Below are 230686 nucleotides of genomic sequence, written 5' to 3'. Positions count from 1 at the left end.
GGCTGCTCGCCGAGAACATCACGCGTTCCCCGCAGGCGGCGAAGGCGGCGTACCGGCGGGCGCACGCGGGTGCGCTCGCCCACGGCGACCCGCTGCTGCTCTCCTCCACCTGGCGGCACCTGGCCGGACTCGCCCTCCGGGAGGGCGAGTTGGCGGAGGCGCGGCACGGCTTCGCCGAGTCGCTGCGGATCCGTGAGGAACTGGGGTTCCTCGTCGGGACGGCGCCGGCGCTGGTGTCCCTCGCGGACGCGGAGACGGACCCGGAGGCGGGGCGGCTCCGCGCGGAAGCGGGGCGGTTGTTCCGCCTCCTGGGAGGCGTCCCCACGTGGCTGGCGCCCCACGTGGACGCCGGCTTGTGACCGCCGTCACATAGGCTGCCGTTCGGTGCCATGGGGTGCTTTCGGGGTGTGGGTAAGCGCGGGTGCGTGGTGGCTTGTCGCGCAGTTCCCCGCGCCCCTTATCGCCTACGGGGGTGGGGCGGTGCGGATCACGGGCGAGTGCGGGTCGTTCGTGGTCGCTCGCGCAGTTCCCCGCGCCCCTGAACGCCTACGGGGGTGGGGCGGTACGGATTACCGGCGGGTGCGGGTCGTTCGTGGTTGCTCGCGCGGTTCCTCGCGCCCCTTGAAGGCAGGGGCCGCCCGTCGCTACCAGGGGCGCGGGGAACTGCGCGACCAGCCCACAACCGCGCGCACCCGCCCACGCACCAAAGCCACGCACCCCCGTAGGCGCCAAGGGGCGCGGGGAACTGCGCGACCAGCCACATCCCGCCCGCGCCCGCGCACACCCCGAAACCACCCACCCCCGTAGGCGCCAAGGGGCGCGGGGAACTGCGCGACCAGCCACATCCCGCCCGCGCCCGCGCACACCCCGAAACCACCCACCCCCGTAGGCGCCAAGGGGCGCGGGGAACTGCGCGACCAGCCACCACGCACCCGCACCCGCCGACGCACCGCCCCGCACCGCACCGCCCCGCCCGGAGGGCACCCGCCCCCCGACGGAAGGTCACCCCCCGCTCGTGACCGCGGTCACATGCTCCCCGTCGCGCCGAAGTGGTCCGCCACCAACGCCCCCACCACCCCCGCGTCCTGCGCGATCAACGCATCCAGCAACGCCGTATGCTCCGCCGCGTCGGCGACAAGCGACGCGCGCCCGTGGCGCACCCCCGCGCCGACAACCCCCCGCGCGGGCCACTGCGCCCTCCGCTGCAGATCATCCGCGAGCCGCACCAACTGCTCGTTGCCCGCCAACCCCAGCACCGCCCGGTGAAACGCCCGGTCCGCCTCCGCATACCCCGCCACATCACCGCCGGAGGCAACCCGTACCGTCGCCTCCGCCAGCGGCCGCAGCTCCGCCCACCGCCCCGCCGGCACCGTACGGGCGAGCCGCAGCACCACCGGCACCTCCAGCAACGCCCGTATCTCCGCCAGCTCGTCCAGCTCCCGGTCGCACCGCTGCACCACCCGGAACCCCCGGTTGGGCACCACCTCGACCGCACCCTCCAGCGCGAGCTGCTGCATCGCCTCGCGCACCGGCGTCGCGGAGACCCCGAACCGCTCGCCCAGCACGGGCGCCGAGTACACCTCCCCCGGCGCCAGCTCCCCGCCGACCAACGCCGCCCGCAACGCGTCCAGCACCTGCCCCCGCACCGAGGAGCGCCGTACGACGGACCGCCGCGGCAGCGGGATCGGGGACTCCCCATGCGTGTGCTCACCCCGGACGGCCTCCTCGGCCGGGCCCTGCGCCGCCCCTTCGGCCACGGGACGCACGAGCCCGGACTCCGCGGCCCGCGCCCGCGCCGCCACCCTCGGCTCCGGAGGGCGGGCTTCCGTGGACCCGAGGCTGTCGGCGGTACGACGGCGTGAGGCGGCCTGTTCCACGGGGCGCTCCTAACGGACTTGACGGCACACGGCACCGATTGACGGCATAGCCGCGCCTTTGTCACCAGTCGTGGAGAACCATAGGCGCCCCCGCCCTCAGGTCAAAGCGACCACAGGTGCGCTAAGGTAAGCCTTACCTCTGCACACCCCGCGAATACGGTGGTAACGCATGCTGCTGTCCACGGCCACCCGCCCCGCCGACCACACCGTCACGGAAGCCACCGCGCCGGTCGTCACCGCCGCGGCCGTCCTCGCCGAGTCGTACGACCGGATGGCCGAGGTACTCCCCTGGATGACCGTCACCACGCTCGGACCCGACGAGCCGCTGCCCGAGGGCGACGGCTGGGTCACCGCGGCGGCGCTCGCGCGGGACCCCGAGGCGCTGGACGGCTATCTCGCCTGGGACAGGAAGCAGGTCCTTCAGGATCACGGCCGGCCCGGCCGCCCCGACGTCGTGGCCGGCTTCGGCCTGCACCGCTACGCCTGGCCCGCCTGCCTCCTGTTCACCCTCCCCTGGTTCCTGCACCGCCGGGTGCCGTACCTGCCCGTGGAGCGGGTCGCCCACGACCGTGAGCGCAGCCGGCTCGCCGCGCGTCCCGCCGGCTTCGCCTGCCTGCCCGGCGACCCGGCGGCCGCGACGCCCGGCGCCCGCGTCGTCCGGGACGAGGAGGCGCTGCGCGCGGAGCTGCGGTCGGCGGTGGCCGCGCATCTGGAGCCGGTCCTCGGCGCCTTCGGCCCGGTGATGCGGCGGCGCGGCCGTGGCCTGTGGGGCATGGCGACGGACGAGATAACGGAAGGGCTCTGGTACGTCGGCAATCTGCTCGGCGAGGAGCGGCGGGCCATGCGCGAGCTGGAGGCGCTGCTGCCCGGCACGGAGAAGCCGTACGCCGGCACCCCCGCTTTCCGCGAACTGACCGGCCCTCAGGGCGAGCCGCTGACCACCCGGGACCGCGTGAGCTGCTGCCTCTACTACACGCTGGAACCGCAGGACACCTGCGCCACCTGCCCCCGCACCTGCGACGAGGACCGCGTCGCCAAGTTGACCGCGGAAGCGGCCGCCTGAGGCCCTTTCACCCCTCGCCCCCCTCCCATGGCCCGCCCCGGACAAGGGCGGGCCTTCGCGTGCCGTAAGATCCGCATCAGTAAGATCCACTTCGGACAAGGCCACCGGGCCGGCCCCGGAACCCCGCGCAGATCACAGGTAGTTCACAAAATCCTCACCCCGCGCAGGAACTTTCCGTGGAACCACCCTTACGGGTAGTCTTATTCGAACTCAACTCCCGCCCCTCACGCGGCAGTTCGAGCAGAACGCCGCCCTGGGCATTCCCTTGCACCTCCTTGGCGGCCTCTTGCCCCGAAACCCCCTGAGGGCCCTCGGGAGTGGGCCACTATGGCGGGCGTTACGCCCTATCCCAATGCAAGGGACCCCAGATGAGATTGACCGACATATCGCTGAACTGGCTGCTGCCGGGCGGCGTACTGCTCCTGGGCATGCTGGCGGCGGTGGCGGTGCTGGCGCGCGGCAAGCGCACCTCCGGGGAGAGCACGAGCGCGGACGACTCGTGGGAGCGTGCCGAGGAGCGCCGCAGGCGCAAGGAGGCCCTGTACGGCACCGCCTCCTACGTGCTGCTGTTCTGCTGTGCGGCGGTCGCCGCCGCCCTCTCCTTCCACGGCCTGGTCGGCTTCGGCCAGCAGAACCTCGGCCTCACCGACGGCTGGGAGTACCTCGTCCCGTTCGGTCTGGACGGCGCGGCCATGTTCTGCTCCGTGCTCGCGGTGCGCGAGGCCAGCCACGGCGACGCGGCCCTCGGCTCCCGGATACTGGTGTGGACATTTGCCGGCGCCGCGGCCTGGTTCAACTGGGTGCACGCGCCCCGGGGCATCGACCACGCGGGCGCACCGCAGTTCTTCTCCGGCATGTCCCTCTCCGCGGCCGTGCTGTTCGACCGCGCGCTGAAGCAGACCCGCCGGGCCGCCCTGCGCGAGCAGGGCCTGGTGCCGCGGCCGCTGCCGCAGATCCGTGTCGTCCGCTGGCTGCGGGCGCCCCGTGAGACGTACAAGGCGTGGTCGCTGATGCTGCTCGAGGGCGTGCGGAGCCTGGACGAGGCCGTCGAGGAGGTCCGCGAGGACCAGCGCCAGAAGGAGCAGAACCGGCTGCGCCGGCGCGAGCAGGAGAAGCTGGAGCGCGCGCATCTGAAGGCGATCAGCCGCGGTCACCGCGGGCTGCCCGGCGGGGGCGGCGGCGGTGGAGGCGGCGGCCACACCGTGGAGGTGGAGCGGGCGCCCGCCCAGGCGGACCCCGCGATATCCAAGGCGGAGCTGCCCGCGCGTGCCGCCCGCCCCTCCCTGCAGCCCGTCCGGCCCGGTGGCGCGGAGGCCGTCACCGTCGACCTCACCTCGGAGGACGACACACAGGCCCTCCCCCGGCTCGACTCGCTGGAGCGCAAGCTCAAGGACCTGGAGCAGCAGTTCGGCTGAGCACCGACACGCGGTGAGCCAGTACTGCCACGGGGACGCGGCCTGAACCCTCAGGCCGCGTCCCCGTCCAGTCGCAGCCCCTCGGCCTCCGTCAGACCCTCCAGCTCGAACCAGACCGACTTGCCCACGTCGTGCGCGCGGACGCCCCAGGCGTCGGCGAGGGCACGCACCAGGAGCAGTCCCCGGCCGCTCGTCCGCTGCCCGGCCTCCTCGTCCCCCGCCGCGGAAGCGGACCGGGCCCCGGGGCCGACGCCAGTGCTGCCGCCTGTGCCACCGCCCCGTTCCGCGAAGTCCCGTACCTCCACGCGCAGTCGGCGCCCGGAGACGACGGCCGTGACGACCGCCTCCCCGTCGGTGTGCACGAGTGCGTTGGCGAGGAGTTCGCTGGTCAGCAGCTCGGCGGTGGCGCAGCGGTCCGGCTCCGCGCGGCCGTCCAGCAGCGCGCGCAGCGCGTGCCGTACTTCGGCGACGGACCGCAGGTCCGCCGCGCCCACTTCGCGCAGCAGCCGGGCGTCCCCCGTCCGGCTCCTGGCGCTTCGTAACTCCGCCACCGTCTGCCTGTTCATGGTCATCCCCCGGGTCCCCGTCGTACGTCGCCGTGGTTCGTGGTCGTGGTCGTGGTCGTCCTCGGCCCTCGAACACGTTCACGGGGATGCATGCCCGGCGGTTCAGCCGGCCAGTCCTGGCGATTGGTCAAGCATCACGGGCGTGGCACATTACGCAGATTGGAGCGGGCCATCTGCAGCATGCGGCCGACGCCGCCGTCGAGGACGATCTTCGAGGCCGACAGGGCGAACCCGGTCACCATCTCGGCGCTGATCTTCGGCGGGATGGACAGGGCGTTGGGGTCGGTGACGACGTCGACGAGGGCCGGGCCCTTGTGCCGGAAGGCGTCCTTCAGCGCGCCGGGAAGGTCCTTGGGCTTCTCGACCCGGACCCCGTACGCCCCGCAGGCCCGGGCCACGGCGGCGAAGTCGGGGTTCTTGTTGGTGGTGCCGTGCGAGGGCAGCCCGGCGACCAGCATCTCCAACTCGACCATGCTGAGCGAGGAGTTGTTGAACAGCACGACCTTCACCGGCAGGTCGTACTGGACGAGGGTGAGGAAGTCGCCCATCAGCATGCTGAACCCGCCGTCGCCGGAGAGCGAGAGCACCTGCCGCCGCCGGTCGGTGAACTGCGCGCCGATCGCCATGGGCAGCGCGTTGGCCATGGAGCCGTGCGAGAACGAACCGATGATCCTGCGGCGGCCGTTGGGCGAGACGTACCGCGCGGCCCACACGTTGCACATCCCCGTGTCGACGGTGAACACGGCGTCGTCGTCGGCGAGTTCGTCGACGACGGCGGCCACGTACTCGGGGTGGATCGGGACGTGCTTGTCGACCTTGCGGGTGTATGCCTTGACGACCCCCTCCAGCGCGTCGGCGTGCTTCTTCAGCATCCGGTCCAGGAAGCGGCGGTTCTTCTTCTCCTTCACCCGCGGGATCAGACAGCGCAGGGTCTCCCGTACGTCGCCCCAGACCGCGAGGTCCAGCTTGGAACGCCGCCCGAGGTGTTCCGGGCGCACGTCGACCTGGGCGATCTTCACGTCGTCGGGCAGGAAGGCGTTGTACGGGAAGTCGGTGCCGAGCAGGATCAGCAGCTCGCACTCGTGGGTGGCCTCGTAGGCGGCCCCGTACCCCAGCAGCCCGCTCATCCCCACGTCGAACGGGTTGTCGTACTGGATCCACTCCTTGCCCCGCAGGGCGTGCCCGACGGGTGCCTTGATCCGTCCGGCGAACTCCATCACCTCGGCGTGCGCCCCGGCGGTGCCGCTGCCGCAGAAGAGGGTGACCCGGTCGGCGGCGTCGATCATGGCGACCAGTCGGTCGATCTCGGCGTCGCCGGGGCGGACGGTGGGCCGGGAGGTGACGAGCGCGCTCTCGGCGGCCCGCTCGGGCGCGGGCAGATCGGCGATGTCGCCCGGCAGCGACACGACGCTCACGCCGCCCTGGCCGACCGCGTGCTGGATGGCGGTCTGCAGCAGCCGGGGCATCTGCCGGGGGTTGGAGATCAGCTCGCTGTAGTGGCTGCACTCGCGGAAGAGCTGGTCGGGGTGGGTCTCCTGGAAGTAACCGAGGCCGATCTCGCTGGAGGGGATCTGCGAGGCGAGGGCGAGGACGGGGGCCATGGAGCGGTGGGCGTCGTAGAGCCCGTTGATGAGGTGCAGATTGCCCGGCCCGCAGGAGCCGGCGCAGGCGGTGAGCCGCCCGGTGATCTGGGCCTCGGCGCCGGCCGCGAAGGCGGCGGTCTCCTCGTGCCGCACATGCACCCAGTCGATGCCGGAGTGCCGGCGCACGGCGTCCACGACGGGGTTGAGGCTGTCCCCGACCACCCCGTACAACCGCTCGACCCCGGCGCGCGCCAGGATGTCGACGAACTGCTCGGCGACGTTCTGCTTGGCCATGGTCTTCGTGCCCTTCGGGTGCGCGGGTCGGTCGGCGTGGGTCGACGGCGGTGCGGGCACATGACGGGGTGCCCGTGGTCCATCAATCCACACCGGCCGCGGTGCCGCGACTCCGCCGGACGTCGGTACCGGCCCGGGACTACTCCCCCTCCCAGACCGCGGCGGCCGTACGGTCGTCCGCGTACCCCTTGACGCGGACCTGCGCGTCGGCGAGGAACGCGGCGAGGCCCGGGGGTTCCTCGCCGGTCCAGCGGTGCGTCAGGTGCCGGGACAGCTCCGGCTCGCCGCGCAGGGGGTCGGCGAGACCTGCGGTGCAGAGGAGCAGGACGTCGCCCGGGTGGGCGAGGGACGCGCGGAAGCGGAAGGGTGCGCGGGGCGGTTCGGGGGCGGGCCGGTACGGGCTCGGCGGGGCGGCGATGCCGAGGTCGACGGTGAGCCGGTCGCCGCCGCCGAACCCCTCGGCGGCGTTCTCCCCGGCCCGGGGCGCCGGTTCGATGTCCTGCCACTCGCCGTCCCGCAGCCGGAACAGTCCGCCGTCGCCGACGCCGAAGAAGACACGCAGACGGCAGGCCGGGTCGGCCGGGAGCAGCAGACAGCGCAGGGTGGCGGTGTACGTGTCCGGGTCCGCGCCCCGCTCGGCGGCGTCGGCGCGGAGCCGCCCGAGGGAGCGGTCGGTGAGGCGCTGGAGCCCCGGCTTCAGGTCGCCGCGGCGGCCCGCGCGGAGGTCCTCGGCGAGCCGTGCGTGACTGCGGCCGACGGCACGGCCGAGGTGCCGGCACGCCTCGGCGGCCGCGCGGTGGGCGCCGGGGGTGGCACGGGCGCCGGTGGCCATGGCGACGAACACCAGTGCGTCGTCGCCGGCGCCGAAGCGGGCGGTGAGCAGCGCGTCCCGCCGCGGCTCCCCGCGGAACCGGGCGGAGTCCCCGCGCAGCGACACTGCCCGCAGCGTGCAGGTCCCGTACCGGGCCCCGTCCAGCACGGTGTCCGCGACGACGTCCCCGAGCGCGTCCGGCTCCGCGAGCGGCAGCGCGGCGGGTTCGGGGTCGTAGGTGGGAGGGCCGGAGCCGACGTGGGTGAGCGCCGGAGGGGGCGGGGGCGGCACATCCGCCAGGGGGCGAGGGGGCGCAGCCCCCGCTGCTCCCGGGGGTCCAGGGGGCAGAGCCCCCTCGGGGTCAGGGGCGGGAGCCCCAGACCCGCCCTGGGGGCGGAGCCCCACACGATCCGGCTCCGCCGGAGGCACAGCCGCACGCTCCGACGGCGCAGGAGCCGCAGCCTCACCCCCCGCAGCCTCCGGCGGAGCCGCCCGCGCCGCCTCGTCGTCCTCCACGACCGCCCCCGCCGAGGCGAACCGGTCGTCCAGGGAGTCGCCCGCCGCACTCGGCCCCGCATCGTCCGCGGAGCCGTCGTACAGCTCCCCCCACCAGTCGTCCTCCCGGTCGGTGGGCCGCTCCCGGCTCTCCCCCTGCTGGCTCATGCCCCCAATTGTCGCCCGCGGGACCCGCTTGAAAACGGCGCATCCGGAAAAACCGCCGGGCGCCCGGCGCCTGACGGACAACCGGAGACCCCGCCCCCGCACCGCCGGACGGCCCCACCCCCCACGGGAGGACCGCCCGGCGGCGTCGGCGGACCCGGTCGGGATCCCACCCGCCGAGCATGACGCGCGCGGCTGGGAACGAGCTGTGGGCCGGCCCCGGACCACGCGGGAACCGCCGCGCGCCACCCGCCCCGTACGGGACACCTGAACAGCCCCGTACGACCGGCGGTGGCGCCACCTTGTCAGAGTGAACGCCGGTACGGCGATGATGTTGGAGGGCGGGTTTGCGTCATGGCAGTTTCCCGCCACGCACGCACGCACCCGCACGCACGCACGCACGTGAACCGCAGCACGCAACCCTGGGAGGGACGTCGCCGCATGCTCGCAGCGATAGGTCTGGACGAGACGCACGAGGCGGCGTACCGCGCCCTGGTGTCGGTGGGCGCCGCCGACGTCCCCGATCTGGCCCGGCGGCTCGCGCTCGGCGAGCACGACACGGAGCGCGCCCTGCGCCGCCTGGAGCGGCACGGGCTCGCCGCCCAGTCCTCCTCCCGTCCCGGCCGCTGGGTGGCCGCCCCGCCCGGCGTCGCGCTCGGCGCGCTGCTCACCCAGCACCGGCACGAGCTGGAGAAGGCGGAGCTGACGGCGGCGCTGCTCGCGGAGGAGTACCGGGCGCGGGCGGCGGAGCCGACGGTGCACGACCTGGTGGAGGTGGTGACCGGCGCGGCGGCGGTCGCACAACGGTTCCTGCAGCTCCAGCTGGGCGCGACGGAGGAGGTGCGCGCGCTGGTCACCGGCGCGCCGATGGCCGTCACGGCCGCCGAGAACCACGCGGAGGAGCAGGCCGCCACGCGGGGCGTGCGCTACCGCGTGGTGGTGGAGCGCGCGGTGCTCGACGGCCCGGCGGCGGTCGGCGAGCTGTCGGCCGCACTGGGCCGGGACGAGCGCGTACGGGTCGCCGAGCGCGTCCCGACGAAGCTGGTCGTCGCCGACGGGACCCTCGCCATGGTGCCGCTCATCTCCTCCCCGGGCGCGGAACCGGCGGCGCTGGTGGTGCACGCCAGCGGCCTCCTCGAGGTGCTGTCGGGACTGTTCGAGACGGTGTGGCGCCAGGCGCTGCCGCTGCGCCTGGGCGGCGACGGCACCGTACGGGAGCAGGAACCGGAGGGCCCCGACGGCACGGACCTGGAGATCCTGTCCCTGCTCCTGGCCGGCCTGACCGACGCGAGCGTGGCGAAACAGCTGGACCTGGGCCTGCGCACGGTGCAGCGCCGGGTACGGCACCTGATGGAGATCGCCGGGGTGACGACCCGGCTCCAACTGGGCTGGCAGGCCTACGAACGGGGCTGGGTGGCCCGGAGCTGACGCGCGCCCCCGGGCCACCCACCGCCCGTCACCCCGTAGAACTCACCGGCGCCCCCGCTTGAACTCCATCGCCGCGCGCCCCTCCGCCCCCTTCCGCTTCCAGTCCCGGCGCAGCTCGGCCCGGGCCCGCGCGTCCGTCTTGGCGACGATCCACTGGTTCTCGCGCTGGAGCTTGCGGTAGCTGTCCAGCCGCCGCTGTGCCAGCCGGCCGTCGTCGAGCGCGGCCAGCACGGCGCAGCCGGGCTCGGCACCGTGCGCGCAGTCGTGGAACCGGCACTCCCGCGCCAGCTCCTCGATCTCGGCGAACACCTGGCCGACCCCGGACTCGGCGTCCCACAGCCCGACCCCGCGGAGCCCGGGGGTGTCGATGAAGACGCCGCCGCCGGGGAGGACGAGCAGGTTGCGGGTGGTGGTCGTATGACGGCCCTTGCCGTCCACGTCACGGATGGCGTGGACCCGCATGACGTCCTCGCCGACCAGCGCGTTGGCGAGCGTCGACTTGCCGGCGCCGGACTGCCCGAGCAGCACGGAGGTGCCGCCCGCGACGACGGCCCCGAGCACGTCGAGCCCGTCCCCGCCCAGCGAACTGACGGCACATACCTGCACCCCGGGCGCGGCGCTCTCCACGTCCTCGACGAGGTGGGACAACGTCACGGGGTCGGCCACGAGATCGGCCTTGGTCAGGACGACGAGGGGCTGCGCCCCGGACTCCCAGGCCAGCGCCAGGAACCGTTCGATCCGCGCGAGATCGAGTTCCGCGGCCAGCGACACGGCGACGATGGCGTGGTCCACGTTGGCCGCGAGCACCTGCCCCTCGGACCGCTTGGACGAGGTCGACCGCACGAACGCCGACCGCCGCGGCAGATACGTCCGCACGTACCGCGGATCACCGGCGGGCTCGACGGCGACCCAGTCACCGGTGCAGACGACCCGCAGGGGATCGTGCGGCGTGACGAACGCGGTGTCGGCCCGCACGGTGCCGCCCGCGGTGACGACATCGCACTGCCCGCGATCGACGCGCACGACCCGGCCGGGCAACAGCCCCTGCCCGGCGTACACCGCGAACTCGGCCTCCCAGCCCGTGTCCCAGCCGTAGGGGGCCAGCGGGTGGGACGAAGCCGAACGCGAAAGAGAAGAGGAAGACAAGGGGAAACCCTTCACATGGGTGGCCCCGGCACCGCGTCCTCGGACACGGAAAGAAAGAGTGGGATCAGCCGGTGGCCACGGAAGTGGACTGAATGAACTTCCGAACGCGGGCAGCGCCCATCGCAACGACAGTCATCGGTCAACACCTCCCAGATCACGCGCGGCGGGAAGCGGCCGCGCGGAGCAGCCGCAGGAACGACACGACCTTAGCCATCCGTGCCGTCGACGCGCCAGCGGTTTTTCCGGCACGAGACCGCGCGCGGATCCACGGCCCCGCCCCGGGAGGACCGCCGATCGGACCTGTGGTTCACCCCGCCACGCCGCAGCTCTCCCCGTTCAGCGTGAAGCCGTACGGGGCCGGGTTGGCGTCGGCCATGGAGCCGAGGAAGCCGAAGGTGAGGGTGCCGTCGGCGGGGACGGTCTTGTTGTAGTCGGCGGCCGTGGCCGTCACCCGCGTGCCGTGCTGGGTGACCGAGGCGTCCCACATCTGGGTGACGCGTTGGCCGGCGCCGAAGGTCCAGGCCACCCGCCAGTCGTGGAGCGCCGCCTCGGAGGTGACGGTCACGGTGGCCTGGAAGCCGTCCGGCCATTCGTTGACGACGTCGTAGGCCACCTCGCAGTCCGCCGCCGGTTCGGCGGAGCCGGCGCCCGGGGTCTTCCGGAGCGTGCCGGACGGTTCGCCCTGGGGTGCGGTGTCGCGGTCGCCGCGTGTCGCCGTCGGACCGGTGGTCTCCGCCGGGCGGGAGGTGGAGGTAGCGCCCGGGGTGTCCTCGCCGGGCGAGGGCCGGGCGGTGGGCGGGGCGGAGAACGAGGGGTCGGCCGTGGGGCGTACGCCCGCCGTGTCACGGGCGGCGACGTTCTCGCCGGGCGTGCCGACCTGCAGCAGTGACACCGTCAGCGCGAGCGCGGAGACGAGCACCGCCCCGACCAGGATGCCGGTACGGCCGATCCGGGGCCGGACGGCGGTGCCGACCGCGAGCCCGGTGTCGGCCGCCGCGTCCACCCGGCCGCCGCTGAGCCCCGCCTCCGCCGCCCGGCGCCGCCGCTCCAGATACGCGAGCCCGCCCCAGCCGATCACCCCGGCGGCCAGCGCGACCGGCAGCCCGCCGCCGGAGGCCCGCAGACACGCGGCGGCCTCGGCGCACTCCACGCATGTGGCCAGGTGCCGCGAGAGGTCCTCGGGGGTGTCCGTGCCGGGCGCCCGGGTGACGACGTCGAGCAGCCCGGCGTAGGCCCGGCACTCCGCGTCCAGGGGGTGTCGAGGTGGTTGCGATGGCAACGGTCGCGGAACAGCGCCCGTACCTGGTCCAGTTCCTCGGCGGCGGCCGACGGGTCCAGGCCCAGCCGGCGGGCCACGTACGGCAGGGGCAGCGACTCGGCCTCGGCGAGCCACAGCAGCGCCGCGTCCGGCTCCTGCATGTCGCGCAGCGCGCGCAGGGCGAGCGGGCGGCGCAGCGGCGGCCCGGTGTACCGCGCGGCCTTCTCGGAGTGCAGCCACAGCCGCAGATCGGGGTCGAGCCGGTGGCCGAGCCCCCGGGCCTCCCAGTCGGCGGCGGTGGAGCGCACGACCGTCAGCAGCAGCGGAATGCGCGGCAGCCGCGGGACGCGGCGCCCGGCGCCCCACGCCGTGGACTCGGCGGCCCGTGCCTCGTGGATGCCCCGGGAAAACGCCTCCGCCGCCAGCCGCGCACCGGCCGCCGAGCCGGACGTGCACAGGTCGGCGTAGGACAGGACCGCGTCCCAGACCTCCGAGAACTCTGCGGCCTCGGCGGCGTCCTGGGGGGTCGGCAGGTCGGGCATGAGGGCTCCTGCGTCAACGGCTTCTCCCACTTGCCTGCTTCCACAAGCAAACCCAACGTGCCTCGTGCGTGCGGGAGTTGGCGGGCGTCTCACGACAGGGCCCGAGCTTTTCACGCTTCCCGCACAACTGACAAGCGGCGCATCCGGGTACGACTCGCGCCTCCCCGGCGGCCCTCCCGGTCCTCGTTCACCTCGAATTCACCTCAAGGACTAAGTCCGTTCATGGCATTCCTTCACCCGTCTCTCATGTCTTACCTGTTTCTTACTGCGGGAAGGCCGACCACCTGAAGGGACCACATGACCGGCGGACTCCACGCGTTCAACCGCTACGAACTCAAGTACCTCGTCCCGGTCGACCAGGCCGCCCGCATCCGCGACGAACTGGGCGAGCGCATGGACCGTGACCTGCACAGCCCCGTCGGCGGCTACGGGGTCTGGAGCCTCTACTACGACACCCCCGGGCTCCGCTTCTACTGGGAGAAGATCGAGGGGCTGAAGTTCCGCCGCAAGCTTCGCATCCGGCACTACGGCGGCCTCGACGGCGTCGGCGACGACTTCCCCGTCTGCGTCGAGATCAAGCAGCGCGTCAACCGCGTCACCCAGAAGCGGCGCATCACCGTGCCGTACGCCACCGCCCGGCGGCTCTGCGACGACCGCGAGATGATCGAACACTCCCCGGACGAGCGGGCGTTCGTCGAGGAGGTCCTCGAACTCGTCGTACGGCTGAACCTCCAACCGACCGCCCTCACCGGCTACCAGCGCGAGGCCCTCGTCGGACGCGACCAGGACGTGGGCCTGCGGGTCACCTTCGACCGGCGTATCCGGGGCCGGGACCGGGACTTCCACTTCGGGACCCCGAACCCCGAGAACCGGTTCACCATCCCGCCGCACATGTCCGTGATGGAGATCAAGGTCAACGAGCGCGCCCCCTACTGGATCACCGATCTGGCCGCCCGGCGCAACCTCAACCTGATCCGGGTCTCCAAGTACGTGCAGAGCGTCGAGGCGTTCGGCATGGCGCCCCGGTCGGTGTTCCACGTCCGCGAGGAGGACCTTCCGCCGGCGCCCGCGTCGACACCGATGCCCGTCCCCACCCCACGCACCGCGTCCACCCCCAGCACCACCAACACCCCCACCACCCCCCTCACCACGGAGGCACTGCGCCCGTGAACCTCGACCTCCAGGACCTGAGCGGCACGTTCAGCGTCACCGACATCGTGCTCGCCATGGCCCTGTCCTTCGTGCTCTCCACGTTGATCGGTTACGTGTACCGGGCCACCCACAAAAACGTCTCGTACAGCCAGTCCTACGTGCAGACCCTCGTCATCGTGGGCATGGTCGTCGCCCTGATCATGCTGGTCGTCGGCTCCAACCTGGCCCGCGCCTTCTCCCTGGTGGGCGCGCTGTCCGTGGTCCGGTTCCGCAACGCGGTCAAGGAGACCCGGGACGTCGGCTTCATCTTCCTGGTCATGGCCATCGGCATGGCCTGCGGTGCCCGCTTCTACACCCTGGCCGCCGTGGGCGGCGTGGTGATCGCGGTCATCATCTGGGCGATGAGCCGGTTCAACTGGTTCGCCCTCAACGTCCAGCGCCAGGTCGTCAAGGTCCAGCTCCCGGCGGGCGAGGACCACACGCACGCCGTCCAGGACGTCCTGCTGCGCCACACCGACGAGTTCGAGCTGGTCAGCACCGAGTCGATCCGCGGCGGCACGCTGACCGAGATGTTCTACACCGTCCGCATCAAGAAGGGCCACGAGCCCGGTGAGCTGGTCGCCGCCCTGCGCGAGCGGACCATGGGCCAGCGCGTGACCGTACTGACCGGTTACGACCAGACGGACCTCTGATGGCGGCCCCCCGCAGGCGGCTGGTGCACCGCATCCCGCTGCGGCTGCGCCACCACTGGAAACCGGCCGCGTTCCTGGCCGTCGGGCTGACCTGTCTGCTGGTCTTCCTCGGCGACGCGCGGATCACCCCGTTCGTCACCAGCGCGTCCACGGCCGACGCCGACGAGATCACGGACGACGTCACCGGCACGGTCGGCCTGTTCGACGCCTCGCAGCCGCATTCGATCCAACTCGCCTACGACCAGACCGACTTCGACGACATGATGAGCAAGTTCCAGAAGGACGGCGAGAAGGAGTACATCGAGGCCGACCTCACCATCGACGGCGTCTACCTGAACGACGTCGGTATCCGCCTCAAGGGCAACTCCACACTGCAGAGCCTGCGCAGCGGGAGCGGCAACGGCCAGCGGAAGGGGAACGGCCCGGGCGGCTTCCCGCAGCGCGGTGCCGAGGGCCAACAGGGCGGTGCCGAGGGCCAACAGGGCGGAACCGGTGGCCGGCAGGCGCCCGCCGAAGACGGTGACCAACAGGCCCCCGCCGAAGACGGAGGCGGCATGGCAGGCGGCCAAGGCGGCGGCATGGCCCAGTTCGACCTCTCCGCCGCCAAGCCCGAGGAACTGCCCTGGCTCATCAGCATCGACGAGTACGTCGAGGGCCGCGCCTACGACGGACAGCGGGAGATCTCGCTGCGCCCCGGCGTGGACGACGCCCTGCCGCTCAACGAGGCCCTGTCCCTCTCCCTGATGAAGAGGTCGGGGCAGACGGCGGAGTCGTACGCCTTCGGCACGCTCAAGGTCAACAACCGCCCCGCCGTGACCCGGCTGATGGTGGAGAACCCGAGCAAGGACTACGTCGACACGGAGATCGGCACCAAGGGCGTGGCCTACAAGGCACGCGCGGGCGGGAGCTTCGACTACGTCGGGGACGACCCGACCGACTACGAGACGTCGTTCAAGCAGCTCAACATGGAGGGCAGCCAGGACCTGTCCCCAGTGATGAGACTCTTGAAGTGGGTCAACCAGGCCTCGGACAAGGAGTTCGCCGAGGATCTCGACGAGTACGTCGACGTCGAGTCGTTCGCGGAGTACGTCGCCACGCAGAACCTGCTGCTGAACTTCGACGACATGGCCGGGCCGGGCAACAACTACGTGCTCTGGTACGACCTGGCGAGCAGGAAGTTCTCGGTACTGGGCTGGGACTTCAACCTCACGTTCAGCGGCACCGCCACCACCGGCCCCGACGAGAGCACCAGTATGGGCGGCGGGGGCGGTATGGCCAGGGGTGCTGCCGGGGGCGCGATGCCCTCCGGGGCCCCGTCGGAGGCGCCGGACGGCACGGCCCAGCCCCCCGGCGCCGGCCAGAACGACACCGGCCAGATCGACAAGGGCGGCGGCATGGCAGGCGGCATGGGCGGCAACATCCTCAAGGAGCGCTTCCTGGACACCGACGCCTTCGACTCCGTCTACCACGCGGCGTACAAGAAGCTGTACCGGCAGTTCTTCGGCTCCGGCTACGCCACCGACGCCCTCGCCACCCTGGTGACGCAGGCGAAGGCCGCCGGCGCGGACGCCGACGGGGTCGCGAAGACGGCGTCGTCGCTCAGGTCCACGCTGACCACGCGGACGAAGAGCCTCGCGAAGAACGAGGTGATCACCGGCTGACGACGCACCTCGGCCCCGGCCCCGGAAAAACCGGGACCGGGGCCGGGGCCGGGGCCGGGGCCGAGGTCGGAACAGCCTCAGACCTCCGCCGTCCGCTCCGCCGGCAGGCTGTCCATGAACGAGCTGACGGAGAAGACCGCGTTGCCCGGCCCGGGCGGCCCGTACCCCGGAGGCGAGGAGAGCCCGAAGTCCTCCATCGTCTGCCGGTACGCCTGGAGGAGCCGGATGTGGTACTCCAGCGGCGCGCCGTTCGGGTTGGCCTTGCCGAGCGGGGTCGTCGGCTCGGGGCACCACGTGGTGAACCGGGGCGTGATGCCGTGCGACATGAAGAAGCGCAGGCCTTCGGTGGTGGACGCGATGGCCTCGTCGACCGTCTTGAAGCCGAACGGCTCGGCCATCTCCACGCCCGCCACGAAGTTCGGGATCACGTTGCGCGCGCCGAAGACGTCGGCGGAGTCGAGGATCCGCCGGTGCCACTCGTCACGGCCGACGTACCGCTCCTTGCCGGGGCAGTACATCTTGAACAGGTACTCGTCCCACACCTCGAAGTTGGGGTGATAGATCTGGACGCCGTAGTCCTTGAACCGCTGCACGTCCGGCTTGGGCAGTGCCTGGGCGACGACCTTGCCGATCCAGCGGCCGGGGAAGCGCTCCTCGATGGCCTTGGCGTAGTGGCCGTAGAAGTCGGCCTCGTCGCGGCCCGAGACGGTCTTGGTGATGGCGCCGCCGGTGAGGGTGTAGGCGGTGGAGGCCTTGGCGGTGTCGTACTTGTCGATGATCTCCAGCGCCTCCAGCACCTCCTCGACGTCCTTGACCCCGGTGTAGGGGCGGCCGGCCGCCTTGTGCTGGCGCCAGTTGTGGTTGATGTCGCAGTACTGGCACTCCTCCTTGGCGCCGAAGTACTGGCAGACGCGGAAGACGGTGAGGTAGATCAGATAGCCCCACTGGATGGTGGGGGCCACCTCCATGACCGATTTCCCGTTGGAGAGGGTGTGCCGGTAGTACTCCGGCATGGGCGGCACGCCCACGTCGGCGATCCGCTTCCCGTCGAGGTACAGCCCGAGCATGCCGTCCTCGCCGGCGGCGACCCGGTACGGCGAGGAGGGGTTCACCCGTACCGAGACGACGGTGCGGCGCAGGTCGTAGGGGCCGCCGGTGAGGATGATCTCCTCCGGCGGGCGGCGCAGCGCGGCCTCGCCCAGCTCGGGGAGGGTGCCGTGGTCGAAGGAGAAGATGAAGTACGACTTCGGTTTGACGTCCCCGCTCTCGTTGTCGCTGAGCGCGGAGGCGTCGAAGGCGACCCCGCCCCTGAGCAGATCCTCCTTGAAGACGGCCTCGCGCGGCACGTGCGCGAACCGTTCCAGCAGATCCTCGACCAGCGCGGTGCGGCTGCCCATCCGTTGTCTCCTCCCTGGTCGGACGTTCCTCTCCTCACGGTATGCCCCCGCTCGCCCGGTGCCGGTACCGGGTCCCCGCGCGCCGGGGGCGGGTGAGAAGGTGCGTACGGCGGCGACCAGCGCCGCAGGGACTTTCCCGGAGGAACCACAGTGACGAGGGACACGGTCACCAACTGGGCCGGAAACATCACGTACGCGGCCAAGGAGCTGCACCGGCCGGGCACGCTCGACGCGCTGCGGGCCGTCGTCGCGGGCAGCGCGCGGCTGCGGGTGCTGGGCAGCGGGCACTCGTTCAACGAGATCGCCGAGCCCGGCGCGGACGGTGTCCTGCTGTCGCTGGACGCGCTGCCGTCCGAGGTGGCGGTGGACACGGCGGCCCGTACGGTACGGGTCGGGGGCGGGGTGCGGTACGCGGAGCTGGCGCGGGTGGTGCACGCGCACGGGCTGGCGCTGCCGAACATGGCGTCGCTGCCGCACATCTCGGTGGCGGGTTCGGTGGCCACGGGAACGCACGGCTCGGGCGTGGCCAACGGGCCGCTCGCCGCGGCGGTGCGGGAGGTCGAGCTGGTCACGGCGGACGGCTCGACGGTCGTCATCGGCCGGGGCGACCCGCGCTTCGACGGGGCGGTGACCTCGCTCGGCGCCCTCGGCGTGGTGACCGCGCTCACGCTCGACCTGGAGCCGGCGTACGAGGTGGCGCAGCACGTCTTCACCGAGCTGCCGCTGGCGGGACTTGACTACGAGACGGTGGCGGCGTCGGCGTACAGCGTGAGCCTGTTCACCGACTGGCAGGCGCCGGGGTTCCGTCAGGTGTGGCTGAAGCGGCGCACGGACCAGGCGCCGGTGGAGTTCCCGTGGGCGGCCCCGGCGACCGAGAAGATGCATCCGGTGCCGGGCATGCCGGCGCTCAACTGCACCGAGCAGTTCGGCGTGCCGGGCCCCTGGCACGAGCGGCTGCCGCACTTCCGCGCGGAGTTCGTGCCGAGCAGCGGGGCGGAGCTCCAGTCGGAGTACCTGCTGCCCCGGGAGCACGCGACGGCGGGACTGCACGCCCTGGACGCGATCCGGGACACGCTCGCCCCGGTCCTGCAGACCTGCGAGGTCCGCACGATCGCCGCCGACCCCCAGTGGCTCGGCCCGGCGTACGGCCGTGACTCGGTCGCCTTCCACTTCACGTGGGTGGAGGACACGGCCCTGGTGCTGCCGGTGGTGCGCCGGCTTGAGGCGGCCCTGGAGCCGTTCGACGCCCGCCCGCACTGGGGCAAGGTCTTCACCACCGGGCCGGCGGCCCTGCGCGCGCTCTACCCGCGGCTCGCCGACTTCGCCGCGCTGGCGGCGGAGCTGGACCCGGACGGCACGTTCCGCAACGCGTTCGTGGAGTCGGTCCTGGGCGGGTGAGGCCGGGGCCGCGCCCTCCTCCGGGCGATAACCTCGAGGCCCTCATCGTCGTCCGTCGTGGGAAGGGTGTTCGTGGCGCGTGCCGGGGTCAGTGTCGAGCGGCTGGTCGTGGCCGCCGCCGAGCTCGCCGACGAGGTGGGCTTCGAGGAGGTCACGCTGTCCGCGCTCGCGCGGCGGTTCGGGGTGAAGGACGCCAGTCTGTACGCGCACGTGCGCGGCCTGCGGGAGCTGCGGACGCGACTCGCGCTGTTCGCCGGGGGCGAGATGATCGACGAGATCGCCGACGCCGTGGCCGGGCGGGCCGGGCGCGAGGCACTGGCGGCGTTCGCCGGCGCCTACCGGGAGTACGCGCTGCGGTATCCGGGGCGGTACGCGGCGATGCAGATCCGGATCGACCCGGAGGTCGTCCCCGACTCCCCCGCGATGCGGCGCACCGCCGAGATCACGTACGGGATGCTCAGGGCGTACGGTCTCGACGAGCCCGATCTCACCGATGCCGTACGGCTGTTGCGTGCCACCTTCCACGGGTACTGCGCGCTGGAGGCGGCGGGCGGCTTCGCCGATCCGCGTGACGTACGGGCCTCCTGGGACAAGGCGGTGGACGCGCTGCACGTGGCGCTGGAGCACTGGCCCAGGGAGACGGCGGTGGCCGGCGGGCGGGCCGAGGCCGCCGACTCGGGCGGCCGGTGAGGCGGGGCCTGGGGCGCCCCGGTTCCGGTCGGGACGCCCCAGGGTTCATGGGGAGGGGACGGCGTACGGGCTCGTCGCACGGGCCCGGGCCCCTCCGCTGCCGGACGCGGTATCAGATGCTGCGTCACGAACACGTGAACGCACCAGCCCTGTGTACCGGGTTGCCCGGTGAACAGAAGTATGCGTGCTGTGACGCCGCTGGTTGTAGAGGGAGATCGATATTGGCTCCGGCGGGCGCCGAACGTATGCGGGGTGTTGGGGTGTAATGAACCGTATGAGCAGCGAGACACGGCGTCCTTCGCTCGCCGAGGCGCCGGCCGGCTCGGTCGTCGTCCTGGACGGCGGCCTGTCCAACCAGCTGGAGGCGGCCGGGCACGATCTCGGCGACGCTTTGTGGTCGGCACGGCTCCTGGCCGAGGCGCCGGAAGCGATCGCCGACGCCCACCTGGCCTACTTCGAGGCGGGCGCGAGCGTGGCGATCACGGCGAGCTACCAGGCGACGTACGAGGGCTTCGCACGGTACGGCTTCGACCGCGCCCGTACGACCGAACTGCTGACGCTGAGCGTTCAGTTGGCGCGGACCGCCGCGCACCGGGCCCGCGCACGGGGGGCGTCGCGCCCCCTGTGGGTGGCGGCATCGGCCGGCCCGTACGGAGCGATGCTCGCGGACGGCTCCGAGTACCGCGGCCGCTACGGCCTCTCGGTGGCCGAACTGGAGGCCTTCCACCGCCCCCGCCTCGAAACCCTGGCCGCCGCCCGCCCCGACGTCCTCGCCCTGGAAACGGTCCCCGACACGGACGAGGCCCGGGCCCTGCTCCGCGCGGTACGGGGCCTGGACGTCCCCGCCTGGCTGTCGTACACGATCGACGGCGACCGCACCCGCGCCGGACAACCCCTGGAGGAGGCGTTCGCCCTGGCCGCCGAGGCGGACGAGATCATCGCGGTGGGCGTCAACTGCTGCGCCCCCACGGACGTGGAACACGCGGTGACGACCGCGACAAGGGTGACCGGCAAGCCGGCGGTGGCCTACCCCAACAGCGGCGAGACCTGGAGGCCTGCCACCCACACCTGGACCGGCCCCACCACCTTCACCCCCGAAGCGGTACAGCGCTGGCACCACGCGGGCGCCCGCCTCATCGGCGGCTGCTGCCGCGTGGGCCCGGCGGGGGTGCGGGGGGTCGCGGAGGTGCTGGAGGGTGCGGGTGCGTGAAGGGAGCCGGTGGACGGCTCACCGCGCCCCGCCCCGGTGAGCGAAGCGGTCGAGGGCCGCGCGCACATGGCCGCGTGTGGTGTCGCTGCCCAGGTGGCCCGCCTCCTCGACGACGATCAGCTCCGCGTCGGGCCACGCACGGGCCAGTTCCCAGGCGGTGTCGAGCGGGCCGCCCATGTCGAGCCGGCCGTGCACCAGCACGCCAGGGATGCCGGCCAGCCGGTGGGCCTCGCGCAGCAGGACGCCCTCCTCCAGCCACGCGCCGTGGGAGAAGTAGTGCGAGCAGATGCGCACCAGGGCCAGTCGCGCGGCCGGCGGCCGGTCACCGTAGGGGTGGGCGGCGCCCTTCGTCTCCCCGGACAGGACCGTGTCCTCCCACGCACACCAGTCGGCCGTGGCCTTCTCGCGTACCGCGGCGTCCGGGTGTTCCATCAGGCGCGCGTAGGCCGCGACGACGTCGCCGTCGCGCGGTGTGCCGGGGGCGCCCGCGAGGAAGCGCTCCCACTGCTCGGGGAAGAACCGGCCGACGCCGCGGTAGAGCCAGTCGATCTCGGAGCGCCGGGTGGTGGTGACGGCGGAGACGACGATCTCCGACACCCGCTCCGGGTGTGTCTCGGCGTAGGCCAGGATCAGCGTGGAGCCCCACGAGCCGCCGTACAGCAACCAGTTCTCGATGCCCAGGTGTGCGCGCAGCCGCTCCATGTCGGCGATCAGGTGCCGGGTGGTGTTGTGCCGCATGTCGGTGGCGGGGTCGCTCGCGTGCGGACGGCTGCGCCCGCAGCCGCGCTGGTCGAACAGCACGATGCGGTACCTGTCCGGGTCGAAGTGCCGGCGTGCGCCGACGCCGCACCCCGAGCCGGGCCCGCCATGGACGACCACGGCCGGCTTGCCGTCCGGATTGCCGCAGACCTCCCAGTACACGAGGTTGCCCTCGCCGACATCGAGCATGCCCGTCTCGTAGGGCTCGATCGGCGGGAACGACTCGCTCATCTCCTGACCTCCGTGTGGTCCGGCGTCTGCCGCCGGCGGTTCGCGGCCCCCGTCACGTGCGGCGGAAGCGGCGGACCGCTGACAGGGGGGCCGTGACGCGTAGGGGTGGGCGGGTGGTTCTCCGGGGGGTGCGGTGGGGGTCGGGGCGGGTGGTCTGGGACTGCCAGAGGGCCATTTCCAGGTCGCGGGGGCCGTGGGCGACGGGGGGTCCGGGCGTGCCGAAGACACGGACGGGGTGGGACGCGTCCCAGGCCGGCCAGCCGGGGTCGCCGTCCACCGCGAACCGCACCCACGCGGCGTGCATCTCCCGCGCCAGTTCCCGGGGCGCGTCCGGGCCGGCGAGCCGTTCCGCCTCCGGTACGTCCGCCGCGTCGAAGACGAAGCCGAGTTCCAGGGCGTGACAGGCGCCCAGGCCGGGGATGTGGGAGCGCCAGGCGAACTCGTAGACGTGGGTGGGGGCGGACCCGGGGGTGCGCGCGTCCGCCAGGCGGTGCAGGGGGACCCGCAGGAGGTGGTCGGTCACCATCTGGCCGATCAGTTCCGACGTCGTGGCCGTCGGATGCGCGGCCCGGTAGCCGCGGATCACCTCGGGGCCGCAGTGGCAGCGTGCCATCGCCAGCGCCACGGCGAGCGGGCCGAGGCGGTCGATGCGCTCGACCAGCCCCGTCGGCGCGATCCACAGCCGGTACTCCTCGCTGGTCCACCCCATCAGCAGCGGTACGTCCCGGGCGGCGCCGTCCACCAGCGCGGCGAGCGGGTCGCGGGGCACGAGGTCGCCGTCGACGACGATGCCGAACGCGGGGCCGCCGAGGATGGGTCCTGCCATGCGGCCGGCCTCCGCCTGCGCCTCGGCCAGCCGGGTGCGGTCCACGTCCGCGAAGGCGGCGGCCGTGGCGGGGACGTCGAGCCGCGCGGCCATCCGCCGCACCAGCTTCCGCACCTTGCCCCGGTCCGTCGCCTCCGGCGGCCCGCTCTGCAGCACCGCCCGCCGGAACAGCCCCCGGGCGCGCGGCGCGGCCAGCAGCGCGCCGATGCTGATGGCGCCCGCCGACTCGCCGAACACCGTCACCCGGTCCGGGTCGCCGCCGAACTCCTCGACGGACGCCCGCACCCATTCGAGCGCGGCGAGCTGGTCGTGCAGGCCGAGGTTGGGCGGCGCGTCCGGGAAGAGGCCGTAACCCTCCACTCCCAGGCGGTAGTTGAAGGAGACGAGGACGACGCCGTCGCGGGCGAACGCCGTGCCGTCGTAGACGGGGACGGCGGAGGAACCGCGGGTCAGCGCGCCGCCGTGGATCCACACCATGACCGGGAGCCGGGCCCCGCGGCCCGGCTCCGGCGTCCATACGTTGAGGTTGAGGCAGTCGTCGCCGGCGACCACCGGGTCCGCGAGGAAGCGGGCGAACGCCTCCGAGTACGGCGGCTTGGGCGGGGTCGGCCCGTAGGCACCGGCGTCCCGGACGCCGTCCCACGGCTCGGGCGGCACGGGGGGCCGGAAGCGGCGCGGGCCGAAGGGCGGGGCGGCGAAGGGGATGCCGCGGAAGACGGCGACGCCCTGTTCGTAGCGGCCGCGGACGCGGCCGCGGGGTGTGCGGACGACGGGATCCGGCGACCCCGGGCCGTGGTGGTCGGCAGGGGGTTCGGAGGGGGCCATGCGCGCGTCCTTCCTGCCGGGGGCGGGGCGGGCGGGTGATGCGGTTCTGGTGCGTGTGCCGCACATCGTATTTTGCGCCGGATGCGGGACGGCGGAGGCGGAACCCGCTACCGCACCAACCGCCGCTCCTTCGCCACCGCCACCGCCCCCGCCCGCGTCTCCACCCCCAACTTGCCGTAGATCCGCTGCAGATGCGTCTTCACCGTCGCCTCACTGATGAACAGCGCCCGCGCGATCTCCCGGTTCCCCAGACCCCCCGACAGCTGCTGGAGGATCTCCCGCTCGCGCTCCGACAGCGAGGGCCGCGGGTCCCGCAGCCGCGCAAGGAGCCGGTCGGCGACCGGCGCCGACAGCGCCGTACGCCCGGCCGCCGCGTCCCGGATCGCGGCGAACAGCTCCTCCGGCCGCTCGGCCTTGAGGAGGTACCCCGTGGCCCCCGCCTCGACGGCCCGCGTGATGTCGGCGTCCGTGTCGAACATGGTGAGGACGAGGACCCGCGGCGCCGCCGCCTCCGACGTCAGCTCGCGCGTCGCCGTCACGCCGTCGATGCCGTCGCCGAGCTGGAGGTCCATCAGCACGACGTCAGGCCGCAGCCGCGCGGCGAGCGCGAGCGCCTCCTCGCCGCTGCCCGCCTCCCCGACCACCTCGATCCCGTCGGCGCTGGACAGCAGCGCCCGCAGCCCGGCCCGGACCACCGCGTGGTCGTCGCACAGCAGCAGTCGTACGGAGGTCATGGGGCGGGCTCCTCGGTGGTCAGCGGGGTGGTGGCGGTGACGACGGTGCCCTCGCCCGGGGCCGACTCCACGGTGAGCGTGCCCCCGGCCTGCCGGGCCCTGATCCGCATGGCGGGCAGTCCGTGGCCGCGGCCGGAGGCGGGGTGCGGCCGGGCCGCCGGGTCGAAGCCGCGGCCGTTGTCCGCGACGTCGAGCGCGATCCGGTCGTCCAGGCAGGTGAGCGTGAGCGCGGCCCGGGTCGCCGCCGCGTGCTCGCGCACGTTGGCCAGCGCGCCCTGCGCGATGCGCAGCAGCGTCGCCTCGACGCGGTCCGGGAGGGGGCCGGGGGTGCCGTCGAGGCGGAACTCCACGGTCAGACCGGGCCGGCTCTCGCGCGCGGTGAGGGCGCGGAGCGCTCCGGGGAGCGTGTCGTCGGTGAGGTCGGCGGGGCCGAGGTCCTGGACCAGGTGCCGCGCCTCGGCGAGGTTGCGGGCGGTGATGCCGGTGGCCTCGCGCAGATGGTCCTGGGCCGCCGCGGGGTCCGTCCGCCACACGCGCTCGGCGGCCTGGAGCAGCATCCGCTGGCTGGACAGGCCCTGGGCGAGCGTGTCGTGGATCTCGGCGGACAACCGCTGCCGCTCGGCCAGGACACCGGCCCGCCGTTCGGTGGCCGCGAGGTCGCGCCGGGTGCGGACCAGGTCGTCGATGAGGAGCCGCTGGCGGGCCGCCTGCCGCTGGAGGTGGACGAGGACGGCGGTGGCGACCGCGGCGATGGCGGGCGGGGCGACGACCATGTTGGGGTTGAGCGTGCCGTGCGAGAACCGTATCTCCGAGACGACGACCATCGCGGTGAGCAGCGCCACGAGCGGCACGGCGAGGCGTGGGGGCAGTGCGTGCAGGCCGGTGAAGAGCAGGGGCATCGCACACCAGGTGGCGCTCGGCGCCTGGACGAGGAGTACGACCCAGTTCGCGGTGACGGCCGCCAGCCACACGAGGTGCCGTGCGGTGGGCAGGGTGCCGGGTGGGGACGTGGGGGCGAACAGCCGGCCGGCGGTGTAGAGGAGCGGGAAGGTCACGAACAGCGCCACCGTCCAGGCGCGCTGGGGGCCGCCGCCCTGGTCGTGGGTGAGGAAGCGGACGAAGGAGGAGCACAGGAGAGCGCAGAACGCGATGTGCAGAACGGCGGTGAGCCAGCGCGCGTCGGGGTCGGTGCGCTCGGCCGCGTGCAGCTTTTCCATCGTTCCCCCGGATCTCCGTTTCTCCGCGCCCCGTTGGTTCGTGTCTATCGGGCCGTACGGGCGTGCGCATCAACCGATCGGTTGACACCGGTGTCCGCCGGACCGTCGCGGAGACCGATCCGGTCGGCCGACGGGCGCGGGCGGTCGGCGGCACCAGGCTGGCAGGGCAGACAGCGACCGGACAACGACCGAGGAGACCCCGTGCCGGCCAGGAACGTCACCGTCAACCGAGCGAGCTTCGGACACCGTGTGGGCTACGCCGTACGGCACCCGGCGCGGGTGCCGCGGCATCTGGTGCGCGTCACCCGGGACATGTGGCTGCGCCGCAAGTACCCGGACCACGTCGACTACTACCGGGCCGTGATGCGTTCCGACACGCAGGTGAGCCCGGACGCGGCGGTCGGGAGCCGGACCCGGGAGCGGTGGCTGGCGCTGGGCGCGATGCAGTTCGACTACCTGGTCGGGCACGGGCTGCGCCCCGAGCACCGGATGCTGGAGATCGGCTGCGGCAATCTGCGCGCCGGCTGGCGGTTCATCCGGCATCTGGAGCCCGGGCACTACTACGGCCTGGACATCTCCCCCGACATCCTCGCCGCCGCACAGGGCACGCTCGTCGAGATGGGGTTGCAGCAGCGACTCCCCACGCTGACCCCGGTCCGCGATCTGACGCTGGCGTTCCTGCCCGACGCGCACTTCGACATCGTCCACGCGCACAGCGTCTTCTCCCACTCGCCGCTGCCGGTGATCGAGGAGTGCCTGGCGCACGTGGGCCGGGTGCTCAAGCCGGGCGGCTGGTTCGACTTCACCTTCGACCGGACCGAGGGCGAGGAGCACCACGTGCTGCACGAGGACTTCTACTACCGCACGGAGACGCTGGTGGCACTGGCCGCCAAGTACGGGCTGGAGGCCCGGTTCATGGACGACTGGGAGCGGTTGCCGCACGGCCAGTCCAAGATCCGGGTGACTCACGCCCCGGAGGGGTGAGCAGGGCCGGAGGGGTGAGCGAGGCCGGCCGCCCAGCGCAGTCCGCCGAGGAGGTGGGCGCGGAAGGCGGGGTCGGCGTAGGCGGGTGAGGCGTGGCCGAGGGCGGTGTAGAAGACCCGGCCGGCGCCCTGCGCGCGGTACCAGGCGAGCGGGTGGTCGGCGCCCATGCCGCCGCCGTCGTACGAGGACTCGTCGGCGCGGAGCAGGATGTGCGCGGTGGCGCGGGGGTTGGTGTCGAAGTCGTACCACTCGTCGGTGAACTGCCAGGTCGCCGGGAGGTGGGCGGTGGCGGGGTGGGCGCGGTCCTCGACGACGACACGGCCGGGCTGGTAGGCGGGGTGCCGGGTGAAGCGGGCGCCGAGCAGCTCGCCGAAGTACGGCCACCCGTACTCGGTGCAGGTCGCCGCGTGCACCCCGGCGAAGCCGCCGCCGCCCTCGACGTACGCGGTGAGGCGGGCGCGGCCGGCGTCGGTGAGGACGTCGCCGCTGGTGGAGAGGAAGACGACCGCCGCGTACGGGGTGAGGTCGGCTTCCAGGGCGGCGGGGTTCTCGGTGGCGTCCACGGCGAGACCGTCCGGGTCGAGGGTGCGCAGCGCGGCGACGGCGTCCGGGATGGAGTCGTGCCGGTAGGCGGTGGTGCGGGTGTACACGAGCAGTCGCGGGGCCATGGGTGGGCAGCCTAGGGTGTGTCCGTTTCCTTCAAGACCGGGGGTGGCGGTGACGCCTACGGTGGCGGCATGACTCCACGATTCGACGCGGTCGGCCTGGTCGTCTCCGACATGGCCGCCTCCCTCGCCTTCTACCGCCGCCTGGGCTTCGACTTCCCCGAGGGCAGCGAACGGCAACCGCACGCGGAGGCGACGGTGCCCGGCGGAATGCGGCTGCTGCTGGATACGGAGGAGGTGGTCCGCTCCTTCCACCCCGGCCGGCGCCCGCCGTCTTCCACGGCCGGGAGCCGCGTCTCGCTGGCCCTGCGCTGCGAGACGCCGGCCGAGGTGGACGCCCTGTACGACTCCCTGGTGGCCGCCGGCCACCACGGCGAACTGAAGCCGTGGGACGCGGTCTGGGGCCAGCGCTACGCGATCGTCCACGACCCGGACGGCAACGCGGTGGATCTCTACGCGGGGTCGTGAGGAGCCCCGGTCGGTGTGGCCGGGCCCGTCAGAGCAGACAGAACTCGTTGCCCTCCGGGTCCGCCATCACCACGTGGTCCGGTCTGCCCTGCCACTCGTCCTCGCGGATCACGGTCGCGCCCGCGGCGGTCAGCCGCTCCACCGCCTCGGCCACGCGCGGCCGGCGCACCTCCCACGGGGTCTCACGGCCGCCGCCGACCTGCACATCGAGGTGCAGTCTGTTCTTCGCCACCTTCGGTTCCGGCACCTTCAGGAAGGAGATGGTGGGGCCCACACCGTCCGGATCCGAGAGGTACGCCCCGTCGTCCCACTCCTCCTCCGGGACGTCGTGATGGGCGAACCACTCCTCCCAGCTTCCGAACCCCGTGGGCGGGGGCTTCTCCGCATAGCCCAGCGCCAGCGCCCAGAACGCCGCCAGTTTCGCCGGGTGCGCACAGTCGATCGTCAAGCTCCACTTGGCCGCCATCAGCCCTCCCCAGTCGGTGCGAGGGACAGTACCGCCCACCACTGACATCGCCCTCCCCACAGGCGTGCGCGGGGACCGCGCGCTCACGTGGGCGGGAAGAGCCGGCCCGGGGTCGACCCCGTCAGGGCCCGTACCTCGCGTGTCAGGTGGGCCTGGTCCGCGTAGCCGGAGCGGGCCGCCACCTCCGCGTACGACGCGCCCTCCCCCGCCACTGCCAGCGCCCGTTGCAGGCGCAGGACCCGGGACAGGGTCTTCGGGCCGTAACCGAAGGCCGTGCGCGACCGTCGGTGCAGTTGGCGGGCGCCCACGCCGAGGGCGTCCGCGGTCGCGGTCACCGAGTGGCCCGCGTTCAGGGACGCGACCACCCGCGTCAGCAGGGGGTCCGGCGGGGCCGACTCCGCCGCCCGGTCCAGCGCGAGCGACTCCAGTGCGGCGGCCGGGTCCGGTGCCGCGTCGATCCGGGCCGTCAGCCGTCGGACCCGCGCCGCGGGCCACAGGTCGGCGAGGGCGACCCGGCGGTCGCGCAGCTCGTGCGCGGGGACGCCGAGCAGCGTGGGGGCCGTGCCGGGCGGGAGGCGGAGGCCCGCCCAGCGCGCGGGCGCGGCCTCGGGGACGTACGCGCGTGTGTCGGGGCCGGCGACCAGCAGCCGGCCGTCGGTCCACAGCAGGTCCATGCAGCCGTCGGGCAGGACGGGCCGCTCCCACCGGGCGGGGTCCGGCCGCTCCATGCGCCGGCGCCAGAGAACCGCCCCCGGCAGCCGCGACGCCCGTTCCGCGTACATACCGCCAGGCTAGGGCCTCTGCCCCGGCCCCGGGTCGGACGGCTTGCCGCCGCCGTGGTGGTAGCTGCGGACGTGGGCGCGCAGGCGGGAGGTGACGTCCTCCGGGGGCAGGAAGCGTGACCAGCGTTCGGGGAACTCGGAGGGCATGTCCGGGTCGTCCGGGTCGTCGTCGCACAGGGCGGCCGTACGGGCGACGTACTCCGCGGCCTGTTCGCGGCGGAGCCGCTCGTTGGCCTCGCGGGCGGCGGCGGTCGCGGCGGCCGGCCACACCCGGTCGATCGCCGCGTTGACGGCCGCGCCCACCAGGACCGCGAACGCCGAGACGCCGATCCACAGCAGCACGGCGACGGGCGCGGCCAGCGAGCCGTAGATCGTGGGGCCCTCGACGGTGCTGGTGAGGTAGATGCGCAGCAGGAAGCTGCCGAGCACCCACATCGCGAGGGCGACGAGCGCGCCGGGCACGTCCTCCACCCAGGGCGAGCGCACCGGCACCGAGACCTGGTAGAGCGTGGTGAGGAAGACGATGGAGAGGACGACGACGACCGGCCAGTACAGGATCTGGACGACCGTCGTGGACCACGGCACCACGTTGACCACCGCGTCCGGCCCGGCCACCGTCAGCGGCAGCGCGACGGAGCCGATCAGCAGGGCGACGATGAACAGGCCGAACGCCAGCAGCCGGGTCTTGACGATGCCGCGGGTGCCGTCGAGGCCGTACATCACGGTGATGGTGTCGATGAAGACGTTCACCGCGCGGGAGCCGGACCACAGGGCGAACAGGAAGCCTATGGAGATGATGTCGGGGCGGCCGCCCTTCATCACGTCGTGCAGCAGCGGCTCGGCGACCTCGGTGACGCCCTTGTCGGACAGGACCGTGCGGGAGGCGTCGAGGATGTTGTTCTCGAGGCTGCTGATGGTGTCGGTGCCGGTCCAGGCGTCGACGTAGCCGAGCAGTCCGATCAGGCTCAGCAGCAGCGGCGGCACGGAGAGCAGCGTGAAGAACGCCGCCTCCGCCGCGAGGCCGAGGATGCGGTACTCCATGCAGGAGTTGACGGTGTCCTTCAGGAGCAGCCAGGCGGTCCGGCGTTTGGAGACATTCCGGTACAGGGCACGCGCCCGGTGGAAGCGGCCGGGTGGCGTGTCGGGGGATTCACTTGCTGGCTGCACGGACCAAAGGTATCGGCCGTTCGACCCTGCCCTCATCCCCTGGTCGCCCCGGCTCTTCGCCCGGGCGCCCGGAAGCGGGTGACCAACCCCGTACCGAAGGGTAGGTTCCTGGCATGGCAGCCAGCACGCACACGGTGACCAACCAGGCCCCGCCCCTGGTCGGGTACGACGTCTTCTCCGCCGACCGGGCCCTCGTGGAAGCCGTCGAGCGGCATGTGGCCCCGGAGCGCCTCGGGGAGGTCACCGAGGAGCTGGTGGGCCTCGGACGGACGGCAGGGTCCGCGCAGGTGCAGGAATGGGGGGTGCTGGCCAACGAGAACCCGCCGGCACTGCGCACGCACGACCGCTACGGCAACCGCCTCGACGAGGTCGACTTCCACCCCTCCTGGCACCGGCTGCTCGGCAAGGGCGTCTCGGCGGGGCTGACGGCGGCCTGGACACGGCCGGCCGGGCATGTGCGGCGGGCGGCGGCCTTCGTGGTGTGGACGCAGGTGGAGGCGGGCAACGGCTGCCCGCTGTCGATGACGCACGCGGCGGTGCCCGCGCTGCGCACCGACCCGGCGCTGGCGGCCGAGTGGGAACCGCGGCTGACGTCGATGATCTACGACCGTGAGCTGCGCCCGGCGGCGCAGAAGGCCGGCGTGCTCTTCGGCATGGGGATGACGGAGAAGCAGGGCGGCAGCGACGTACGGGCCAACACCACCGGGGCCCGGCCGCTGGCCGAGGACGGCACGTACGAGCTGCGCGGCCACAAGTGGTTCTGCTCGGCGCCGATGTCGGACGGCTTCCTGGTGCTGGCGCAGGCGCCGGGTGGGCTGACCTGCTTCCTGGTGCCGCGGGTGCTGGCGGACGGCACGCGCAACGTGTTCCGGATCCAGCGGCTCAAGGACAAGCTCGGCAACCGGTCGAACGCCTCCGGCGAGGTCGAGTTCGACGGGACGTGGGCGCGCCGGGTCGGCGAGGAGGGGCGCGGGGTGCGGACCATCATCGAGATGGTCGCCGCGACCCGGCTCGACTGCGTGCTCGGGGCGGCCGCGCTGATGCGGCAGGCGGTGGCGCAGGCCGTGCACCACGCCTGGCACCGCGAGGCATTCGGAAGTCTCCTTGTCGACAAGGCGCTGATGCGGAACGTCCTGGCCGACCTGGCGCTGGAGTCCGAGGCCGCGACCGCGCTCGGGCTGCGGCTCGCGGCGGCCTACGACGACGGGGGCGAGCAGGAGCGGGCGCTGCTGCGCCTGGCGGTGCCGGCCGCCAAGTACTGGGTGACCAAGCGGTGCACGCCGCTGGTGGCGGAGGCCTCCGAGTGCCTGGGCGGCAACGGGTACGTGGAGGAGTCGGGGATGCCCCGGCTGCTGCGCGAGTCGCCGCTGAACTCGATCTGGGAGGGCGCCGGGAACGTCCAGGCGCTGGACGCGCTGCGGGCGCTCGGGCGCGAGCCGCAGGCGATCGACGCGTTCCTGCGCGAGGTCGGCACCACCCGGGGCGCGGACCACCGCCTCGACGGCGCGGTGAAGAACCTGCTCACCGAACTCGCCGACCTGGACGGCGCCGAGGGCCGCGCCCGCCGCCTGGTGGAGCGCATGGCGCTGGTGCTCCAGGGTTCGCTGCTCGTGCGGTACGCGCCGCCCGCGGTGGCCGACGCGTTCTGCGCCTCGCGGCTGGGCGGCGACTGGGGCGCGGCGTTCGGCACCCTGCCGCACACGCTCGACCTGGCGTCGGTGGTGGAGCGGGCGCGCCCGGTGGGCTGAGGGCCGCTGCGCCGAAGGCGTACGTCGCGGGGGTGGTGCTGCGCCGACACGGCACCACCCCCGCGGTGCGGCCCCACCGGCGGCGCCTCGGGGGCGCCACCGGAACGGCTTGAACAAGTTTCAACCACCGTACGGCTGTTCGCCAGGGTTGCATGAGGTTGCAAGCCGCAGCCCTGCGTGGCCGTGGCGTGCCCCTGTGTCACCGGGGAACCGGCAATATGGATCCGCAAGCAGAGCGGTACGGAAGCGAACAGTCGACGGGCCCGTGCACCGCGCGGACGGGCCCCCGGGAGGACCGAGTTGGCCCACACTGTGCTGGACGTGACGCGGCTCGCCGCCCAGGACCCCGTGCAGGCGGCACAGTTGCTCGGCGAGGTGCGCACCGCCGCGCTCGGGTCCCGGCGGGCGGGCATGGCGCCGCGCGCGGTGATCGAGGAGTCCTGGAGCCGCATGCTGCGCAGCGGTTTCGACCCGGACCGCGAGCCGCGGTTCGCGCTCCTCGGCCGGGACGAGATCGAGCGGCGCCGGCAGGCGTCCCCGCTGCGGCACGTGGTGCCGGTGCTGCGCGAGACGCTGCTGCCGGTCGCGGACGCCGCGCACCACATCATGGTCGTCGCCGACGACGAGGGCCGGGTGCTGTGGCGCGAGGGCAGCGCGCGAGTGCTGCGCCGGGCGGACGGCATGGGTCTGGAGGTCGGCGCGGACTGGAGCGAGAAGACCGTCGCCACCAGCGGGGTCGGCACCCCGCTGGTGGTACGGCGTCCCGTGCAGGTGTTCTCCGGTGAGCACTTCGTACGCTCGCTGCTGCCGTGGACGTGCGCCGGGGCGCCGATCAGCGATCCGCGCGACGGCCGGCTGCTGGGCATCGTCAACGTCAGCGGTCCGCTGGAGGCGATGCATCCGACCACGCTGGCCTGGGTCGACTCGGTGGCCCGGCTCGCCGAGGCCCGGCTGCGCGAGCTGCATCTGACCTCGCTGGAGCGGCTGCGCGCGGTGGCGGCGCCGCTGCTGGCCCGGATGGACGGCAGCAGGGCGCTCGCGGTGGACCGGGACGGCTGGACGGCGGCGGTGACGTCGGTGCCGTACACCCCGCGGGTGGCGCTGCCCGTGTCGCTGAGCGCCGGGCGCGGGACCGTGCCGGGGCTCGGGCCCTGCACGGTGGAGCCGCTGCCGGGCGGCTGGCTGCTGCGTCCGCAGGAGCGGCCCGCGGGGGCGCGGGCGGCGCTCCGGATGGTCCTGGACGTGTCCGGGCCCCGCCACTGGACGGTGACGGTGTCCGGCGAAGCCGGCGCGTGGACGCAGGACTTGAGTCTGCGGCACGCGGAGTTGCTGTGTCTGCTGGCGTTGGACCGGGCGGGGCGGACGGCGTCCGCGCTGGCGGCGGACCTGTTCGGCGACCCGCGCCGCACGGTGACCGTCCGTGCGGAGCTGTCCCGGATGCGCCGGTATCTGGGCTCGCTGCTGGCGCACCGGCCCTACCGGCTGCACGAGGACGCGGAGGTGGAGGTTCGGTTCCCGGCGGACCGGGGGCAGTTGCTGCCCCCGTCCACGGCGCCGGGGGTCGCGCGAGCGCGGGGGTCGGGCCTGCCGGCCCCGGGGGCGTGTTGATTTTTTGGAGGGCGCGGGAGAGCTCGGGGGGTCCTGTTGTGGGGCGAGTGCGGGTGCGTCGTGGCTTGTCGCGCCCACGCGGCGGAGCCGCACAGTGACACAGCCCCGCGCCCCTGAAAGACCTGGGGTGCCCCCTGCTTTTCAGGGGCGCGGGGAACTGCGCGACCAGCCACACACGACTCGCACCCGCCGTACGACAGAACACCCCTCCCCCTCCCGCGACCGAAGAACAAACCTCCGTACCGCTCCGCGAGGGAACTCCCTTCAATTCTGCCGTTGACCGGGGGCCGCGAGGCCCACTGCCGTAGCATCCTTCCCGGACCACCACTCGCGCCACGGCCAACGAGAGGGCCGTATCGCACGGTTGACGGTCCCGGGAGGGCAGCGATGGCACACGGCAGACACCGCCGCAAGAGGCGAGGGCGCGCGCTGCGCGCCACCCTGGCCGGCACCGCGCTGGCCCTGACCGCCGCGGCGACCCTCATCAGCACCTCGCAGGCGGCCGGCGACGACGACCCCGGCCCGCTGACCCCGCTCACCTCCTCCGCCGAGCGCGGCAAGCTCCAACTGCACGAGAACCTGGTGAAGCAGAGCAGCCTGGACACGCTCACCAAGGCGATGGGCGGCAACGTCGGCGTGCACGGCGTGCTCCAGAGCGCCAACCACCCGATGCGGAACAAGGCCGACTGCGACGGTACGGAACGCGCCGCGCTGCCCGTCGAACCCGAGGCGACCCGCGCGTACTGCTGGGACGCGGGGGACGCCACGACGCAGAAGTGGCTCCCGCAGTCCGTCACCACCTCCGGTGACGCGGACGACGACGGCAAGTGGGGCGAGGACCGGGTGGTGCTCGCCGGCTGGACGCACAACGACCACAAGGCGGGCGAGCCCGCCGACGACCGGGGGCTCGCCCGGGTCGCGTTCATCGACGCCAACGACCCCGCGCACCTCAAGTACCGCTGGGTCCTGCTCGTCGCCCCGCTCTCCGGCGGCACCGACTTCGGCGCCGTCCGCTCGCACCTCGGCGGCATGGTCTGGTACCAGGACAAGCTGATCGTCACCGCGAAGAACGGCGCCGACCACGACAACGCGCTGTTCGTCTTCGACATGCACCGGATCCTCCGGGCGGACGTCAACAGCAGCGCGGTCGGCAAGGTGAGCGGCGGCTTCTCGGCCCACGGCTACCAGTACGTGCTGCCCGCCATCGGTTCCTACAACCTGACCGGCGGCGCGTGCGACGCGTCCGACGACGACCACGTGCCGTGCCTCGCCTCCGTCTCGCTGGACCGCACCTCCAGCCCGGACAGCCTGGTGGCGAACGAGTGGTTCAGCTCCGGCGGCACCCAGCCCGCCCGGCTCTGGCGCTACTACTTCAGTACGCAGAGCACCCGCACCGGACTGCTCGGCACCGACGCGAACGGCGACGCGGGCGCGGACGAGGCGTACGAGACCAAGGCGGTCGGCGTCCAGGGCGTGCTCTCGCACAAGCCGGACGGGGCGAGCGAGCCGGACTGGTACGTCGGCCAGGCCCCCGGCGCACGCGGGAAGCACGGCACGCTGTGGCGGCAGTCGGACTCCGGTGCCGACGCCGCCCTCTGCACGGCCGACCGGACGAAGGCCTGCTGGGGGCAGCACACCGAGTCGCTGTCGTACTGGCAGGAGACCGGCGAACTGTGGACGCTCACGGAGTGGGCGGCCGACGCGGACAACGGCTGGGAGGGCACGCCGATCCCGGAGCGCGTGCTGTACGCGGTGCCGCTGTCGTCGGTCGACGACTCGCTGGACTGACGGCCGCCGCTCGCACAGGAAGCGCACCCGCCCCCACCGGCCGTCTCCCCTGCCGGACCGCCCTTGGAGCGGGCCACGCCCCCGTGGTTGTCTGGCCGCATGAGCAACATCGCCGTGACCACCTGGTCCCTGGAGCAGACCTCCCCCTCCGATCTGCTGCCCGCCGAGGCCCCCGAGGGCGACGTCCGCGTCGTCCGGGCCGAGGTGCCCTCGCCCGAGTTCAGCCGTTTCCTGTACGCCTCGGTCGGCGGCGACATCCGCTGGACCGACCGGCTGCCGTGGCCGTACGCCCGCTGGCGGGAGCACCTGGACCGGCCCGGCGTGGAGACCTGGGTCGCGTACGAGCGGGGCACGCCGGCCGGCTACGTGGAGTTGGAGGCGCAGGACGAGGGGGCCGTGGAGATCGTCTACTTCGGGCTGCTGCCCGCCTTCCGGGGCCGGCGGATCGGCGGCCATCTGCTGTCGTACGGCACCGCCCGCGCATGGGACCTGGCCGAACGTCACCCGGGATGCGCGCCGACCAAGCGGGTGTGGCTGCACACGTGCAGCAAGGACGGTGCGCATGCGCTGGCCAACTACCAGCGGCGCGGCTTCCACCTCTTCGACACCACGGTGGAGGAGGAGCGAGAAGTGGCCACCCCCGGTCCCTGGCCGGGGGCGTACCCGGCCTGACCTGCGAGGACGCGCAAACCCCGAAAGCATGTGACGATGACCACCCTTGTCTCGCGATCCGGGACAAGGGCGTCCGGATGATGGACGATGGTGGACGGTGTCCGGATTGCCGTGCCACGCTTCCGTCATGTCTGGAACTGGAATCGCCTTGGTGAGTCGGCGCCACGTCGATCTCGGCCGCATGTCCAGCGCCATCTGTCCGGCGAGCTGAGCACCAGCGCCACCGGATTCTTCGAGCACCCCCTCTCCTCCCCTGCGCAACGTCGCGCACGCCTGTTCACCATGCCCGTGCGCGCAGGTACGAGCCGCACTCACCGCTGTCCCGAAGGACGTATCCACCATGGCCGCCACCCCTCGCAATTCCGCCGCGCCCCGCCGCAAGGTGAGCCGTCACCGCGGCGAGGGCCAGTGGGCCGTGGGGCACTTCACCCCGCTGAACGGCAACGAGCAGCTCAAGAAGGACGACGACGGTCTCAATGTGCGGACACGCATTGAGACGATCTACTCCAAGCGCGGCTTCGACTCCATCGACCCCAACGATCTGCGGGGACGTTTCCGCTGGTGGGGTCTGTACACCCAGCGCCGCCCCGGGATCGACGGCGGCCGCACGGGCGTGCTGGAGCCGGAGGAGCTGGAGGACGAGTACTTCATGATGCGCGTCCGCATCACCGGCGGACGGCTCACCACCGAACAGCTCCGGGCCATCGGCGAGGTCTCCGAGACCTACGCGCGCGGCACCGCGGACATCACCGACCGGCAGAACATCCAGTTCCACTGGGTGCGCGTCGAGGACGTGCCCGCCATCTGGGAGCGCCTGGAGTCGGTCGGCCTGTCCACCACCGAGGCGTGCGGCGACTGCCCGCGCGGCATGCTCGGCTCCCCGGTCGCGGGCGTCGCCGAGGACGAGATCATCGACGGCTCGGCCGCGCTGGACGAGATCGCCCGCCGCTACCTCGGCGACCCGCGCTTCTCCAACCTGCCGCGCAAGTTCAAGACGGCCGTCTCCGGCTCCCCGCTGCTCGACGTGGCGCACGAGATCAACGACATCTCCTTCGTCGGCGTCGTCCACCCCGAGCACGGCCCCGGCTTCGACCTGTGGGTCGGCGGCGGGCTGTCCACCAACCCCAAGTTCGGTGTGCGGCTGGGCGCGTGGGTGCCGGAGGCCGAGGTGCCGGACGTGTGGGAGGGCGTCACCTCGATCTTCCGCGACTACGGCTACCGGCGGCTGCGCAACCGCGCCCGGCTGAAGTTCCTGGTCTCCGACTGGGGCGCCGAGAAGTTCCGCCAGATCCTGGAGGACGAGTACCTCCACCGCAAGCTGATCGACGGTCCCGCGCCCGAGATGCCCGCGCAGCTGTGGCGCGACCACATCGGCGTCCACCGCCAGAAGGACGGCCGCTTCTACGTGGGCTTCGCCCCGCGCGTCGGCCGGCTCGACGGCTCGCTGCTCACCAAGGTCGCCGAGCTCGCCGAGGGCCATGGCTCGGGCCGGGTCTCCACCACCGTCGAGCAGAAGATGATCATTCTCGACGTGCCGCAGGACCGGGTCGACTCGCTCGTGGAGAGCCTGGAGGCGCTGGACCTCCGGGTGAACCCCTCGCCGTTCCGACGCGGCACGATGGCCTGCACCGGCATCGAGTTCTGCAAGCTGGCCATCGTCGAGACCAAGGAGCGCGGCAGCGACCTGATCGACGAACTGGAGCGCCGGCTCCCCGAGTTCGACGAGCCGGTCACCATCAACATCAACGGCTGCCCCAACGCCTGCGCCCGTATCCAGACCGCGGACATCGGTCTCAAGGGCCAGCTGGTCACCGACGACGAGGGCAACCAGGTCGGCGGCTACCAGGTGCACCTGGGCGGCGCGCTCGGTCTGGAGCCGTCCTTCGGCCGCAAGGTGCGCGGTCTGAAGGTCACCTCCGAGGAGCTGCCCGACTACATCGAGCGCGTCCTGCGCCGCTTCCAGACGGAGCGCGAGGACGGCGAGCGGTTCGCCGCCTGGGCCGCGCGCGCCTCCGAGGAGGCCCTGTCGTGAGCGAGCGCGCGGCGCCGTTCCACTGCCCCTACTGCGGCGAGGAGGACCTGCGTCCGGGTGAGGGAGGCCACGGGGCGTGGGAATGCGGGGCCTGCAACCGGGCCTTCCAGTTGAAGTTCCTCGGGCTGCTCGCCCAGGGGCTTCACGGGCACGACACGGGAGGGGACCAGATATGACCACGGTGCAGACCGTCGGGTCCGGCACCACGCCGGACGGCGACAAGGAACCCCGCGACAACGAACTGTCGCCGCGCGAGGCCGAGTTGAAGGCGCTCGCCGAGCAGGCGGGTCGCGACCTGGAGGACGCCTCCGCACTGGAGATCCTCCAGTGGGCGGCGAAGACCTTCGGCAAGCGGTTCTGCGTGACCTCCTCCATGGAGGACGCGGTCGTCGCCCACCTCGCCTCCCGGGCGATGCCCGGCGTGGACGCGGTGTTCCTGGACACCGGCTACCACTTCCCCGAGACCATCGGCACCCGGGACGCCGTCGAGGCCGTGATGGACGTCAACGTCCTCACCCTCACACCGAAGCAGACGGTCGCCGAGCAGGACGCCGAGTACGGGCCGAAGCTGCACGACCGCGACCCCGACCTGTGCTGCTTCCTGCGCAAGGTCAAGCCGCTTCAGGAGGGCCTGACCCGCTTCGAGGCCTGGGCGACGGGCCTGCGCCGCGACGAGTCCCCGACCCGCGCCCACACCCCCGTGGTCGGCTGGGACGACAAGCGCCGCAAGGTCAAGATCTCCCCCATCGCCCGCTGGACGCAGGACGACGTGGACGCCTACGTCACGGAGCACGGGGTGCTCACCAACCCGCTCCTGATGGACGGCTACGCGTCCGTCGGCTGCGCCCCCTGCACCCGCCGCGTCGCCGAGGGCGAGGACGCGCGCGCCGGCCGCTGGGCTGGCCGCGCCAAGACCGAGTGCGGGCTGCACGGATGACGGCCACCGACGGCAGCCGGACCGTCCCCCGCACCCTTCCCCACGATCCCCAGACCGTTTCCCACGATCCCCGGGAGAAGCACGTGAGTACCGGAGCCACCGTCTGGCTCACGGGTCTGCCGAGCGCCGGCAAGACCACCATCGCCCACGAGCTGGCCGGACTGCTGCGCGCCGACGGCCGCCTCGTCGAGGTGCTGGACGGCGACGAGATCCGCGAGTTCCTCACCGCGGACCTCGGCTTCAGCCGCGCCGACCGCCACACCAACGTGCAGCGCATCGGCTTCCTCGCCGATCTGCTGGCCCGCAACGGCGTCACGGCGCTGGTCCCGGTGATCGCCCCCTACGCCGACAGCCGCGAGGCGGTGCGCAAGCGCCACGAGGCGAGCGGCGCCGCGTATGTCGAGGTGCACGTGGCGACCCCGGTCGACGTGTGCTCCGTGCGTGATGTGAAGGGCCTGTACGCCAAGCAGGCGGCCGGTGAGATCTCCGGGCTGACGGGGGTGGACGACCCGTACGAGGAGCCGGTCTCGCCCGATCTGCGCATCGAGTCGCAGCACCAGACCGTCACGGAGTCCGCCGCCGCCGTCCACAAGCTGCTCGTCGAAAGGGGTCTGGCATGACGACCGTCGCCTCCGTCTCCGAGGAGACCGACAGCCCGTACGCCCTGACGCACCTGGACGCGTTGGAGTCCGAGGCGGTGCACATCTTCCGCGAGGTCGCGGGCGAGTTCGAGAACCCGGTGATCCTCTTCTCCGGCGGCAAGGACTCCATCCTCATGCTCCACCTGGCACTCAAGGCATTCACCCCCGCCCCCGTGCCGTTCTCCCTCCTCCACGTGGACACCGGCCACAACTTCCCCGAAGTCCTGGCCTACCGCGACCGCGTCGTCGCACAGCACCGACTGCGCCTGCACGTCGCCTCCGTCCAGGACTACATCGACCGGGGGGCGTTGAAAGAGCGCCCCGACGGCACCCGCAACCCCCTCCAGATCATCCCGCTCACCGAAAAGATCCAGAGCGAGAGGTTCGACGCCGTCTTCGGCGGCGGACGCCGCGACGAGGAGAAGGCCCGCGCCAAGGAACGGGTATTCTCCCTGCGGGACGAGTTCTCCCAGTGGGACCCCCGCCGCCAGCGCCCCGAGCTGTGGAACCTCTACAACGGCCGCCACGCCCCCGGCGAACACGTCCGCGTCTTCCCCCTGTCCAACTGGACCGAACTGGACGTGTGGCAGTACATCGCCCGCGAACAGATCGACCTCCCCCAGATCTACTTCGCCCACGAACGCGAGGTGTTCGCCCGCAACGGCATGTGGCTCACCGCCGGCGACTGGGGCGGGCCCAAGGACGGCGAGCACGTGGAGAAGCGGCAGGTGCGCTACCGCACCGTCGGGGACATGTCCTGCACCGGCGCGGTCGACTCCGACGCCGACACCATCGAGAAGGTGATCACCGAGATCGCCGCCTCCCGGCTCACCGAACGAGGTGCCACCCGCGCCGACGACAAACTGTCCGAAGCCGCGATGGAGGACCGCAAGCGCGAGGGGTACTTCTAGCCATGACCACCACCACGGAACTCACGGACCTCGCCGAGACCACGCTCCTGCGGTTCGCGACGGCCGGTTCGGTCGACGACGGGAAGTCCACGCTCGTCGGACGGCTGCTGCACGACTCCAAGTCGGTCCTGACCGACCAACTGGAGGCCGTGGAGCGGGCGTCGGCCGGGCGCGGCCAGGAGGGTCCCGACCTGGCGCTGCTCACCGACGGTCTGCGGGCCGAGCGCGAGCAGGGCATCACCATCGACGTGGCCTACCGCTACTTCGCCACCCCGAAGCGCCGGTTCATCCTCGCCGACACCCCGGGCCATGTGCAGTACACCCGCAACATGGTCACCGGGGCGTCCACGGCGGAGCTGACGGTGATCCTGGTCGACGCCCGCAACGGCGTCGTCGAGCAGACCCGCCGGCACGCCGCGATCGCCGCCCTGCTGCGCGTCCCGCACGTCGTCCTCGCCGTCAACAAGATGGACCTCGTCGGCTACCAGGAGTCGGTGTTCGCCGCGATCGCCGAGGAGTTCACGGCGTACGCGACGGAGCTGGGCGTCCCGGACGTCACCGCCATCCCGATCTCGGCGCTCGAGGGCGACAACGTGGTCGAGGCGTCGGGGAACATGGACTGGTACGGCGGTCCGACGGTGCTCGAGCACCTGGAGACCGTGCCGGTCAGTCACGACCTGGCGCACTGCCACGCCCGCTTCCCGGTGCAGTACGTGATCCGCCCGCAGACCGCCGAGCACCCGGACTACCGGGGGTACGCGGGCCAGATCGCGGCCGGCACGTTCCGCGTCGGCGACCGGGTCACCGTGCTGCCCTCGGGCCGTACGACGACGATCACCGGGATCGATCTGCTGGGCACGCCGGTCGACGTGGCGTGGACGCCGCAGTCGGTGACGCTGCTGCTCGCCGACGACCTGGACATCTCGCGCGGCGACCTGATCGCCCCGGCCCCGGACGCCCCGGCCACCAGCCAGGACATCGAGGCGACCGTCTGCCACGTGGCCGACCAGCCGCTGACGGTGGGCCACCGGGTGCTGCTCAAGCACGGCACCCGTACGGTCAAGGCGCTGGTCAAGGACATCCCGTCCCGGCTGACGCTGGACGACCTGTCCCTGCACCCGCACCCCGGCACGCTGGCCGCCAACGACATCGGCCGGGTGAAGATCCGTACCGCCGAGCCGCTCCCGGCCGACGCGTACGCCGACTCGCGGCGCACCGGTTCGTTCATCCTGATCGATCCGTCCGACGGCACCACCCTCACCGCCGGAATGGTCGGCGAGTCCTTCGCCGCGCCCGAGCCGGTGAAGTCCGACGCCGACGAGGGCTGGGACTTCTGAGATGACCGGGGTCGACATCTTCGCGACGTTCGCCAAGGAGGGCGGCCGCATCGGCAGCGGCGCCCTCGGCAGCGGGACGGGCGGGGTCGCGCGATGTGCGCGATGACGTACGCGCACTGCCTGCGCGCCCTCACCCCCCACCCGCGTCACCGAAGACCTGTCGACCTCCCGGCCACGGCGTGAAGAGACCGTGACCGCCGGGCCAACGAGAGGACCACCTCCCGTGCCTGCCAAACGATCCCTCCGTGTCCCGCGCCCGCGCAGGGGCGTCACCGTGCTCGCCGTCCTGCCCCTGCTGACACTGGCCGCCTGCGGCTACGGCTCGAAAGCCGACTCCGACGAGGGGACGAAGGTTGCCGCCGACGCGAAGAAGACGGACGGTCTCGACTCCGTACGCATCGGCTACTTCGGCAATCTGACCCACGCCACCGCCCTGGTCGGCAACCAGAAGGGCTTCTTCCAGAAGGAGTTGGGCGCGACGAAGGCGAAGTACGCCGTCTTCAACGCGGGCCCCTCCGAGATCGAGGCGCTGAACTCCGGCTCCGTGGACATCGGCTGGCTCGGCCCCTCGCCCGCGATCAACGGGTACACCAAGTCGGGCGGCAAGAGCCTGAAGATCGTCTCGGGTTCGGCCTCGGGCGGCGTCAAGCTGGTGGTCAACCCGAAGAAGGTCACGTCGCTCAAGGACCTCAAGGGCAAGAAGATCGCCACCCCGCAGCTCGGCAACACCCAGGACGTGGCGTTCCTCAACTGGATCGCCGAACAGGGCTGGAAGGTCGACGCGCAGAGCGGCAAGGGCGACGTCACGGTCGTGCGCAGCGACAACAAGGTGACCCCGGACGCGTTCAAGGCCGGTTCGCTGGACGGCGCGTGGGTGCCGGAGCCGACCGCGTCGAAGCTGGTCGCCGAGGGCGGCAAGGTGCTGCTGGACGAGTCGACGCTGTGGCCGGACGAGAAGTTCGTCATCACCAACGTGGTGGTGCGGGCGGAGTTCCTCAAGGAGCACCCCAAGGCCGTCGAGGCGGTGCTGAGGGCGTCGGTCGAGACCAACAAGTGGATCAACGCCAACCCGGACGCGGCGAAGGCCGCGGCCAACAAGCAGCTGGAGAAGGACTCCGGCAAGGCGCTGCCGGCCGATGTCCTGGACCCGGCGTGGAAGTCCATCAGGATCCTCGACGATCCGCTGGCCGCCACGCTGAACAGCGAGGCGGACCACGCGGTCAAGGCCGGTCTGCTGGAGAAGCCCGACCTGGACGGCATCTACGACCTCACGCTTCTGAACAAGGTCCTGAAGGCGGAGGGCGGGGACACGGTCGACGCCGCCGGACTCGGCACCCAGTGATCCGTGTCCCCGGCCGACCCCGTATCCCGGCCCGTTCCCAGGAGGTGACGACCATGGCCACGACCACGCTCGCCAAGACCGCCGACGACGAGGCGGTGGCGCACGCCGCCCGTATCGAGCATGTCTCGAAGTCCTTCGCCGGACCCACCGGGCGGCAGCTCGTCCTGGACGACATCAGTCTCGATGTCGCGCCGGGCGAGTTCGTCACCCTCCTGGGGGCGTCGGGCTGCGGCAAGTCCACACTGCTCAACCTGGTGGCGGGGCTCGACGCCCCGTCCTCGGGTGCCCTCACGACCGACGGCCGCCCGGCGCTGATGTTCCAGGAGCACGCCCTGTTCCCCTGGCTGACGGCCGGGAAGAACATCGAACTGGCCCTGCGGCTGCGCGGGGTGCCCAAGGCGGACCGCCGCGAACGGGCCGAGGAGCTGCTCGGGCTCGTCCGGCTCAAGGGGGCGCACGGCAAGCGGGTGCACGAGCTGTCCGGCGGCATGCGGCAGCGGGTGGCGCTGGCCCGCGCGCTCGCCCAGGACAGCAGACTGCTGCTGATGGACGAGCCGTTCGCCGCGCTCGACGCCATCACCCGGGACGTGCTGCACGACGAACTGACCCGCATCTGGGGCGAGACGGGGGTCTCCGTCCTGTTCGTCACGCACAACGTGCGCGAGGCGGTACGGCTCGCGCAGCGCGTCGTGCTGCTGTCGTCGCGGCCGGGGCGGGTGGCCCGCCAGTGGACGGTGGACATCCCGCAGCCGCGCCGCATCGAGGACGCGCCCGTGGCGGAACTCTCCGTCGAGATCACCGAAGTCCTGCGTGGGGAGATCCGCCGTCATGGCCGGCACTGAGACGACGACGGACACGGACGAGGCCCGTGCGGGGCTGGCCGGTGTCGAGGCCGGCCTGGACGCGCTGGAGTCCGCCTCCTCCGGCCGGCCGCCGCTGCGCCGCACCCTGATCGACAAGGTTCTGCCGCCGGTCGTCGCCGTGGCGCTGGTCCTGGCGCTCTGGCAGGCGCTGATCACCTTCGAGGTCGTCGACGACCCGACGAAGCTGCCCTCGCCGTCCGCGGTGTGGGGCGAGGTGCGCGACGCCTGGCTCGAGGGGAATCTCCTCGGCTACATCTGGACCAGCGTCTCGCGCGGTCTGCTCGGCTTCCTCTTCGCGCTGGTCATCGGCACCCCGCTGGGGCTGCTCGTGGCGCGGGTGAAGTTCGTGCGGGCGGCGATCGGCCCGATCCTGTCCGGGCTCCAGTCGCTGCCGTCGGTGGCGTGGGTGCCGCCGGCCGTGATCTGGCTGGGCCTGGACAACTCGATGATGTACGCGGTGATCCTGCTCGGCGCGGTGCCCTCCATCGCCAACGGCCTGGTCTCGGGCGTCGACCAGGTGCCCCCGCTGTTCCTGCGGGCGGGCCGCACCCTGGGCGCGACGGGGCTGCGGGGCACCTGGCACATCGTGCTCCCGGCGGCGCTGCCGGGGTATGTGGCAGGCTTGAAGCAGGGCTGGGCGTTCTCCTGGCGGTCGCTGATGGCCGCGGAGATCATCGCGTCCTTCCCCGACCTCGGCGTCGGGCTCGGCCAGCTCCTGGAGAACGGCCGCAACGCCAGCGACATGTCGATGGTGTTCGAGGCCATCCTGCTCATCCTGATCGTCGGTGTCGCCATCGACCTGCTGATCTTCAGTCCGCTGGAGCGGTGGGTACTGCGCAGCCGCGGCCTCCTGGTGAGGAACTGAACCCCCATGAACGCCAACCCGGTCCTCCTCGTCATCGCCCACGGCAGCCGCGATCCGCGGCACGCCGCGACCGTGCACGCCCTGGTGCGACGGGTACGGTCGCTGCGGCCGGGGGTGCGGGTGGAGACGGGCTTCCTCGACTTCAACGTGCCCTCCGTGCGGGGTGTGCTGGAGTCGCTGGCGGCGGAGGGTGTACGGGACGTGGTGGCGCTGCCGCTGCTGCTCACCCGGGCGTTCCATGCCAAGTCCGACATCCCGGCGGTGCTGCGGCAGGCGCCGGGGGGCCTGGCGGTGCGGCAGGCGGAGGTGCTGGGGCCCTCGCCGCTGCTGCTCGCGGGGCTCGAACGGCGGTTGTACGAGGCGGGGCTCGACCCCGCCGACAGAGCCTCGACCGGGGTCGTGCTGGCCTCGGCGGGGTCCAGTGACCCGGAGGCGATCGCAGTGATCGCAGAAATCGCGCGGGAGTGGCGGCACACCGGTTGGTGCGCCGTGCGGCCTGCGTTCGCCTCCGCGGAGTTGCCGCGCACGGAGGGGGTGGTGCGGGAGCTTCGAGCGGCGGGGTGTCGCCGGGTGGCCGTCGCCCCCTACGTCCTCGCGCCGGGCCGCCTCCCGGACCGGATCGCGCGGGGCGCGGCCGGGGCGGACGTCCTGGCCGGCGTCCTGGGCCCGTCCCCGGAGGTCGCCGAGCTCCTCCTGCACCGCTACGACGAGGCAACGCTGCCGCACCTGTCCGCCGTGGGTGCGTGACCGCATTTCCCTCGCCCCCGCCGCCCCTACCCGTCCCATCCCTACAAGGGGCTCCGCCCCTTGGACCCCGGGAGAGCTCGGGTGGGTGAGGTGCGTTGGCGGGTGCGGGTGGGTGGTGACTTCTCGCGCAGTTCCCCGCGCCCCTGTCAGGGGCGCGGGGAACTGCGCAATCTTTTAGGGGGTCCGGGGGCGGAGCCCCCGAGGTTGGGACGGGTAGGGGCGGCGGGGGCGAGAAACAAGATCGGTTGGCTCAGGCGGAGGTCATGGCTTCCAGTTTGCGGACCGTGTTCCAGTTGCGGGTCGTGACGACGGCATCCCCCACCACCCGCCGGGACGACAACGCCACCGCCAGCTTCGAGCGGCCCAGCCCTTCCGGCGCGTACAGGTACAGCACCCTGTCCCCGAGCCGGTAGTCCTCCGGCAGGAACCCCTCCCGCCCCACCGACGCGAAGCGCCCCTCGTCCACCGGTACGGAGAAGAACGTCGCGTGGAGCTGCTTCCCCTCCAGCCGCTCCGCGGGAAACGGGCACGCCTCCCGCACGCCCCGCAGATACGCATGGTCACGGACGAGCACGTCCACCCCGAACCCGAACCGTTCGCGGATCGCCCCCGCCAGCTCCGCCGCCAGCGACTCCTCGTCCCCCCGCTCCGCCGTGAACACCGCCTGCCCGCTCTGCAGATACGTCCGCACGCCCCCGTGCCCCAACTCCCCCATCAGCGCCCGCAGCTCGGCCATCGGCAGCTTCCTGCTGCCACCCACATTGATCCCGCGCAGCAGCGCGGCGTACGTCGTCGTCCGCCCAGTCATGCGCCCACCCTAGAGCCGCCGACCCTGACCCCCGCCCCCGACGAAACCCTTACGTGTAGGGGCCAGCCTCCTCCCTCGTGGGGAGGGCCATGCGGTCCGAACGATGGAGGAAGCGCCCGCAGGGTTCACCGGACAGTACGAAGAGACGCTCTTACGCGGCACATACCTTCGAAGCACCAGGTGACGGCAGGGGGCCGCCACCACGCACAAGGGGGCTGGCCCGTCATGGGAAACGGCAACACGCGGGTGCGGGGCGTCGCCGCCCGCGCCGGCGGCTGGAGCGCTCGGCACCGATGGGCCGCCGTCGGCATCTGGGTACTGTTCGTCGTCGTGGCGATGGGGCTCGGGTCGGTGGCGGGCCGGGTCGACGTCAAGGAAAGCGATCAGCTGAGCGGTGAGACGCACACCGCCGCACGGATCCTCGAGGACGCCGGCATCGACGAACCGGCGAGCGAGACCGTGCTGGTGCAGGCGAAGGACGACGGTACCAAGGCCACGGACCCGGCCTTCCGCGCCGCCGTCACCGACGTCGTCAAGGCGGTCGAGGGCACCGGCAGGGTGACGGACGTGGCCTCGCCGTACGACACGAAGACGATCTCCAAGGACGGCCGCAGCGCGCTCGTCCAGTTCGACATGCGCGGCGACGCCGACACCGCGGGCGAGCGGGTCGAACCGGTCCTCGACGCGGTGCAGGACGTCCAGGAGGACCACTCGTCGCTGCGGGTCGAGGAGATCGGCGGCGCGAGCATGCAGAAGACGTTCGACGACGCCTTCGGCAGCGACTTCCAGCAGGCGGAGTTCTCCGCCGTCCCCGTCGCGCTCGGCATCCTGCTGATCGCGTTCGGCGCGCTGGTCGCGGCGCTGCTGCCGGTGGCGCTGTCGATCACGGCGATCATCGCGACGATGGGTCTGATGGGTGTCGTCAGCCATCTGGTGCCGATGAGCGACACCGCCAACTCGGTGATGCTGCTGGTGGGTCTGGCCGTCGGCGTCGACTACTGCCTGTTCTATCTGCGCCGGGAACGCGAGGAGCGGATGGCGGGCCGGGACCCGGAGACCGCGCTGCGGATCGCCGCCGCGACCAGTGGCCGCGCGATCGTCGTCTCCGGCGTCACGGTGTGCGTGGCGATGGCGGGCATGCTGTTCACCGGGATCGCCGAGTTCAAGGCGATGGGTCTGGCCTCGCTGATGGTGGTGGCGGTCGCCATGGTCGGCTCCGTCACCGTGCTGCCCGCGCTGCTGTCGCTGCTGGGCGAGCGGGTGGAGAAGGGACGCATCCCGTACCTCAACCCCGAGGCCAAGCAGCGCCGGGCGGCGCGCAAGGGCCGTCGTATCGAGGACGGTTCGCGGTTCTGGGGCGCGGTGCTGCGGGTGGTGCTGGCCAGGCCGGCCGTCTCGCTGGTGGTCGCGGCCGGGGCGCTGCTGGCGATCGCCGCGCCCGCGCTGGGCATGAAGACGCAGAACCTCACCCTGGACCAGGAGTTCGGCGACTCGCTGCCGATCGTCGCCACGTACAACCGGGTCAACGACGCCTTCCCGGGCGGTTCGGACCCGGCCGAGGTGGTCGTCAAGGCGAAGGACATCGGCGCCCCCGAGGTGCGGTCCGCGCTCGACGACTTCCGGGAGCGGGCGGTGAGTTCGGGCGCCTCGCGCGGCCCGGTCGAGGTCAAGGTCGACGACGCGCGGAACCTCGCCCTGGTGTACGTCCCGCTGGTCGGCGGCTCCGACCTGGACAAGGCGGGCGCGTCCCTGGACATGCTGCGCGACGAGGTGCGCCCCGCCACGCTCGGCAAGGTCGACGGGGTCCAGGCGCCCATCACCGGTCAGGTGGCCGGGTCCAAGGACTTCAACGACCAGCTCGCGGGAGCCGTCGTCCCGGTCTTCGCGTTCGTCGTGGTCTTCGCCTTCGTGCTGATGCTGCTGTCGTTCCGCTCGCTGACGGTGGCGATCACGTCGATCCTGCTCAACCTGCTGTCGGTGGGCGCGGCCTACGGCATCCTCGTCGCCGTCTTCCAGCACGGCTGGGGCGCGTCGCTGGTGGGCGCGGAGGGTGTGGGCGCCATCATCACCTGGCTGCCGCTGTTCCTCTTCGTGATCCTGTTCGGGCTGAGCATGGACTACCACGTGTTCGTGGTCTCCCGGATCCGCGAGGCGCGGCTGCGCGGCCGGACGACGCGGGAGGCGATCACGCACGGTGTGGTCACCACGGCGGGCGTCGTCACCAGCGCCGCGGTCATCATGGTCGCCGTGTTCGCGATCTTCGGCACGCTGTCGATGCAGTCCATGAAGCAGATGGGCGTGGGCCTGGCGGCGGCCGTCCTGATCGACGCGACGATCATCCGGGGCGTGCTGCTCCCGGCGGTGATGGCGCTGCTGGGCGAGCGCAACTGGTACTTCCCGAAGTGGCTGCGCCGGCTGCCCGACCTCACCCACGACGAGTCGGATCCGGAGCCGGTGGCGCCGGCCCGGCCGGCGGCGGTCGAGGGCGAGACGGTCAGGCTCTGAGGCCGGACGGCGACGGAAACGGGGCGGGGCCGGGGTGGATGTCCACCCCGGCCCCGCCCCGTCGTGCGTGCGGCTCAGACGCCGTGGGCCGCGGCGCCGTGGGACGCCGGGTCCTGCGCCGTCGCCCCGTCCGCCGTCGCCTCGTCGTGCGCCACCGGTCCCTGTGCGGCCGCGGCTTCCTGGGCGGCGGCCTCGCGGGCCTCCGCCTCGCGGTCGAAGGAGTCGATGGTGCGGGCGAAGTCGCGCGTCGACAGCAGCAGCTTGTAGACGATGGCGAGTTCGAAGACCAGCAGCAGGGCACCGGCGACGATCGTCGTCGGGATGACCGCGTTGATCAGCGGGCCGACGATGAACACGCCCATCTGGAACTCGATGCCGCTCACCAGGTGCGTACGGATGCGGTGGCGCAGCAGGAAGGAGCGGAACCGCAGGTACGCCGGGAAGCGGTGGCGGAACTCCTGGTGCAGGTCGATGACCCGGGCGTTGCGCGGCACGGCCGGGACGGTGCCCTCGGCGGGCTCCGCTTCGGTCCCGTCCGTGGCCCCTGCGCTCTCGGCGCCCTCGGCCGCGGGCTCGCCGGGGGTACGGGGGGCGGGGATGTGCGCGCCGACGGCGTCGGTACCGGAGGCGGCCGGTACGGCGGCGCCGGTGACCGGCGTGCCGTCCTGCACTTCGGCCTCGGCCAGGAGCGCGGCGCCCTGCGCCTCGGTCAGCAGCCCGTCGTTCTCGGCGGTCAGGGCACGGGTGCCCTCCTCGGCGGCGCGGCGCAGGTCCTGCTCGATGTCCGCCGCGGGGTTGTCCCGCAGCAGGTCCTCCATGAAGGCGACCTGGGAGGCGTTCTCGGCCCGCCGGGCGGCACGCAGCCGGGCCTTGATCTGCTTGCGCATGGTGTGCCGGGTCTTGAATATCTCGAGCGAGTTGAGGTACCTCAGCCCGTCGAGGAAGATCACCGCGGCGGCGAGCCAGATGTAGAGCGTGTCGTCGGTGCGGTGGTACTGACCGGCCATCAGGGCGACGGCGCAGGCCATGACGCGGACGCGGTCGAAGATGTAGTCGAGCCAGGCGCCGAAGACCGAGCCCTGGCCGGTGAGCCGGGCGACCTTGCCGTCCATGCAGTCCAGGATGAAGCTGACGTGGTAGACGACGGCGCCGATGATCAGCCACTGCCAGTCACCCTGAAGGAAGCAGCCCGCCGCGACGAGTCCGAGCAGCAGCGCGCCCCAGGTGATCTGGTTCGGTGTGATCCGCGTCCGCTTCGCGACCAGCCGCACGAGGGGTGTGGCGACCGGGTCGACGAGGAGGACGGTCCACCACGCGTCCCGCTTCTTCTGGACGAGACGGCGCACCTCGGCGAGGTCGGGCACGTCCCGGTTTTTCGATGGCATGGGCCAACTCCCTGGCTTTCGATCGGAGTTCATCCCACGTTAAGAACGCTCTTACCGAGAGTGCAAGATTTGGTGAGTACAACCTTCCGCGGGGGGTAACCGTCGAACGCTTCGGACGGGTCGATACCCATGTCAGGTGGGGCCCGCGTTATCCGAGCGTTATGAAGTGACCCGACCGTGATGTGAAGTCCGCCGGTCTTTCACCGGGTGCGGGGAACCGTTCCCCGCGGAATTCCCTCGGCCCTGCCCGGCCACCGCGAAATGCGACACTTGCCGACACGGGAATGATCACAGAAGGCGAGTCGGAGGCGGTGGCGGGCGATGGACGAGGCGCGGGCGCGGGAGGTACTGGCCGAGGCGGGCGTGCTGTCCGGCACGGGTTCGGCCGGGGGGTCGGTTGCGGGTGGTCCGTCTCGGGGTTCGGCGGCGCGGGAGGCGCGGCTCCTCGCGCTCGGCGAGAACGCGGTGTTCGCCGCCGGTGACCTGGTGGTCAAGGTCGGCCGCGACGACCCGGACCTGCCCGCCCGCGCCCGCCGCGAGGTGGCCGTCGCCGCGTGGCTCGCCGACGCGGGCGTGCCGGCGGTGCGGGCCGCCGTGCCGGAGGCGCTGCTGGTCGAGGGCCATCCGGTGACCGTGTGGCACCGGCTGCCGGACGCGGTCCGGCCGGCCGGACCGGCCGATCTGGCGGTACTGCTGCGGCAGGTGCACGCCCTGCCCGACCCCGGCTTCGCGCTGCCGCGCCGGGAACTGCTGGGCGGGGTCGAGCGCTGGCTGCGGCTCGCGGGGGACGCGATCGATCCGGCGGACGCGGCGTATCTGCGCGAGCGCCGGGACGGGTTCGCGGCGGCCGAGGCCGCGCTCGTCCCGCGGCTGCCGCCGGGGCCGATCCACGGGGACGCGCTGCCGCGCAATGTCCATGTGGGGCCGGACGGGCCGGTGCTGGTGGATCTGGAGACGTTCTCCACGGACCTGCGGGAGCACGACCTGGTGGTGATGGCGCTGTCGCGCGACCGGTACGGGTTGGGGGGTGAGGCGTACGACGCCTTCGCCCGGGAGTACGGGTGGGACGTGCGGGAGTGGGAGGGGTGTGCGGTGTTGCGGGGGGCGCGGGAGACGGCGAGCTGTGCGTGGGTGGCGCAGCATGCGCCGGCGAACGCGGCGGCGCGCGAGGAGTTCGCCCGCCGGGTGCGCTCGCTGCGCGACGGGGCTGCCGACGTGCGGTGGTATCCGTTCTGAGTTTCCTCGCCCCCGCCGCCCCTGCCCTCCCCCAGGCTCTCAACCTCTCCCCCAAGCTATCGGCTGCGGGCAGTCGTGCCGCTGCCGTGACGGTCACCCGGGGTTACCCGCACGAATAGCCCGTGCCGCTCGTTCCAGCTCCGTCAGTACCGTGCGTACCGCCGCCCGCGCCGCCCGTTCCGGGCGGTGCAGTGCGTCGACGTGGCGGCGGGCCCGTACGCCGCCGAGGGTGCGTAGGACCACCTCCGGGTGCGACCGCCCGGTCCAGCGGGGCATCAGCGCGATGCCTCCCCCCCGCCGCCACCAGCTCCGCCGCCACCGCGAAGTCGTTGATCCGGTGCGCCGGCCGCAGCCGCCGCCCGGCCGCCGCCGCGACCGCCTCGACCGTGGCCAGCACCGGGAACCCGTCGTGCACGGTGATCCATGGCTCGTCGGCCACGTCGTCCGGGTACAGCACGTCCCGCGCGGCCAGCGGATGCCCGGTGGGCAGCGCCACGTCGAGCGGCTCCCGCAGCAGCGTGGTCGCGGTGACCGTGCGTGGCCACGGCGGCGCGTGGTCCAGACGGTGTGCGAGGACCAGGTCGTACGTCCGGGTGAGCCGCGGGAAGTCCTCCTGCGGTACGTCCTCGTCGGCGAGCGCGAGCGCCGGCGCCCGCCCGCCCGGTGCCGCCAGGCCCCGCAGCAGCAGCGGGAAGAACGCCGACGCGGCGCTGTGGAACGCCGCCACCGACACCTCCCCGTCGGGCCGGTCGAGAAAGTCGTCGACCGTGTGCCGTGCCCTGGCCAGGGCCGACTCCACCCCGATCGCCGCCTCCGCCAGCGCCTGCCCGGCGTCGGTGAGCACCAGCCGCCGGCCCTCGCGCTCGGTGAGCGGCACCGGGATCGCCCGCTGCAGCAGCCGCAGCTGCTGGGAGATCGCCGACGGGGTCACCAGGAGCGCCTCGGCGACCGCCGTGACACTACCCAGTTCGCCCAGCTCCCGCAGGATGCGCAGCTGCCGTTCGTCCATGGTGGCCAGTGTAGGGACGTTGTAGGGGCGCTAAAAGATCGTTGAAGAAGGTGGGTCTGGGCTTCAGCGACCTGCTCGGGCACGGTGGACCGGTGACCGACGCCCGCCGCACCGATGCGGTACTCCTCCTGGTCGCGCTCGTGTGGGGTTCCAGTTATCTCTCCGCCCGTTCCGCCACCCTCCTGCTGCCCGTCCTCCTCGTCCTCTTCGTCCGGTACGCGCTCTCCGCGCTCGCCTGTCTCGCCCTGATCTCCGCCGGCCGGGGCCCGCGCCGCTGGAGCCGGGCGGAGCTGCGGGCCGGGGTGCCGCTGGGGGTGACCCAGGCGGCCGTCCTGCTCGTGGAGACATATGGCGTCGCCCACACCAGCGCCGCCAACGCCGGGCTCCTCATCAGCCTGACCATCGTGCTCACCCCGCTCCTCGACCGGGTGGGCCGACGCGGTGGTGGTCCGCCGCCCGCCTTCCTCGCCGCGTGCGGGCTGTGCGTGGTGGCCGTGGGGCTGCTGATGTCGGCGGGCGGGCTGCACGCGCCCCGCTCCGGCGATCTGCTGATCCTGGGGGCGGCCGTGATCCGTGCGGGCCATGTCGTCCTGGTCGGCCGGCTCACCGCGCGCCGTCCGGTCCGGCCGCTGCATCTGACGGCCGTGCAGACGCTTGTCGGCTCCCTTCTGTTCCTGGTTCCCGCCGCTCGTGACCTGCCCGTCCTCGCGCACACCGGGCCCGGCGCCTGGGCCCAGCTGGTCTATCTCGCCCTGTTCTGCAGTGTGTTCGCGTTCCTGGCGCAGACGTGGGCGGTGCAGCGGACGTCCGCGGGACGGGCGAGTCTGCTGCTGGGGACCGAGCCGGTGTGGGCGGCGGCGGTGGGGATCGCCCTCGGGGGCGACCGCCTCACGCCGCTCATGGCGGTGGGTGCGGTGCTGATGGTCGCCGGCACGTACTGGGGCCAGGCGGTGGAACGCGCCCACCGTACGGCCGGCGCGGGCCCGAGCCCCGCAAGGGGCGCGGGGAACGGCGCGCTCAGCCACACGCAACCGGCAGCCGCCAACGAACCCTTCGTACCGAGCCAGAAGGCGCCCCGCAGCGGGGTGCAGCGCGCTGCCCGCAGCTAGGCAGCTCGGCGGCTCGGCGGCTACGCGGCCACCGGCTCCCGGAGGGGCCAGCGGCCGTCGACCACCGCGTCGTCCGCGCCCTTGCGGCGCAGGAACGACTCGAAGTCCGCCGCCCAGTCCGCGTACCACTCGATCTGGTGGGCGTGGAGTTCCGCCGGGGTGAGGGACGCTATCTTCGGGTGGCGGTCGGCTATCGCCGTCGCCAGCCGGGCCGCGGCCACCGCGTCCGCCGTCGCGTCGTGCGCGGCGTCGAGGACGACGCCGTACTCCCCGCAGACCGCCTCCAGGTTCCGCTTGCCGCGCCGGTAGCGGTCGACCCGGCGGTCGATGGTGTAGGGGTCGACGACGGGCGCCGGATCCGCACCGCCCAGCCGCTCCCGCAGCGACGGCAGCCCGTGGCGCCGCAACTCCGCGCTGAGCAGCGTGAGGTCGAAGGCCGCGTTGTAGGCGACGACCGGGACCCCGGCGCGCCAGTGGCCGGCCAGGACCTCGGCGATCGCGTCGGCCACCCGGTCCGGCGGGGCGCCCTCGGCCGTCGCGCGCTCGTTGGTGATGCCGTGCACGGCGATGGCGTCCTCGGGGATCTCCACGCCCGGGTCGGCCAGCCACTGCCGGTGTCCCAGCCGCTCCCCGTTCCTGACCTCGATCACCGCCCCGGTGACGATGCGTGCCTCGTGCGGATCCGTGCCCGTCGTCTCCAGATCGAAGCCGACCAGCAGCTCCCGGTGCCAGGCCATGGCGATCCCCCTTCGTGGTGGTGCGTTCCCCCAGTGCTCCTCACCTTCGCATGCCCCACTGACAATCCGAACACGGGATTCCGCTTACCGGCCCCGACGGAGCGCCACAAGCCCGCCCTTCGGGGGCACTCAGGACACCGGACGCGAATCCGCCCAGGACGTCTCGAACTCCTCCCGGTAGGTGGGGAAGAGCCCGCCGTCCAGCACGTCGTCCGCCTTCACCACCCGCCCGGCGCCGCGCAGCACCATCACCGGCGTCTCCATGCCGCGGGCGCCCCGCAGATAGGACTGCACCACCGCGATGCCGTCGGAGCCGTCGCCGTCGACCAGGTAGGCGGAGAAGCGGGGGGTGTCGTCGTAGACCTGGATCTGGAAGGCGTCGGGGTCGCGCAGCCGGGAGCGCACGCGCCGCATGTGCAGGATGTTCATCTCCACCGAGCGCCCCAGTTCGCCCCGTTTCATCCCCAGTTCGCGTTCGCGGCGCTTGACCGCGCTGGAGGCGGGGTTGAGGAACAGCAGCCGTACCCGGGTGCCGGACTCGGCGAGCCGGACCAGCCGTCGGCCGGAGAAGTTCTGTACCAGGAGGTTGAGCCCGATGCCGACGGCGTCGAGCCGGCGGGCGGAGCCGAAGATGTCCTCGGCGGGGAACTGGCGCAGCAGCCGCACCCGGTCGGGGTGGACGGCGACCACGTCGGCGTACCGGTCGCCGACCAGGTCCTCGACGGCGTCGACGGGCAGCCGGCGGGCGGAGGGCACGTCGCTGCCCGCGCCGAGGATCTCCAGGAGCCGGGCGGAGGCGCGTTCGGCCTGGGCGAGCACGGCCTCGGACAGGGCCCGGTTGCGGGAGACGACGTTGCGCGTCACCTCCAGCTCGTCCAGGGCGAGTTCGACGTCGCGGCGCTCGTCCAGGTACGGCTCGAAGCAGGGCCAGTGCTGCACCATCAGCTCGCGCAGCTGGGGCAGGGTGAGGAAGCTGAGCACGTTGTCGTCGGCCGGGTCGAGGAGATAGCCCTTGCGGCGGCTCACCTCCCGTACGGCGACGGCCCGTTGCACCCACTCCTGGCCGGCCGGCCCGGCCGCGGCGACGACCCAGTCGTCGCCGTGGACGGGTTCGTAGATCGGGCGCAGCACGGCGGCCACGACCGCGCGCAGCCGCTGCTCGACCAGGTTCAGCCAGATGTAGGCCCGGCCGGCCCGCTGGGCGCGGGTGCGCACCTCGTGCCAGGCGTCGGCGTTCCAGTCCAGCTCCGGGCCGATGGAGCCGCGCTCCATCGGCCTGGCCAGCGACACCGCGCCGGGTGGGACGTCCGCGGAGTTGCCGCCCCGATCCTCGTGACCCTCGTCACCAGGAGGCAGCTCCAGCCCTCCCGAGCCCACCCGTGCACCGCCTTCCGTTCCCCCGTGGAAAACCCGTCCCAACGATCAAGGAAGGGTACTCCGGGACCGGTCGGCGGTGCAGCCGGATGGACAGGGTTCGTTTCTCAACCACCCGATCCGTAATCGCCGTTCTGATCGGCGAGTTCGGCCGGAGTGAGCGGGTTCATGGCCGTCACGTCGCGCGGGGCGAGGGAGAAGCCCTGCCAGTGCACGGGCATGGGCTGCTGGTCCTCGTCGCGGGCGACGTGGTGGAAGCCGACGTTGACCCAGACGATGGGGTGCTTGAGGGTCTCCCCGTTGACCCACTTGTCGACCGACTTCCCGGCCCCCGAGCCGCAGTTGCGCAGGTTGTCGCTGGCGAACTGCTCGCACTTCTTGTACTGGGTGAAGTAGACGTCGTGCTTGGTGTAGCTGCGGCCCGGGTACTTGGCGCTGGGCCCGGGGACGATCTCGTAGCTGCGCGCGTGCTGGTCCTTGTTCTTGCCGCTCTGGCTGACCACGCGCCACCAGCGCATGTTCGCGGCGTCGCCCGCGAGTTCCTTGGTGACCTTGGTGCGGGTGGTCCTGTTGGTGGGGCCCTCGTCGCCGCTCGCGGCCGCGGTGACCTTGGAGTCGTACTGCTCGACCTTGGCCTTGGAGGAGCCGTCGAGGGCGAAGTTGAGCCGCCAGAAGACGTTGTGGCTGTGGCTGGTGGCGTAGGCGCGGGCGCCCTTGCCGAGCGGCCAGCCGCGGTCGTCGGTGGCGTTGTAGTCGCCGGGTGCGAGGGTGCCGGTGGCGCCGACGTTCATGTGGATGGTGCCGTCGTCCTGGAACCGCCACTCGGTGATGTACTCGTACCAGCCGGTCTGGTTGACGGTGTAGACGAGCAGGTCCTTGCCCTGCTGCTGGAACACCTTGTTCCCGGTGTCGGCCTGCATGCGGTAGGCGTGGCCGCGGGCGCGGGTGGTGGTGCACAGGCCCTTGACATTCTCGTGCTCGGGGTCCCAGGCCTCGGGCACCTTGACGGTCTTGATGGTGCCGCCGGGGCACTCCCCGGGCGCCATCTCCATCAGGCCCTGGCCGAAGCCGGCGCCGGTGACGTCGCTGTACTCGGCCGAGCCGTCGTCGTAGGGGACGTGGATCTGGGCGAGCTTGGCGGTGGAGAGCACCTTGATCGGGGCGCTCTCGCCGGGGGGCTGGTAGGAGACGTCGGAGAGGACGAGTCCGGCCTCGGCCTCGTAGCTCCAGCACATCCGCCAGGTGGTCCCGGTGGAGAGCTTCTGTTCGATCCGGTAGGCGGAGCTGCAGTCCTCGGTCGCCGTGGGGGCGTTCCTGGGCTGGGCGGCGGGCTGTGCGGCGGCGGGGCCGGCGGCCGAGGTCCAGCCGGCCGCGAGCGCGGCCACCGACAGGCCGACCGCGGCCCGCCTGCGGGCACCGCTGATTCTGTTCACGCGCATGACGAGATGACTCCTTGCCATCAGCAGAGAAGCTGGGGAAGAGAGAAGAGATACGGAGACGGGTGCGGACCGGCCGCTTGGTCGGTGCGGACCGGCCACCCCGGTCACTGCAGCTTGGCGACCTTGCGGGTGCTGAGGTCGATGATCAGAGCGCGGCTGTCGATCCACGGGCCGTTCTTCACCTTCGGGAAGAGCCGCACGCAGCGGTGCTCGCCGCACTTGTCGAGCGCGGCCGGCCGGACGCCCGGCGTGGCGCGGTAGACCATGCTGTCCAGCCTGAGCTGGTCGGGCGAGGTCAACTTTTTGCCGGTGGCGTCCTTGTAGTCGGCCTTGAGCCCGGCACCGAGCGGGTCGGCGATCAGCAGCCTGGCCGCCTCCACCGTCTCGTCGTGGCTGAGCGGCGGCTGGACGCCGTGCTGGGTGCCGGTCGACTCGACCTTGCCGCTGTCGAGGTTGACGGTCCGGGTGACGAGCGTGTCGTTCTTGTAGTCGTAGTACGTGACGTCCGCGCGGCGCGGCGCGCTCGTGGAGTCCAGCTCGTTCTCGTCCGGCTCGGCGAGCTGCACGCTCAGCCGCTCCGGGCCGCGGTCGCCCTCGACGTTCTGGGTGCGGGCGAGCGACTGCGGGTTGCTCGCGATCCGCACCACCTCGGCGGTCTCGTCGTCGGTCAGCGGGTCGCTGCCGACGCCCTTCTTCCCCACGGCGGGCGCGTCCTCGACGACGCCGGGCGGTACGGCGGCCGCGTCGCCGGCCGCCCCCGCCCGGGCCGCCGAGCCGCTCGCCCCGCCCTCCCCGTTCCCGTTCCCGTTGCCGGACGCTCCCGCCGAGCCGGGCAGTGTGACGGCCAGCATCGCCGCCGTTCCCGCCACGGCGATGGCCGCGCCCGCCACCACCTTCCCCAGATGGCGGTGCACTTTCCTGCGCACATTTCCCCCTGCTCCCCCGGATCGCCCGGGAAGACAGTTCTGATTCCCCACTGGTTCGGCGTACTCCATAGGCGGCGTACGCACTGGTCGCCGGGTAAGAGGCGCGTAAGTCATGGGTGGTTCCCCCCTTTTCGGGGAAACTCGACGTGTCGACGCCCTAGGTCCGCTCGGCCTGGGCCCGGAACTACTGGAAGAGCGTGTCCATGCAGGTCTGGCCCGGAGAGGCATATCCCCTGGGCGCCACGTACGACGGCGCCGGCACCAACTTCGCGGTCTTCTCGGAGGCCGCCCAACGGATCGAGCTGTGTCTGCTGCACGACGACGGCTCCGAGACGGCCGTGGAGATGCGCGAGACCGACGCGTTCGTGCGCCACGCCTATCTGCCGGGCGTCATGCCGGGGCAGCGGTACGGCTACCGCGTGCACGGCCCCTACGCCCCCGAGCGCGGCCTGCGCTGCAACTCGGCGAAGCTGCTCCTCGACCCGTACGCGCGTGCGATCAGCGGGGCGGTCGACTGGGGGGAGGAGGTGTACGGCTACCACTTCGACGAGCCCGGCCGGCGCAACGACCTCGACTCGGCCCCGCACACCATGACCTCGGTCGTGGTCAACCCCTACTTCGACTGGGGCGACGACCGCCCGCCCCGGCACGGCTACCACGGCACGGTGATCTACGAGGCCCACGTCAAGGGCCTGACCATGCGCCACCCGGAGCTGCCGGAGGAGCTGCGCGGCACCTACGCGGCGCTCGCCCACCCGGCGATCATCGAACACCTGACGGAACTGGGTGTCACGGCGCTGGAGCTGATGCCCGTACACCAGTTCGTCAACGACCACCGTCTGGTCGACATGGGCCTCAACAACTACTGGGGCTACAACACCATCGGCTTCTTCGCCCCGCACAACGCCTACGCCTCCTGGGGCGACCGCGGCCAGCAGGTGCTGGAGTTCAAGTCGGCCGTCCGGGCGCTGCACGAGGCCGGCATCGAGGTCATCCTCGACGTCGTCTACAACCACACCGCCGAGGGCAACCACCTGGGGCCGACGCTCTCCTTCAAGGGCATCGACAACCCCTCGTACTACCGCCTCACCGACGACCCGCAGTACTACATGGACACCACCGGCACCGGGAACTCGCTGCTCATGCGGTCCCCGCACGTCCTGCAGCTGATCATGGACTCGCTGCGCTACTGGGTCACCGACATGCACGTCGACGGCTTCCGCTTCGACCTCGCCGCGACGCTGGCCCGGCAGTTCCACGAGGTCGACCGGCTGTCGTCCTTCTTCGACCTGGTCCAGCAGGACCCGGTCGTCTCCCAGGTGAAGCTGATCGCCGAGCCCTGGGACGTCGGCGAGGGCGGCTACCAGGTGGGCAACTTCCCGCCGCTGTGGACGGAGTGGAACGGCAAGTACCGGGACACCGTGCGCGACCTGTGGCGGGGCGAGCCGCGGGCGCTCGCCGAGTTCGCCTCCCGGCTCACCGGCTCCTCCGACCTCTACCAGGACGACGGCCGCCGCCCGCTGGCCTCGATCAACTTCGTCACCTGCCACGACGGCTTCACCCTGCACGACCTGGTCGCGTACAACGACAAGCACAACGACGCCAACGGCGAGGACAACCGGGACGGCGAGAGCCACAACCGCTCCTGGAACTGCGGCGCCGAGGGCGACACCGACGACCCGGACATCCTGGCCCTGCGCGGCCGGCAGATGCGGAACTTCATCGCCACGCTGATGCTCTCCCAGGGCGTGCCCATGCTCAGCCACGGCGACGAGCTGGCCCGCACGCAGAACGGCAACAACAACGCGTACTGCCAGGACAACGAGCTGTCCTGGGTGGACTGGCCGGAACCCGGCGAGAACAACGACCTGCTGGAGTTCACCCGCGCGATGGTCTGGCTGCGCCGCGACCACCCCGTCCTGCGCCGCCGCCGCTTCTTCCACGGCCGCCCCGTGGAGGGCACCCACGACGAGCTCTCGGACATCGCCTGGTTCACCCCCGAGGGCAACGAGATGACCCAGCAGGACTGGGACTCCGCCCAGGCCAGCGCCCTGACCGTGTTCCTCAACGGCGACGCCATCTCCGAACCGGGCCCCCGCGGCGAACGCATCCAGGACGACTCGTTCCTGCTGATGTTCAACGCGTACCACGAGCCCCTGGACTTCGAGGTCCCGGTGGGCCAGGGCGGCGAATGGCAGGTGGTGGTGGACACGTCCCGCCCCGAGGGCGTCCGCACAGGAGAAGGCCAGAAACTCAAAAAGGGCGACCACCTCACCCTCACGGACCGCAGCATGACGGTCCTGCACCGGGCCCCATAAGGGGCGCGGGGAACTGCGCAATCTTTTAGGGGGGTCCGGGGGCGCAGCCCCCGGGGACGGGAAGGGTAGGGGCGGCGGGGGCGAAAGAAGCTGGAGCCGCCCCACCCACTCGCCGCAGACACAAAACCCCGCATCGCGGGTACGTACGACCCCATGACACCTGAGCACCCCGCCTCACCGCCGCCCACGGCCACCTACCGCCTGCAACTGCAGCCCGGTTTCCCGTTCGCCGCAGCCGAGGCAACCATCCCCTACCTCGCCCCGCTCGGCGTCTCCCACCTCCACCTCTCCCCCGTCCTGGAGGCCACCCCCGGCTCCCTCCACGGCTACGACGTCGTCGACCACTCCCGCATCCGGGAGGAACTCGGCGGCGAGCCGGCCCTGCGCGCCCTCTCCGCGACGGCACGCGAGCACGGCCTCGGCCTGATCGTGGACATCGTCCCCAACCACATGGCGATGTCCCCGCGCCACAACCGCCCCCTGTGGGAGGTCCTGCGCGAGGGCCCGAAGTCGCCGTACGCACGCTGGTTCGACATCGACTGGGACGCGCAGGGCGGACAGCTCCTGCTCCCCGTCCTCGGCCATCCGCTCGGCGCCGAGATCGACCACCTCACCGTCGACGGCGACGTCCTGCGCTACTACGACCACGTCTTCCCGCTCCGCGAGGGCACCGCCGGACTGCCGCTGCCGCGGCTGATCGACGCCCAGTGGTACCGCCCCGCCTGGTGGCGGCTGGCCCGCACGGAGCTGAACTACCGGAGGTTCTTCAGCATCTCGGACCTCATCGGCGTCCGCGTGGAGGACCCGGAGGTCTTCCGGGCCACGCACGGGACGATCCTGCGGCTGCTCGACGAGGGCGTGATCGACGGCCTGCGGGTGGACCACCCGGACGGCCTCGCCGACCCCGACGCTTACCTGCGGCAACTGGACGAGGCGACCGGCGGCCGGTGGACCGTCGTCGAGAAGATCCTCGCCGACCGCGAGGTGCTGTCCCCCGCCTGGCCGGTGGCCGGCACCACCGGCTACGACGCCCTGCGCCGGATCGACGGCGTCCTCACCGACCCCGAGGGCGCCCGGGAACTGCTGGAGCGCTACCGCGCCTTCGCCGCCCCTGAGCCGGACGCCGGGGGCGACTGGGCGGCCACCGCGCGCCGGGCGGCGTACGAGACCGTCGACCACGAGCTGGCCACCGAGGTGGACCGGCTCACCCGGGTGGCGGCGCACGTCTGCGCCGGCGCGGCGGACCCCGCGCTGCGCGACCACGCCCCCTGGGCGCTGCGCACCGCGCTGCGCGAGCTGCTGGTCCGCATGGAGGTCTACCGGCCCTACGACTCCACCGACGCCGAGGCGGTCCTGACCGAGGAGGCCGCCGCCGAGGCCCGTACCGCCTTCCGGGTGGCGGAGGAGGCGCACGCGGTGAGCGTCGTGCGGGACCTGGCGCTGGGGCGGGCCGGGGACGGACCCGGGCACGAGGAGTTCCGCACCCGGTTCGCGCAGACCGCCTCCGCGCTGCGCGCCAAGTCGGTGGAGGACACCGCGTTCTACCGGTACGTGCCGCTGCTGTCGGCCAACGAGGTGGGCGGCGACCCGGGCGCGCCCGGCCTCTCCCCCGGCGACTTCCACGCGTACTGCACCCGCCTGCAGAGCGACTGGCCGCTGACCGGGACCGTGCTGTCGACGCACGACACCAAGCGCAGCGCCGACGTCCGGGCGGCGATCGCCGTGCTCACCGAGTGCCCCGAGCGCTGGGCCGGGGTACTGGCCGAGGCGGCCGCGGCCGGCCCCGAGGCGCCCGACGGCGCCCTGGCCTGGGCCGCCTGGCAGACCCTGCTGGGGCTGGGCCTCCCGGACGCGGACCGGCTGCGGGACGCGCTGCTCAAGCACGTGCGGGAGGCAAAACTGCGCACCTCCTGGACCGAGCAGGACGCCGGGTACGAGGAGAAGGTCGCCGCCTTCGTGGCCGAGGGCCCGTGCGGGGCCGCCGGGCGGCACGTGACGGAGTTCCGTGCCGAGCTCGCCCCGCACATCCGGGCCAACGTCCTGGGCGCCGCCCTGACCCACCTGACGATGCCGGGCGTGCCGGACGTCTACCAGGGCACCGAGGGCGAGTACCGGGCGCTGGTCGACCCGGACAACCGGGCGCCGTTCGCGCCGCAGGAGGGTGCCTCGGCGAAGGAGGCCGTCACCGCGGCCGCGCTGCGGCTGCGCGCCCGGCGCCCGGAGCTGTTCGGCGCGTCGGCGACGTACGCCCCGCTGTGGGCGGAGGGGCCGGGCGCGGCGCACTGCCTGGCGTTCACGCGCTCCGGGCGGGTCCTCACCGCGGTCACCCGGCTGTCGCTGCGGCTCGCGGAGGCGGGCGGCTGGCGGGAGACGGTGCTGCCGCTGCCGCCGGGCCGCTGGAGCGACGTGTTCGCCCCGGAGCGGCGGTTCGAGGGCCGGGTGCGCGTGGCGGAGCTGTTCTCGCCGCTGCCGGTGGCGCTGCTGGAGCGGACCGGGGACGAGTGAACGGGGCGCGGCCCGCGGTCAGTGGTGGGTGAGGCCTGCCCTCGGGCCTGCCCTCCCGTCAGTGCAGCCCCGGCACGGGGCCCTGCGGCAGGCCCGGGACCGGGCGGTCGGGCAGTTCGGGGATCTCGTCGGTGAACGCGAAGACCGCGCCCGTACGGGCGTCGAGCACGCACCGGTTGGGGAACGTGCGCTCGTACGCCACCCGGTGGCCGTCCCACTCCCCCCGGGCCGCCGCCGTGACCGGGGCGTAGACCATCGGGCAGTACGTGTCCCGCTGCGCGATGCGGTCGATGTCGCCGCCGGCCGCCGCGAGTTCGGCACAGGCGCGGCGGGCGTGCGCGTGACCCTGGGGCGGGTCGCACAGCAGGAGGGTGCCACTGGTGTCGTGGGAGCGGGCGTCGCCGCGGGTCAGGGTCAGAGAAAGGTGGTTGCCCGGGACGTGCCGTGCGGTGCCGGCGTGGGCGGGGGCCGCGGCCAGCAGGGTGACGGCGGCGAGCAGGGCGGCGTGGAGCGCGGTGGTCGTTCTCGTCATTCCCTGTGCATCGGCACGGCGGCGCCCGCGCCCCACTCCGGCTCACCCGTTCGGGGCCGGGCGTCCGCGGGCGGCGGCACCGGGGCCGGCCGCCGGCCCTCCGGCGCCTCGCGCCCGGCCGCCGGTGGCCGCTCCGCGGGCCGCCGCGCGGCCAGCCGGCAGGCGGCGAGGACGACGCGCGACTGGTACTCCACCTGGCGGGCGACCGGGATCCAGCGCGCTCCGTACTGGTCGCGGTACTCCGCGCACCAGCCGTCGATCAGCGAGTCGAGCCGTGGCAGCAGCCCGGCCGCGGCGGGTCCGGCGGCCGTCGCGAGCCGGTGCAGCAGCCCGGCGGTGCGCAGGGCGACCCGGCGCCCGGAGATGCCGAGCGCGGTCAGATGGGCGGTGTCGCACATCGGCAGCGGCCGGGCCGCGGGGTCGTGCACATCGGGGTCCCAGGAGTCGGCCAGGCCAGGGCTGACCAGTAAATAGTCGTCCACCGGGGCGAGCAGCCGGTCGGCGTCGGGGACGCCGGCCAGGTGGGGGCGGAGCCGGGCGAGGATGCCGTCGAGGAGCCGGGTGTCGTGGCGCAGGGTGCGGGCGACGGTGCGCAGAAACGTTTCAGGGTCGGTGGCCGGGGAGGCGTCCGCCACCGCGGGCACGCCCCACATGGGCGCCTCGACGACGGCGGTGGCCGTGCCGTAGCGGTGCGGGTGGTACCAGGTGGACTCGACGGCGGCCTCGGTGATGGCGGCGGCGAGGTCGCCGCGGCGCGGGGGCGGGATGCGGTAGACGGCGGGGCCGAGGCTGGGCCAGTACAGGGTGTCGTACGGGCCCAGTTCGCGCGGGATGCCGAGGCGGGCGGCGGCGTGCGCGACGCGCCGGTCGAGGCCGGGCAGGTCGCGGGTGAGCTCGACGAAGCCGCCGCCGACGTCGACGCCGTGCAGGGAGCAGTGGAAGAAGGGGCGCAGTTCGTCCTGGAGGGCGAGGAGGGTGCGGGTCTCGGGGAGGGCGGCGCGGTCGGCGCCGTCGGGGAGCCATTCGGGCTGTTCGGCGAAGCCGGGGCGGAAGAAGTTCCGGAAGTAGTTGCCGAGGGTGTACGGGCCGGAGAGCCAGGCCTCGTTGCGGCGGGCGCCGTCGGGGTCGAGGCAGAGCAGGAAGTTCCAGGTGACGTCGGCGTCGTCGCCCGCGGGTGGCGGGCCGGTGAGGAGGCGTTCGGCGAGGCGGAGGGCGGTGGCGCCGCCGACGGGTTCGTTGGCGTGCGGGCCGGCGACGACGAGGGCGTGGCGGGGGCCGTGGCCGACGGAGAGCAGCCAGAGGGGGGTACCGGCGCGGGAGGTGCCGGCGTGGCGGAGGCGGGCGGTGCGGGGGTGGCGGGCGGTGAGGGTGGCGGCGTGGGTGGCGAGGGCGTCGACGGTGGGGTAGCGGCGGAGCGTGGGCAGGGCGCACCTCCGCGGGGTGACTCCGTCGGTTGTACGTGTTGTGCAGCGGGCCTCTACATTCAGTCACTACCGGTGCCCGCGTCAACGGGGCCGCACCCCACGGTTTTCTCGCCCCCGCCGCCCCTACCCGTCCCATCCCCGGGGGCTCCGCCCCCGGACCCCCGTAAAAGATCGCGCCCACGCGGCGGAGCCGCATATTGACACAGCCCCGCGCCCCTGACAGGGACGCGGGGAACTGCGCGATCAGCCACGACGCGCCCGCAGCCGCCTAAGCACAGAAGCCCCCGAGCTCTCCCGCGAACCGTTCAGGACGTTTCCGACGCCAGCCGGAACATCACCGTGCCGAAAGTGACCAGGTCGCCGTCTCGCACCACCGCCGCTCCTATCACCCGGCGGCCGTTCACGGACGTCCCGTTCGTGGAGCCGAGGTCGCGGAGGATCCAGAGGCCGCCCTGGCGGCTGAGTTCCGCGTGGACGCGGGAGACCGACTCGTGGCTCAGGCGCAGTCCGCTCGCCGGGTCGCGGCCTATGCGGAGCGGATACGTCCGCTCCGGCCGCGGCAGCGGCAGCTTCGGCAGGCGCTCGGACAGCCAGGCCCGGCGCAGCTTCACCGTGAAGCCGGACAGCGCCTCGACGCCGCCGTACACGAGCCGCGACAGCGGCCTCCGCGCCGGCAGGTCCGCGGTGAGCGCGGCCAGTTCGTCGGGGACGCGCGCGGTGAGCGCGAGTTCCATGCGCCGCATGAAGGTGTCGTGCGAGATGCGGCCGAGGGCGACGCCGTCACGCAGCACCTTCAGCGCCCGGTCACGGTCGGCGTCCGACAGCCGCGCGGGGTACGTGGGGAACTCGAAGGACGACGTCACGAGGGTGATTGTCGGACAGCGGCGCCGGGGTGTCCAGCGAGCCCCCGGAATGCCGCCGTCCGCTCGCCGGTGTGTCCGTCGGGGCCGTCCGGCGTGTCAAAAGGGTGGGTTCCGGAGCGGATTGATCGAGTGTGACGCACCATGGACGGACCGCGCCACAGACGGCGAAGCGGGACGAACGACAGACGAGAACGACAAGCGGAACCGACTGACGAGGGGGAACCGTCCGTGCAGTTCGAGGTGTGGGCACCACAGGCCGAGGACCGGGTGACGCTCCACTGCGACGGCGCCGCGCACGCGATGGCGCCCGATCCGGAGCGCGCCGGCTGGTGGCGCGCCGAGGCACCGGCAGGCGACGGCTCGCGGTACGGGTTCGCCCTGGACGGCGGCCCGGTGCTGCCCGATCCCCGTACCCGCCGTCAGCCCGACGGCCCGGACGGGCTCAGCGCGGTGGTCGACCAGGACCGGTACGACTGGCGCACCCCCTGGCCCGGGCGCGGGCTGCCGGGCGCGGTCCTCTACGAGCTGCACGTGGGCACGTACACCCCCGAGGGCACCCTGGACGCGGCCGCCGCCCGGCTGGAACACCTCGTCGAACTGGGCGTCACGCACGTGGAGTTGATGCCGCTGTGCCCCTTCCCCGGCCGGCACGGCTGGGGGTACGAGGGCGTCTCGCTGTGGGCCGTGCACGAGCCGTACGGCGGCCCCGAGGCGCTCAAGCGGTTCGTCGACCGGGCGCACGAGCTGGGCCTGGGCGTCGTCCTGGACGTGGTGCACAACCACCTCGGCCCGTCCGGCAACTACCTGCCCGCCTTCGGTCCGTACTTCACCGACACCCACCACACCCCCTGGGGGGTCGCCGTCAACCTGGACGCGCCCGGCTCCGACGAGGTGCGCGCCTATCTGCTGGGCAGCGCGCTGGCCTGGCTGCGCGACTACCGGCTCGACGGGCTGCGCCTGGACGCCGTGCACGCGCTGCACGACACGCGCGCGTGCCACTTCCTGGAGGAGCTGTCCACCGCCGTCGACGCGCTCGCCGACGGTCTGGAGCGGCCGCTGTTCCTGATCGCCGAGTCCGATCTCGCCGACCCCCGGCTGATCACCCCGCGCGCCGAGGGCGGTCTCGGGCTGCACGCGCAGTGGAACGACGACTTCCACCACGCCCTGCACACCACCCTGACCGGCGAGGCGCAGGGCTACTACGCGGACTTCGCGCGCGCCCCGCTCGCCGCGATCGCCAAGACCCTCTCCCACGGCTTCTTCCACGACGGCACGTACTCGACGTTCCGGGGCCGCTCCCACGGCCGCCCGCTGGACCGTAGGCGCGTGCCCGCGCACCGGCTGCTGGGCTACACCCAGACCCACGACCAGGTCGGCAACCGCGCCCAGGGCGACCGGCTCGCCGCCTCCCTCTCCCCCGGGCTGCTGGCCTGCGCGGCGACGCTGATGCTGACGGCGCCGTTCACGCCGATGCTGTTCATGGGCGAGGAGTGGGCGGCCGGCACGCCCTGGCAGTTCTTCACCGACCACACCGACCCGGAGCTCGCGGCGGCCGTGCGCAACGGCAGGCGGCGGGAGTTCGCGGCGCACGGCTGGGCGGAGGAGGACGTGCCCGACCCGCAGGACCCCGCCACCCGGGAGCGCTCCTGCCTCGACTGGTCGGAGCCGGGCGGCGGCATGCACGCGCGCGTGCTGGCCTGGTACCGGGAGCTGATCGCGCTGCGGCACGCGCAGCCGGACCTGACCGACCCCGATCTGTCCGACGTGAAGGTCGGCTTCGACGAGGCGGCCCGCTGGCTCGCCTTCCGCCGCGGCGACGTCCGGGTGGCGGTCAACCTGGGCGGGGAGCCGGTGCGTGTCCCGCTGGGCGTGCGCGGGGCGCGCGTCCTGGCCGCGTGGGAGCCGGTGGCGGCGCCGGACGCGGACGGGGCGCTGACGCTGCCGGGCGAGTCGGCGGTCGTCCTGCTGCGGGAGTGAGGGCCCTGCGCCCGGCGTGAGGGCCGGCCGCCGGGGCTTCCCGACGGCCGGGGCCGGGCGTTCAGGAGCCGTCCCCCGGCGGCTCACCGGCCGTCCGGCGCCGGTGCAGGGCGGCGACGGCGCCCAGGACCACGCCGACCGCGACGACGATCAGCCCGCGCGTCCAGACCTCGGCCTCGACCTGGGTGGCGAGCACCACGCAGGAGGCCGCGCCCAGGACGGGCACGACGGTGTACGCCCGGAAGTGCGGCCGCGTCGAGCGGTCGCGCCGCTGGACGAGGACGGCGGTGTTGACGAGGAAGAACACCACGAGAAGCAGCAGCACGAGGGTGGAGGCGAGGGTCGCCACGTCCCCGGTGAGCGCCAGCAGGAAGGACAGGCCGGTCGTGACCGCGATCGAGGCCCACGGTGTGCGGCGCCCGGGCAGGACGTGGGTGAGGAAGCGGGGAAGCAGGCCGTCCCGCGCCATGCCGAAGGCCAGGCGCGAACTCATGATGCCGGTCAGCAGCGCGCCGTTGGCGACGGCGACCAGGGCGATGGCGCTGAACACCTTGGGCGGCACCCCGCCCGCCGCCTTCACCACTTCGAGCAGCGGTCCGCTGGAGCGGGCCAGCACCCCGGTGGGCACGGCGGCCGAGGCGACGATGCCGACGAGGACGTAGACGGCGCCCGCCGTCACCAGGGCGCCGAAGAGGGCGCGCGGATACGAGCGGCGCGGGTCGCGGGTCTCCTCGGCGACGTTGACGGAGGTCTCGAAGCCGACGAAGGAGTAGTAGGCGAGCACCGTTCCGCTCAGGACACCGGCGGCCGCGCCGGAGTCGGCGGTGCCCAGCCGGACGAGTCTGCCGGGGTCGCCGTCGCCGCGCAGGAACAGCCAGACACCGAGGCCGACGACGAGGAGGAGGCCGCCCACCTCGACGAGGGTCGCCGCCGCGTTGGCGCGCGTGGACTCGCTGATGCCGCGGGCGTTCAGGAGGGCCAGAAGGCACAGGAAGACGGCCGCCACCAGGACGACGGGCAGGCTGACGAAGGCGGAGAGGTAGTCGCCGGCGAAGCCGCGGGCCAGCGCGGCGACGGACACGATGCCCGCGGCGAGCATGCAGAACCCGGCGAGGAAGCCGGTGAAGGGCCCGAAGGCGAGGGTCGCGTAGTGGGAGGCGCCGCCCGCCCGGGGGTACTTCGTGCTGAGTTCGGCGTACGAGGCGGCCGTCAGCAGCGACAGCAGCAGGGCGAGGAGGAGCGGCACCCAGACGGCGCCGCCGGATTCCGCCGCGACCTGGCCGATGAGGACGTAGACGCCGGCGCCCAGCACGTCGCCGAGGATGAAGAAGTAGAGCAGGGGGGTCGTCAGCGCCCTCTTGAGCGAGGGGGTGGCCTCCTGCTGCGGGGCGCCGTTCTGCGGGGATCCGGCGGAGGCCGGTGCGGGGGGAGTAGTCACCACTGCCGTCTACCCCTGCGGCGCGGTGACAGACGGTACGGGTGTGCCGTGCGGCGGGGCGGCCCTCGGTAGCGTCCGCCCCCCGGGGCGGCGCGGTCGGCCGGTGCGCTACGGCTCCCCCGGCCCCCCGCGCAGGTCCGTGACACGTTCCAGGAGGATCGGCTCCCAGGCGCGGCGCAGACGGTGCCGGAGCAGGGGCAGCGGGTCGCCGGTGGGGGCGTCGAGGCGGGCGGCGAGGTGGAGCAGGGCGTCGCAGCGGGCCAGCCACAGGCCGCGCAGACAGGGGCGGGGGCCGTAGCCGGCGAGGGTCGCGGCGCGTACGGCGGCGGGGGCGCCGACCGCGCGGGCGAGCCCGGCGATGTCCTCGGCGGGGTCGCCGGTCACCGCGTCGCCCCAGCCGAGCACCCCGCGCACCCGGCCGTCCTCGCCGACCAGGAGGTGTGCGCCGGTGAGCCCGTGGTGGACGAGGACCGCCGCCCCCGGCTGCGGGGCGAGCTGGGCGGCGGCGGTGGCGGTGAACGGGGCGAGCCGGGCCGGGTCGAACTCGTCGGCCTCGCCGAGCCGTCGGGCGGCGCCGCCCGCCGACCTGCGCAGCGCCTCCAGGGAGCGTGCCGCCCGGCGCGGCACACCGAGCGTCTCCGCCTGCCGTACGGGCACCTCGCGCAGTCCGGTGAGCAGCGCGGCGAGGTCCGCCTCGCCGACGGCGGAGACGGCCCGGTCCTCGGCGCCGGCGCCGGTCAGCCGGGTGTCGAGCGTGTAGGCGAGGCCGGGGGCCCACTCGCCGTGGGCGACGCTGGCGGGCACCGCGAGGGGGACGTGCGGCCGGACCAGGTCGCGCAGTCGCAGCTCGCGGCGCCCGCGCGCGGTGGCCTCCCGGTCGGGCGCCAGCCGGAGCACGTGCCGGGCGCCGACCCACCAGACGGCGCGACTGTCGCCGGTGCCGCCCTCGGTGACGGGCCGCACGTCGGGGCCGCCGGCCGTCTCGGCCGCTCCCATGGACGCCTCCTGGGACGCCTCCTTGAACAGGGAGCCGACGAGCCGCCGTACGGTGTCGGCCGTCGGTGTGGGTGCCTGGGTCATGGTCGTCGCGCCGTCGTCTCGGGGGTACGGGCTTCGCTGGTACGGGACTGGGTGGTACGGGTACGGCTTCGCTCCCGGTGGCCGGGCGGCGGCCGTGCCGTGCGGGTCAGTCGACGAGCACCATCTCCCGTTCGGTGTGGTTCAGGCGCCGGCCGCCGTCCTCGGTGACCGTCACGATGTCCTCGATGCGTACCCCGAATCGGCCGGGAAGATAGATGCCGGGCTCGACGGAGAAACACATGCCGGGGACGAGCGGCTGCTCCTCGCCCTCGATCATGTACGGCGGCTCGTGCGTGGTGACGCCGATGCCGTGCCCCGTGCGGTGGATGAAGTACTCGCCGTAGCCGGCGTCGGCGATGACGGCGCGGGCGGCCCGGTCCACGTCCTGGCAGGCGGCGCCCGGCCGCACCGCCCGGAACCCGGCCTCCTGGGCCTCGCGCACGGTGTCGTGGACGCGGCGCTCCTCGTCGGTGGGCTCGCCGACGTGCACCGTGCGGGTGGTGTCGGAGCCGTAGCCGTGCTTGAGGCCGCCGAAGTCCAGGACGACCATGTCGCCGCGGGCGATGACGCGGTCGCCGGCCTCGTGGTGCGGGTTGGCGCCGTTGGGGCCGGAGCCGACGATGGTGAAGTCGACCTGGGAGTGGCCGTGGCGGCGCAGCGCCGCGTCGAGGTCGGCGGCGACCTCCCGCTCCCGGCGGCCGGCGAAGGCGACCTCGCGGATCTCCTCGAACGCGGCGTCCGCGGCCGCGCCCGCCGCGGCCAGCCGCTCCAGCTCGGCGGTGTCCTTGACGGCGCGGAGCATCGGCAGCGCCTCGGTGAGCGCGACGTGGTCCGAGTCCGGCAGCCGGCGGCGCAGGCCGAGCAGATGCATCGCCCAGGCGTTGTCGCTGATCCCGAAGCGGCCGGCGGGCTTGAGGAGCGCGCCGGCGGCCTCGTACGGGTCCTGGCCGTCGGTCCAGTCCCGCAGGGTGAGCGCGGGGCCGCCGGCGGCGCCGGCCGCGTCGGGGGCCTCCAGGGTCGGTACCACCAGGACGGGGTCCTGGCCGGCGCGCAGCACGAGGAGGGTGAGCCGCTCGGTCTCCACCGGCCGGTAGCCGGTCAGCCACAGCAGGTCGGGCCCGGGGGCGATCAGTACGCCGTCGAGTCCGGCGTCGGCGGCGGCGTGTGCGGTGCGGTGCATACGGGCGGCGTAGTCGGCGGCGTCGAACGACGCGGGGTCACTTCCCGGGGCAGCAGCCATCGTCCCTCCAAGGTCCACTCCGGCCATCCTGCCTTCCGACGAACCCGGATGCGACCGCATTCACATCCCGCAGGGGCGGCGGGGCTGTGCTGTCTGCGCGGCTCCGCCGCGGGGGCGCGAGCAGCCCCGACGCACCCGCACCCGCCCCACAGCCCCACCCCCCGAGCTCTTGGGCGCTCCGCCCCCGGGGGTGACCGTCAGTTCACCAGGGAACCGGGCCGTGCTCGTCGAAGAAGCCGCCGGTCGGCCCGTCATCGGGCAGCGTGGCGAGCCGGACGACCACGGCCGCGCCGTCGGCCGCGGTGCGGGTGAGGCCGGGGAACGCGGTGGTGAAGTCGGTCGCACACGGTCCCGGATCGGCGGCGTTGACCAGGATGTTGCGGCTGCGCAGTTCCTTGGCGTACTGCACGGTCAGCGAGTTGAGCGCGGTCTTGGACGGGACGTACGCGGCCAACGGGGGCCGGGTGGTGAAGTAGTCGTCGGGATCGGTCATCCGGGCGAGGGAGCCCAGTCCACTGCTGACATTGACGATCCGGGCGGCGGAGGAGCGGGCGAGCAGCGGCAGCATCGTGGTGGTCACGCTGATCACGCCGAACACGTTGGTCTCGAACACCTCGCGTACAGCGGGCAGCTCGACACTGCCAGGGCTCTGGGCGGCGAGGTCGCCGGAGACGCCGGCGTTGTTGACCAGGATGTCCAGCCGGCCGAAGCGCTCCTCGATCCAGCGGGCGGCGGACAGGACGCCGGCGCGGTCGGTGACGTCCAGGGTGACCGGGTACACCCGCGGGCCCAGGTCGGCTGCGGCCGCCGCACCGCGGTGCGGGTCGCGCGAGGCCAGCAGGACGTTGGTGCCGAGCGAGGCGAGCCGGGCTGCGACCTCGCGCCCGATGCCCTTGTTGGCACCGGTGACCAGGGCAATCGTGGTTTCTGTCATGCGTTCAGCCCACCACGGGGGCGGCCGGGAGTTCCAACACCGATCAGGTGCGCAGCGATACCGTGCGGGTATGGAAAGACTGGAGGTCCGCGAGCTCGTCTACTTCACCGCTGTCGCCGAAGAGCTGCACTTCGGTCGGGCGGCCGCCCGGCTGGGGATGGCCCAGCCGCCGCTCTCCCGCGCCATTCAGCAGCTCGAACGACGGCTGGGCGTAGCCCTGTTGGAACGTGGCAGTCGCCGGGTCGCACTGACCGAGGCGGGGGCCGTCCTGCTCCGCGAGAGCCGTACGGTGCTCGACGCCGCGTCGGCCGCGGCGCGCCGCACCCGGCGGGCCGGCCGCGCCGACCCGCGTCTGGTCCTGGTCATCAAGCCGGGCGGCGACGGTGGCCTGCTGCCCGCGATCCTCGACGCCTATCAGGCCGAGCCGGGTGCGCTGCCGGTCGAGCTGGTGTGCAGCTTCGGCGAGCGTGAGACCCTCCTGCGGGAGGGTCGTGCCGACGCCGCCCTGCTTCACCGCCCCCACCCCGACCTCACCGGCCTGGACACCCAGGACCTCCTGACCGAGACGCAACTTCTCGTGATGCCGAGTTCGCATCGCCTCGCGGGCCGTACCCGGGTCTGCCTGAACGACCTCGCCGGGGAGCCCCTGCCGCGCTGGCCCGGGGCGTTCCAGGGCGGCTCACACGGACCCGAGGTCCACGACCTTGGGCAGCTTCTCCACCTCATCGCCCTGGGCCGGATGGTCGCCGTCCTTCCCTCCTCCATCCGCGGCCAGCTCCGCGACGACCTGGTCGCTGTCCCAGTCGACGATGCCGAGCCCACCACGCTCGTCCTCGCCTGGCCCGAGCGCGCCACCTCCCCTGCCCTGGCCGCCTTCGTCCGCGCGGCCACCGCCGTGGCGGGCAGGGCGACGGGCCACGGCGGGCGGAGCGGGGAGACACGCGCGGTCGACAATTCGAGCCAAGCCACCAGGCGGGGCGCAGCAGCCCGCGGCTGAGCGGTTACGCCGGTAGCAGGGGGACCCTGTCCGGAACGAAGCCGTGGGCTCGGCGGGACAAGTAGTCGGCTCGGTAGCGAGGGACGTGCTGGTGCCAGTTGAGGATGCCGGACATCCAGTTCTGGAGTTGGACCACATAGCCCTCCACCGTCGCCCGGGCTTCCGGGGAGAGGGCGAAGTCCTCGTACAGGACCGGCAGTTCGTGCGCGGACACGTGCTCGAACTGCTCCATTCGCTGGTTCATCAGGTCCCCCACGACCCGCACCGCATCGCCGTACCCGCACCGGAAGAAGTTCTGCACGACGAGCACCGCGTTGTGGATCTCCCCCTCGTACTCGATCTCCTTCTGGTACGAGAACACGTCGTTGAGCAGCACCGCATAGTCCATCGCCGCGTTCTCCAGCGAGCAGATCGGCCCGCTCGCGTACACCTCCGCCGGCACATTGGGCGCATGCCCCATCCGGCACAGGTTCTTCGTGAGGTCGGAGCCGAACGTGTCCCGCCGCATCTCCAGGTAGTCGACGGGGTCGGGAACGCGGTGCTGGAACTGGTTGGACAGCTCCCAGACCCAGCTCGCCGTCATCACGTCGACCGAGCGCCGCATCGTACGGCGCTGGTCGAGGTCCATGCCGGCCGTCGTGCGCCCCCACAGGTCGATCAGGGAGCGCTCGAGCGCGTTGACCGGCACCGGCACCGGCTCGCCGTCGACCGGCATGCACGCCGACAGCCGCTCGGTGCACAGCTTCGCCCCGGCGAGGTCGCGCCGGTGGCCGTACATGAGGGGGTAGTAGTCGTCGCCGTAGGTGCCCCAGGCGAGCCACTGGGAGGCGACGTCGAGCGCCTCGGGCGTGGCGTCGGGGTGGAGGCCGGCGGCGCACAGGGGCAGGTCGCAGGAGGCGAGCTTGTCCTCGTCCCAGACGCCCTCGGAGAGCATGCCCGACTCGAACGCCCAGGGCAGCAGCCGTGCCCGGGCGCCGTCGAGGTGCTCGCTGAGCCGGAGCGTGAACGGCATCCGGATCTCGGGGATGCGGGACGGTCCGACCTTCTGGAACGGCACGTGCGTGTAGGCGCGCAGCCGCTCGACACCGGCGTCGGCGAGCAGCCCCCGGACGTCGGCGGCGGAGGTGCCCGTGCCCGGCATGCCGAAGGGGCGGCGGGCCTCGACGGCGCCCTCGTTCATGTAGCGGCTGGAGCGCAGATGCCATTCGTGGCCGCCGGACTGCCAGTCCTGCAGTCCGCGCGCGTACGCCGCGATCGCCGCGACCTCGTCGGGTGCGAGTCCGTGTTCCAGGGCGAGGGCGGGGACCTCGGTCAGTGCCGTGTGCTCGAACTGGTGCAGCCGGGAGGTCAGGATGTCGTTGACCGTCTCGGCGGCCTCCTGCGTGGTGCAGCCGAAGAACGTCTCCAGGACGAGGACGCCGTTGCTCAGCTCGCCCTCGTCCTCGACCTCGCGCTGGTAGGAGAAGAGGTCGTTGCGCAGATGGACGCCGTCGGAGAACGTCTCCATCAGGACCCGCAGCGGGCGCGACTCGGCCACGCGCGCGGGGACCTCGGCGGTGGCGTACTCCACGAGCCCGGCGGACCAGGGGGCGCCGCCGACCTTGCGGCGCATCTCGATGTACTCGACGGGGTTGGAGATCCGCCCCTCGTTGATGTTGGACAGCTCCCACAGGGACTCGTTCAGCAGGTGCTCGGTGGCGACGGCGAAGCGGCGCCGCCAGTCGGCCGACATCGCCGGGATCGTCCGGGCCCACAGGTCGGCGAGGCCCGCCTCGACCGGGTTCTCCGGCTCGGGCACCGGGGTTTCGGGGTCGGCCGGCATGAACAGCGGGAGCCGGTCCAGGTGCGCCTTGCCGGCCGCGCGGTCCTGGGTGCGCTTGAACAGCTCCAGGAAGTGGTCGTCGAAGAAGAACACCCACACGTACCAGTCGGTGATCAGGGAGAGGGCCGGGCCGTCGCAGTCGGGGTGCGTGTAGGCGCACAGCAGGCCGTAGTCGTGGGCGTCGAGGTCGGACTGCTCCCAGACGCCGGAGCCCTCGAGCATGCCCATCTCGCGCGCCCAGGCGGTCGAGTGCGCGCGTGCCTCGTCGAGGTGGGGATTGAGCCGCGCGGGATACGGCATGTAGAAGTGCGGGAGGTGGAACGGCTGCGTCATGGCCGGGTCCTGCCCAGTGTTCCGCCCGCGCATCCGGACGGCCGAACATGATCACACCATCGCGTGAAGCGGTGGTGCGGGGCTTGTCAGGGGCGCACCTGGATCAGCGCGTGCGCCCCGCTGGTGCGCCAGCGCTGTCCCTCCGCCTCGACGAGGGTGGTCTCCGTGTGCGGGTCGAGTCCGGTGATCACGTCGGACTTCAGGGTGCGCAGCGCGGCCACCGGGCCGGGGAAGTACGCGGTCGGCCGGGCGAACGGGGTGGTCGGTGGCCAGAGCCGGTCGCCCACCAGACGGCGGTAGTTGAGGTCGCCCTTGAGGAGCGTGAGGTCGGCGGCGGTGAACTCGCGGCGCAGGTCGTCGGGCATGTCGACGTACGGCAGGGGCGCGCAGGAGAACGGGTGGGCGCGCAGCACGAGCCGTCCGCCGGCCAGCGCCGACCACAGCCGGCGACCCGCGTCGCCCGCCTCGCCGGGGGCGCGGTGCAGCCGGCCGACGGCGTCCAGGACGTCGGCGGTGGTCGCGTCGGACACGTAGTAGGGGTGCGGCTTGACGTGCAGCACGGCCCGTTCGGCGCCGCCGTGGCGCAGCAGGTGGTCGATCAGGAGGAGGTCGGGGACGAGTTCACGGCCGGCGTTGTCGGCGACCAGGCACAGGGTGGAGACGGGGAAGAGGGACCACAGGGCCTCGCTGTCGTCGGCGACGAGCCGGGCGTCGCCCATCGCCCCGGAGACACCGGTCGTCCCGGAGACGCCCGTCGTCCCAGAGGTCCCCGTCCCGTGGCCGCTCTCGACGGAGAGCCGGAAGCCGAGGTCGGCCCGGTTGCCCCAGAGGGAGCCGTGCAGCAGGGCGGTGGCCCGCTCGGCCGGCGGGTGGCCGGCGAGCTCGTCGAGGGCGGCGAGTTCCTCGTCGGTCCCGGGGCCGTCGAGTTCGGCGAGCTTGAACGGGCGGAACGGGTCGACGCCGCGCCAGGGTCCGGTGCCGAAGTAGCCGAGTGCGTCGAGGAAGCGGCGGTAGAAGTAGCTTTCCGCCCACAGGAACGGCGCCGCGAACCAGGAGCGGCCGAGGTGCGCGGGCAGTCCCCACTCCTCCGTCCAGCGCTCGGCGCCGGGGGCGTCGGGTTCGGGCGGTTCGACGACGCCCTTGAGGTGGTTGTCGAGCAGCGCGGTGAGCGCGGCGCGCTCGGCGGGGCCGTACGGGACGGTGTCCAGGACGCGGGCGACGAGCGCGGGGTGGCGTTCGGCCAGGACACCGTGGGGGAAGGAGGCGGGGTCGTCGCTGACGATCACGGGAGCGGGGGTGGCGGCGGTGGCGGCCGCGGCCTCACGACGCTCAGACATGGTCCTGTGCTCCTCGGGGACGGGGGAGCGTCCCGGGCGGCACGACGGCCGTGCGGGCCCTCTCCTCCAGCTCCCCGCCGTAACCCGCCTCGGTCCACACCAGTTTCCTGAACTGTTCCGGCGTCAGCCGACCCTGCCACGGTTCGCCGCCGGGGCAGGAGACCGACGCGCAGCCGGGGCAGTGGTACGCCGGTTGCCACAGGGCGTCGGCGCGGGGCTCACCCGCGGTGACGGCGGCGCGGCCGCGGGTCTCGTTGCGGACGACGAGCGCCGTGCCGGCGAGGGCGATGAGGGCGAGGAGGGTGCCGCCGACGGTGTGCACGGTGGTGTGGCCCGTCAGGCCGCCGTGGGCGAGGGCGAGCCCTACGCCGGCCATGATCAGGCCCTCTACGGCGTGCAGGGTGGTGGTGCCCCGGGAGGCGGTGGCGGGGGCCTTGGCGAGGCGGTCGGTGAGGTCGTCGTGGAGGGACGCGGGGTCTGCGACGGCTTCGGCGACGGGGCGGGTGGGGGTGCCGCACCCGGTGCAGGCCGGCGGTGAGGGCGTCTGACTCGGCATCCGCCCACGCTAGCGGGGCGCAGGGCGTTTCGCCCCCGCCGCCCCTACCCGTCCCGTCCTCAAGGGGCTCCGCCCCTCTGACCCCGGACGGGGCTTCGCCCCGTTGCGCAGTTCCCCGCGCCCCTGTCAGGGGCGCGGGGAAAGCTCGGGTCAGTTGACGTAGACCGTCGGGGAGCCGGGCTGGGTCGTGTCGGTGACGGGCGCGTATGTCGCCGTGAAGTACCCGTTGGCGAAGCAGAGCGACGATCCGGACACCTTGGTGAAGTGCTGCGCGCTGAACGCGATCCCGTTCGCGCCCTCGTCCACCGTCCCGTCCAGGCTCGGCGCCTGGTACACACACGTGATGCTGCCGAGCAACGTGCGCAGCTTCACCGTGGTCTGGATGGTGGATCCGGCCTGCGGGGTCACGGTCACCACCCCGTCCGACGTCACCGTCGTGTCGTACGGCAGGTTGTCGACCGCGATGCTCGTCACCCCCGTCACACCGAAGACGTTGCTGGAACAGCTGCTCGCGTCGAACGTCTGCCCGGTCAGCGACTCGGTCGCGGTGCCCGGCGCCGCCGGGTTGCCGGTGACGGCGGCGGTGAAGGCCGACGAGGTGCAGGAGACCCCACTGGTGCCGGTGGCGCTGGAGTAGAGCGTGGCCGACGTCCCACTGGCGAGCGACGCGTTGAGCACGTCGCCGACCGCGACGGCGTCACCGCCCGCGCTGCCGGTGGTGAGGACCGTGTCGGCCGCGGCGGCCGGCGAGGCCGCGGACAGCGCGAGGGCCGCGGCGGCGCCGGCGAGGGCGAGGAGGGTGCGGGTGCGGGTCGTACGCATCGGAATGCCTCTTCTCGGGAGTGGGGGTGCGAGGAGGGTCACCGCCGCCGGCCCGTGACACGCCTTCTCCGTGCGTGACGGGGCCGGCGGCGGCAGAGCGGACCCGGCACGGGCCGCGGACAGGGGGAGAGTGCGGGCCGTGCCGGTGCCGCGGGAAACGCGGATCGCGTGAGCTGTGAGCTGTGTGAAGGATCCGTGCACTGCACTGCACTGCACTGCACTGCACCGCACGGCGCGGCAGAGGTGTCACGACGCCCCGAGAGGCGGGGCCGGGAGAGTGACTGCGCCGTGCGGACGGATCCGGCGCCACGGATCCGGAAGGAAATCAGAGGCAGTTGTAGACCTGAGGGTTCGTCAACGTCAAGGGTGCGCACGGAAGTTCGCCCTGTCGGTCGGTGCGTGCGGGGCGGGGGCGCAGGTCAGCGGCGGGGGCGGGGCGGACGGACGTGGCAGTCGCCGACACATGATCACCACAATCAACATCCTTCTGCCACAGCTCCCTTGACCCTTCGGTGTAACCATCGGTAACTTCCTTGATGGCTACTGCCGCGTAACGAGCAAGCCCTTGTGCACGCCGGGAGGCGTGAGGAGGCGTGCGCGGCAGGCGCTGTCCGCGCCAGGACAACGCGCCAGTGAATCCGGTTCCATCCGCATTGACTGTGCCCAGGAGCAGACATGACCTCGTCCACGGACAACACGGCATCCACCGGTTCCCTGCCCGAGCCCCCGGAAGACGGTTCCGCCGGGCCCGAGAGACGGGGACGGGTCCGGCTGCGTCGCGCCGCCGTGCTGGCGGTGCCGGCCACCGCGATCGCCGCGGGGCTGATCGTCGCGACCGCCCAGGGTGCGCTGGGCGTGCAGTTCTTCATCTCCGGCATGCCGTTCACGGTCACCGCGACCGAGCTCGACGGCACGGGGTTCGAGCAGTTCGGCGATCTGGACAACATGGCGGAGGGCAGCCCCAACACCGGTGACACCGGTGGGCAGGTGCTGGTCATCACCTCCGCGATCAAGAGGGCGACGCTCACCAAGCTCTGCCAGAGCGTGGACCTCGGCGGCACGAACCTGCTGATCACGGCGGGGGGCGGGGACGACAAGGTGACCGCCCAGGACCTCACCACCGACTCGACGCAGCTGTCGGGCGACGCGGCGTTCGACAACATCGAGATCGGCAACGACGCGAGCACCATGACCAAGGCGGGGGTGCAGGGGAAACCGGGGGTGTTCGGGCAGCAGGCCGACACCGTGCACATCAACAACCTGCGGCAGACCAACTACGCCACGACGGCGGGGGTCTTCAAGTTGCCGGGGCTGAGGATGCGCTTCTCCGACTCCGGGTGCTGACGTGGGTTCCGGTGGTGGTGGCGGCGGCCGGTTCCGGCGGTGGCGGGCGCGGCGGCCGTTCTGGGGTGGGGTGCTGCTGGCGCTGGCCGGCGGGGAGATCCTGCTGACGGAGAAGGCGTCGTTGAAGGTGGTGCTGCATGTCGGGATGCAGGGGGTGGCGGGGTATCTGCTGCCGTCGGTGATGGTGCTGTGCGGGGTGCTGGCGCTGGTGAGTCCCGGGCAGCGGTTGTTCTATTCGGTGGTGGGGGCGTTGTCGACGCTGGGGACGTGGCTGACGTCGAACCTCGGTGGGTTCCTGGTGGGGTTGTTGCTGGGGTTGGTCGGGGCGTGCCTGATGTTCGGGTGGGTGCCGGAGCAGGAGCCGCGCCGCAAGGTGTTCCGCCGGCGGAACAAAAGGGGTGCGGCTGCGGCGTAGGGGTTCGGGCGCGTTGTCGGCCGACCGCCGGTGGGGACTTCTCGCGCCCGCGCGGCGGTAGCCGCACATCGACACAGTCCCGCGCCCCCTGAAGGACTGGGGGGCGTCCCCTGCTTTTAAGGGGCGCGGGGAACTGCGCGACCGGCCACGACGCAGCCGCACCGAACCAACCACCCCAGCCGCCCCAGGGCCGCCCGGGGGCTACCCCCTTCCCCCCGTCACCGTGAAGCGCGCTCCGTCGGGGTCTGTGAGGAGGGCGTCAGGGGCGCCTGGCGTCCAGCGCACCACCCCTCCCCCGTGCGCCCGCGCCGCGGCCACGCAGGCGTCTACGTCGTCCACCGTGAAGTGGACCTGCCAGTGGGGGCGGATCGTGGGGTCGGGGGCCGCGCCGACCGCGCCGGAGTGGATGCGGGCGACCGCCTCTCCCCCGCTGCGCAGGACGACCTCCGCCCCGTCGTACTGCACCTCGCAGCACCCCTCGCGCCCGGTCGCCCACTCCAGCACCTCGCCGTAGAAGATCGCCGCGTCGAACGCGTCCCGCGTGTGCAGGCGGACGAAGGCCGGGGCGGCCTTGCGCCACTCCTCCCAGCCGGTGGCGAGCCGGCCCTCCCAGATGCCGAAGACGGCTCCGTCGCGGTCGGCGAGGAGGGCGGCGCGGCCGGGCGGGAAGGCGATCGGGCCGACCGCCGTCGTCCCGCCGCGCTCCCGGCTGCGGGCCACCGCCTCGTCCGCGCTCGGCACGGCGAAGTACGGCGTCCAGGCGACCGCCATCCGGTACACCGAGGCGACGGCGGCGAGCCCGGCGACGGGCACGTCGCCCGCCAGGGCCGTCCGGAACTTGTCGCCGAGCCGGCCCGAGCGGAAGGTCCAGCCGAACACGGCCGCGTAGAACGCCTCGGCGGCATCGAGGTCGCGCGTCGTCAGGCTCACCCAGCACGGCGCCCCGAAGACCGAGTCGGTGGAGAAGACCTCGCGCGGGATCGTGCTGTCGCTGTCTGTGTTCATGGTCCTACCGTCCTGCCATCCCCACCGTCTCGGCGCAACCGGAACCTCCCGGGTACCCGGCGGCGGACGGTTCAGCCCACGGCGGCCAGCGACCACTGCGGGGTGATGCCCGCGAGACGGCAGGTGAGGAAGTACAGCGGGATCGGCGGGGTGTAGGGCGAGTCGTGATCGGGCCGGTGAATCAGCCTGACCCGGCCCGCCGGCCCGGGAAGCGGCGGTCCGGCCGGCGCCGGGCGGCCCGGGTCCCGCTGTCCGGCGAGCGCCGCGCCGACCGCGTACCGCGTGGAGGACGGCCAGGCCACGCCGATCTGGGAACCGGTGGGCACAACCCACCACCACTGGCGGTCGTCGGCGAAGACGCAGCCGATGCGGGGCAGGCAGTCCATGATCCGTCTGCCGTGCTCGGGAGTAGTGCCCACCGCGTCGTGGCCGAGCCCGCCGGACAGGTCGTCGGGGATCGGCAGACCGAGGGCGCCGAGGGACGGGTCGGGGGCCGACCCGGCCCGGAGAGACGGGTCAGGGGTGCGCTGAGGGTTCATGCGGGTGCGGTCCTTCGGCCAGGTGGGGGACGGGCCGGATGTCGTGCACGGAAGCGGAAGCGGGGGCTGAGACGGGGAAGGGCGCGGCGACGACCGGGGTGAGGCCCGTGGTCGGCACGGGGACGGCGCCCTGGTCGGCGTCCTCGTCGGCGTCCTCGAAGTCCTGGTCGGGGGGCTCGGGGAGCAGTTCGGCCCAGACGATGCGGCCGGGCCCGTAGGGGCTGTCCCGTACGCCCCAGTCGCTGCTGAGCACGCCGACGAGCATCAGCCCCCGGCCGCCCTGGTCGTCGGGGCGGGAGATGCGCTGTTCGGGCAGGGTGGGGCCGCGGCTCTCGTCCTCGACCTCGACGCGGATGCGGTCACCGTCCGTGCGCAGCCGGCACACGATGCGGTCGCTCGCCGTGTGCATCACCGCGTTGGTGACCAGTTCCGAGGTGACGAGAACGGCGTTGTCGCAGGTCTCGGGGCCGAACTCCCACTCCTCCAGGAGGCCGCGGACATGGCCGCGGGCCAGGGCCACGGAGGCGGGGGCGGCCGGGAGGCCGAAGATGCCCGCCCGGGGGGCGGGCCGGCCGGGACCCGGGGGCCGGCCCAACGGCTGCGGGGAGGGGGGCGGAGCCATCGCCGTTCGCCTTTCGTCTGCCGTCGCACCGCGGACGGTGCCGGTGCGCTGCCGCCCGTACGTCGTCGCGGGTCCTGGGTGGCCCGCCATGGTCGCGGGGCCCTGTCGGCCCGCGCCGGAACGGAACCGGCAGCAGTCCCGTGTCCCCCCACCGGACTGCGCGTGTCGCCGTTCGCCGATGCCTGACGGTATGGACACTGTGGCACCTGCCAACGACGGCCCGCAACCGGCAAGTTGAAAATTGCAATTCGTGAGGCACAGGGCGCTTCGACGGACGGGCGATCGTGACAGACTGTGACCCCGGACCTGATGTGAGCCGGCTGTGATCCCGACGTGAGGGGGTGGCGTGAGCACGGAGACCGACTGGGGCGGAGCGCCGTCCGTGCTGCGCATGATCCTCGGCCGTCAGCTGGAGGAGTTGCGCAGCCGGGCCGGGCTCACCTTCGAGGAGGCCGGTGAGGCGATCGGCGTCAGCCATTCGACGATCCGGCGGATGGAGTCCGCGAAGGTGGCCCGGCTGCGGCTGCCGGACGTCGAGAAGCTGTTGCAGACGTACGGCGTCACCGACCAGCAGGAGATCGACACGTTCCTGAAGTCCGCGCGGGAGGCCAACAAGCGCGGCTGGTGGCACACCTACCGCGATGTGCTGCCGGACTGGTTCGCGGCGTATCTGAGCCTGGAGCAGGCGGCGTTGCAGATCCGCGCGTACGAGCCGCAGTTCGTGCCGGGGCTGTTGCAGACGGAGGCGTACGCACGGGCGCTGCTGACCGCGGGGAACCCGCACGCGTCGGCCGAGGCGACCGAGCGGCGGGTGCAGCTGCGGATGCGGCGCCAGGAGCTGCTGTCGCGGCCGGCGCCGCCGCGGGTATGGGTGGTGCTGGACGAGACGGTGCTGCGGTGGCCGGTGGGCGGTCCGGAGGTGATGCGGGAGCAGCTCGACCATCTGACCGAGGTCAACCGGCTGCCGCAGGTGACGGTGCAGATCATGCCGTTCGCCAACGGTCCGCACCCGGCGATGCGGGCGGGCGCGTTCCATGTCTTCCGGTTCCGGGCGCGGGAGCTGCCGGACATCGTGTACCTGAACGGGCTGGTGGGCGCGGTGTATCTGGACAAGCAGGACGACGTGGTGGTGTACCGCGAGGCGCTCGACCGGCTCGGGGCGCAGGCGGCGCCGGCCCGGAAGACGGAGTCGGTGCTCCGCGAGATCCGCAAGGAGCTGTGAACTCGGCTGTTGCCCCGGGGACTTGAGGGTTTCCGGAAACTCCTGGTCTCCTGTGGTCGTTGTCACTGCACCTACGACGTGAGGGGAGGGCCGCGTTGCCCGACAACGGATGGCCTGCCGACCGTATCGACACCGAGAGCGCGCACTCGGCGCGCATCTACGACTACATCCTGGGCGGTAAGGACTACTACCCGGCCGACAAGGAGGCGGGCGACGCGATGTCGCGGGAGTGGCCCGCGCTCCCGATCCACATGCGTGCCAACCGCGACTGGATGAACCGCGCGGTGCGGTGGCTGGCGGAGGAGGCCGGGATCCGGCAGTTCCTCGACATCGGCACCGGCATCCCGACCTCCCCCAATCTGCACGAGATCGCCCAGTCGGTGGCGCCCGCGTCACGGGTGGTCTACGTCGACAACGACCCGATCGTGCTCACGCTCTCCCAGGGACTGCTGGCCAGCGCGCCCGAGGGGAAGACGGCGTACGTCGAGGCGGACATGCGGGATCCGGGGAGCATCCTGGACGCGCCGGAACTGCGGGAGACGCTGGACCTGTCGCAGCCGGTCGCCCTGACGGTCATCGCGATCGTCCACTTCATGCTGGACGCGGACGACGCGGTGGGCGTCGTACGGCGGCTGCTGGAGCCGCTGCCGTCCGGGAGCTATCTGGCGATGTCGATCGGCACGGCGGAGTTCGCTCCGCAGGAGGTCGGGCGGGTGGCCCGCGAGTACGCGGCGCGGAACATGCCGATGCGGTTGCGGACGATCGACGAGGCGCACGAGTTCTTCACGGGGCTCGACCTGGTCGATCCCGGGATCGTCCAGGTCCACAAGTGGCATCCGGACGGGTTGGGCGAGCAGGGGATCCGCGACGAGGACATCGCGATGTACGGCGCGGTCGCCCGAAAGGGCTAGCCCCTTCCGGGCGGGGCGGGGGACGGCGCGCGGGCCGGCCCCCGGCCACCGCCCCGGCGGACGGACGGGCGGGGCGGGGCCCCTCCGGGGCGCTGGTGACTCGGGGCCGACCCGGCCCCGCGCCCTTGCGGGCGGTGCCGTGCGTTCTCGGGTGCGGGTGGAGTGTGGTTGCTCGCGCAGTTCCCCGCGCCCCTTGAAAGCAGGGGGCACCCCCTGGCTTCAAGGGGCGCGGGGCTGTGTCTGATGTGCGGCTCCGCCGCGGGGCGCGACCAGCCCCCACCGGTGTCAGTCGACAACGCGACCCAAGCTCCCCTCCCCGGGGCGCAGGGGCGGAGCCCCGCACGCGCGGCCGGCCGCTACAGCGCGGCCAGATGCCGTAGCCGCTCCGCCGCCGCGGAGACGTCCGCCGTCAGCGGACGATCCTCCGTCGCGGCCGGCAGCCCCGCGGACGCGAGGGCGAAGGCCGGCACCTCCCGCCCCGCTCCGCTCAGCCGCAGCGCCCGCACCGCCACGACCAGCTCGCACGCCAGCACTGTCCGGTACGCGTCCACCGCCCGCAGCGCCTGACGGGCGGCCTGGGACGCGAACCCGGCCGCCTCCTCCAGACCCTGCGAGAGCACGGCGTGGCCCGCCGACGCGGGAGCCGCCGACGCGCGCAGCTCGGCGAGGGCGGAGTGCGCGGTGTACTCCAGGATCATCGTCCCGGAGCTGCCCGCCGGGCCCTGCGCGAGGAAGGCCGGCAGCCCGGTGAGGTCCGCGCGCCCGAGCGCGGACAGCCGCGCGGCGGACAGCTGGGCGGTGCCCAGCAGCGCGAGGTCCGCCCCGTCGAGGGCGAGGCCGAGGGGCGCGGCGTAGAAGCCGCCGTGGTGGTACGCGGCGTCGTCCGCCGGGGCGATGAGGGGGTTCTCGGTGGGGCAGTTGATCTCGGTCTCGACGACGTGCCGCAGCCGGTCGGCGGCGTCGAGCGCGGCGCCGTGCACCTGCGGGAAGGCGCGGAAGCCGAACGGGTCCTGGATGCGCCGCCCGCCACCGCGCGACGGCCGGTCGGGCAGCCCGAGCAGCCGCCGCACCTCGGCGGCCGCGCGGGCGGGGCCGGGGTAGGGGCGCACGGCGTGCACGGGCGCGGCGTACGCCTCCGTCGCCCCGGAGACGGCGACGAGCGACAGCGCGGCCACGGCGTGCGCGGCCCGCAGCAGGACGTCCAGCTCATGGCAGGCGAGCGCGGCCTGCCCGAGCGCGAGCGCGTTGCTGCTGAGCAACGCGAGCGCGTCCCCGGGCCGCAACGTCACGGGGGTAGGCAGACCCGCCCCCGGAACACCCGAGGCGGCGGCCTCCGGCGGGACGGACGGGGACGACGGCCCCGCAGCACCGGTCGACTGCGCCACGGGCGGGACACCCGCCGGCAGTTCCGGGACGTTCGGCGCCTCCGGGCTGCCCGCGCCATTCCGCGGCCTGCGCGGCACCGGTATCGGGGAACCGTCCCGGTACGGCGACGACGGGTGCCCGCCCGTTGCCCACGAGGGCCCGCCCCCGTCGGTGCGCGCGGACGGAGGCGCCGCCGGGGCCGCCGCCCGGCCGGTCGCCGTTTCGGCGGTCCGGTCACCGCCCAGCCACGGGCGTTCGCCCAGCAGGGTGAGCGCCGTCTGGGCCAGGGCCGTCAGGTCGCCCGTGCCGACCGAGCCGTACTCGCTGATCGACGGGTGGACACCCAGCCGCAGCGCCTCGGCGAGGGCCTCGACGAAATCGGGGTGGATGCCGGAGCCGCCGGCCAGCAGCTGGTTGGTGCGGACGGCGAGCATCGCGCGCGCCTGCCGGGCCGGCAGTACCGCTCCCCCGCCGCCCGCGTGGCTGCGCAGCAGCCGCAGGCCGTGGGTGGCCTGGTCCCCGTCGTCGACGGCGACCTGCCGGTGCGCGCCGACGCCGGTCCCGCGCCCGTACAGCCGGCCGCGCGCGGCGAGCCGCTCGGCCGCCTCCCAGGCCCGCCGGACCCGGGCCAGCGCCTCGGCCGTGACGACCGGCGCGGCATCGTTGTCGGCGAGCCGCACCACACCGCCGACGTCCAGCCCGGCACCGTCCAGGACGACGCGGGCCCCGGCCGGGGAGGCGGAGGCGCCCGCGTCCGGCACCGCCCGGGTGCCCTCCGCGGAGGGCACCCGGGTCGGCTCGTCGGCGGTCGTGCTCACCGGTGGTGGGCCGTCAGTCGAGGCCCGCGGACTTCAGCCATGCCTTGGCGACGTCCAGCGGGTCCTTGTTCTCGAGCTGCACCTGCGCGTCCAGGTCGAGGAGCGCGGCCGTGTCGAGCTTGGCCGACACCGCGTTCAGCGCGTCCGCGCCCTCCTTGGAGAGCCCGCCCTTGTAGACGAGCGGCTGGACGTTCTCGAACCCGAAGAGGTTCTCCGGGTCCTGGAGGACGACGAACTTCTCCTTGGTGATGGTCGGGTCGGTGGTGAAGAGGTCGGCCGCCTGGACCGTGTTCTTCTTCAGCGCCGCCTGGGTGAGCGGACCACCCGCGTCGAGCGCCTTGAAGGACTTGAACTCCACGCCGTACACCGACTTCAGGCCCTTGAGGCCCTGCTGGCGGGTCTGGAACTCCGGCGAGCCACCGATGACCAGGTCGGACGCGATGTCCTTGAGGTCGGCGATGGTGGACTTGTCGGTCAGCCCGTGCTTCTTCGCGGTGTCCGCGTTGACGGTGACGGAGTCCTTGTCCTGCGCGGCGGCCGGCTCCAGGAGCTCCAGCTTCTTGTCGAGCTTCGCGTTGATCGCGGCGGTCGTCTCGGCGACCGTCTTCGGCGTGGCCTTGGCGTCGAGGTACGCCAGCAGCGCGCCGTTGTACTCGGGCAGCACCGTGATGGAGCCGTTCTTCAGCAGCCCGTACGTCGTCTCGCGGCTGCCGATGTTGGGCTTGTAGCTGACCTTGACGCCCTTGGCCTTCAGCGCCTCGCCGTAGATGTCGGCGATGAGGATGCTCTCGGCGAAGTTGTTGGAGCCGACGACGACCGTGTCGCCCGACTTCTCGCCCGCGAGCGGATCGTCGCTCTTGTCGTCGGAGCCGCACCCCGCCGCCAGGAGGGCCGTGGCGGCGGCGAGCGCTACGGCAGCCGCTCCGGATCGTCTCGTGCTGGACCTGCTGCTCTTCGCGGTAGTCACAATTCCCGTTCCGGAACTCGGGGGTGGAGGGTGGAGGGACGGCACGGCCGCGCGGGCGGGACCCGGGGCACATGCCGAGGACGACGGTACGCGTCATTCCGGCACCGCACCTGACTGATCCAATCCAGCCGCTTCTTCATCAGTCAAGTGTCTTCCGGTCAACACGTGACTTCTGTGGGTGACTTGTTGTGAAGATGTGGTGTGTGTTCCCCGGTGGGACTGATGGGGTTGTAACGGATTCTTGACATAGCGTGCCCGTCAAGGATCACAAGAGGCGGTAGTCTCACCGAAGTTGACCACGGGGAGCGGTGTGGCCGGCATGGGCGCGCGGGGGTCGCCCGGTGGGGATCCGCGGTGCCCCAGGTGCCCCTGCCCGAACCGATCAGCAGCCGATCAACATCCGAACAGCGGTTTCGTGAACCCTGCGCGCCGTGATGACGCCCACAAGGAGGCTCGGTGTCCACGAACGTGGTGGACTCGCCCACCCCCGCGCCGGCACCGCCATCGCCGCCGCCGAGCGGTATCCGTCGATTCGCCGACCGGTGGCCGTTCCGGCGCAAGCTGAACGCCCTCGTCGGTGTCCCGCTCGCGGTGGTCGCGTTGCTGCTGTCGTACCTCATCGCCGACCAGGTGGGGCAGGCCCGCGACGCGGCGGACGCGGCACAGCTCGTACGGGACAGCGTGCAGGTGGCCGCCCTCGTCGACCAGGTGCAGAACGAGTACCAGCAGGCGATCCTGCTCTCCGTAAGGTACGAGGCCGCCGGCAGCGGCGAGAAGCCGTCCACCACGGGGTACCGCAAGGCGCAGGCGGCCGTGGACGCGCAGGTGGAGAAGGTGCGCGAGGCGTTCGGCGACCGGCTCCCCGACACCGAGGCGCAGGCCCTGCGCGAGGTCAACGGTCTCACCAGCCTCCGGGAGAACGTCGAGGCCGGCTATCTGCCCGCCGACAACATCGACCCCACGTACACCAGCGTCGCCAAGGGCCTGATCGACGGACTCGGCCTGGACCGCAACGCCGCGCTCGCCGCCACGTTCACCGGCAACATGCTGGAGTCGCTGCTGCGTGCCGACGCCGCGCACAGCGCGTTCGAGACCAACGTGTTCTCCGCGACCACGGGTGACAGCAACGCGCTGATCCAGTTCAACAGCGCCGTCGGCGCCTACCAGCTGTACACGTACCAGGCCGACCGCTTCGGCCGCTTCGCCACCGAGGCGCAGGCCGACGAGCTCGGCGGCATGGAGCGCGACGGGCCGCAGGCCACGATCGCCCAGCAGTACGCCGAACTCCAGGTCGATCCGAGCGCGCTCCAGGCCAAGGGCCCCGCCCAGCTGCGCCGCGCGTTCACCTCGGCGCTCGGCACCTACCCGGACTACCGCGCCCAGGCCGAGTCCCGGCTGAAGATCACCACCTCGCTGACCGACCAGATCGCCGGCCGGGCCGACGACGCCTCCTCCGACGCCTGGTGGCGGGCCGGCTGGCTGCTCGCCGCGGCGCTGCTCGGCTTCGTGCTCTGGCTCGGCTTCTCGGTCGCCGTACGGCGGTCCGTGGTGCGGCCGGTGACGGCGCTGACCGGGGCGGCGAAACAGGTCGCCGAGGTGGCGGGCCGCGAGCTCGCCCGGGTGGCCGACGACGACGCGGAGGACGCGGGGTCGCCGCGGCTGAGCGAGGTGCCGGTGGCCGTGCGCGACGAGATCGGCGAGCTCGCCGAGGCGTTCAACCATGTGCAGGGCACGGCGGCGGCGCTGCTGGAGCGGCAGGTGCTCAGCCGGCGCAACGTCGCCGAGATGTTCGGCAACGTGGGGCGCCGGGTCAGCAACCTGACGGCACGTCAGCTCGCGCTGATCGACGCCGTCGAGCGCGGCGAGACCGATCCCGCGCTGCTCGACCGGCTCTACCGCATCGACCACATCGCCGTGCGCCTGCGCCGCAACGCCGACAGCCTGATGCTGCTGGCCGGCATCCGCGAGACCGTGCTGGACTCGGGGCCGACCGCGCTCACCAACGTCGTACGCGCCGCGCTGGGGCAGATCGAGGGCTACCAGCGGGTGGTGCTGCGGGCCGACACGGAGGTCATGGTCGAGCCGGACATCATCGGCGACCTGACGCTGATGGTGGCCGAACTGATCGAGAACGCGGTGGCGTTCTCGCCCGCGCGCAGCCCCGTCGAGGTGGCGGTGCGGACGGACGGCGACGGCGCGCACATCGAGATCGCGGACCACGGTCTGGGCATGAGCGCGGAGCGGCTCGCCGAGGAGAACGCGCGGCTGGTGCGCCGCGAGCGGCTCGACCTGGTGCCGACGAAGGTGCTGGGTCTGTTCGTGGTCGGCACGCTGGCGCGCCGCTGGGGTGTGACGGTGACGCTCTCCCGCACCCCGGGCGGCGGCGTCACCTCCCGCATCGCGCTCCCGTCCGCACTGCTGCTGACGCTGAGTCCGCTGTCGGCGGACGCGCCGGCACCGTCGGCGTCCGCCGACGGCGGACGGCCTGCGGGCACGCGGACGGCGGCCCCGGACGGTGCGCGCGCGGTCGCCGGAAGCCCGGCGGACGCCCCCGCGGTCGCGCCCGCCGAGCCCCGCAAGGCCCTGCCGGCGGCGTCGCGGGCCGCACGGCCCGCGGACCCCGCCTCCTCGGGAGCCGGAGAGCACACCGGCCGCACCCCGACGTGGGCCGCCCGCCGCGCGGCGGAGGCCGCGGACGCCGGTCCCGCCGAGCCGGTGCCGGCCGACGGGGACCCGCTCGTCCCGCTCCCCCGCCGTGTCCGGCGCCGGGACGCGGAGGAGGCGGCCCCCGCCGAGCGGGCGCCCGAGGCCGACGGCCCGGGCCGCCTCCCGGCCCGGCCGGGCACCTCGCGGCGGGCACCGGAAGAAGCACGCCCCACCGGACGGACCGGTTCCGCCGGGCCCGGCCCGGAGCCCGCCGGTCACGGCACCCGGGCGCCGCTCGTACCGCGACCGCGCACCGAGACCCCCCTGCGGGCCGAGCGGGACCGGCCGTATCTGACGGAGGGCGCCGGGTACGGAACGGAGCCGGGCCCCGCCCCGCACCGCGACGACGAGGTGCCCGGTGGCAGCGGCTCGCCGCGCCGGACCGACCCCGGCGTACCGCCCGCCCCCGACGGCGAGGCCGTGGCCGGCGGTGTCCGGCCGTTGCGGCGGCGGGTGCGGGGGGCGACCCTGCGGACGACCCTCGGGGACGCGGGCGCGGGGAGGGCCGCGGAGCCGCTGCGGCCCGCCGACGCCGAGGCCGTCCGCGACGCGCTCGACGAGTTCGAGGCCGCCGTCGCCCGCGCCAACCGCGACGCGGGGGCCGAGCCCGCCGACGGCCCACGTACGCTTCCCTCCGTATCCCCCACGTCCTCAGCCACCCCCCGCGCCACGCACGACCAGAACCACCTCCCGGAAGGAGCGGAGCAGTGACAACGTCGACAGGTGACACCTCCATGGGCGGGGCCTCGCCGACGGACCTGCGGGCTGCCGCGGCCGACTTCACCTGGCTCCTGAACCGTTTCGCCACCGAGACCGCCGGCGTCGTCGACGCCATCGCCGTGTCCTCCGACGGTCTGCTCATCGCCGTCTCCGAACTGCGCGAGCACGCGGATTCGGAGCGGCTCGCCGCGATCGTCTCCGGCATCACGAGCCTGGCCTCGGGCGCTTCCGGGAACTACGGTCTGGGCGGTCTCAACAAGGTCATCATCGATCTGGAGGGCGGCCACGTGCTGGTCTCCGCGATCGGCAGCGGCGCCGTCCTCGGCGTGGTCACCGACAAGGAGGCCAAGCTGGGCAACATCGCCTACGAGATGACGCTGTTCGCCAACCGCGCCGGCGCCGCGCTGAGTCCGCAGCTCGTACTCGAACTGAAGAACAGCGTCGGCGCCGCGTCGGCGGGATGACCGGTCGCCGCCGGGTCGAGGGAGGAAGAATCACCGATGGCGGACGGCCACGCGCCCGCCGGCGCGCACGGCTTCACCGGCCCGGACGGCACCCCGGTCGGCCCGGCCCCCGCGGTCCGGCCGTTCCTGGTCACCGCGGGCCGGGTGGCGGGCACCGCGTCCGGCCGCCCGATCCCCGTCGAGACCCAGGTGGTGGCCACCACCGCGGGGATCGAGGCGCTGGAGCGGCTGTCGTTCGAGCAGCACGACATCGTCGCCGCCTGCCGGCGGCCGCAGTCCCTCGCCGAGATCGCGGCCCGGCTGAAGCTGCATCTCAACGTGGTCCGCGTCCTGGCCGAGGACCTGCGCGCCGACGGACAGCTGTCGGTGCACGTACCACGTACCGACATCGTCCGCGACGCTTCCGTACTGCGAAGGGTTATCGATGGCCTCCGTGCCATCCCCGACTCCCGGGGGGTACTCCGTGACTCCGACTGAACCGGCCGCCCACGGCGGCGCGGTGACCGCCGAACGGCCGCCGCTGCCGGTCAAGCTGGTGATCGCGGGCGGCTTCGGCGTGGGCAAGACCACCGCCGTCGGCTCCATCTCGGAGATCGAGCCGCTCACCACCGAGGCGGCCATCACCGAGGTGGCGGCGGGGGTGGACGACCTCAGCCACACCCCGGCCAAGACGACCACCACGGTCGCGATGGACTTCGGCTGCATCACCATCGACCCGACCCTGAAGCTGTACCTGTTCGGCACGCCCGGCCAGGACCGGTTCGGGTTCATGTGGGACGACCTGGTCGAGGGCGCGGTCGGCGGACTGGTCATCGTCGACAGCCGGCGTCTCGACGACTGCTACGCCGCCGTCGACTACTTCGAGCACCGCGGCATCCCGTTCGCGGTCGCGCTCAACGCCTTCGACGGCACGGTGGAGCACTCGCTGGACGAGGTCCGCTGGGCCCTGGACATGGCCGACCAGGTACCGGTCGTGGTCTTCGACGCCCGCGAACGCGGCTCGGTGCGGGACGCGCTGCTGACGGTCCTGGAACTGGCCCTGGCCCGCACGGAGGGGTGACTTCCGCCCTCTCACCGTCCGTCCCCTTCCGCGGCGTTCCGCCGGTACCGGCTCGGGGGCGTGCCGACGACCCGGCGGAACGCGTGGCTGAAGGAGCTCTCCGAGGCGTAGCCGAGGCGCTCCCCCAGCGCGGCGACCGTCGTGTCGGAATCGCGCAGCGCCTGCCGGGCCAGCCGGACGCGCCAGTGGGACACGTACGCCAGCGGGGTCTGCCCCGCGACCTCGCGGAACCGCTGGGCGAAGTGACTGCGTGACATGCCCGCCACCGCGGCCGGCTCCCGCAGCCCCCAGGGGTGCGCGGGAGCGGCGTGCACGGCCTCCACGGCGAGCCGCAGCCGGGCGTCGGCGAGCAGGCGCAGCCAGCCGGGACGCAGTCCCGCACCGCCGCGCACTCCGAGGCGCAGCGCGTGCAGCAGCAGGAGCTGCGCGTGCTGGCGCCGCGCGAACGCGGCGCCCGGCAGGGACCGGACCGTCTCCTCGACGATCCCTTCGAGCACTCACCGTGCCCCCGTAAGGGGCGCGGGGAACTGCGCGACCAGCCCCCACCCGCCCGCACCCGATGACGAACCTCCGGGGTTCAAGGGGCGGAGCCCCTTGAAGGGACGGGAAGGGTAGGGGCGGCGGGGGCGGCAACCCTGCGAGCGGGACCATGTCGGACGGGAACCCCTGAGCGCCTCGGAGGAACCCCGCCGGTCACGGGCGAGGGGCCGGCACGCGCCGTCCACCACGGGTTCGGCAGACTCCCCCGTATGGACAACACCGCATCCCCCGCCCCGGACCCCGTCACCTTCGACAGCCGTGGCGTCGCGCTCGCCGGCCACCTCCGTCTCCCGCCCGGCTCCGGCGCCGGCCGGCGCCACCCGGCGCTCGTCTGCGTCCACCCCGGCAACGGCGTGAAGGAGCAGACGGCCGGGATCTACGCCCGGCACCTCGCGGAGAAGGGGTACGTCACGCTCGCGTTCGACGCCGCCCACCAGGGCGAGAGCGGGGGCGAGCCCCGGTATCTGGAGGATCCGGCCACCCGGGTCGAGGACATCGGGTCCGCCGTCGACTTCCTGACCACCCTGCCGTTCGTGGACGAGGAGCGCATCGGCGTGCTCGGCGTGTGCGCGGGCGGCGGTTACGCGGTCAACGCCGCCATGACCGAGCACCGCATCCGGGCGGTGGGCACGATCGTGCCCGTGAACATCGGCCGGGCCCGCCGGGCGGGCGGGTCCGTGGCCGAGCGGCTCGCGGAGGTGGGGAAGCGGCGCACGGCCGAGGCCCGCGGCGGCGAGCCGTCGCTCACGGCGTGGCTCCCCGACGACCCGCAGGACCTGGTGACGGCCGGTGTCACCGACATCGATCTGATCGAGGCGGTCGACTACTACCTCACACCGCGCGGCCGGCACGAGCGGTCGGTCAACCGGCTGGCGCACCGCAGCATCGCACCGATGCTCGCGTTCGACGCCTTCCACCTGGTGGAGGAGCTGCTGACCCAGCCCCTCCAGATCGTGGTCGGCGACCGCACGGGCTCCTTCGGCTCCCGCCGCGACGGGCAGGAGCTGTTCGACAGGGTGAGGGGGCGCAAGGACCTCTTCGTCGTCGAGGGCGCGAGCCACTACGACCTCTACGACCGGCCCGAGCACGTCGGCCGGGCGGTCGAGCGGCTGGCGGCCTTCTACGCGGACACCCTCTGACGCCCGCCCCTCCCCGCCCAGCTCCAAGGACCCCCCGCTTAGCTCCGCCGCACCCCCGGCGAGACCGCCGCCCGTGCCGCCGCCCAGAACAGGCCGAGGGTGGCCAGGGCCAGGACCGCCACCAGGGTGGCGCCGCCCACGACCTTCTCGTAGTTGCGCTGGTAGAGGCCGTCGACGATGTACCGGCCGAGGCCGCCGAGGCTGACGTACGCGGCGATCGTGGCCGTGGAGACGATCTGGATGGCGGCCGAGCGCAGGCCGCTGAGGATCAGCGGGAGCGCGACCGGCAGTTCGACCTGGAAGAGGATGCGCGGCTCGGTCATGCCCATGCCGCGGGCCGCGTCGACGGGGGCCGGCTCCACCGTGCGGACCGCCTCGTAGGTGGTGACGAGGATCGGCGGGATGGCGAGCACCACCAGCGGGATCATCACCGGCAGCAGCCCGAGCCCGAGCAGGACAAACATCAGCACCAGCAGGCCGAAGCTGGGCAGCGCGCGGGCCGCGGTGGCGATGAGGGCGAGCGTGGTGCCGCCGCGCCCGGTGTGCCCGGTGATCAGGCCGACGGGGAGGCCGATCGCGGCGGCGATGGCGAGCGCGATCAGCGAGTACTGGACGTGTTCGAGGAGCCGGTGCGGGATGCCGTCGTAGCCGTGCCAGTGGGCGCTGTCGCTGAAGAAGGCGTTGATGAAGTTCAGGACGTTCATCGGGCGGTGTCCTTCACGGGTGCGGTGTCCTGCACGGCGAGCGCGGCCGGTTCGGGACGCAGGGCCGTCCCTTCCTTGGCGGGCCGGCCGAGGAGCCGGCGGGCGGGGCGGGTGCGGCCGGAGGCGGGCGGCGCCCAGGGGGTGAGCACCTTGCGCAGGAGGACCAGCAGGGCGTCGATGACGATGGCGAGGGCGGCGGTGGTGACCACGGAGTTCACCGCGAGCACGGGCCGGTGGTAGAACATCGCGTCGGCGAGCAGGTTGCCGAGCGCGCCCTGGTTGCCGATGAGGGTGCCGACGCTGACCAGGGAGATGCTGGAGACGGTGGCCACCCGCAGCCCCGCGATCAGCGCGGGCACGGCGATCGGCAACTGCACCTGGAGATAGCGGCGTACGGGCCCGAAGCCCATGGCGGTGGCGGCGGCGAGGGTCTCCTGGGGGACCGAGCGGACGCCGTCGACGATGGCGGGGACGAGCACCACCAGACTGTAGACGGCGAGCGGGATCATCACCGTGGTCTCGCTCTGACCGGTGTAGTCGATGAGGACGACGAAGAACGCCAGCGACGGGACGGCGTACAGCACCGTCGTCACCCACAGCACCGGCGGGTACAGCCAGCGCACCCGCACGCACAACTGCCCGATGGGCAGCGCCAGGACGAGCCCCGCCAGGACCGGGATCAGCGCCTCGCGCAGATGCAGCCCGATCAGGCCGAGCCAGCTGTGCTGGAGGTCGCTGGGGATGTCGAAGAAGCCGTTCATCCGGCGACGTCCGCCTTCCGGCGCTCGGCGTGCGCGGCGCGGATGGCCTCGCCGATGGTCTCCTGGGAGGCGACGCCGACGGCCCGGCCCTCGGCGTCGACGGCGACCGCCCAGCCGGTGGGCGAGAGCACCGCGCAGTCCAGGGCGGCCCGCAGCGAGTCCTTGCCGGACTCGAACGGCCTGCCGTAAGAGAGGAGTTGGCCGGGTTCGGCGCCGGGGAAGTCCTCCGGGGCGCACCAGCCGAGCGGCCTGCCGTCCAGGTCGGTGACGAGGAGGTACGGGGCGGAGTGGGCGGTCTCTCGCGCGGCGAGCTGCCCGGCGGTGGTGTCGACGGCGACGACGGGCGCGGTGGTCAGCTCCAGCCCGGCGGAGGTGAAGAAGGACAGCCGGCGGATACCGCGGTCGGCGCCGAGGAAGTCCTCGACGAAGGCGTCGGCGGGCGCGGAGAGCAGTTCGGCGGGCGGCGCGAACTGGGCGAGATGGCCGCCGGTGCGCATCACGGCGACCATCGTGCCGAGCCGGATCGCCTCGTCGATGTCGTGCGTGACGAAGACGATGGTCTTGCCCAACTCCTCCTGGATACGCAGCAGTTCCTCCTGGAGGCCCTTGCGCACGATCGGGTCGACGGCGGAGAACGGCTCGTCCATCAGCAGCACCGGCGGGTCCGCGGCGAGTGCGCGGGCGACGCCGACGCGCTGTTGCTGACCGCCGGAGAGCTGGTACGGGTAACGGCTCGCGAGCGAGGCGTCCAGGCCGACCCGCGCCATCAGCTCGCGGGCCCGGCCGCGCGCCCGGTCCTTGCTCCAGCCCAGCAGCCGGGGGACGGTCGCGATGTTGTCGACGATCGTGCGGTGCTGGAAGAGGCCCGCGTTCTGGATGACGTAACCCATGCCCCGGCGCAGCGTGTTGACCGGCTGCTTCTGGATGTCGGCGCCGTCGATCAGGATGGTGCCCTCGCTGGGCTCGATCATCCGGTTGATCATCCGCAGGGTCGTCGTCTTCCCGCAGCCGGACGGCCCGACGAGAACCGTGATGGAGCGGTCCGGGATCTCGAGCGACAGCCGGTCGACCGCCACCGTGCCGTCCGGGTACCGCTTGGTGACTGAATCTATGCGTATCAAGACGCCGCAAACCCTTCGGGTGTGGCCGGGAACTGCCTTGTTCTGGTCACTCTTCTGGTCACTGGCGAGCAGGCCGTAGGGGGAGAGTGTAGACGGCTCCTGTTGCGGCGATATGGCGGGCGGCCGGGCGGGCCGCCCTCGTCAGGCGGGGATTTCAGCCGTGTGGCGGCGGGCGAAGTCGAGGGAGGCCGCGAACACCTCCTCCACTTCTTCCTCGGCCAGTCCGACCCACACGTGGTCGGCGCCGGGTACGGGCCGGAAGTCGGCCTCGGCCCCGGCCGCGTGCAGTGCGGCGGCGAGGGCCTCGCCCTGCGCGAAGGGGACGGCGCTGTCCTCGGTGCCGTGCAGGATCAGGAACGGGGGCGCGTCGGCCGTGACATGGGCGACGGGGCTGGCGGCGCGGGCCCGCTCGGGTACGTCGGCGGGGGCGGCGCCGAGGAGCAGGCCTTCCGGCGTACCCGGGTCGGTGGGGTCGGCGGGCGTGGTGGCGAGGTCGGCCGGGCCGTACCAGACGACGCAGCCGGCCACGGCGGGCCGTGCGGTCAAGGCCAGCAGCGCGGCGAGGTGACCGCCCGCCGACTCCCCCCACGTCACGACCCGCCGCTCGTCCAGGCCGAGTTCACCGGCGCGGGCGCGCAGCCAGCCGAGCGCGGCGGTGACGTCGTCGAGCTGGGCGGGGTGGGTGGCCTCGCCGCTGAGCCGGTAGTCGGGGCAGGCGACCGCGAACCCGGCGCGGACCAGCCGGGCGAACGGGCCCGGCCGCCAGTCCCGGAACCGGGGGCCGAGCCGGTCGCGCAGCCCGGTGCGCCAGCCGCCGCCGTGCAGGAACACGATCACCGGGAGCGGCGCGGCCTGCGGCCCGGCCGGGAACCACAGGTCGAGCGCGAGGGGCCGGCTCCCGCTGCGCACGGCGTACGGGACGGCGCGCAGCAGCCGTACGCCGTCCTCCGGCTCGGCGGCGGGCGGCAGGGGGAGGGTGGCCGGGTCGGGCGGCGCGAGGTGGGGGCGGAGTGCGGGGGACGGGGGCACGGGAAGCTCCTGAGCGGGGAAGGGAGTGCGAGAGGTGCTGGTCAGGCGTCCGGGGTGCCTGTGCGCCACTTGTGGTCGGGGAGGAACGTGACGTCGTACGTCTGCGGCACGGTGGCGAACTTCTCCCGCTCGGGGATGAACGGCCGCTGCGGCAGGCCGGGCTCGTCGGTGGGGGTGCCGAGGGTCTCGAAGAACCGCTCGAAGGTGCCGCCGGGGCCCGCGGCCACGCCGACGATCTGGCTGTGGTGGCGCTCGATCCGGTAGGCGTGCGGGCAGTTCTTGGGGACGAAGCCGAAGTCGCCGGCGGTCAGCAGCTTCTCGTACTGCTCCCCCTCGGTGTCCTCGACGAAGAGGCGGACGGCGCCCTGGGTGAGGAAGAAGACCTCGTAGGTGTCGGGGTGGGAGTGCGCCGGGATGATGTCGCCCTTGGGGCCCTCACAGGTGAAGAAGTTGAAGGTGTTCTCGGTCTGCGGGCCGCCGGCGTAGACGGTGAACAGGTCGCCGAAGAGGTGGGCGCGGTCGCCGGCGCCCTTCTCGATGAAGTACGGCTTGCCCGGGTCGGTGGGGATGAGGGAGCCGGGGCGGTGGTGGGTGCGGGCGAACTCGATGGTCATAAAACGTCAGGCTACCTGACATTCGTGAGGTCGCAAGGGGGCGATCGGGGGCAGAGGAGGATGTGTACCGGCACCGTATGCTCGGGGGCCATGAGCGAAGCCCCGTCCCCCAACATGCCCGTGCTGTTGACCGGTGCGAAGCGCTGGTTCGAGGAGGCGCTGTTCGCGAGCATGCGGGCGGCCGGGGAGCAGCCGGTGACCAGCGCGCAGGGGATGGTGTTCGCCAACCTCGACGCCGGGGGGACGACGGTGGCGGAGCTGGCGCGGCGGATGGGGGTGACGCGGCAGACGGCGCACCAGGCGGTGCATGGACTGGTGGGGATGGGGTTGCTGGAGCAGCGGCCGGATCCGGCGTCGGGGCGGAGTCGGTTGATCGTGATGACGGGGGAGGGGGAGCGGGTGCATGGGCGGGCGCAGGCGACGTTGGGGGTGATCGAGGGGGTGCTGGCGGAGCGGGTGGGTGTGGCTTCCGCGGCGGCGCTCCGCGCGGCGCTCACGACCTCATGGGGCTCCCCACCGGTGGTACACGCCCCGTAGGGTTCTTCGCCCCCGCCGCCCCTACCCTTCCCGTCCCTTCGAGGGGCGCTGCCCCTTGGACCCCGAACGCGCGGGTGGGTGGGACTTCTCGCGCAGTTCCCCGCGCCCCTAAAGAGCAGTGGGGCGCCCCCTGCTTTTCAGGGGCGCGGGACTGTGTCGATGTGCGGCTCCGCCGCGCGGGCGCGACCAGCCACGGCGCACCCGCAGCCGCCCGACAAGCCGTGCCCCCGAGCTATGACGCGCCCATCAGCCACGGCCGCACGCGGCGCCGTGCTTCATGGAGCCGTGACTTGAACGTGCCCAGTGGCACACCCACCCGCTCCGCCGCCTCCGCGTACTCCAGCTGGCACAGATCCCGGTACACCAGTGGCTCCACCAGCAGCGGAGCCTCCCGTTCCAGCCGCTCCAGCGCCTCGAGGAGGTCGATCCGCGAGCCCGCGATGACGCTCGTCGTCCGCGGGTCGGCCACCTGCACCGTCTCCACCGGCGGAGCCGCCCCCTCCGCCGCCCGCCGCTTCAGCTCCCGGTACTTCTGCCGTGCGCAGTTCGCCACCACCGTGTACAGCCACGTCCCGAACCGGCTGCGCCCCTCGAACGTCGAGATCCGCCGCGCGATCTGCAGCAGCACGTCCTGCGCCGCCTCCTCCGCGTCCTCCCGGCACGGCAGGAAACGCCCGCACCGCCGTACGACCTCCGGCCGGACCGCCGCGAGCAGCTCCTCCAGCGCCGCCCCGTCACCCCCGGCCGCCCGCCGGGCGAGTTCCTCGGTCCGTGCGGTGTCCTGCACCGGGTGCCTCCTCAGACGTCGATCGGCGCCAGGCATGATAGTCGTATGCACTCGTTGGAGCGGATCGGCCGGTACCGCCTCGAACGACGGCTCGGCAGTGGTGCCTTCGCGGTGGTCTGGCTCGCCCGGGACGACGTGCTCGAAGCCCCCGTCGCGGTGAAGGTACTGGCCGAGAACTGGGCCGGCCGGCTCGACGTCCGGGAACGGTTCCTGGAGGAGGCGCGGCTGCTGCGCCGGGCCGGCTCCAGCCGGGTCGCCCAGGTCTACGACATCGGCGAACTCCCCGACGGCAGGCCGTACTTCGTCATGGAGTACGCCGACGGCGGCACCCTCGCGGACCATCCCGCGCTGGGCGCGGGCGCCCCCGTGCCCGTACCCGAGGCGCTGCGCCTCACCGCGCTCGCGGCGCGCGGCGCCCAGGCGCTGCACACGGCCGGGATCGTGCACCGGGACATCAAGCCGTCCAACGTGCTGCTGCACTCCTCCCCCGACGGCAGCGAGCGGCTGCTCCTCGCCGATCTGGGCCTGGCCAAGAGCCTGGCGCAGGCGTCCGGGCTGACGATGGCCGCGGGGTCGGAGGGGTACCGGCCGCCCGAGCAGGCCGAGCCCGGCGCCGGCATCGACGCCCGCGCCGACGTCTACGGTCTGGGCGCCCTCGGCTACCACCTCGTCACCGGTACGGTGCCCGGGCCGCCCGGCAGGGTGGTCCGCCCCGACCGGCTGTGCCCCGGCCTGGCCCCCGGGGTGTGCGACGCCCTGCTGCGCGCCCTCTCCCCCGACCGCGAGGACCGCTGGCCCACGGCGCTGGCCTTCGCGGAGGAACTGGACCGGCTGGCGGAAGCGGCGAGCGCCGTGCCCGCCCCCGAGCCCGCCCCCGGAACACCCCCCGCGCCCACACCCGAGGCCACGTCCGTGGCCGCACCCCCCTCCGTAACCACCGCCGCCCGCCGCCCCCGGAAGCTGCTCCTCCCCGCCGTCCTCGCCGCCGTCGCCGTGGTCGTCGGCGGGAGCGTCGCCGCCGTGCTGCTGCACCGGTCGCCGCCCGCGAAGGACGACGGCGTACGCGTCGCCGACGCCTCCGGACGGCTGCACGTCGAGGTGCCCGCGGGGTGGGGCGGCCAGGTGCGCGCCTCCGGCTGGGACCCGGCGGTGCTGGGGCTGCGGGCCGGGAAGGAACCCGGGCTGGCCGTCGCCGACGGCCTCTCCCGGTGGCAGGACCTGGGCTCCCCCGTCAACGGCGTCTTCCTCGGTCTGAGCGAGCACGGCGACGTCACCGCCGAGGTCGAGGCCCTCAAGCACTCCGGCTGCCACTACGACGGCGACCACGCCTGGTCCGGCGACGACTGGCACGGCGAGGTCCGCACCTGGAGCGGCTGCCCCGGCGACGACGGCTCGCTCACCGAGGCCGCCCTCACCCCGGCCGACGGCACCGCGCAGCCGCAGCTGTACGTGCAGATCCGGGAGTCCGACGGCGCCGACGCGGCCGACCGGGTGCTGGACTCCGTACGGGTCACCTCCTGAGGCGGTCGGTCACCTCCCGAGGCGGTCGTACAACCGTGCGGTCGTACGACGGACCGTGCGGCCTGTCGTACGACCGCACGCACCGGGAACACGTACCGCGACCACAGCCACGACCCGACCACGACCGATCCGAACCGGGCCCCGCCCGGACGGCCCCGAAAGCGCCCCGCCAAAAAACCTCACGCTTGCCGAACTTTCCCGCCCGACCCCGCATCGGATCTCTGTGACGGGGCAGCCTGCCGCCGTCCGCGGGCTCGCCGAGCACGCGCGATGCGACCCCAGGAGTGTTGTCGACATGGCCATCCTTCCCCCCACCTCCTCCGCTTCCCCCGACGGTTCCTCCTCCCCCACCCGGCGGTCCGCCGCCGTCCGCCGGGCCGCGGCCCTCGTCGCGATGGCCGGGGCGCTCGGCCTGGTCGCCGCCTGCGGTACGGACGACGGTTCCGCGAGCAGCCCGCAGACCCTGTCCGGCACGGCGGGACCGGCCTCCGGGGACGGCAGTACGGCGCCGGACGGCGAGGGCACCACGGCGAGCCCGGGCGGCGGGAACGACTCGGCGGGCTCCGCGTCCGCCTCCGCGGACCCCGGGAAAACGGGCGGGACCAAGGGCACCTCGGACGGCGACTCGTCGGCCGCGAAGAGCACCCGCTGCCACACCTCGGAGCTGGACGCCTCCCTCGGCCCCAACCACCCCGGTGCCGGGCAGGAGAACTTCGCCGTCGTGCTGACCAACACCTCGCACCGCACCTGCACCCTGCGCGGCTACCCGGGCGCCGCCTTCGTGGACGCCTCGGGCAAGCAGCTGGGACCGGACCCCGTGCGCACCGGCGACACGGCGAAGACGATCAAGCTGACGCCGGGGCACAGCGCGTGGGCGGGGCTGTCGTTCTCCAACCCGGAGATCAGCGAGGCCCGGACCGCGACGCCCGCGTCGCTGCTGGTCACGCCGCCCGACGAGCGGGACCACCTGTCGGTGAAGTGGACCGGGGGTGAGGTTCCGGTGTCCGGCAACTCCTCGTCGGTGAAGCTCACGGCACTGCGCGCCGGCACGGGCGACTGACGGCACACCCGACGCACGACGGCACGTGCGGCACGACCGGCGACGCCGGCGCTGGACGACGCCCGACGGCACGCGCGGGGCGACGTCGACGGCACGCGCGGGGCGACGTCGACGGCACGCGCAGGATTACGTTGCGCTCCGTGGCGGGGTGATCGCGTTTCGTCCGGAGGTAGCGTCGGCCGCCCTCCGCACGGTTGTCGAAAGGCGGTCCCCCGTGCCCTTTTCCGCACGTTCTCCACGTTTCCGAAGAGCCACGGCGGTCGCGGCCGCCCTCGGCACCGCGTGGGTGCTCGCCGGCTGCGGCGCGCAGGCGGGTGCCGGGAGCTCCCGGCACGGTCCTCTGGAGTTCGGGTTCGTCAACGGCTCGGACACCGAGTTCCACGCCTGTCTGGCGAAGGCGGTGGCGGAGCGGGCGGCGGACAACGGGATCGTGCTGCACACGGCCGACTCCCGGCAGAAGGCGTCGACCGAGCTGGCGAACATCAAGGACATGATCGCGCGCGGGGTCGACGCGATCATCCTGCAGACCGTCGACGTGACCGCGCTGAAGAGCGACATCGAGAAGGCCGACGAGGCCGGCATCCCGCTCTTCCTCACCTCGGTCGCCCCCGAGGACACCGACGGCCTGCTGGGCGCGGTGGTCGTGGACCAGGCGGCGGTCGGCAGGCTGGACGCTGACTGGGTGGCCCGGGACGCCGACGGCGCGCGGGTGAGCGTCGGTGTCCTCGCCGGCGCCCCCGGCGGCGCCTCCGACCTGCTCGTCTCGGGTTTCACCGGGCGGCTGCCCGGCACCGCGCGCGTGGTGGCGAACGAGCCCGGTATGTACGAGCCGGACGTGGCGCGCGGGGTCGCCGCGAGGATGATCGCGGCACATCCGGACCTGGACTACGTCTTCGTCGCCAACGAGGAGATGGCGCTGGCCGCCCGCAAGGCGTTCACCGCGGCCGGCGCGGACGGCGTGCGGATCGCGACGGTCAACGGCACCGACGAGGGGCTGGCCGCGCTCAAGGACGGCCGGATCTCCGCGACCGTCACCAACTCGGCCGAGCAGCTGGGCGAACTGGCGGTGGACAACGCGGTCTCCCTGCTCCGCGGCGACGACGACGGCGGCACGACCAAGCGGATCACCACCCTGCCGATCCGCCTGCTCACCAAGGACAACACGGACCTGGCCCCGCCGTACTGCCCGCAGCCGAACGAGTGAACGATATTCGCTCGGCGTTGTCGGTGCCCGGCTCTAAAGTGCTGATCAGCCCTGGGGAGCCGTTCTTCCGGGGCGGTATCCGTGTCCGGGGAGAGTCCGTGAGCCAAACCTTCCGTGTCGATCTGCGCGGGATCGTCGACCTGCTGAGCCATCACCTCTACACCAGCCCGCAGGTGTACACCCGCGAGCTGCTGCAGAACGCGGTGGACGCGATCACCGCCGCGCGCGGTGCGGACACCGGCACCACGGCTGCCGGCGCCACGGACGCCCCCGGCCGGATAGCCCTGACGTCCGGGGACGCCACCGGCGACGGCTCCCTGACGGTCGAGGACAACGGCATCGGCCTGACGGAGGCGCAGGTCCACGAACTGCTCGCCACCATCGGCCGCAGCTCCAAGCGGGACGAACTGGGCTTCCAGCGGCACGAGTTCCTCGGCCAGTTCGGCATCGGCCTGCTGTCCTGCTTCATGGTCTCCGACTCCATCGAGGTGACCACCCGCCGCGCCGGCGAGCCCACGGTGCTGTGGCACGGCCGCTCCGACGGCAGCTACACGGTGCGCCCGGCCCCCGCCGACGCCCAGCGCGCCGAGCCCGGCACCACGGTCACGCTGCGCCCGCGCCCCGGCTGCGAGCACCTCCTCACCCGGGACGCCGTCACCGAACTGGTGACCCACTACGGCGCCCATCTGCCGCACACCGTCACGGTCGACGGCGAAGGGGTGACCGGTGGCCCCGCCCCCTGGGACCGCCCGGCGGACGAGGACCCGGGCCGCCGCCGGGCCCGCCTGGAGGCGTACTGCGAGCGGGTGTTCGGCTTCGTCCCCTTCGACGTGGTCGACCTGGAGGCCGCGGAGTCCGGGCTGCGCGGTGTCGCCTTCGTGCTGCCGATGCCCGCCAACCCGGCGGTCCCCGCCCGGCACCGCGTCTACCTCAAGCAGATGCTGCTCTCCGAGGGCGCCGAGCGGCTGCTGCCGGAGTGGGCCTTCTTCGTCCGCTGCGTCGCCGACACCTCCGAGCTGCGCCCCACCGCGAGCCGGGAGGCGCTCTACGAGGACTCCCTGCTGGAGAGCACCCGGGACGCGCTCGGCGCGGGCCTGCGCGCATGGCTGGTCCGGCTCAGCCGGAGCGATCCCGCCCGGCTGCGCGAGTTCCTGCGCGTCCACCACCTGGGCGTGAAGGCCCTCGCCCTGCACGACGACGAGATGCTGCGGCTGGTCACGGACTTCTGGCCGATGGAGACCAACGTCGGCCCGCTGACCCTGGCCGAGTTCCGGGAGCGGTACGGGGTCGTCCGCTTCACCCCGCTGGTCGACGAGTTCCGCCAGCTCGCCCCCGTGGCCGCCGCCCAGGGCCTCGCCGTCGTCAACGCCGGCTATGTGTACGACGCGCAGCTCATCGACCGGATGGCCACCGTGGACGGCACGGTGGAGGCGGAGCCGCTGCGCGCAGCCGACCTGACCACCCATCTGGAACGGCTGAGCGCCGCGGAGGAACAGGCGCTCGCCCCCGCCCTCGCCGCCTGCGACCGGGTCCTGTCCCGTCTCGGCTGCGATCTGCTCGTACGGTCCTTCGAGCCGTCCGGGCTCCCGGCGCTGTATCTGCTCGACGACGACACCGCGTTCCAGGTCGACCTGCGGGAGGCCAGGGAAGCGGCGGACGACGTGTGGGCGTCGATCCTCGGCAGCTTCGAGACCGCCGAGGAGCCGCGCCCCCGCCTGGTCCTCAACCACCGCAACGCGCTGGCCCGCCAGGTGCTCGCGCTGGCGGACGCCGAACTGCGCGCGACCTGCCTGGAGGGCCTGTACGTGCAGGCCCTGCTGCTCGGCCACCATCCCCTGCGCCCGGCCGACACCGCCGCGCTCAACCAGTCCTTCCTCGGCCTCATCGGCCGGGCCGTCGCCGGGGGTGCCCGATGAGCCACACCGAACAGGAGCTGCGCGCGCTCTACCAGAAGACGTTCGCCATGCCGAAGGGGCCCGCGAAGTTCGCGGCGCTGGAGGAGGTGATGCGCCACGCGGACGCGCTCGGCCTGGTCGAGTTCGCCTTCGACGTACGGATGAACGCCACGTCGGTGTTCCAGCACAGCTGGGTCCCGGCCAAGGCGTTCCTCTCCTACTCCTGGTGCCTGGCGGCGTACGACCGCGAGCCGGAGCGGTTCGGCGCGGGCGCCGAGCACCGGCTGCTGTGGGCCATCAAGTGGATGATCTACAGCGTCCACCAGTTCCCGGAGATCCCGCTCCAGCGCGCCACGGACCTGCTGGAGGACATGGAGCGCCGCTACCGGCGCGGCGGCCACAGCATGCACGCCGTGCTCCAGCACCGGGGGCTGATCGCGGAGAGCGTGGGCGAGCCGGCCCGGGCGCAGGAGTTCTACGAGCAGATGTCCCGCACCCGGCGCGACGCGCTGTCGGACTGCTCCGGCTGCGTGCCGAGCAGCCAGGTGCGCACGCTGGTCGCGCTGGGCCGGGACGAGGAGGCGATACGGGTCGGGGAGCCGGCCCGCACCTCGGGGTGCAGCGAGCAGCCGCAGTGGATCAACTCCGAGCTGCTGCTGCCGTACGTGCGCACCGGGCGGGGCGCGCAGGCGGCGGAGGCCCACCGCACCGCCTACCGGCGGATCCGCGACAACCCGCACCACCTGGCCGAGCTGGCCCTGCACCTGCTGTTCTGCGTGCACACCGGGAACGCGCGGCGGGGCCTGGACCTCGTCGAGCGCCATCTGTCCTGGCTGGACAACGCCCGGACACCGCTGGCGGAGGCCGAGTTCGCGGCCGCGGCGGTGGCCGTGCTGAGCGAGCTGGAGCGGCGCGGCGAGGGCGGGCTGACGCTGCGGTTCCCGACGGTGGAGGGGCGGCGCCGCCCGGACACCACGGTCGCCGGGCTCGCCGTCGAACTGCGGGAGCGGGCGGGGGCGATCGCGGCCCGGTTCGACGCCCGCAACGGCAACGACTACCAGAGCACCCGGCTCGGGCGGTGGATGGCGGCCGGGCGGATCGGCGAGCCGGTGGAGCTGTCCGTGTTCTCCACCGCCGCCCACGCGGACCGCAAGCCGGGCGCGGCACGGGTCAGGACGCTGGTCGAACAGGTGGCCGCCGCGACGGCCGCGGGCGACGCCGAGACCGCCGCGCGCACCCGGTTCGCCGTCGCCGAGGCACTGCTGGAGGCCCGGCGGCCCATGGAGGCGCAGGAGGCCGCGGAGGAGGCGGTCCGCGAACTGGCCCGCCTCGGCCTGGCCGAGGACGCCGACCGCTGCCGACTGCTCCTGGCCCACGCCTCCGCGAACGACGGCCACCGGGCGGAGGCGGCCCGCCGCCTGCGGGAACTGCTGGACCGCGGGGCGGGCGACGGGGCTGGGGCTGGGGCTGGGGAGACGGAGATACCCGGGCTGCCCCCGCGCGCCGAGTTGGAGGATCAGCTCGGGCGTTGGCTGGGCCACGGGCCGGAGGCGTCGCGCCGCCATGCGGCGGCGGCCCGCGGCTTCGCCGGCCTCGGCCGCACCGAGGAGAAGCTGGCCGCGCTGCGGCGGGCGCTGCTGTGCGGCCCGGACCCGGCGGCGGTGGACGGACTGCTGGCCGAGGTGGAAGCGGCACTGACCGGACCCGAGGCGGCGAAGGCCGCGGCCGAGGACCGGGCCGGGCTCCGGTTCACCGGCGCCCGCGCGCTCTACGACACCGGCCGGACGGCCGAGACGGCGGACCAGCTGGAGCAGGCGCCCGCACGCTGCTCACCGCCGGGACGCCGGACGGCGGACGGTCCGGCGCGGCCAGGGACCTGCTCGGCTGCGTACTGGCCGGGCTCGCGAGCGTCCGGCTGCTCCTCGACGCCCCGGACGCGGCCGAGGCGGCGGCCCGCGCCGCCCTGGACGTGCTGGCCGGGACCGAGGCCGACCCCTGGAACGAGTCCCGGTGGCACGCGGCCGTGGTCCTCGTCCGGATCCTGCGGGCCCGCGGCGCCCTCACGGAGGCCGAGCGGCTGATGGCCGAGCACGAGGTGGAGGCGGACGAGGCGGACGGCTGGACCGGCTGGGAGGGCTGACCGGCCGGAACGACGGGCGGGGCCGGTCGGCATGACGGAACCGACCGCCGGGGGACGAAGCCCCCGGCGGTCGGTCCTGGTCCGGCTCAGCTCTCGTCGGGCGTCAGCCGCAGCGAGATGCTGTTGATGCAGTACCGCTGATCCGTGGGGGTCGCATACCCCTCACCCTCGAACACGTGCCCGAGGTGGGAGCCGCAACGGGCGCAGCGCACCTCGGTGCGGACCATCCCGTGGGAGCGGTCCTGGATCAGCTCCACCGCGTCCGTGTCCTTCGGGTCGTAGAAGGACGGCCACCCGCAGTGGGACTCGAACTTGGTGCCGGAGGTGAACAGCTCGGCACCACAGGCGCGACAGGAGTACACGCCCTTGGTCTTGGTGTCGGTGTACTCACCGGTGAACGCCGGCTCCGTGGCGGCCTGGCGCAGCACCGCGTACTCCGCCTGGTTCAGCTCCGCGCGCCACTGCTCGTCCGGCTTGTCGACGTCGTACGCCACGACTGCCACCCCTTACCCACTCGAACCGCTTGAACCGCTTGTCTTCGGCGCGGCTACCGCTGCGCCAGGCGCTCCAGGATCCGCGGACCGAGATCGGTCACGTCTCCCGCGCCCATGGTGAGAACGAGATCACCGGGCTCCGCCATTCCCGCGACGGCCTCGGGCACCCCGTCCATGCCGTGCACGGCCCGTACGCCGGCGCCGGCGGCCCGGGCCGCGTCGAGGATCAGCTCGCTGGTGACGCCGGGGATCGGGTCCTCGCGCGCGGGATAGATGTCGAGGACGAGGGAGGCGTCCGCGAGGGCGAGCGCCTGCCCCATCTCCTTGCCCAGCTCCTGCGTGCGGGAGAACAGGTGCGGCTGGAAGACGACCAGGATGCGGCCGTCGGTCCCGGCGCGCATGGCCTCCAGGTCGGCGGTCATCTCGGTGGGGTGGTGCGCGTAGGAGTCGACGACCTGGACACCGGCCGCCTCGCCCTTGAGCTGGAGGCGCCGCTTGACACCCCGGTAGGCGGCGAGCGCGGGGGCCAGCTCGGCGGCCGGGATGCCGAGCGCCCGGCCGGCCACGAGTGCGGCGACCGCGTTGTGCGCGTAGTGCCGGCCGGGGACGGAGACCGTGAAGGTGAGCGGGGCGCCGTCCAGGTCGATCGTGACCTCGCTGGTCAGCCCGTGCGGCACGACGGACAGCACGCGCACGTCGGCGTCCGCCGCCTCCCCGTACGTCACCGTCCGCACGGACCCGGCCAGCCGTCGGGTCAGCTCGCGGGCGCCCTCGTGGTCGGCGCTGACGACGAGGGTGCCGCCGGGCACGATCCGTCCGGCGAACGTCTCGAAGGACTCGTAAATCTCGTCCATGGAGGCGTAGTTGGCGTGGTGGTCGAGTTCGACGTTGAGGACGATCGCGACCTCGGGGGCGTACTTGTGGAAGCTGCGGTCGCTCTCGTCGGCCTCGGCGACGAAGACCTCGCCCTCGCCGTGCAGGGCGTTGGAGCCGGGGGCGTCCAGGTCGCCGCCGATCGCGTACGAGGGCCGGCGGCCCAGCTCGGTGAGCGAGACGGCGAGCATGGAGGTGGTGGTCGTCTTGCCGTGCGTCCCGGCGACGGCGATCGGACGCAGCCCGTCCATCAGCCGGGCGAGTGCGTCCGAACGGTGGACGACCGGGATGCCGCGCTCGGCCGCGCGGGCGAGCTCGGGGTTGTCGGCGCGGATCGCGGAGGAGACGACGACGCAGCTCGCGTCGTCGGCGAGGTGCTCGGCGGCGTGGCCGAGGTGCACGGTGACGCCGAGCGCGCGCAGCGCGTCCGCCGTCGGCGAGTCCTTGGCGTCGCTGCCGGCGACCTTCGCGCCGCGCTGGGCGAGGATCTTGGCGATGCCCGACATTCCGGCGCCGCCGATGCCGATGAAGTGCGGTCGGTCCATGGCGGGGGGAAGGCCGGGTGCCATACGTGTCTCTCCCAGATGCGGTACGACGGTGAACGCGCCGGGGGCGCGGGCACAGCCTATGCGGTGCCCGTCGGTGCCCGGCGCCCGCCGCACGCTCAGTCCCTGCCTCGGCTCAGTCCTTGCTGTGGCTGAACAGCTTGAGCACCGGGACGCCGACCTTGTGCCGCGCCCGGGAGGCCCAGTCCCGGTGGAAGAACTCCTCCACGTAGTGCGGATCGGTCAGCACGATCACCTCGTCCGCGCCGACCTCGGCGACGAGCGCCTTGAGCGCGTCCAGGGGATGCGCCTCGATGAGTCTGCCGTCCGCCTCGCTGCCGGCCGCGTGCAGGGCGCGCAGGGAGACGTCGAGCGCACGCCGGCCGGGGCCGAGTGCCTCGTCCCCCTCGGGCGTCTCCCCCTCCCGCGCGGCCTCGTCGAGCTCCCCGAGGGCGACGTCGTCCAGCGCGCGCAACAGGCGGTCCGCCTGATCCCCGCGGGGCTGGAGCAGGACGTGGAAGGCGACGGCCTCCTCCCCGTGCAAGGTGGTCACGAACTCCACGTCGGCCGATGTCAGGGCCTTCTCAATCATCAGCACACTCGAAAACACGCCGCCTGCCCCTCTTCTCCCACTCGGACCCGAACCCGGTCCCTTACCATCCTGCCCCGTCTTCCCACCCGGGGTGGGTTCAGGCGCGCGCCCGTGACAGGGGCGCGGGGAACGGAACAGACGTCGCGCTCACCCCCGCCGGTAGCGCGTGAAGAGGAACCCCTCCTCCTCCAGCACCGACGCCGGCCGGAACCGCTCCGGAACCGTCACCCCCGGCCCCCCGGCGATCCGCTGCGCACCCCCCGCCACCACCACCGGCGCCACCGTCAGACACAACTCGTCCAGCACACCCCCCGCCACGAACTGCCCCAACAACCGCGGCCCGCCCTCCGTGAGCAGCCGCGTCAGCCCTCGCTCCGCCAGCGCCCGCACCACCCGCACCGGATCCACGCCCATCCCGTCCCCCGCGACCACCACCCGCACCCCCGCCCGCTCCGCCTCCGCCACCCGCCCCGGATCCGCCGCCGCCCCCGTCAGCAGCAACGTCGGCACCAGCGGCGACGTGAACAAGGGCAGCGAGAAGTCCAGCTCGAGTCCCGCGCTGACCACGGCGATCGCCGGCGCGGGTCCCTGCCCGGCGGCCTCCCGCAGCGCCGCGGCCTCGGCCACCGCCCGGGCCGGCCGGTACCCCTCCTGCCGTACCGTCTCCGCGCCGACGACCACCACGTCCGCCAGCGCCCGCAGCATCCCGAAGATCCGCATGTCGGCCGCGCTGGAGATCGGCTTCGTCTGGCCCTCGTGCTGCGCGGCCCCGTCGAGCGTGGAGACCATGTTGGCCCGCAGCCACGGCCGCGGCTCCCCGCCCTCCGGCTCGGGATAGGCGTACGCGGCGGCGAGCTCGTCGAACGTCCACTCACGGTCGACGGCGGCGGAGGCGGGCCCGGAGCCGCCCCTCGCGCCGGAAGCTCCAGGTGTCGTGTCGGTCACAGGCAGCAGGCGTCGCATGCGGTGCAGTCTGGCACGGCGCCTACCATGGGGAACCGTGCCCTCCTCCACCCCCGCCGCCGGCATAGAACCGATGGCCGACACGGCCCCGCTCTCGCTGTGCGCCCGCGAACCCCACGTCCCGGCCGACCGGCTGGTCGCCGAAATGGTGCCGCCGCCGCGCTTCGACTCGGTCCGCTTCGCCACGTACCTCCCGGACCCGAACCAGCCCAGCCAGACCGAGGCCGTCCGCGTCCTGGAGGGCTTCGCCGCCGGACTCGACGGCGGCGGCCCGCAGAGCGCCGGGAAGCGCTCGTTCCTCGGCTTCGGGAAGGGCTCCCGGAAGGCCAAGGCCCCGGTCGGCCCCCGCGGCGTCTACCTCGACGGCGGGTACGGCGTCGGCAAGACCCACCTGCTGGCCTCCCTCTGGCACGCCACCCCCGCCGAGCCCGCCCGCAAGGCGTTCGGCACCTTCGTGGAGCTGACGAACCTGGTCGGCGCCCTCGGTTTCCAGCAGACCGTGAAGACGCTTTCCGGGCACCGGCTGCTCTGCATCGACGAATTCGAACTGGACGACCCGGGGGACACCGTCCTCGTCTCCACCCTGCTGGGCCGGCTGGTCGACGCCGGGGTCGCGCTCGCCGCCACCTCGAACACCCTGCCGGGCAAGCTCGGCGAGGGCCGGTTCGCCGCCGCCGACTTCCTGCGCGAGATCCAGGGCCTGTCCGCCCACTTCCGCGCCCTGCGGATCGACGGCGAGGACTACCGCCACCGGGGACTGCCCGAGGCGCCGGCCCCGTTCACCGACGCGCAGGTCACGAAGGCCGCGCAGGCGACCCCGGGCGCCTCGCTCGACGCCTTCCCCGCCCTCCTGGACCACCTCGCCCGGGTCCATCCCAGCCGCTACGGCGCGCTGACCGACGGACTGCGGGCGGTCTGCCTCACCGACGTGCGTCCGGTGCCGGACCAGTCGACGGCGCTGCGGCTCGTCGTCCTCGCCGACCGGCTGTACGACCGCGAGGTGCCGGTACTTGCCTCGGGGCTGCCGTTCGACCGGCTGTTCAGCGAGGAGATGCTGAACGGCGGCTACCGCAAGAAGTACTTCCGCGCGATCTCCCGCCTCACGGCCCTGGCACGCGACGCGAAGGGTCTCGTGGCGGAGTAGGCCCCGAGGAGCCGTAGGGGGCTGAAGGGGGGACCGAGAGGCTACCGAGAGGCTGGGGACTACCGCCGTCGGGTGACGTCCCCCCTCCACTGCGGCCGACGCCGCCTTCACTGCCCGATTCGTCACATTTATCCGCTTATCTTCATGCGGTGATCTCTCGACGCCTTCGTCACCTCGCCCTCGTCCCCGCCCTCTGCCTCCTCCCCGTCGCCGCCCTGGCCGGCTGCGGCACCGCCACCGGCGCGCACCCCGGGCCCCGCCCCTCCACCGCCGCCCCGTCCGCCCACTCCTCGCCGACCGCCTCCCCGAAGCCGCCCACCCTGGCCCCAGGGCCGGGCGGTCTCGCCCCCGTCTTCTCGCACGGGCCGCGCGACGCCGCGCACAAGACGGTCGCCCTCACCTTCGACGCCGACATGACCGCCGACGAGGGACCGCGCGCCGCCGCCGGGGAGCACTTCGACAACCCTGGGCTGATCGACACCCTGCGCGCGCTGAAGGTCCCGGCGACCGTGTTCATGACGGGCCGATGGGCCGAGGAGTACCCGGGCGAGGCCAAGGCCATCGGCCGGGACCCGCTCTTCGAGATCGCCAACCACTCCTACAGCCACTACTCCTTCACCGCCGACTGCTACGGGCTGCCGACGCTGGACGGCGACACGGACCGCATGCGCACCGAGGTCGAACGCGCGTTCACCGCGATCCGCACGGCGGGAGTGGACCGTCCGATGCCGTACTTCCGCTTCCCGGGCGGCTGCCACGACCGGCGGTCGCTGCACGCGGTCAACGCGCTCGGGGTCACGGCGGTGCAGTGGGACGTGGTCGGCGGGGACGCCTTCGCGACGGACGCCGACGCCGTGGCGCGGCAGGTGCTCGACGGCGTCCGCCCCGGTTCCGTGGTCGTCCTGCACTGCACCCGCAGCGCGGCCCCGGCGACCGAGCAGGCGGTGCGGAAGGTCGTCCCAAAGCTGCGCGAGCGCGGCTACCGGTTCGTCCGGGTCTCGGAGCTCATCGGCGCCTCGACGGGGCGGCACTGAGCCGGACCCGCACCGGACCGCGACTGTCGGTGGGCGGCTCTACGCTGGTGTCATGGTGGAGAAGACAGGGGAAGCGCGGCAGACACGGGAGCCGCGGCAGCCGGTGGAGTCCGCGGCGGACACGGACGGCTACTGCGCGCCCGCCGGGGCCACGGCGGGGTCGGTGCCGAAGGCCGACCGGCCGCCGTACGCCGAGTGCGTGCTGTGCCGGGAGCCGACGGAGTACCCGGAGTCGCGGAAGGGGACAACCCTGTGCCCCGTCTGCGAGTGGCAGGAGGCCCAGCGGACCGCCTGCTCGGGCTGACCGGACGGCCGTGATCGCGCCCCTGGCAGACTGGGGACCGTGACGACCGACCCGACCCCCGACACCGCAGCCTCCCCGGGAAGCAGCGCCGCGCCGGAAAGCGCCCCCGCCCCCGCCGGCGCCGAGGTGCCGCCGCCGTCCGCGCGCGAGCAGGACAGCCCCTTCCGCACCGAGCCGACCGCCCGCGACACCGCACGGCAGTTTGTCCTGCCGCTGGTCGTCCGCATCGAGCGGGCCGCACCGCCGGCCCGTACGGACGCGCTGGAGACGGCCGCCCGGGCGGTGCTGGTGATGCTGAGCGACGAGCGGTCGCTCGGCGACGGGCCCTGGGCGCGGGCGATGCGGGACTGGCAGGACGCCCGCATCCGCAAGGTGGTGCGGCGGGCGCGCGGCGCGGAGTGGCGGCGGGCCGAGGCGCTCGACGGCCTCACGGTCACCGGCGGCTCCGCCGAGGTGCGGGTCTTCCCTCCCGTACCGCTGGACGGCTGGCCCAAGGACCTGGCCCGGTTGCAGGTCTCCGGCACCGACCTCGACGACCCGGAGCCGCCGCCCGCCGCCGGGGCCGGCCTGCCGGTGCTGTGGCTCAACCCGGAGCTGGAGATGTCGGCGGGCAAGGCCATGGCCCAGGCGGGGCACGGCGCGCAACTGGCCTGGTGGGAGCTGTCCGACGCGCAGCGCGCCGACTGGCGGGCGGCCGGTTTCCCACTGGCGGTGCGTACGGCGCCGGCGTCCCGGTGGGCGGAACTCACCGCGTCCGGGCTGCCGTTGGTGCGGGACGCGGGCTTCACGGAGATCGCGCCCGGCTCGGCCACGGTGGTCGCGGAGCACCCGGCGCTGCGGCGGGGCTGAGGGCGCATCGCAAGCGCGGCCGGGCAACCTCAAATGTTGCTCTGAAGGGTCCCCGTGGGCGGTTCGGCCGGGTCCTCCGGGGCGATGACACCGTCACCTACGGGAGGAGGGGGCCGGGGATGGAGCGGCTGGGGACGGGGATCGGCTGGCGGCCGGAGATCGCGGAGGCCGTGGAGCGGATGCCGGGCATCGACTGGGTCGAGGCCGTGGCGGAGAACCTCTGCCCCGGCCATCTGCCCGACTCGCTGCTGCGGCTGCGCGAGCGCGGGGTGACCGTCGTACCGCACGGCGTCTCCCTCGGCCTCGGCGGCGCCGACCGCCCCGACGAGGCCCGGCTGACCGCCCTCGCCGAGCGCGCCGAGGCGCTGGGCTCGCCGCTGGTCACCGAGCACATCGCGTTCGTCCGCGCGGGCGGCCCCGGCACCGGTTCCCCGCTGCTGGAGGCGGGCCATCTGCTGCCGGTGCCGCGTACCCGGGACGCGCTGGACGTGCTGTGCGCGAACGTACGCATCGCGCAGGCCGCGCTGCCGGTGCCGCTCGCGGTGGAGAACATCGCCGCGCTGCTCGCCTGGCCCGGCGAGGAGATGACGGAGGGCCAGTTCCTGTACGACCTCGTCGACCGCACGGGGGTGCGGCTGCTGATCGACGTGGCCAATCTGCACACCAATCACGTCAACCGGGGCGAGGATCCGGCACGGGCGCTCGACGAGCTGCCGGTCGAGGCGATCGCGTACGTGCATGTGGCGGGCGGCTACGAGCGGGACGGTGTCTGGCACGACAGCCATGCGCACCCGGTGCCCGCGCGGGTCCTCGACATCCTAGCCGACCTCGCGGGGCGGGTGCGGCCGCCGGGGGTGTTGCTGGAGCGGGACGAGGACTTTCCGTCGGGGGCGGAGCTGGAGGGGGAACTGCGGGCGATCGGGGAGGCGGTGGAGAGGGGCGCGGCAGCGGGGACGGCAGCTGCGAAGACCAAGGCCGCCGGTACCGTCACCGGTCCCGTCGCCGTGTCCGCCCCCGCGTCCGACGCCGCGTCCGATGCCGCGTCCGACGCCGCCCGGGAGCGGGTCGGGCATGCGGAGACCGCGCTGCTGGCCGCGCTCGTCGCGGGGGCGGTGGTGCCGGAGGGGTTCGACGCGGTGCGGGTCGGGGTACAGGCGCGGGCGTTGGCGGCGAAGCGGGCGGGGGTGGTGGCCAAGGTGGCACCGGAGCTGCCGGAGATCCTGGGGGAGGGCTATCGGGCGGCATTCCTGGCGTATGCGCAGGTGCGGCCGATGGGCGGGGGATACCGGCGGGACGCGCTGGACTTCGCGGGGCACGTGCTGGACGGGGGCGCAGTGGTGAGCGCGCGGGCGCGCCGCCGGTTGCGTCGCTGGTGGCTGGAGCGCGCGGGCCCCACCCCACCGACCCGCCTCACCCGCGCGACCCGCCTCCTCCTCCCCCACTGACGTTCCTTCGCCTCCGCCCGAGGCCCCCCGCACAAGAACGCCCCATCCCGCACACCCGCACCACCCATGTCGTCCGCATCGTGAGAACCCCATGGCGGTGACCGGCCGGTTGGTCTTGGATCAACGCCATGGTCTCGGTCCTCCTGCTGCTTCTGGCCTGGTGCGCCGCCGGCACGGCCTGCGCACGGCTCTGCCTCGCCGCGGTCCGCGCGGCCACCGCCGTCGTCACCTCTGCCGAGACCGCCGGGAGCACCGGCACCGCCGGCCGGGAAGGGGACGAGACGCGGCAACTCACCCTCTACGAGGCCGCGTTCCTGTCCGGCGGCCCCACGAGGGTCGTCGATCTGACGCTGGTCTCCATGGCGCGTGGGCGCCGGCTGCTGCTGGCGCACACCGGCTGGGTCACGGTCGTGGACCCGGAGCCCGAGAACGAGCTGGAGCGGTCGGTGCTGGCGGCCATAGGGCCACAGGGCCAGTCCAGGATCACGCCGGTGCGCAGGGCGGCGGCCGCCACGGAGGCCGTGCGCGGACTCGCCGCCCGGCTGACCGCCGCGGGGCTCGCGGTGCCGGACGGGGGCGGGGCGCGGACGACGGTGGCGGGTGCGGTGCGCCAGGTGCGGGCCGCCGCCGCGGCCGTGGTGGCGCTGGGCGTCGTCGCGCTGCTGATGCCGGAGGACGGCGGCGCGGCCGACTGGCTGGTCGCGCTCTGGTTCGCGCTGCCGCTGCTGCTGAGCGTCAGCTGTCTGGCGATCGCCCGGGTGGAGGCCCATCCGTACGCCCGGTGGGCCTCACCGGCCGGTCAGCAGCTGCTCGCCGCGGCCGTCGCCGCCGAGGGGACGGACCAGGAACTGGCACTGGTCGCCGTCCGCGGCACCCGGGCGCTCGGCGAACCGGAACTGAGGGCGGCGTTCACCCACCGGTAGCCCCCGGCCCCGCGGAAGTCGCGGGGCCCGGAACACGCCGCCCCCTGATGCCCGCCGTCAGGCCAGCCCCGCCACCAGCTCCGCGACATCCTTGCGACGCCCCGTGTAGAACGGGACCTCCTCGCGCACGTGGCGGCGGGTCTCCGAGCCGCGCAGGTGGCGCATGAGGTCGACGATGCGGTGCAGTTCGTCGGCCTCGAAGGCGAGGACCCACTCGTAGTCGCCGAGGGCGAAGGACGCCACGGTGTTGGCGCGCACGTCCGGGTAGTCGCGGGCCATCCTGCCGTGCTCGGCGAGCAGCCGGCGGCGCTCCTCGTCGGCCAGCAGGTACCACTCGTAGGAGCGCACGAACGGGTAGACGGCGACGTAGTCGCGCGGGGTCTCGTCGGCGAGGAACGCCGGGATGTGCGCGCGGTTGAACTCGGCGGGGCGGTGCAGCGCCATGTTCGACCACACCGGCTCCAGCGCGCGGCCCAGCTTCGTGCGGCGGAAGAGGTTGTACGCCTCCTGGAGCTGGTCGGCGGTCTCGGCGTGCCACCAGATCAGGACGTCGGCGTCGGCGCGCAGGCCGGAGACGTCGTACGTGCCGCGGATGGTCACGTCCTTCGCGGCGAGCTGGTCGAACAGTTCCTGGACCTCGTCGGCGTACCCGGCGCGGTCCTCGGGGAGCACGTCCTTCAGCTTGAAGACGGACCACAGGGTGTAGCGGATGACCTCGTTGAGGTCCTTGGCCAGCTTGCCCTTGTTCGGGATCCGGGCGTGCTCGGTGGTGGGTGCGTCGTCACTCATGGGCCTATTCTCCTGCTCCTGCCCGGGCACTCGGCACCGGGTGCGCGGTGAGTTCCCGCACTCCTGCGAGATGGGCGCCGAGCCGCTCCACGGCGGCGTGGGCGCTCGCGACGCACGCCGGGATGCCGACGCCGTCGTACGCCGCTCCGCAGACCGCGAGGCCGGGCAGGGCGGCGAGGCGCGCGCGGACGCGGGCCACGCGCGCGTGGTGGCCGACCGGGTACTGCGGCAGGCCGTCGTCCCAGCGGGTGACCCGGGTGGCGACGGGCTCGGCCGCGAGGCCGGTCGCCGCGCGCAGGTCGCGCCGGGAGAGCTCGACGAGGCCGGTGTCGTCCCGGCCGAGGATCTCCGTCTCGCCGTAGCGCCCCACCGAGGTGCGCAGCACCAGCAGTTCGGGGTCCTCCTCGGCGATCCAGCCCCACTTGCGGGAGGCGAAGGTGGCGGCCTTGATGGCGCGGCCGTCGACCGGGGGCACCAGGAAGCCGCTGCCCTCGGGCAGTGCGGTGTCCCGGCGGCGGTAGGCGAGGGTGATCAGCGCCATGGAGGCGTACTCGACGCCGGACAGCTCGGCCGCGGCGGCGGGCGCCTCGGCGCGCAGCAGCGTGGCGGCGGGTCCGGCGGGCAGGGCCACCACCACGGCGTCGGCGGCCAGTTCCCGCTCCCCCGCGGTGACCCGCCAGCCGTCGGCGGTGCGGCGCAGCGCGGTGGCGGGAGTGTGGGTGGCGATCTCGCCGCCGCGGGCCCGTACCGACTCGGCGACGGCGAGCGGCAGCCGGCCGACCCCGCCCTCGATGCCGGTGAACACCGGGCCGCCCTGCTTCGGGGCGGCGGTCGTACGGTCCTGGATCTCGCGGACGGCCGCCGTCAGGGAGGTGTGGGTGCGGGCGGCGTCGAAGAGCTGGGGGACGGCGGAGCGCATCGACAGCCGGTAGGCGTCGCCCGCGTAGACCCCGCCGAGGAGCGGTTCCACCAGGCGGTCGACGACCTCGCGGCCGAGGCGGGCCGCCACGTACTCCCCGACGGCCACGTCGTCGCCGATCTCCGTGGGCGGCAGGTCGGCGTCCCGTTCGATGCGGGCGAGGCCCTCCGGGGAGAGGAGCCCGGACAGCGCGGCGGCCGTGCCGGGGACGCCCATGACGTGGCCCTTGGGCATGGGGCGCAGGGCGTCGCGGGTCCAGATCGACGCGGAGGCGGTGGCGGGCGGTGTCAGGCGGCCGCCGAGGCCGACCTCGCGGGCGAGGGTGACCGCCTCGGGGCGGCGGGCCAGTATCGACTCGGCGCCGAGGTCGACCCGGACGCCGGCGATCTGGCCGGGCAGCAGCTTGCCGCCGACACGGCCCGCGGCCTCCAGGACCGTCACCCGCGCGCCGCGGTCCAGCAGCCGGTGCGCGGCGGCCAGTCCGGCGATCCCGCCCCCTATGACGACGACATGCCCGGCCTGCGCACGGGCCTCCTCTGCGCTCATGCCTCCACCCTCTCAGACCCCACCGACAACCCGGTCCGCCCCCTTCGCCGCGGGGCCGTTCCGCGCGGGGAAGGGGCCGGCCGGCCCGCGGCACCGGGGCCGCTCGGCCCCACGGAGCGCGCCCGTCCGGCCCTTGGGCCCCGCGCCGGGGGCCCGGCCACCCCAGTACCGGCGGCCCCGGGGGCGGCCCCCGACCGCCACCGGCGCCCCCGGCCCGCTGACCGCCGGGCAGTACCCGTTCACCGGCCGACCCGCCATCTGGCCCGGCCCCGCCCGGCGCCCGGCCAGGGTCCATCGGCGGAGCCCGGCCCGGGCCCCGTCCCCGGGCGGGGCCCGGGGGCCGATGCCACCGTCATCCGCCCCGGTGTCCGGGTCGAGGCCGGACCGTGATGGGTTCGGTACGCCGGGCGGCCAACGTTCGCGGGGGGACGTACGTCGAAGTAGCAACCGGCACGTCGACACCCCCGGGGGGCTCCCAGATGCGTACCAGCTCACGTTCACGTTCCGCACACCAGCGTGCCCGGCGCCCTCGCCGGCTGCCGGCGGTGGCGCTGCTGGCTGCCGCGCTCGCGCTGGCCGGGTGCAGCGCCGGCTCCGGCGACTCCGGCGCGGGCGCGGCCGGCGACAAGGCCGCCGCGTCCGGCGCGGAGGCGCAGCGGCAGGGCGCGGCCGGCAGCGGCGCCGCCAAGGGCGACGCGGCGGGCGCCGGCACCGCCGCCCCCAAGGCACCGAAGCTCACCGCCGGCAGCATCGTCCGCACCGCCTCCCTCACCGTCCGGGTCAAGGACGTGTCCAAGGCGCTCGGCACCGCCCGTACGGCCGCCGAGGACGCGGGCGGCTACGTCGGCGACGAGACCACACGCCGGGACGGCGACGGTCACGAGCACACCCGCGTCGTGCTCCGCGTGCCGACCGAGAAGTACGACGAGGTCCTCGGCGACCTCCAGGGCACGGGCGTCCTGCTCCACCGCACCGCCAAGGCGGAGGACGTCACCGACCAGGTCGTCGACGTGGACAGCCGGGTGAAGTCGCAGCGCGCCAGCGTCGCCCGGATCCGCGAGCTGATGGACCGGGCGGACGAGCTGAGCGACGTCGTCACCCTGGAGAGCGAACTCAGCAGCCGCGAGGCCGATCTGGAGGCGCTCCTCGCCCAGCAGGCCTCCCTGAAGGACCGGGTCGGCCTCGCCACCATCACGCTCTCCCTCACCGAGGCCCCGGCGGCGGCCCAGAAGGCGGCCGCGGACGACGACCCCGGGTTCCTGGACGCGCTCGCCGGCGGCTGGGACGTCTTCCTGACCCTGCTGCGCTGGATCGCGCTCGCCGTCGGCGCGCTGCTGCCGTTCGCCGCGGTGATCGCCCTGGGGGCGCTGGTCTGGACGCGGCTCGTCCGCCCGCGCCTCCCCCGCCGCCCCGCCCCGGCGGCGGCCCCCGCCACCGCCCCGGGCACCCTGCCGACGGCGCCGCCCGTCCCCGGCGACGGCGACTGACGCCCGCGCATCCCGCGGAGGGGGACCGGCCGTCCGGCCCGCCGCACGGCCGACTCCCCCGCCCCCGTAGCGTGTTCGCATGAGCATGAGTGGCACGCGCCCGGACGGCGGCGGCAGGGAACGACTGGTCGTGATCGGCGGCGACGCGGCGGGCATGTCCGCCGCGTCGCAGGCGCGCCGCCTGCGGGACCCGGACCGCCTGGAGATCGTGGCGTTCGAGCGCGGCCACTTCACCTCGTTCTCGGCGTGCGGCATCCCGTACTGGGTCGGCGGCGACGTCACCGACCGGGACGACCTGATCGCCCGGACCCCCGAGGAGCACCGGGCCCGCGACATCGACCTGCGGATGCGTACCGAGGTCACGGAGATCGACGTCACGGGCGGCAGGGTCCGCGCACGGGACGCGGACTCCGGGGCCGAGTCCTGGACGTCGTACGACAAGCTGGTGATCGCCACGGGCGCCCGCCCCGTCCGCCCCGAACTGCCCGGCATCGACGCCCCCGGGGTGCACGGCGTGCAGACCCTGGACGACGGCCAGGCCCTCCTCGACACGCTCGCCGCGACGAAGGGCCGGCGCGCGGTGGTGGTCGGCGCCGGGTACATCGGCGTGGAGATGGCGGAGGCGCTCCTCAACCGCGGCTACGAGGTGACCGTCCTCAACCGGGGCGCGGAACCGATGGCCACGCTCGACCCCGACATGGGCCGCATGGTGCACGACGCCATGGCGGGCATGGGCATCACCATGGTGAACGACGCCGAGGTCACCGAGGTGCTCACCGGTGACGACGGCCGGGCGCGGGCCGTGGTGGCCGGGGGCACGGAGTACCCGGCGGACGTCGTGGTGCTGGGCATCGGCGTGCGCCCCGAGACGGCGCTGGCGCGGGCGGCCGGGCTGCCGCTGGGTGCGCACGGCGGGCTGCTCACCGACCTCGCGATGCGGGTGCGCGGATACGAGAACATCTGGGCGGGCGGCGACTGCGTCGAGGTCCTCGACCTGGTCTCGGGCAGCGAGCGGCACATCGCGCTGGGCACCCACGCCAACAAGCAGGGCCAGGTCATCGGCACCAACGCGGGCGGCGGCTACGCCACGTTCCCGGGGGTCGTCGGCACGGCCGTGAGCAAGGTCTGCGCGCTGGAGATCGCCCGCACCGGGCTGCGGGAGAAGGACGCGCGGCGGGCGGGGCTGCGGTACGTGGCGGTCACCATCGAGTCGTCCAGCCGCGCGGGCTACTACCCGGGCGCGGCCCCCATGACGGTGAAGATGCTCGCCGAGCGCCGCACGGGCCGGCTCCTCGGCACGCAGATCGTCGGCCGCGAGGGGGCCGCGAAGCGGGTGGACGTCGCCGCGGTCGCCCTCACCGCGGGCATGACGGTCGAACAGATGACGGCGCTGGATCTGGGCTACGCCCCACCGTTCTCCCCGGTCTGGGACCCGGTCCTGGTAGCAGCCCGCAGGGCGACGACGGCGGTCCGGGAGCAGGGCGCCTGAGAGCGCGCGGTTCCCCGCGCGCCCCCGAGCTCCAAGGCGCCCTACGCGGACTCCCCGCTCCCGTTCACCCGCTCGCCGCCCGTCCGCACCGGCTCCGCCGGCGGCCTCGGCGGCAGCGAGGACACGGACGCGGAGGAGACGGGCGCCGCGGAAGCGGAAGACGCGGCCGGCGCCGCCGCCGACGTGGTGCGCGCATGCGCCGCCCCCCGCACCGACCGCAACCGATGGCTGACCGCCTCGTCCAGCGTCACCGGCCGCTGCGTCTGCGCGGCGAGCCGCCCCGCCTCCTGGCCGAGCCGGGCGACGTCCTCCCACGGCAGACGCAGCACGAGCGCGATCTCCGCCTCGCCGTCGGGCAGGGCGTGCATCGCCGGGATGGCTCGGTCGTTCATCGTTCGTTCCTCACGTCGTCCCTGGACGGTCGAGGAGTCATACGCACGGGCGGACGGCCGCGTTCACCGGTTCGCCGGGCCCATCCCGGGCAGAACTTACCTGTGGTGATCCCCGTCCATGACGTCAACCCGGCGCGCCGCACGCCCTATGTGACGTATGCGCTCATCGCGGTCAACTTCCTGGTGTTCCTGTTCACCCCCGGCCTGTCGGGCTCGGTGGTCGGGCAGAGCGACGTGGCGCAGCTGTGCCATCTGCAGGCGTTCCTGGACCACTACGCGGCGGTGCCCAGAGAGCTGATCCACCACCAGATGCCGCATCTCGTGCCGACGGGCGAGGTGGCCGGGGGGCCGCACGGCACGGCGTGTCTGGCGGCGCCGCCGGACTACGACAAGTCGCCGCCGCTGTCGGTGTTCACGGCGATGTTCCTGCACGGCAGCTGGCTGCACCTGCTGGGCAACATGCTGTTCCTGTACATCTTCGGCAACAACATCGAGGACCGCCTCGGGCACGTCAGGTTCACGCTGTTCTACCTGGTGTGCGGTTATGCGGCGGCGTACGGCTACGCGCTGGTCAACGAGAGCTCGGGCGATCCGCTGATCGGGGCGTCGGGGGCGATCGCGGGGGTGCTCGGCGCCTATCTGGTGCTGTATCCGAAGGCCAGGGTGTGGGTCCTGGTGCCGTTCCTGATCTTCCTGCCGCTGCGGCTGCCCGCGTGGCTGGTGCTGGGCTTCTGGTTCGTGCTGCAGGCGGTGTACTCGTCGGGCGGCGGCGTCTCCGACGCGGGCACGGTGGCGTACGCGGCCCACGTGGTCGGCTTCCTCGTCGGCATGGCGCTGGCCTGGCCGCTGCGGCCGGGCACCCCGCCACCGCCGGAGCCGCGCCGGCTGCTGTTCGGCAGACAGGCGCGGCACACGTGGTGAGCCGTTCCGTCCCTGGGGTGTGGGCGCGGGGTCAGCGTGCGGTGTGGGTGTGCACGTAGTCCACGACGCGGGTGAGCGCGTCCGGGTCGGTGGTCGGGGGCACACCGTGGCCGAGGTTGAAGACGTGGCCCTCCAGGCCGGCGGCCGCGTCCAGCACCTCCTGGGTCCTGGCCTCCACGGCCTGCGGCGTGGCGAACAGGGCCGCGGGGTCCAGGTTGCCCTGGAGCGCCTTGCCGGGGCCGACGCGGCGGGCGGCCTCGTCGAGCGGGACCCGCCAGTCGACGCCGACGACGTCCGCGCCGGCCTCGCCCATCAGGCCGAGCAGCTCACCGGTGCCGACGCCGAAGTGGATGCGCGGGACGCCGTACCCGGCGACGGCCTCGAGCACCTTGGCGGAGGCGGGCAGCACGGAGCGGCGGTAGTCGGCGGGGGCGAGGGCGCCGGCCCAGGAGTCGAACAGCTGGACGGCACAGGCGCCGGCCTCGATCTGCACCTTCAGGAAGGCGGAGGTGATCACCGCGAGGCGGTCGAGGAGGTCGGCCCAGAGCTGCGGGTCGCCGTACATGAGCGCCTTGGTGTGCTCGTGGTTGCGGGACGGGCCGCCCTCGACGAGGTAGCTGGCGAGGGTGAAGGGCGCGCCGGCGAAGCCGATGAGCGGGGTCGGGCCGAGCTCGCGGACGAGGATGCCGACGGCCTCGGTGACGTAGGAGACGTCCTCGGGAGTGAGGTCGCGCAGCTGGGCGAGGTCCGCGCGGGTGCGGATCGGCTGGGCGACGACGGGGCCGACGCCGGGCTTGATGTCGAGGTCGATGCCGATCGCCTTCAGCGGGACGACGATGTCGCTGAAGTAGATCGCCGCGTCGACGTGGTGCCTGCGGACCGGCTGGAGGGTGATCTCCGCGACCAGCTCGGGCCGCGTGCAGGACTCCAGCATCGGGATGCCCTCGCGCACCTTGCGGTACTCCGGCAGGGACCGGCCGGCCTGCCGCATGAACCACACGGGGGTGTGCGGCACGGGCTCCCGCCGGCACGCCTTCAGGAAGGCGGACTCCTTGACGGCGGGGTCGGTCACTGACGGCTGGCCGCCCGTCACGGGGCGTTCGTCCATGGCACTCACACGCCCCAGTCTCCCATGCGCGGCTCCCGCGGAACGCCGGGGGCCGCGCCCCCACCCGCCCACGCGCACGTCCGGGATCGAAGGGGCGGAGCCCCTGGTGGACGGGAAGGGCGAGGGCGGCGGGGGCGCAAAAGCGCCGTAGGACACCGCCGCCCGGGTGTCCCTCCCGGCACGAGCCCGCACTTCCCCTTAATCTTCCCCGCATGGCTGCGGCTCAGGGACGACTGTCGGACGACGCTGGCGGAAGGGACGACGCGACGGAGGAGAACCGTAAAGCGATGCAGACGGCCCCGCCCCCCTTCCGCGCGGCCGTCGAGGCCCTGCGCACCGCCCGGCTGCGACCGGAGATCGAGCTCTCCGCGACCCCGGCCCCCCGCCGGCTCGCCCCCCACGCCCACGCCCTGGAGGCCGCCGTCGTCGAGGGCGACGACGACCTGGCCGACGGCCGCCTCGTCCTCCTCCACGACCCCGCGGGCCACGACGCCTGGCAGGGCACCTTCCGCCTGGTGACCCTCGTCCGCGCGGAACTGGAACCGGAGATGGCCGCCGACCCGCTGCTCCCGGACGTCTGCTGGACCTGGCTGACCGGCGCGCTCCAGGGCCGCGGCCTGTCGTACGGCGAGCCCAGCGGCACGGTCACCCGGGCGAGCTCGCACTACTTCGGCGGCCTGGGACAGCGTCCCGCCGCCTCGCAGATCGAGATTCGTGCCTCCTGGACGCCCCGCGAGGGCCTCGGCGGGGTCCCGGACACCGCCGCGCACCTCGCCGCCTGGGGCGATCTGCTCTGCCAGGTCGCCGGCCTGCCGCCGGCCGGGCCGTCCGACGCCTCCGTGGTGACCCTCCCGCAGCGCCGGGGCCCCCAGCCCCGCTGACGCCCACCGCTCCGCCCCCGAAAAGAGCCGCACGCTTTCGTGCGGCTCTTCTTTCGTGTGCGCCCGCGCACCGTCGGCACGTCACGTCACCCCACCCGGCACCTCAATTTGTCGATATGACACCTCACGTTTTGTCGATACGACCACTTTCCGACAGCTATCGACTCGCCAGCGACCCGATTCGATCTTCGGGTGATCGATCGCGCGTCCGAATTGCACGGATTGTTACTCACCACATCGTGATCATTCTCTAAAGGAACCCCCCGTCACTGCCGAAGACGACTGTGACCCTGAAAGCACGGTTCGTCCCGGCTTAAACCCCGAAGCCGGCCCCGTCCCCACCCCCCACCTCCCAGGAGGCCTGGTGTCCGTTCTCCTCGAGCAGCCCGCAAGCCTGGTCGCCTACCGCCCCAACAAGCCGACCGCCATGGTGGTCGTGGCCGACCCCCGGGTCCGTTCCACCGTCACCCGCCATCTGTGGGCGCTCGGAGTGCGTGACGTCATCGAGGCGTCGTCCGTGGCGGAGGCCCGTCCCAGAATCGGCAACCCGCGCGACATCTGCGTCGCCGACGTCCACCTCCCCGACGGCTCCGGCCTGACACTGCTGTCGGAGACCCGCGCCGCCGGCTGGCCCAACGGCCTCGCCCTGTCCGCCGCCGACGACATCGGCGCCGTCCGCAACGCCCTGGCCGGGGGCGTCAAGGGCTACGTCGTCACCGGCACGCGCACCAACCTCGGGCTCCCCGCCCGGCCCGGCGTCTCCCCCCTCGGCGCCACCCGTATGCACCGCCGGCCCCCGGGCGCCCCGAGCCACCCGGGCGGCTACCGCGAGCTGTCCGGGCGTGAGGTGGAGGTGCTGCGGCTGGTCGCGGAGGGCCAGTCGAACAAGGCGATCGGCGTCTCCATGGGCCTGTCCGCGCTCACCGTCAAGAGCCATCTGGCCCGCATCGCCCGCAAGCTCGGCACGGGCGACCGGGCCGGCATGGTGGCGGTGGCCCTGCGCACCGGGATCATCCACTGACCGGCCGACCGACGGCACGGCCACCCGGACCCCCGACCGGAAAGTCACCCGGAGGACCGGTCCCGTCCCGTACCTGACCGGTTTACGCCCCTCCCGCACCCGCCGACGGAACGTTCCGTCGGCGGGTGCGGTGCATCCACGGATACCCTTGACAGGTGACCGACGCCCAAGAGACCGCAGCAGACAGCCCCCTGCGCACCGCGGAGGGCGCCCCTCCGGACACCGACGGAGCCGCTGCGGCTCAGGCACCGGTCCCCTTGCTCGAGCCCCGCGAGGGCATTCCGCCGGTGATCGCCGACGAGGCCGCGCTCGCCGAGGTGGTCGCCGCCTTCGCCGCCGGCAGCGGTCCCGTGGCCGTCGACGCCGAGCGCGCCTCCGGCTACCGCTACGGCCAGCGGGCCTATCTGGTCCAGCTGCGCCGCGAGGGCGCCGGGAGCGCCCTGATCGACCCCGTGGCCTGCCCCGACCTCTCCGCGTTCGGCGCGGCGATCGCCGACGCCGAATGGGTTCTGCACGCCGCCACCCAGGACCTGCCCTGTCTCCGCGACATAGGCATGCGCCCCACCCGTCTGTTCGACACGGAGCTGGCCGGACGGCTGGCCGGTTTCCCCCGGGTCGGGCTCGGCGCCATGGTGGAGAACGTCCTCGGCTTCGTCCTGGAGAAGGGCCACTCCGCCGTCGACTGGTCGACCCGCCCGCTGCCCGAGCCCTGGCTGCGGTACGCCGCGCTCGACGTCGAGCTGCTGGTCGACCTGCGCGACGCGCTGGAGAAGGAGCTGGACCGCCAGGGCAAGCTGGAGTGGGCGTTGGAGGAGTTCGACGCGATCGCCTCCGCGCCGCCCGCCGAGCCGCGCAAGGACCCCTGGCGGCGGACGTCCGGGATGCACAAGGTGCGCCGGCGCCGGCAGATGGCGGTGGTGCGGGAGCTGTGGCAGACGCGGGACCGGATCGCGCAGCGGCGGGACGTGTCGCCGGGCAAGGTGCTCGGGGACGCGGCGATCGTCGAGGCGGCGCTCGCCCTGCCGCCGAACGTGCACGCGCTGGCCGGGCTGAACGGGTTCGGGCACCGGATGGGGCGGCGGCAGCTGGAGCAGTGGCAGAGCGCGGTGGACCGGGCACGGGCGTTGCCGGAGGCGGAGTTGCCGCAGCCGGGGCAGGCGGTGACGGGGCCGCCGCCGCCGCGGGCGTGGGCGGACAAGGATCCGGCGGCGGCCGCGCGGCTGAGTGCGGCGCGGGCGGCTGTCTCGGCGCGGGCCGAGGAGCTGAATCTGCCGCCGGAGAATCTGATCACTCCGGATACGGTGCGGCGGGTGTGCTGGGAGCCGCCGCGGGTGGTGGACGGGGAGTCCGTTGCGGGGGCGCTCGCGGGGTATGGGGCGCGGGCGTGGCAGGTGGGGTTGGTGGGGCCGGTGCTGGTGGAGGCGCTGCGCTCCGCGGGTTGAGCGGGTCCCTTGCCGGCCCGCATCCGACCGACGAGATCACGCCAAGATCTTTGACCGGGAGGGTGGGGGTGCGCGTGGGCGGTTTTCGCCCCCGCCGCCCCTTCCCGTCCCAACCCGGGGGCAAGCCCCCGGACCCCCGAAAGGATTGCGCAGTTCCCCGCGCCCCTGTCAGGGGCGCGGGGAACTGCGCAATCCTTGGCCGGGGTTACGCCGGGACGCTGGCCAGGCCCGGGGCGAGGAAGCGCGCGCCGTTGACCCGGGCGGAGACGCCCTCGCGGTCCAGGTACGGGGTGATGCCGCCCAGGTGGAAGGGCCAGCCCGCGCCCGTGATCAGGCAGAGGTCGATGTCCTGCGCCTCGGCCACGACACCCTCCTTCAGCATCAGCCCGATCTCCTGGGCCACCGCGTCCAGGACCCGCGCCCGCACCTGCTCCTCCGTCAGCACGACGTCACCCTGCTTGAGCAGCGCGGCGACCTCCGGGTCCAGCTCCGGCTTGCCGCTGTCGTAGACGTAGAAGCCGCGCTTGCCCGCCTCGACGACCGCCTTCAGGTTCGGGGAGACCGTGAAGCGCTCGGGGAAGGCCCGGTTCAGGGTTTCCGAGACGTGCAGACCGATCGCCGGGCCGACCAGCTCCAGCAGGACCAGCGGGGACATCGGCAGGCCGAGCGGCTCCACCGCCTTCTCCGCCACCGGCACCGGCGTGCCCTCGTCGATGACGTTCTGGATCTCGCCCATGAAGCGGGTCAGGATCCGGTTGACGACGAACGCCGGGGCGTCCTTGACCAGGACGGCCGTCTTCTTCAGCTTCTTGGCCACCGCGAACGCCGTCGCCAGCGAGGCGTCGTCCGTCTGCTCGCCGCGGACGATCTCCAGGAGCGGCAGGACGGCGACGGGGTTGAAGAAGTGGAAGCCGACGACCCGCTCGGGGTTCTTCAGCTTCGACGCCATCTCCGTCACCGAGAGGGAGGAGGTGTTGGTCGCCAGGATCGCGTGCGCCGGGGCGACCGCCTCGACCTCGGCGAACACCTGCTGCTTGACGCCGATCTCCTCGAACACCGCCTCGATGACGAAGTCCGCGTCCGCGAAGCCCTCGGCCTTGTCGAGGACGCCGGTGACCAGGGCCTTGAGCCGGTTGGCCTTGTCCTGGTTGATGCGGCCCTTGCCGAGCAGCTTGTCGATCTCGGCGTGGACGTAGCCGACGCCCTTGTCGACGCGCTCCTGGTCGATGTCGGTCAGTACGACCGGCACCTCCAGGCGGCGCAGGAACAGCAGCGCGAGCTGGCTGGCCATCAGGCCGGCGCCGACCACGCCCACCTTGGTGACCGGGCGGGCCAGGTTCTTGTCCGGGGCGCCCGCGGGGCGCTTGCCGCGCTTCTGGACGAGGTTGAACGCGTAGATGCCGGAACGCAGTTCGCCGCTCATGATGAGGTCGGCGAGCGCCTGGTCCTCGGCGTCGTAGCCCTGCTGGAGGTCGCCGTTCTTGGCGGCGGCGATGATGTCGAGGGCGCGGTAGGCGGCCGGGGCGGCACCGTGCACCTTGGAGTCGGCGATGAACCGGCCCTTGGCGACGGCCTGGTCCCAGCCCTCGCCGCGGTCGATCACCGGGCGGTCGACGGCGATCTCGCCCTTGAGGACGGCCGCCGTCCAGATCAGCGACTGCTCCAGGAAGTCGGCGCCCTCGAACAGCGCGTCCGCGATGCCGAGTTCGTAGACCTGGGCACCCTTGAGCTGCTTGTTCTGGTTGAGGCTGTTCTCGATGATGACGGAAACGGCCTTGTCGGCGCCGATCAGGTTCGGCAGCAGGGTGCAGCCGCCCCAGCCGGGGACCAGGCCGAGGAAGACCTCGGGGAGGGAGAACGCGGGGAGGGCCGCGGAGACCGTGCGGTACGAGCAGTGCAGGCCGATCTCCACGCCGCCGCCCATCGCCGCGCCGTTGTAGTACGCGAAGGTCGGCACGGCGAGCTGGGAGAGCCGCTTGAAGACGTCGTGGCCGCCCTTGCCGATGGCGAGCGCGTCCTCGTGGCTGCCGAGCAGTTCGACGCCCTTGAGGTCGGCGCCGACGGCGAAGATGAACGGCTTGCCCGTGACGCCGACGCCGACGATCTCGCCGTCCGCGGCCTCCTTCTCGACCTGGTCGATCGCCGCGTCGAAGTGCGCGAGCGACTGGGGGCCGAGGGTGGTCGGCTTGGTGTGGTCGTGCCCGTTGTCGAGCGTGATGAGCGCGAAACGGCCGGCGCCGAGGGGCAGGTCGAAGTGGCGTACGTGCGCCTGCGTGACGACCTCGTCCGGGAAGAGCTCGGCGGCGCGCTTCAACAGGTCGGCGGTGGTGCTCACTTGTCGCCTCCGGCGTTCTCGAAGTGCGGGTTCTCCCAGACGACCGTCGCGCCCATGCCGAAGCCGACACACATGGTGGTCAGGCCGTAGCGGACGTGCGGCTGGTCCTCGAACTGGCGGGCCAGCTGGGTCATCAGCCGGACGCCGGAGGAGGCCAGCGGGTGGCCGAAGGCGATGGCGCCGCCGTACTGGTTGACGCGGGCGTCGTCGTCGGCGATGCCGTAGTGCTCCAGGAAGGCGAGGACCTGGACGGCGAAGGCCTCGTTGATCTCGAACAGGCCGATGTCGGAGATGGACAGGCCCGCCTTGGCGAGCGCCTTCTCGGTGGCCGGGATGGGGCCGTAGCCCATGACCTCGGGCTCGACGCCCGCGAAGGCGTAGGAGACGAGACGCATCTTGACGGGGAGGTCGTGTCCGCGGGCGAACTCCTCGCTCGCGATGACGGAGGCGGTGGCGCCGTCGTTCAGACCTGCCGCGTTGCCGGCGGTGACCCGGCCGTGCACGCGGAACGGGGTCTTGAGGTTCGCCAGGTTCTCCAGCGTGGTGCCCGGGCGCATCGGCTCGTCGGCGGTGACCAGGCCCCAGCCGGTCTCGCCGCCTTCAGGGCTGGTGCGGCGTACGGAGATCGGCACCAGGTCGGCCTGGATCTTGCCGTTGGCGTACGCCTTGGCGGCCTTCTCCTGGGAGCGCACGGCGTACTCGTCGGCGCGCTGCTTGGTGATGCTCGGGTAGCGGTCGTGCAGGTTCTCCGCGGTCATGCCCATGAACAGGGCGGACTCGTCGACCAGCTTCTCGCTCACGAACCGCGGGTTGGGGTCGACGCCCTCGCCCATCGGGTGGCGGCCCATGTGCTCGACGCCGCCGGCGATGGCGACGTCGTACGCGCCGAACGCGACCGAGCCGGCCACCGTGGTGACGGCGGTCAGCGCGCCGGCGCACATGCGGTCGATGGAGTAACCGGGCACCGAGGTGGGCAGCCCGGCCAGGATGCCGGCGGTACGGCCGATGGTGAGGCCCTGGTCGCCGATCTGCGTGGTGGCGGCGACGGCGACCTCGTCGACCTTCTGCGGGTCCAGGCCGGGGTTGCGGCGCAGCAGCTCCCGGATCGCCTTCACGACGAGGTCGTCGGCGCGGGTCTCGTGGTAGATGCCCTTCGGGCCCGCCTTGCCGAACGGGGTGCGGACGCCGTCGACGAAGACGACGTCCCTGACGGTACGAGGCACGATGGCTCTCCTCCAGGGTGCGTGATGGCACTGCCGCGGCACGCTGAGCGTGCGCTCAGACTCTATGCTACTTACCGGTAACCCACCTGCCCAGCCCCCTCGCCACGAGCGTCAAAGGTCACACCGGCGGGCGCCAAGGGGCGCGGGGCTGTCTAGAACGTCCGCCATGCCTCCAACGCAAGCCCCGCCTCCGCCTTGCGACGCGTCACCCGCAACTCCCCCGTCGCCGGCGACAACGTCGCCGCGACGACCCGTCCCGCCTCGTCCTCCGCGAGCGCGACCTCCGCGTCCGCCCCCACCGCGTCCCCCGACTCCGTCCACCACGCCCCCGCCGACTCCTCCTCCGCCGGATACGCCGCGAAGGCCACCCGCCCGCTCCCCGCCGCCCGCTGCGCCAGCAATGTGCAGGGGTGACCGTCGAGTTCACATCCCACCGCCGCCACCGGCCCCGGCCCCACCGCCGGCAACAACACCCTCGGCTTCCCCCCGGAACGCCACGCGCACAGATTCCCGTGCTCGTCCCCGAAGAACACGGTGACGTGCTCGTCGGAGGTCGCGAGCGCCCGCAGCGTCCCCGGCCGCACCGGAATCCGCAGCGAGTCGTCCGGCACCGGCCGCGCCCCCGCCTTCGGCTGCCGCCAGCACACGATCCCGCCCGGCACGGTGCCGTACGCCTCCACGAGCCCCGCCCGCGTGGTCACCGCCACCAGGTCGTCGTGCAGCTCGCGGCCCTTGAGGTCGCGCCACGGGTCCCAGCCACCCTTCTCCTTCTGGGCGACCATGCTCAGCCCGCCGCCCTTGTTGCGGACGAAGACGTGCGCACGGCCCTGCGCGTCGACGGCCACGGCGGGCACTCCGGTGACCTTGCCGTTCTTGTTGGGGTGGCCGATCGGCGTCCAGTCCAGGGCGGCCAGCGCGGGCCGGAAGTGCGTGGAGTGCACGAGGCCGGACTCGCCGCGGACGGTGGGGCGCCAGGAGACGAGGTGGGCGTAGCGGTCGTCGCCCTGCCCCACGGCGAGGACGCGGTGCAGTTTCTGGTCGCCGCCGACCCGGCGAGGGGCGTCCCAGGTGCCGGAGGGGACGGTTTCCGCCCGGCAGAGGACGGAGTCGTCGGAGAGTTGGTAGACGCTGAGCCGGCCGTCGCGGCCGCGGAGGAGCCAGTCGCCGTTCACGGACTCACTTTATGACGTGCGGGGGTGGGGGCCGGTGGGAGGGGCCGGTGGTGGTGGGGGGCGCGTGCGACGCTTCTCCCATGGCCGAGTTGAGTGTGCCCCTTGTTGTCATCGATGCCGCGAATGTCGTCGGGTCCGTGCCGGACGGGTGGTGGCGGGATCGGCGGGGAGCGGCTGAGCGGTTGCGGGACCGGCTGGTGGGGTGTGCGGAGGCGGGGGTCGCGGGGTGGGCGGGACCGGTGGAGGTCGTGTTGGTGGTGGAGGGGGCGGCGCGGGGGGTCGCGTCCGTGCCGGGGGTGCGGGTGGAGGCGGCGGCGGGCAGTGGGGACGACGCGATCGTGGAGGTGGTGGCGGGGGTGGCTCCCGGGCGGCCGTGTCTGGTCGTCACGGCGGACCGGGAGTTGCGGCGGCGGGTGGGGGTGCTCGGGGCGGAGGTGGTGGGGCCGCGGGCGGTGCGGGGTGGGGGCGCCGGGTAGTTCTCCGCCCCCGCCGCCCCTGCCCTTCCCGTCCTTTCGCGCGGTTCCCCGCGCCCCTGCCCCCGGGCGCCCCTAACCCTCCCGCTTCGCCTGTGCCAAGCGGCTGTGGCTGCGGCCGTAGAGGAAGTAGACCGCGAAGCCGATGACCATCCAGATGGCGAAGCGGAGCCAGGTTTCCGCGGGGAGGTTGAGCATCAGCCAGAGGGAGGCCAGCACCGAGAGGATGGGGACGATCGGGACCAGCGGGGTGCGGAAGGAGCGCTCCAGGTCCGGGCGGGTGCGGCGCAGGATGACGACGCTGATCGCGACGACGATGAACGCGAACAGGGTGCCGATGTTCACCAGCTCGGCCAGTTCGCTCAGGCTGGTGAAGCCCGCGACGATCGCGATGATCACGCCGAGCAGGATGGTCGGCCGGTAGGGCGTCTTGAAACGCGGGTGGGTGTGCGAGAAGAAACGCGGCAGCAGGCCGTCGCGGCTCATCGCGAAGAACACCCGGGCCTGGCCGAGCAGCAGGATCATGCACACGGTGGTCAGGCCGACGGCGGCGCCGAAGCTGATCAGGCCCGCGAACCAGGGGTGCCCGGTGGCCTTGAAGGCGTCGGCGAGCGGGGCGTCGATGGAGAGCTTGGTGTACTTCTGCATGCCGGTGACGACGATCGACACGGCGACGTACAGCGTGGTGCAGATGATCAGGGAGCCGAGGATGCCGCGCGGCACGTCACGCTGGGGCACCCGGGTCTCCTCGGCGGCGGTGGCGACGACGTCGAAGCCGATGAAGGCGAAGAAGACGACGGACGCGGCGGTGAAGATGCCCATGACGCCGAAGTTCGAGGGCGCCCAGCCGAAGATGAGCTGGATGAGTGGCGCCTTGAGGTTGCCGCCCGCCTCCACCGGCTGCTCCGGCGGCACGAACGGGTCGTAGTTGCCGCCGTGGATGAAGAAGGCGCCCGCGATGATGACGACGAGGACGACGGCGACCTTGATGGCGACGACGACCGTGGTGACGCGCGCCGAGAGCTTCATGCCGAGCACGAGGATGGCGGTGAGGACGAGCACGAGCAGCGCGGCGAGGATGTCGAAGCCGAATCCGGAGGCCCCGTCCCGCCCGCTGAGCGCCTCCGGCAGGTGCCAGCCGGCGTTGTCCAGCAGTGAGTGGATGTAACCCGACCAGCCGACGGCCACCACCGCCGTGCCAAGGGCGAGCTCCAGGACGAGGTCCCAGCCGATGATCCAGGCGGGGAACTCGCCGAGGGAGGCGTAGGAGAAGGTGTACGCGGAACCCGCGACCGGGACCGTGGAGGCGAACTCGGCGTAACAGAGCGCGGCGAGCGCGCAGACGATTCCGGCCACGACGAAGGAGAGGGAGACCGCGGGGCCCGCGGTGTTCTTCGCCGCCGTGCCGGTCAGGACGAAGATGCCGGTGCCGATGATGACCCCGACGCCGAAGACGGTCAGATCGAGGGCGGAGAGGGATTTTCTGAGTGCGTGCTCGGGTTCCTCGGTGTCCTTGATGGACTGCTCGATGTTCTTCGTCCGGAAGAGGGTGTTGCTCACTGGCATACCTCCCACACTCGTCGTCCCCGGTCCGCCCGGCATGCACTGATCGGGGCGGGGCGTACATGCGTATGCCCCGGTGTGGCCGGATTCACGCGAAGGAGCCGGTCTCCCCACCGTAAAGGCGGGGAGACCGGCTCGCTCCTCGTGCGTGGGTCGTTCGCGTGGGGTCTGCCCTGGTGCGCGGGTCAGTCCCGTGCCGGTTCCTCCACCGGCTCGGCCTCGGCGGTGGGCCGTTCGAAGCGGCCGTCGAGCTTGGAGACGAGCCCGGTGACCTGGCGGGCGATGTCCGGCGCCGTCAGCCCGATCTCGGCCATGACCTCGGCGCGCGAGGCGTGGTCGAGGAAGCGCGGCGGGATGCCGAAGTCGCGCAGCGGCACGTCGACGCCCGCGTCGCGCAGTGCCTGGGCGATCGTGGAGCCGACGCCACCGACGCGGGAGTTGTCCTCGACGGTGACGACGACCCGGTGGCGCTCGGCGAGCGGGGCCATGGCCTCGTCGACCGGCTTGACCCAGCGGGGGTCGACGACGGTGGTGGAGATGCCCTGCTTGTCGAGGAGCCCGGCGATCTCCAGGCACATCGGGGCGAGCGCGCCGACGGAGACCAGCAGCACGTCGGGCCGGTCGGTGCCGGGCTCGCGCAGCACGTCCATGCCGCCGACGCGGCCCACGGCGGGCACGGCGGGGCCGACGGCGCCCTTGGAGAAGCGGACCACGGTGGGCGCGTCCTCGACGGCGACGGCCTCGCGGAGCTGGGCGCGGACCTGGTCGGCGTCGCGCGGGGCGGCGAGCCGCAGCCCGGGGACGACCTGGAGGATGGACATGTCCCACATGCCGTTGTGGGAGGCGCCGTCGGTGCCGGTGATGCCGGCCCGGTCCAGGACGAAGGTCACGCCGCACTTGTGCAGCGCGACGTCCATCAGCACCTGGTCGAAGGCGCGGTTGAGGAAGGTGGCGTAGACGGCGAAGACCGGGTGGGCGCCCGCGTGCGCGAGGCCGGCCGCGGAGACGGCGCCGTGCTGCTCGGCGATGCCGACGTCGTAGATGCGGTCGGGGAAGGCGTCCGCGAACTTCTTCAGGCCGACGGGCTGGAGCATGGCGGCCGTGATGGCGACGATGTCGTCGCGCTCGGTGCCGAGCCGGACCATCTCGTCGCCGAAGACGGAGGTCCAGTCGGCGCCGGCGGCCTTGACCGGCAGGCCGGTGTCGGGGTGGATGGGGCCGATGCCGTGGAAGCGGTCGGCCTCGTCCGCCAGGGCGGGCTGGTAGCCGCGGCCCTTCTCGGTGAGGCAGTGCACGATGACGGGGCCGTTGAACCGCTTGGCGCGGGTCAGCGCGGACTCCAGGGCCTCGATGTCGTGGCCGTCGATCGGGCCGACGTACTTCAGGCCCAGGTCCTCGAACATGCCCTGCGGGGTGATGAAGTCCTTCAGCCCCTTCTTGGCGCCGTGCAGCGTCTCGTACAGGGGCCGGCCGACGACCGGGGTCCGCTCGAGGACCTCGCGGGTACGGGCCAGGAAGCGCTCGTAGCCGTCGGTGGTGCGCAGGGTGGCCAGGTGGTTGGCCAGTCCCCCGATGGTGGGGGCGTAGGAGCGCTCGTTGTCGTTGACGACGATGACGAGGGGGCGGTCCTTGGCGTCGGCGATGTTGTTGAGCGCCTCCCAGGCCATGCCGCCGGTCAGGGCGCCGTCGCCGATGACCGCGACGACGTGGCTGTCGCGCTTCTTGAGCTGGTTGGCCTTGGCGATGCCGTCGGCCCAGCCCAGCACGGTGGAGGCGTGGCTGTTCTCGATGACGTCGTGCTCGGACTCTCCTTGCGAGGGGTAGCCGGACAGGCCGCCCTTCATCTTCAGCCTGGAGAAGTCCTGGCGGCCGGTGAGCAGCTTGTGCACGTAGGACTGGTGGCCGGTGTCGAAGAGGACCTTGTCCTTCGGCGACTGGAAGACGCGGTGCAGGGCCAGGGTGAGCTCGACGACACCGAGGTTCGGGCCCAGGTGGCCGCCGGTCTTGGAGACGGCGTCCACCAGGAAGGTGCGGATCTCCTCCGCCAGCTCGTCCAGCTCCTCCAGGGTGAGCCGGTCCAGATCACGCGGTCCCCCGATGCGGGTCAGCAGCGGCACCCGTGCCTCCTTGCAGTAGAGCCGGCAGTTCCAGCCTTCGTGTGGCCCGTCGAGTCTAATGTTCGCCAAGGCCACCCGACGCCCACCCCCGACGCGGTACCCCCGCCGCGCCCCGGACATGCCTGTGCCCGGCACCGCGCGGGTGCCGGGCACGAGGGGTGACGACGCCGCGCGCTACGCGCGACCGGCGGTCTTCTGCGTCTTGCGGGTGACCGAGTCGATGACCACGGTGGTCAGCAGGACCGCCGCCGTGATCATGTACTTCACCGGCTCCGCGATGGACTCCAACTGCAGGCCGTACTGGATCGAGACGATCACCAGCACACCGAGCAGCGCGTTCCACGTGCGGCCGCGGCCGCCGAAGAGGGACGTGCCGCCGATGACGGCCGCGGCGATCGCGTTCATCAGCAGGTCACCGGTACCGGCGCTCTGGTTGGCGGAGGCGATCTTGGAGGCCAGGAAGAGGCCGCCGATCGCGGAGAACCCGCCGGCGATCGCGAAGACCGAGATCCGGATGAAGGTGACGTTGATGCCCGCACGCCGGGAGGCCTCGACGCTGCCGCCGAGCGCGAACACCTTGCGGCCGTAGCCGGTGCGGCGCAGCAGGAAGTCGCTGCCCACCAGGAAGGCCAGGAAGATCACCGTGGCCAGGGGCAGGCCCTTGTACTGGTTGTACATCGCGGCCGCGGCGAACGAGATCACGGCGAGCAGGACCGTGCGCAGCACGGTGTCGCTGAGCGGCCGGGACGGAACGCCCGCGGCCTCGCGGCGGCGGTTGCCCAGGAAGGAGCTGACGAAGAACAGCACGACCACGACGATGGCCAGGCCGTAGGCGGCGGCCACGTCCGAGAAGAAGTACGTGGTCAGCTTGCCGATGAAGCCGTCGCTGTCGAGGTTGATGGTGCCGTTCTCGCCGAGCACCTTCAGCATGAAGCCGAGCCAGAACAGCAGGCCGGCCAGGGTGACGGCGAAGGCGGGGGCGCCGAGCACCGCGAAGAAGAAGCCGTGCGCCGCGCCGATGGCCGCGCCGGCGGCGACGGCGAAGAGGACGGCGACCCACTCGGGCCAGCCCTGGTTGACCGCGAGGACGGCCGCGATGGCGCTGGCCGCGCCGCTGACCGAGCCGACCGACAGGTCGATCTCGCCGAGCAGCAGCACGAAGACGATGCCGACCGAGATCATGCCCGTGCCGACCATCGTGACGGAGATGTCACTGAGGTTCTGCGCGGACAGGAAGTTGGAGTTCAGGCTCTGGAAGACGATGCAGATGATGATCAGGCCGATGACGACGGGGATGGACCCCAGGTCACCGCCCTTGATCTTGCGCTTGAACTCGCCGATGTAACCGGCCAGGCCCTGCTCGCGGACGAGGAGGCGGGGGTCGACGGCGACATCGGCGCCGGCGGCCGCCTCGGGGTTCTCGACCGCTTCGGCGGTGTCCTTCGACACCGTCGCGGACGTCTTGTCGATGCTCACTTGGTGACCTCCCCGTTCGAGCGGGCCGCACGACGGGTGACGGCGTTGTCGGTGGCGCCCGTGATGGCGGAGATGATCTCCTCCTGCGAGGTCGACTTGACCTCGAAGACACCGTTGTTGCGGCCGAGCCGGAGAACGGCCACCTTGTCGGCGACGGCCTTGACGTCGGCCATGTTGTGGCTGATGAGGACCACGGCGAGGCCGCGCTCGCGCAGCCGCTCGACCAGGTCGAGGACCTGCGCGGTCTGCTCGACGCCGAGGGCGGCGGTGGGCTCGTCGAGGATGACCAGCTTGGGCTCGCCGAGCATCGAACGGGCGATCGCCACGACCTGGCGCTGACCGCCGGAGAGGGAGGCGATCGGGATACGGACGCTGGGGATGCGGATGGACAGCGTGTCCAGCAGCTCCCGGGAGCGCCGCTCCATCTCGACCTCGTCCAGGACGCCGAACCTCTTGACCTCGCGGCCGAGGTAGAGGTTGCCGACGACGTCGATGTTGTCGCACAGCGCCAGGTCCTGGTAGACGGTGGCGATGCCCAGCGCCTGGGCGTCGTGCGGTTTGCCGATCGACACGGCCTTGCCGTCCCACTCGATGACACCGTCGTCGATGGGGTGCACGCCGGCGATCGTCTTGACCAGCGTGGACTTTCCGGCGCCGTTGTCGCCCACCAGGGCGACCACCTCACCGGCGTGGACCTCAAGCTCTACGTCGGTGAGCGCCTGGACGGCACCGAACCGCTTGGAGACCCCGCGCAACGCCAGCACGGGCGTAGCGGACACGTGAACCATCTCCTTCGCCGCCTGACCCGGCGGAGAGGTTGTACAGAAGTTGGGGGGATTGTGATCCGTCCGGCGCCCCGCACGAGCTTGCGGGGCTGTTGATCACGGGGCGCCGGACGGAGTACCGGGGGCGTGCCCGTCCCCGTACGGCGGTCCGGGGGTGGACCCTCGTACGGGGTGGGGCGCGCTGTGCGTCGGGCCCGTGGGACCGCGGGGGCGGTCCTCAGTGGCCCTCGGCCGGCCGGGTGTTACTTGAGGCCGGCCTTGTTGCAGGCGTCCTTGTACTTGGCCGTGCAGATCTCGTCGAGCGTGTAGTAGCCGTCCTTGATGACGGTGTCCTTGATGTTCTCGGTGGTCAGCGAGACGACCGGGATGATGGCCGCGGGGATGCCCTTGGCGCTGTCGCTGTCGACCTTGGTCTTGGCGATGGAGTCCGTGCTCTCGCCCTTGGCCACGGCGACCGCCAGCTCGGCGACGACGTTGGCCTCCTGCGGGTAGGACTTGTAGACGCTCATGTACTGGTCACCGGTGAGGATGCGCTGCACACCGGCGAGCTCGGCGTCCTGGCCCGTGACCGGGACCTTGATGCCGGCGGCCTTGAGGGCGGTGATGGCACCGCCGGCCATGCCGTCGTTGGCGGAGTAGACGCCCGCGATGTTCTTCGCGCCGACGGCGGAGATCGCGGCCTCCATCTCGGAGTTGGCGTTGTCCGGCGACCACTCCTTGGTGTCGTACTCCTTGGCGATGGTCACCTTGCCGTCCAGGGCGGAGTGCGCGCCCTTCTTGAACTGCGCGGCGTTGGGGTCGGTGACCGAGCCGTTGATCATGACGATCTTGGAGGACTTCTTGGCCTTGTCGCCCATGCCCTTCAGCAGGGCCTCGCCCTGGGCCTTGCCGACCTGCTCGTTGTCGAACGAGGTGTAGCCGCTGATCGGGCCCTCGGCCAGGCGGTCGTAGGCGACGACCTTGATGCCGTTGTCCACGGCCTTCTGGATCGAGTTCTTGATGGCCTTGGAGTCCACCGCGTCGACGATGAGGACGTCCACCTTGTTGGTGATCATCGTGTCGACCTGCTGCGACTGCAGGTTCGCGTCCTGCCGCGCGTTGTTGTACAGGACCTTGGCCTTGTTGTTCGTGAGCTCCTTGATCTTCTTCTCGATCAGGGGCTTGTCGAACTTCTCGTACCGCGCGGTCTTGTTCTCCGGCAGGAGCAGGCCGACCGTGATGTTGTCGCCCTTCTTCGCCGCGGACGAGGAGTCGGAGGAGTCGCTGTCCTTGGACTCCTTGGCGCTGCCACAGGCCGCGAGAGAGACGGCCATGGCACCGGCGGCGACCGCGAAGGCGGCGCGACGCATACGCGTGTTCACTTCAGAAACCTCCCTGACGAGGCCGCGACGTTGCGGCCGAGGTGGCTGGAAGTCAACTCGGCCACACGTGCGGCGTCAAGAAGTAAATCCTTAACGAGATGGCAACGGTGCCATCCGTTCTCTAAGTGAAGGCAGGGGTGGCCACGGGGGCAGACCCGTCCAGAAGGGTCGAATCACCCATCTCACTGAGCGCGAGAGCGAGCGCTCCGAGCACCTCCGCACGGCCCCCGAGGGCCCCCGGAAGCACCGACAGATGCCGGGCGGCACTGGGGATGGCGTAGCGCCCCACGGACTCCCTTATGGGCCCCAGGACGAGCTCCCCGGCCTCGGCGAGATCGCCGCCGAGGACCACTCGGCTGGGGTTCAGCAGATTACAGAGATTGGCCACTCCGCTGCCCACGTGTCGGCCGACATCGGCGATGACCCGCCGGCAGCCCGGGTCGCCGTCCCGTGCCAGCCGGACGACGCCCTCCAGCGTGAGATCGGTGCCGTGGCTGGACCTCAGCAGCGGCAGCACGTAGCGCGCCGAGGCGAAGGTCTCCAGGCAGCCGCGGTTGCCGCAGCGGCAGACCGGACCCGACTCGTCAAGTGTAATATGTCCTATTTCGCCCGCCGTGCCGCCCGGACCCCGGTAGATCTTCCCCTGGATCACGAGGCCGGCCCCGACGCCGCTGGCGACCTTGATGTACGCGAGGTCCTTCACGCCCCGTCCGCTGCCCCAGACCAGCTCGCCCAGGGCGCCGAGGTTGGCGTCGTTGTCCACGTGCACGGGCACGCCGAGGCGCTCACGGAGCTCCTCGGCGGGGCGGGCGCCGGTCCAGCCCGGCAGGATGGCGGTGGAGCCCAGGGTGCCCGACTCCACGTCGATCGGCCCGGGCACGCCGAGGCCGACGCCGGCGATCTTGGCGCGGTCCACGCCGGTCGCCTCGATCAGCCTGCTGACGACCTCCTCGGCCCGGTCGAAGCCCTGGGGGGCGGAGGCGTCCACGTCCAGCGGTTCGGCCTCCTCGGCGAGCACCTGGTGGGCCAGGTTGCCGATGGCGACGCGCAGGTGGGTGTGGCCGAAGTCGACGCCGATGACGATGCCGGCGTCCCCGCTGAGCGAGACGCTGCGGGCCCGGCGGCCGCCGGCCGAGGTGGGGGTGACCTCGACCGTGCCGCCGTTCTTCAGTTCCCGCACGATGTTGGAGACCGTCGCCGCGGACAGACCCGTGGTCCTCGCGATCTCCGCCTGCGTGAGCGACCCGGCCAGGCGTACGGCACGTACGACCCGCTCCAGGTTGGCTCGGTGCAGCGACGACTGCGACCCTGGAGTCTCCACGACGACCTCCTGCGCGCGGGACCGCTTCGGCGAGGCCCCGTCCGTGTCCAACTAGTGAACTCTAAGCTGAGCCGTTCGGGTTGCCTCCCGTCAAGAGGTTGAACCGTTTCGACACGCGACCGGCCACCGGGGCGGGACACGCCGCGAAGCCGCCCCCGGGGGCCGGGGGCGGCGCGTCACGACGGTCGGGCGCCGGGGCGCTCGGCGGCGTTCTCCCTCTTCAGAGGGGGGTTCGGCTACTTCAGGGCACCCGCCGTCAGCCCCTGTACCACCTGCCGCTGGAAGACGATGTACGCCGCGAGGACCGGCAGCATCGCCATCACGAGGCCGGCGAAGAGTCCGGACCAGTCACCCTTGTAGCCCTGGCTCGCGGCGAGCTGGACCAGCCCCTGGGTGAGGACCCGCTTGTCGGGGTCGGTGTTGAGCACGGTGGGCAGCATGTACTGGTTCCACTGGCCCAGGAAGTTGAAGATTCCCACGCTGACCAGGCCGGGCTTGGCCATCGGCAGCATGATCTGGAAGAACGTACGGGTGTGCGAGGCACCGTCCACGAAGGCCGCCTCCGCCACCGACGTGGGCAGGGTACGGAAGAACGCGGTCAGGAAGAAGACCGTGAACGGCAGCGAATAGGCGATGTAGACCAGGATCAGTCCGTGAATCGTGTTCAACAGGCCCATGTTGTTCACCACGTAGAACAACGGGACCAGCGCGAGCATGATCGGGAAACTCATGCCGCCGATGAACAGGTAGTAGATGAACCGGTTGCCCGGGAATTCGAAGCGGGCCAGCACGTACGCCGCCATCGAGCCGAGCACCAGCGTGCCGATCAGTGAACCGCCCACCACCAGAATGGTGTTGAAGAAGTAATCGCCCATGTGGGCGTCGGTCCAGGCGCGCGACCAGTTGTCGAAGTGCAGCGTGTCCGGCAGCGCCCAGGGCGAGGAGAAGATGGACTTGTCGTCCTTGAAGGACGTCATCACCGCCCAGAGCAGCGGCATCACCACCATGACCGCCCACAGCACGAGCATGCCGTGCGAGAAGACGTTGAGGACACCGCCCTCCTTGCGCTCCTTGGGCGGCTTGGCGGCGGGGCGGTCGGCCCTGGTCACGGTGACACCGGACTCGGCCGGTACGGGGGCGGGGGTCTCGGTCGTCTTCATGGCTCTCAGAACTCCAGCCGCTCGCGCCGGCCCAGCCGCATCACGACCGCCGCGAACAGCAGCGTGACGACGAGCAGGGCGACACCGATCGTGGTTGCGTAGGCGGCCTGACCGTCACGGAAGGCCTTCTGGTAGACGTACAGGACCAGCACGGTGGTCGAATAGTCGGGACCGCCCGGTCCGGTCGTCATGATCTGTACGACCGCGAACGATTCGGCGCCGAGCGCGAGGATGCCCATGTAGACCCAGCCGGACTGCACGGTGTCCCACAGCAGCGGCAGGGTGATCCGGAAGAAGGTGCTCGCGCGGCCGGCCCCGTCCAGCAGCGCCGCCTCGTAGAGATCCGCCGGGATGGAGGCCATTCCGGCGGAGAAGAGGACGACGAAGAAGCCCACGGTGGACCAGACGAGCACCGCCATCACGCACCACAGCGCGAGGTTGGGGTCGCCCAGCCAGAGCGGCTGGAGGCTGTCGAGCCCGAGGCCGCGGAACACCGAGTTGATCGCCCCGCTGTCCGGGTTGTACGCGAAGGCGAACAGCAACGCCACGATGGCGATGGACAGCACCTGCGGGAAGAAGTACACGATCTTGTAGAACGAGGAGCCGCGCACCCCGGTGATGGCCGGACCGCCGCGGCGGCGCCGCCCGCCCACGTTGATCATGAAGGCGAGGAACAGCGCCAGACTGATCGTCACCACCGGCAGCAGCACCGCGAAGAGCAGGCTGTGCTCCAGCGACTTCCAGAAGATGTCGTCGTGGAACATCTTCGTGTAGTTGTCGAAGCCGACGGTCTTGAACTCGGGACTCAGGCCGGTCCAGTCCGTGAACGAGTAGTAGATGGACTGGATGAACGGCCAGATCACGAAGAGCGCGTACAGCCCCAGGGGCAGCGCGAGGAACCCCACGATGAACCGGTACTTGCCGTGCTGCATTGCCACCGACCTCGGTCTCTGGGCGGGCGCCGCCGCCGGTGACGCCCGCGAAGGGGTGTCACCGGCGGCGGCACCGGTGTGCTGAGCGTGCCGCTTACTGGTGCTTGTAGTGCTTGATCGAGTCGTCCTTGGCGGCGGCGTCGGCGTAGCCCTGGATCTTCTTGATGGTCTCCGCCGGGGTGGCCCGGCCGGCCATCATCTCGCCGAGCCCGGAGACGCCGATCTGCTCCTTCTGGAGCTTCACGTACCAGTCCTGCATCCGCGGGTTCACCACGTTGTCGCCGGCCTTGTCCAGCGCCGCGACACCGGACTTCAGACCCGGCGTCAGGGAGATGCCGTCGGTGCCGCCGTTGAACGCGGTGAGCGACTTGACCTTGGAGGTGAAGTTCTTCGACGAGGCCTCGCTGAGCATGATGCGCAGCTGCTCCATGCCGCCCGCGCCGTTCTTGGCCTTGGCCGGGACGATGAACGGCTCGCCGCCGGAGGCCCAGATGGTGCCGAAGGGCATCTTGTCGGAGGAGTCGATGCCGGTGGGCGCGGAGACCGCGAGGTCGAAGTCCTTGGGGATGACGTTGGCGGACTCGTTCTCCACCCAGGAGCCGTTCGGGATGAACAGCGCCTCGCCCTTGGCCCAGGCGGTCTGCGACTGGATGTGGTCCAGACCGGGCGTGCCCTTGAGGATGTAGCCCTTCTGCTGGAGCTCGTAGTACGCCTCGAAACAGGCCTTGACGGCCGGGTGCTTCCAGGCGTTGGGCTCCAGGTTGTCGATGGCGTCCAGGACCTCGCGGCCGCCGACCTTGCCGATCATCGGGTAGAGCGAGAAGGGAATGTAGTAGGGGTACTTGCCGGCGTAGGTCCAGCCGGCCATGCCCTTCTTCTTCGCCTTCGCACACACCGCGAGCATGTCGTCCCAGGTCTCCGGGTACGTCGCGTCGAGCGAGTCCAGCGCCTTCTGGGAGTACCAGACGCCGTAGACGGTGTAGGCGTAGTACATGATCCACACCGGCTTGCCGTCGAACTGGCCCATCTCGACGATGCCGGGGCGCAGCGTGTCGCGGACCTTCTTGCTCGGGTCGTCGTAGGACGGGGCGTCGAGCAGCGGGGTGATGTCGGCGAGCTGGTTCTTGCCGACGAGGACGCCCATGTCCATCTGCTCGGCGCCGGAGTTGTCGATGAGGTCCGGCGGGGTGCCGCCGTTGAAGCGGGGCTGCAGGGTGGACTGGATCTTCTGGGTGGCGGAGAACTTGACCTTCGCCTTCGGGAAGTCCTTCTCGTAGATCTTGACCGCGTCCTCGGCGTACTCCTTGCCGAAGCCGCCGTCGAAGAGGACGAACTCCATCTGGGCGGTGTCGTTGACGCCGAGCGGGTTCTTGTCGGTCTTCTTGCCCGCCTTGGCCTTCTCCTCGCCGCCCCCGCCGCCGCTGGCACACGCGGAGAGGAAGCCCATGGCGGGAACGGAGACGAGGCCGAGCGCCGCGGAGCGCCTGATCAGGTCGCGGCGGCCGACTCCCGAGGGGGTGGTGTACCCGTCGGTGCCGGTCTTGGGGGAACTGTGCTCGGCGGAAGTGGATCCCATGCTCAAGTCCTCGCCTTCTCCAGGACTCAGGCGGTGAACCGGATCCTTCCCCGGCACCGCGGTGATGTGAAGCTGGGGTCGTGCACGAGGGAACCGAAAGGGACGATACGGCACTCACTCGTGCGCATTGGAGATCCGCCGCCCCCCGATTCCCCCCGGGTCGTGCGTGTCCGTCGGCGCGTACCACGAGGTGACGGCCAGCCGGACGCCGACAGGTATAGTCCACTTCCCCGCGGCGGAGCAAGATCGAACGCAAGGTTGACGGACGCCTTTTCCGAGTTGAGACCTCGCGGAAATGTGAGCGGATCCCGGGGTGGCGCGCGGACGCCGAGCCGCCGGAAATATGCGCTTCCTGTGCGGCCCCCATGCGAAGATCGACAACTCCCCGGCCTTGTCCGTTGCAGGAATCGCGGCCGGGTCCGCGTGGCAGGGGACCCGTATGCCGCAGGCAACACCCTTGACACCGGCGGCCACTTGAACCCCTACTGGTCTCTGCGCGCGAAGTTGACAACGTTGTCCGTTACTTCTTACCGATTCGCGCAGGAAGGGTTCTCGCGCATGCAGCACAGAGCTCGGCACAGATGGGGTCCCTCGGCGGTCGTGGCAGCGACCGCCTTCGCTCTGGTGGTGGCCTCCCAGGGCGCCGCCGTGGCCCGGCCCGCCGGAGCGGCCAAGGCCGACCGGGAGTTCAGCTCCTCCTTCGAGTCGGGGGACCCGGCCCCGACGTGGGTCAACACCGTCGACACGACGGCCGGCGGCGCCAAGCGTGCCTCGGGCGTCGACGGCGGCTACAGCACCGGCATTCCCGGCAGCGTCACCGACCACGTCACCGGCGTGCGGGCCAGCGCCGAGAACACGCAGGGCGGCGAGGTCAAGGAGAACCTCGTCGACACCGAGCCCACCACCAAGTGGCTGACGTTCGACAGGACCGGCTGGGTCGAGTTCGACCTGGACGCCCCGGTCAAGCTCACCAGCTATGCCCTCACCTCCGCCAACGACGTCGTCGAGCGCGACCCCGCCGACTGGACCCTGAAGGGCTCCACGGACGGCAAGGACTGGAAGACGGTCGACACCCGCACGGGTCAGTCCTTCGCCGACCGGCAGACGACCAACACCTACGACCTGGCCGCGCCGGCCGAGTACCAGCACTTCCGGCTGGACTTCACCAAGAACCACGGTGCGGACATCCTCCAACTCGCCGACGTGCAGTTCTCCGACGGCCATGTCGCCACGACGCCCGAGGACATGCTGAGCCTCGTGGACCAGGGCCCCACCGGGTCCCCCACCGCCAAGTCCGGCGCCGGCTTCACCGGCAAGCGGGCGCTGCGGTACGCCGGCCGGCACAAGGCGGACGGCCGGGCGTATTCGTACAACAAGGTCTTCGACGTCAACGTGCGCGTCGAGCGGAACACGCAGTTGTCGTACAGGATTTTCCCCTCGATGGCGTCCGGTGACCTCGACTACGACGCCACCAACGTCTCCGTCGACCTCGCCTTCACCGACGGCACCTACCTCAGCCAGTTGGGCGCGCAGGACCAGCACGGCTTCCCGCTGACCCCGCGCGGGCAGGGCGACGCCAAGATCCTCTACGTCAACCAGTGGAACGACGTGCTCTCCTCGATCGGCTCGGTGGCCGCCGGGAAGACCGTGGACCGGATACTGGTGGCCTACGACTCCGCCAAGGGTCCGGCCAAGTTCCGCGGCTGGGTGGACGACGTGTCGCTGAAGGTCGCGGCGCCCGAGCGGCCCAAGGCGCATCTGTCCGACTACGCGCTGACCACCCGCGGCACCAACTCCACCGGCAGCTTCTCGCGCGGCAACACCTTCCCGGCCGCGGCCGTCCCGCACGGCTTCAACTTCTGGACGCCGGTGACCAACGCGAGCGTGGAGAACTGGCTCTACGACTACTCCCGCGGCAACAACGACGACAACCTGCCGACCATCCAGGCGTTCAGCGCCAGCCACGAGCCCAGCCCGTGGATGGGTGACCGGCAGACCTTCCAGGTGATGCCGTCGGCCGCCTCCGGCACCCCGGACACCGGCAAGACGGCCCGGCAGCTCCCCTTCCGCCACGAGAAGGAGACCGCCCGCCCGTACTACTACGGCGTGACCTTCGAGAACGGCATCAAGGCCGAGATGGCGCCGACCGACCACGCGGCGGCCATGCGCTTCACCTACCCCGGTGACGACGCGAGCGTCATCTTCGACAACATCCGGGACGAGGGCGGCCTCACCCTGGACAAGGAGAACGGCGTCATCACCGGCTACTCGGACGTGAAGTCCGGCGGTTCGGCGGGCGCGACCCGGCTGTTCCTCTACGGCAGGTTCGACTCGGCGGTCAAGGACGGCTCGTCCTCCGGCGTCACGGGCTACCTGCGCTTCGACGCGGGCCACGACCACGCCGTCACCCTGCGCCTGGCGACCTCGCTGATCAGCGTGGACCAGGCGAAGGACAACCTGTCGCGGGAGCTGCCGGACAGCCGCTCCTTCGACTCGGTGAAGCGGAGCGCGCAGCAGGCCTGGGACAAGATCCTCGGCAAGGTCGAGGTCGAGGGTGCCACCGCCGACCAGCTGACCACGCTGTACTCCTCGCTCTACCGGCTGTACCTGTACCCCAACTCGGGCTTCGAGAAGGTGGACGGGAAGTACCAGTACGCCTCGCCGTTCTCGAAGGCGACGGGCGAGAACACCCCGACGCACACCGGCGCGAAGATCGTCGACGGCAAGGTGTACGTCAACAACGGGTTCTGGGACACCTACCGCACCACCTGGCCGGCGTACTCCTTCCTGACGCCCTCCCAGGCCGGTGAGATGGTCGACGGCTTCGTCCAGCAGTACAAGGACGGCGGCTGGACCTCCCGCTGGTCCTCCCCCGGTTACGCGGATCTGATGACCGGCACGTCCTCGGACGTGGCGTTCGCGGACGCGTACGTCAAGGGCGTGAAGATGGACGCCGAGTCGGCGTACGACGCGGCGCTGAAGAACGCCACCGTCGTCCCGCCCTCCTCCGGGGTCGGCCGCAAGGGCATGACGACCTCGCCCTTCCTCGGCTACACCAGCACCAGCACGGGCGAGGGCCTGTCCTGGGCGATGGAGGGCTACGTCAACGACTACGGCATCGCGCAGATGGGCGCGGCGCTGTACAAGAAGACGCACAAGAAGCACTACAAGGAGGAGTCGGAGTACTTCCTCAACCGCGCCCGCGACTACGTCAACCTGTTCGACTCCAAGGCCGGGTTCTTCCAGGGCAAGGACGAGGACGGCAACTGGCGGGTGGCCTCCGACAAGTACGACCCGCGCGTGTGGGGCTACGACTACACGGAGACCAACGGCTGGGGCTACGCCTTCACCGTGCCGCAGGACGGCCAGGGACTGGCCAACCTGTACGGCGGCAAGGACAAGCTCGCCGACAAGCTGGACACGTTCTTCTCGACCCCGGAGACCGCCTCCGTGGACCTGAAGGGCTCCTACGGCGGCGTCATCCACGAGATGATCGAGGCGCGTGACGTACGGATGGGCATGTACGGCCACTCCAACCAGGTCGCGCACCACATCACCTACATGTACGACGCGGCCGGGCAGCCGTACAAGACGCAGAAGAACGTGCGCGAGGTGCTCTCCCGCCTCTACACCGGCAGCGCCATAGGGCAGGGCTACCACGGCGACGAGGACAACGGCGAGCAGTCGGCCTGGTACCTGTTCTCGGCGCTCGGCTTCTACCCGCTGGTGATGGGCAGCGGCGAGTACGCGATCGGCTCCCCGCTGTTCAAGAAGGCGACCGTGCACCTGGAGAACGGCCACGACCTGGTCGTCAAGGCGCCGAAGAACAGCATGAAGAACATCTACGTGCAGGGGCTGCGGGTCAACGGCAAGCGGTGGAACAAGACGTCGCTGCCGCACTCGCTGCTCTCCCGCGGCGGGGTGCTGGACTTCGACATGGGCGCCAAGCCGTCCTCGTGGGGCACGGGCAAGCACGACGCGCCGGTGTCGGTGACGAAGGACGACAAGGTGCCCACGCCCCGGGCGGACGTGCTGAAGGACGAGGGCGCGCTGTTCGACAACACCTCGGCGACACAGGCGAGCGCGACGACGGTGGACCTGCCGCTGTCGGGCGACCGCGCCAAGGCCGCCCAGTACACGCTGACGTCGCCGGCCGACCACACCAAGGCCCCGACGGGCTGGACGCTGCAGGCCTCCAGCGACGGCACGCACTGGCGGACGCTGGACAAGCGCTCCGGCGAGTCCTTCCGCTGGGACCGGCAGACCCGGGCGTTCTCGATCCCGCACGCGCGGTCCTACGCGCACTACCGGCTGGTCCTGAACGGCGAGGCGACGCTGTCGGAGGTGGAGCTGCTGGGGTGACGGCACGGCTGTAGCACGCGAGGGGCGGGCCCGGAGAGTCTTCCGGGCCCGCTCTGCTGTGTGCGTGCGGTGCCTCGCGCGTGTGCGTACGGCACCTTGCCAGGGCGGTGGGGGCGGTCCTACTCTCACGGTTGTCCAGAAAGCGCTTTCTCCGCACAGTCGCGTCTGCATGTCGCTGTCATGCCCATGGCAGCAGTAAGGGCTTACGGACCCTGGACAAGGGTCCGGCACCACCCCCAGCAGCTCAACGACGAACGAGGAGAGACGAACCATGAGGAGACCAACCGCACTGCGGCTCCACGCGACGCTGGCCACGGCGGCCCTCGCGGCGGCGGCCGGGGCGTTCGTGGCGATGCCGTCGGCCTCGGCCGCGACCGCCGGCGCGACCGGCTACGCGACCCAGAACGGCGGGACCACCGGCGGGGCGGGCGGGCAGACGGTCCGCGCCACCACCGGCACCGCGATCCACCAGGCGCTGTGCAGCAGGGCCAGCAGCTCGACCCCGATCATCATCGAGGTCGAGGGCACCATCAACCACGGCAACACCAGCAAGGTTTCGGGCGACAGCTGCGACACCGCGGCCGACAAGATCGAGCTGAAGCAGATCAGCAACGTCACGATCGTCGGCGTCGGCAGTGGGGCCGTCTTCGACCAACTGGGCATCCACATCCGGGACTCCAGCAACATCATCATCCAGAACGTGACCGTGAAGAACGTCAAGAAGTCCGGCTCCCCCACGTCCAACGGCGGCGACGCGATCGGCATGGAGAGCGACGTCCGCAACGTCTGGGTCGACCACGCGAGCCTGGAAGCCTCCGGCGGCGAGGACGAGGGCTTCGACGGCCTCTTCGACATGAAGGACAACACCCAGTACGTGACCCTGTCGTACAGCACCCTGCGCAACTCGGGGCGCGGCGGGCTGATCGGCTCCAGCGAGAGCGACGTCTCCAACAGCTACATCACGTTCCACCACAACCTGTACGAGAACATCGACTCCCGTACGCCCCTGCTGCGCGGCGGCACGGCCCACATCTACGACAACTACTACGTGGGCCTGACCAAGTCCGGCATCAACTCCCGGGCCGGCGCGCACGCCAAGGTGGACAACAACTACTTCAAGGACTCCAAGGACGTCCTCGGCACGTTCTACACCGACGCGGCGGGCTACTGGCAGGTCAGCGGCAACATCTACGACAACGTGACCTGGTCGGACCCCGGCGAGGAGAACAACCCGGCGGGCCCGGACCCGCAGTCCAACACCACCGTCAGCATCCCGTACTCGTACACCCTCGACGACGCCGACTGCGTGCCGGACGTGGTGACGCGGACGGCGGGCGCCGACACGGGCCTGAAGGTCTCGGACGGCAGCTGCTCCCCGACGACGCCGACGTCCCCCACCCCGGACCCGACGACCTCGACGCCGGACGACCCCGGCACGCCCACGCAGCCCAGCGGCACCAACCTGAGCATCGGCGCCGGCTCCGACGGCTCCAGCAAGGCCTCCGGCACGAGCTACGGCAACGTGCGCGACGGCGACACGAGCACGTACTGGTCCCCGAACGGCTCCACCGGCTCGGTCTCCATCAAGTGGAGCTCCGCCACCGCCGTCTCCAAGGCCGTCATCCGCGAGGCCTCCGGCTCCGAGGGCACGATCGGCTCCTGGCGCCTGCTCGACGCCGACACGGGCACGGTCCTGACCACGGGGAACGGCGCGGGCACCATCTCGTTCCCCAGCACCGCGGTCCGCAAGCTCACGTTCGACATCACCGGTGCGTCCGGCACGCCGAAGGTGGCGGAGTTCGAGACGTACGCGAGCTGACGAAGCCCCGCGCCCCGTAAGGGGTGCGGGGCTGTGCCGATATGCGGCTCCGCCGCGCGGGCGCGACCAGCCCCCACCGGCCCGCGGCCGACAACGCACGCGGGGTCCCGGGGGCGGAGCCCCCGGGGACAGCACCGGTGGGGGCCGAGGGGGCGTCAGCCCACAGCGACCGTGAACACGTGCACGTCGCCGTTGTCCGGCAACGTCACGCTCGCCACCTTCTTGCCGTCAGGCGCTTCATACGGCTTCGTGGCGAAGACGTACGTGGCGACCGGGTCCTTGTCGGCGCCGGCGACGTTGCGGTACGCGGCCTTCGCGACGACCTCGTTGTCGTACTGGACCGTGCCGCCGCCCCCGCCGACCGTCCAGTCCGTGAAGGACAGGTCGGTCCCCGCGGTCGTGCCGTCCGTGAACGTGACCGTCGCCTTCGTCTGCTGGTTGCCGTTGACCGCGCTGCCGATGAACGACAGTGAGGCGGCCGGGTCGGTCAGCTCGATCGTCTGGCCGGCGGCGGAGGCGTTGTCGGGGCGGCCCGACGGGGAGTTCGGCCAGGTGAACGTGAGCCCGGCCGCCGTCCCCTGCTCGCCGGGGGTCAGCCCGGCCGCCTTCAGCGCCTGGAGCGAGTAGCTCCAGCCGCCGCCGTCGTAGTCCGCCTCGTCGTGGTCACCGGAGTCGTCGGAGATGCCGGTGTTGTTGTACGCCGCCAGCAGCGAGCCGGGGGCCGCGACGGTGAGGGCGATCGGCTGGGCGTAGGAGGTGTCACCGGAGGTGACGGTCACCTTCACGTCCGCGAACCCCTGTTCCGCGTCCTTCGCCGCCGTGAGCGTGATCCGCTGGGCGCCGTCCTTGACCGTGCCCGAGGCCGGGCTCGCCGTCACGCCCGCCGGGGTGTCCACCTGGAAGCGGACCTCCGGCCCCGTGCCGCCGCTCAGCGCCAGCGCACGGATGTCGAGCGTCGTGCTCTCGCCCGGGGCGAGCGTCGCCGTGGTCGGACCCACGCCGATCTGGTACGGCTGCTCACCGTCCCGGAAGGACGGCGGGGCGTCGGCCGCGTCGGTGCCCCACGTCCTGTCGGGCGTCGAGGAGAGCGTGTAGTCCAGCCGGCCGCCGTCGCGGACGAAGGACTCCGGGAGCCAGGTCCGGTCGGTGGTCCTGCCGTTGACCCTCAGGGACTGGACGTACGGCGCGTCGGCCGCGGCGCCCTTCGCCCGGATCTCGATGTCCTTGCCGTGCGGGCGGTCGATGACCACGCGCGGGAACAGCGGGGAGGCGAGGACGAGTTCCGCACGGGAGGGCACCTGCGGATACATGCCGAGCGCCGAGAAGACGTACCAGGACGACATCGCGCCGAGGTCGTCGTTGCCGGGAATGCCGCCCGGCTGCGTCGACCACAGCTTCGTCATCGCCGCGCGCACGGTCTCCTGCGTCTTGTAGGGCGCGCCCGCGTAGTCGTACAGGTAGGGCACGTTGATGGACGGCTCGTTGTCCATCTCGGACTTGTCGCCGCCGCTGCCGGTGAACGCCCAGCCGCCGTCGGCGTCGTGGAAGAAGGAGTCGAGGCGGGCGAGCGCCTTGTCCTTGCCGCCCATCGCGGCGAACAGACCGGCCGGGTTGTGCTGCACCATCCAGGTGTACTGGGCGGCCGTGCCCTCCACGAAGCCGTTGCCGGTGCCCGGGGTGAATCCGGTGACCCAGCTGCCGTCGGCCTTGCGGTTGGCGATGTAACCGCCGGTGGGGTCGGCGGCGAGGTTGAAGTTGTTCTGCCACCACTGCGCGCGGCTCGCGAAGGTCTTCGCGGTCTTCTTGTCGTGCACCGCGGCGGCGAGCTGCGAGAGGGAGAAGTCGGCGGTCGACATCTCCAGCGTCTCGGCCGCGCCGCCCCACGCGTTGGAGACCGACGGCATGTAGTGCAGCTTCAGGTACTTGTCGAGCGAGGGCCGCTGGCCCACCGAGAGCACCGGCTTGCCGGAGGAGGACAGGTCCTGCTCGGTCGGCACCGTCGCCGCCTTCACCAGTGACTTCAGCGCCCCGCGCAGATCGAAGTCGGTGCCGCCGAAGGCGCGGATGCCGGCCAGGGCGGTCGGCGAGGGGTCGCCGTTCATCACATGGGTGCCGGAGGCGCCGTGCAGCCAGCGGTCCCAGACTCCCCCGTTCTGCTGGGCCAGTTCGTACAGCGACTGCGCCACGTCGGAGCCGGTGCGCGCGTCCAGCAGGGTGAGCAGCTGCACCTGGTCGCGGTAGACGTCCCAGCCGGAGAAGGTGCCGTACTGCGCCTTGTGGCCGTGGGTCACCCGGTGCACCTTGCCGTCGCTGCCGCGGTATCTGCGGTCGGCGTCGCTGATGACGTTCGGGTGGAACATGGCGTGGTAGAGCGCGGTGTAGAAGGTGGTGCGCTCCGCCTCGGTGCCGCCGCCGACCCGGATGCCGTCCAGCCGGTCGCGCCAGGCCCGGTTCGCGGCCTTGCGGACGGAGTCGAAGGAGCGGTGCTTCGCGTTCTCGGCGCGCAGGTTGGCCTCGGCGCCCTTCTGGCTGACGTAGGAGATGCCGACCTTGACGTTCACCGGCTTGTCCCCGGCCGCGAACTGGACGTAGCCGCCCGCGCCCTTGCCGGCGACGGGGCGGCCGCCGTTCGCCTTGAAGTCGCCGGTGCCGCCGGAGGCGGTGGTGGTGCCGGGGTTCAGCTTGCCGTCCTGCCAGGTACCTGTGGACGAGAAGTCACGGTCGAACTGAGCCGTGAAGTACAGGGTGTAGTAGGCGCGCTGACCTTCGGGGTCGAGGTACCCGCAGAAGTTGCCGGAGGTGACCGAGCCGGACACCGTACGGGTCTTCGGGTCGATCCTCACCGTCGAGTCGGTGGAGCCCACCTCGGAGTTGGCGGTACGGATCAGCAGCGAGGCCGGCTTGTCGGCGGGGTAGGTGAAACGGGCCGAGCCGGTGCGCGCGGTGGCCGTCAGGTCGGCGGTGACGCCGGACTTCAGGCCGACCTTGTAGTGGCCGGGCTCGGCGGTCTCGTCGTCGTGGCTGAAGTCCGAGGCGTAGACGGCGTCCTTGGTGTCGCTCGCCGGGGACGACGTGACCTCGCCCGCGTACGGGAAGAGCGGGATGTCCCCGCTGCCGCCGGCGCAGCCGGTGCCGGACATGTGGGTCAGGCTGAAGCCGCGGATGCGGGTGGCGTCGTACTGGTAGCCGCCGGGGGCGGTGGTGGCGGTGGCGTTGCCGCGGGTGGTCTCGGGGCTGAAGGAGAACATGCCGAAGGGCGTGACGGCACCGGGGTAGGTGTCGCCGCCGTTCTTCGTGCCGATCAGCGGGTCGACGTAGGTGGTCGGGTCCCGGACCAGGTCCGGTGTCGGTGGCGCGGTGGCGCTCGCGGCGAGCGCCGGGGTGGCGCCGCCGGTCGCCAACACGGCGGCCAGCAGCAGGGATGCCGGGCGGAAACGCATGACGCGGCCCCTCCTTCGATCGGACGGGTCGCGCACCACAGGTCGCACAAGCCGGAGGGACAGTAACCCGGACGGGCGGGGGTGGGGAAGGGTGCGTACGGGAGGCGGGGGCCCGGGCGGCCCCCGTGGGGCTCCTGTGTGCCGCCTGGCCGGTTTCTTGGAGGCGCAAGGGCACGCAACTGGGTTGACATCGTTGTCTGTTCGGAGGGTAGAGTCGGTGATGAAGTGTGAGACAACGTTGTCGCGTTGCCAGCGGTTCGTACCAAGCCACAGTTGTAGCCGTCGGGCGGCTCCCTCCCCCCTTGGGGCCGGCCGGCGGGCGGAGCCGGTGAGGGGTTCGCTCCCCTCACCGGTTCCGTGCTGCGCCCAAGGGGGTGGGGGCCTCAGCCGACCTGGCAGGGCAGTGTCGTCGTACTGTCCCCGTCGGCGCCCGTGGTGACGTAGCCGAAGGTGGCGGACTGACCCGGATCCAGGGAGCCGTTCCAGTCCGCGTTGTGGACCATCACGTCCTGGCCCGTGTACGTGGCGTTGCCGTTCCAGAGGCTGTCCACCTTCTGGCCGTCCGGCAGCGTCCAGTCGACCATCCAGCCCAGCATCGGCACGTCACCGGAGTTGGTGACCGTCACCTCGGACTGGTAGCCGCCGCTCCAGCTGCCCGTGGTCTCGCGGGTGGCGGTGCAGGTGCCCGGCACCGGGTCGGTCGGGGTGCCGTTCCCCGGCTCGTGGATGCCCGTCACCTCGCCGTTGCCGCCGTCGAAGACCACGTCGGAGCAGGAGTAGAAGGTCTCCGCGCTGTCCGAGCGCTGCCAGACCATGTAGATGATCTGGCGCCCGGACTTGTTCTCCGGGAGCTTGCCGGTCCAGGAGTAGTTGGCCTCCACCGTGCCGGGGGTGCCGTTGAGCGGCGGGTGGTCGACGGAGAGGAACGGCTCGTCCTCCATGTCGTCCCAGGTGAGCGGCCGGGTCGGGTCGTAGCCGTCCTTGGTGACGTAGACGTAGAACCAACCCGGGTGCGCGGCCCAGGCGTTGTACGAGAAGTCGACGGTCGCGCCGGAGGTGAGGTGGGTGACCGGCCAGTCGTCGCGGGCGGCGTTGAAGCCGGTGAAGTTGGTGTTGCCGCCGCTGCACAGTTCGCCGTCGGGGACGAAGCCGCGGGTGCGGCCGGCGCCGTCCGAGCGGAGCACGGAGAACCAGTTGTAGAACGGTGTCGTGCCGCTGACCTGCTGGGCCGCCTTGCAGGCCGGGTTGACGGGCTTGATCTCACCGGTGTCGGTGAGCGCGTCCTGCCAGCACAGGAAGGTGCGGCTCGCGGGCTTCATGGGGGTGCCGTGCGCCTCGGCCTGGCCGCCGGCACTCACGACCAGGGCGAGCGCCGGGACGGTGGCGAGGAGTGCGGCGAGGACGAGGAAGAGGGCTCGGGTGCGGGTGGACAGGGGTGGCCGGCGCAGGGGGCGTAAGGGCGTGCCGGCTCTTGCCTTTGCCATGATCATGACAGTGAGGTCCGTTCCTTCCGCTGCGGCCGTACGGGCGCGTACGGGTGGGGGTGGCATTGCGGATGTGCACCTGTGAAGTGCGAGGCGGGAGCGGGTCGTGGTCGGCGGGTTCCGGTCCGACGACCATGGGAGCGCTCCCACCTCGCCTGTCGGGGAAGGTAGCGCCGAGCGCGGCGGTTGTAAACCCCGCCGCGAGCCGTCCCGCGGGGCGGGACGGCTGCCTGCGTCGGGGGACGCGACCGCGCTCGGCGCCGTCTCAACTGCGGCTCCCCTGGGGGAGGTAGCGGCGAAAACCCGGCGCCGACGCCACGCCGTTGGAAGCCGCGGGCCACCACGACGTTCTCCACGAACAGGATGGCCCGGCCGCCACGCGTCGCATTGGCCGGGTATCGCTCAGCCCCGGTGATGAGGCGACGTCAGGTAGTGCTGGCGCAGGAGTTCGCGGCCGTAGTCGTTGCCGTTGGGGGTGCGGATGACGGAGTGGACGTGTTTCTGGGTGGGGCCGCTGCCCTGGGTCGCGCCGTAGGCACCGGCCAGGGGGCCGGGGGCCTGGCAGTCGACCTCTATCCAGACGACGGGGCTGTGCACGCGGACGTAGAACGCGTCGTCGTCGCCCGTGCCGCCGGCCCAGGTGACGTACGTGTCGTCGAGGTGCCGTCGGATCTCGGCCATCCGGGCCTTCGCCGCGTCGGCCCTGGCGCGGCCGGCGAAGACCTCGGCGAGGGCGAGGAGTTTCGTCCGCTGCGCCCCGTTGAGGACGTTGGCGCGCAGGCCCGTGTAGGCCTGGACCGCGTTGTCGGAGAACGCGCCAGCCTTCATCGACTCGTTCGACTTCGTCGAGGAGGCGATGGCGACCTTCCGCTGCGCCTCGGTGAGCGAGGACATGAACGCCAGGCTCGCGGCGACCTCCTCGTGGCAGACCGTGACCGTCTCGCCGTCGATCTCCATGGACGTCGGCTCGGAGCCCCAGAAGCAGGGGCTCATGACGACCTGGTCGCCGAGCACGAAGTAGTTGAGGACCAGGTGGTGACCGTCGAGCTGGAAGCCCCAGGGCTCGGTGGTCGACGGCGTGCCCATCAGGGTCCAGTAGTAGGCGTCCTCGTTGAAGGACTTGGTGTTGCCGATCGCCTCGCCGGCCGCCTGGTTGATCCGGCGGATCTTCTCGGTGGTCTCCAGGCCGTCGGCGCTGAGCGCGGCCTTCAGCAGGGCGGTGCCGAGCGCCTTCTGCGCGTCGGTGAGGTCGGCGAGCGAGACGCCCTGGCGGTCGTAGGAGTCGACGTTGCTCCACAGCCGCCACTCGGTGGAGTGCACGGTGAACTGCGTCGACGTGCGCTGGGTGTCGGTCAGCCCGGCCAGGAACGCCTTCGCGGCGGCGACGACCGGAGCGGTGGCGACGCCGGTGGAGTGGACGGTGAAGAGGTCGTCGATCCGGTTGCCGTCGGTGGTGAGGCCGAAGAACTCCTCGGTGATCGTCTGGTTGCCGGGGCCGCCCCCGGCGCCGCCGGGACCGCCGCTGGGCGCACCGCTCGGAACGGCGGTCGGGGAGGCGGAGGCCGAGGCGGTGGCGGAACCGGTGGTGTCGTCGGCGAGCGCGGACCAGGCTCCGGCGCCGCCCATGGTCGCGACGGCGGTGGCGCCGCTCGCGAAGAACACCTTGCGCATGAAGTTGCGGCGGCTCGCGTGCGCGGGGCGCCCGGTGGCGGTCGCGCCGCCCGCCCCGGTCGTCGCGCCGTCGTGGCCCTCGGGGACGCCGGGCTGCCCGGTGCCGAGCTCGGTCATCTCACTGACTCCCTTCGTCATGGGCACGCCCCTGCCGGACGGCCGCACGCGCACGACTCTGGGGGCGCGAGCTGAGCGGAACCTGAAGAGGCGGCGGGGGCGCGGCCACCGCGAGGGGGTGCGACTCGGCGGGGGCCGCCGGGAGAGGGCACTCGTCGGCGGAGCCCGCCGTGCGCGCGCACGCGTCGGTGGGGGCCGCCGCGGGCAGGGCGAGGGTGAACTCCGTGTGGCCGGGGGCGCTGCGGACGTCGATGGTCCCGCGGTGCGCCGCGGTGAGCGCGGCGACGATGGCGAGGCCGAGCCCGGAGCCGCCGGTGCCGTCCCCGGTGGCGCGGGCGCGGGAGCCGTCGGCGCGGGTGAAGCGTTCGAAGACGGCGGGGAGGAAGGCGGGCGGGATGCCGGGGCCGTCGTCGCGTACGCGGACGACGCGGTGCGTGGCCGTGGACTCGACGGAGACGGCCACCGTCGTACCCGCGGGGGTGTGCGTACGGGCGTTGGCCAGCAGGTTGGCCACCACCTGGTGCAGTCCGGCCTCGTCGCCGACGACCAGCGCGGGGACGTCGAGCAGCAGCGCCAGCTCCCAGTGGTGGCCGCCGCCCGCCGCCCGGGCGTCCCACACCGCCTCGGCGACCAGCGCGGCGAGGTCCACCTCGGCGGAGCGCAGCGGGCGGCCCTCGTCGAGGCGGGCGAGCAGCAGCAGATCCTCGACGAGGCCGGTCATCCGGGCGGACTCGGCGGAGACGCGGCGCCAGGCGAGGGCCTGGTCGATGCCGGCGGGCGCGGTCCGTGCCGTCGCACGCGGGTCGGCGCCCGCGATCGAGCCCGCGCCCGTGCCCACCTCCGCGCCCACGCCCCGGTTCATCAGCTCCGCGTACCCCGCGATCGACGCGAGCGGGGTGCGCAGTTCATGGCTGGCGTCGGCCAGGAAGCGGCGCATGCGGTCCTCGCTGTGGCGCATCCGCTCCTCGCCGCGCTGGCGTTCGGCGAGCGAGGACTCGACGTGGTCGATCATGCGGTTGAGCGCGGCCCCGACCTGCCCGGCCTCGCTGCAGGGGTCGGTGTCGCGGTCGGGCACCCGGGTCAGACCGGTGACGGCGCCGTGGCCGAGCGGTGCGCGGGAGACCTCCACGGCGGTGGCGGCGACCCGTCCGAGGGGCCGCATCTGACGCCGTATGACGACCGCGCAGACGACCCCGGCGGCGCCGAGCCCGATCGCGGCCACCGCGGCCTCGGCGGCGACCAGCCGGTTGATCATGTCCTGTACGTCGTCCATCGGCAGCCCGGTGAGGACGGGGGCGCCGTCGCCGCCGAGCGCGGTCAGCCGGTAGGTGCCGAGGCCGGGGACCGTGCGGGTGTGCAGGGAGCCGTCGGCCGCGATGCCGGTGAGGGCGGCGCGCTGGCCGGCGGTGAGCCGGAGCTGTCCGCCGTCGCCGGTGACCACCTCGGCGGCGGTGACACGGCCGGCGTCGTCGAAGCGGGCGGCGAGGGTGCCGGCGGCCTGCCCGCGTTCGTTGAGGAACCCCAGGTCCGTGTCGTCGTCCGGCCGGACCCACAGCCCGCCCTGGCTGCGCTCGGCGGCGTCGGTGACGCGCTGGTCCAGGTTGCCGAGCAGATAGGCGCGTTGGACGAGGAACGTGGTCAGCGCCAGCACCGCGCACACGGCGGCGAGGGTGACGCCGACGAGGAGCAGCAGCCGGGTACGGAGCGACCGCCCGCGCCACGGGAGCCGGGCCCGGCAGGCACGCCACGGAAGCGGGGCGCGCGCCGGGGCACCGGCCGCCGCTCCGGTGGCCGGTGCCCCGGTGGCCCTCGTCCGTGCCCCCGTGGCCCTCATCCGTCGTCCTCGGCCGGCCGGAGGGCGTACCCCATCCCCCGCACGGTGTGGATCATGGGCGGCCGGCCCCGGTCGATCTTCCGGCGCAGGCTGGAGACGTAGACCTCGACGAGGTTGCCGCCGCCGTCGAAGGAGCCGGTCCACACGTGGTCGAGGATCTGCGCCTTGCTGAGCACCTGGCGCGGATGGTCCAGAAGCAGGCCGAGCAGCTCGAACTCCTTGCCGGTGAGCCGGATCGGGGTGCCGGCCCGGTGCACCTCGCGGGTCTCCGGGCACAGCACGAGGTCGCCGAGGACGCGTACGGAGTCGTCGGCGCCGGCCTCCCCGGTACCGGCCCGGCGCAGCAGCGCGCGCAGCCGCAGTACGACCTCGGCGAGGGAGAACGGCTTGGTGACGTAGTCGTCGGCCCCGGCCTTCAGCCCGTCGATACGGTGTTCGACCGCATCCCGGGCGGTGAGCATGAGCACCGGCAGCTTCGGGTGCTCGTACCGCAGCCGGCGCAGCACCTGGAGTCCGTCGAGGTCGGGCAGCATCCCGTCGAGCACGACGGCGTGCGGGGCGCAGCCGCGGGCGAGCCGCAGGGCGCTGCGCCCGTCGGCGGCCGGATAGGGACGCCAGCCGGCCTCGGTCACGGCGGCGGACAACAGCTCGGTGAGCGCGGGCTCGTCGTCGACGATGAGGACGCGGACGCGACGGGTGCGGGACACGACGGTGCCAGACATGCCCCGATCGTGTCCGCCCCGACTGGGAAGACGCTGTGCGCACGCTGAGCCGGGGCCGTGGGACGGAACTCCGACGGAGTCCGCGGCGATACCGGCCCGCAACTGCCCGCGCCACCGGCCTCCACGGCATGGAAGTAGTCATCGAGGGCGAGCGGGCCCTTGGGCGGCCACCACTTGTAGAACATGGTCTTGCTGACACCGGCCGCGGCGGCCAGCCGCTCGGAGGCGAAGCCGCCCACGCCCCGCCGAGCAGCAGGGCCGGAACCGCACCGAGCGCCTCGGCACTCACCTCGGCCGCCGGACGCCACCCACGGCGTGCCGCGCGCGGGAACCGGCACGGCACGTTCGTCGCTGCCCAGCAGTCAGCGCGGCGGGTCCGGTCCAGCGGGGCGATCGTGGCCTTCCCGACCTCAGTGTGCCGGTTCGCGTTCCCCGAGTACGCGGTCTATGTGGCTGACAAAGGCGCCGTCGCCACGGTGGCGCTGGTCCTGGCTCCCGAGACACGCGGCCGCGACGTCACCGTCAACGCGGTGGCAGCCGGCCCCACCGCTGCTCCCATGTTCCTCAACAGCGGACACCAGCCGGCCGGCGGGTCCGTGGTCGGGTACCGGAGTGCTTACGGCGTTGCTCGTGCCCTGTGAGGCAGGGGATAGCTCTCGCCATACATGAGTCAAGATTCGACAAAGCCAGACTCCATGACTCCGTGTCGTAGCGATTGCAATTCTGGCGAGTTCGACACCTCTTCGTGGACCCATTACGGGCGCATGCACGCATTGGGACTCACGTGGACGTAAGTCTGCGGCTTGAATGCACTACACACGCATGTTGCTCGCATGGAGATGCCGAACTCGCGACTGTGCCTTCACCCTTGACGCACTCGCGTCACGAACGGCTACAGTCCGTCCACTTTTGAAGATCCTGTGACTTCGAGGTGGGGACTTGCGGAGTGGGGGGCGAGTGTCAAAGCGTACGTCTGTGTGGTCTCGGCGCAGCAGAGTCTGGATGGCTGTGGCGGCTGGCGCAGCGGTGGTTGGAGTAGTTCAGCCGACTGCGTCCGCAGCACCCGGCCATGCGGATCCGGCCGCCAAGACGGTCACCGATGCGGCGACACGGAAGACGGCCGCGACGGAATCGGTTGCGGTGGCTGCTGCTGCGGAGAGCGGCTCGAATGTGGAGATCACTTCGTTGCGCAGCGAGTCCGGCGAGGTGTATGCCACGCCGGACGGGCAGTTGGAGGCAGTACAGCATCTGCAGCCGGTGCGCGCGGGTCGACGGCGCATGGAAGCCGGTCGACAACACACTGGCCAAGCACGCGAACGGCAGCGTGGCGCCAGCGGCAGCCGGGGTGGGGCTGGAGTTTTCCGGCGGGGGTAACGGTCCTCTGGTGACATTGGACCGCGCTGGCCGGAAACTGGCGTTCACCTGGCCGACATCCCTGCCTGTGCCAGTACTCGACGGCAACAGCGCGCTCTACAAGGATGTCTTGCCGGATGTAGACCTGAAGCTCAGCTCGGACACAGACGGGTTCTCCGAGCTGCTGGTGGTCAACACCGCTGAGGCCGCGAAGAACCCGGAGTTGGCCGAGTTGAAACTGAAAATCGACTCTTCCGGTCTGGATCTACGGACCACGGGCGAGGGCGGCCTGGAAGCGGTGGACGAGACGGCAGGGGGTGTGGTGTTCCAGGCGCCCAAGCCGATCATGTGGGATTCCGGCCAAGCAGACGAAAAGGCGACCACGACTCTGGCGGCCCGAGACACAAGGGCGACCACCGACGGAACCCACGGCCCAGGAGACTCCTCGAACGTGGCGCCAATCGGGATGGCGATCTCCAGCGACGGCAGCCGGCTGAGCCTGACTCCCGATCAAGGCATGTTGACCGATCAGGACACGACGTTCCCGGTGTACATCGATCCGCAGACCTATACCCCCAAAGCGGGGGAATGGACGATGGTCTCGCAGTATTGGGCTTCCTCGCCTCAATGGCGTTTCAACGGTGACGCGGACGCGGGCGTTGGTTTTTGCGGTTGGGACTACTGCGCACCAAACGACATCAAACGGCTGTTTTTCAAGTTCCCGACGTCCCGCTTCGCCGGGAAGTCGATCGTCGAGGCGACGTTCGTCGGACACGAGACGTGGTCGGGCTCGTGTGATGGGCGGTCGGTACAGCTATGGCGGACGAAGTCGTTCAGCTCCTCAACGACTTGGAACAGTTCGGACGACAACTGGCTCGACCTGCTGGACTCACGGGATGTAGCCAAGGGAAATAACTCGAACTGCCCCGGTGGCAACGTAGAGTTCGATGCGACAACTGGAGTGAAATACGCAGCCTCCCATGACTCCTCTTACACCTCCTTCGGGCTCAAAGCCACAAGCGAGGTGGACAAGGTCGCGTGGAAGCGTTTCTCGAACGACGCGTATCTGCAGGTGAAATACAACACCCCGCCCAAACAACTGTCGATGAAACAACTGACGATGTCGCCGGGCGCGACGTGCAAGAAACCGGATAAGAAGGTCCGAGTTCGCTCCCTGCCGAAAATAATGGCTACTGAGGTTGAACTCGTGGTGTCGTAGGGGCTGACGGCTCGTCGTCTCTGCGGTATCACCGAAGGCATGCGGTATCCACAAGGGGGCGGCCTGACCGCCGAACGGCAGCAGTTCCGCGAGGAGTTACGGCTGAAGGCGGCTGAGAGGTTCGCCCAGGGTGAGGCGAGCTCGGTGATCGCCAAGGACCTGCGCGTCAGCGTCCGCTCGGTGCAGCGGTGGCGGCAGGTGTGGGACGAGGGCGGTCCGCGGGCTCTGCGGTCGCAGGGGCCGGCGTCGCTGCCGCGACTGACTCAAAAGCAGTTCGCCCAGCTGGAGACAGAGCTGGCCAAGGGCCCGGCCGCTCACGGCTGGGAGGACCAGCGGTGGACCCTGAGCCGCGTGAAGACGGTGATCGGCCGGCGCTTCCACCTGGCCTACACGGTCCAGGGCGTGCGCAAGCTGCTGGTCCGTAACGGATGGTCCTGCCAGGTCCCGGCCCGACGCGCCATGGAACGGGACGACGATGCGGTGGCCGGGTGGGTCAAGGAGGTGTGGCCCTGCGCGGAAGGCTCGCGGCGGTGAGTGGAGCCTGGCTGATCTTCGAGGACGAGGCCGGATTCTCCATGACGCCGCCGCAGGCGAAGACCTGGTCCCAGCGCGGCCGAACCCCGGTGGTGCGGGTACGCGGCCGTTCACGCAGACGGATATCGATCGCCGCGCTGACCTGCTACAAACCAGGCCACCGGTCCCGGCTGATCTACCGGCCGCGCCGGGACGACGGCCCGCGCGACGGACGCAAGAGCTTCTCCTGGCGCGACTACCGGGACCTGCTGATCGCCGCCCACCAGCAGCTCGGCGGCCCGATCGTCCTCGTCTGGGACAACCTGAACGTCCACAAAGCCGCCGACCTGCGGGAATGGGCGGCAGCCCGGGACTGGCTGACCATTTACTACCTACCGCCCTACGCACCCGGCCTCAACCCCGTCGAAGGGATCTGGTCACTGCTGCGGCGCGGCTGGCTCTCCAACGTCGCGTTCAGCACTCCCGAACACCTCGTCCAGCGCATCCGACGCGGCCTACGGCACATCCAGTACCGCAGCGACCTCATAGACGGCTGCCTCGCCGAGACCGGCCTGGCCATCCGACCCGCCTGAGCAATCCAGCGACATCAGCAGTTCAACCTCAGTAACAACGTGAAGGACCCGGACGGAGACCGCGTCACCGTCCGATTCCAACTGTGGTGGGACGCAGGCAACGGCTTCAAGGCGCAGTGGACCTCAGACAGGAAGGGAACGCTGGCCTCGGGGTCCGACTTCAGCGCTCAACTGCTCGAGCAGATCACCAGTACCAAGAAGATCCCGAAGAACACCACGTTGGCCTGGTACGCGCGCGTGGAGGACTACGACGAGGGCATTTACTACAGCCACTCGCCCTGGTCGGGAGCGGGGTCGGCAACCGGCTGCTACTTCGTGTGGGACACCAGTGTGCCTGCCGGACCAACCATCACCTCCGGTGACTATCCGGCTGCGAACGACAGCAACCCGAACGACCCGGAGTACGACGGCGTAGGACGCTACGGCACCTTCACCGCCGATGCCAAAGATTCGGATGTGACCAAGTATTGGTACGGCGTGAACGAGGAGCCGTCATCCGACAACACCGTCACTACGACAGGTGGGGCTGCGAAGACGATCAGCTTCCGACCAACCCGGCCAGGTACCAACTTCGTCTACGTACAGGCCTTTGACTCGGCGGGCAACGGCAGTGAGCCGTCGACCTACCAGTTCCGGGTGAAGGCCGGGCAGCCCACCCGCGCCCAGTGGAAGCTGGACGACGCAGCGGACGCTGCCCAGGCGGGGGGCAGCGCGGGTGAGCGGAAACTGTCCCTGCACGGTGGCCCGACCCTGGGCGTGGAAGGAGCCATGGGCAAGGCCGCATCCTTCGACGGAGTAGACGACTACCTGGCCTCGGACATCCCGACGGTGGATACCTCGGTCGGCTTCTCGGTCTCTGCGTGGGCCAAGCTCGACAAGCTGCCGGACGGCGCGGCGGTGATCGCGGCGCAGCCCGGCAACAATTCGCCCGGCTTCGAGCTGTACTACACCAAGACGTATGACCGGTGGGCGTTCAACCAGTACAGCGCTGACACGGCCGCGGCCACTCCAGTGAGGGTGATGCAGGCCTCGGCAGGTGGTGCAAAGCCGGGAGTGTGGACCCATCTGGTGGGTTCGTTCAGTACCACCACCGATGATCTGCGTCTGTATGTGAATGGGGTGCTGGCCGGCACCGTGGCTTATGACTCGCCTTGGGACGCGCGGCGCGGTCTGCAGATCGGCGCGGGCTCGTACGACGGGGCACCTGGCGCGTTCTTTCCGGGCACGATCGACGACGTCCGTATCTTTGACAAGCCCCTGGGCCAGGACGAAATCACGGCCCTGTACGGCAAGCAGGACTCGGTCGGCACCGGCCGCCCGGCTCGTGCGGTCTTCCCGCTGGACGAGGCGGCCTCCGACGCCGACGGCAACGCCACCAGCCAGATGGCCGGGCAGGCCCAGGTGAACCCCGCTGTCTTCAAGGGCGGTGCGAAGCCGGGCGAGACCGGCCGGGACGGCAAGGCATTGTCCCTGGACGGCGTCGACGACTACGCCACCACTACCCCGCATGTGAACAATGCGAGGGCGTTCTCGGTGGTGGCCTGGGCGAAACTGCCCAAGACTAAGCCCACCCACGCGGCCGCGATCATCGCGCAGACCGGTACCAACAAGCCCGGCTTCGAGCTGTACTACTCCGCCACCTATGGCTGGACGTTCAACCAGTACGGCACAGATGCCGCGGACGCCGCCTCCTACCGGGCCACCCAGGGCAGCGCGGACCTGGCGCCGGGCGGTGAGTGGACCCAGGTGGCTGGCTCGTACGACGCGGTCGACAACTACATGCGCCTGTACGTGCAGGGGAAGTACGTCTCCCGGGTCAACCTGCCCACCCCGTTCTACGCGGGCGGCCCCATCCAGATCGGCGCGAGCAAGTCCGGTACGTCCAACGTCAGTTACTTCCCCGGGCAGCTCTCCGACATCCAGCTGTACGACCGGGCGCTGTCCGCGCAGGAAATGGCCGAGCTGTTCGACAGCCAGGTCAGCGTCGAAGGACGCTGGAAGCTAGACGCGGCCACCGGCTCGCCGGCGGCCAGCGCCGACGACTTGGTCCGCGAGGACCACACCGCACACCCGCTCACTCTGGGCAGCGCTGCCAAGATCGATGCCTCGGGAAGCAACAACATGGTCGGCACCGGTGGCCTGCTGTTGGATGGCACCGCCAATGGCTATGCCTCCACCAGCGGCTCACCGATCGACACCAGCGCAAGCTTCACCGCCTCCGCCTGGGCGACCGCTCCGGCCCGGCCGGCGAAGCCCGTCACGGTAATGAGCATGGCAGGGACGTCCACCAACGGATTCGTCGTGCGCTATGTGCCCGACGACACCGACCCGGCCAATGCTGGTCGCTGGCAATTGGAGATGGCGAACGCTGATACGACCGCCGCGGCCACTTCGACAGCCGAGCACACGAACTTCCAGAACAACAGTTCCTGGAACCATCTGACCGTTGTTTACGACGCCTACGCCGGCCAAATGCGCCTTTACGTCGATGGCGTGGTGCAGCAGACACTGTGCGCGGACGACGACGATGACGGCACCCCGAACGACGAGACGTGCACGGACAAGGTGTCCTGGAACTCCTCGGTGCTGCCCTTCGCCGCGACCAAGGGGCTGCAGTTGGGCCGGGCTAAGCACGGTGCCAACGGTTGGGGCGAGTACTGGTCCGGCGTCATTGACGACGTGTGGGTCTTTCAGGGAGCAGCCAGCGACGCTCAGATCACTGCGCTGGCCAACGGAGCCGAAATCCCCACCAGTCCCGGACCGTAATACGCAGGTGGCGGGAGGCGACGCTGCACTGGCCTCCCGCACAGGACCTCCCAGGCCGACAGCGACAGCAGGCTGCCGTCCGGCCACCCCCGTCCGACGGGGCCCGTGTGACGTACATGGCAGGGCATGACGCCAGTGAGGGGAACAAGCGTGGCAGGCAGAAACAGCCGGCACATACGCCGCAGAATCGCGTTCGCCATCTCGACAGTGTTGGTCAGCTCCCTCCTCCAGGCCACGGCGACGGCCACGGCCGAGGTGAGCACCCTGGCCAAACCCCCTGTATCAGAGCGCCCTTTGCTTGGGCACGGGGTGAAGATGACGCCGCGCAGGAGCGAGGGCCCCCGGGTCCCGAAAGCCGCACCCAAGCACGCCTGGGCCAAGCCCGGTTCGGCCACCGCTACCCTCTCGGACGGGGTCAAGACACCGGCTCGCGCGGGACAATTGCCCATTGCCCTGGCTCCGCCGAAGGCCGACGCCAGGACCACTGGAAAGAGGGGGAAGGCACCCAGCACGTCCTTCAGCGGAAAGGCCACCGTCCGTGTCCTTGACGCGAAGACCAGCCGGCGTGCGGGTATCAACGGCCTGATGTTCACCCTTCAGCCTCAACCGGACGCGCAGCCTGGCCGGGCCAGGGTAACCGTGGACTACACCGAGTTCGCGCAAGCGTACGGCGGTGCATACGCCGCCCGCCTGAAGCTCGTACGCCTGCCTGCCTGCGCAGCCATTGCCCCCGGCAAGAAACAATGTGCCACAGCCACGCCTCTGGCTACAGACAATGACGCTACGGCGCACACATTGACCGCCGATACTATGTTGTCGCCGACCTCTACTGAGGGCGGCGCGGCCAAGCCGTTGGTGCTGGCCGCCACTGCCGGTTCCTCCAGCGACCATGGCGACTACTCGGCCAGCCAACTGTCAGCCTCTTCTGCGTGGAACATCAATCTAAGCACAGGAGACTTCTCCTGGTCGTATCCCATGAGCTTGCCGGCCGTGCCCGGGGAGTTCGTGCCACAGGTGCAGTTGTCGTACTCCTCCGGGGGTGTTGATGGACGCACCTCGAACAGCAACAACCAGGCGTCCTGGGTAGGAGATGGGTTCAGCCTGTGGCCAGGCTCCATCCAACGCACCTACAAGCCGTGTGCCGACGACGGTGTCACCCATACAGACGGAAAGAAGCCCGGAGATCTGTGCTGGGCCTATGACAACGCGACACTGTCCTTCAACGGGCATTCTGGCGAATTGATCGCAACGGGGGCTAATTCTTTCAAACTCGAAGGCGATGACGGAACCAAGGTCGATCGAATTTACGGCAGTTCCGACAATGTTCGCTCCAACGGCGCTCACAACGACGAATATTGGCGCGTCACCACCACCGACGGCACGCGCTATTACTTCGGCTACAACAAGCTGCCCGGCTGGACGAACGGTGATGAAACTACCGACTCCACATGGACGGCCCCGGTGTACGGCGACGACGAAGGCGAACCCTGCCACGGTTCGACTTTTTCCGACTCCTGGTGTCAGCAGGCGTGGAGCTGGAACCTCGACTACGCCGTCGATGTCCATGGCAATGCGATCGCCTACTACTACACCAAGGAAACCAACTATTACGCGCGCAACCTCACAGCGGCGGACGAGACAGCCTACGAGCGCGGCGGCTATCTGGACCGGATCGAATATGGCCTGAAGTCGTCGTCGATGTACGACACCAAAGCGCTCGCCAAGGTCGACTTCACCTCGGCCGAACGCTGCCTCCCCGAATCGGGAGTGACCTGCGACGCTTCGACGATCGACGACAAGTCCTTCTACTGGTACGACACCCCGTGGGACTTGCGCTGCACTTCAGGTGCGGACTGCACCAAGGCTGCCTCGCCGACCTTCTGGACACGCAAACGGCTGACTGGCGTCACGACCGAGGTGCTGCAGAGCAATGCCACGTATGCGCCGGTCGACTCCTGGGCGTTGCAGCACCGCTGGGGCATGGCCGACATCGACTACCAGTTGCTTCTGGACTCCATCCAGCACACCGGTGAATCGGCCTCTCCCCACATCGCTCTGCCCAAGGTCACGTTCGGCTACGACCAACGCACGAACCGACTCGACATCTCAGGCGACGACACAGCACCGTTCATCAAGGAGCGCCTGGCCACCATCGCGGACGAATCTGGTGGACAGGTCGATGTGGCGTACTCCACCGCCACGTGTGACGCCGACGATCTGCCGTCGCCGCAGACCAACACGACCCGCTGCTACCCGGTCTACTACACGAAACAAGGCGACAGCGACCCTACTTTGCAGTGGTTCAACAAGTACGTCGTCGACCAGGTCACCCAAACCGACCGCACCAAGTCTTCTCCGCCAATGGTTACCCGCTACTCCTATCTTGACGGTGCGGCCTGGCACTATGACGACGATGAAGGGATCACGAAGGAGAAGTACAAAACCTGGTCGACGTACCGCGGTTACACCCATGTTCGCGTCCAGACCGGAGGAAATGACCCGGTCGGCATGAAAACACAGACCGACCACTACTTCCTCCGCGGCATGGACGGAGACAAGAAATCTCCCACTGGGGGCACCAAGTCCGTCACGGTCCCGGACGACGCCGGCGGCACCATCACCGACCACGAGTCCGCCGCCGGTTACGAATACAAGACCGAAAACTACAGCGGACCCAACGGAAAGATTCTCGGCAAGGCGGTCAACACCCCCTGGCACTATGAGACAGCCAAACGGGTTCGCTCGTGGGGCACTACCACCGCCAACCTGAGCGGCACCGCCGAGGAAAAGCAGTGGACCTCGCTCGACGACGGTGCGGGATCCAAATGGCGCATCACTTCCACCCACATGCGGCACGAAAACGTGACGGGGCGAGTCAAGGAAGTCGATGACTACGGCGACAATTCCACGTCCGCCGACAATCAATGCACCCGCACCACCTACACCGACAACACCACCAATTGGATATTCGACGCGCCGTCTCGCGTTGAAACCGTTGCAGCCTCCTGCGCCGACTCCCCGGACCGTTCCAAGTACGTTGTCTCCGACATCCGCACGGCTTACGACGGACAGGATTACGGCGCGGCACCGACCAAGGGTGACGTGACACGTACCGCAACGTTGAAGTCGCATGACGGCACGACGGCCACTTACCTCGAATCCGAGCTGAGTTTCGACAACTACGGTCGCCAGCTGAACAGCAAAGACATCAGTGCCACCGTCACCGCGACCGAAACCAGTGCGCCCGTACGTACAGCGCGCACGGACGGGCGTACCACCACCACGGCCTACAGCCCCACTGCCGGATTCGCCACCAGCGTGACCGTCACCACGCCGCCGGCCACCACCAACGCGGCCACTGCGCAGACCACCACCACGACCTACGACACGATACGTGGTCTGCCGGTGAGCGTTGCGGACACCAACGGCAAACGTACAGACACCGCCTTCGACGCGCTCGGCCGGAAGCTGAAGATCTGGCTGCCCAACCGCTCCAAGGCCAACAGCGACACCCCCAACTACGCGTTCTCGTACAGCACCGATGGCAACGGGCCTGTGGCGGTGGGCACCAAGACACTCAAAAACGACGGTACCCAGCGCACCAGCTACACCCTCTACGACGGCTTCCTCCGTGCCCGACAGACCCAGGTCCCGGGCCCCAACGGAGGCCGCCTACTCACCGACAACTTCTACGACGAACGCGGCCTGACGGCCAAACAGTTCGCCGCCTACTACAACCCCAGCGCACCCACCACGAGCCTGCTCGACCTCAACGAGCAACTGTCCGTCCAGACGCAGACTTGGAACACCTACGACGGTCTCGGCCGCGTCACCAAGTCCCAGCAGGTGGCGGGTGACGCCGACGGTGGCAGCGACAGCAAGGTACTGTCCACCACCCTCACCACCTACGGCGGCGACCGCATCTCGGTCACGCCGCCCCACGGCGCCACGCCCAGCACCACGGTCAGTGACGCCCGCGGCCGAACCACGGATCTGCTGCAATACCACGGTGATACGCCCACGGGCGCCGCGGACACCACTCACTACGACTACGACCAGCGCACCGGCAAGCTGCACCGGTTGACCGACCCGGCAGGCAACAAGTGGACCTACGCTTATGACCAGCACGGTAACCAGATCAGCAGCGACGACCCGGACAAGGGACACACGGATTCGCGCTACGACGACCGCGGCTACCTGACCTCAACCACGGACTCCCGTGGCAGGACCATCACACACGTCTACGACGGACTGGGCCGCGAGACGGAGACGCACGACGGACCCAGCGCCTCCGAACCGCTGCTCACAAGGCATGTGTGGGACCCGACCGGCTACGAAGGACAACTTGCCTCCGCGACTCGCTACGTCGGGGGCGCAGCCGGAAGCGCCTACACCACTGCTTACAGCCTCTACGACAACTTGTACCGCCCGACTCGCACCACCGTCAGCATTCCGGCAGCCGAAAACGAGCTGGCCGGGTCGTACCAGTCGAACACCAAGTACAACCTGGACGGCACGATCCAGTCGACCAGCTACCCTGCCGCCGGCGGCCTCAGCAGCGAGGTTCTCACTCCGACCTACGACGACATGATGCGCGTCAAGAAGCTGGACGGCACCGGCAACGAGACCTACGTCGCCGACACCATCTACGACTACACCGGCAAACCCCTGCAGTACGCGTTTCAGGCCCGGGATTCCAAGACCACTCAAGTCACCAACACCTACCAGTGGGGCACCCAGCGCCCAGCCACCTCCACTGTCCGGCGACAGGACGTCGCCGGAACAGACAAGGCCGCCACATTCGCGTACGACGAGGCCGGCAACATCACCTCGATCAAGGACGTCTCCCGCGACGGCACCGACAACCAGTGCTACCTCTACGACTACCTCGGCCGTCTGACAGAGGCATGGGCACAGCCCACCGAGACATGCGTCGACACACCGAACGCCGACGCCCTGGGCGGCCCGGCACCGTATTGGCAATCCTTGTCCTACGACACTGTCGGCAACCGCAAGACCGAAACCACCCATGCCGTCTCGGGAGACGCGGTCAAGGACGTCACGAGCACCTACACCTTCCCGTCCGCAGGCGCGATACGGCCCCATGGCCTCACCCAGGTCGACATCAGCAGCCCCACAGGTGTCGCGACGAACAGCTACACCTACGACGCCGCGGGTAATACCCACACCCGCACGGTCGGAGGCAACACACAGACCCTGGACTGGGACTCCGAAGGTCACCTCGCCAAGGTCACTGCCGACGACGGCAACGGAGGTACCGCCACCACCTCGTACGTCTACGACGCGGACGGCAACCGCCTCATCAGCCGCGGCACCGACGAAGCCACCCTCTATCTAGGCTCCACACAGCTCACCCTCACCAAGGGCTCCACCACTCCGAAGGCCACCCGCTACTACGACCTCGGCGGTGGCAACCAGGCAGTCCGTACCGACGACAAGGAACTGACGTTCCTCATCGGTGACCATCAGGGCACATCCCAGCTCGCCATCGACGCCACCGACCTGACCGAACAACAGCGTCGAGCCACACCCTTCGGAGCACCACGCGGCACAGAGCCCTCGAACTGGCCGGGCCAGAAGGGCTTTGTCGGAGGTATCAAGGACGCCGCCACCGGACTGACCCACCTGGGCGCACGTGACTACGACCCGCAGACAGGCCGCTTCATCTCGGCCGACCCAATCATCGACCCTGCCGACCCCCAGCAGATCAACGGATACAGCTACAGCAGCAACAGCCCCGTCACACGATCAGACCCGAGTGGTCTGCTGGAACACTGCGGCGACGGCCCGTGCAGGATAGACAGCGATGGCAACGGGCAGCTGGACCGAATTGACTCTGGTCCGTTCATCGTCGGAAACAACACGGGTAAAAAGAGTTCGGGCGGTGACGGAAGCAGCACCGCGGGCGTCGGCCGATACTCCGACGGCCAGCCCCGGATCAACGGAATCAGAGTTCCGGAGTTCAAAGAACTCAGCTTTTACGCGGCTCTGGACGCAGACCAGGACACCTACGCCTACCGGTTCCAGAAGTGGGTCAACAATATCTGCTCCAGCTCGCCAGGCCCCTCCAAGCAATACGACGCCTTCTGCCGAACCACTGCCAAGGCCGGCCTGTGGGGTCAGGAGCAGAACGATCCGTTCGGAGTCAAGGCCAACATCCACTGCATCACTGGGCGCGGCGACTGCACGGAAGCGATCATCACCGACCTGCTGACCGTCGCAAGCTGGGGAATAGGACGAGTGGCCGCCAGTGCCCGGTTCCTGTCCATGGCGGAGAAAGCAGCGCCGGAAAGCGCCTCTGCCCTTAGATCTCTCGGACTGATCTGCAGCTTCAAGGCGGACACCAAGGTCCTCCTGAAGAACGGACGAACCAAGCCGATCAGCAAGGTGAAGCCCGGCGACCAGGTCGAAGCAGCCGATCCCCGAAGCGGACACCACCAAGGAGCACGAAGGGTCACCGCTCGGCTGGTCCACCATGACAGCGACCTCATCGACTTGAAGATCCGGAGCCCCAAGGGGAAGACGAGCACCCTGCACACGACCTCCGGCCATCCCTTCTGGGACGAAACGGCGCAGGCATGGATACCTGCGGCCCAACTCACCCCGGGCCATCAGCTCATCACCGCGACGAACCACCACGTGGACGTCGCCGCCGTAACGGCACACCGCGGCTCCGCCGACATGTACAACCTGACGGTGCTGGAACTGCACACCTACTATGTACTCGCTGGGCAGACGCCGGTGCTGGTGCATAACGCCTGTGGAGACATTGAGCTGGGGCCGGGCGGGGGAACTGCTGACGCCCTGGCCTCTTTCACCTCTACGAAGCCTGAGACAGAATTTGTCTTCGATGCGAGCACGGGAAGATTCCTGGCAGGTGATCGTGAGCGCATTCCCGGGGGCCTCAGCCCGCATGAGCAGCTTGCGGAGAAGGCGGGGATGGATAGAGGGACAGTTCTGGGAGGCACACTCTTCCGAGACAACGGACGCCTGGTGTTCACGGAAAATAGCGGTCACTACGGCCATAGATGGACGGACACCACACGCCAGCAGTTCCAAACATTCATGAGCGATCGAGGCGTCGACTTCGACTACAGGCAATGGGGTTGAGATGAGTAACTGGACTCCGGTGATGTACCGAGGAGACGGGGCATGGATCGGTATCATGCCTGACGGCCGCATTGGGGTCGGCGTGGAATCGGAAGGGCGTGCTGCCCTTACGGGCTCCGGGTTCGTTCCCATGTGGCCCTACATGGAGCGTGACCTCTCTGAATCCTTGACTGAATTCTCCGACTCGTGGGAGCAACTCGGCCAGGGCGACATATCAACTCCTGAGAGGCTAATTGAGTTGACGGTCGAGTCGGCGTGGAAGTCTGGCCGCTCGTACTGGATGCAAGTGGCCGCTCCGTGGGTGATTGAAATGTCTCACCGAAAGGACTTCAACCAAGATGTCGTGCGAAAAATTCTCAGGCAAATGCAAAACTCTGAGGTGTTGCCCGTAGAGGTTCGGGAGCAGGCGCGGCGCGCTAGCGAATAAACTGTTCCTGCAAATGTCTCGTCAAGAGCCCCGCCGGGAGGTCGCGCGGGGCTCTTCACGTAGCTTGCCGGAAGTAGTTGAGCAAAATGCCAGCCCGCGGGGACCACGCAAAGGGAGACGTTGTCGCCATTGGGCTCGCTGATTTTTGTGGTGAGGTTGATTGAGCAGGACGAAGGTTCACTCAACGACGTAGCGGAGCTCGCCCAGGCCCTTGATGTTCGGGGCCCTTGCGGGAGACGATCGGCACGGCCCGGCGCTTGCGCAGTTCACGACGGGTGGGATGCCGTCGACCAGGGCGAGGGTCTGGGTGATGTCGTTGACGCCGCCCGCTGCGGTGATGGCCCCGAACGAGGCGCCACATCCGTCACAAATCAGATGGTGTTCGCTGCCCGTCTTCCGCCGGTCGACCGGTGCCGGCTTCCCTCTCTTGGCGCAGACGTGGGAACCGTCGACGCATACCCTGGACCAGCCCAGCTCATCGGCCGCATTCAGCTTGGCAAGCGGATCTGGTGCAGTTGGTCGAGGGCTCCGGCCTGCTGTCATCGCTCGAGGCGCCGCCAGCAGGTCTGGCCGGAGCCGAAGCCCGGCTCCGGGGGCAATAGTTGCCAGGAGATGTTGTTGTGCAGCACGTACAGGATGCCTAGCAGGCACAGCCGGTCCGGCACCGGGCTCGGGCTCGGAGCCCGCTCAGAACGGGCGGCAGGAGTGGCTCAATCATCGCCCACAGGTCATCGTCCACGATCCACGGCCAAGTACTCGCCCCACTCCCGAACGGCTGGCTCCTCACATCAGTCACGGCCTACCGGGCCACTTCAACAAAATCGTGTTACGAGCTCATAGGGTGTGATCCGCTCCGGCCAGGGCGCGACAGTTGCCCGGCGGGAACGGAAACGCGTACGGCGGTGGCCGGGTCAGGCGCGCTGAGTCGGTTGCGAGGCGTCCGGTTCGTCGTCCTCGTCGTCGATGGCGTCGAGGTCTTCGTAAGCCGGTGAAGGCAGGCGCTCGCCACGGCTCACCGCGATCCGGTGCACATGGGTCAGCGCCTCGGTGAGTTGGACCGTCAGCAGGTGCAGTTCACCTTGCGTCCACTGGCGCTTGTCCAGAACCCGGCCGGCTTCCTGGATGAGTTCGTCGGCCAGACCGATCTGGGCGGACTCCATGTTGTCCGCGAGCCGGGACAGGTATCCAGTCCCCTCGCCCGCGAGATAGCACGGCTTGCCCTCCGGCCCGGCCCAGGGCAGCAGACGCAGTTGTCCCGCCGGGCTCACCATGCCCGTACCTCCGCTCCGCCGACCAGGCGGGCGTCGATGCCGATGCCGTGCACGGCCGGCCGCGTCACGCGTCGCCGTGCCCGTCGGTGCTGTTGCTCCCGGCGCTCGTGCTCGACCAGGTATGGGCGGACCAGCCCGTTTTCCTCGCCTCGCAGTACGGGGAGAGCCGATGCGCGGGACGGACACGCGGTCGGGGCCTCCGCACAGAGGCCGGCGGACGGCTGATCGGAGCTGCGATGGCGGCCCGGCGCGGGCAACAGCAGCCGCAGCAACGGCTCGAAAATGCGGACGATACAGTGCGGCACGTCGACGCTCCTTGTCAGCGTTGGCCATGCCCCCGGACCGTTTGCCCGGTCGCGGGGGTTCTGACGAGACGTCAGCCTGCCGACCGGCGATGCACGGCGATTGCACCAAGAAGTGCAACCTCCCTTGTCCGGGATCTGCTATATCCCGACCCACTCCGCATACTGCGCCAGCGCATGGCTGCGCGTCTGCTCCTGCCGTCTCAGGGCGAGCACCGTCTCTCGGACGGTCGGGTGGTAGCGGGTCTGCTGCGGGGCGATACGCCGGGCCCGGTGCAGGCAGTCCAGCGCCTGCTCCGGGTTGCTGGACCAGGCATGGGCCCGGCCGAGGTCCATCCAGTGGTGCCCGGCCCGGGAACGGGTCCAGCCGCGCGGAACGCGTACATCCGCGGCAAGTTCGATCGCGCGCCCGAAGTCGTCCATCTCGGCGGCAATGGCGACGGCGTGCACACCGACATTGGTCGGCCCCCAGGTGACGCCGAAGTCGGGTAGTTCACCCGTGACCCGGGCGAGGGCGCGGGCTTCGGCCAGACGCGCGTCCGCGTGATCCCGGTCCTTCATGCGGCCCGCGATCACCGCGGCCCGCAACTGCATCACGCCCCGCACGGCCTGGGCGCCTGCCGGGCGGCGCCCGTCCTCTCCGGCGAGGTCGCGCAGGGCCCTGTCGATCACCCGGAGACCCACGTCATAGCGGCCGGACGACATCGTGGTCTGCGCACGCAGGTAGGCGTGCATGGCGGCCAGGGCCGGCTCGTCGGCCTGCGGGGCCGTCCACGCCAGACGGTCCAGCGCGACGGTTGCCAGATCGATGTAGCCGAAGTTCCACGCCACGGTGAACACACACCGGAACGTCCCCGCCAGACACTCGTAAGCCAGCCGCTGCTCTTCCCCGGTAGCGGCGTGCACGGCATGCACCGACTCCTCGATCAGTGCCGGCAAATCGCGCACCATGTCCGTGTACTGCGCCTGACGGCGCTGTACCAGGGCGCGCTGCACGTCAGCCCGGATCAAGGCAGCCGGACGGGGCCCCGTCTCCCAGTCGAGAGCGATGTCCCAGTTCTCCAGACCCTCACGGATCGGCTGGATCAGCGCGTCCATCCGGTCCCGGCGCAGCTCCTCGGCGTATGGCTGCCCCAACAACTCGGACGTGGAAGCGCCCAGCGCGCGGGCACAGGCCGCGACAAGAGCGGGGGAGGCAGGCTTCTGCCCGCATTCCACCTTCGACAACAGAGACTTCGATACATGTGCCCGCATCGCCAGCCCCTGCTGGGTGAGGCCGCGCTGCTTCCTGATATGGGCGATCCGGGCGCCGGTGTGCTCCTCGGTGCTCTGCGACACGGCGGACTCCGTTCTGCGGGAACACTGAGACGGTACCCCGTTTGCGTCGCCCGGGTTCAGCCGAACAACGATCACCCGGTCCCCCACCTGCCCCGCATCCGTCGGCCCGAGCCCTCGGCCACACTCCAGCGCGCCCGCGGCGTCGTCGCACAAGACGAGGGCCGCACCCCCGTCTCCGGGGATGCGGCCCTCAACCGCCGTGCGGCAGCGCCTACTTGCGGATCAGGCTGCGCAGCACGTACTGCAGGATGCCGCCGTTGCGGTAGTAGTCCGCCTCGCCGGGGGTGTCGATGCGGACGACCGCGTCGAACTCCACGCCGGTGTCGGTGGTGACCTTCACCGTGCGCGGGGTGGTGCCCTCGTTGAGCGCGGTGACGCCGGAGATGGAGAAGGTCTCCTCGCCGGTCAGGCCGAGGGAGGCCGCCGTCTGGCCCTCGGGGAACTGGAGCGGCAGCACGCCCATGCCGATGAGGTTCGAGCGGTGGATGCGCTCGTAGGACTCGGCGACGACGGCCTTGACGCCGAGGAGCGCGGTGCCCTTGGCGGCCCAGTCGCGGGACGAGCCGGAGCCGTACTCCTTGCCGGCCAGGACGACCAGCGGCACACCGGCCGCCTGGTAGTTCTGCGAGGCGTCGTAGATGAACGACACCGGACCGCCGTCCTGGGTGAAGTCGCGGGTGTAGCCGCCCTCGGTGCCCGGCGCGATCTGGTTGCGCAGGCGGATGTTGGCGAACGTGCCGCGGATCATGACCTCGTGGTTGCCGCGGCGCGAGCCGTAGCTGTTGAAGTCACGGCGCTGGATGCCGTGCTCCGTGAGGTACGTGCCGGCCGGGGTGTCGGCCTTGATGGCACCGGCCGGGGAGATGTGGTCGGTGGTGACCGAGTCGCCCAGCTTGGCCAGCACGCGGGCGCCGGAGATGTCCTCGACCGGGGCCGGCTCCATGCCCATGCCCTCGAAGTACGGGGGCTTGCGGACGTAGGTGGACTCGGCGTCCCACTCGAAGGTGTCGCCCGTGGGGATCGGCAGCGCCTGCCACTGGGCGTCGCCCGCGAAGACGTCGGAGTAGGACTTGTTGAACATGTCCTCGCCGATGGCGTTCGCCACGACGTCGTTGACCTCGGCCTCGGAGGGCCAGATGTCCTTGAGGTAAACGGGGTTGCCGTCCTGGTCGGCGCCGAGGGCGTCCTTGGTGATGTCCACCTTCATCGAGCCGGCGATCGCGTACGCGACGACCAGCGGCGGGGAGGCGAGGTAGTTCATCTTGACGTCGGGGTTGATGCGGCCCTCGAAGTTCCGGTTGCCGGAGAGGACAGAGGTGACGGCGAGGTCGTGGTCGTTGACCGCCTTGGAGACCTCGTCCGGCAGCGGGCCGGAGTTGCCGATGCAGGTGGTGCAGCCGTAACCGACCAGGTTGAAGCCGACCTTGTCGAGGTAGGGGGTCAGGCCCGCCTTGTCGAAGTAGTCGGTGACTACCTTGGAGCCCGGGGCGAGCGTGGTCTTGACCCACGGCTTGCGGGTCAGGCCCTTCTCCACCGCCTTCTTGGCCACCAGCGCGGCGGCGACCATGACGTACGGGTTGGAGGTGTTGGTGCAGGAGGTGATGGCCGCGACCGTCACCGCGCCGTGGTCCAGCTCGTAGGTGGTGCCGTCGGGGGCGGTGACCGGGACCGGGTTGGCCGGCACGCCGTCGGCGGCGGCGGGGGCGTCGGAGGCCGGGAAGGACTCCTTGCCCGCCTCGTCCACGCTGTCGACGTAGTTGCGCACGTCCTGCTTGAACTGCTCGGCGGCGTTCGCCAGGACGATGCGGTCCTGCGGGCGCTTCGGGCCGGCGATGGACGGCACGACGGTGGACAGGTCCAGCTCGAGCTTCTCGGAGTAGTCCGGCTCGGCCTTGGGGTCCAGCCAGAGGCCCTGCTCCTTGGCGTAGGCCTCGACGAGCGCGAGCTGCTGCTCGGAACGGCCGGTGAGCTTCAGGTAGTTGAGGGTCTCGGCGTCGATCGGGAAGATCGCGGCGGTGGAGCCGAACTCCGGCGACATGTTGCCGATGGTGGCGCGGTTGGCGAGGCTGGTGGCGCCCACGCCCTCGCCGTAGAACTCGACGAACTTGCCGACCACGCCGTGCTTGCGGAGCATCTCGGTGATGGTCAGCACCAGGTCGGTGGCGGTGGTGCCGGTGGGCAGCTCGCCGGTCAGCTTGAAGCCGACGACGCGCGGGATCAGCATGGAGACCGGCTGGCCGAGCATCGCGGCCTCGGCCTCGATGCCGCCGACGCCCCAGCCGAGGACGCCGAGGCCGTTGACCATGGTGGTGTGCGAGTCGGTGCCGACCAGGGTGTCGGGGTACGCCTGGCCGCCCCGCACCATGACGGTGCGGGCCAGGTGCTCGATGTTCACCTGGTGGACGATGCCGGTGCCCGGCGGGACGACCTTGAACTCGTCGAACGCGGTCTGGCCCCAGCGCAGGAACTGGTAGCGCTCGCGGTTGCGGCCGTACTCCAGCTCGACGTTCTGGGCGAAGGCGTCGTTGGTGCCGAACTTGTCGGCGATGACGGAGTGGTCGATGACCAGCTCGGCCGGGGCCAGCGGGTTGATCTTCGCCGCGTCGCCGCCGAGCTCCTTGACGGCCTCGCGCATGGTGGCGAGGTCGACGACACAGGGCACACCGGTGAAGTCCTGCATGATCACGCGGGCCGGGGTGAACTGGATCTCCTGCGACGGCTGTGCCTGCGAGTCCCAGCCGCCGAGGGCACGGATGTGGTCGGCGGTGATGTTCGCGCCGTCCTCGGTGCGGAGCAGGTTCTCCAGCAGGACCTTGAGGCTGTAGGGGAGCCGGGCCGAGCCCTCCACCTTGTCCAGGCGGAAGATCTCGTACGACTCGTCGCCCACCTGCAGCGTGCTGCGGGCGTCGAAGCTGTTCGCCGACACGACGGTCTCCTTCATTTCTGTGCGCGTTCCACCGCATCCTGCCGTTTCGACGTCACCACCGATCCGCTAAGGTAAGGCTTAGTTAGGTAACCCTTACCACCGGACCGACGGCGGCGTGCGGCTGCGGTGCGCCTCGGCAGATATCTCGATGTCGAGATAACTCTAGTACATGAGGGCCGCCCGGTCATGCGCGGGCGGTCCCCCGCCACCGGCGGGAGACTGTGCACGACCGCCCGCGACGGGGTCCGCACGCGTGTGCGGGCCGGAGGAGAGCCCCGCATGAAGATTCGCCTGACCAGCGTGTACGTCGACGACCAGGCCGTGGCCGAGCGCTTCTACACGGACGTCCTCGGCTTCGTGAAGAAGCACGACGTCCCGGTGGGCGGGAGGGACCGGTGGCTGACCGTCGTCTCGCCCGACGACCCGGACGGTCCCGAACTCCTGCTGGAACCCGCCGGCCATCCGGCCGCCCGGGCCTACCGCGAGGCGCTCGTGGCGGAGGGGATCCCGCTGGCCCAGTTCGCCGTCGCCGACGTACGGGCGGAGTACGCGCGGCTGCGCGGCCTCGGCGTCCGCTTCACCCAGGAGCCGGTGGAGGCGGGCCCGGTCACCGTCGCCGTCCTCGACGACACGTGCGGCAATCTGATCCAGCTGGTGACGGAGCCGGGCTAGTCCGGCGGGCCGGCGCCATCTCCCCGTTTTCCGCGGGGGGTTGAAGGCCGCCCCGGGCGTGCGCGGCCGGATGACGGGTAACCGGAAGGAACCGGAAGGAGCGACGCCGACCCGAGGAGGCCCAGATGCCGCTCACGTTCCGCAAGAGCTTCCGGATCCTGCCCGGGGTCCGCCTGAACATCAACAAGAAGTCCTGGTCCATCACGACCGGCGGCAAGAACGGGCCGCGCCACACGCACAGCAGCACCGGCCGCCGCACGACGTCCATGGACCTGCCGGGCCCCTTCGGCTGGCGCCGCACGCACAGCGCCCGCGGCCGGCACGACTGAGGGGCGCACACCCAGAGCACGGTGGGGCGCGCCGTTTCCGGACGGCGGTGCGCCCCACCGTTCGGGCGAGGCGTCGGACATGCCGTTAGGCGGCGCGCCCCGGGTGGCATCGATGCAGCCGTACGCCGTCCGCGGAGGGCGTACGGCGGGCATCGGCGGCGCGTCACCCGTTCCACCCACCCCCGCGCGCCACACATCTCATATCTGAGATAGTCTCACCTCATGTCAGACGACTACCTCGTACGCATCGGCAAGCTCATCCGTGACGCACGTCAGCACCGCGGCTGGACACAGTCACAGCTCGCCGAAGCCCTCGGTACCAGTCAGAGCGCCGTGAACCGCATTGAACGCGGCAACCAGAACATCAGCCTTGAGATGATCGCGCGGATCGGCGAGGCCCTGGACAGCGAGATCGTCTCGCTGGGCTACGCGGGCCCGATGCATCTGCGGGTGGTCGGCGGACGCCGGCTCTCCGGCTCCATCGACGTCAAGACCAGCAAGAACGCGTGCGTGGCGCTGCTGTGCGCCTCGCTGCTCAACAAGGGGCGCACGGTGCTGCGCCGGGTCGCCCGCATCGAGGAGGTCTACCGCCTCCTGGAGGTGCTGAACTCGATCGGCGTCCGCACCCGCTGGATCAACGACGGCGTCGACCTGGAGATCGTGCCCCCGGCGGTGCTGGAGATGGCGGCGATCGACGCGGACGCGGCCCGCCGCACCCGGTCCATCATCATGTTCCTCGGCCCGCTGCTGCACCGCATGGAGCACTTCAAGCTGCCGTACGCCGGCGGCTGCGACCTCGGCACCCGCACCGTCGAACCGCACATGATCGCGCTGCGCCGGTTCGGCCTGGACATCACCGCGACCGAGGGCCTCTACCACGCCCAGGTGGACCGCACGGCCACGCCCGGCCGGCCGATCGTGCTGACCGAGCGCGGCGACACCGTCACCGAGAACGCGCTGCTCGCCGCCGCCCGCCACGAGGGCGTCACCGTCATCCGCAACGCCTCCTCCAACTACATGGTCCAGGACCTGTGCTTCTTCCTGGAGGCGCTGGGCGTGCAGGTGGAGGGCATCGGCACCACCACGCTCACCGTGCACGGCGTGCCGAACATCGACGTCGACGTCGACTACTCCCCCTCCGAGGACCCGGTGGAGGCGATGAGCCTGCTCGCCGCGGCCGTGGTGACGGAGTCGGAGCTGACGGTGCGCCGGGTCCCGATCGAGTTCCTCGAGATCGAGCTCGCGGTGCTGGAGGAGATGGGCCTGGACCACGACCGCTCGGCGGAGTACGTCGCCGACAACGGCCGCACCCGCCTGGTGGACCTCACCGTGCGCCCCTCCAAGCTGGAGGCGCCGATCGACAAGATCCACCCGATGCCGTTCCCCGGCCTGAACATCGACAACGTGCCGTTCTTCGCGGCCATCGCGGCCACCGCGCAGGGCAAGACCCTGATCCACGACTGGGTCTACGACAACCGCGCCATCTACCTGGCCGACCTCAACCGCCTCGGCGGCCGTCTCCAACTCCTCGACCCGCACCGGGTCCTGGTCGAGGGCCCCACCCGCTGGCGCGCCGCCGAGATGATGTGCCCGCCGGCGCTGCGCCCCGCGGTCGTCGTCCTCCTGGCCATGATGGCCGCCGAGGGCACGTCGGTCCTGCGCAACGTGTACGTCATCAACCGCGGCTACGAGGAACTGGCCGAGCGCCTGAACTCGGTGGGGGCGCAGATCGAGACGTTCCGGGACATCTGACGCCCCGCGGAAGACGCTTGCCCTGGCGACGACGGGGAACTGCCCCCGTCGTCGCCCGTAAGAGCATGTCTGCGGCATCGTGGGCGCGGCAGGGTGGCCGGCAAAGACTGACGCTCGCGGGAGAGACCGCCATGCATGCCGAACGACCCCGTGCGGACGAAAGGGACGGGGCGGTCCAGGCACGGCCCGCCGTCGGGCACTCGTCCGTCCCGCACCAGGGCGCCGTGCCTCATGTCCTCGCACTGCAAAGAGCCGCGGGCAACGCCGCGACGAGCGGAGACCGACCCCACCACCCTCCTGGCCCGGCGGCACAACGTGCCGTTGGGGCCCGGCCAGTCCTACACCACGGTCCGGATGCTCCACCTCGGTGCCCAGGCGGGTGGCACCACGGGGGAGTTGGGGGCGATGGCCTGGGCGCTGTTCGCGTTCTGGCGCGTCAACTACGACCACACGACGCGGCTGGCGTCCCACACCCTGCACGAGACCCTCGACACGGCCTCGGATTTCGGTGTTCCCTACACCATGCTGGACCGGGGCGCCGGCCTGGCCGACTACCGTCCCGGCACCCTGCTGACATCGATGCGGGAGACGATCGCGGCACTGCGCAAGGACCTCGTCGGTCTGGGCGAGGCCGTGGAGCAGCACGACCGTACGGCCGACCCCGACGGCGCGCGGTTGGCGGGCCGGTACCGCGCCCTGCGCGAGAAGGTGGACTCGGCGGCCCGGGGCACCGGGTGGATGTTCCTCTCCTCCCCCGAGACGAGGGCGGTGGCCCGCCGGGAGGCGTCCCTGACCCTGCAGGCCGCGCTCGACGAGTACACATGGCTCTGCGAGGACCTGGCCCGCTCGCCCGCCGTGACGGAGCCGGCCTGGGCCACTGCGCCCCCGCCGGGGACCTGGTCCACCTGAGCGGGCCTGCGGGCGGCCCGGCGGCCACCGTCCGTTCCGGCCGCGGCCGTGCGGGACGGTGGCCGGCGTCAGCGCCGGGCGGGCGTCACGACGCCACGTCCACCACGACCTTGCCCACCGCGCCCTCCGCCACCGCGCGGTGGGCGTCGGCCGTGCGGTCGAGGGGGTAGCGGTGCAGGGGCAGGCCGTGGGCCTCGCCTACCGGGAGGGCGCCGTCGCGGACCGCCGCCGAGACGTCCTCGGCGCCGGCAGCGAGGGCCTCCGGGCCGACCGTGTAGAGGACCAGGAACTGGAAGCGCGTGTTGAGAGTCATGTTCTGGCGGACGTCGAGTTCGACGGGCTTGCCGCCGTCGTTGGCGTACGTCGCGATGGTGCCGCGGGTGCGCAGTACGGCCAGGTCCAGGGCGAGGTTGGCGCCCAGTGCCACCTCGGCGACGATGTCGACGCCGTCCGGGGCGAGCGCCCGGATCTCGGCGGCCGGGTCGCCCTCGCGGTAGTTGACGACGTGGTGGGCGCCGGCGGCGGTGGCGAGGCGGGCCTTCTCCGGGCCGCTGATCGTGCTGATCACGGTGGCTCCGGCCCACCGGGCGAGCTGGATCACCGCGTGCCCGACCGCGCCGGCCCCGCCCGCGGCGAGCACCACCTTGCCGTCCAGCGCGCCGGGCCGCAGCCGGTCGGGACCGCCCTCGGCGACGGTGAGCGCGCGGTGCGCGGTCAGGGCCGGGACGCCGAGCGAGGCGGCGACGTCGAAGCCGGCGCCGTCCGGCAGCGGGACGGCCCGTTCGGCGGGGACGACGGTGTATTCGGCGGCGGTGCCGGTGGGCCGTCCGGCGGCGGCCATGAAAAGCCACACCCGCTCCCCCACGCGGCCCGGGTCCACGCCCTCGCCCACGGCGTCGATCGTGCCGCCGGCGTCCAGGTGGGGGGTCACCTCCGGGAACGCCTTGGGGCCGTTGGCGCCGTCGCGGCTCTTCCAGTCGGTCGGGTTGACCCCGGAGACGGCGACACGGACGCGCACCTCGCCGGGGGCGGGGGCGGGCAGGTCGCGCTCGACGAGTTCCAGAACCTCGGGGCCGCCGTTTTCGCGGTAGATGATGGCCTTCATCGTTCTTCATCCCTTTTCATGGTTGTCATCATGGTGTTTCCTTCATCCGCCCGGTTCGGCGGACGCGTGGGGGGGGCGCGTGACGTGCGTTCCGTACCGGCGCCCGTGACAACACGCGGCGGCCGGTGGGGATTTCCGCGCGTCAGGGGGCGACGGTGCCGAGGGCGTCCAGGGCGGCGAGGGTCCCGGCGTCGAACCTCACGTCGGCGGCCGCCATGTTGGCCCGGAGATGGGCGGCGTCGGCGGTGCCGGGGATGAGCAGCACGTGCGGGGCGTGGTGCAGCAGCCAGGCGAGGCCGACCTGGGAGGGCGTGACGCCCAGCGACTCGGCGACGCGGCGCACGACCGGCTCCTCGGTGACCTTGGGGACCTCGGGGAAGAAGGCGCCGCCCAGCGGGAAGAACGGGACCCACGCGATGCCCTCGGCCGCACACAGCCGCAGCATCTCCTCGTCCTCGCGGGAGAGCAGGCTGTAGGCGTTCTGCACGCACACGATGCCGGCCGGCAGGGCGCGGCGCAGTCCGTCGAGGGTGACGCTGCCGAGGCCGATCGCACCGATCTTGCCCTCGTCGCGCAGGGCGGTCAGCTCCGCGAGCTGGTCGTCGAGGCCGACCACCTGGTCGCCCTCGGCGGGCATGCCGGGCCCGGTGTCGGGGCGGCGCAGGTTGACGACGGCCAGCCGCTCGACGCCGAGGCCGCGCAGGTTGGCCTCGACGGCGGCCCGCAGTTCCTCGGGGCGCTGCGCCATGCGCAGGGGCCGGGGGCCGTCCGGGTCGGGGGCGGCGCCGACCTTCGTGACGACCAGGACGTCGTCCTCGGGGCGCAGCGCCTCGCGGATGACGGCGTTGGCGAAGCCGTGGCCGTAGAACTCGGCGGTGTCCACGTGGTCGACGACCAGCTCGACGGCGCGCCGCAGCAGGGCGACGGCCTCGTCGCGGCGGGGCCGCAGACGCTCGAGCTGGAGCGCGCCGTAGCCCACACGGTGGACCGTGCGGGCGGCGAAGGGCGCGGTGGGGGCGGGGGCCGGCGCGGGGGTGTCGGTTGTCATGCGGGCAGCCTAGGAGAGCGACTGACAGATGACAAATTCTGTCAGCCCACGCATGCCCGCGACGTCACCGCCGACGACGCCACCGCCGCCGACGCCACCGCTCACGACACCACCGCTCACCGCGCCGCCACGAGCGTCACCGTCCGCTCCTCGATGCGGTGCACCCGAGGCAGCGGCAACCCCGTCGCGCTCAGCTCGACCAGGCTCACCTGCACGCGGGCCGCACCGGCGGCATAGGTCCGGGTGCCGGTGTCCGTGCGGGTCCAGCGGTGGAGGGCGCCGTCACAGACGGCGGCCGTGCTGCCGATGCCGTGGCGGACGTGGGGGTCGGCCTGGGAGAGGGAGGCGGCGAGGAACGTGGTGCCGGAGGCGGGGGCGCAGCGGTAGGTGCCGGTGAGGGTGGGGTGACCGGCGGCGAGGGGTGCGGTGGCGTCGATGGTGAGGTCGTCGGCGGGAGCGGTACGAGCGGTGGCCGCCGGGGCGGCGGAGAGGAGCAGGGCGGCGGCGAGGGCCGCAGGGAGGAGGGTCGGGCGCATGACGGCTCCCTGGCTGGGGCGGGCGATGTCGCCGTCTACCTTCCACCGGCGGCAAAGGGGTCACGCCAAGGACGGGAGCACCACCCTTCCGGCCCACGCGTGCGCCCGCGAGGGCTTACGGCCCCGCCCAGGCACCGGCTCCTCGGGCGGCCTCTCGGGCGGCCTCTCGGGCGGCCTCTCGGGCGGCCTCTCGGGCGGCCTCTCGGGCGGCCTCTCGGGCGGCCTCTCGGGCCGATGATCTTGACCCTCGCGGACGATCTAGAGTGATCATCGTGTCCGAACAGCCCGCCCCGCACTCCCCGCAAACCCCGCGCACTCCGCACTCCCCGCACACCCCCCGCTCCCTCATCGTCACCCTCTACGGTGCCTACGGCCGGTACGCACCCGGCCCCGTGCCCGTCGCCGAACTGATCCGGCTGCTCGCCGCGGTGGGCGTCGACGCTCCGTCCGTACGGTCGTCGGTGTCCCGGCTCAAGCGGCGCGGGCTGCTGCTCCCGGCGCGTACCGCGGCCGGTGCCGCCGGATACGAACTCTCTCCGGAGGCACGGCAGTTGCTCCAGGACAGCGACCGGCGGGTGTACCCGGCGGCGGACCCGGCGGACGAGGGCTGGGTGCTCGCCGTGTTCTCGGTGCCGGAGTCCGAGCGGCAGAAGCGGCACGTACTGCGCTCCCGGCTGGCCGGGCTCGGCTTCGGCACGGCCGCACCCGGCGTGTGGATCGCCCCCGCCCGGCTGTACGAGGAGGCCCGGCACACGCTGGGGCGGCTGCGGCTCGAGCGGTACGTGGACCTCTTCCGCGGCGAACACCTGGGGTTCACGCCGACCGCCGGGGCGGTGGCGCGCTGGTGGGACCTGCCAGCGCTCGCGGAACGGCACGAGGCGTTCCTCGCCCGGCACGCTCCGGTGCTGCGCGCCTGGGAGGCGCGGTCGGACACCCCGCCGGAGGAGGCGTACCCCGACTATCTGCGCGCCCTGGACTCCTGGCGTCATCTCCCCTACGCCGACCCGGGGTTGCCCGCCGCCCTGCTCCCGGCCGGCTGGCCGGGGGTGCGCTCCGCGGCGGTCTTCCGCGCCCTGCACGCACGTCTGCGCGACGCGGGCGCGGAGTTCGCGGCCGTCACCCAAACCGGGTAAAAGCGCGTAAAGGGCGGTAAGTTGCGCCCCTACCGACTCATGCAGACGTGACCTCAGCCACATTAAAGGTTGCTAAGAGAACCCTCAGCATCCTCAACCCGTCTTCTCAGGTTTCTTACCTATGGTGTGGACGCATGAGTCTGATGCGCAATCTCAATCGGGCGCTCACCGCCACCACGGGGCTACAGGTCCGCCGCGCTCCCGCGGCGGCCCCGTCCCCGCCGCGGAGACCGCCGTCCGGCACCTCCGCGGCCCAGCCGGCCAGGAAGGGCACGACGGGCACGGCGGGTGCGGCGAAACCGTCCAAGCGGCCCACCCCGGCGTACCGATGTCCGTCCCCCGAGGAGCTGGCGACCGACCGGCTGCTGCGCCGGCCGGTCTTCATCATGTCCCCGGTGCGCTCGGGCTCCACCCTGCTGCGCATGCTGCTCAACGCCCACCCCCGGCTGCACTCCCCGCACGAGCTGCACATCCGCCGCCTGGAGGTCGACTACGGCAGCAGGCTGTCCCGGCGGGCGATGAGCGAACTCGGCCTGGAGCAGGGCGACCTCGAACACCTGCTGTGGGACCGGGTCATGCACCGGGAACTGGTGAAGTCCGGCAAGGACTTCATCGTCGAGAAGACCCCGAGCAACGCCTTCGTGCACCAGCGCATCCACGACTGCTGGCCGGACGCCCGGTTCGTGTTCCTGCTGCGCCACCCGGTCTCCATCGCCCAGTCCTGGCACGAGGGCGACCCCGAGAAGCGGACGTACGACGAGGCCGCGGCGGACGCCCTGCGCTACATGAAGGCCGTCGAGAAGGCCCGCAGGGCCACCACCGGGGGCCACCTCGTGCGCTACGAGGACATCACCGCCGACCCCGAGAAGGAGATGCGGCGGCTCTGCGACTTCCTCGACCTCGCCTTCGACCCCGCCATGCTGGAATACGGCCGCAAGGACGACTCCCAGGTGGTCAAGGGCCTCGGCGACTGGAAGGACAAGATCAGGAGCGGCTCCGTGCAGTCCGGGCGTGCGCTGCCGCGCGAGGACGAGATCCCGGCGGTGCTGCGGCCCATGTGCGAGGCCTGGGGCTACCTCTCGTGAAGCCGCACGCCGAGATCGCGGAGGTCTGGCCGCGCGACGGGCGCGTCCGGCTGACCGGCCGGCTGCACGGTCTGACGGTCACCACCACCGGCGCCTGGGAACTCCTCGTGACCAGGCGCTCCCACCCCGAGCAGCGGCTGCGCTACCCGGCCCGCCTCACCGACGACCGGTTCGAGGCCGGACTGCCGATAGCGGACCTGGTCACCGAGGACCCCGCCGCACTCGAGGAGTGGGACCTCCACCTCACCGACGGCACGGCCGAACTGCGGGCCGGACGCCAACTGGACGACATCCGCGGCAAGAAGAAGATCATGGTGTTCCCCGAACAGCGCATCGAGGGCCTCAGCGTGCGGCCCTACTACACGGTCAAGGACAACCTCTCCCTGGAGTGCCGCACCGCGGGGAACGGGGCCGCCGTATGACGGACCGACGCCCGCTGCCGAAGGTCCGCTACCTGCTCCTGCACGCGTACGGCCGCGGCGGCACCATCCGCACGGTGATGAACCAGGCCAACTCGCTGGTCGCCGCCGGCTGGGACGTGGAGCTGGTGAGCGCCGTGCGCCGCCGGGACAAGGTGCAGTTCCCGCTGGACGAGCGGGTGCGCGTCACCACCCTCGTCGACGTCCGCGAGGGCGCGTACGAGGCGCCGGCCGGCCTGCTGGGCAGGCTGCGCGACCGGCGCCGGGGGCGGCAGCTCGAACAGCCCGCCCGGCACGTCCCGCCCGGCGAGTTCGGCTACCGCTGGTTCAACCGGTACCTGGAGGACCGGCTCGCCGCGTATCTGCGCGGCCTGAGCGGCGGCGTCCTCGTCACCACCCGGCCCGCACTGAACTTCCTGGCCGCCGAGTTCGCGCCCGAGGACGTCGTGCGTGTCGCCCAGGACCACATGAACCACTCCACGTACAAGCCGGACGTCCAGAAGCGCATCAAGGAGACCTATCCGCGCTTCGACGCCATCGCCGTCCTCACCGAGCGGGACCGCCGGGAGTACGAGGCGATGGTGCCCGGCACCCGCGTCGTCCGGATCCCGAACGCCGTCCACTCCCTCGACCAGGTGCCCGCGGACCCCGGCTCGTCGAAGATCGCGGTCGCGGCAGGCCGGCTCTTCGCGCAGAAGGGCTTCGACATGCTGATCCCGGCCTGGGCGAAGCTCGTCGGGGCGCACCCCGACTGGCAGTTGCGGATCTACGGCAGCGGCGAGAAGAAGGACGACCTGCGCGCGCTGATCGAGGAACACCACCTGTACAACCACGTGTTCCTGATGGGCCACACCGACCGGCTCGACGACGAACTCGCCAAGGCCGCCTTCTACGTGCTCAGCTCGCGCTTCGAGGGCCTGCCGATGGTGATGATCGAGGCGATGAGCCACGCCCTGCCGGTGGTCAGCTTCGACTGCCCGACCGGCCCGGCGGACGTCCTCACCCACGGCGTCGACGGCCTCCTCGTACCGCCGGAGGACCCCGACGCGCTGGCCGGGGCCATGTCCAAGCTGATGGCCGACGAGCGGCTGCGCACCGACATGGGTGTCGCCGCGGTCCTGACGGCCGCGAGCTACGGCCCCGACGCCGTGCACCCGCGCTGGGAAGCCCTCTTCACCGACCTCCACGAACAACGGCACCGCAGCGGTGCCGCGAAAGGACTCGACGCATGACCAGCACGTCCAGGACCAGGGCCCCCGGGGCCACGGTCTGGCTCACCGGACTGCCGAGCGCGGGCAAGACGACGATCGCCCGCGTCCTCGCCGGCCGGCTGCGCTCCGAGGGGCACCGGGTGGAGGTGCTCGACGGTGACGAGATCCGCCGGTTCCTCTCCGCCGGACTCGGCTTCTCGCGCGAGGACCGCAACACCAATGTGCAGCGCATCGGCCTGGTCGCCGAGGTGCTGGCCCGCAACGGCGTCCTCGCCGTCGTCCCCGTCATCGCCCCCTACGCCGACAGCCGCGAGGCGGTGCGCAAGCGCCACGAGGCGAGCGGCACGGCGTACCTGGAGGTGCACGTGGCGACGCCGGTGGAGGTGTGCAGCGAGCGGGACGTGAAGGGCCTGTACGCCCGCCAGGCCGCCGGCCACCTCAAGGGCCTGACCGGTGTGGACGACCCGTACGAGCCGCCGGTCGACCCCGCGGTGACGCTGGAGACCCATCTGCAGACGCCGGAGGAGTCCGCGGCGGCCGTGCACGCGGTGCTGGCGGCGAGGGGGCTCGCATGACGGTCCGTACGACGACCGGTGCGGCGTCCGGTACGGGAGCGGCGGACGGCTTCGCGCTCTCGCACCTGGACGCGTTGGAGTCCGAGGCGGTGCACATCTTCCGCGAGGTCGCGGGCGAGTTCGAGAACCCGGTGATCCTCTTTTCCGGCGGCAAGGACTCCATCCTCATGCTCCACCTGGCACTCAAGGCGTTCACCCCCGCCCCCGTGCCCTTCTCCCTCCTGCACGTGGACACCGGCCACAACTTCCCCGAAGTCCTCGCCTACCGCGACCGCGTCGTCGCACAGCACCGACTGCGCCTGCACATCGCCTCCGTCCAGGACTACATCGACCGGGGGGCCCTGAAAGAACGCCCCGACGGCACCCGCAACCCGCTCCAGATCATCCCGCTCACCGAGAAGATCCAGAGCGAGAAGTTCGACGCCGTCTTCGGCGGCGGACGCCGCGACGAGGAGAAGGCCCGCGCCAAAGAGCGGGTCTTCTCCCTGCGCGACGAGTTCTCCCAGTGGGACCCCCGACGCCAGCGCCCCGAGCTGTGGAACCTCTACAACGGCCGCCACGCCCCCGGCGAACACGTCCGCGTCTTCCCCCTGTCCAACTGGACCGAACTCGACGTGTGGCAGTACATCGCCCGCGAACAGATCGACCTCCCCCAGATCTACTTCGCCCACGAGCGCGAGGTGTTCGCCCGCAACGGCATGTGGCTCACCGCCGGCGACTGGGGCGGCCCCAAGGACGGCGAGCACGTGGAGAAGCGGCAGGTGCGCTACCGCACCGTCGGGGACATGTCCTGCACCGGCGCCGTCGACTCCGACGCCGACACCATCGAGAAGGTGATCACCGAGATCGCCGCCTCCCGGCTCACCGAACGCGGTGCCACCCGCGCCGACGACAAACTGTCGGAAGCCGCGATGGAGGACCGCAAGCGCGAGGGGTACTTCTAGCCATGACCATCGGAACGTTGCGTTTCGCCACCGCCGGTTCGGTCGACGACGGAAAGTCCACGCTCGTCGGACGGCTGCTGCACGACTCCAAGTCGGTCCTCGCGGATCAACTGGAGGCCGTGGAGCGGGCGTCGCAGACGCGCGGCCAGGAGGGACCGGACCTCGCCCTGCTGACCGACGGGCTGCGGGCCGAGCGCGAGCAGGGCATCACCATCGACGTGGCCTACCGCTACTTCGCCACCCCCAAGCGCCGGTTCATCCTCGCCGACACCCCGGGGCATGTGCAGTACACCCGCAACATGGTCACGGGGGCGTCCACGGCGGAGCTGGCGATCATCCTGGTCGACGCGCGCAACGGCGTCGTCGAACAGACCCGCCGGCACGCCGCGATCGCCGCCCTGCTGCGCGTGCCGCACGTCGTCCTCGCCGTCAACAAGATGGACCTCGTCGGCTACGAGGAGAAGGAGTTCCGGCGGATCACCGAGGACTTCGCCCGGTACGCCGGGGAGCTGGGCCTCGCGTCCTTCACCCCGATCCCCGTCTCCGCGCTGGCCGGTGACAACGTGGTCGAGCGGTCGGAGCGGACGGACTGGTACGACGGTCCCGCGCTCCTCGAGTTCCTGGAGACGGTGCCGGTGGGCGCCGAGGCGGCGGACGCGCCCGCCCGCTTCCCGGTGCAGTACGTGCTGCGCCACGAGGGGGTGCGGTACTACGCGGGGCAGCTGGCGTCCGGGGCGCTGCGGGTCGGCGACCGGGTGACGGTGCACCCGTCGGGCGAGACGTCCACGGTGACCGGCATCGACGTGCTCGGCCGGGAGGCGGAGACGGCGTTCGCACCGCAGTCGCTGACCGTGCGTCTCGGCGACCAACTGGACGTGTCGCGCGGCGACATGATCACCGCGGGGACGGACGTGCCGGTGCTCACGCAGGAGGTACGGGCGGCGGTCTGCCACCTCGCCGACCGGCCGCTGCGGGTCGGCGACCGCGTGCTCCTGCGGCACACGACCCGCACGGTACGGGCGCGGGTGGCCGGCCTGGACGGCGCGGCGGAACTCACCGCGAACGACCTCGGGCGGGTCGTCCTGCGGACGGCGGAACCGGTGGCGATCGACGCGTACGGGGCTGTGCGCCGCACGGGTTCCTTCCTCCTGATCGACCCGTCCGACGGCTCGACGCTGACGGCGGGGATGGCGGAGGTGTAGGCGGCGCCTGAGAGCTCGGGCGGGTGGGGTGCGTGGGCGGGTGCGGGTGGGTTCGTGGTTGCTCGCGCCCCTGATAGGGGCGCGGGGAACTGCGCAACGGGGCGAAGCCCCGTTTCGGGGTCCAAGGGGCAGAGCCCCTTGAAGGGACGGGAAGGGCAGGGGCGGCGGGGGCGAAAAACCCTCCCGGCCGAACCCGGGTGAAAGTCACCCCGCCCGGTCAGGATGGAGGCATGGGATTCCACGTCGACTCCGAGACCGGCCGACTCCGCCGGGTCATCCTGCACCGGCCGGACCTCGAGCTCAAAAGGCTCACCCCCAGCAACAAGGACGCCCTCCTCTTCGACGACGTCCTCTGGGTCCGCCGCGCCCGCGCGGAACACGACGGCTTCGCCGACGTCCTCCGCGACCGAGGCGTGGCCGTCCACCTCTTCGGCGACCTCCTCACGGACGTGCTGCGCGCCCCCGCCGCCAGAACCCTCGTCCTGGACCGCGTCTTCGACGAGAAGGAGTACGGCCCCCTCGCCACCGACCACCTCCGGGACGCCTTCGCCGCCCTCCCCGCCCCCACCCTCGCCGAGGCCCTGATCGGTGGCATGACCAAGCGCGAGTTCCTGGACGGTCATCCGGAACCCACCTCCGTCCGCTTCCACGTCATGGACCTGGACGACTTCCTGCTGCGCCCCCTGCCCAACCACCTCTTCACCCGGGACACCTCCGCCTGGATCTACGACGGCGTCTCGATCAACGCCATGCGCTGGCCCGCCCGCCGCCGCGAGACCGTGCACTTCGAGGCGATCTACCGGCACCACCCGCTCTTCCGGGACGCCGGCTTCCACGTCTGGTCGGAGGGCCAGGCGGACTACCCCTCGACGATCGAGGGCGGGGACGTCCTCGTCATCGGCAACGGCGCCGTCCTGATCGGCATGAGCGAGCGCACCACCCCGCAGGCCGTCGAGATGCTCGCGCACAAGCTGTTCGCGGCCGGGTCCGCGCGCAGCATCGTGGCGCTGGACATGCCGAAACGGCGCGCCTTCATGCATCTGGACACGGTGATGACGATGGTCGACGGCGACACGTTCACCCAGTACGCGGGGCTCGGCATGCTCCGCTCGTACACCATCGAACCCGGCGTCGGCGACAAGGAACTGAAGGTCACCGACCACCCGCCGGAGCACATGCACCGCGCGATCGCCGCCGCGCTGGGGCTGAGCGAGATCCGTGTGCTGACCGCCACGCAGGACGTGCACGCCGCCGAGCGCGAGCAGTGGGACGACGGCTGCAACGTGCTCGCCGTCGAGCCGGGCGTCGTCGTCGCCTACGAGCGCAACGCCACCACCAACACGCACCTGCGCAAGCAGGGCATCGAGGTCATCGAGATCCCGGGCAGCGAACTGGGCCGGGGCCGGGGCGGGCCGCGCTGCATGAGCTGCCCGGTGGAGCGGGACGCGGTGCGGTACTGAGGACGCCGAGGGCCCACAGACCTGGCCTGTATATAAATGTGGAGCATCGTATAGACTTCCATTCATCCGTCCCCGTACCCCAGGAGCACCCCATGGCGACTGTCCCGACCGCCCTCGCCGGCCGCCACTTCCTCAAGGAGGTGGACCTCACCGCCGACGAGTTCCGCGGGCTTCTCGCGCTCGCCGCCGAGCTGAAGGCCGCGAAGAAGGCCGGGACCGAGACGCCGTACCTGCGCGGGAAGAACATCGCGCTGGTCTTCGAGAAGACCTCCACCCGCACCCGCTGCGCCTTCGAGGTCGCCGCCGCCGACCAGGGCGCGTCCACCACCTACCTCGATCCGGTCGGCTCGCAGATCGGGCACAAGGAGTCCGTGAAGGACACCGCGCGGGTGCTCGGCCGGATGTTCGACGCGATCCAGTACCGGGGGCACGCGCAGACCGTCGTGGAGGAGCTGGCCGCGTTCGCCGGGGTGCCCGTCTACAACGGGCTCACCGACGAGTGGCACCCCACCCAGATGCTCGCCGACGTGCTCACGATGACCGAGCACTGCGACAAGCCGCTCACCGACATCGCCTACGCCTACCTCGGCGACGCCCGCAACAACATGGGCAACTCCTACCTCGTCACCGGCGCACTGCTCGGCATGGACGTACGGATCGCGGCACCGAGGTCGCTGTGGCCCGAGGAGCCGGTCGTCACGGCCGCGCGGGAGCTCGCCGAGGCGTCCGGGGCGCGGATCACGCTCACCGAGGACGTGAAGGAGGGCGTGCGCGGGACCGACTTCGTCACCACCGACGTCTGGGTGTCGATGGGCGAGCCGAAGGAGACGTGGGACGAGCGGATCGCGCTGCTCACCCCGTACGCGGTGACCATGGACGTCCTGCGGGCGTCCGGCAACGAGGACGTCAGGTTCCTGCACTGCCTGCCCGCCTTCCACGACCTGGGCACGGTCGTCGGCCGGGAGATATACGAGCGGCACGGGCTGAGCGAGCTGGAGGTCACCGACGAGGTGTTCGAGTCCGCGCACTCGGTCGTGTTCGACGAGGCGGAGAACCGGATGCACACGATCAAGGCGGTCCTGGTCGCCACGCTCGCCTGAGCACCACTCTCGGCCCTCTACTCTTTTCCCACGTCGCGGAAAGCGACTCGCACCACCCCGCGGACCCCGGAACCACCCCTTCCGTGGTCCGCCTCCGCGCGGCCCATCCCCGCCGCGCACCGCACCAGCACAGAGAGCACCACCCCATGCACAGCTCGGCCCCGCCGCACAGCCCGGCGCCCCCCGCCACCGCTCCCCACCCGCTCCGCTTCAAGTCCCCCGCCCTGCTGGTCGCCGAGGCCGGTCACGACCGGCACGGGCCCGGCCTCCAGCGCACGATGGGCCTCTTCCAGCTCATCTGCTTCGGCGTCGGGGCCATCGTCGGCACCGGCATCTTCGTGGGGCTCTCCGACTCGGTCGCCCAGGCCGGTCCCGGGGTCGTCGTCTCGTTCATACTGGCCGCGCTGACCTGCGTGCTCACCGCGTTCTCCTTCGCCGAGCTGGGCGGCGCGATCCCGGTCGCCGGTTCCTCGTACTCCTTCGCCTACGCCGGGCTCGGCGAGGGCGCGGCGTTTCTCGTCGGCTGGTGCCTGCTCCTCGAGTACGGCGTCTCGGTCTCGGCGGTCGCGGTCGGCTGGAGCCAGTACGTCAACGAGCTGCTGCACGGCCTCACCGGCCATCAGCTTCCGCACGTCCTGTCCGCCGGGCCCGGTGACGGCGGGGCGGTGAACCTGCCCGCCGTGGCCGTCATCGCCCTGGCCTGCCTGCTCCTCGTGCGCGGGGTGCGGGAGAGCGCGCGGGCGACGGCGGCCATGGCGATCCTCAAGCTGGTGATCCTGGTCGCGTTCTGCGCCATCGGGTTCAGCGCCTTCAAGGACGGCAACCTGCTGCCGTTCGCGCCCGCCGGGCTCGGCGGCATCGGCGCGGGCACCACCGCCGCGTTCTTCTCCTACATCGGCTTCGACGCGATCACCACGGCCGGCGAAGAGGCGCGCGACCCGCGCCGCAGCATCCCGATCGCGATCCTGGTCTGCATCGGCGTGGTCACCGTGCTGTACTGCGCGGTCGCGCTGGCGGCGATCGGGGCGGTCGGCGGCGACCGGGTCGGCGGGCGGCCCGCCGCGCTGTCGTACGTCGTCAACGAGGTGACCGGCTCCGCGGTCGGCGGCGGGATCATCGCCTTCGGCGCGGTCGTCGCCATCGCGTCGGTGGTGCTGGCGGTGCTGTACGGGCAGAGCCGCATCCTGATGTCGATGTCCCGGGACGGGCTGGTGCCGGGCGTCTTCGCCCGGGTGTCCCCGCGGACCTCCACCCCGGTGGCGGGCACGCTGATCATCGGCGTCGTCTTCGCGGTCCCGGCGGCGTTCTGCTCGCTGGACGCGGTGGTGGGACTGTGCACGATCGGCACCCTGGCGACGATGGCGGCGGTCAACGCGGCGCTCATGGTCCTGCGCCGCCGGGAACCGGAGCTGCCCCGCACGTTCCGGGTGCCGCTGTACCCGGTGGTGCCGCTGCTCGGCATCGGCTGCTGCGTCTACCTGATGTACGAGACGGGGTGGGCGGCCTGGGCCCAGTTCGCGGGGTTCCTCGGGGTGGGCTGCCTGGTGTACGCGGCGTACGGGCGGCGGCGGTCCCGGCTGGCCTGAGCGGGCCCGGCGCACGGCAGCGGTTTGCGCACGGGGCCGCCCGGCCCGCCATCTTCTTGCGGTCCGGGCAACAGGGCGTGCCAGGAGCGCAAGCCGTTCCTAGCGTCGAGGGCATGCATATCGAGCAGTCTCCCCCTGCGGCAGCCGCACCGACGGGTGCCGGAAGTACCCCGGACGCACGTCAGCTGCGCTCCATCCTGATCGCCGTCTCCGTCGCTCTGATGGCCGTCATCGCGTCGGTGTCCGGTCTGGGCGTCGCCCAGACCCACATGGCGGTGGAGTTCGGTGTCTCACAGGGCACCGTCCTGTGGATCATCAACGTCTACGCCCTCGCCCTGGCCGCGCTGCTGCTGCCGCTCGGCGCGATCGGCGACCGGCTGGGCCGCAAGCCCGTGCTGGTCGGCGGGCTGCTCCTCTTCGGCGCGGCCGGTGTCGCCGCGGGGCTCGCGCCCTCGGCGGGGGTGATGATCGCGGCGCGGGTGGCCGCCGGGGTCGGCGCCGCGATGATCATGCCGATCACGCTGGCGGTCATCACCTCCACGTTCCCCGAGGAGCAGCGGGGCAGGGCGATCGGTGTGTGGACCGGTGTCGCCGGGGGCGGCGGCATCCTGGGCATGTTCCTCTCCGCGCTGTTGGTCGACGTCGCCGACTGGCGGTGGCTCTTCGCCCTGCCCGTGGTGCTGGCGGTCGTGGCGCTGGCGATGACGCTGAGGTCGGTGCCGGACTCCCGCGAGCGCTCCGCCCCGTCCTTCGACGGCGTCGGCGCCGTGGTGTCCGCCGTCGCCGTGGCCGCTCTGATCTTCGTCCTCCAGGAAGGGCCCGAGCGCGGCTGGACCGACCCGGTGCCCCTGACCGGCCTGTTCGTCGGTGTCCTCGCCGCCGTCGGGTTCGTCCTCTGGGAGCTGCGCCGCCGGGAGGCGTCGCTGCTGGACGTCCGCCTGTTCCGGGCGCGCGGTCTGGCGGGCGGCTCGATCACGCTGTTGGTGGTCTTCGGTGTGCAGGCGGGTATCGCCGTGGTCCTCTTCCCGTTCTTCCAGGCCGTGCTGGGCTGGTCGGGGCTGCTGTCCACCGTCGCGATGATGCCGATGGCCGTCCTGATGATGGTGACGTCCGGCCTCGCCCCCAAGCTGGCCGCGCGGGCCGGCGCCCGCGCCACCATGGCGGCGGGCGTGGCCCTGGCCGCGCTCGGCCTGGCGCTGATGGCCCTGTTCGTCTCCGTCGACGGCGGCTATCCGTCCCTCCTGGCCGGGCTGCTCGCCATGGGGGCCGGCATGGGCCTGTCCATGACGCCGTCCACGGAGGCGATCACCGCTTCCCTCCCCCGGGAGAAGCAGGGCGTGGCCTCCGCCCTCAACGACGTCACCCGCGAGTTCGGCACCGCGCTCGGGGTGGCCCTGCTCGGCGCCCTGCTGACCACCGGCTACCGCGACGCCCTCGACGACCGTCTCGACGGCGTCCCCGCCGGCCCCGCGGACACCGCACGCGAGGGCATCGCCAACGCGGTGGAGGCGGCGCCAGGCGCCGGCACACACGCCGAGACCCTGCTGCACGCCGCCCGGGAATCCTTCGTGGACGGCTGGCAACAGGCCATGTGGGCGGGCACCGCGGTGATGGCCGCACTGTTCGTGTACGTCGCCCTGCGGGGCCCGTCGGAAGCCGAAGCGGAGCCGGCCGGGGGCAGCGCCCCTTGAAGACGGGGGGCGCCCCCTGCTTTCAAGGGGCGCGGGGAACTGCGCGACCAGCCCCCACCGGCGGTCGGCCGACAACGCACCCACGGGGTCCAAGGGGCAGAGCCCCTTGAACCCCGTGCCCCGTCCTACAGACGCGGATCCACCGGTTCCGACTCCAGGGCCAGGATTCCGAAGACCGCCTCGTGGACCCGCCACAGGGGTTCGCCCTCGGCGAGGCGGTCGAGGGCCTCCAGGCCCAGGGCGTACTCGCGCAGTGCCAGGGACCGCTTGTGGTTGAGGAAGCGGTTGCGCAGGCGGGCGAGGTTGTCGGGGCGGGTGTACTCGGGGCCGTAGACGATCCGCAGGTACTCCCGGCCCCGGCACTTGATGCCGGGCTGGACCAGCCGGCCCTGCCCGTCGCGCACCACCGCGCCGACCGGCTTGACGACCATGCCCTCGCCGCCCCGCGCGGTCATCTCCAGCCACCAGTCGACCCCGGCCCGCACCGAGCCCTCGTCGCCCGTGTCGACGTACAGCCGGCGCGTGGTGGCGAGGAGCCCGCTCGTGTCGTGCTCGACCAGCCGGTCGAGCAGGGCGAGCTGCTCGTCGTGCGGGAGCGCGGCCAGGCTGCGGTCCTGTACGGCAAGGAGCTGGAAGGGGGCGAGCCGGACGCCGTCGAGCCCCTGCGTCGGCCAGCAGTAGCGCCGGTACGCCTCGGTGAACGCCTCCGCGTCCACCGCCCGCGCCCGCTGCCGCTCCAGCAGCGCGGCCACGTCGACACCCCGGCCCGCCGCGCCCTCCAGCGCGGCCAGCGCGGCCGGGAACACGGCCCCGGCGGCGGCGCCGACCGCCGCGTACTGGCCGCGCAGCAGCCCGGACGCCTTGAGCGACCACGGCATCAGCTCGGCGTCGAGCAGCACCCAGTCGGTCGCCAGCTCCTCCCAGAGCCCGGCCGCGCCGACCGCCGCGCGCAGCCGGGCGAGGATCAGCTCGGTGGTGGTCACGTCGGAGAAGAAGGGCCGTCCGGTACGGGTGTACAGCGCGCCCGTCGGCCCGTCCGCGCCGCCCGGGACGCCGAACCGCTTGCCGGCCGCCTCGGCGTCCCGGCAGACCAGGACGACGGCACGGGAGCCCATGTGCTTCTCCTCGCACACGACCCGCTCGACGCCCGCCTCCCGGTACTGCGCGAACGCCTCCTCCGGGTGCTCCAAGTAGCCGTCCCGGTGCGAGGTCGCCGTCGGCGCCATGGTCGGCGGCAGGTACGGCAGCAACCGGGGGTCGACGGCGAAGCGGCTCATGACCTCCAGTGCCGCCGCCGCGTTCTCCTCGCGCACCGCCACCCGGCCCGCGTACCGCGTCTCGACGGCCCGGCGGCCGTGCACGTCGGCCAGGTCCAGCGGCCGGCCCTCGTGGCCGCCGGGTGCCTCGGAGGCCAGCGGCTTCACCGGCTCGTACCAGACGCGCTCGGCGGGCACGTCGACCAGCTCGCGCTCCGGCCAGCGCAGCGCGGTGAGCCGGCCGCCGAACACGGCACCGGTGTCCAGGCAGAGCGTGTTGTTGAGCCACGTGGCCTTCGGCACCGGGGTGTGGCCGTAGACCACGGCCGCGCGGCCCCGGTACTCCTCGGCCCACGGGTAGCGCACGGGCAGCCCGAACTCGTCGGTCTCGCCGGTGGTGTCGCCGTACAGGGCGTGCGAGCGGACGCGGCCGGAGGTGCGGCCGTGGTACTTCTCGGGCAGCCCGGCGTGGCAGACGACGAGCTTCCCGCCGTCGAGGACGTAGTGGCTGACCAGCCCGTCGACGAACTCCCGCACCTCCCGCACGAACTCCTCGCTCTCGTCCGCCATCTGCGCGATCGTCTCGGCGAGTCCGTGGGTGTGCTGGACCTGCCGGCCGCGCAGATGGCGGCCGAACTTGTTCTCGTGGTTGCCGGGCACGCACAGCGCGTTGCCCGACTTCACCATGGACATCACCCGGCGCAGCACGCCCGGCGAGTCGGGACCGCGGTCGACGAGGTCGCCGACGAACACCGCCGTACGCCCCTCGGGGTGCACGCCGTCCGCGTAGCCCAGCTTCGCGAGCAGCGACTCCAGTTCGGCCGAGCAGCCGTGGACGTCGCCGACGATGTCGAACGGTCCGGTGAGGTGTGTCAGGTCGTTGAACCGCTTCTCGGTGACGACGGTGGCGTTCTCGATCTCCTCCACGCCCCGCAGGACGTGCACCTTGCGGAACCCCTCGCGCTCCAGGCGGCGTACGGAGCGGCGGAGTTCGCGGATGTGCCGCTGGATCACCCGGCGCGGCATGTCGGCGCGGTCGGTGCGCGCGGCGTTGCGCGCGGCGCACACCTCCTCGGGCACGTCGAGGACGACGGCGATGGGCAGCACGTCGTGCGCGCGGGCCAGGTCGATCAGGGCGCGGCGGGAGTCCTGCTGCACGCTGGTGGCGTCGACGACGGTACGGCGGCCGGCGGCGAGCCGCTTGCCGGCGATGTAGTGCAGCACGTCGAAGGCGTCGCGGGTGGCGCCCTGGTCGTTCTCGTCGTCGGAGACCAGCCCCCGGCAGAAGTCCGAGGAGATCACCTCGGTCGGCCTGAAGTGCCGCCGGGCGAACGTCGACTTGCCGGAGCCGGAGGCGCCGACGAGGACGACGAGGGAGAGGTCGGTGACGGGGAGGGCGCGGGGGCGGGTACGGCGGTCGGCCTGCGGGTCGGCCTGTCGGTTGTTCTCGGTCATGCCGCCTCTCCCTCCTTCTTCTCGTTCTGCTGGTTCGTGTGCCTCTGGTTCGTGTGCCGCTGGATGAAAACCGCCATCTGGGTGGGTGGGCCGACCTCGGGATCGTCCGGTCCCACGGGCTCGAACTCCACCGCGTAGCCGTGCCGTTCGGCCACCGCCTCCGCCCACGCGCGGAACTCCCGCCGGGTCCACTCGAAGCGGTGGTCGCCGTGGCGCACATGCCCGGCCGGGAGGCTCTCCCAGCGGACGTTGTACTCGACGTTCGGCGTGGTCACCAGGACCGTACGGGGCCGTGCCGCGCCGAACACCGCGTACTCCAGGGCGGGCAGCCGCGGCAGGTCCAGGTGCTCGATCACCTCGCTCAGGACGGCGGCGTCATAGCCCTTGAGCCGTTTGTCGGTGTAGGTCAGCGAGCCCTGGCGCAGCTGGACGCGCGCGGCCTGCCGCTCGCCCATGCGGTCCAGCTTGAGCCGGCGGGAGGCGATGGTGAGGGCCCGCACGGAGACGTCGACGCCGACGATCTCGGTGAAGCGCGGGTCCTTCAGCAGCGTCTGCACCAACTGGCCCTGACCGCAGCCGAGGTCGAGGACGCGGGCGGCGCCGTGGCGCCGGAGCGCGGCGACGATCGCCTCGCGGCGGCGCACGGCGAGCGGGGTGGGCCGCTCCTCCTGCTCGGTCTCGGCGGCGACCGCGTTGTCGATCTCCTCGACCTCGCTATCGTCCGTCTCCGCGAGCCGGACCAGCTCCAGCCGCTCCATGGCCTGCCGGGCCAGCGACCAGCGCCGGGTGAGGTAGCGGCCGACGATCAGCTTCTGCTCCGGGTGCGCGGGCAGCCAGCCCTCGCCGGCCCGCAGCAGCTTGTCGACCTCGTCGGACGACACCCAGTAGTGCTTGGCGTCGTCGAGGACGGGGAGCAGCACGTAGAGCTGGCGCAGCGCCTGGGCGAGGGTGAGGGTCTCGCCCTCCAGGACCAGGTGTACGTAGCGGGAGTCGCCCCACTCGGGGAAGGTCACGTCCAGGGCCACCGGGTCGGCGGTGACGGTCCAGCCGAGCGGCTCGAACAGGCGCCGGACCAGGGCCGGGCCGCCGCGGGCCGGGAGCGCGGGTATCTCCACGCGCAGCGGCAGCGGTTCGGCCGCGCGCTCGGGGCGGGCCTTGCAGACGCCGCGCAGGGCGGTGGAGAAGACGCTGCTCAGGGCGACGGCGAGGAGCGAGGAGGCGGCGTACGGGCGGTCGTTGACGTACTGGGCGAGCGCGGCGTCGGGCGCGCCGCCGCGGCCCTTGCCCTTGCTGCGCCGGACCAGCGCCACCGGATCGACCTCCAGGAGCAGCGCGGCCGTGCAGCGCCGTTCGTCCGCCTCGGGGTAGAGCACGTGGGCGGTGCCGTAGGAGGTGGAGAACGTCTGCGCGGCGTCGGGATGCTTGTGCAGCAGGTAGCCGAGGTCGGTCGCGGGGCGCTCGGGCGTGCCGGTGGTGCTGATCGTCAGGAACACGGGAATCGGACCTCGATACGGGGCCTGGAGAACGGGGCGTGAAGGGACGTGCGGCGACGGCGCGGTGCGACGCCGTGGTGGCGTCGCGGTGCGTCGTCGCGGGTACGCCGGTCACGGGACCCGTACTGGTGTTCCGGACCCGGCGTGCCGCCCAACGTACAGCGAACGGCACGCCGGTCATCAGCTATTTTCCGCCCTCCGGCCGGCCCTTCCGGGGCTCCGGCTCAGAGCTGGGCCTGCACCTGGTGCGCGATCAGCTCCAGGTGGTCGAGGTCGGAGAGGTCGAGGACCTGGAGGTAGAACCGGGTGGCGCCGACCTCCGCGTAGCGGCCGATCTTGTCGACGACCTCGGCCGGGGAGCCGGCCAGGCCGTTCTCCTTCAGCTCGTCGACCTCGCGGCCGATCGCGGCGGCGCGGCGGGCGACCTCGGCGTCGTCCTTGCCGACGCAGACGACGAGCGCGTTGGAGTACGTCAGCTCGTCGGCGTCACGGCCGGCGGCCTGGGCCGCCTCCCGGACCCGGCCGAACTGGCGTTCGCTGTCGGCGACGGAGGCGAAGGGGATGTTGAACTCGTCCGCGTACTGGGCGGCCAGGCGCGGGGTGCGGGTGGCGCCCATGCCGCCGATGAGCACGGGGATCTTCGACTGGGCGGGCTTGGGCAGCGCGGGCGAGTCGGTGAGGTCGTAGTGGGTGCCGTGGTGGCTGAACGTCTCGCCGGGCTTCGTGGCCCACAGGCCGGTGACGATCGCGAGCTGCTCCTCCAGCCGGGCGAACTTCTCCTTGGGGAAGGGGATGCCGTACGCCGTGTGCTCGTCCTCGTACCAGCCCGCGCCGAGACCGAGTTCGACCCGGCCGCCGGACATCTGGTCGACCTGGGCGACCTGGATGGCGAGCACGCCGGGCAGCCGGAAGGTGCCGGCGGTCATGAGCGTGCCGAGGCGGATACGGCGGGTCTCCCGGGCGAGCCCCGCGAGGGTGACCCAGGCGTCGGTGGGCCCGGGCAGCCCGTCGCCGTCACCCATCCTGAGGTAGTGGTCCGAACGGAAGAAGGCGTCGAACCCGAGTTCCTCCGTCGCCTTGGCGACGGCGAGGAGCGTGTCGTAGTCGGCACCCTGCTGGGGCTCGGTGAAGATGCGGAGGTCCATACGCTCCATCCTGCCTGGCGGCGGGGGTGGAGCGCGACGGGGGTGACCACGCGGCGGTTCTCCGCCCCCGCGCGCCCGCAGGGGCGCGGGAACCGCGCGACCAGCCACGACGCGCCGCGCACGACAACCCGCCCTCCGCCCCGGTCCCCCGTTCGTGCGAAGCACTCCCCGGCGGAACGGTTCGCCGCGCCCACCGCCGTCTACGTTCCCCGCATGCACCCGCCCCCGGCCCCCGCGCGGACCCCCACCACCCTCCGCCCCCACCTCACCGAACTCCACCTCTCCACCTACGCCGGCCACCGCCGCACCACCCTCCCGCTGGGCCGTCTCACCCTCCTCACCGGCCCCAGCGGCAGCGGCAAGTCCCGCGCCCTGGAGGCCTACGCCGCCCTCGCCCGCCTCGCCGCCGGCGCCGACCTCACGGAGGCGTTCCCGGCCCCGGCGACCTGCGTGCCCCGCACCGCCCGCCCCGACCCCCAGCACCGCCGCGGCTTCCGCATCGGCTGCACCGCCGACGGCCCCGCCGGTCCCGTCCGCCTCGACGTGGCCGTCCAGGTCGAACCCGAACTCCGCCTCGTCGGCGAACGGTTGACGTCCGACGGGCTGCCGCTGCTGCAGACCGCGCTGCGCGACCCCGGCCGCCGCGTCGTGCAGGCCGCCTGGCACACCGCCGGCGCCGTCCCGGTGACGAGGGGGCCGTTGCCCGACGACCGGCTCGGCACCGCCCTGCTCCCGCTGCGCGTGGCCGGGGGCACCGACGGTCAGCGCAGGGTGCTCGCGGCCGCCGAGCAGATGGTGGTGGCACTGCGCTCGGTCTTTCCCTGCGACCCGCGCCCCGAGCGGATGCGCGCCCCCGTGGCACCGGGCGGGGGCCGGCTGCTGTCCGGCTGCGACAACCTCGCCGACGTGCTGTTCCGCACCCGCGAAGAGTGCGGGCAGCGGCACGCGCTGCTGGTCGCCGCCGTCCGCGCCGGCACCGCGGGGACGGTGACCGGACTGCGGGTGGAGCACGGTGACGACGGCCTTCTCCGCGCCTGCGTCGACCGCGGCGAGGGCTCCCCGGCCACGCCGCTCGAACTGCTCGGCGACGGCGAACTGCGCCATCTCGCCCTCGCCCTGGTACTGCTCACCGGGCCCGGAGTCCTGGAGGTGGACCCCGTGGGGGAGGTCCCGGCGGCATTGCAGACGCTCACCGTGCTGGCGGACGGCCTCGACCGCTCCCTGGACCCGCACCAGCTGCGGGAACTGCTGCGGCTGGCGGTGCGGATGTGCGACCGCGGGCACATCCGGCTGATCGGCGCGGTCGCCGACGCCTCGCGGGTGGCCGGGGTGGAGGGCGTGACGGTGCTACACCTGGGCGCGTGAACGAACACCCGCATGAGGAACAGCCCCATGACCAACACCCGCCGGATCTGGCCCATTTGCAACGCCGGCTCGTGGACTTCGCGGCCGCGCGCGGCTGGTGGCCGCACCACACCCCGAAGAACCTGGCGGCCGCGCTGAGCGTGGAGGCGTCCGAACTGCTGGAGATCTTCCAGTGGCTGACACCGGAGCAGTCGGAACGGGTGATGACGGACCCCGAGACCGCGTTCCGGGTCCGGGACGAGGTCGCTGACGTGCTGGCGTATCTGCTCCAGCTCTGCGAGCGGCTGGACGTCGACCTGCTGACGGCGCTGGACGAGAAGATCGACCGCAACGAGATCCGCTTCCCCGCACCCGCCCCGGTGCCCGAACCGGGGACTGCCCCGGAGCCCGCCCCCGAGGCGTGAACCCCACCCTCCTTCGTCACTCCATGTAGTGATGATGTTGTCCACCATCGGCCCTCTGTCCACAGATTTCGGACGACCTCTGGCTTTTCGACTGGATGACCTTCACTCTGGGTAATGAACAAGGGAGTCGGGTGGGCGCGTGGCGAGCGCGCCGGAGGGAACGGGGGCAGCGCATGGACGCGGTGCGGCTCATCGTGGAGAGCAGGCGTGCCCTGACGGACAGCGAGGACGCCTTACGGATCACGGCGGAGGCGTGGCAGGCCTACGCCCTGGCGCAGGCGATCGGCAGCCGGCTCGCGGTGTCCGGCCCCCCGCAGCTCCGCGGCGAGGCGCTGGGGCTGACGGAACTGGCGGGCAGAGGGTGCGGGGTCCTGGACGCCCCGCCACCCCTCGTCGCCGATCTGCGCGCCGCGCACCTCACCGAACTGGGCGACGCGCGCAAGGCATTGCTGGAACTGGGCTCGCTGCTCGTGGAGGTGGCCATGTCACTGGTCGCCCTCGCGAGCACGGCGGGAGAGGAAGGGGCGTACTGGCAGTGCATGGAAGCGATCGACGCGGCGGACGAGTCCCGGGACCGTGTCCAGGAGATGCTCCGCCGTCTGGCACTGACGGAGGAGGAGCCCACCCGCTGGGACGCGGCACTGGGCTGACCCGGGCGCGGAGCCGTTCGGAACCACGGCGCCCCGCGCCCCGCGCCCCTACTGGGGCGGGGTGACCTCCGTGTCCGGTGGGGTGAGGAGGAAGACGTTCTTGTCGACCCGGTGCATGCCGCTGGCCAGGCCGAAGACGACTCCCGTGCTGAAGTCGAGGACGCGCTTGGCGACCTCCGTCTCCGCGTTGGTGAGATCGAGGAGGACCGGGACGCCGGCCATCAGCGTCTCGGCGACGTCGCGGGCGTCGGCGAAGACGTTGACCCGCAGGACGACGAACCGGCGCCTGGCCTCCGTCTCGGCCTCGGCGTAGGCCCGGTGGTCGTAGGAACGGTGGTCCACCGCCGACGGCCAGGCGTCCCGGCCACGCAGCGGCACGACCTGGGCGAGCCCTTCCCACTGTTCGTCGGTGACATCGTGGCTGTTCACCGGCCCTCCCCGTCGGCTCGCACTGGTCATCTGCACGGGCCAATTCTTACGCATCGTCACCCGATCGGCCGAACGCGACACGGTCCGCGACGCCCCCGGCATCGCGGCCGGTCTGCCGATCCGATGCGGTTCAGGTGGTTCTGACCAGTTTCAGAAGGTCCAGCATCACCGGGTCGATCACCCGGTACCGCACGATCCGCCCCTGCCGCTCCCCCGCCACCACCTCCGCCGTCCGCAGCAGCCGCAGCGCCTGCGAGACCGCCGGGTCGTTCATGCCCGTGGCGATGGCGAGGTCGGAGACGGCGAGCGGTCCCGTCCGGTCGAGGGCCAGCAGGAGGGAGAGCCGGCCGGGGTCGGCGAGCAGGGAGAAGCGGTCGGCCCAGGCGCGTACGGCCTCCGGCTCACCGATGGCGGCGATGGCCTCGCACACCCGGTGGCCGTCGATGGTGCGCCGGTCGGCACGGTCGGCGGGGACGAGATGCATGCGGGCATTGTTCCAGGCGGACGGCGGACGGTGGCCGGTTCCGGGGCTTTCGGATCGTCCTCGCGTGCTCCGCGGCGTCCGCGTGATCTGTGCCACCTGCCACACCTGCTCTGCGTGATCTGTCCCACCTGCAACACCTGCGCAGATATGCAGTCTTGCAGGTGTCGGCGGGCGCCCCCTATGGTGGCCGGGCCGTGGTGCTCGGGAAGACCGGTGCAGGCCCCTTTCGGGGGGTCGAGTCCGGAGCGGCCCTCGCCACTGTGATCGGGGAGTTCCCGTCCCGTGCCGCCCTCGGGTGGCGCCACTGGTCGTGCGCACGCACGGCCGGGAAGGTTGGGGCGGGCGCGTCGACCCGTCAGCCAGGAGACCGGCCACGGCATCTCACGAAGTGATCCACGAGGTGCTGGAGCGTGATGCGAAATGGCCCTGCCCGCGCGCCCTTCCGGGCGATCGTCCGCGACCCCCGCGGCCCCCACAGACCCCGCGACCCCCGCGGCCGACGCGGCCGCCGTCCCCACCGTCTCCTTCCGCTGGCGGCGTGAGGACACCGTCCGTACCGCCGGACTGCTGGCGGTGATCCTGGCCCTGCACGTGGTGGCGTTCGGGGTGCTGTTCCTGCTGGTGGTGCCCGAGCACTACGAGGTCGGCTCCAAGGCCTTCGGCATCGGGCTCGGCATCACCGCCTACACGCTCGGCATGCGGCACGCCTTCGACGCCGACCACATCGCGGCCATCGACAACACCACCCGCAAGCTCATGGCCGACGGCAAGCGTCCGGTGTCGGTCGGGTTCTGGTTCGCGCTCGGGCACTCCGGCGTGGTGGTCGCCATGGCCGCGCTGGTGGCGGGCGGCGCCGCGCTCGCCGGCACGCTGCTGGACGACGGCTCGCGCACGCACCAGGTGCTGGGCGTGGTCGGCACCACCGTCTCCGGCGGCTTCCTGTATCTGATCGCCGCCCTGAACCTGGTGGCGCTGCTCGGCATCCTGCGGGTGTTCCGGGCGATGCGGGCCGGCACGTACGACGAGGAGGCGCTGGAGGCGCATCTGGACTCGCGGGGGTTCATGAACCGGATCCTGGGCCGGCTCACCCGCTCCATCAGCCGTCCGGGGCAGATGTTCCCACTCGGCTTCCTCTTCGGGCTCGGCTTCGACACCGCGACCGAGGTGACGCTGATGGTGATGGCGGGCAGTGGTGCGGCCGCGGGGCTGCCGTGGTACGCGATCCTGTGCCTGCCGTTGCTGTTCGCCGCCGGGATGAGCCTGTTCGACACGCTGGACGGGACGTTCATGAACTTCGCCTACCAGTGGGCGTTCTCCAACCCGGTGCGCAAGGTGTTCTACAACCTGACGATCACGGGGTTGTCGATCGCCGTCGCGTTCGTGATCGGGACGATCGAGCTCGTTGGCGTGCTGCACGAGAAGCTGGATCTGACGGACTCCGTGACGGGGTGGATCGCGGGGCTGGATCTCGACAACGTCGGGTACGTGATTGCCGGGCTGTTCGTGGTGGTGTGGGCGTTGGCCATCGGGTACTGGCGGCTGGCTCGGGTCGAGCAGCGGTGGGGGCGGCCGCGGGCGGCCGACGGCGGGTGAGGGGGCACGGGGCTCCGCCCCGTTTCGCGCAGTTCCCCGCGCCCCTGATGTAACGCACGTGCCAGGTTGATTCGCTAGACACCGTTGCTTCTGCTGGCGATCTGGTGCCCTCTGCCTCGTATCTGCGAGAATATGATCAGGGTGGCCATGAGGTGTGACGCCCAGGCAGAGGGAGACCTTCAGTGATGACCCGTATGTCCCGCCGTGCTCGTCGGCGGGTGTTCGCCGGGGTCGGTGTCGCCGCCGTGCTGGTGGCGGCCGGTGCCTGTTCGTCCGATTCCGATTCCGGTTCCGGTTCCGGTTCCGATGACTCGGCGAAGGTCTCCGGGACGGTGACCGTGTTCGCGGCGGCCTCCCTCCAGGAGAGCTTCACCGCGCTGGGGAAGACGTTCGAGAAGCGGTACCCGGGCACGAAGGTCACCTTCAACTTCGGCGGCAGTGACAGCCTCGCCGCCGGGATCACCGGCGGCGCCCCCGCCGACGTGTTCGCCTCCGCCAGCCCGAAGACGATGAAGACAGTGACGGACGCCAAGGACGCGGCCGGTACGCCGTCGACCTTCGTGCGCAACCGTCTGGAGATCGCCGCCCTGCCCGGCAACCCCGACAAGATCTCCTCCCTGAAGGACCTGACGAAGTCGGGGCTCAAGGTCGTCCTGTGCGCCAAGACCGTGCCGTGCGGCGCGGCCGCGCAGACCGCGCTGGAGGCGAGCGGCCTGAAGCTCACCCCCGTCTCGTACGAGCAGGACGTCAAGAGCGCGCTGACGAAGGTGGAGCTGAAGGAGGCCGACGCGGCCGTCGTCTACCGCACCGATGTGAAGGCGGCGGGTGACAAGGTGGAGGGCGTGGAGTTCCCCGAGTCGGCCAAGGCCGTCAACGACTATCCGATCGTCCAGCTGAAGAACGCGGAGAACGCGGCCGGGGCGAAGGCGTTCATCGCCCTGGTGAAGTCGGCGGAGGGCCAGAAGGTGATGAGCGCGTCCGGGTTCCTCTCACCGTGACGGGCGGGCTTCGACGTGCGCGGCCGGTCCGGGGCGGCCGTCGCACGGGCGCCCCGCTGCCGGGCGGCCGACGCACCCGCGTCCCGCTGCCGGGCGGCCGTCGCACCGGCGCCCCGCTGCCGCTGCTGCTCCCTGCCCTGGTGGGCCTCCTTTTTCTCCTGCTGCCGCTGCTCGCGCTGCTGCTCCGGGCCCCGTGGCGCGATCTCCCGGACCAGCTCACCAGCGCGCAGGTCTGGCAGGCGCTGCGGCTCTCGCTGCTGAGCGCGACGGCCGCGACCGCCGTCAGTCTCGTCCTCGGCGTGCCGCTGGCCTGGCTGCTGGCCCGTACCGAGTTCCCCGGGCGCGGCCTGCTGCGGGCGCTGGTGACGCTGCCGCTGGTACTGCCGCCTGTGGTGGGCGGTGTGGCACTGCTGCTGGCACTCGGCCGCAACGGGGTGGTCGGGCAGTGGCTGGACGAGTGGTTCGGGGTCACGCTGCCGTTCACGACGACGGGCGTGGTGCTGGCGGAGGCGTTCGTGGCGATGCCGTTCCTGGTGATCAGCGTGGAGGGCACGCTGCGGGCGGCCGACCCGCGCTACGAGGAGGCGGCCGCCACGCTGGGGGCGTCCCGGTTCACCGCCTTCCGCCGGGTCACGCTGCCGCTGATCGCGCCCGGCGTGCTGGCGGGCGCGGTGCTGGCGTGGGCGCGGGCGCTGGGCGAGTTCGGGGCGACGATCACCTTCGCCGGCAACTTCCCCGGCCGTACGCAGACGATGCCGCTCGCGGTGTACCTGGCGCTCCAGAACGACCCGGCGGCGGCGATCGCGCTCAGCCTGGTGCTGCTCGCGGTGTCGATCGCGGTGCTGGCCGGGCTGCGCGACCGCTGGCTGACGGCGTCATGAGGACGGTGGGCGAACCGGTGGAGGCGGCACGGACCGACGAGGGTCTCGACGCGCGGCTGCTCGTCTCCCGCGGCTCCTTCCGTCTCGACGTCACGCTGACCGCCGCGCCCGGCGAGGTGGTCGCGCTGCTCGGCCCGAACGGCGCGGGCAAGACGACGGCACTGCGGGCGCTGGCGGGCCTGGTCCCCCTGTCCGACGACGGTGACGGTGGCAGCGGTGGCCGGCTGCGGCTGGACGGGGTGCCGCTGGACCGTACGCCGCCCGAGGCCCGCCCCGTCGGCGTCGTCTTCCAGGACTATCTCCTCTTCCCGCATCTGACCGCGCTGGACAACGTGGCGTTCGGGCCGCGCTGCCGGGGCGCGTCCAAGGCGGAGGCGCGGGCGCAGGCCGCCGAGTGGCTGGCGCGGCTGGGGCTGGCCGAGCACGCGGGCGCCAAGCCGCGCCGGCTCTCCGGCGGCCAGGCACAGCGGGTCGCGCTCGCCCGGGCGCTGGCGACCCGGCCCCGGCTGCTCCTCCTCGACGAGCCGCTGGCCGCGCTGGACGCCCGGACCCGGCTGGAGGTACGGGCCGAACTGCGGCGCCGGCTGGCCGAGTTCGAGGCGGTCGCGGTGCTCGTGACGCACGATCCGCTGGACGCGATGGTGCTCGCCGACCGGCTGGTGGTGGTGGAGGGCGGCCATGTGGTCCAGGAGGGCCTGCCGGCGGACATCGCCCGGCATCCCCGTACGGACTACATCGCGCGGCTGGTCGGACTGAACCTGTACCGGGGCGAGGCCGAGGGCCACACCGTACGGCTGCTCGACGGGGGGCCGTCGATCACGACGACGGAGGAGCTGTCCGGCCCGGCGTTCGTGGCGTTCCCGCCGAGCGCGGTCACGCTGCACAGCGAACGCCCGGTGGGGGCGAGTGCGCGGAACCTGTGGCGGTGCGAGGTGGCGGGCCTGGAGACCCACGCCGACCAGATCCGCGCGGACCTGACCGGCGACCTCCCCGTCCTGGCCGACCTCACGACGGTCTCCGCGGCCCAACTGGACCTGCGGCCCGGCGCGACGGTCTGGGCGACGGTGAAGGCGACGCAGACGCACGCGTATCCGGCGTGACGGGGGCGCGGAAGAGCTCGGGGGCGCGGTAGAGCTCGGGGGCGCGATAGAGCTCGGGGGCGCGATAGAGCTCGGGGGCGCGATAGAGCTCGGGGGCGCGATAGAGCTCGGGGGGATGGGGTTTGTTCGGCGGGTGCGGCTGCGTCGTGGCTTGTCGCGCAGTTCCCCGCGCCCCTTGAAAGCGGGGGGCGCCCCCTGCTTTCAAGGGGCGCGGGGAACTGCGCGAAACGGGGCGAAGCCCCGTGCCGGGGTCGAAGGGGCGGAAACCCTCCCCGCACTCACCCCCGCGCCACCCACACCCACACACCCTCGTACCGATGAACCGCCCACCCGTGGGCGAACCCCGGCGGAGGGGCGCCCGGCGCCGTGAGCGCCGCCACCGGCATCCGCGCAGCCGCCGCCACGATCTCCCCCGCCGTACTGTTCTCGTTGTGCCCGCCGACCTGCGCCGACGCACACCCCGCGTAGTACGCGACGGGAATCGCCTCACGCCCCGTCAGCAGACACGGCGCCCGCACGCCGAGCCCGTGCAGCGCGGCCGCCGTACGCGCCCACCCCCGCCGCCCCGCCGCCGACCGCTCCACCACCGAGTCGAGCACCGCGAGCTGCACCGCCAGGTGCCCCAGAAGCCCCGCCACGACCAGCGCCCGCGCAACCCCCGTACGCCACCCCCCGGACCCCGCGCTCACCAGCCGCAGCACCGCCACCGCGACCGGCAGCGCGAGCAGCGCGTACGCCGGGAGCAGGAAGCGCGGCGCGGCGTATCCGATCATGAGCAGGTAGGGGGCCGCGACGGTCGCGGCGCAGGCGACCGGCGTCAGGACGGCCGTCCCCCGCCGGGCGCGGACCGCGACGACGGTGCCGAGCGCGGCGAGCAGCGGCAGCGCGTACCACCACGCCGTGACCCCGACCGCCGGCAGCGGCCCGGCGCACGGCCGGCACAGGGTGCGTCCGGCGAGGCCGCGCAGCTGGTCGTCGAAGGCGAGGTTCCAGCCGAGGCCGCCCTGGATGCGGGAGGCGTCGGCCAGGCGCCGACCGAGTCCGCCGTAGGCGGCGTACGCCTCGACGACCCACTCGACGGCCCCCGCCGCCAGCCCGCCCGCCAGCACCAGGACGGGCATCGGACGCCGTGGACGGCGTACCACCGCGAGGACGAACAGCGGCACCGTCGCCCACACCGCGTCCGTCGGCCGCATCCACGCCATCAGGGCCGCGCTCACGCCGAGCCCGCACAGCGCGGCGCGGTCGTCGCCGTCGGCACGGGCGCGCAGGAAGCAGGCGGTCGCGGCGAGGGCGCCGTACGCGACCCACAGGTTGGGCATGGCCTGCGGGCCGTAGAAGAGGGTGACCCACAGGGTGGCGAAGAGGGCGCCCGCGAGGGTGAGGACGCGGGCCGGGAGCAGCTCGCGCCAGGCGCGCAGCGCGAGGTAGAGCCCGAGGCCGGAGAGCGCCGCGAGGTAGACGCGCAGCAGCACGGTGGACGACGTCCAGGAGGCGACCGGCGCGACCAGCAGCGCCACCCCGCGGGCGCGGGGCGCGCTGAAGAAGGCGGCCGGGGCATGGTCGCCGACCTGGCTGACGTACACGGTCTCGTCCCAGCCGAGCCCCAGGCCGGGCCGTACGAGGACGAGTTGCGCCACGGTGAACAGGGCGGCCACGGCCGCGAGCGGCAGCCGGCCGCGCCGCCGGAGCGGCCGGGGGTCGGCCGGACGGGGTGCCGACCGGCCGGCCCGGCGGCGGACGCCGACGAGCGTGTCGTACGCGTCCTGACGCACCGGGACCTCCACGGACACATGGCGAACCAGGACAAATTAACCCACGTCTCTCACGGGTGCAGCCCGGGAGTCGGGGGGACGTCCCGCGCGCACGTCGCGCGTCACTCGTACGAGGGCGTTTGGGAACTCTTTTACCTGGCACGGCAGTTGTGATCTTGACGGTCTCGACGTGAGTCAACGTGAGTGAAAAGGAGCGACACCGGCATGGTGTTCAAACGGCTGCTCGGAGCGATGGGCGTGGGCGGTCCCTCGGTGGACACGGTCCTGGACGGCGGCGACGGCGGCGTCGTACTGCCCGGGGGCACGCTGTCCGGGCAGGTCCATCTGGAGGGCGGCAGCGCGGCCGTGGAGATCGAGCACATCGCGCTGGAGCTGCTCGCGCGCGTGGAGGCCGAGCACGAGGAGGGGGAGAGCGAGGGCACGGTCGCGTTCGACCGGTTCGTGGTCGGCGGGGGCTTCCGGCTCGGCGAGGGCGAGCGGCGCAGCGTGCCGTTCCGTGTGACGGTGCCGTGGGAGACGCCGGTCACCGAGCTGTACGGGCAGCCGCTGGGCATCGTGCTGGGGGTGCGGACGGAGCTGGCGGTGGCCTCCGCCCGGGACAAGGGCGACCTGGACCCGCTGACCGTGGCGCCACTGCCGGTGCAGGAGGCCGTCCTGGAGGCGTTCGGGCAGCTGGGCTTCGGGTTCCGGTCGGCTGATCTGGAGTACGGCCACATCGGGGGGACGGGGCAGCGGCTGCCGTTCTACCAGGAGATCGAGCTGACCCCGGCGCCGGCGTACGCGCACGCGATGAACGAGATCGAGCTGACGTTCCTGGCCTCCCCCGCCGGGGTCGAGGTGGTCCTGGAGGCCGACAAGCGCGGTGGCCTCCTCTCCCCCGGCCACGACGCGCTGACGCGCTTCACGGTCGCCCACGGGGACGTCACCGTGCGGGACTGGGCCGCGGAGGTCGACGGCTGGGTCCGCCAACTGGTCGAACATCGCGAGGCCTACGGCTCGCACGCCTCGTACGGCCACGACGCCCCGTACGGCACGCACCACGACCACTACGGCCACCACGACAAACACGGCGCGGGCGGCCCGGGCGTCGGCACGGCGGTCGCCGCGGGCGCGGCGGGACTGGCGGTCGGCGTGGCCGGCGGCATGGTCGCGGCCGAAGTCGTCGACGAGATCGGCGACTTCTTCGAGGGAGACGACGACGGCGACGACGGGGGTGACGAGGACTGAGTCGGCCGGCGGGGCCGGTGGCGGGCGGGGCTGGGCCCGGATTCAGGTGTTGAGGAGGTCGTCGACCTCGTGGGCCCGGCGCAGCACCTCCTCGTGCCGGGGGTCTCCGAGGTCGTCAAGGACTTCGGAGAGGCCCACCAGCGCGGCGAACAGCAGCAGGGTGGGCTCGTCCCACTCCTCGCACGCGGCGACGAGCCGTTCGAGTTCCCCGCGCGCCTCCTGGTGGCGGCCGAGGCGGCGCAGGGCCTCGGCGCGGTTGAGCATGATCTGTTCGGTGCCGTAGCCGCCGGGCGGTCCGAGGGTCTGGGCCTCGGCGAGCATCGCGAGGACGTCCTCCGCCGTGGCCCGTGCGGTGGTGCCCTGTTCGGGGCTGTGGTGCAGGAGGTGGACGGAGTAGTCGTTGAGGACCATGACCAGGGCCTCGGCGTCCTCGTCGGCGCCGGTGTCCCGGTGGGCGCGACGGGCGGTCGTGAGGGCGTCGTCGAAGGCCCCGGCCGCCTGCCGGGTGCGCCCGGCACCGGCCAGGAGCGAGGCGTACAGATTGAGGGTCTGGGCGTGGTCGCCGTCGGTGCGGCCCGCTTCGGCGGCGAGGGCCCGCTCCATGGGTTCCAGTGCGGCGGCGGGACCGTCGACGGCGCGCAGGGCCATCGCGAGGTTGACGAGGTACGTCGCGTACTTGGCGGGGGCGGGGACGCCGGCGCGTTCGAGCAGGTGGACGGCGCGGCGGGCGGCGGTCAGCGCGGCGTCGTGGTCGTCGTCGCGGACCCGGTGGAAGACGGAGAGCCGGTCCATCAGGTCGGCGGCCTCCTGGAGTCCCTCGCCGTACTCCTCGGCGAGGGCCACGAGGTGCAGGACGTGGGGGTGGGCGTCGCGCCACTCGGGCCAGGAGTCGGGGTCGTGGGTGTCGCCGCGCAGGGCGACACCGAGGAACCGCAGGGCGAGGTTGGTCCAGCGGCGGCGCTCCGCGGGATCCAGGGCCCGGGCGGGGAGCGGTTGCATCAGCGGGGGCAGGGCGATCAGCCGGGTGTCGCCGCGTGCGGTCACGAGGAGCAGTCCCCGGTCGAGAAGCCGGCGCAGGGCGAGGGCCATCAGATGGGTGCTGCTGCCGAGGTCGCGCAGCGGCCCGGGCAGCGGGCCCCAGGCGTTGGCGAGGAAGGTCACGCGCAGTGGGTCGGGGGCGAGGATGCCGAGCAGGGTGAGCAGGTGGCGTTCGGGTTCCTGGCCGAGGTGCCCGAGCCGGCGCCACTCGTGGGCGAAGTGGGCGCGGGCGAGTTCGGCGTCGGCCGCGTCCTCCCGGGTGGGAAAGCGGTCCCGCAGGGCGGCCTGCACCTCGTGGTGGAGGGTGCGGATGCCGGGTTCGGCGCGGGCGGTCGGGCGGGCGCTGAGCCACATGCGGCCCTCGATCTTCTGCACGAGGTCCCGGCCGTCCAGCGGGGGTTCGATGTCGCCCCGCTGCGCGGTGCGGAGTTCGTCGAGCGGAACGCCGACGGCGACGTGCAGGCACCAGAGCACGAGTGCCTGGCCGGCGGCTCCGGCCAGGCCGCCGGGTACGACGGCGGGCGCGGTGTCGCGGGCCTGCTGCACCCCGCGCACGATCCGGTCGGCCAGCCAGCGGCCCCGCTCCAGCGCGGTGCGGCCCTCCTGGGGGCCGAACGCGGCGAACGCGGGCGCGCCGGCGAGCGCGCGCAGGGCCTCGTGCTCCTCCTCGCGCTCGTCACGCACCCCGTGCGCGACGACCGCGTGCACGAGCCGCAACCCGGCCCGGAGCAGCGGCCAGTAGCCGTCGGCAGGGCCGAGCGAGCCGGCGGGGCCGGCGAGGCCGGCGCTCTCCGGGCCGGCTCCGGCGCGCGGAGTACCGGCCTCGATGCGCGGAGCACGGGCCCCGGCCTCGATGCGCGGAGCAGGGGTCCCGGCTCGCGGAGTACCGGCCCCGGTGCCCGGCGTGGCGCCCGGCGTGACGCCCGAGGTGGCGCCCGGCCCGACGCCCGAGGTGGCACCCGGCGTGGCGTCCGGCGTGACGTCCGTCCCGGCGCTCGGCCGTGGGCGCCCCGGCGTTTTCACCTCGGGGGCGTTTTTTTCACCCCGGGGCCGGCGGTTCGATTCCGGCATGAGTACTTCCACCCCCGCTTCGCTGGGCGGGCGGCGGCCGTGCGGCCGGCCCGCTCCACGTGTCTTCATCAGCTACCGGACCGGTGACGAGCCCTTCGGCGCGGCTCTGATCGACACCGCGCTGTGCGCCCGTCTCGGGCCGGAGGCGGTCTTCCGCGCTCCCCGGTCGATCCCCCTCGGGGAGAACTTCGAGGACGCCATCCTCGGCGCCGTGCGGGGCTCCTCGGTCCTCCTGGCCGTGATCGGGCCCCGCTGGCTGGACGCGACCGGCCGGGACGGCGTGCCGCGCCTGCGGGATCCGGGCGACTGGGTGCGCCGGGAGCTCCTCGAGGCCTTCCACAGCGGGGTCCGGGTCGTGCCGGTGCTGCTGCACGCCAACCTACCGCAGGAGCAGGAACTGCCCCCGCCGCTCGCCCGGTTGAGCAGCCACCAGTACCTGCGGCTGCACCACCGCTACGCCCCGGCGGACCTGGCGCGGCTCGTCGAGGAGGTCGAGGTGCTGCTGGAGGACGGACCGGATCAGACGTGAGCAGCAGCCACCACGGACGCCCATTCTCCACCAGCATCGCCCAACAGGGCGGTTTTCATGGGTACTTCGGCGGACAAGGAGCCACTTCCGTCGATATCGTCCAGGCTCACCGCCTCAGGCAGGAGTACGACCATGCCGACCGTCCCCTTCGGGCATGCGCTGCGACTGCATCGGGTCAGGGCCGGACTGTCCCTGTCCGAACTCTCCGCACGCGTCCACTACTCGTCGCCCTACCTCAGCCGTCTGGAGTCCGGCGAACGCAGACCCAGCCCGGAACTGGCCCGCCTGTGCGACGTGGCGCTCGGCGCCGGCGGCGCGCTGGCCGGGCTGGTGGCGGCCCGCGAGCGGCCGGCCCCGGCCGACGGCACGACGCCGCCCGCCACATCGCGCACCGTCCCGCTCCTTTCGTCCGCCACTTCGCACACCGCGCCGATCCTCCCGCCCGCCGCCGTCTGCCCCGTCGCCCTCCCGGCCGCCGACGACGCGGAGGACATCCGTCCGGTCACCCATTACGCCCTCCATCTCGCCGAGTTGCGCCGTCTGGCGCAGCGTGTGTCACCGTCGGCCGTCCTCGGACAGCTCGGCACCGCGGTCGCGCTCCTGGAGACGCTGGCCCGCGCCGCGCACACCGCGGCGGTGCGCCGACAGTACGTCGAACTCCTCGCCTTCTACGCCGAGTTCGCCGGATGGATGGCGCAGGAGGCGGGCGACGAAGCGGCCGCCGAGCGGTGGATCGGGCGGACCGAAGCCCTGGCCACCGAGGCGGGCGCGGCGGACCTCGCCGACCACACCCTGATACGCCGGGCCTGTCTGGCGCTCTACCGGCGCGACGCCCGCAGTGTCGTCGAGTACGCCGTCGAGGCCGGGCGGCGCGCACCCGGCAGCCCTCGGGTACGCGGCCTGGCCGCCCTCCGCGAGGCACAGGGGCTCGCCCTGGCCGGCCGCGCGGAGGCGTGCGACGGCGCACTGCGCCGTGCGGCCGGGCTGCTCGGCACGGCGGGACACTCACGGCCGCCCGCCCTGGCCGTCGGTTCCGAGGTCACCCACCGGCTGCCCGCCCTGGTCGACGGCTGGTGCCTGCACGACCTGGGCCGGCCGGAGGAGGCCGCGGAGCGGCTCCACGACGGCCTGCTCCTCGTCCCCGTCCGCTCCGAGCGGCTCCGCTCGCTCTTCACCGCCCGGCTCGCCCTGAGCCTCGCCGCCTGCGGCCGACTGGAGGCGCTCGTTCCGGTGGTGGACGCCCTGCTGAAGGGGTCGGCCGGCCTGTGCTCGCACACCGTCCGCAGTGAACTGCGGCTGCTCGCCGTGTCGTTGCGCCGCCGGTACCACCGTCCCGACATGCGCGAACTCCACGCCCGGGTCACCGCCGCGCTGCACTGCGCCGGCTGCGCCCCCTCTATCTGACTTGGCAACAGGCAACGCCGCTACGGCACTTCCGTACGCCTTTACGCTCATTGCCTCCATCGGGCGACGTCCTCGTACGGCCCACGAATCTCAGGGGTACACGGCATGGGAAGCAAGCAGTCTCGGCTGAGCACGGCACTCACGGTGAAGGAGTGCGCCGATGTGTTCCGCACCGGCGCGGCACAGGCGCGCGGCATCGGTTCCATGCTCGGCGGCATGGGCGCCAAGCTGACGGGCAAGGACAACAGCGGATTCTTCACCCCGACCAACGACTCGCCGTTCGCGAGCCTGGACGACGACCCGCCGGACTTCATGGTGGGCGTCTTCGTGCCGAAGTTCGCGGCGGGGGCCCAGGGGAACGGCACGGCGGTGCACATGTACGTGTGGGACCGGGGCACGACCCGTGCGGTCGAGGTCTACTCGCCGCACGGCATGGGCGGCGGCATGCACGCGCGCAAGCTCGTCACGAAGGTCACCGACGCGTTCACCGACGCCGACCCGTCCTGCCGGGTGACGGCGGCCTGACTTCACGCGGCGGAGGCCCGGGGGGGGCGGAGAGCGGGGGACGGCCGGGGGGCGGTGGCATGCCACCGTCCCCCGGCCGCGTTCATCCGTGCGACGACAGTTCCAGTTCCGCCCGGACCGTCTTGCCGACGGGGACGCGGTCCAGGACCGTCCAGCGGGTTGCGAGGGCGGTGACGAGGAGCAGGCCACGGCCGCCCTCCGTGGCCGGGTCGGCGGTGGTCACCGTCTCCGGGGGTGGCGGGCGGCGTTCGCCGCGGGTGTCCGACACGTCGATCACCAGCGTGTGCGGGTCCAGTCGCAGCACCACCTCGATGTCCCGGCTCGGTACGCACCCGTGCGTCACTGCGTTCGCCGCCAGCTCGGCCACGAGCAGCGCGGCCGTGTCGGACACGGCCGAGCCGTACGGGATGCCCCACGCGTCCAGTCGGTGCACGGCGAGATACCGGGCCAGGCGGGCGCCGCGCGGTGTGGAGCTGAACCGCTGCGTGAACACACGTACGGTAACCGGGGGCCTGTCCATGGGGGTTGGTCGCATGCGGCCCATCTGACCTGCGGTGCCATTCCCTACACCAGATCGGCCACCCATACGCTCGGTCAGCGTATGAGTACGCTCGGTGGACAGTGGGGGTCACCATCCGTGACCATGCCGCCGTTGGGGTGGTTGGTGGGTTGGATGCGCGGGAGGTGTCCTCATGGTGGACAGCACGGGTGGTATCGGCTCCGGAAACAGCGAACCGGAGGTCTCCGACAGCCTCAGGACGTTCGGCGAGGTCGTCAAGGCCTTCCGCCGACGAGCGGGTCTCACACAGGAACAGTTCGCGCCGGCGGTCCGGTACTCCGTACCGACCGTCGCCGCGATCGAGCAGGGCAGGCGGTTCCCGCCGAGGGACTTCGTCGAGCGTGCGGAGGAGGTCCTCGACGGGTTCGGTGCGCTGCGCAACGCGTCACGGCACGTCTCGCGCCGACCTGGGCTGGCGAGTTGGTTCCGCCAGTGGGCCCACCTGGAGGCGGAGGCGGTGAGTCTGTACACGTACGAATGCCGTCTGGTTCCGGGCCTGTTGCAGACGGAGGCGTACGCGCGGACGTTGTTCGACAACCAGCTTCCGCCGCTGGGTGACGAGCAGATCGAGGTTCAGTGGATGGCTCGTGCGGAGCGGCAGCGGCTGCTGCGAGAGCGGCCCAACACGGCGTTCAGCTTCATCCTGGAGGAGCAGGTGTTCGTGCGGCGCACGGGCGGGGTAGAGCTGACGCGGGAACTCATCGAACACGTACTGGAGTTGTCCGGCCTTCGGAACGTGGAGGTGCAGGTGATGCCGCAGGTGCGGGAGAGCCATGCGGGGCTCGATGGCCCGATGCAGCTGCTGGAGACCTCGGAGAACAAGTGGCTCGCCTACGCCGAGGGGCAGGAGAGCGGACAGTTCATCCGTGACTCCAAGGTCGTCAGCATGCTCCAAATGCGGTATGCCAGGATGCGTTCGCAGGCGCTGTCCCTGGACGACTCCGTGAGCCTGTTGCATCGAATGCGAGGAGCGCTGTGAACGGTACCGAGTTGAACTGGTTCAAGAGCAGTTACAGCAGCGGCGGGTCCGGCGACTGCGTCGAAGTCGCCCTGGATTGGCACAAGTCCAGCTACAGCAGCAGCGGATCCGGCGACTGCGTCGAGGTCGCCCCCTGCCCCGACGCCATCCACGTGCGTGACTCCAAGGTGCCAGACGGTGGGCAGTTCGCCGTTTCCTCGGATGCCTGGGGCCACTTCCTCCCGTACGCCGCGCGAACCTGACCCACCCCTCAGCGGCCCATGTGGACGACGCCTGCCCAGTGGGCGGGTGACGTCATGCTGTCCCCCTTCTCCTCCCGCAGATACCTCTCGAAGGACGCCATCCGTTCCTCGAAGGCGCGGGCCGCCGGGCCGGGGAGGCTCGCGGGGGCCCGGCGGGCCGGATCGCGCATCCACCGCTGGGCACGGCGCAGCGCCTCGGCCGGTTCGTGGCCGGCGCACAGATGGTGGTGGAAGACCGCCATCAGGAAGCCGACGGCGGCGTTGGTCACCGGCCACAGCGAGGCGATGACCGCGCCCGCCCGGGCCGCGAGGAACGCGGAGGCGAGGGTGAAGCCCTCGTCGGGGTGGCTGAAGCTGACGTTGCCCGCGCAGCAGGCGAGGGTGACGCACACGCCGCGCGGTCCGGCGCCGGCGTCCGGGGAGCCGGCCAGGTCCAGCGCGCCGATCCGGTCGAGGCGCAGACCGCCGCCCGGCAGTCGCAGAGTGGCCCGCCAGGACTCCGTCACGTCCGCCGCGAGGTGGGCCGCGATGTCCACGACGGTGAAGCGGTGGCTGCCGTCGGACAGGGTGCCCAGCAGCCCAGGTGCGGTGGCCGCGGGGCCGTCCGGGCCGACGGCCCCGGGGTAGACCCCCTCGCGCAGGACGCCGGTGGCGGCCCAGCGGGCCTGCTTCCCGGGCAGCGCGTTGACGAGCAGCGCGCGGCCGTCGGGCCGGACCGGGGGCAGCGCCGCCGCGCCGATGAACTGCCGGGCACCGCACACCGTGGTCATGACCATGCGGTCGGCGGCCGGGGTGCCGTCGTCCAGGACGACCCCTGCCCAGGGGACGAACGTGAGGTCGCCGACCGGGACGAGGACGACGCGGGGGCGCCCGTCCACGCGTCGTCCGCAGCGCCGCTCCAGCGCTCGCAGCAGGGGGCGGAACCGGTCGCCGCCCATGCGCGCGGTCAGGTCGGCGAGGGCGCCGCGCCAGTGGGTGTCGGCCGTCTCGCGCCGCTCCTTGGCGGCGGTGGTGCGCTCGCGCAGGGCGGCGACGTAGCGGGCGAGTGCCTCGTCGTCGCCGGGGCCCGCGGGCAGTGGGACCCATTCCGCGTCGCCCGTCGGGGTGATGAGGACGGCACCGCGTTCCAGCATGTCCGAGGCGTCCGGCGGCGGGGATGGCAGGAGGTAGACGAGGGCGTGGGCGCCGGTCGCGCGCAGCGCCTCCGCGACGGTGCGCACGGTCGGGAGACCGGCCGTGCGGGCGGTGTCGTCGGCGTCCAGCACCCGGGCGACCCGCTGGGCGAGCTGGTCCGGCACGGCGAGGTCGCGGCCGGGGTCCTGCGGGCGGTAGGGCGTGGTGGGCGCGGCGGCCGGGGCCCGCCGTTCCCAGGCGTCGGCGAGGGAGTGTTCGCCCAGGGCACGCAGCCGGACGGCCGTGTCGGGGCGCAGCCTGGTCCGTTCGACGACGGCTCGGCCGGTCTCCAGCGCCTTTACGACGTCGTCCCACTCCTGGTCGTACGCCGCCCAGCGGGCCGCGCGCTGGGCGAGCGCGCCGGCGTCGCGGGCGGTGATCAGGGCGTCGGCGGTGCCCTCCTGGCCCATGGCGGCGGTGGCGTGGGCGCGCAGGCAGTCCAGGGCGAGCCGCCGGGACTCGGCGAAGTCCGCCGTCGGGTCCGGGCCGCCGGGGTCCGGCTGCGCGATCCGCAGGGCGCGGGCCTGGGCGAACCGGGTGCGGCTCAGTTCGAGCAGGGGGGCCAGGGCGGCGGGCACGGCGGCGGTGGAGAGCAGGGGCTCGGCCTCGCTCATGCGGGCCGACCAGGAGTGGATGAGGGCGCGTTTGCGCAGACCGGCGGCGAGTTGGAGCGCGGCCTGGGTACGTACCTCGCGCAGTGGACTGTCGGCCGCTGCCTCGGCCGCGGTGCGCAGTTCGGCGACCGTGCTGTCGCCGGCCGCGACGGTGGCCAGGCCCAGCAGGCCGTGCAGGAAGTGCGCGAGGCCGGCCTCGGGACCGTCCGCGCCGTCTTCGCCCGTCGCGCCCGCCGTGCCCATGAGGGTGCTCGCGGCGGACAGCAGGCGCCGGCGCGCCTCGGGCGCCTCGTCGCCGTCGGCGGTGACCAGCAGCCAGTCGCGCAGCAACAGGCGGTGCTGCTGGTCGGTGGGGTCGGTCCGGCCGGCGGTGTACGCCTCCTCCGCCCAGGGCAGCGCCTCCCGGGCCAGGGCCACGGCGTCCCGGCCGGGCAGTTGGGCGGCGAGCGCCAGTGTCTGGGCGGCCAGTTGCGCGGCGACGGCGGACAGCACCGGGCCCAGCGCGGTCCGGGCGGGCAGCTCCATGGTGCGCCTGACCTGGTTGAGGGCCGCGTCGATGTGGTTGGTGCCGCCGCTGACCCAGGTGCCGCAGTCCACCTCCTCACTGCCCGCGCGGTGGTGGAAGGACAGGTGCGCCAGCGCCTGCCGCAGCCGCAGCACGACGGCCGCCGGGCCACTCGGCGGGGTGTCCGACGCGTACTGGTTCAGCAGGGCGAGCGCGGTGCGGGCGTCGGCGACGGAACCGGTGGTGTTGCCGCGCTGGCCGAGCAGATGGCTGAGTGCGACCAGGGTGTTGGGGACGCCCGGGTGGTCGGGCGGTACGAGGGGCAGTGCCCGGGTGAGGTCGTCGATCGCGCCGGCGATGTCCTCGTCGGCGAGGGTGCCCTGGGCGTGCAGGGCCCGGGCCAGGCCGCGCACCATCAGCGCGGTCGGGCGGTCGGGGTGGTCCTCGGGCAGTGCGGCGAGGGCGCTGTCGCAGGCCTCGACGGCGACTTGTACACGGGACCGGTCGAGAAGGCCGGCGCTGACGCCTTGCGTGGTCGCCTCCGCGAACAGCACGTTCTCGCGGGCCGCGATCTCGTCGCCGTGGCCGCGGACGCCGTCGAGGTACGCCAGCATCTCGCGGTAGGTGGGGCCCGCGGAGGCGGTGCCGAGGCGGTGCTCCAGGATGCGCTTGAGTGCGACCCGCGCCTCCAGCAGGCGCAGTTCGCGGGTCTCCGCCGGGGGCAGGGAGCGCCTGGCCCGGACCCGCCGGGCGCGGTCCAGTACGTGTTCCGCGTCCTCGGAGGCCATCCGGACGTCGTCGTCCATCAGCCTCTCCAGTTCGGTGACCACGTTGAGGACGTCGAGGGGGACGCCGTCGTCGGCGCCTTCGCCGTCGTCGGCGCCATCGCCGCCGGCTTCGTACGAGGCCGGCTCCCCGGTGTCGGGGAAGAGGTACTGGCGGCGCAGCCGGAGCTTGCCGGCCAGCTTTCTGAGCGGCTCGGAACGGGGCGTGGGGACGGCGGCCGGGCGCTCCGCGCGCAGCTCCAGGGCGTGCTTGAGGACGCCGTCGAGTTCCATGTGGGCCCAGAACGCCCAGTCCAGGAGCTCGCTCGGCTGCGGCAGCTCCTCGTCCCAGGAACCCGGGGCCGCCGCCAGTTCCTCACGCACCTCCTCGTGCGCGTTCTCCAGCAGGTGCAGGGCTTCCAGGCACTCGGCGAACCGGGCCGTCGCCCCGGCGCCGTCGCGTGCGCGGTGCGAGGTGAGGCCGCCGGAGTGGAGCAGCAGCAGGGCGAGGGCGCCCTGCCGGGTCACCCGGTCGTGGACGTCGTACGGCGCGGGGGCCCGGCGCAGCAGCTCGACCGTGTCGGCGCGCAGGCGGTGGAGCGGTGCGGGCAGCGGCCGGCCGCGGTCATGGTGGTCCACCTCGGCCGCGACGAGTACGGCGAGCTCCCTCAGCATCGGCGCCATGCCGGGGCCGCCGGGGCCGACGGCTTTCGCGCGGGCGAGGATCTCCGCGACCTGCCAGGACTCGTCCTCGTCGGCCATCGCCCCTCCGTGCGGCAGTCGGTTGACGCCGCCGGGGGCCTCGTGCGCGGTCATGACGCTCCCTCGGCCGGGGACGGGGCGGGTGTGGGGGCGGGCTGGGGCAGGACGGTGAGGACGGTCTGTGGATCGGGTTCGGGGGGTACGACGAACACCGTGTCCGGGGCCTGCCTGCCGTGGCGGCTGAGGTAGCCGCTGAGGGCGGCGCCGTACTCGCGTTCCTCGGCGGGGGTGCGGGGCGCGGGCCAGCCGGCCGCCCGGTAGATGTCCGCGCGGGCGGCGACGAGGACGGCCTCGACGCTGTCGCAGTACACGTCGACGGCGGCGCACAGGCCGCGGAAGAGCAGCAGCACGGCGAGGGCGGCTCCGCCGGCCGCGGCGGCGAAGGCGCCGAGCACCAGGGGGCCGCCGTCGTCCCGTAGGACGGTCACGGCGCCGCCCGCGAGTGCGGCGAGGCAGGTCAGTACGGCCCACAGCAGGTTCTGCGCGCGGGCCGTCAGCCGGTCGGAGTCGGCACGCAGCCGGGCCGCCTGGCGGTCGGGCAGCGCGAGGTCGATCAGCTCCCAGCAGTGAGCGAGGTCCCAGCCGTGCCGTGCGGTGACCCGGTCGGTCATCGCGACGAGGCTGTTGCCAATCCGCGTCGGCGCGACACGCGCGGCACGCGGATACCGCCGCTTCCCCTCCCGCGCCCGGGTCACCTCCCAGGCACCGAGCACCTGGGAGGCGGTGGGCAGGGTGGGGGCGGTGGGCGGGGTGGCCGGGTCGGCACTCCGGGTGGCCCGGGTGGCCGACGGGGTGGCCGACGGGGTGGCCGGGTCGGCGGCCAGGAGGTGGGCGAGGACGCCCAGGTGGTGGTTGATGCGGTGGGACGTCCAGCGGCCGCGGAGGCCGTGGACCGGCCAGGTCGTGCCGGCGAGGAAGCGGACCGTGGACTGGGACGCGGCCGTCACCACGAGCGTGGAGCCGACCGCCGCCGCGAGCGCCAGCACGCCGTAGACGCACAGCGTGACGACGTCGAAGCGGCTGCCCTCGCACCACGGACCGGCGCCCGCGCGCGCGGTGCCGCAGCCGCGTGCCGGGGGCAGCCAAACCCGTACCGCGAGTCCGGCGACCGCCCAGAAGACAAGGGCGCCTCCGCTGATCCGGGTCAGCCACTTCTTGGTGCGGCCCGCCGCGAAGGCGCTCAGCAGTTCCAACCTCTTCCTTCCGGTCCGTCGGGGCGGTCGGTCGTTCAGGGCAGGCGGTACTCCAGCGGCGAGCCGTGCCGGGGGCAGACCTCGATGCCGCTGTCGGTCCAGTCGGTGGTGCCGCTGTGCGCCTCCGGGCAGCTCTCGGTGTCCGTGCCCCGGCAGCGCCAGGCGTAGCCGTGCTCCAGGGTGGGGCCGAGGGCGGGCGGGAAGGCCGAGGCGAGGTCGGTGTGGGCGGCCTCCAGATCGGCGTCGGGATCGAATGCCGCGTCGGCCGCCGGGTCGTCGGCCGCGAGGTCGTCGTCGGAGTCGTACATGGCCACACATCATGGCCCACGAATCGCTGCATCGCACCCCAAAGGAGCTATGCCGTAACGATCTTGACGTTCCGTCCGATAACGTGTGCGCCCCGCGCGGCACACCGTGCGCGGGAGAACACGCGGGAGAACACTCGGGGGGACCGATGAGTTCGTCGGTGATCATCGACTGGGAGCGGCTCGCGGCGGCGGAGCGCGACCGGTGTCTGGGGCTTCAGCAGGAGTTCGCCGAGACGCGTGCGCGGGCGCGCCGGCTCGCGCGCCGGTGCGCCGTGGCCCGCGCCGTCACCGGCGCGCGCGTTGGCGTGCCGGAGGTCGTCACGCCCGGCATCGAGGAGGGCTCGGTCGCGCTGGCCGAGCAACTCGCCTCGGTGCGCGAGCAGTTGACCGTCGTCGAGACGCGGCTGGCGGAGTCGGCCGGGGCCTACGCACGCGAGCGTGCCGCCGCGCGTCCCGCCTCGGGTGCGGCCACGGCGGAGCGGGCGGCGCCGAGGACCACCGCGGCGGGCGAACTCGCCGCGTGGCGGGCGCGGGAGAGCGAGCGGCGGCGGACCCTGGACGACGCCGCGGCCGGGCGGGCCCGGGCCGAGGTCGCGGAGCGCGCGGCCGCCGCGACCCTGGAGCAGGCCGCCGAGCTCGCCCGGGCGTTGCCCGGCCGGGCCGAGGAGGTGCACGCGGCGGCGCGCGGGGTGCTGGCCGGCGAGCCGGGCGCGCAGGAGTCCTTCGCACGGCTGACGGCCGCCGCCCGCGAGGCCGCCCGGGCGGACCGCGCCCGGGAGGAGGCGGCGCTGCTGCGCGAACGGATCGCGCTGGTGACCGAGCAGGTGGGCGCGGCCCGGCACCGGGGGGCGCGCTCCTACGCGGACGCCCTGCGCACCCGGACCGACGGCTGCGGGGACGACCTCCCCGCGCTGGCCGAGACGCTGCACCTGGCCGAGGAAGTCCTCGGCCGGCTCACCGCCGAGGAGAGCCGCGCGGAACTCGTCGCCGCGGTGCACGAGGCGATGGGCGAGGTGTGGTCCCTCACGGACGCGTCCGAGGGCGCGGGCGCATCCGAGGGCGCGCACGTGTCCGACGGCGCGGGGGCGGCCCACACAGCGGGTGTGGCACATGACGCCGGAGCGGCGCACGCCGCGGGCGTGGCGCACGGCGACGCGGAGGCGCGGCTTCGGGCCGCCACCGTGCTCGTGCCGTTGCCCGACGCGTTCCCGTACCACGCCGTCCGGTTCGACCTGGACGACGCGGACGCGCTGACCGCAGAGGTCGTCCGCCTGCCGGGCGGCGACCCGGCGGCGGACCGGTCGGCCCAGGAGCACATGTGCGGGGACATGGACGAGCTGACCGCCCGACTCGCCGCGCGCGGTTTCGCCACGAAGTGGCGGGAACAGGCCCCGGCGGGCGCGGTCGCCGCCGGCACGACCGCCGCACACGGTACGGCCGCCGGGTCGAGCGCCGAGGAGGCGTCGGCCGAGGAGTCCCGGGCCGCCGCCCTCAGCCGCGCCCGCGCGACAACGACCACCCAGGCCCGCACCACCCGGCCCACCGGCCCGGCGGGAGGTGGCCGGTGAGTGTCGTCGTCGGTGAGGACGCCGGCGCGCTGCCCGAGGCGTGGATGCGGGAGGTGCGGCTTTCGCTCTCCCTCGCTCCGCATCTGCTGCTGACCGGCAACGTACGGGATCTGCACCAGCTGCCCCCGGCCGCACCGGGCGGCCGGCCTCGGCTGCTGGCGTTGCAGGACGTGTTGTGGGAGGTGTGCCGGGCGCAGGGGTACGCCGCGCTGCTGGCCCTGGATCCGCTGCGCGGCGTCGACCGGGTCGACACCCCGCAGGAGCCGCGCGACGCCGCCCTCGCCGCGGCCGACGCACGGCTGCGCGACCTCGTCGGGCAGCACACCCGGCCGGACGCCGAGTTCGACTCCGCGCAGTTGCGCCGGCTGCTGCTGGACCTGCACGGCCTGTTCAGCGGCCGGAACGGGCTGACCGTCCCGGTCGCCATGGTGATCCCCTACGCCGCGCACGCGCTGCCGGGCGACACCGTCCTGCGGGCCGACCGCACCCTGCTCACCACCGTCGAGGCGCTCGGCCACGCCGCGCCCTCCGTCCCGGCGCCGGGCCGGCCCGGCCGCCAGGCCTTCGGGCTCACCCTGTTCTGGGTGTGCGAGCAGCAGGACCAGTTGCCACCGGCGTTCCCGGTCGGCAGCGACTCGGTCCGGATCATCCGGCTGCTGCGCCCGGACATCGACCGCCGCGCCGCGCTGGCGGCCCGCTTCATCGACCGGCTGTTCGACCACGCGGCCACGCCGGACGACCTGGAGGCGGTCGCCGGTGCCACCGACGGCATGACGGCCCGTCAGGTCCGTACCACCGTGCTGACCGCCGCCGGCCTGCCACCGGGACCGACCGTCTACTCCGACGCGGCCCGGCTGGTGCGCGTGGGCATCACCGACGACCCGTGGGCCGGCGACACCGTACGCCGCCAGCTCTCCCACGCCGAGACGTACTTGTCCGCGCGCGTACTCGGCCAGGCGACCGCCGTGCGCAAGACGGTCGACGTGCTGACGCGGGCCGCCGTCGGACTCACCGGCGCCCAGTCCTCGGCCGCCCGCAACCGCCCGCGCGGAGTGCTGTTCCTGGCCGGTCCCACCGGTGTCGGCAAGACCGAGCTCGCCCGGGCAGTCACCACGCTGCTGCTCGGCGAGGAGGCGCAGCCGGTGCGGTTCGACATGTCGGAGTTCCGCGTCGACGAGAGCCGGCAGCGCCTGATCGGCGCACCCCCCGGGTACGTCGGCTACGACTCCGGCGGCGAGCTCACCAACGCGGTGCGCGCGCAGCCCGCCAGCGTGCTGCTCTTCGACGAGATCGAGAAGGCCCACGAACGCATCCTCGACCTGTTCCTGCAGATCCTCGACGACGGCCGGCTCACCGACAGCCGCGGCGGCACGGTGTACTTCTCTGAGTGCTTCATCGTCTTCACCTCCAACCTCGGCACCCAACCGGCCGAAGAGCGGGACGGCGCCGACCCGGACGCAGCGGCCCGCCGCGCCACGGACCTGCTGCGGCAGTTCACCGACGACCGGGCGGGCTACTTCGACCACTTCCGAGCCGCGTACGAGGACTTCTTCGACCGGAAGATCGGCCGGCCCGAACTGCGCAACCGGCTCGGCGACAACTACGTCACCCTCGGGTTCATCGACGAGAAGGCGGCGTGCGAGGTACTGGACCGGTCGCTGAACTCGGTGGTGGCGCGGGTCGCCGCCGTGCACAAGACGGAGCTGGTCGTCGACGAGGGCGCTCGCGAGGAGCTGCGCGACGCCGCGCTGGTCAACCTCGGTCTCGGGGCGCGCGGCATCCTCAACCTGGTGGAGAGCGCGGTCGTCAATCCGCTGAGCCGGGAGCTGTTCGAGCGGCCTCGGGGGCCGGGCGGCCGGATCACCCTGTCCACGCTCATTCCGGACAACGACGCGTGGAGACCGGTATGGAGCTGACGGGTACGGAAGCGGCCTCCGGGAGCGGTCTCGTCGTCAACCGCGTGCACTTTCCGGTGACCGCCCTCGGGCCGGGCCGCCGGCTCGGAGTGTGGGTCCAGGGCTGCTCGATCGGCTGTGCGGGCTGTCTGGCACGCGACACCTGGGCGGCCGGGGCGGGTTCCCGGCTGCCGCCGGAGGTGTTCCGGGAGGTGTGGCGCCGGGCGC

The 230686-nt window shown here is 72.3% G+C and carries 185 protein-coding genes, 3 pseudogenes and 1 riboswitch (2 of these 189 running past the window's edge); of the genes and pseudogenes, 100 read left to right on the top strand and 88 right to left on the bottom strand.

What is annotated here, in order from left to right; translation table 11 throughout:
* Positions 1-359, top strand: partial view of a hypothetical protein gene (locus tag OIE12_RS26430; protein WP_329139436.1) — the 3' end only. 391 nt of this gene lie to the left of the window's left edge; the window shows 359 of its 750 coding nt (coding positions 392-750); its start codon lies beyond the left edge, outside the window; its stop codon occupies positions 357-359.
* A 666-nt stretch (positions 360-1025) separates the two neighbouring features.
* On the opposite strand, the gene OIE12_RS26425 is transcribed toward OIE12_RS26430, so the two are convergent.
* A complete protein-coding gene (locus OIE12_RS26425) occupies positions 1026-1877 on the bottom strand; it encodes a GntR family transcriptional regulator (RefSeq protein ID WP_329139434.1) in 852 nt (283 codons plus the stop codon).
* A gap of 169 nt (positions 1878-2046) precedes the next feature.
* On the opposite strand from OIE12_RS26425, the gene OIE12_RS26420 reads away from it, so the two are divergent.
* Both OIE12_RS26420 and OIE12_RS26415 read left to right on the top strand, forming a co-directional pair.
* Positions 2047-2940 carry a (2Fe-2S)-binding protein gene (locus OIE12_RS26420; protein WP_329139432.1) on the top strand — a complete coding sequence of 298 codons (894 nt, stop codon included), beginning with the start codon at positions 2047-2049 and terminating at the stop codon, positions 2938-2940.
* A 368-nt stretch (positions 2941-3308) separates the two neighbouring features.
* A complete protein-coding gene (locus tag OIE12_RS26415) occupies positions 3309-4355 on the top strand; it encodes a DUF2637 domain-containing protein (protein ID WP_329139429.1) in 1047 nt (348 codons plus the stop codon).
* 50 nt (positions 4356-4405) lie between these two features.
* On the opposite strand, the gene OIE12_RS26410 is transcribed toward OIE12_RS26415, so the two are convergent.
* From OIE12_RS26410 to OIE12_RS26400, 3 genes are all read right to left on the bottom strand, one after another.
* Positions 4406-4921, bottom strand: coding sequence for an ATP-binding protein (locus OIE12_RS26410; protein ID WP_329142230.1), 516 nt, complete (start codon positions 4919-4921; stop codon positions 4406-4408).
* Positions 4922-5055: 134 nt separating this feature from the next.
* Positions 5056-6798, bottom strand: coding sequence for a pyruvate dehydrogenase (locus OIE12_RS26405; protein WP_329139427.1), 1743 nt, complete (start codon positions 6796-6798; stop codon positions 5056-5058).
* Between the two features lie 139 nt (positions 6799-6937).
* Entirely contained in the window at positions 6938-8272 is a 1335-nt protein-coding gene (locus tag OIE12_RS26400) for a protein phosphatase 2C domain-containing protein (protein ID WP_329139425.1), read from the bottom strand.
* A gap of 438 nt (positions 8273-8710) precedes the next feature.
* Between OIE12_RS26400 and OIE12_RS26395 the strand changes: the two genes are divergently transcribed.
* Positions 8711-9697: a helix-turn-helix domain-containing protein gene (locus tag OIE12_RS26395; protein ID WP_329139423.1), complete on the top strand. Its 987-nt coding sequence runs from the start codon at positions 8711-8713 to the stop codon at positions 9695-9697.
* A 42-nt stretch (positions 9698-9739) separates the two neighbouring features.
* On the opposite strand, the gene rsgA is transcribed toward OIE12_RS26395, so the two are convergent.
* Positions 9740-10843 (bottom strand): ribosome small subunit-dependent GTPase A, encoded by a 1104-nt coding sequence (gene rsgA / locus OIE12_RS26390; protein WP_329139420.1) that lies wholly within the window; start codon positions 10841-10843, stop codon positions 9740-9742.
* 307 nt (positions 10844-11150) lie between these two features.
* Positions 11151-12643 (bottom strand): annotated as a pseudogene (locus tag OIE12_RS26385) (cellulose binding domain-containing protein).
* 297 nt (positions 12644-12940) lie between these two features.
* On the opposite strand from OIE12_RS26385, the gene OIE12_RS26380 reads away from it, so the two are divergent.
* From OIE12_RS26380 to OIE12_RS26370, 3 genes are read left to right on the top strand one after another with little or no spacing between them, the layout of a single operon-like run.
* Positions 12941-13813 (top strand): polyphosphate polymerase domain-containing protein, encoded by an 873-nt coding sequence (locus tag OIE12_RS26380; protein WP_329139418.1) that lies wholly within the window; start codon positions 12941-12943, stop codon positions 13811-13813.
* The gene (locus OIE12_RS26375) at positions 13810-14487 is read left to right on the top strand and encodes a DUF4956 domain-containing protein (RefSeq protein ID WP_329139415.1); all 678 of its coding nucleotides are present in this window, start codon (positions 13810-13812) and stop codon (positions 14485-14487) included. The genes OIE12_RS26380 and OIE12_RS26375 overlap by 4 nt, the downstream gene beginning before the upstream one ends.
* The gene (locus tag OIE12_RS26370; protein ID WP_329139414.1) at positions 14487-16148 is read left to right on the top strand and encodes a CotH kinase family protein; all 1662 of its coding nucleotides are present in this window, start codon (positions 14487-14489) and stop codon (positions 16146-16148) included. The genes OIE12_RS26375 and OIE12_RS26370 overlap by 1 nt, the downstream gene beginning before the upstream one ends.
* A gap of 77 nt (positions 16149-16225) precedes the next feature.
* On the opposite strand, the gene OIE12_RS26365 is transcribed toward OIE12_RS26370, so the two are convergent.
* Positions 16226-17545, bottom strand: a complete 1320-nt coding sequence (locus tag OIE12_RS26365) for a radical SAM protein (RefSeq protein ID WP_329139411.1) — start codon at positions 17543-17545, stop codon at positions 16226-16228.
* A gap of 150 nt (positions 17546-17695) precedes the next feature.
* Between OIE12_RS26365 and OIE12_RS26360 the strand changes: the two genes are divergently transcribed.
* The 3 genes from OIE12_RS26360 (at position 17696) to mmuM (ending at position 20843) form a co-directional block, all read left to right on the top strand.
* Positions 17696-18943, top strand: a complete 1248-nt coding sequence (locus OIE12_RS26360) for an FAD-binding protein (protein ID WP_329139409.1) — start codon at positions 17696-17698, stop codon at positions 18941-18943.
* A 72-nt stretch (positions 18944-19015) separates the two neighbouring features.
* Entirely contained in the window at positions 19016-19633 is a 618-nt protein-coding gene (locus OIE12_RS26355) for a TetR/AcrR family transcriptional regulator (protein WP_329142228.1), read from the top strand.
* Positions 19634-19907: 274 nt separating this feature from the next.
* Positions 19908-20843, top strand: coding sequence for a homocysteine S-methyltransferase (gene mmuM / locus OIE12_RS26350; RefSeq protein ID WP_329139407.1), 936 nt, complete (start codon positions 19908-19910; stop codon positions 20841-20843).
* An 18-nt stretch (positions 20844-20861) separates the two neighbouring features.
* Here the strand turns inward: mmuM and pip are convergent, their stop codons facing one another.
* From pip to OIE12_RS26330, 4 genes are all read right to left on the bottom strand, one after another.
* Entirely contained in the window at positions 20862-21833 is a 972-nt protein-coding gene (gene pip / locus OIE12_RS26345) for a prolyl aminopeptidase (RefSeq protein WP_329139405.1), read from the bottom strand.
* Positions 21834-21885: 52 nt separating this feature from the next.
* Positions 21886-23484, bottom strand: a complete 1599-nt coding sequence (locus OIE12_RS26340) for a carboxylesterase/lipase family protein (protein ID WP_329139403.1) — start codon at positions 23482-23484, stop codon at positions 21886-21888.
* A gap of 107 nt (positions 23485-23591) precedes the next feature.
* Positions 23592-24218, bottom strand: a complete 627-nt coding sequence (locus tag OIE12_RS26335) for a response regulator transcription factor (RefSeq protein WP_329139402.1) — start codon at positions 24216-24218, stop codon at positions 23592-23594.
* Positions 24215-25435 carry a sensor histidine kinase gene (locus tag OIE12_RS26330; protein WP_329139400.1) on the bottom strand — a complete coding sequence of 407 codons (1221 nt, stop codon included), beginning with the start codon at positions 25433-25435 and terminating at the stop codon, positions 24215-24217. Before OIE12_RS26330 ends, OIE12_RS26335 begins: the two co-directional genes overlap by 4 nt.
* Before the next feature lie 201 nt (positions 25436-25636).
* On the opposite strand from OIE12_RS26330, the gene OIE12_RS26325 reads away from it, so the two are divergent.
* The gene (locus OIE12_RS26325; RefSeq protein ID WP_329139398.1) at positions 25637-26419 is read left to right on the top strand and encodes a class I SAM-dependent methyltransferase; all 783 of its coding nucleotides are present in this window, start codon (positions 25637-25639) and stop codon (positions 26417-26419) included.
* Here the strand turns inward: OIE12_RS26325 and OIE12_RS26320 are convergent.
* Positions 26401-27087 carry a ThuA domain-containing protein gene (locus OIE12_RS26320; RefSeq protein WP_329139396.1) on the bottom strand — a complete coding sequence of 229 codons (687 nt, stop codon included), beginning with the start codon at positions 27085-27087 and terminating at the stop codon, positions 26401-26403. The two genes, OIE12_RS26325 and OIE12_RS26320, sit on opposite strands and share 19 nt — an antisense overlap.
* A 69-nt stretch (positions 27088-27156) precedes the next feature.
* Between OIE12_RS26320 and OIE12_RS26315 the strand changes: the two genes are divergently transcribed.
* Entirely contained in the window at positions 27157-27552 is a 396-nt protein-coding gene (locus OIE12_RS26315; RefSeq protein WP_329139395.1) for a VOC family protein, read from the top strand.
* 28 nt (positions 27553-27580) lie between these two features.
* Here OIE12_RS26315 and OIE12_RS26310 read toward each other — a convergent pair whose 3' ends face one another.
* The 3 genes from OIE12_RS26310 to OIE12_RS26300 all read right to left on the bottom strand — a co-directional run bounded on the left by OIE12_RS26310 (position 27581) and on the right by OIE12_RS26300 (position 29967).
* The gene (locus OIE12_RS26310; RefSeq protein ID WP_329139393.1) at positions 27581-28018 is read right to left on the bottom strand and encodes a VOC family protein; all 438 of its coding nucleotides are present in this window, start codon (positions 28016-28018) and stop codon (positions 27581-27583) included.
* Positions 28019-28101: 83 nt separating this feature from the next.
* Positions 28102-28800, bottom strand: a complete 699-nt coding sequence (locus OIE12_RS26305) for a helix-turn-helix domain-containing protein (protein ID WP_329139391.1) — start codon at positions 28798-28800, stop codon at positions 28102-28104.
* A 9-nt stretch (positions 28801-28809) separates the two neighbouring features.
* Positions 28810-29967, bottom strand: coding sequence for a YihY/virulence factor BrkB family protein (locus tag OIE12_RS26300; RefSeq protein ID WP_329139389.1), 1158 nt, complete (start codon positions 29965-29967; stop codon positions 28810-28812).
* 113 nt (positions 29968-30080) lie between these two features.
* On the opposite strand from OIE12_RS26300, the gene OIE12_RS26295 reads away from it, so the two are divergent.
* The 15 genes from OIE12_RS26295 (at position 30081) to OIE12_RS26225 (ending at position 45458) form a co-directional block, all read left to right on the top strand.
* The gene (locus tag OIE12_RS26295) at positions 30081-31715 is read left to right on the top strand and encodes an acyl-CoA dehydrogenase family protein (RefSeq protein WP_329139387.1); all 1635 of its coding nucleotides are present in this window, start codon (positions 30081-30083) and stop codon (positions 31713-31715) included.
* Between the two features lie 300 nt (positions 31716-32015).
* Positions 32016-33323, top strand: a complete 1308-nt coding sequence (locus OIE12_RS26290) for a GAF domain-containing protein (RefSeq protein WP_329139385.1) — start codon at positions 32016-32018, stop codon at positions 33321-33323.
* A 387-nt stretch (positions 33324-33710) separates the two neighbouring features.
* Positions 33711-35111 (top strand): hypothetical protein, encoded by a 1401-nt coding sequence (locus tag OIE12_RS26285; RefSeq protein ID WP_329139383.1) that lies wholly within the window; start codon positions 33711-33713, stop codon positions 35109-35111.
* A gap of 99 nt (positions 35112-35210) precedes the next feature.
* Positions 35211-35783, top strand: a complete 573-nt coding sequence (locus tag OIE12_RS26280; protein WP_329139381.1) for a GNAT family N-acetyltransferase — start codon at positions 35211-35213, stop codon at positions 35781-35783.
* 127 nt (positions 35784-35910) lie between these two features.
* Positions 35911-35994 (top strand): putative leader peptide, encoded by an 84-nt coding sequence (locus OIE12_RS26275; protein ID WP_309486338.1) that lies wholly within the window; start codon positions 35911-35913, stop codon positions 35992-35994.
* 129 nt (positions 35995-36123) lie between these two features.
* Complete coding sequence (locus OIE12_RS26270) at positions 36124-37815, top strand: nitrite/sulfite reductase (RefSeq protein WP_329139379.1); 1692 nt, start codon at positions 36124-36126, stop codon at positions 37813-37815.
* Positions 37812-37991 (top strand): hypothetical protein, encoded by a 180-nt coding sequence (locus tag OIE12_RS26265; protein WP_329139377.1) that lies wholly within the window; start codon positions 37812-37814, stop codon positions 37989-37991. The genes OIE12_RS26270 and OIE12_RS26265 overlap by 4 nt, the downstream gene beginning before the upstream one ends.
* Positions 37988-38752 (top strand): phosphoadenylyl-sulfate reductase, encoded by a 765-nt coding sequence (locus OIE12_RS26260; RefSeq protein ID WP_329139375.1) that lies wholly within the window; start codon positions 37988-37990, stop codon positions 38750-38752. The genes OIE12_RS26265 and OIE12_RS26260 overlap by 4 nt, the downstream gene beginning before the upstream one ends.
* Before the next feature lie 83 nt (positions 38753-38835).
* Positions 38836-39372 (top strand): adenylyl-sulfate kinase, encoded by a 537-nt coding sequence (gene cysC / locus OIE12_RS26255; protein WP_329139373.1) that lies wholly within the window; start codon positions 38836-38838, stop codon positions 39370-39372.
* Positions 39369-40304, top strand: coding sequence for a sulfate adenylyltransferase subunit CysD (cysD, locus tag OIE12_RS26250; RefSeq protein WP_329139371.1), 936 nt, complete (start codon positions 39369-39371; stop codon positions 40302-40304). Before cysC (OIE12_RS26255) ends, cysD (OIE12_RS26250) begins: the two co-directional genes overlap by 4 nt.
* A gap of 2 nt (positions 40305-40306) precedes the next feature.
* Positions 40307-41641: a sulfate adenylyltransferase subunit 1 gene (locus OIE12_RS26245; protein WP_329139368.1), complete on the top strand. Its 1335-nt coding sequence runs from the start codon at positions 40307-40309 to the stop codon at positions 41639-41641.
* 223 nt (positions 41642-41864) lie between these two features.
* Positions 41865-42983, top strand: coding sequence for an aliphatic sulfonate ABC transporter substrate-binding protein (locus tag OIE12_RS26240; protein WP_329139366.1), 1119 nt, complete (start codon positions 41865-41867; stop codon positions 42981-42983).
* A 53-nt stretch (positions 42984-43036) separates the two neighbouring features.
* The gene (locus tag OIE12_RS26235; protein WP_329139364.1) at positions 43037-43825 is read left to right on the top strand and encodes an ABC transporter ATP-binding protein; all 789 of its coding nucleotides are present in this window, start codon (positions 43037-43039) and stop codon (positions 43823-43825) included.
* Positions 43812-44711 carry an ABC transporter permease gene (locus OIE12_RS26230; RefSeq protein WP_329139362.1) on the top strand — a complete coding sequence of 300 codons (900 nt, stop codon included), beginning with the start codon at positions 43812-43814 and terminating at the stop codon, positions 44709-44711. The genes OIE12_RS26235 and OIE12_RS26230 overlap by 14 nt, the downstream gene beginning before the upstream one ends.
* A 6-nt stretch (positions 44712-44717) precedes the next feature.
* Entirely contained in the window at positions 44718-45458 is a 741-nt protein-coding gene (locus OIE12_RS26225; RefSeq protein WP_329139360.1) for a sirohydrochlorin chelatase, read from the top strand.
* Positions 45459-45708: 250 nt separating this feature from the next.
* Here OIE12_RS26225 and OIE12_RS26220 read toward each other — a convergent pair whose 3' ends face one another.
* Positions 45709-46266, bottom strand: coding sequence for a DUF1697 domain-containing protein (locus OIE12_RS26220; RefSeq protein ID WP_329139358.1), 558 nt, complete (start codon positions 46264-46266; stop codon positions 45709-45711).
* Positions 46267-46491: 225 nt separating this feature from the next.
* Here OIE12_RS26220 and OIE12_RS26215 point away from each other — a divergent pair, with 225 nt between their 5' ends.
* Positions 46492-48771, top strand: coding sequence for an MMPL family transporter (locus OIE12_RS26215; protein ID WP_329139356.1), 2280 nt, complete (start codon positions 46492-46494; stop codon positions 48769-48771).
* A 74-nt stretch (positions 48772-48845) separates the two neighbouring features.
* On the opposite strand, the gene OIE12_RS26210 is transcribed toward OIE12_RS26215, so the two are convergent.
* The gene (locus OIE12_RS26210) at positions 48846-50156 is read right to left on the bottom strand and encodes a CDP-alcohol phosphatidyltransferase family protein (protein ID WP_329139353.1); all 1311 of its coding nucleotides are present in this window, start codon (positions 50154-50156) and stop codon (positions 48846-48848) included.
* Between the two features lie 321 nt (positions 50157-50477).
* Here OIE12_RS26210 and OIE12_RS26205 point away from each other — a divergent pair, with 321 nt between their 5' ends.
* Entirely contained in the window at positions 50478-51392 is a 915-nt protein-coding gene (locus tag OIE12_RS26205) for an aminoglycoside phosphotransferase family protein (protein WP_329139351.1), read from the top strand.
* 93 nt (positions 51393-51485) lie between these two features.
* Here OIE12_RS26205 and OIE12_RS26200 read toward each other — a convergent pair.
* Positions 51486-52401 (bottom strand): annotated as a pseudogene (locus OIE12_RS26200) (LysR family transcriptional regulator).
* Between the two features lie 92 nt (positions 52402-52493).
* Between OIE12_RS26200 and OIE12_RS26195 the strand changes: the two are divergent.
* Entirely contained in the window at positions 52494-53510 is a 1017-nt protein-coding gene (locus OIE12_RS26195; protein WP_329139349.1) for a DMT family transporter, read from the top strand.
* A gap of 20 nt (positions 53511-53530) precedes the next feature.
* Here OIE12_RS26195 and OIE12_RS26190 read toward each other — a convergent pair whose 3' ends face one another.
* The 4 genes from OIE12_RS26190 to OIE12_RS26175 form a co-directional block, all read right to left on the bottom strand.
* Positions 53531-54247, bottom strand: coding sequence for a 3'-5' exonuclease (locus OIE12_RS26190; protein WP_329139347.1), 717 nt, complete (start codon positions 54245-54247; stop codon positions 53531-53533).
* 129 nt (positions 54248-54376) lie between these two features.
* Positions 54377-55624: an SAV2148 family HEPN domain-containing protein gene (locus OIE12_RS26185; protein ID WP_030382445.1), complete on the bottom strand. Its 1248-nt coding sequence runs from the start codon at positions 55622-55624 to the stop codon at positions 54377-54379.
* A 104-nt stretch (positions 55625-55728) separates the two neighbouring features.
* Entirely contained in the window at positions 55729-57060 is a 1332-nt protein-coding gene (locus OIE12_RS26180; protein WP_329139345.1) for a copper amine oxidase, read from the bottom strand.
* 104 nt (positions 57061-57164) lie between these two features.
* Positions 57165-57986, bottom strand: coding sequence for a Tat pathway signal sequence domain protein (locus OIE12_RS26175; protein WP_329139344.1), 822 nt, complete (start codon positions 57984-57986; stop codon positions 57165-57167).
* A gap of 203 nt (positions 57987-58189) precedes the next feature.
* Here OIE12_RS26175 and glgX point away from each other — a divergent pair, with 203 nt between their 5' ends.
* Positions 58190-60304: a glycogen debranching protein GlgX gene (gene glgX, locus OIE12_RS26170; protein ID WP_329139342.1), complete on the top strand. Its 2115-nt coding sequence runs from the start codon at positions 58190-58192 to the stop codon at positions 60302-60304.
* Positions 60305-60457: 153 nt separating this feature from the next.
* Complete coding sequence (gene treY, locus OIE12_RS26165; protein ID WP_329139339.1) at positions 60458-62809, top strand: malto-oligosyltrehalose synthase; 2352 nt, start codon at positions 60458-60460, stop codon at positions 62807-62809.
* A 58-nt stretch (positions 62810-62867) separates the two neighbouring features.
* Here the strand turns inward: treY and OIE12_RS26160 are convergent, their stop codons facing one another.
* From OIE12_RS26160 to OIE12_RS26150, 3 genes are all read right to left on the bottom strand, one after another.
* Positions 62868-63341, bottom strand: a complete 474-nt coding sequence (locus tag OIE12_RS26160) for an SSI family serine proteinase inhibitor (protein WP_329139337.1) — start codon at positions 63339-63341, stop codon at positions 62868-62870.
* A complete protein-coding gene (locus OIE12_RS26155) occupies positions 63338-64765 on the bottom strand; it encodes a M14 family zinc carboxypeptidase (protein ID WP_329142227.1) in 1428 nt (475 codons plus the stop codon). Before OIE12_RS26155 ends, OIE12_RS26160 begins: the two co-directional genes overlap by 4 nt.
* A gap of 305 nt (positions 64766-65070) precedes the next feature.
* Positions 65071-65628, bottom strand: a complete 558-nt coding sequence (locus OIE12_RS26150; protein WP_329139335.1) for a DUF1707 and FHA domain-containing protein — start codon at positions 65626-65628, stop codon at positions 65071-65073.
* 228 nt (positions 65629-65856) lie between these two features.
* On the opposite strand from OIE12_RS26150, the gene treZ reads away from it, so the two are divergent.
* Complete coding sequence (gene treZ / locus OIE12_RS26145; RefSeq protein ID WP_329139333.1) at positions 65857-67605, top strand: malto-oligosyltrehalose trehalohydrolase; 1749 nt, start codon at positions 65857-65859, stop codon at positions 67603-67605.
* 61 nt (positions 67606-67666) lie between these two features.
* On the opposite strand, the gene OIE12_RS26140 is transcribed toward treZ, so the two are convergent.
* From OIE12_RS26140 to OIE12_RS26125, 4 genes are all read right to left on the bottom strand, one after another.
* A complete protein-coding gene (locus OIE12_RS26140; RefSeq protein ID WP_329142225.1) occupies positions 67667-68944 on the bottom strand; it encodes an APC family permease in 1278 nt (425 codons plus the stop codon).
* Positions 68945-69151: 207 nt separating this feature from the next.
* Positions 69152-70123 carry an aminoglycoside phosphotransferase family protein gene (locus OIE12_RS26135; RefSeq protein ID WP_329139331.1) on the bottom strand — a complete coding sequence of 324 codons (972 nt, stop codon included), beginning with the start codon at positions 70121-70123 and terminating at the stop codon, positions 69152-69154.
* Between the two features lie 106 nt (positions 70124-70229).
* Positions 70230-71363 carry an aminopeptidase P family protein gene (locus OIE12_RS26130; protein ID WP_329139329.1) on the bottom strand — a complete coding sequence of 378 codons (1134 nt, stop codon included), beginning with the start codon at positions 71361-71363 and terminating at the stop codon, positions 70230-70232.
* Positions 71364-71565: 202 nt separating this feature from the next.
* Entirely contained in the window at positions 71566-72297 is a 732-nt protein-coding gene (locus OIE12_RS26125; protein WP_329139327.1) for an SDR family oxidoreductase, read from the bottom strand.
* A 70-nt stretch (positions 72298-72367) separates the two neighbouring features.
* On the opposite strand from OIE12_RS26125, the gene OIE12_RS26120 reads away from it, so the two are divergent.
* Positions 72368-73294, top strand: a complete 927-nt coding sequence (locus OIE12_RS26120; RefSeq protein ID WP_329139325.1) for a LysR family transcriptional regulator — start codon at positions 72368-72370, stop codon at positions 73292-73294.
* A 4-nt stretch (positions 73295-73298) separates the two neighbouring features.
* Here OIE12_RS26120 and cyc2 read toward each other — a convergent pair whose 3' ends face one another.
* From cyc2 to OIE12_RS26100, 4 genes are all read right to left on the bottom strand, one after another.
* Positions 73299-75449: a germacradienol/geosmin synthase Cyc2 gene (cyc2, locus tag OIE12_RS26115; RefSeq protein WP_329139323.1), complete on the bottom strand. Its 2151-nt coding sequence runs from the start codon at positions 75447-75449 to the stop codon at positions 73299-73301.
* Positions 75450-75535: 86 nt separating this feature from the next.
* Positions 75536-76786: a damage-control phosphatase ARMT1 family protein gene (locus tag OIE12_RS26110; RefSeq protein ID WP_329139321.1), complete on the bottom strand. Its 1251-nt coding sequence runs from the start codon at positions 76784-76786 to the stop codon at positions 75536-75538.
* Entirely contained in the window at positions 76779-77342 is a 564-nt protein-coding gene (locus OIE12_RS26105; protein WP_329139319.1) for a hypothetical protein, read from the bottom strand. The genes OIE12_RS26110 and OIE12_RS26105 overlap by 8 nt, the downstream gene beginning before the upstream one ends.
* A gap of 150 nt (positions 77343-77492) precedes the next feature.
* Entirely contained in the window at positions 77493-78164 is a 672-nt protein-coding gene (locus tag OIE12_RS26100) for a Tat pathway signal sequence domain protein (RefSeq protein WP_329139317.1), read from the bottom strand.
* A 675-nt stretch (positions 78165-78839) separates the two neighbouring features.
* Between OIE12_RS26100 and OIE12_RS26095 the strand changes: the two genes are divergently transcribed.
* Positions 78840-79508 carry a DUF6230 family protein gene (locus tag OIE12_RS26095; protein ID WP_329139315.1) on the top strand — a complete coding sequence of 223 codons (669 nt, stop codon included), beginning with the start codon at positions 78840-78842 and terminating at the stop codon, positions 79506-79508.
* A gap of 1 nt (position 79509) precedes the next feature.
* The gene (locus OIE12_RS26090) at positions 79510-79923 is read left to right on the top strand and encodes a DUF6114 domain-containing protein (protein WP_329139313.1); all 414 of its coding nucleotides are present in this window, start codon (positions 79510-79512) and stop codon (positions 79921-79923) included.
* Positions 79924-80124: 201 nt separating this feature from the next.
* Here OIE12_RS26090 and OIE12_RS26085 read toward each other — a convergent pair whose 3' ends face one another.
* The 3 genes from OIE12_RS26085 to OIE12_RS26075 form a co-directional block, all read right to left on the bottom strand.
* Complete coding sequence (locus OIE12_RS26085) at positions 80125-80928, bottom strand: VOC family protein (RefSeq protein WP_329139311.1); 804 nt, start codon at positions 80926-80928, stop codon at positions 80125-80127.
* Between the two features lie 71 nt (positions 80929-80999).
* On the bottom strand, positions 81000-81467 hold the full coding sequence (locus OIE12_RS26080) for a hypothetical protein (RefSeq protein ID WP_329139310.1): 468 nt from the start codon (positions 81465-81467) through the stop codon (positions 81000-81002).
* A complete protein-coding gene (locus OIE12_RS26075; RefSeq protein ID WP_329139308.1) occupies positions 81445-82089 on the bottom strand; it encodes an ATP-binding protein in 645 nt (214 codons plus the stop codon). Before OIE12_RS26075 ends, OIE12_RS26080 begins: the two co-directional genes overlap by 23 nt.
* A 346-nt stretch (positions 82090-82435) precedes the next feature.
* Between OIE12_RS26075 and OIE12_RS26070 the strand changes: the two genes are divergently transcribed.
* Both OIE12_RS26070 and OIE12_RS26065 read left to right on the top strand, forming a co-directional pair.
* Complete coding sequence (locus OIE12_RS26070) at positions 82436-83311, top strand: helix-turn-helix domain-containing protein (protein WP_329139306.1); 876 nt, start codon at positions 82436-82438, stop codon at positions 83309-83311.
* Positions 83312-83406: 95 nt separating this feature from the next.
* Positions 83407-84222, top strand: coding sequence for an SAM-dependent methyltransferase (locus tag OIE12_RS26065; RefSeq protein ID WP_329139304.1), 816 nt, complete (start codon positions 83407-83409; stop codon positions 84220-84222).
* Between the two features lie 356 nt (positions 84223-84578).
* Here OIE12_RS26065 and OIE12_RS26060 read toward each other — a convergent pair whose 3' ends face one another.
* Both OIE12_RS26060 and OIE12_RS26055 read right to left on the bottom strand, forming a co-directional pair.
* Entirely contained in the window at positions 84579-86405 is a 1827-nt protein-coding gene (locus OIE12_RS26060) for an aromatic amino acid ammonia-lyase (RefSeq protein WP_443053909.1), read from the bottom strand.
* A 13-nt stretch (positions 86406-86418) separates the two neighbouring features.
* Positions 86419-87375: an ABC transporter substrate-binding protein gene (locus OIE12_RS26055; protein WP_329142221.1), complete on the bottom strand. Its 957-nt coding sequence runs from the start codon at positions 87373-87375 to the stop codon at positions 86419-86421.
* Positions 87376-87828: 453 nt separating this feature from the next.
* Between OIE12_RS26055 and OIE12_RS26050 the strand changes: the two genes are divergently transcribed.
* From OIE12_RS26050 to OIE12_RS26035, 4 genes are read left to right on the top strand one after another with little or no spacing between them, the layout of a single operon-like run.
* The gene (locus OIE12_RS26050) at positions 87829-90789 is read left to right on the top strand and encodes a sensor histidine kinase (RefSeq protein ID WP_329139302.1); all 2961 of its coding nucleotides are present in this window, start codon (positions 87829-87831) and stop codon (positions 90787-90789) included.
* Positions 90786-91262 carry a roadblock/LC7 domain-containing protein gene (locus tag OIE12_RS26045; protein ID WP_329139300.1) on the top strand — a complete coding sequence of 159 codons (477 nt, stop codon included), beginning with the start codon at positions 90786-90788 and terminating at the stop codon, positions 91260-91262. The genes OIE12_RS26050 and OIE12_RS26045 overlap by 4 nt, the downstream gene beginning before the upstream one ends.
* A gap of 36 nt (positions 91263-91298) precedes the next feature.
* Positions 91299-91739, top strand: a complete 441-nt coding sequence (locus OIE12_RS26040) for a DUF742 domain-containing protein (RefSeq protein ID WP_329139298.1) — start codon at positions 91299-91301, stop codon at positions 91737-91739.
* Positions 91726-92322: a GTP-binding protein gene (locus OIE12_RS26035; protein WP_329139296.1), complete on the top strand. Its 597-nt coding sequence runs from the start codon at positions 91726-91728 to the stop codon at positions 92320-92322. Before OIE12_RS26040 ends, OIE12_RS26035 begins: the two co-directional genes overlap by 14 nt.
* 11 nt (positions 92323-92333) lie before the next feature.
* On the opposite strand, the gene OIE12_RS26030 is transcribed toward OIE12_RS26035, so the two are convergent.
* Positions 92334-92819 (bottom strand): helix-turn-helix transcriptional regulator, encoded by a 486-nt coding sequence (locus OIE12_RS26030; protein WP_329139294.1) that lies wholly within the window; start codon positions 92817-92819, stop codon positions 92334-92336.
* Between the two features lie 252 nt (positions 92820-93071).
* Between OIE12_RS26030 and OIE12_RS26025 the strand changes: the two genes are divergently transcribed.
* Entirely contained in the window at positions 93072-94001 is a 930-nt protein-coding gene (locus tag OIE12_RS26025) for an alpha/beta hydrolase (RefSeq protein ID WP_329139292.1), read from the top strand.
* Between the two features lie 38 nt (positions 94002-94039).
* Here the strand turns inward: OIE12_RS26025 and OIE12_RS26020 are convergent, their stop codons facing one another.
* From OIE12_RS26020 to OIE12_RS26000, 5 genes are all read right to left on the bottom strand, one after another.
* Positions 94040-94705, bottom strand: coding sequence for an ABC transporter permease (locus tag OIE12_RS26020; protein ID WP_030381332.1), 666 nt, complete (start codon positions 94703-94705; stop codon positions 94040-94042).
* On the bottom strand, positions 94702-95466 hold the full coding sequence (locus OIE12_RS26015; protein ID WP_329139290.1) for an ABC transporter permease: 765 nt from the start codon (positions 95464-95466) through the stop codon (positions 94702-94704). Before OIE12_RS26015 ends, OIE12_RS26020 begins: the two co-directional genes overlap by 4 nt.
* Positions 95463-96587: an ABC transporter ATP-binding protein gene (locus OIE12_RS26010; protein ID WP_329139288.1), complete on the bottom strand. Its 1125-nt coding sequence runs from the start codon at positions 96585-96587 to the stop codon at positions 95463-95465. Before OIE12_RS26010 ends, OIE12_RS26015 begins: the two co-directional genes overlap by 4 nt.
* A 141-nt stretch (positions 96588-96728) precedes the next feature.
* Positions 96729-97616: an alpha/beta hydrolase gene (locus OIE12_RS26005; RefSeq protein WP_329139286.1), complete on the bottom strand. Its 888-nt coding sequence runs from the start codon at positions 97614-97616 to the stop codon at positions 96729-96731.
* A 41-nt stretch (positions 97617-97657) separates the two neighbouring features.
* The gene (locus OIE12_RS26000; RefSeq protein WP_329139284.1) at positions 97658-98230 is read right to left on the bottom strand and encodes a quercetin 2,3-dioxygenase; all 573 of its coding nucleotides are present in this window, start codon (positions 98228-98230) and stop codon (positions 97658-97660) included.
* Between the two features lie 90 nt (positions 98231-98320).
* On the opposite strand from OIE12_RS26000, the gene OIE12_RS25995 reads away from it, so the two are divergent.
* On the top strand, positions 98321-98767 hold the full coding sequence (locus OIE12_RS25995) for a MarR family winged helix-turn-helix transcriptional regulator (RefSeq protein ID WP_329139282.1): 447 nt from the start codon (positions 98321-98323) through the stop codon (positions 98765-98767).
* Between the two features lie 232 nt (positions 98768-98999).
* On the opposite strand, the gene OIE12_RS25990 is transcribed toward OIE12_RS25995, so the two are convergent.
* Positions 99000-99554 carry an RNA polymerase sigma factor gene (locus tag OIE12_RS25990; protein ID WP_329139280.1) on the bottom strand — a complete coding sequence of 185 codons (555 nt, stop codon included), beginning with the start codon at positions 99552-99554 and terminating at the stop codon, positions 99000-99002.
* A gap of 45 nt (positions 99555-99599) precedes the next feature.
* On the opposite strand from OIE12_RS25990, the gene OIE12_RS25985 reads away from it, so the two are divergent.
* The 5 genes from OIE12_RS25985 to OIE12_RS25965 all read left to right on the top strand — a co-directional run bounded on the left by OIE12_RS25985 (position 99600) and on the right by OIE12_RS25965 (position 107315).
* Positions 99600-101075, top strand: coding sequence for a serine/threonine-protein kinase (locus OIE12_RS25985; RefSeq protein ID WP_329139278.1), 1476 nt, complete (start codon positions 99600-99602; stop codon positions 101073-101075).
* Positions 101076-101370: 295 nt separating this feature from the next.
* On the top strand, positions 101371-102135 hold the full coding sequence (locus tag OIE12_RS25980; protein ID WP_329139276.1) for a DUF4232 domain-containing protein: 765 nt from the start codon (positions 101371-101373) through the stop codon (positions 102133-102135).
* 214 nt (positions 102136-102349) lie between these two features.
* Positions 102350-103339, top strand: a complete 990-nt coding sequence (locus tag OIE12_RS25975) for a sugar ABC transporter substrate-binding protein (protein ID WP_329139274.1) — start codon at positions 102350-102352, stop codon at positions 103337-103339.
* A 98-nt stretch (positions 103340-103437) separates the two neighbouring features.
* Complete coding sequence (locus tag OIE12_RS25970; RefSeq protein ID WP_329139272.1) at positions 103438-105255, top strand: HSP90 family protein; 1818 nt, start codon at positions 103438-103440, stop codon at positions 105253-105255.
* On the top strand, positions 105252-107315 hold the full coding sequence (locus OIE12_RS25965; protein ID WP_329139270.1) for a hypothetical protein: 2064 nt from the start codon (positions 105252-105254) through the stop codon (positions 107313-107315). The genes OIE12_RS25970 and OIE12_RS25965 overlap by 4 nt, the downstream gene beginning before the upstream one ends.
* A 145-nt stretch (positions 107316-107460) precedes the next feature.
* Here the strand turns inward: OIE12_RS25965 and msrB are convergent, their stop codons facing one another.
* From msrB to OIE12_RS25945, 4 genes are all read right to left on the bottom strand, one after another.
* Positions 107461-107868: a peptide-methionine (R)-S-oxide reductase MsrB gene (gene msrB, locus OIE12_RS25960; protein WP_329139267.1), complete on the bottom strand. Its 408-nt coding sequence runs from the start codon at positions 107866-107868 to the stop codon at positions 107461-107463.
* Between the two features lie 53 nt (positions 107869-107921).
* Positions 107922-109310, bottom strand: a complete 1389-nt coding sequence (gene murC / locus OIE12_RS25955; RefSeq protein WP_329139265.1) for a UDP-N-acetylmuramate--L-alanine ligase — start codon at positions 109308-109310, stop codon at positions 107922-107924.
* Between the two features lie 112 nt (positions 109311-109422).
* Entirely contained in the window at positions 109423-109896 is a 474-nt protein-coding gene (locus OIE12_RS25950) for an indole-3-glycerol phosphate synthase (RefSeq protein ID WP_329139263.1), read from the bottom strand.
* A gap of 129 nt (positions 109897-110025) precedes the next feature.
* Positions 110026-110841: a pyrimidine reductase family protein gene (locus OIE12_RS25945; RefSeq protein ID WP_329139261.1), complete on the bottom strand. Its 816-nt coding sequence runs from the start codon at positions 110839-110841 to the stop codon at positions 110026-110028.
* Between the two features lie 73 nt (positions 110842-110914).
* Between OIE12_RS25945 and zapE the strand changes: the two genes are divergently transcribed.
* From zapE to OIE12_RS25915, 6 genes are all read left to right on the top strand, one after another.
* On the top strand, positions 110915-111985 hold the full coding sequence (gene zapE, locus OIE12_RS25940; protein ID WP_329142219.1) for a cell division protein ZapE: 1071 nt from the start codon (positions 110915-110917) through the stop codon (positions 111983-111985).
* Positions 111986-112137: 152 nt separating this feature from the next.
* Positions 112138-113019, top strand: coding sequence for a polysaccharide deacetylase family protein (locus tag OIE12_RS25935; protein ID WP_443054074.1), 882 nt, complete (start codon positions 112138-112140; stop codon positions 113017-113019).
* 52 nt (positions 113020-113071) lie between these two features.
* Positions 113072-113323: a hypothetical protein gene (locus OIE12_RS25930; RefSeq protein WP_329142389.1), complete on the top strand. Its 252-nt coding sequence runs from the start codon at positions 113072-113074 to the stop codon at positions 113321-113323.
* Positions 113324-113449: 126 nt separating this feature from the next.
* Entirely contained in the window at positions 113450-114172 is a 723-nt protein-coding gene (locus OIE12_RS25925) for an aminoacyl-tRNA hydrolase (RefSeq protein ID WP_329142218.1), read from the top strand.
* 119 nt (positions 114173-114291) lie between these two features.
* Positions 114292-115617, top strand: a complete 1326-nt coding sequence (locus tag OIE12_RS25920; RefSeq protein ID WP_329139257.1) for a DUF692 domain-containing protein — start codon at positions 114292-114294, stop codon at positions 115615-115617.
* A gap of 128 nt (positions 115618-115745) precedes the next feature.
* On the top strand, positions 115746-116540 hold the full coding sequence (locus tag OIE12_RS25915) for a TIGR04222 domain-containing membrane protein (protein ID WP_329139255.1): 795 nt from the start codon (positions 115746-115748) through the stop codon (positions 116538-116540).
* Positions 116541-116597: 57 nt separating this feature from the next.
* Here OIE12_RS25915 and hemQ read toward each other — a convergent pair whose 3' ends face one another.
* Together hemQ and hemG are read right to left on the bottom strand one after the other, a co-directional pair.
* Positions 116598-117329 carry a hydrogen peroxide-dependent heme synthase gene (gene hemQ / locus OIE12_RS25910; RefSeq protein ID WP_329139253.1) on the bottom strand — a complete coding sequence of 244 codons (732 nt, stop codon included), beginning with the start codon at positions 117327-117329 and terminating at the stop codon, positions 116598-116600.
* A 4-nt stretch (positions 117330-117333) separates the two neighbouring features.
* Positions 117334-118794 carry a protoporphyrinogen oxidase gene (gene hemG / locus OIE12_RS25905; protein ID WP_329139251.1) on the bottom strand — a complete coding sequence of 487 codons (1461 nt, stop codon included), beginning with the start codon at positions 118792-118794 and terminating at the stop codon, positions 117334-117336.
* Between the two features lie 479 nt (positions 118795-119273).
* On the opposite strand from hemG, the gene OIE12_RS25900 reads away from it, so the two are divergent.
* Together OIE12_RS25900 and OIE12_RS25895 are read left to right on the top strand one after the other, a co-directional pair.
* Complete coding sequence (locus tag OIE12_RS25900) at positions 119274-120281, top strand: DUF4349 domain-containing protein (protein WP_329139249.1); 1008 nt, start codon at positions 119274-119276, stop codon at positions 120279-120281.
* Between the two features lie 79 nt (positions 120282-120360).
* On the top strand, positions 120361-121770 hold the full coding sequence (locus OIE12_RS25895; protein WP_329139247.1) for an FAD-dependent oxidoreductase: 1410 nt from the start codon (positions 120361-120363) through the stop codon (positions 121768-121770).
* Between the two features lie 41 nt (positions 121771-121811).
* Here OIE12_RS25895 and OIE12_RS25890 read toward each other — a convergent pair whose 3' ends face one another.
* Positions 121812-122162: a hypothetical protein gene (locus tag OIE12_RS25890; protein ID WP_329139245.1), complete on the bottom strand. Its 351-nt coding sequence runs from the start codon at positions 122160-122162 to the stop codon at positions 121812-121814.
* 102 nt (positions 122163-122264) lie between these two features.
* On the opposite strand from OIE12_RS25890, the gene OIE12_RS25885 reads away from it, so the two are divergent.
* Entirely contained in the window at positions 122265-123083 is an 819-nt protein-coding gene (locus OIE12_RS25885) for a rhomboid family intramembrane serine protease (protein ID WP_329139243.1), read from the top strand.
* Positions 123084-123114: 31 nt separating this feature from the next.
* Here the strand turns inward: OIE12_RS25885 and hemE are convergent, their stop codons facing one another.
* The gene (gene hemE / locus OIE12_RS25880) at positions 123115-124191 is read right to left on the bottom strand and encodes a uroporphyrinogen decarboxylase (protein ID WP_329142215.1); all 1077 of its coding nucleotides are present in this window, start codon (positions 124189-124191) and stop codon (positions 123115-123117) included.
* A 212-nt stretch (positions 124192-124403) separates the two neighbouring features.
* Between hemE and OIE12_RS25875 the strand changes: the two genes are divergently transcribed.
* From OIE12_RS25875 to OIE12_RS25865, 3 genes are all read left to right on the top strand, one after another.
* Positions 124404-125072: a DUF3000 domain-containing protein gene (locus OIE12_RS25875; RefSeq protein WP_329139241.1), complete on the top strand. Its 669-nt coding sequence runs from the start codon at positions 124404-124406 to the stop codon at positions 125070-125072.
* Positions 125073-125436: 364 nt separating this feature from the next.
* Positions 125437-126093 carry a response regulator transcription factor gene (locus OIE12_RS25870; protein WP_030381366.1) on the top strand — a complete coding sequence of 219 codons (657 nt, stop codon included), beginning with the start codon at positions 125437-125439 and terminating at the stop codon, positions 126091-126093.
* 155 nt (positions 126094-126248) lie between these two features.
* Positions 126249-127535 (top strand): ribonuclease D, encoded by a 1287-nt coding sequence (locus OIE12_RS25865; protein ID WP_329139239.1) that lies wholly within the window; start codon positions 126249-126251, stop codon positions 127533-127535.
* 205 nt (positions 127536-127740) lie between these two features.
* Here OIE12_RS25865 and OIE12_RS25860 read toward each other — a convergent pair whose 3' ends face one another.
* From OIE12_RS25860 to OIE12_RS25850, 3 genes are all read right to left on the bottom strand, one after another.
* The gene (locus OIE12_RS25860) at positions 127741-129870 is read right to left on the bottom strand and encodes a 3-hydroxyacyl-CoA dehydrogenase NAD-binding domain-containing protein (RefSeq protein ID WP_329139237.1); all 2130 of its coding nucleotides are present in this window, start codon (positions 129868-129870) and stop codon (positions 127741-127743) included.
* Positions 129867-131093, bottom strand: a complete 1227-nt coding sequence (locus tag OIE12_RS25855) for a thiolase family protein (RefSeq protein ID WP_329139235.1) — start codon at positions 131091-131093, stop codon at positions 129867-129869. Before OIE12_RS25855 ends, OIE12_RS25860 begins: the two co-directional genes overlap by 4 nt.
* A 152-nt stretch (positions 131094-131245) precedes the next feature.
* Positions 131246-132265, bottom strand: coding sequence for a hypothetical protein (locus OIE12_RS25850; RefSeq protein WP_329139233.1), 1020 nt, complete (start codon positions 132263-132265; stop codon positions 131246-131248).
* Between the two features lie 80 nt (positions 132266-132345).
* On the opposite strand from OIE12_RS25850, the gene OIE12_RS25845 reads away from it, so the two are divergent.
* Positions 132346-132741, top strand: coding sequence for an NTP pyrophosphohydrolase (locus OIE12_RS25845; protein WP_329139230.1), 396 nt, complete (start codon positions 132346-132348; stop codon positions 132739-132741).
* Between the two features lie 72 nt (positions 132742-132813).
* Here OIE12_RS25845 and OIE12_RS25840 read toward each other — a convergent pair whose 3' ends face one another.
* From OIE12_RS25840 to ngcE, 9 genes are all read right to left on the bottom strand, one after another.
* Entirely contained in the window at positions 132814-134298 is a 1485-nt protein-coding gene (locus tag OIE12_RS25840; RefSeq protein WP_329139228.1) for an amino acid permease, read from the bottom strand.
* Between the two features lie 188 nt (positions 134299-134486).
* Entirely contained in the window at positions 134487-136418 is a 1932-nt protein-coding gene (gene dxs / locus OIE12_RS25835; protein WP_329139226.1) for a 1-deoxy-D-xylulose-5-phosphate synthase, read from the bottom strand.
* Positions 136419-136592: 174 nt separating this feature from the next.
* Complete coding sequence (locus OIE12_RS25830; RefSeq protein WP_329139224.1) at positions 136593-137894, bottom strand: sugar ABC transporter permease; 1302 nt, start codon at positions 137892-137894, stop codon at positions 136593-136595.
* Entirely contained in the window at positions 137891-138682 is a 792-nt protein-coding gene (locus tag OIE12_RS25825; protein ID WP_030381680.1) for an ATP-binding cassette domain-containing protein, read from the bottom strand. The genes OIE12_RS25830 and OIE12_RS25825 overlap by 4 nt, the downstream gene beginning before the upstream one ends.
* 239 nt (positions 138683-138921) lie before the next feature.
* A complete protein-coding gene (locus OIE12_RS25820) occupies positions 138922-140028 on the bottom strand; it encodes a substrate-binding domain-containing protein (RefSeq protein WP_329142213.1) in 1107 nt (368 codons plus the stop codon).
* A 133-nt stretch (positions 140029-140161) separates the two neighbouring features.
* Entirely contained in the window at positions 140162-141361 is a 1200-nt protein-coding gene (locus tag OIE12_RS25815; RefSeq protein ID WP_329142211.1) for an ROK family transcriptional regulator, read from the bottom strand.
* A gap of 236 nt (positions 141362-141597) precedes the next feature.
* Positions 141598-142521, bottom strand: coding sequence for a carbohydrate ABC transporter permease (locus tag OIE12_RS25810; protein ID WP_329139221.1), 924 nt, complete (start codon positions 142519-142521; stop codon positions 141598-141600).
* Positions 142522-142526: 5 nt separating this feature from the next.
* Positions 142527-143453, bottom strand: a complete 927-nt coding sequence (locus OIE12_RS25805) for a carbohydrate ABC transporter permease (RefSeq protein ID WP_030381676.1) — start codon at positions 143451-143453, stop codon at positions 142527-142529.
* 94 nt (positions 143454-143547) lie between these two features.
* A complete protein-coding gene (gene ngcE / locus OIE12_RS25800; protein ID WP_329139217.1) occupies positions 143548-145029 on the bottom strand; it encodes an N-acetylglucosamine/diacetylchitobiose ABC transporter substrate-binding protein in 1482 nt (493 codons plus the stop codon).
* Between the two features lie 558 nt (positions 145030-145587).
* Here ngcE and OIE12_RS25795 point away from each other — a divergent pair.
* Positions 145588-149391 carry a GH92 family glycosyl hydrolase gene (locus OIE12_RS25795; protein ID WP_329139215.1) on the top strand — a complete coding sequence of 1268 codons (3804 nt, stop codon included), beginning with the start codon at positions 145588-145590 and terminating at the stop codon, positions 149389-149391.
* A 271-nt stretch (positions 149392-149662) separates the two neighbouring features.
* The gene (locus OIE12_RS25790; protein WP_329139213.1) at positions 149663-151210 is read left to right on the top strand and encodes a pectate lyase family protein; all 1548 of its coding nucleotides are present in this window, start codon (positions 149663-149665) and stop codon (positions 151208-151210) included.
* Between the two features lie 155 nt (positions 151211-151365).
* On the opposite strand, the gene OIE12_RS25785 is transcribed toward OIE12_RS25790, so the two are convergent.
* The 5 genes from OIE12_RS25785 to OIE12_RS25765 all read right to left on the bottom strand — a co-directional run bounded on the left by OIE12_RS25785 (position 151366) and on the right by OIE12_RS25765 (position 160478).
* Positions 151366-154650 (bottom strand): GH92 family glycosyl hydrolase, encoded by a 3285-nt coding sequence (locus OIE12_RS25785; RefSeq protein WP_329139211.1) that lies wholly within the window; start codon positions 154648-154650, stop codon positions 151366-151368.
* Between the two features lie 383 nt (positions 154651-155033).
* The gene (locus OIE12_RS25780; protein ID WP_329139209.1) at positions 155034-156134 is read right to left on the bottom strand and encodes a lytic polysaccharide monooxygenase auxiliary activity family 9 protein; all 1101 of its coding nucleotides are present in this window, start codon (positions 156132-156134) and stop codon (positions 155034-155036) included.
* A gap of 402 nt (positions 156135-156536) precedes the next feature.
* Positions 156537-157922, bottom strand: coding sequence for a DUF3500 domain-containing protein (locus tag OIE12_RS25775; protein ID WP_443053906.1), 1386 nt, complete (start codon positions 157920-157922; stop codon positions 156537-156539).
* A gap of 1 nt (position 157923) precedes the next feature.
* Positions 157924-159756 (bottom strand): sensor histidine kinase, encoded by a 1833-nt coding sequence (locus tag OIE12_RS25770; RefSeq protein ID WP_329139207.1) that lies wholly within the window; start codon positions 159754-159756, stop codon positions 157924-157926.
* Entirely contained in the window at positions 159753-160478 is a 726-nt protein-coding gene (locus OIE12_RS25765) for a response regulator transcription factor (RefSeq protein WP_329139205.1), read from the bottom strand. The genes OIE12_RS25770 and OIE12_RS25765 overlap by 4 nt, the downstream gene beginning before the upstream one ends.
* A gap of 128 nt (positions 160479-160606) precedes the next feature.
* Here OIE12_RS25765 and OIE12_RS25760 point away from each other — a divergent pair, with 128 nt between their 5' ends.
* The 5 genes from OIE12_RS25760 to OIE12_RS25735 all read left to right on the top strand — a co-directional run bounded on the left by OIE12_RS25760 (position 160607) and on the right by OIE12_RS25735 (position 174053).
* Entirely contained in the window at positions 160607-161119 is a 513-nt protein-coding gene (locus tag OIE12_RS25760; RefSeq protein WP_443053905.1) for an SDR family oxidoreductase, read from the top strand.
* 743 nt (positions 161120-161862) lie between these two features.
* Positions 161863-163050, top strand: a complete 1188-nt coding sequence (locus OIE12_RS25755; RefSeq protein ID WP_329139203.1) for a hypothetical protein — start codon at positions 161863-161865, stop codon at positions 163048-163050.
* Between the two features lie 39 nt (positions 163051-163089).
* Positions 163090-164156 (top strand): IS630 family transposase gene (locus OIE12_RS33530; RefSeq protein WP_443053820.1). Its coding sequence is split into 2 segments (ribosomal slippage): positions 163090-163533 and positions 163536-164156, totalling 1065 coding nucleotides; the frame shifts between segments, so codons are not numbered across the junction.
* A 39-nt stretch (positions 164157-164195) separates the two neighbouring features.
* Positions 164196-166922, top strand: a complete 2727-nt coding sequence (locus OIE12_RS25740) for a LamG domain-containing protein (protein ID WP_329139201.1) — start codon at positions 164196-164198, stop codon at positions 166920-166922.
* 585 nt (positions 166923-167507) lie between these two features.
* Complete coding sequence (locus OIE12_RS25735) at positions 167508-174053, top strand: polymorphic toxin-type HINT domain-containing protein (RefSeq protein ID WP_329139199.1); 6546 nt, start codon at positions 167508-167510, stop codon at positions 174051-174053.
* 966 nt (positions 174054-175019) lie between these two features.
* On the opposite strand, the pseudogene OIE12_RS33525 reads toward OIE12_RS25735, so the two are convergent.
* From OIE12_RS33525 to acnA, 4 genes and pseudogenes are all read right to left on the bottom strand, one after another.
* Positions 175020-175151: pseudogene (locus tag OIE12_RS33525) on the bottom strand (transposase); the annotation flags it as partial.
* A 240-nt stretch (positions 175152-175391) separates the two neighbouring features.
* Positions 175392-175751 (bottom strand): hypothetical protein, encoded by a 360-nt coding sequence (locus OIE12_RS25730; RefSeq protein ID WP_329139197.1) that lies wholly within the window; start codon positions 175749-175751, stop codon positions 175392-175394.
* 443 nt (positions 175752-176194) lie between these two features.
* Positions 176195-177391, bottom strand: a complete 1197-nt coding sequence (locus OIE12_RS25725) for a helix-turn-helix domain-containing protein (protein WP_329139194.1) — start codon at positions 177389-177391, stop codon at positions 176195-176197.
* Positions 177392-177602: 211 nt separating this feature from the next.
* Positions 177603-180317, bottom strand: a complete 2715-nt coding sequence (acnA, locus tag OIE12_RS25720; protein WP_329139192.1) for an aconitate hydratase AcnA — start codon at positions 180315-180317, stop codon at positions 177603-177605.
* Between the two features lie 279 nt (positions 180318-180596).
* Here acnA and OIE12_RS25715 point away from each other — a divergent pair, with 279 nt between their 5' ends.
* The 4 genes from OIE12_RS25715 to OIE12_RS25700 all read left to right on the top strand — a co-directional run bounded on the left by OIE12_RS25715 (position 180597) and on the right by OIE12_RS25700 (position 183979).
* Positions 180597-180989, top strand: a complete 393-nt coding sequence (locus OIE12_RS25715; protein ID WP_329139190.1) for a VOC family protein — start codon at positions 180597-180599, stop codon at positions 180987-180989.
* Between the two features lie 125 nt (positions 180990-181114).
* On the top strand, positions 181115-181318 hold the full coding sequence (locus OIE12_RS25710; RefSeq protein ID WP_329139188.1) for a DUF4236 domain-containing protein: 204 nt from the start codon (positions 181115-181117) through the stop codon (positions 181316-181318).
* 222 nt (positions 181319-181540) lie between these two features.
* Positions 181541-183070, top strand: a complete 1530-nt coding sequence (locus OIE12_RS25705; protein ID WP_329139186.1) for a helix-turn-helix domain-containing protein — start codon at positions 181541-181543, stop codon at positions 183068-183070.
* A 231-nt stretch (positions 183071-183301) separates the two neighbouring features.
* Positions 183302-183979, top strand: a complete 678-nt coding sequence (locus OIE12_RS25700; protein ID WP_329139185.1) for a hypothetical protein — start codon at positions 183302-183304, stop codon at positions 183977-183979.
* Between the two features lie 85 nt (positions 183980-184064).
* Here the strand turns inward: OIE12_RS25700 and OIE12_RS25695 are convergent, their stop codons facing one another.
* The 3 genes from OIE12_RS25695 to OIE12_RS25685 all read right to left on the bottom strand — a co-directional run bounded on the left by OIE12_RS25695 (position 184065) and on the right by OIE12_RS25685 (position 186668).
* Positions 184065-185084, bottom strand: a complete 1020-nt coding sequence (locus tag OIE12_RS25695) for an NADPH:quinone reductase (RefSeq protein ID WP_329139182.1) — start codon at positions 185082-185084, stop codon at positions 184065-184067.
* A gap of 142 nt (positions 185085-185226) precedes the next feature.
* Entirely contained in the window at positions 185227-186132 is a 906-nt protein-coding gene (locus OIE12_RS25690; RefSeq protein WP_329139180.1) for an aldo/keto reductase, read from the bottom strand.
* 116 nt (positions 186133-186248) lie between these two features.
* Positions 186249-186668, bottom strand: a complete 420-nt coding sequence (locus OIE12_RS25685) for a DUF6299 family protein (protein ID WP_329139178.1) — start codon at positions 186666-186668, stop codon at positions 186249-186251.
* A 272-nt stretch (positions 186669-186940) separates the two neighbouring features.
* Here OIE12_RS25685 and OIE12_RS25680 point away from each other — a divergent pair, with 272 nt between their 5' ends.
* From OIE12_RS25680 to OIE12_RS25630, 11 genes are all read left to right on the top strand, one after another.
* Positions 186941-187801, top strand: coding sequence for a PaaX family transcriptional regulator (locus tag OIE12_RS25680; RefSeq protein ID WP_443053903.1), 861 nt, complete (start codon positions 186941-186943; stop codon positions 187799-187801).
* Positions 187802-187935: 134 nt separating this feature from the next.
* Positions 187936-188886 carry a sulfotransferase family protein gene (locus tag OIE12_RS25675; protein ID WP_329139176.1) on the top strand — a complete coding sequence of 317 codons (951 nt, stop codon included), beginning with the start codon at positions 187936-187938 and terminating at the stop codon, positions 188884-188886.
* Positions 188883-189308 carry a hypothetical protein gene (locus tag OIE12_RS25670; RefSeq protein ID WP_329139174.1) on the top strand — a complete coding sequence of 142 codons (426 nt, stop codon included), beginning with the start codon at positions 188883-188885 and terminating at the stop codon, positions 189306-189308. The genes OIE12_RS25675 and OIE12_RS25670 overlap by 4 nt, the downstream gene beginning before the upstream one ends.
* Positions 189305-190537 carry a glycosyltransferase family 4 protein gene (locus tag OIE12_RS25665; protein WP_329139172.1) on the top strand — a complete coding sequence of 411 codons (1233 nt, stop codon included), beginning with the start codon at positions 189305-189307 and terminating at the stop codon, positions 190535-190537. Before OIE12_RS25670 ends, OIE12_RS25665 begins: the two co-directional genes overlap by 4 nt.
* Positions 190534-191091 (top strand): adenylyl-sulfate kinase, encoded by a 558-nt coding sequence (gene cysC, locus OIE12_RS25660; RefSeq protein WP_329139169.1) that lies wholly within the window; start codon positions 190534-190536, stop codon positions 191089-191091. Before OIE12_RS25665 ends, cysC (OIE12_RS25660) begins: the two co-directional genes overlap by 4 nt.
* Entirely contained in the window at positions 191088-192035 is a 948-nt protein-coding gene (gene cysD, locus OIE12_RS25655; protein ID WP_329139167.1) for a sulfate adenylyltransferase subunit CysD, read from the top strand. The genes cysC (OIE12_RS25660) and cysD (OIE12_RS25655) overlap by 4 nt, the downstream gene beginning before the upstream one ends.
* Before the next feature lie 2 nt (positions 192036-192037).
* On the top strand, positions 192038-193237 hold the full coding sequence (locus OIE12_RS25650; protein ID WP_329139165.1) for a sulfate adenylyltransferase subunit 1: 1200 nt from the start codon (positions 192038-192040) through the stop codon (positions 193235-193237).
* 230 nt (positions 193238-193467) lie between these two features.
* On the top strand, positions 193468-194697 hold the full coding sequence (locus OIE12_RS25645) for an arginine deiminase (protein ID WP_030381076.1): 1230 nt from the start codon (positions 193468-193470) through the stop codon (positions 194695-194697).
* A gap of 92 nt (positions 194698-194789) precedes the next feature.
* Positions 194790-195797 carry an ornithine carbamoyltransferase gene (gene argF, locus OIE12_RS25640; RefSeq protein WP_329139162.1) on the top strand — a complete coding sequence of 336 codons (1008 nt, stop codon included), beginning with the start codon at positions 194790-194792 and terminating at the stop codon, positions 195795-195797.
* Between the two features lie 146 nt (positions 195798-195943).
* Positions 195944-197383: an amino acid permease gene (locus OIE12_RS25635; protein ID WP_329139160.1), complete on the top strand. Its 1440-nt coding sequence runs from the start codon at positions 195944-195946 to the stop codon at positions 197381-197383.
* A 113-nt stretch (positions 197384-197496) separates the two neighbouring features.
* Positions 197497-199074: an MFS transporter gene (locus OIE12_RS25630; protein WP_329139158.1), complete on the top strand. Its 1578-nt coding sequence runs from the start codon at positions 197497-197499 to the stop codon at positions 199072-199074.
* Positions 199075-199199: 125 nt separating this feature from the next.
* On the opposite strand, the gene OIE12_RS25625 is transcribed toward OIE12_RS25630, so the two are convergent.
* The 3 genes from OIE12_RS25625 to OIE12_RS25615 all read right to left on the bottom strand — a co-directional run bounded on the left by OIE12_RS25625 (position 199200) and on the right by OIE12_RS25615 (position 204423).
* Positions 199200-201785: a polynucleotide kinase-phosphatase gene (locus OIE12_RS25625; protein WP_329139156.1), complete on the bottom strand. Its 2586-nt coding sequence runs from the start codon at positions 201783-201785 to the stop codon at positions 199200-199202.
* Entirely contained in the window at positions 201782-203278 is a 1497-nt protein-coding gene (locus tag OIE12_RS25620; protein ID WP_329139154.1) for a 3' terminal RNA ribose 2'-O-methyltransferase Hen1, read from the bottom strand. The genes OIE12_RS25625 and OIE12_RS25620 overlap by 4 nt, the downstream gene beginning before the upstream one ends.
* A 224-nt stretch (positions 203279-203502) precedes the next feature.
* The gene (locus OIE12_RS25615) at positions 203503-204423 is read right to left on the bottom strand and encodes an LLM class F420-dependent oxidoreductase (protein ID WP_329139153.1); all 921 of its coding nucleotides are present in this window, start codon (positions 204421-204423) and stop codon (positions 203503-203505) included.
* 213 nt (positions 204424-204636) lie between these two features.
* On the opposite strand from OIE12_RS25615, the gene OIE12_RS25610 reads away from it, so the two are divergent.
* The 3 genes from OIE12_RS25610 to OIE12_RS25600 all read left to right on the top strand — a co-directional run bounded on the left by OIE12_RS25610 (position 204637) and on the right by OIE12_RS25600 (position 206842).
* On the top strand, positions 204637-205788 hold the full coding sequence (locus tag OIE12_RS25610) for an ATP-binding protein (RefSeq protein WP_329139151.1): 1152 nt from the start codon (positions 204637-204639) through the stop codon (positions 205786-205788).
* Positions 205785-206192, top strand: a complete 408-nt coding sequence (locus tag OIE12_RS25605) for a nucleotide pyrophosphohydrolase (RefSeq protein ID WP_329139149.1) — start codon at positions 205785-205787, stop codon at positions 206190-206192. The genes OIE12_RS25610 and OIE12_RS25605 overlap by 4 nt, the downstream gene beginning before the upstream one ends.
* 173 nt (positions 206193-206365) lie before the next feature.
* Positions 206366-206842 carry a DUF6099 family protein gene (locus OIE12_RS25600; RefSeq protein WP_329139147.1) on the top strand — a complete coding sequence of 159 codons (477 nt, stop codon included), beginning with the start codon at positions 206366-206368 and terminating at the stop codon, positions 206840-206842.
* A gap of 48 nt (positions 206843-206890) precedes the next feature.
* Here OIE12_RS25600 and OIE12_RS25595 read toward each other — a convergent pair whose 3' ends face one another.
* Both OIE12_RS25595 and OIE12_RS25590 read right to left on the bottom strand, forming a co-directional pair.
* Positions 206891-207301 (bottom strand): cell division protein SepF, encoded by a 411-nt coding sequence (locus OIE12_RS25595; protein ID WP_329142205.1) that lies wholly within the window; start codon positions 207299-207301, stop codon positions 206891-206893.
* Between the two features lie 100 nt (positions 207302-207401).
* Positions 207402-207755: an ArsR/SmtB family transcription factor gene (locus OIE12_RS25590; RefSeq protein ID WP_030381086.1), complete on the bottom strand. Its 354-nt coding sequence runs from the start codon at positions 207753-207755 to the stop codon at positions 207402-207404.
* A gap of 178 nt (positions 207756-207933) precedes the next feature.
* A riboswitch (cobalamin riboswitch) is annotated at positions 207934-208145 on the top strand.
* 30 nt (positions 208146-208175) lie between these two features.
* On the opposite strand from OIE12_RS25590, the gene OIE12_RS25585 reads away from it, so the two are divergent.
* The 4 genes from OIE12_RS25585 (at position 208176) to OIE12_RS25570 (ending at position 212327) form a co-directional block, all read left to right on the top strand.
* Positions 208176-209348: a HoxN/HupN/NixA family nickel/cobalt transporter gene (locus tag OIE12_RS25585; protein WP_329139145.1), complete on the top strand. Its 1173-nt coding sequence runs from the start codon at positions 208176-208178 to the stop codon at positions 209346-209348.
* Between the two features lie 185 nt (positions 209349-209533).
* Positions 209534-210346, top strand: a complete 813-nt coding sequence (modA, locus tag OIE12_RS25580; protein WP_329139144.1) for a molybdate ABC transporter substrate-binding protein — start codon at positions 209534-209536, stop codon at positions 210344-210346.
* Positions 210347-210402: 56 nt separating this feature from the next.
* Complete coding sequence (modB, locus tag OIE12_RS25575; protein WP_329142203.1) at positions 210403-211227, top strand: molybdate ABC transporter permease subunit; 825 nt, start codon at positions 210403-210405, stop codon at positions 211225-211227.
* Positions 211224-212327, top strand: coding sequence for an ABC transporter ATP-binding protein (locus OIE12_RS25570; protein ID WP_329139142.1), 1104 nt, complete (start codon positions 211224-211226; stop codon positions 212325-212327). The genes modB and OIE12_RS25570 overlap by 4 nt, the downstream gene beginning before the upstream one ends.
* A 278-nt stretch (positions 212328-212605) precedes the next feature.
* On the opposite strand, the gene OIE12_RS25565 is transcribed toward OIE12_RS25570, so the two are convergent.
* A complete protein-coding gene (locus tag OIE12_RS25565; protein WP_443053902.1) occupies positions 212606-214102 on the bottom strand; it encodes a hypothetical protein in 1497 nt (498 codons plus the stop codon).
* A gap of 204 nt (positions 214103-214306) precedes the next feature.
* On the opposite strand from OIE12_RS25565, the gene OIE12_RS25560 reads away from it, so the two are divergent.
* Positions 214307-215329, top strand: coding sequence for a sporulation protein (locus OIE12_RS25560; protein ID WP_329139140.1), 1023 nt, complete (start codon positions 214307-214309; stop codon positions 215327-215329).
* A gap of 42 nt (positions 215330-215371) precedes the next feature.
* On the opposite strand, the gene OIE12_RS25555 is transcribed toward OIE12_RS25560, so the two are convergent.
* Positions 215372-217390, bottom strand: coding sequence for a hypothetical protein (locus OIE12_RS25555; protein WP_329139138.1), 2019 nt, complete (start codon positions 217388-217390; stop codon positions 215372-215374).
* A gap of 46 nt (positions 217391-217436) precedes the next feature.
* Here OIE12_RS25555 and OIE12_RS25550 point away from each other — a divergent pair, with 46 nt between their 5' ends.
* From OIE12_RS25550 to OIE12_RS25540, 3 genes are all read left to right on the top strand, one after another.
* Complete coding sequence (locus OIE12_RS25550; RefSeq protein ID WP_329139136.1) at positions 217437-217967, top strand: toll/interleukin-1 receptor domain-containing protein; 531 nt, start codon at positions 217437-217439, stop codon at positions 217965-217967.
* A gap of 132 nt (positions 217968-218099) precedes the next feature.
* The gene (locus OIE12_RS25545; RefSeq protein ID WP_329139134.1) at positions 218100-219371 is read left to right on the top strand and encodes a helix-turn-helix transcriptional regulator; all 1272 of its coding nucleotides are present in this window, start codon (positions 218100-218102) and stop codon (positions 219369-219371) included.
* Positions 219372-219476: 105 nt separating this feature from the next.
* A complete protein-coding gene (locus OIE12_RS25540) occupies positions 219477-219896 on the top strand; it encodes a hypothetical protein (RefSeq protein ID WP_329139132.1) in 420 nt (139 codons plus the stop codon).
* A gap of 82 nt (positions 219897-219978) precedes the next feature.
* Here the strand turns inward: OIE12_RS25540 and OIE12_RS25535 are convergent, their stop codons facing one another.
* Entirely contained in the window at positions 219979-220431 is a 453-nt protein-coding gene (locus OIE12_RS25535; protein WP_329139131.1) for an ATP-binding protein, read from the bottom strand.
* Between the two features lie 157 nt (positions 220432-220588).
* Here OIE12_RS25535 and OIE12_RS25530 point away from each other — a divergent pair, with 157 nt between their 5' ends.
* Both OIE12_RS25530 and OIE12_RS25525 read left to right on the top strand, forming a co-directional pair.
* Positions 220589-221434: a helix-turn-helix domain-containing protein gene (locus OIE12_RS25530; RefSeq protein WP_329139129.1), complete on the top strand. Its 846-nt coding sequence runs from the start codon at positions 220589-220591 to the stop codon at positions 221432-221434.
* Positions 221431-221676, top strand: coding sequence for a DUF397 domain-containing protein (locus tag OIE12_RS25525; protein ID WP_329139127.1), 246 nt, complete (start codon positions 221431-221433; stop codon positions 221674-221676). Before OIE12_RS25530 ends, OIE12_RS25525 begins: the two co-directional genes overlap by 4 nt.
* Positions 221677-221684: 8 nt before the next feature.
* Here the strand turns inward: OIE12_RS25525 and OIE12_RS25520 are convergent, their stop codons facing one another.
* Genes OIE12_RS25520 through OIE12_RS25510 form a run of 3 tightly spaced genes read right to left on the bottom strand, consistent with a single transcriptional unit; the run spans position 221685 to position 226995 of the window.
* Complete coding sequence (locus OIE12_RS25520) at positions 221685-225548, bottom strand: CHAT domain-containing protein (RefSeq protein WP_329139125.1); 3864 nt, start codon at positions 225546-225548, stop codon at positions 221685-221687.
* Complete coding sequence (locus OIE12_RS25515; protein ID WP_329139123.1) at positions 225545-226687, bottom strand: hypothetical protein; 1143 nt, start codon at positions 226685-226687, stop codon at positions 225545-225547. The genes OIE12_RS25520 and OIE12_RS25515 overlap by 4 nt, the downstream gene beginning before the upstream one ends.
* Positions 226688-226722: 35 nt before the next feature.
* A complete protein-coding gene (locus OIE12_RS25510) occupies positions 226723-226995 on the bottom strand; it encodes a hypothetical protein (RefSeq protein ID WP_329139121.1) in 273 nt (90 codons plus the stop codon).
* Positions 226996-227141: 146 nt separating this feature from the next.
* On the opposite strand from OIE12_RS25510, the gene OIE12_RS25505 reads away from it, so the two are divergent.
* The 3 genes in view from OIE12_RS25505 to OIE12_RS25495 are tightly spaced (each overlapping or abutting the next) and all read left to right on the top strand, a layout consistent with a single transcriptional unit that may run on beyond the window.
* Positions 227142-228563, top strand: coding sequence for a hypothetical protein (locus tag OIE12_RS25505; protein WP_329139119.1), 1422 nt, complete (start codon positions 227142-227144; stop codon positions 228561-228563).
* Positions 228560-230479: an AAA family ATPase gene (locus OIE12_RS25500; protein ID WP_329139117.1), complete on the top strand. Its 1920-nt coding sequence runs from the start codon at positions 228560-228562 to the stop codon at positions 230477-230479. The genes OIE12_RS25505 and OIE12_RS25500 overlap by 4 nt, the downstream gene beginning before the upstream one ends.
* On the top strand, positions 230470-230686 hold the start of the coding sequence (locus OIE12_RS25495) for a 4Fe-4S cluster-binding domain-containing protein (RefSeq protein ID WP_329139115.1). The gene runs 596 nt beyond the window's last position; only the first 217 of its 813 coding nucleotides appear in the window; the start codon lies at positions 230470-230472; the stop codon falls past the right edge of the window. Before OIE12_RS25500 ends, OIE12_RS25495 begins: the two co-directional genes overlap by 10 nt.

The organism is Streptomyces sp. NBC_00670 (assembly GCF_036226765.1).
Lineage (GTDB): Bacteria > Actinomycetota > Actinomycetes > Streptomycetales > Streptomycetaceae > Streptomyces.
Note: the sequence above shows the minus strand (reverse complement) of the source record. Positions and strands in the feature narration are given on the sequence as shown.

Coding starts and splice junctions, on each gene's coding strand:
- OIE12_RS25615 (WP_329139153.1), bottom strand. CDS start 204,423: ATGGACCTCCGCATCTTCACCGAGCCCCAGCAGGGTGCCGACTACGAC.
- OIE12_RS25780 (WP_329139209.1), bottom strand. CDS start 156,134: ATGGCAAAGGCAAGAGCCGGCACGCCCTTACGCCCCCTGCGCCGGCCA.
- OIE12_RS25570 (WP_329139142.1), top strand. CDS start 211,224: ATGAGGACGGTGGGCGAACCGGTGGAGGCGGCACGGACCGACGAGGGT.
- OIE12_RS25535 (WP_329139131.1), bottom strand. CDS start 220,431: ATGCGACCAACCCCCATGGACAGGCCCCCGGTTACCGTACGTGTGTTC.
- OIE12_RS25505 (WP_329139119.1), top strand. CDS start 227,142: ATGAGTTCGTCGGTGATCATCGACTGGGAGCGGCTCGCGGCGGCGGAG.
- OIE12_RS26075 (WP_329139308.1), bottom strand. CDS start 82,089: ATGGCTCCGCCCCCCTCCCCGCAGCCGTTGGGCCGGCCCCCGGGTCCC.
- OIE12_RS26020 (WP_030381332.1), bottom strand. CDS start 94,705: ATGAACGTCCTGAACTTCATCAACGCCTTCTTCAGCGACAGCGCCCAC.
- OIE12_RS26100 (WP_329139317.1), bottom strand. CDS start 78,164: ATGCGTACGACCCGCACCCGCACCCTCCTCGCCCTCGCCGGCGCCGCC.
- OIE12_RS26125 (WP_329139327.1), bottom strand. CDS start 72,297: ATGACAGAAACCACGATTGCCCTGGTCACCGGTGCCAACAAGGGCATC.
- OIE12_RS26220 (WP_329139358.1), bottom strand. CDS start 46,266: ATGACTGGGCGGACGACGACGTACGCCGCGCTGCTGCGCGGGATCAAT.
- OIE12_RS25595 (WP_329142205.1), bottom strand. CDS start 207,301: ATGACCAGTGCGAGCCGACGGGGAGGGCCGGTGAACAGCCACGATGTC.
- OIE12_RS25985 (WP_329139278.1), top strand. CDS start 99,600: ATGCACTCGTTGGAGCGGATCGGCCGGTACCGCCTCGAACGACGGCTC.
- treY (WP_329139339.1), top strand. CDS start 60,458: ATGACACCTGAGCACCCCGCCTCACCGCCGCCCACGGCCACCTACCGC.
- mmuM (WP_329139407.1), top strand. CDS start 19,908: ATGAGCAGCGAGACACGGCGTCCTTCGCTCGCCGAGGCGCCGGCCGGC.
- OIE12_RS26270 (WP_329139379.1), top strand. CDS start 36,124: ATGGCCGCCACCCCTCGCAATTCCGCCGCGCCCCGCCGCAAGGTGAGC.
- OIE12_RS26275 (WP_309486338.1), top strand. CDS start 35,911: ATGTCTGGAACTGGAATCGCCTTGGTGAGTCGGCGCCACGTCGATCTC.
- OIE12_RS26245 (WP_329139368.1), top strand. CDS start 40,307: ATGACCACCACCACGGAACTCACGGACCTCGCCGAGACCACGCTCCTG.
- OIE12_RS25650 (WP_329139165.1), top strand. CDS start 192,038: ATGACCATCGGAACGTTGCGTTTCGCCACCGCCGGTTCGGTCGACGAC.
- OIE12_RS26315 (WP_329139395.1), top strand. CDS start 27,157: ATGACTCCACGATTCGACGCGGTCGGCCTGGTCGTCTCCGACATGGCC.
- OIE12_RS25825 (WP_030381680.1), bottom strand. CDS start 138,682: ATGGTTCACGTGTCCGCTACGCCCGTGCTGGCGTTGCGCGGGGTCTCC.
- hemG (WP_329139251.1), bottom strand. CDS start 118,794: ATGAGCGCAGAGGAGGCCCGTGCGCAGGCCGGGCATGTCGTCGTCATA.
- OIE12_RS26120 (WP_329139325.1), top strand. CDS start 72,368: ATGGAAAGACTGGAGGTCCGCGAGCTCGTCTACTTCACCGCTGTCGCC.
- pip (WP_329139405.1), bottom strand. CDS start 21,833: ATGAGCGAGTCGTTCCCGCCGATCGAGCCCTACGAGACGGGCATGCTC.
- OIE12_RS25610 (WP_329139151.1), top strand. CDS start 204,637: ATGCACCCGCCCCCGGCCCCCGCGCGGACCCCCACCACCCTCCGCCCC.
- OIE12_RS26340 (WP_329139403.1), bottom strand. CDS start 23,484: ATGGCCCCCTCCGAACCCCCTGCCGACCACCACGGCCCGGGGTCGCCG.
- OIE12_RS26095 (WP_329139315.1), top strand. CDS start 78,840: ATGACCTCGTCCACGGACAACACGGCATCCACCGGTTCCCTGCCCGAG.
- OIE12_RS26260 (WP_329139375.1), top strand. CDS start 37,988: ATGACCACGGTGCAGACCGTCGGGTCCGGCACCACGCCGGACGGCGAC.
- cyc2 (WP_329139323.1), bottom strand. CDS start 75,449: ATGACGCAGCCGTTCCACCTCCCGCACTTCTACATGCCGTATCCCGCG.
- modA (WP_329139144.1), top strand. CDS start 209,534: ATGACCCGTATGTCCCGCCGTGCTCGTCGGCGGGTGTTCGCCGGGGTC.
- OIE12_RS25785 (WP_329139211.1), bottom strand. CDS start 154,650: ATGCGTTTCCGCCCGGCATCCCTGCTGCTGGCCGCCGTGTTGGCGACC.
- OIE12_RS25585 (WP_329139145.1), top strand. CDS start 208,176: ATGGCCCTGCCCGCGCGCCCTTCCGGGCGATCGTCCGCGACCCCCGCG.
- cysC (WP_329139169.1), top strand. CDS start 190,534: ATGACCAGCACGTCCAGGACCAGGGCCCCCGGGGCCACGGTCTGGCTC.
- OIE12_RS26405 (WP_329139427.1), bottom strand. CDS start 6,798: ATGGCCAAGCAGAACGTCGCCGAGCAGTTCGTCGACATCCTGGCGCGC.
- OIE12_RS26235 (WP_329139364.1), top strand. CDS start 43,037: ATGGCCACGACCACGCTCGCCAAGACCGCCGACGACGAGGCGGTGGCG.
- OIE12_RS26285 (WP_329139383.1), top strand. CDS start 33,711: ATGGCACACGGCAGACACCGCCGCAAGAGGCGAGGGCGCGCGCTGCGC.
- OIE12_RS25765 (WP_329139205.1), bottom strand. CDS start 160,478: ATGTCTGGCACCGTCGTGTCCCGCACCCGTCGCGTCCGCGTCCTCATC.
- hemQ (WP_329139253.1), bottom strand. CDS start 117,329: ATGAGTGACGACGCACCCACCACCGAGCACGCCCGGATCCCGAACAAG.
- OIE12_RS25915 (WP_329139255.1), top strand. CDS start 115,746: ATGGTCTCGGTCCTCCTGCTGCTTCTGGCCTGGTGCGCCGCCGGCACG.
- OIE12_RS26000 (WP_329139284.1), bottom strand. CDS start 98,230: ATGACCATCGAGTTCGCCCGCACCCACCACCGCCCCGGCTCCCTCATC.
- OIE12_RS25530 (WP_329139129.1), top strand. CDS start 220,589: ATGGTGGACAGCACGGGTGGTATCGGCTCCGGAAACAGCGAACCGGAG.
- OIE12_RS26160 (WP_329139337.1), bottom strand. CDS start 63,341: ATGACGAGAACGACCACCGCGCTCCACGCCGCCCTGCTCGCCGCCGTC.
- OIE12_RS25875 (WP_329139241.1), top strand. CDS start 124,404: ATGGCTGCGGCTCAGGGACGACTGTCGGACGACGCTGGCGGAAGGGAC.
- OIE12_RS26330 (WP_329139400.1), bottom strand. CDS start 25,435: ATGGAAAAGCTGCACGCGGCCGAGCGCACCGACCCCGACGCGCGCTGG.
- OIE12_RS25890 (WP_329139245.1), bottom strand. CDS start 122,162: ATGAACGACCGAGCCATCCCGGCGATGCACGCCCTGCCCGACGGCGAG.
- OIE12_RS25995 (WP_329139282.1), top strand. CDS start 98,321: ATGAGCGAAGCCCCGTCCCCCAACATGCCCGTGCTGTTGACCGGTGCG.
- OIE12_RS26280 (WP_329139381.1), top strand. CDS start 35,211: ATGAGCAACATCGCCGTGACCACCTGGTCCCTGGAGCAGACCTCCCCC.
- OIE12_RS25520 (WP_329139125.1), bottom strand. CDS start 225,548: ATGACCGCGCACGAGGCCCCCGGCGGCGTCAACCGACTGCCGCACGGA.
- OIE12_RS25735 (WP_329139199.1), top strand. CDS start 167,508: ATGTTCACCCTTCAGCCTCAACCGGACGCGCAGCCTGGCCGGGCCAGG.
- OIE12_RS26180 (WP_329139345.1), bottom strand. CDS start 57,060: ATGCGCGTGAACAGAATCAGCGGTGCCCGCAGGCGGGCCGCGGTCGGC.
- OIE12_RS25635 (WP_329139160.1), top strand. CDS start 195,944: ATGCACAGCTCGGCCCCGCCGCACAGCCCGGCGCCCCCCGCCACCGCT.
- OIE12_RS25790 (WP_329139213.1), top strand. CDS start 149,663: ATGAGGAGACCAACCGCACTGCGGCTCCACGCGACGCTGGCCACGGCG.
- OIE12_RS25685 (WP_329139178.1), bottom strand. CDS start 186,668: ATGCGCCCGACCCTCCTCCCTGCGGCCCTCGCCGCCGCCCTGCTCCTC.
- OIE12_RS26210 (WP_329139353.1), bottom strand. CDS start 50,156: ATGCCATCGAAAAACCGGGACGTGCCCGACCTCGCCGAGGTGCGCCGT.
- OIE12_RS26225 (WP_329139360.1), top strand. CDS start 44,718: ATGAACGCCAACCCGGTCCTCCTCGTCATCGCCCACGGCAGCCGCGAT.
- OIE12_RS26320 (WP_329139396.1), bottom strand. CDS start 27,087: ATGGCCCCGCGACTGCTCGTGTACACCCGCACCACCGCCTACCGGCAC.
- OIE12_RS26230 (WP_329139362.1), top strand. CDS start 43,812: ATGGCCGGCACTGAGACGACGACGGACACGGACGAGGCCCGTGCGGGG.
- OIE12_RS26110 (WP_329139321.1), bottom strand. CDS start 76,786: ATGTCTGAGCGTCGTGAGGCCGCGGCCGCCACCGCCGCCACCCCCGCT.
- OIE12_RS25560 (WP_329139140.1), top strand. CDS start 214,307: ATGGTGTTCAAACGGCTGCTCGGAGCGATGGGCGTGGGCGGTCCCTCG.
- OIE12_RS25775 (WP_443053906.1), bottom strand. CDS start 157,922: ATGACCGAGCTCGGCACCGGGCAGCCCGGCGTCCCCGAGGGCCACGAC.
- OIE12_RS26415 (WP_329139429.1), top strand. CDS start 3,309: ATGAGATTGACCGACATATCGCTGAACTGGCTGCTGCCGGGCGGCGTA.
- OIE12_RS25810 (WP_329139221.1), bottom strand. CDS start 142,521: ATGAAGACGACCGAGACCCCCGCCCCCGTACCGGCCGAGTCCGGTGTC.
- OIE12_RS26105 (WP_329139319.1), bottom strand. CDS start 77,342: ATGCCGAGTCAGACGCCCTCACCGCCGGCCTGCACCGGGTGCGGCACC.
- OIE12_RS26190 (WP_329139347.1), bottom strand. CDS start 54,247: ATGGCCTGGCACCGGGAGCTGCTGGTCGGCTTCGATCTGGAGACGACG.
- OIE12_RS25700 (WP_329139185.1), top strand. CDS start 183,302: ATGTCCTCGCACTGCAAAGAGCCGCGGGCAACGCCGCGACGAGCGGAG.
- OIE12_RS26310 (WP_329139393.1), bottom strand. CDS start 28,018: ATGGCGGCCAAGTGGAGCTTGACGATCGACTGTGCGCACCCGGCGAAA.
- cysD (WP_329139167.1), top strand. CDS start 191,088: ATGACGGTCCGTACGACGACCGGTGCGGCGTCCGGTACGGGAGCGGCG.
- OIE12_RS26395 (WP_329139423.1), top strand. CDS start 8,711: ATGCTCGCAGCGATAGGTCTGGACGAGACGCACGAGGCGGCGTACCGC.
- OIE12_RS25705 (WP_329139186.1), top strand. CDS start 181,541: ATGTCAGACGACTACCTCGTACGCATCGGCAAGCTCATCCGTGACGCA.
- OIE12_RS26015 (WP_329139290.1), bottom strand. CDS start 95,466: ATGAACGGCTTCTTCGACATCCCCAGCGACCTCCAGCACAGCTGGCTC.
- OIE12_RS25630 (WP_329139158.1), top strand. CDS start 197,497: ATGCATATCGAGCAGTCTCCCCCTGCGGCAGCCGCACCGACGGGTGCC.
- OIE12_RS25625 (WP_329139156.1), bottom strand. CDS start 201,785: ATGACCGAGAACAACCGACAGGCCGACCCGCAGGCCGACCGCCGTACC.
- OIE12_RS25965 (WP_329139270.1), top strand. CDS start 105,252: ATGAGCCACACCGAACAGGAGCTGCGCGCGCTCTACCAGAAGACGTTC.
- OIE12_RS25600 (WP_329139147.1), top strand. CDS start 206,366: ATGGACGCGGTGCGGCTCATCGTGGAGAGCAGGCGTGCCCTGACGGAC.
- OIE12_RS25710 (WP_329139188.1), top strand. CDS start 181,115: ATGCCGCTCACGTTCCGCAAGAGCTTCCGGATCCTGCCCGGGGTCCGC.
- OIE12_RS25795 (WP_329139215.1), top strand. CDS start 145,588: ATGCAGCACAGAGCTCGGCACAGATGGGGTCCCTCGGCGGTCGTGGCA.
- OIE12_RS25550 (WP_329139136.1), top strand. CDS start 217,437: ATGAGTACTTCCACCCCCGCTTCGCTGGGCGGGCGGCGGCCGTGCGGC.
- OIE12_RS26410 (WP_329142230.1), bottom strand. CDS start 4,921: ATGAACAGGCAGACGGTGGCGGAGTTACGAAGCGCCAGGAGCCGGACG.
- OIE12_RS25540 (WP_329139132.1), top strand. CDS start 219,477: ATGGGAAGCAAGCAGTCTCGGCTGAGCACGGCACTCACGGTGAAGGAG.
- OIE12_RS25715 (WP_329139190.1), top strand. CDS start 180,597: ATGAAGATTCGCCTGACCAGCGTGTACGTCGACGACCAGGCCGTGGCC.
- OIE12_RS26040 (WP_329139298.1), top strand. CDS start 91,299: ATGGCGGACGGCCACGCGCCCGCCGGCGCGCACGGCTTCACCGGCCCG.
- OIE12_RS26365 (WP_329139411.1), bottom strand. CDS start 17,545: ATGGGCAGCCGCACCGCGCTGGTCGAGGATCTGCTGGAACGGTTCGCG.
- OIE12_RS25980 (WP_329139276.1), top strand. CDS start 101,371: ATGGCCATCCTTCCCCCCACCTCCTCCGCTTCCCCCGACGGTTCCTCC.
- hemE (WP_329142215.1), bottom strand. CDS start 124,191: ATGGACGAACGCCCCGTGACGGGCGGCCAGCCGTCAGTGACCGACCCC.
- ngcE (WP_329139217.1), bottom strand. CDS start 145,029: ATGGGATCCACTTCCGCCGAGCACAGTTCCCCCAAGACCGGCACCGAC.
- glgX (WP_329139342.1), top strand. CDS start 58,190: ATGCAGGTCTGGCCCGGAGAGGCATATCCCCTGGGCGCCACGTACGAC.
- OIE12_RS26370 (WP_329139414.1), top strand. CDS start 14,487: ATGGCGGCCCCCCGCAGGCGGCTGGTGCACCGCATCCCGCTGCGGCTG.
- OIE12_RS25760 (WP_443053905.1), top strand. CDS start 160,607: ATGGAAGTAGTCATCGAGGGCGAGCGGGCCCTTGGGCGGCCACCACTT.
- OIE12_RS25920 (WP_329139257.1), top strand. CDS start 114,292: ATGGAGCGGCTGGGGACGGGGATCGGCTGGCGGCCGGAGATCGCGGAG.
- OIE12_RS25510 (WP_329139121.1), bottom strand. CDS start 226,995: ATGTACGACTCCGACGACGACCTCGCGGCCGACGACCCGGCGGCCGAC.
- OIE12_RS26130 (WP_329139329.1), bottom strand. CDS start 71,363: ATGGCTGCTGCCCCGGGAAGTGACCCCGCGTCGTTCGACGCCGCCGAC.
- OIE12_RS25895 (WP_329139247.1), top strand. CDS start 120,361: ATGAGCATGAGTGGCACGCGCCCGGACGGCGGCGGCAGGGAACGACTG.
- OIE12_RS25900 (WP_329139249.1), top strand. CDS start 119,274: ATGCGTACCAGCTCACGTTCACGTTCCGCACACCAGCGTGCCCGGCGC.
- OIE12_RS25690 (WP_329139180.1), bottom strand. CDS start 186,132: ATGACAACCGACACCCCCGCGCCGGCCCCCGCCCCCACCGCGCCCTTC.
- zapE (WP_329142219.1), top strand. CDS start 110,915: ATGGCCGACACGGCCCCGCTCTCGCTGTGCGCCCGCGAACCCCACGTC.
- OIE12_RS25730 (WP_329139197.1), bottom strand. CDS start 175,751: ATGGTGAGCCCGGCGGGACAACTGCGTCTGCTGCCCTGGGCCGGGCCG.
- OIE12_RS25665 (WP_329139172.1), top strand. CDS start 189,305: ATGACGGACCGACGCCCGCTGCCGAAGGTCCGCTACCTGCTCCTGCAC.
- OIE12_RS26295 (WP_329139387.1), top strand. CDS start 30,081: ATGGCAGCCAGCACGCACACGGTGACCAACCAGGCCCCGCCCCTGGTC.
- OIE12_RS25770 (WP_329139207.1), bottom strand. CDS start 159,756: ATGAGGGCCACGGGGGCACGGACGAGGGCCACCGGGGCACCGGCCACC.
- murC (WP_329139265.1), bottom strand. CDS start 109,310: ATGGCACCCGGCCTTCCCCCCGCCATGGACCGACCGCACTTCATCGGC.
- OIE12_RS25820 (WP_329142213.1), bottom strand. CDS start 140,028: ATGCGTCGCGCCGCCTTCGCGGTCGCCGCCGGTGCCATGGCCGTCTCT.
- OIE12_RS25590 (WP_030381086.1), bottom strand. CDS start 207,755: ATGCATCTCGTCCCCGCCGACCGTGCCGACCGGCGCACCATCGACGGC.
- OIE12_RS25545 (WP_329139134.1), top strand. CDS start 218,100: ATGCCGACCGTCCCCTTCGGGCATGCGCTGCGACTGCATCGGGTCAGG.
- OIE12_RS26400 (WP_329139425.1), bottom strand. CDS start 8,272: ATGAGCCAGCAGGGGGAGAGCCGGGAGCGGCCCACCGACCGGGAGGAC.
- OIE12_RS26135 (WP_329139331.1), bottom strand. CDS start 70,123: ATGACCCAGGCACCCACACCGACGGCCGACACCGTACGGCGGCTCGTC.
- cysD (WP_329139371.1), top strand. CDS start 39,369: ATGACGACCGTCGCCTCCGTCTCCGAGGAGACCGACAGCCCGTACGCC.
- OIE12_RS26380 (WP_329139418.1), top strand. CDS start 12,941: ATGACCGGCGGACTCCACGCGTTCAACCGCTACGAACTCAAGTACCTC.
- OIE12_RS25845 (WP_329139230.1), top strand. CDS start 132,346: ATGGCCGAGTTGAGTGTGCCCCTTGTTGTCATCGATGCCGCGAATGTC.
- OIE12_RS25945 (WP_329139261.1), bottom strand. CDS start 110,841: ATGCGACGCCTGCTGCCTGTGACCGACACGACACCTGGAGCTTCCGGC.
- OIE12_RS26025 (WP_329139292.1), top strand. CDS start 93,072: ATGGACAACACCGCATCCCCCGCCCCGGACCCCGTCACCTTCGACAGC.
- OIE12_RS26215 (WP_329139356.1), top strand. CDS start 46,492: ATGGGAAACGGCAACACGCGGGTGCGGGGCGTCGCCGCCCGCGCCGGC.
- OIE12_RS26205 (WP_329139351.1), top strand. CDS start 50,478: ATGGACGAGGCGCGGGCGCGGGAGGTACTGGCCGAGGCGGGCGTGCTG.
- OIE12_RS25695 (WP_329139182.1), bottom strand. CDS start 185,084: ATGAAGGCCATCATCTACCGCGAAAACGGCGGCCCCGAGGTTCTGGAA.
- OIE12_RS25930 (WP_329142389.1), top strand. CDS start 113,072: ATGGTGGAGAAGACAGGGGAAGCGCGGCAGACACGGGAGCCGCGGCAG.
- OIE12_RS25645 (WP_030381076.1), top strand. CDS start 193,468: ATGGGATTCCACGTCGACTCCGAGACCGGCCGACTCCGCCGGGTCATC.
- OIE12_RS26305 (WP_329139391.1), bottom strand. CDS start 28,800: ATGTACGCGGAACGGGCGTCGCGGCTGCCGGGGGCGGTTCTCTGGCGC.
- OIE12_RS26420 (WP_329139432.1), top strand. CDS start 2,047: ATGCTGCTGTCCACGGCCACCCGCCCCGCCGACCACACCGTCACGGAA.
- argF (WP_329139162.1), top strand. CDS start 194,790: ATGGCGACTGTCCCGACCGCCCTCGCCGGCCGCCACTTCCTCAAGGAG.
- OIE12_RS26080 (WP_329139310.1), bottom strand. CDS start 81,467: ATGAACCCTCAGCGCACCCCTGACCCGTCTCTCCGGGCCGGGTCGGCC.
- OIE12_RS25675 (WP_329139176.1), top strand. CDS start 187,936: ATGAGTCTGATGCGCAATCTCAATCGGGCGCTCACCGCCACCACGGGG.
- OIE12_RS25805 (WP_030381676.1), bottom strand. CDS start 143,453: ATGCAGCACGGCAAGTACCGGTTCATCGTGGGGTTCCTCGCGCTGCCC.
- OIE12_RS26085 (WP_329139311.1), bottom strand. CDS start 80,928: ATGAACACAGACAGCGACAGCACGATCCCGCGCGAGGTCTTCTCCACC.
- OIE12_RS26335 (WP_329139402.1), bottom strand. CDS start 24,218: ATGACCTCCGTACGACTGCTGCTGTGCGACGACCACGCGGTGGTCCGG.